We start from the raw sequence: 224,657 nt of genomic DNA, 5'->3' as shown, positions 1-224,657 counted from the left end.
ACCGACTAGAGCGATCGGCTTATGGCCAGCTCGCTGGAAACGCTTCAGAGCTAATAAAGGTACTAGACTACCAATGTGTAGACTGTCAGCCGTGGGATCAAAGCCGCAATAGAGTGTGCGACAACCAGAATCAAGATGGTTTATTAGTTCCTCGTCCGCTGTCGCCTGATTTAGGAGACCACGGGCTTTGAGATCGGCAATTAATGTTGCGGTCATGGGGAGATTCTCATCGCTTTCGGTTGTCAGAGGGTGCTGAACATACCTGATCACAATTCAAAATCAAGTTCACCGAGTAAATTGCCGACGGATTGTTTACACTTGCCGGCTATATAGAAGAGAAGCTGAATAAGGACACCTGTTTCATCATGGCGTTGCCAGGCCCACTACAGTATTTTCCAGCCAGACATATTTTCGCTGCGGCGCTGGTTGTGTTTTTAGTAATCGTCGTCGCCGCATGGCCGACTCCCGAATCCAACATAACTCAGCAAAACTATGTTATAGAGTTGCCCGAGCCAAGTGAGGAGCCGATGCCGGATACTCCGCAACTGGACTGGGAGGAAGACAAAGTTAAATCCGGTGATAGTTTATCGGTGGTTTTTGGGCGGCATAATTTAAGTGCGGTTGATGTCATTGATATTGCAGCGGCAGTCCCGCGCGAAGTCATTACTTTACGTCCAGGGCAGAGCCTTCGTTGGGTCCGTACTGCCGATAACCACATTACTCACCTAGAAATAGATATTAGCCCTCTTGCCAAACACAGCATTACTCGCGATGCAGAAGGCAAATTGCAATATGAGCTACTGCAACGCGATGCTGACTTTATTCCGCGCTTTGCTCACGCCGTTATCGACAACTCGCTCTTCCTTGATGGAGGACGCGCAGGCATACCTGATCAAGTTTTATATCAATTAGCGAACATCTTCGGCTGGGATATCGACTTTGCTTTAGATATCCGCAAAGGCGATACCATCAGTTTAGTCTATGAAGAGGTACAACTCGACGGCAACAAGATTAACGATGGCGATATTTTAATCGCTCGCTTCGTCAATCAAGGTCGTGAACTTACGGCTGTTAGGTATAAAGATGACGCCGGCAACACTAACTACTACACACCGGAAGGACTGAGCATGCGTAAAGCCTTTTTACGCAACCCAATTGATTTCGCTCGCATCAGCTCACGCTTTAACCTTAATCGCAAACACCCAGTGCTAAACACCATTCGCGCTCATAAAGGTACTGATTACGCAGCACCAACAGGTACTCCTATCAAAGCGGCAGGTGACGGTAAGGTTATTCACGCTGGACGTAAAGGTGGGTACGGTAACGTTGTGATCATTCAACATGGTCAGCGCTATAAGACCATTTACGCGCATTTGAGCAAATTTGGTCGCAATGTAAGAGTGGGTCGCTATGTGAAACAAGGCCAAATTATTGGCTATGTGGGTATGACAGGGTTGGCTACAGGTCCTCATCTCCACTATGAATTTTTAGTTGATGGTGTTCATCGGGATTCTTTACGTGTTCAGCTGCCAAAAGCCGACTCTATTGCCAGCAAAGATAAATCCGCCTTTTTAGAGCGATCAAAAACGCTCATGGGTTGGCTGGATAATTTTCAAAGTAGCGATAAGAGCGGGTCATTTTAATGGCTTTGTGTATTGGCTTGATGTCAGGAACAAGTGCCGATGGCATGGATGCCTGCTTGGTAGACATTAGCAATGATAGCATCAAGCTTGTTGCTGCCATCTGTCTGAACTATCCCCACGACGTTACGCGTCGTTTGCGCGATATCGCATTGTCAGAGCGTCTATTAGTTAACGACATCGCAACGCTTGATCAACAACTAGCCAGCTATGCCGTCAGTGCCGTACAGGCATTGTTGAAAAAAGCCAATATTAAGGCTGAAGATGTCATGGTTATCGGTAGTCACGGTCACACATTGCGCCATCAAGCTCAGCCAAATGGATTTAGCTGGCAACTAGGAAACCCCTCTTATATTGCCGAGCATTGTCGAATTGATTGTGTTGCCGATTTTCGCCGTCGAGATATCGCCGCTGGCGGGCAAGGCGCTCCTCTCGTTCCAGCCTTTCATCAATTCGCATTAAAGCAGCTAGCGCCATGTGCCGTGGTTAATATCGGTGGTATTGCCAATATCACGGTTGTCGATGATGTTCTCATTGGTTTCGACACTGGCCCAGGGAATGCGCTTATGGATGAATGGTGCCTCCAGAACTGGAACACTGTCTGTGATCAAGGTGGAAATAAAGCCGCTAGCGGCCAAGTTATTGAAGACCTGTTAGATCGGTGGTTAGCACACCCTTACTTCTCAGCTCCCGCCCCTAAAAGCACCGGCCGAGAGCTGTTTAATTTAACGTCGCTCGGCGAGCTCAATCATTATTGCGCTGAAGACATTGCCGCCACACTAACCGAGTTCACTGCTCGCTCCATTGCTTTGGCAGTCACTCATTTTGCGCAAAACTGCCGCCACGTAATGATTTGCGGTGGTGGAGTTCACAATGCCAACTTGATGCATCGCCTCTCACTCGCACTGCCAACACACAAAATAGAAAGCACAAGCGAAGTAGGCATTGACCCTGACTGGATGGAAGCCATGGCATTTGCATGGCTAGGCTGGCGTACGATAAATGGTCTGCCGGGAAATATTCCGAGTGTTACCGGTGCCGCTGGTGAGCGAATTTTAGGTGGGATCTACAAGGCCTAGAACAGGCTTTTAGAACAATGCATAACCTTCTTTTTGCAGTCGTTCGACTTCAAACTGACCTGAGACTACGCTGTCAATGAACGGCGGAAGGTCGGTCATTTCGATACCGCGGTCTCCAAGCCAACGAGAACAAACTTTGATATCGATGATATTGAAGGCTTCTAATCGTGCAGCCAAATCTACCAAGGGTTTGTTATCCCGATAGTTCTCTCGCTTAAATAACTCTATTTCTTCACCGGTTAAAACCAGTGGGATAGGCTCTTTTGTACTGTACTCCAGTTGACCGCTAGCAATTTTTTCGGCGTGTTGTAATAAGTCGAACAGTTCTTCCGCATTGTGACGCTGGATATAAGCTTGATAGCGCGTCGCAACTGGCGCAACAGAAACCGCAGGTTCAATAGCCGGGGGCTGCGTTGCTTCTGCGTCAACAGCTGGAGTATGGTCATCTGCCATTGCATACGAAGCAAGCAGCAAACCTATGGCCATAAAAGGATAACGCATACTTACTCCGTTCACTTAATTTTACTCAAACCGAAAATGATGACCCGCAACCACAAGTTGAGGTAGCGCTTGGATTTTCGACGCTGAAACGCGAGCCCTCTAAGCCCTCTTTGTAGTCTAGAACCGAGCCAACCAAGTACCCATAACTAAGGGAGTCAATGAGTACACGAACCCCCGATTTCTCAATCAAGGTATCGTCTTCAGCTCGATCATCATCGAAGGTAAATCCGTATTGAAAGCCAGAACAGCCGCCACCAGTAACGAATACTCGTAAACACAATTCCTCATCCGCCTCTTCTGCTAACAGATCACGAATTTTATCTTCGGCTGTTACAGTTAATTCGAATGGAATGGATTGCTGTACGCTGTTCATGAGTCTCTCAACCGTAGGATGAAGAATGATTATCGGCTTTTCCGACTAAACTAGTCAACTTTAGCATCGTTGTCGGGCGCTGTCTTGTGAGCGGACTGCGACTTAGCTGACGTAGATGCTTTGTCTTGAGAATGATGCAGTTGCCCATTTACTTGAGCTCCTAAGACCATTTCCATTGCTTGATAATACACATCACCTTTTACCCGAGCTTTTTTCGCCAGCTCGATATACTCCGAGGCATGAACATCACCGATCACTTCGCCATTGATAATAATATTTGGCGCTGTAATCTGGCCTTCAATCCGCCCCTTCTCACTCACTCGCACGGTAGCACCCGAGCCAGCTTCAGCAATTAAGTTACCTTTTACCAAGCCATCGATGTGTAATCCGCCGGTTAATATCACGTCACCATGAATCTCTGTCTTTGCTGAGATTAATGTGTCGTAGCGAACATCGCTCTTGTCTTTACTGCTGAACATGGGTTTCTCCTTGCATGAACCACTGCTGCGTTTCTTCAACGCGTTGAGGCTTATTACCACTGGATTGCAGAACTACTTGCATCTGCTCAGGCACAAAGCCATCGGGGAGCGTGAGTTCACCTTTTACTTCTTGGAAATAACGGAAACGAAACTTAATGCCGAGACCATCAATGGTGCTATCGACATCGCGCAACGGTAGTACTGTTGTTTTACCATCTATTTGGCCAACAATATTGATTGCTGCCTGCCCTTCGATGTGAGCACTGTTGTCGACTACTTGCGTTAGCATAATGGCATAACGAAAACGCTGCGGTGATTCAGCGGCCTGAATATCAATTTTACTAACGCGTAAACCACGATCAGCAGAACCCGGAGCCATAATACCTTTATAGAAACCAACCTCTTGTTCTAACCGAGCAACATCAGCATTGAGTTCGCGAACCGTTTGGCGAAAACTTTCAGCCGCTTTGCGATCAACTTCACCACCCTTCTCTAGGACGCTAACGCGCTGACTAAGATTAAGAATGGTTTCTTCTGCCTGACTGAGGTTGTGTTCTAGAAATTGCTTTTGCACCGATAGTTGTTGAATCTGAGAGCGGCTATCGTAATAGCCGCCCAGATATCCACCAGCACTAACAATTGCAATAAGAATTATTAAATACAGAATGCTGCGCAATCTGTGTCCACGTCGTCGATGATCTATGACTAGATTATCCTGACGGCTGCCCTTTACTACGGACATACTTCTGCTCCTCGGGGTTCAGATCATCGGGAGGATCAGGGCATTAATGCGACCTGACGTAGGCCTGCATCTTCATCCAACCCGAACATAATATTCATGTTTTGTACGGCTTGACCGGAAGCGCCTTTCACTAAATTATCGATTACCGACAGAATAATCAGCTGGCCGGTATCTTTATGATAATGAATCGCTAAACGACAGGTATTGCTACCCTTCACGCTGCGCGTTGCTGGGTGGCTACCGGCGGGCATGACATCGACAAACGGTTCATCGGCATAACGAGCTTCGAACAGCGCTTGTAGATCCACGTCCAAATTTGGAATCCGCGCATACAGTGTAGAATGAATTCCACGAATCATAGGTGTTAGATGTGGCACAAAGGTCAATTCAATGGCTTTACCACCCGCCGCACGCGACAACCCCTGCCGAATTTCAGGCAAGTGGCGGTGTCCAGCAACAGCGTATGCGTTCATCGATTCGCTGCTCTCACACAACAAGGTGCCAACACTCGCACCACGCCCAGCTCCACTCACCGCAGACTTACAATCGGCGATCAACATTTGGGGCTCTAACAGGCCTTTTTCCAGTAGTGGTATAAAGCCTAATTGCACCGATGTTGGATAACATCCCGGTACCGCAATTAAACGCGCCGTTTTAATTTGCTCACGATTCACTTCTGGCAGGCCATAAACCGCTTCTGGTAATAATTCACGCGCACCATGCGGCTGCTTGTACCATTTTTCCCATTCATCAGCGTCGGCAATACGGAAGTCAGCCGATAGGTCGATCACACGCGCACCGGCATTTAATACTTCTTCGGCTAAAGCATGAGCAACACCATGCGGAGTGGCAAAAAATACAACATCGCAATCGCCAAGTGTTTTCGCATCCGGCACGCTAAATTTAAGATCGGTATGACCGCGCAAGTTCGGAAACATTTCATCAACGCGCAAGCCATCTTCGCTACGAGAGGTAATCACCTCTAACGACACATCCGGATGGTTTACGAGAATTCTCAGCAACTCGACTCCGGTGTAACCGGTTCCGCCGACGATTCCGACTTTGATCACAAGATCACCTCACACGTTGATATTGGCTACAAATGCAGCAGTATTTTTGAAAGGTGCTTATAATAGCGGTTCTTATCCTCAGTTCACACCTCCACCAGCATAAGGACTCGCGTGAACCGACTACGGCAATATTGGCTGAACCTCATTTCCCTCTCCGATAACCAGATTGGTTTAGCAGGGCTAGCGCTGCTATCTGGGCTATTGAGCGGCGCCGTTATTACTTTGTTTCGCCTAGCGATCGAACTACCGTTAGTGTCATGGTTGCCTATGACATCGCCGGAGGCTTACGAAACTTTACCCGTTAATTGGCGTATCGCTCTGCTACTTGGCGGTGGCGTACTACTGATCGCTCTTTTCTATTGTGTCAAACCGACCAAGCGCGGTGTTGGTGTCACACATGTTTTACAACGTATGGAACGCCATCAAGGCTATTTGCCCAGAAGCAATTTAATTCTGCAATGGGTGGCCGCCGTTATTGCCATTGTTAGCGGCCATAGTGTTGGCCGTGAAGGTCCTGCCATTCACATGGGCGCAGGTACGGCGAGTTTAATTGGTCAGAGAGCGGGATTAGCTCACCACAGGTTACGTATTTTAGCTGGATGCGGTGTCGCCAGTGCCATTTCAGCTTCGTTTAATACGCCCATGGCCGGCGTAATTTTCGCCATGGAAGTGGTGTTATTGGAATACAGTATTCGCGGATTTATTCCGATAATCTTGGCTTCAGTTGCTGGGGCTATCGTTAGTCGCGCGGTGTTCGGTCACGAAACCGCCTTCAACGTGCCAGCACTGAATTTTCATTCACTGTGGGAAATTCCCTACATTTTATTACTGGGCCTAGCCGCCGGCTTAGTTTCTACCATCTTTATTTATGGCGTGAAGATTTTCCAAAAGCTTATTAACTTACCCTTATGGATGCGCTGGGGCAGTCTTACCCTTGCGACGGCTGCTATCAGCATCTATTTACCCGAAGTTTTAGGTATCGGTTATGACACTGTCAACGCGACCTTAGCTGGCGAGGTCGTAATCTCCACCGTACTGCTTTTATTAGCCGCAAAGTTACTGCTAGCCGCATGGGCTGCTGGTGTGGCATTTCCCGCAGGGATTATTGGTCCGACGTTATTTATCGGCGCAGCACTTGGCGGTTTAATGGGGCAATTATCAGCGTGGTGGTTCCCTGAATATCCAATTTCTGTGGGTTTCTATGCCATGCTCGGCATGGGTGCATTAATGGGAGCCGTGCTTCGTGCGCCATTAGCAGCCTTGGTTGCCTTGCTCGAGCTTACCGCCAACCCAAATATCATCATGCCTGGTATGCTGGCTATTGTGATCGCGAGTTTGGTTGTAAATGAAATCTTCCGTTTGCCATCAGTTTTTCATGTACAACTCGGGGGTAATCGTTTGTATCGAGCCCCTGATCCTGTGCAGCAAATGCTGCGTAACACTTGGGTGGTTGAAGCAATGCAGCAATCAGTGGTTAAGGTTGAACGCAAACTTGGACGCGAAGCTGCTGGGTTTGTACTGCAACGTGATCCTGACTGGTTATTACTGGCGGAAGAGGAATTATTGGTTCCGCCAGCCGCTTTGGTCGAAGCCTTAACTGCGGATCCTGAAGCGGAATCCATTGATCTCGTCACCATTCCTGCAAAACGCCAAGCGGTAGGTCGGATTTCTTTAAAGGCGAATTTACAGGATGCCTTAGACCTAATGCAGTCTAGTCAATTACAATGGCTCGCAGTTTATCGTGATGAACGTTTCGGGCACTGCACTGGTGTGGTATCACGCGAAGACATCGACAATTATTATCACTACCGCCCTAAGCCTGCAGACGATGCGGCAAAGGCACCGTTATAAGGCAGTAAATCACACATGCTCTGGGTTAAAGCCTTTCATATTATTGCGGTCATTACATGGTTTGCGGCGATTTTCTATTTGCCACGCTTGTTTGTTTATCATGCAGCGGCGGAAGATACTGTCTCGCGCGAGCGTTTCAAAATTATGGAGCGTAAGCTGTATCGCGGCATTATGACGCCGTCGATGATTATTGTTTTAGCCTTGGGCGCTTGGCTCATCAGCTACAGCCCACGTTACTATTTTATCGAAAGTCATTGGATGCATGCCAAGCTCGCTTTGGTCGCCCTATTAATTGTGTATCATTTTTATTGTGGTCATCTGCTCACCATATTCCGTGATGATAAAAACCAACGCAGCCATGTGTTCTACCGTTGGTTCAATGAAATCCCCGTATTTATGCTGATTGCCATTGTTATTTTGGTCGTCGTTAAGCCGTTCTGAATTTACTGAAAAAGAGAGTGTTATGAGTTATTCCATCACCCAGTCAGAAGCCCTATTCGCCCAAGCACAGAAACATATTCCTGGCGGCGTTAACTCTCCAGTACGTGCCTTTAAAGGAGTAGGTGGCACACCTATCTTCTTCGATCATGCGAAAGGCGCTTATGTATTTGATGCTGACGGTAACCGCTACATTGATTATGTTGGCAGCTGGGGACCGATGATCTTGGGCCATAGCGCTGATGAAATTTTAGATGCAGTGCGTGCACGTATGGATAAAGGCCTGAGCTTTGGTGCACCGACCTCGATTGAAATTGATATGGCCGAAGAAGTCTGCAAGTTGCTGCCGTCTATGGACATGGTGCGTATGGTGAACTCAGGCACTGAAGCCACAATGAGCGCGATTCGCTTAGCGCGCGGCTTTACCGGTCGCGATAAGTTAGTGAAATTTGAAGGCTGCTACCATGGCCATGCAGACTCACTGCTAGTAAAAGCGGGCTCAGGCATGCTCACTCTTGGGGTTCCAACTTCGCCAGGGGTTCCTGCGGCAGTGGCTGCCAACACCATCACTCTGGATTACAACAATCTTGATAGCGTCAAAGAATGCTTCGCGCAAATGGCGGATGAAATTGCCTGTGTGATTATCGAACCTGTCGCCGGCAACATGAATTGTATTCCACCAAGTAAGTCTTTTTTACAGGGCTTACGCGAGTTGTGCACGGTGCACGGCATAGTGCTAATTTTTGACGAAGTAATGAGTGGCTTCCGTGTTGCTTTAGGTGGCGCTCAATCCTACTACGACATTATTCCCGACATGACTTGTCTCGGCAAAGTGATCGGTGGCGGTTTACCGGTTGGCGCTTTTGGCGGCAAGCGTGAAATCATGGAATACCTAGCACCACTTGGCCCGGTTTATCAGGCGGGTACGCTGTCCGGTAACCCATTAGCAATGGCAGCAGGTCTGGCCATGTTACGCGCCATCCAAAAACCCGGCTTCTACGATCAGCTCACCGCGCGCGTGCAACAAATGCTGAATGGTTTTAAAGCGGCTGCCGATAAGCACGGCATTCCGTTTACTCACACCAGTGCAGGCTCTATGTTCGGACTGTTCTTTACCGAACTGAACGAAATAAACACCTTTAGAGACGTGGCCGATCACTGCGATGGCACGCGCTTTAATGCCTTTTTCCATGGGATGTTAAAAGAAGGCGTGTATCTAGCACCGTCGTCATTTGAAGCAGGATTTATGTCAATTGCACATACCGAACAAGACATCGACGCTACGATAGCCGCTGCAGATCGCGTAATGGCACAGCTTGTCGCTCACTCTTGATGAGCGCTGTTGTACTTCTGATTGCTAGCCTCGCACTTGCTTGGCTGGCTCGACCTCGCACAGGATGGAGCGGCGAACAGGCCGCTTTGTTTTGCTCAGGGCTTGTTGGCTCAGGCGCAAGTACTTGGGAACTACTCACACTCGCAGTACCCGCACTTAGCTCGACTGAGGCTAATTATTTATTGGCTTCACTGTGCCAATACGCCGCGTTTCCGTTGCTGCTACTGGTCGCTGCGATACAAGGCTTACAAAAGACAGGCTATACCGATGCCGAATTACTGCGCTGGGATCGGGTGATTTGGGGGCGAATTTTACTCGTGGTCTGCGTCATCTATGTATTAATGCAACGTTCCCATAATTTAGTACTACTGGATAATACCGTTATTCTAATGGGGTGTTTCGCAGCCATTGTTTGGCTTATTGCTGCGTCAAAAGGCAATGCCAGACGAATCAATGTCGTGTTTGCTATCACATTTCTCAGCCTAACCGCCTCCTACTTTACCCAGTTGCTACCTATGCAATGGCTTATTCCTCTGAGCTTCGCCAGTACATGGGGGATGATCTATCCGCAAAGCCTATCACCACTGAAATAACGAATATTTTTCACTATCACGTTGAATGTAAATGTTCATGAATGTCCTGCAGAATTGGGATAGGGGGCTAGTCTTAAGCAGACCCCCCAAATTTTGTAGGCTCTTTATGAACGATCTTCGCCGCGACTTCTACATTGAGGCGGATGCTTTTTTTACCAAGCTAACCGCTTGTCTATTGATTGTTTCCATTCTGCTCGCTAGCTGGCACAACACTTGGATAGAGGTGTTCGTGGTTGGACTACCCGCTTTTGTCATTCCGTTAATGATTAGCAAGTCAATGCCAGGACAACGTATCAGCCGTGTTAGTTACGCCATTTCCTTGATGATTTTTTCTGCATTGCAGATACATCAGGGCCACGGACTCATAGAAATGCATTTCAGCATTTTCGCGTTACTCGCTGCCCTGCTTTATTACCGTGACTCTATCGCAGTGCTTGCTGCCGCACTGACCATTGCGGTTCATCACTTGCTGTTTAACTACCTGCAAGAAAGCGGTTCTCCGGTGTTTATTTTTGAATTCCGCACAGGCATTAATATCGTGTTATTGCACGCTGCTTTCGTGGTTGTTGAGAGCGGCATTTTAATGTATTTGGCCCATAAGAGCTGGCAAGAGTTCGTACAAAACATGGAGCTTGCGGGACTAGGAGCCCATATATCCCGCGATGATGTGGTGGACTTGGCATACCAAATTGATAAACCGCAAAGTCAATTCGGTAAAGTTTTTAACGTCTTTTTCGAAAATCTTCATACCTTGGTACAAGAAGCTAATCGTCTATCACTACAAATCAGCGATATAGGCAAAGATTTCAATGTTTCAACAAAAACAATGGAAGAGGGGGCCCGCCGCCAAAGTCATGAAACAGATATGATTGCCACAGCAACCACTCAAATGACGGCGTCAATGCGAGAAATCAGTGCCCACTCAGGCGCTGCGGCAGAAGCAGCAGAGGAAGCAAACTCTGTGGCAGAAAAAAGCAGTATCGACATCCGCAAAGCGCGTGGGACCGTAGAGCAATTGGCAACCAATATTCAACGCGCCAATGAAGTCATTCAAAATCTTGATAGTGAAAGTAACAATATTGGTTCAGTACTATCGGTTATTCAGGGCATTGCTGAACAGACCAACTTACTCGCATTAAACGCAGCAATTGAAGCCGCGCGCGCTGGCGAACAAGGTCGAGGCTTCGCTGTGGTGGCCGATGAAGTAAGAACACTGGCATCACGCACGCATGAGAGCACTGAAGAAATTCAACGCATGATCGAGCGTCTACAAAAAGGTTCAAAAGAAGCGGTTACGGCTATGGAAACGAGTCAAACCGGTGTTGAAAGCAGTGTTAATCAAATAACTCAAATTGATGAACACATAACAGCGATGAAACTATCCGTAGGCAATATACATGGCATGAACGAACAAATCGCTCAAGCGATTAATGAACAACATACCGCGGTTAGCGAAGTAAACTCCAATCTTGTGGTGATTCGCGAAGTCAGTGATGAGGCATTGACCCAAGCGACAGGATGTATGACTAAATCCGGTAAACTCGTCGCTATGTCGAATGATTTACGCGGCTTGCTGTCACGCTTTCGTTTAGATTGATTGCAGAATTGGTAGCATACAATTGCAAGTAAAAATGGGCGCTGATGCGCCCATTTTTATTCTACTAACAGCGCATCAATACGCCGCAAGAAATTTGAATCGCCAGCGGCAAACACCTTGGCACGCTGCAATAACTGTTGTGCTCGGCGGGCATCGCCAACTTGTAAACACACCCACGCTTGACGATAAAGTACAGCAGGATTACGCGGCTGAATTTGCCGCGCTTGATCTAAATAGGTGAGTGCCGCAGACCATTGACCGAGCTGACGCGCTTGTTCTGCTTTTTGAAACAGCGATTCCACCGCCGGATGATTCTCGCCTTCTGCTAATGAACCCAAGCGGCCATTATCCCAAGTCGGCAATGAAGATACCGTCATAGGCATCTGCTCGGGCTTAACCACGGCACTGCTGCAACCAGCCAACACCGCAATCATTGCCATCAAAATAACCAATCGAGCCATGAGCGTTTTCCTTTTGATTCCTGCGCAGCAGCTTCACAGGGCTTGGCCGTGCTGTCCAGTCGATCTGGCAAAAATGGATAAATTGAGCCGCGACAATTATCACCTAATAATATCCCGCGCTCATCCACCGCAGCATTCACGAGCCCTGATGCTGGCAATAAAGGTTCAACGCCGACACGCTTAAACGTATCGCGCCAAATAGGCAATGCGGCACTACTGCCAGTAAAAGGCATTGGCTGATTATCATCACGGCCAACCCAGATCACCCCTAAATGACGATTATCAAAACCCGCAAGCCAAGCATCTCGCTGATCATCACTCGTGCCCGTTTTAGCAGCTAAACGAACAGCAAAACTTTGCCCTAATGCTTTGGCTGTGCCTCGTTCAGCAACCTGCTCTAAGCCATATCGTAACCACTGAATCATATTCGGATCATAAGCTTGCTCGCCCTGAATCGCATATGACGATAAGGTCTCGCCGCTGGCGGTGGTCACCGCTTCGATAGTGCGTAGCGGCATCACAAAACCTTGGGAGGCAATGGTTTGATACATATGCGCTACATCTAGCGGCGACATTGAAATCGCTCCTAACAACAACGATGGATAAGGCGGCAGCGGTTGCTCTACACCGAGTTTTGCAAATTCGGCTACCACGTTCTGTAAGCCGACCTGCATGCCCAAACGCGCTGTCGCTTGGTTGTATGAGCGCGCCAATGCATCAATCATAGGCACTTCACCGTGACTTTGATGATCGTAATTTTTCGGCTGCCATAACTGCTCACTAGGACCAGCCACCGTCACAGGACCATCGTCCAGCAAAGATCCCCAGTGATAACGACCCGATTCTAATGCCGCCAAGTACACCGCTGGCTTTGCTAACGAGCCAATGCTTCGTTGCGCAGCGATAGCACGATTGAAACCAAAAAATTCAGCCTTGCGTGACCCCAGCAAAGCTCGAATTTCACCACCATCAACACTGGTAATCACGGCAGCAGTCTCTAGCTGATCGCGCAGCTCTGGCTGGCGGCGTTCCAGTAGCGATAACTGATTAGCGGCAGCATCTTCTACGGCATGTTGAACCCAAGGATCTAAGGTGGTGAAAATATGCAAGCCTTCACTTTGCAAATCAGCCAGACGATAATTGCGCTGTAACTGATCTTTCGCTAGCTCCAAAAATGCCGGATATTCCCGCTGACCCGCACGGCGTGGCGAGGCGGTCTCTAAAGACTGACCTTGAGCCCGAATTCGCTCAGCGGTCGATATGATGCCGTTTTCTTCCATTAGCCCAAGCACGAGATCCCTGCGCTCTTTCGCTCGTTCTGGATTACGACGCGGATTATAAAAAGAAGCCCCCTTTACTAGACCTACCAACATGGCAATTTCGCTGGTTTGCAATTCATTTAATGGCTTACCAAAATAGAACCGCGACGCTAAACCAAAGCCATGAATAGCACGACGACCGGCTTGGCCAAGATAAACTTCGTTAAAGTACGCCTGTAAAATTTCTTCTTTGCTGTAATGACGCTCCAATAGCAGAGCCATCAGGGCTTCCTGAATTTTACGTTGTAAACTACGCTCGTTGGTTAAGAAAAAATTCTTAACCAACTGTTGCGTTAGGGTGGAGCCGCCCTGCACCATGCCGCCAGCCCGCATATTCGCCATCATCGCCCGTGCAATGCCGCGCGCAGACACGCCCCAATGATCAAAGTAGGCTTTATCTTCCGTAACAATCAAAGCGGCAACTAATTGCGCCGGAGCTTCACTTAACTTTATTAGCTCTCGATCTTCGTTGTGCGCAGGAAAGATGCCACCAATATACTGTGGCTCTAAACGAACCAAGGCAACGTCACCCTGCCCGTCTGTTAATTCTGTGATATGGCCATCATGAATACGAACAGTGAGACGACGTGTTGCTTCAGCGCCATCCCAAAATGGAAATGCTCTGCGATAAATAAACCAACGTTCGCCACGCTCGTCATAACTACCGACCCGACTCGCACCGCTTGAACGGGTATAATCAGCCCACTGTAATTCCGCCCGCAATTGTTCCGCAGAAAGTGATTTACCCGGATAGAGCGTCAGCGGACGAGCATAAACCTTGGCCGGCAACGCCCATTTTTTACCATCAAACTCCGCTCGTACTTTGGCATCCAAATACACCAGCCAAATTCCAAATAGCAAAACCGCCGCTAGGCTGCCCAAGACAAACAAGCGGCGCCAATGAGTGCTTTTCTTTATTGGAGGAGCGGGTGGTGGCGTCCCCTGTGACTTTTTAGCCGTTGGCGCTGCAGCTTTTGTCGTCTTAGGCGCACTTTTACGCGTCACCGTGGAGGATTTTTTACCGTTAGAAGCTGACGCAGCTGCAGGCTTTTGTGCCGTTGGCGAGCGACGTTTAGGTGCTTTTTTATTACTATCGGCACCACTATTGTTGGTTGGGGAGCTCATAAATTCAGGCGTTCAGCATTCATAAAAAGAGGGCGGAATCATAGCAAGTCCGGCAGGTAGGTTCTAATAACCATTGCGCTCTGCCACCAGCATTGTTTATCGTGACGATTAAATCAATTGTCTGTATTTTTTATACGATATTGCGATCATCGCCACTAAAATGAGTAAAGCCGAGGTTACTCACCTCGATTGCCTTTGGCCTAAGCACAAATTGCAGCTTGGATAGCTCGTAATCAACTAACAGAACTCGGATGTCCGAACGAAATCGGTCTCGAACCTTCTTTAACTGGAGTATACGCATGCTTAAGAACCTGTTTATCCGTGGACTGCTATCGGCAGCTGTTGTGACCGCGACTTCTGCGGTAAGTGCCGAAGAATCTCTCCATATTTATAACTGGTCTGACTATATTGCAGAAGACACAATCGCTAACTTCCAAGCAGCGACTGGAATTCAGGTGACGTACGATGTTTATGACTCCAACGAAGTATTAGAAGCCAAGCTGTTAGCTGGACGCAGCGGCTACGATTTAGTATTTCCAACCGCACGTCCTTTTGCTGATCGTGCGATTCAAGCCAAGTTGTATCAGCCCATCGATAAAGCGGCCCTCACCAACTATGGCAACCTCGACTCTGTTATTGTGAAATCATTAAGCGACATTGATGCCGGCAATCAATACTTAGTGCCATACATGTGGGGTACAACCGGTATCGCTTACAACGAGCCAAAGGTGAAAGCGATTCTTGGCGATGACATGCCATTAGATACTTGGGCACTGGTATTTGATCCTGCCATCGTTAGCAAATTATCGAGCTGCGGCGTTGCTCTTATGGACGATGCCACCGAAGTATTTGCGGCAGCGAATGCCTATATGGGTACGCCAACCGACGACTACAGCAAAAAAGCTATCGATGCCGCAGCTGCGACTGTTGCGGCCGTGCGCTCTAACATCCGTTACTTCCACAGCTCACAAACAATCAACGATCTTGCTAATGGCGATATCTGTGTAGCTCATGGTTATTCTGGCGATATGCTGCAAGCACGTGATCGCGCAGCAGAAGCAGACAACGGTGTTGTCGTGCAGTACGTAGTACCCAAAGAAGGTGCTGTGGTATGGACGGATGTTATGGCCATTCCTGCAGATGCACCAAATCCAGCAGCCGCCAACAAATTCATCAACTACTTGTTAACGCCTGAAGTGATTGCACCAATCACTAATTACGTTGCTTACGCTAACGCGAATAAAGCCGCTACGCCGTTAGTTGATGAAGAAGTACGTAACAACCCTGGTGTTTATCCATCAGAAGCAACCCAAGAAAAGCTTCTTGTGCTGAAAACACCAAGTGATAAAGAAGCACGCAACATGACCCGCACTTGGACTCGTGTTAAAACCGGCAAATAAAACAGTCGAACTTGCTAACCGCTAGTGATTGAAATCAATCACTAGCGCTTTAAAACTCATTCTGTCTATCCAAAGCCTCTCATTCCGAATGGATTGTGGAGGCTTTATTGCTATATGCGATGGATACAGTACGTTGTATTTTCAGACGTCTGCCACTGACGCGTTATTTAGAGCTTAACTCTCATGAATCAAACACGACCGACTTCATCTCAACCTTGGGCCGCCCCAGAAGAGGAGCCGATTGTACGCATAGAAAAATTAACGAAAAAATTCGACGATACCTATGCAGTCGATGAGATCAGCTTAGATATTCACCGCGGTGAATTTTTCTCCCTACTGGGCGCGTCGGGCTGTGGTAAAACTACCCTGCTGCGCATGCTAGCCGGGTTTGAAACGCCTACCAGTGGCCGAATTATTATTGACGGCCAAGATATGACCAATGTGCCGCCCTATAAACGTCCAGTGAATATGATGTTCCAAAGTTATGCGTTATTTCCGCATATGAATATCGCGCAAAATATTGCTTATGGATTAAAACAAGAAGCGATTTCATCCACAGAGCGCCGTGAGCGCGTCGCCGAAATGATGGCCTTAGTGCAAATTGAAAAGCTCGCAACGCGCAAACCGCACCAACTTTCGGGTGGTCAGCGTCAACGTGTTGCCCTTGCGCGCGCATTAGCCAAGCAGCCGAAGATTTTATTACTCGACGAGCCATTAGGTGCACTCGATAAAAAACTACGCGAGCGCACTCAGTTTGAATTAGTAAACTTGCAAGAACGCCTCGGTATTACCTTTATTATCGTAACCCACGATCAAGAAGAAGCCATGACGATGTCTTCGCGTATTGCGCTTTTGCATGATGGTCGCGTTGAGCAAGTTGATAATCCACGTCGTATGTACGAATTCCCAGCTACTCGTTATGCCGCCAACTTCATTGGTTCGGTGAATTTATTTAACGGCCATGTGGTTGAACACGAAAACGACATGGTGGTAATTCACAGTGAAGAAGCCGGTGGCGATTTACGTGTTCATCATAGTCAGCCTCTGTCGATTGGTATGGCCGTTACCGTTGCTGTGCGCCCTGAAAAAGTGGCGGTAACTAGCGAATACGAAAATGCGCCTAATAATATCCGCGGCATTATTCAAGAAATTGCCTACCTAGGTGACGTATCGATTTACCACGTTGATTTACCCAGTGGTAAACGCATTCAATTTACTCAGCCTAATGTAATGGCATTAGCGGAACAGCCTTTGACTTGGGGACAAGAAGTCTCACTAAAATGGCATACCCATAGCTGTGGGGTATTAACGCAATGATGATGTCGCTGCAACGCTGGCTTGGAGCCAATGGCCAGCGCTTAATTGTCGGTATTCCTTGGTTTTGGCTGGCGCTATTTTTTGTGCTGCCCTTTTTGTTTATTTTGAAAATCAGTTTATCCGAACCACAACTAGCGCAGCCACCTTATCAAGATTGGATTCGCGAATTTGAAGATGGCTTGCTGACGATCACTCTGAATTTCGGCAACTACCTACTATTACTAGAAGACGATCTCTATTTTTCAGCGTTAATGGGGTCACTATCCATTGCCGCCGTATCAACCGTTATATGTTTATTAATCGGTTACCCGATGGCCTATGCCATTGCGCTTTCTCCCAAACATTGGCGCATGCCACTGCTAATGCTAATTATTCTTCCCTTTTGGACGTCTTTTTTAATTCGGGTTTATGCGTGGATCGGTATCCTCAAAGATAATGGCTTATTAAATCAATTATTAATGGGGATCGGCCTAATAGATGAGCCGTTACAAATGCTGCACACCCCCATCGCAGTTTATGTTGGCGTGGTGTATAGCTATCTGCCCTTTTTAGTTTTACCTCTTTACGCCACATTAGTACGCTTAGATAACACCTTACTAGAGGCCGCTGCCGATCTCGGCGCTCGCCCTTGGCGCCAGTTCTTAACGATTACCTTGCCGCAATCTATACCTGGGGTGATGGCAGGTTCTATGCTGGTATTTATCCCGGTGATGGGCGAGTTCGTGATTCCAGACTTACTCGGCGGCCCAGATACTTTAATGATCGGTAAACTGATGTGGACCGAATTCTTTAGCAATAAAGACTGGCCTGTCGCCTCTTCATTGGCTGCCATTTTACTGTTAGTGCTGATTATTCCATTTGTGGTGATGCGTCATTACGAACAAAGAGCGAACGAGGAGCAAGGCTGATGCGCGCACTATTCTCTCGTTACCCTCTGCTAATTGTATTATTGCTGTGCGGCTATGCTTTTTTGTATCTGCCAATTTTTAGCCTAATTATTTATTCGTTTAACGAAAGTCGACTGGTCACCGTATGGGGTGGATTCAGCACTAAGTGGTATGGGGAGTTGGTTAACAACGCACCCCTGCTAAATGCCGCATGGTTGAGTATTAAAATAGCCGCGCTTAATGCCACCTTAGCCATTGTGCTGGGGACATTTGCCGCACTTGCGATTGTGCGTATGCGCGGTACTCGAGGCCATAAGAGTTTAGGCATTATGGTGACAGCGCCGTTAGTGATGCCTGAAATTATTATCGGCTTATCCTTACTGCTACTGTTTGTCGCCTTGGAAGATTTAACCGGATGGCCAGAAGGGCGCGGGCAGGTCACCATTTTAATTGCCCATGTCACTTTCTCGATGGCGTATGTCACTGTCATAGTACAGAGTCGACTGGCACATATGGATAGATCCATTGAAGAAGCCGCAATGGATTTAGGCGCACGCCCATTAAAAGTATTTTTTACGATTACTCTGCCGATGATTGCCCCAGCTCTTGCTGCAGGCTGGCTGTTAGCGTTCACCCTGTCGATGGATGACTTAGTGATCGCCAGCTTTGTTTCTGGCCCTGGCGCAACCACTCTGCCAATGGTGGTGTATTCCAGTGTGCGTTTAGGTGTTAGCCCGCAGATTAATGCCTTAGCGACCATTATGATCGCTGTAGTAAGCCTTGCAGTATTGATTGCTGCCGTCATTATGTATCGACAAGAAGCCGCGGATCAAAAGCGGAAGTAAGCCCGCTATCGCGTAGTGGTGGCTATCACATGTTAGCCACCACCTAAATTATTCAAACTTGGTATTCCACATTCCAAGATAGCGCCTCAGCAGCTAAAGTAATGGTCTAATCGTTTCAGGTAAGAAGACCATGCTTCCCGGCCCAATTTCCGCTCATTGGCAACACATTCAAGCAACCATAGCCGATGCGTACTCACATCACGGTTTTGATTGGCTCAATCTTTGGCAAAGCCTTGAACATGAACAACAGCAACGCCTGCAAAAAGTCTTGTGTTTAAGCGACTATGTTGTCGATGCATTGCCCCATCAAGGTGAATACTTCGCTCACGCATTGCGTACCGACACCCTGTCGCAACCATTGAAGCGAGGCGATATTCGCCAGTGGCTAAATGAATTCTCCCAGGATGCGAAAACCGATGACGACTGGCATGCGGCGCTACGCCATCTGCGTCGTCGCGCTATGGTGCATATTATTTGGCGCGACTTACTGCGCTTAGGAAATACCTTAGATACCACGCGAGTCCTATCGGAATTAGCGGATGAATGCGTCTGTCGCAGCCTCGATTTCTTAGCGACTGATTTAATTGCGCGTCACGGCAAGCCCCTGAGTAAAGAAAGTGGTGAAGAACAGCAAATGCTGGTGTTGGGCATGGGTAAACTTGGCGCTTACGAATTAAATTTAAGTTCGGATATCGACCTTATTTTTACTTACCCCGACAGTGGTGATACCTCTGGTCCTAAGGTAATTAGTAACCAAGAATACTTCGTTAAGCTTGGACAAAAATTAATACAGGCACTAGATAAACACACGGTTGATGGCTTTGTCTTTCGCACCGACATGCGCCTGCGCCCCTATGGTCAAAGCGGCCCGTTGGTAATGAATTTCACTTCACTGGAAAATTACTACGAAAGCCAAGGTCGAGATTGGGAACGCTACGCGATGGTGAAGGCGCGCGTTATGAACGGTGAAACTAGCCTCGCCGCCAAAGAATTGCTTAGCATTCTGCGCCCGTTTACCTATCGGGTGTATGTTGATTACAGCGCGTTTGCGTCTTTACGTTCGATGAAAGATATGATTAATGCAGAAGTGCGTCGTCGCGGTCTACAAGACAACGTTAAGCTGGGGTCGGGTGGTATTCGCGAAGTCGAATTTATTGTACAAGCCTTCCAATTAATTCGTGGCGGCCAAGACCGGCTACTACAAACACGCGAACTATGCCGCGTGCTCGACATCCTTGCTGCCGAAGGTTATCTCCCGATTGAAGCCTGTGAACAATTACGCAGTGCCTATTTATTTTTGCGTGACAGTGAGCACGCCATTCAGGCATTAGCCGACGAACAAACCCAACAGCTGCCACAAAATGAACTTGATCAGGCGCGTATTGCTTGGGCGATGAACTGCAGCGATTGGCCAACCTACTTGCAGCAGCTATCGACGCATCGACAAAATGTTAGCCACCACTTTGCACAAATTGTCGCTAATGACGAGGATAGTGAGCAAGACTCGTCGGCGCTCAATCATGCCTGGCTAGATTTGTGGCACGGTGAATTAACAGGCGCTGCTGCGGATGAATTTTTAGCTGAGCATCCCTGTGCTAACGCCAAGGAAGTACAAGATAAGCTTTCGACCTTTCGTGAATCCCGCGCCGTACTCAATATGCAGCAAGTTGGGCGCGAGCGTTTAGAAGAATTAATGCCTCTACTGCTGCAGAAATTATGGCTGCAAACAGCACCACTAACAACACTAGAGCGGTTAATTCCCTTATTGGAAGCGGTGCTACGCCGAACAGCTTATTTAGTGTTATTAAAAGAAAATCCACAGGCACTGAAGCAACTTGTGCGCTTATGTAATGCCTCCAGCTGGGTAGCTGAATACATCACTCAAACCCCGCTGTTGTTAGATGAGTTACTCGACGTTACTAGCTTATATCGCTTGCCATCAGCTGCTGAACTGCGCGAAGAGCTGCACCTGCGCCTATTGCGCATCGATCCTGATGATTTAGAACAGCAAATGGAGCAGCTCAGGCAATTTGTGCGTGCCCACAAATTACGTGCCGCCGCCTGTGAGGTAATGGAAGCACTAACCCTAATGCAGGTGAGTGATTATCTGACGTGGCTGGCCGAGGTCACACTGACAACGGTTATGAATCTAGCTTGGCAGCAAATGGTCGATAAATATGGCTACCCGACCGATGCCAATAATGACGCTGTTGCTGAGCCTGAGTTTCTCATTCTTGGCTACGGCAAGGTAGGTGGCCTCGAGATCAGTTATAGCTCCGATCTGGATTTAGTGTTTATTCACAATGGGATTGCTGGCAAAGCGACTAACGGCGAGCGCAGCTTAGATAACGGCGTATTTTATACCCGTATGGGCCAACGCATGGTGCACATTCTCACGACGCAAACCCGCTCCGGTGACTTATATGAAGTTGATCTAAGGCTACGCCCGTCGGGTAACTCCGGCATGATAGTTACCTCGTTAAAAGCCTTCAGCGAATACCAAGAAAAGCACGCATGGACATGGGAGCACCAAGCCTTAGTACGAGCGCGAATACTCTGCGGACAAGCCGCACTGGCCGCGGCAACAAAAAAAGTGCGCGAAGGCATTTTATCAAGACCGCGTAATATCCCTGCCCTGCGCGAAGAAGTGCGAGCCATGCGACAAAAAATGAGGGATAATCTTGGCTCCAAAGATACGAGCGGCCAGCAATTTCACCTCAAACAAGACGCGGGGGGTATTGTTGACATCGAGTTTCTGGTTCAATACGGAGTACTGGCGTGGTCACACCAACACCCAGCGCTGTTGGCTGTTACAGACAACATGCGTTTGTTGGATGCCTTCGCGCAAGTTGGCCTGATGAATCCACAAGATCGTCAGACCCTGCAGGAAACCTACCTGTCCTACCGAGCCGAAACTCACCGGCGTGCATTACAGAAGCAATCCCTGTTACTGGACTATGACACCCAATCCAGACTGGGCTTTGATGTACGACGCAGCGATGTAATCCGACTGTGGAAACTCTGGTTAGAGGCTGATATCTAAAATCTGAGTCAGCTGGCCAACAACATTTTACGAATTTTGAGTGAGGTCCTTATGCTACCTTCCATGTCCGACCGCGATGGTCTGATCTGGCTAGACGGAGAGATGGTTGACTGGCGCGAAGCGAAAGTCCACGTATTAACTCATACCTTGCATTACGGCATGGGCGTTTTTGAAGGTGTGCGGGCATACGAGACGGCACAGGGTGCAGCAATTTTCCGTTTGCAGGAACACACCCAGCGCCTGTTTAACTCGGCCCATATCCTGAATATGAAGCTGCCGTATAGCAAAGAAGAAATTAACGAAGCGCATCGCGCCGCTGTGCGTGAAAACAACCTGAACAGTGCTTATATTCGCCCCATGGCGTTTTATGGTTCTGAAGGTATGGGCTTACGTGCTGAAAATCTAAAAGTGCATGTGATGGTTGCGGCTTGGGAATGGCCGGCGTACATGGGCGAAGAAGCGAAAACTAAAGGTATTAAAATTCGTACTTCTAGTTACACGCGTCACCATGTCAACATCACTATGTGTAAAGCAAAAGCGAACGGCAACTACATGAACTCCATGTTAGCCCTACGTGAAGCATTAGACAGCGGCTGCGAAGAAGCACTATTACTGGATAACGAAGGCTACGTAGCTGAAGGGTCTGGTGAAAACTTCTTTATGATGAGTAATGGCGTTATGTACACGCCAGAACTGACATCATGTTTAGACGGTATTACCCGTCGTACCATTATGGAAATGGCACGCTCAATGGGTATTGAAGTACGTGAAAAGCGCATCACCCGCGATGAAGTGTATATCGCCGATGAAGCTTTCTTTACCGGTACTGCCGCAGAAGTATTGCCGATTCAATCATTGGATGGTCGCGTAATCGGCGCTGGTAGCCGTGGCCCAGTGACTGAGAAGCTACAAAATATGTACTTCGATACAGTAACGGGTAAAGCACCGTTTAAACCAGAATGGTTGACCTTAGTAAAGTAATTTATTACTGAACTAACAGGCAATAAAAAGCCGCCATTAACTAAGTTAATGGCGGCTTTTTATTTATAGGACGATTAGCCCCGTCATATCAATAGATAAACGACACTCGAGACTATCACCAGCATAAGCGTAGGCTTTCTCGCTAAATTCGGAGCCCGAAATCAATCCAGTTTCGGCATCAAGCGTCAACTGTAATTTATAATTATTGACGGTATTGAGACCGAGAATTGTGTCATTGCTATTTTCTTCAATAACAAAGGTGGTGCCACTTACCGAGCTAAAATTCATGCGCTCATTTTCATTAATTATGTAACCGTTTTTCCAGTTAATAACTAAGCTTTCTGTACTTTTAAGGGTGTAACCTAAACCTACGCAGTCGGTGTCATTGCTGGTCGTGAATTTTACAAAATATTCATTTTCTGTAAGCCCTAACGTTTCACGATTAGCCGCTGCAAACCTAACTTGAAAGTTATCAGAGCCACCCTCAGACTTAACTCGAACTCGATAGGTAAAACCACTGGTTGCAGTAAAGACTAAGCGTTCATCCGATGTGTCGCCTTTACTCGAGGCTAAGGTATTCAGACCGGTAAAATCTGATACCAATAAATCAAGATTCTCAGCAGCGCTAGAGAGCACAACCGCCACATCCCCAGTGATTGCCGCCGTGTAATAAACATCGACCCAGCTGTCTTCGACAACATAACTGGTCAATAAGGTATTCAAAGCAACGGCTTGGTAATTTTCAACCGGTGTTGAAGTTAAATCAGGTTCGCTTGCGCGTCCTTTTAAATCTTCTGAAATTGTTACATTGATCGCAGGAGACGAGCTACCACCAGAATCACCGCCACATGCAACAAACATAGGGGGTAGCGCTACTAGAAAGAGGGCTCGAAAGCTCATAATGCGTATCCTTCGGTTTTTTATTGTTGATCGCAGGTCTTATCATATGTGAACAGCTAATGAAGTAAAACGACTAAAGCCAGCGTATACAGTAAAATGACATAAAGAAAAATGCAGATGGTCCTTAAACTGCGTGTCCAATCACTTAACGAAAGACAATGCTATATGCAAACTCCCTGGCATGAGCGCCAACACTCCAACTGACCTTTGCTTTAATTTCACCGGTTTGACCCAGGCGGTGGTGCTATAGGTCCGCACAAAGATGGCTGGGCTAGTGCAGCACCATTCGATCGAAAGTAAACCGCAATTTGTCATATTCGTCAGGCCAATATCGGTGATATTTGCATAGCAAATACGCATCCATTCAGCCGTGAGTTATGGGGACGGCATTGGGTGTTTGCCGACAACGAACGATTACCAAGCTTTAGGTTTGCGCTTTGATTTAATCGACCTAGTTGATTTATCTGTGCTAGCTGACTTGCGCGGTGCCGTCGACTTTCTTACTGCAGAGCCGCCTTTTCTTGGTTTAAACGCAGGCATGGAAATGCCACCAAAACGTCCGATATCTAGCTGCTTGGCTTGGTTAATTAATGCGTCTAATTGAAGAGCAAGAGGTTGCATAAATTGATCGTAGTTTAATAGCTTTTGGGTAATGTCATTTAATTGCTTTTCCCACTGGGCAGTCATATCCGGCAAGGTACAGGCTTCGGGCAAGGCCGCTACCAGCGCTTTACCTAAATCGGTTGCGCGAATACTTTTTCCTTCACGCTGTAGAAATCGGCGTTTAAAAAGCAGTTCAATGATTCCGGCGCGCGTCGCTTCGGTACCGAGACCGTCGGTTTCTTTTAATATTTTTTTCAATTCAGAATCTGTAACAAAACGAGCAATGCCTGTCATTGCCGCCAGCAGAGTAGCATCGGTAAAATACGCCGGTGGCTGAGTATTCTTTTCTTGCACATCCGGTTCGCCACTCCACAGGACTTGCCCCTTTTCTAATTTAGGCAACGATGGGCGACTTGGATCTTGATCGGCGTTTTGATCCGACTGTTTACGAGCTGGAAGCAGTTGTTTCCAACCGAGTTTTATCGTTTCTCGCTCGGTGGCGACAAACACACCACCGGCAATATCTAATTCAATGCGCGTATCGGCATATTCGAACGCAGGATAAAACTGCATCACATATTGGCGCGCAATCAATTGGTAAACTTTCTGCTCATACCTTGATAAACGCTGAATATCCAACGATTTTTCGGTAGGAATTATCGCATGATGCGCTTCCACCTTTTTATCGTCCCACGCTTTACTGCGATATTGCGTGTCAGCTTGTGCTACTCCACTAGCCAGTTCATTGGCACTGTTAGCAATGGCGGACAATACCACACTGCGACGCGCATAATGTTCTGTCGGTAAATAACGGCAATCGGAACGCGGGTAAGTAATTAGCTGATGTTTTTCGTATAGCGATTGGCAGCTATCTAATACTTGCTGCGCACTTAAACCGAAGGCTTTTGCCGCATCAATTTGCAGCGACGATAAATTATACGGCAAGGGTGCTGCTTGTTTTTTTAATTTTCGCTCAATACTGGTCACGCTTGCCGCTTGCTGGCGAATACGTTGAGCGACATTATGTGCAAGCTTAGGATTCAGTACACGGCCCTCATCATCTTGGTGCGCTTGGCAAGATTCGCTGGGTAGCCACTTTGCATAAAAACTCAGCGGCTGTTCGGCATTTAAATGTAGCGCCGCGAACACTTCATAAAATGGCTTGCTAATAAAGTCGGCAATTTCATTATCTCGGCGCACAATTAAACCTAGAATTGGTGTCTGCACGCGACCGACTGACAACACCGCTTTCAAACCGCCCTGTTGGCCTTTTAACGTATAAGCTCGGGTTAAATTAATTCCGTATAACCAATCGGCACGAGAGCGCGCCAAAGCCGATACAGACAGCGGAATAAAATCCTTATTAGGACGTAGCTGTTGCAAGGCGCGGGTGACCGCTTGGGGATTTAAATCACTCACCAATAAACGCTGCATGGATGAGCGTTTTGTCGCTGGCACTTTTAAAAAGGCAATAACCTCGTCTACTAATAGTTGCCCCTCACGATCTGGGTCTCCCGCGTGCACTATGCTATCTGCTTCTTTAACCAGTTTACGCAATACGCTTAATTGCTTGCGAGTTTGCGCCTTAGCTTCAAGCTGCCATTCATTAGGAACAATTGGTAAGTGATCTAACCGCCACTGTTTATATTGGGGGTTATAGGCTTCTGGCTGAGCTTGCTCTAATAGATGGCCTATACACCAGCTCACCACATCGCCGTTGGCAGCGCGCACAAAGCCTTCGCCTTTACTGTGAGGCTGAGGAAGCACCGCTGCAATTGCGCGGCCTAAGCTTGGTTTCTCGGCAATAATCAGGCGCATAAAATGCTACTGTAGATGATATGTATATCCGTACAGTATATAGCGCTAACCTAGGGATTCAATGGGCAAGATTAGCCTTGCCCATAAAGAGTCGACCGTGAGTATGAAATGACAGCACTTATGCTGCGTTGGGCATAACCTGCCAAATTTGACCACGATGGGCAGCATAGATATCGCGAACCCATTGTAATGCTGGACTATCGGCCCACAACTTGGCGACACCAGCCATTTTTTCGCGGAATTCACTCGTGCCGTAAATTGGATGTTCTTCTGGGCAGGCTAACGGTGCAAGTAAAGAAGCGGCTGTAATATCAGCAATGGTTAGGCTATCACCCACCAGATAACGACCTTGTTTTATGCGTGCTTCCAACCACTTAATCTCAGCATCAATACGCTGTTCAGCAATTGCGACATGTTTTTTATTAATTTTAAGCTTTAGCTTAAACATAGGCTTAATAATCGGATAACCAGCACGTACAATGCGGCTCTCCCAAGGTGTCGCAAACTGCGTCCAAATATCTAAAATTAGTGCTTTATGAGCAAATCCTGGCAAATATAAATAACGCGCAACACCCTTGCCTATGGCATCAAAGCGTCGCTGTATTGCAATGATTTCATCAAGAGATTCTGCTGGTAAAGATTTTAATGGCCCATATTCTTGTGCCAACCAATCGACAATTCGCGGACTATCTTGAACGCGTTTACTACCACGCTGAACCAAAGGAACTGTAGTCTGACCTCGACCACCTTTTAATAGCATCGGTAAAGTATGGATAGCAGGCGTTAGTGCCTGTTCAATATAGGGAATACCTTCGTAATCTAATAACCAACGAATTTTCTCGCTGTAATGCGACATATTGATGGTGTAGAGGGTCAGCGCGTTGGTATTAGACATAAAAATGTCCTCGGCAATATAAAACATGCCGCACTTTACCCCATGAAAACCCGCGAGGTAAGAGCGCGATTAAGACAAGTTACCGTGTAGCAGAATAAGAAATTAGCTCTTCAATTCTTCGACTGCTGCCAAAGCCGCTTGTTGAATTTGTTCTAAATCTGAATATTCACCAAGATAGAAAGTATTATGGACACAATGGGCTAAGGTACGCATGGCCGACAGGTGACCATATTGGTTTTCAACGACCGATAGCCAATCTTCGATCTCAACCGACGACTGACGTTTTGGTGTGTGCTTTTGCGCCATGCGTTGTAGGTGATACATATAGAAATAAAGGGCGTCAGGCGCATTGTTAGGCGTGTAAGCCTGTATTTTACGTGCGCTCATATAAGCATGCAGATACGGCAGCCAATAAGGTTGGAACATCCAACTAGCAAATAGAATCACGCACATCAGCAGCAGTAGAGGCCAAGCATTCAATAAAAATAGTTTAATGTAGGCCGCAATAATGACGACGCCTGAGTATAGCGCTAGCCATAACGCACTAAGAATGGCTCCAAGATTAAACTCTTGGCTGTCTCCGACTTGGCTAAGTTGCACGACCTGCTGAGCGTATTGACTTATCTGCTCTGCAGCAAAAACACTTTCGTGTGAGCTAGGAATTTGATAATACGCCGTCGGTTCAAACGTTACCCAGCGTCCGTCAATCCATGCCTCGGTCCAAGCATGACCATCAATTGCACGGATTTCAAAATATCCTGTCAGCGGATTTTTATTATTCACAGAGAAACCCGTCACCAAGCGCGCGGGGATACCTAAGCTGCGTAGCATAATCGTCATCGCGCTAGCAAAATATTCACAGTGACCTTGCTTGTCGACAAACAGAAATTTGCTCAGTGGCGTACGACCTTGTGATTGTGTAATCGAAGCAAAACTGTACTGATATTCACTGCGTAAATGTGTTTCTAGAGCGATGGCTTTGGCATAACTGCCCGAATATTTGCGTGTCACTTCGCGCGCTAACTTGCGTATACGCCCATCAAAGTTTTTGGTGAGTTGTAGGTCTTCGCTTTCTGGCGGTGGCACTCTCGATATTGGGCGGTTATCCACCAGTTCTAATGCCGACTTAACGGTATAGCGCGTGTTGGGGCGTAGCACTCCCGGCAATAAAGGCTGATTGAATTGATCAAGTGCAATCACACTCGCCGGCACCCATATAGAAACTGGATCGGCGGCGGCAGGAAGCCATGCTGGCATGTTCCTTTCGATGGTAATAACTTGCTGGAAATTTCCTTTGCGTGTGACGTCTAAATCTACTTTTCCTATAAAGTTAGTATTAACTTTACGACTGATATTTTCGTTGGTAGATGACCAACTCTCGCCATCGAAGTAATTAAAGGTACGAACTTTTAAGTAGCTGCCGTGCGGCGCTTTCATGCGCGCGACAATAGCATTCAAATCAATACCAGCCTTGCTTGCCATGGTTTCACGAATATCAAACTGGCTATTAAAGCCGTCATATTCATAGTCACTACCGTCATCGCCGTAAGAAGAAAGATCAGTAATTTCATTAAAATTATCTAAGCGTGTACGCTGATCTTCGACCTCGTTACTTTCCGATTTCTTCGGTGGTGGAGGTACATTGTCATCAGCATGCTTCTGCCAGTCATCATCATGATAGAAATCACCGGCTGAGGATTCCTGTCCGCCAAAATTCAACGCTGGAGGGCGAGGAATGATTAAATAAAATGCAAAAGCCAAAATTAAAATAACCGCTGTTATGAATACTCTGTGCTGGCTAGCCGTTTTTGGTACCACCTCATTTTTTTCGTGATGCTCAATTTGCTCCCCCTGATCTAACCAAGCTTCTCCTAAACTAAAGGCGGCGAAAAGACTGTATGCAATTATTGCTAACAAATAGAAGCCAGACGTTGCCTCGGCAGCCCCGACCAACACAAAAATAAAACTCATTACTTGAGCAAAGTAAAAACGACGATACGTGTGCAGTTGCACATTCAAGGCTAGCGCAGCAACGAATAACAAGGCACCCAATGCCACCAGCAAATTAAGTTTAAATAATAAAAAGAGGAAGATCGCTAATCCAATTACGGCTATTCCATCAGCAATCGGTTTATTTTTTTCAGGCTCTTGTCGTGTTCTCCAGCCTAGCTGCAACGTAAACCAGACCAACAGCAGCAATAGCGGAAATAGCAATGCAGCGTAAGGAGAAATCATAACCGCAGCACATCCCGTCGCGGCAGATGTCATCTGCAAACTAAACCAATTTATAACAGGTACACGCCGAATCATTGCGAAAATACTCGTGTTAAATCACTCAGCTGATGAATATCTAAGCGTAACTGGTTCTGGCTGACGGTCGTCCAACCTTCTTTGTATTGCGCCATAGGAAAGCGATAGCTCTCCTCAGAAATCACTATATCAATGTGGCCTGAAGGAGAGTGTAATTGCAATTCTTGGCTGCTAACGCGCACGGTAATTAAGACTGCCTGCTGTCCTTGTTCTTGCTGCGCGGCGCGAATGGCTTCACTGTAATTACGCGTGCCATCGGCAGTGACCCACGCAAGATCTTGTAAATGTTCCGCTATCGACTGCTGGCCAGGCTGCACTTTAAATTGCCGCGATTGTGCGCTTTCAATATACAGTGTTAACCCTTTCTGCTGTTGTTGAGCAAATTGTAAAAGAGACGCCGCGATCCTAACCCCCAACTCGAAACTACTATTCACCCCGTTACTTACTTCAGTACCGACATTATTCGTTGAATTGCCATCAATAACGACCAACCAGCGCGGGCAGTCTAGACCGTGAAACTCACGCACAATCAAGTTTTGCTGACGCGCAGATGCGCCCCAATGAACGGATTTTAAAGAATCGCCCGGTCGATAATCACGTACACCAGAGAAATCACTATGCCCACTAAAAATCTGCTGCGATTCTTGTCCATCAACTGTTTGAGCATCCTGAATAGGCGCAGGTAAACGACGAATAACGGTAGGTTTTGGAGCCACAATAATCTGACAATCTTCGCTTACTAAGGTTAAGCGTCGCTGAATAAAACCAAACGGCCAGCCGCAACTGACTTCAGGCTTAGGTAGAGTAAATATGCCACGCTGCGCGCACAAATAATTTAACGCCATAGGCGTATTGGCGTCGGCATAGGCAATAAAATGGGTTTGTAGTTCGGGGATATTCGGCAATTGCTCGGCGACGGATAAATACCAAGCGGGCTTACCGGCAAAACGATAGCGGAGTTGGAGTTCGCTTCCCACTTCCGCTAGCCCCACTTGCGATCGGCTAAGCCGCAATTGGCGCAGCATCCACCAAGGCATAACCCAAGAAACCAGTAACAAGGCAAGAATGATAGCGCAAATACCGTACAGCAAATCAATGCCACGATTCCATGCCATTAAAAAGCACACAACCATCATCAAAACTAAAAAGCGCGGCGCATTGATATGCTTGCTAAGCCAACGCGCCAGCGGCTTAAGCGACTCCCCGACATTCACAGAGGAATTCATAGTATTGCCGCTTAAACCAAGTCGTCAGTTGGATAATCAGGCACTGGGACCTGAGCAATAAGGGCATTCCAAAACGCTTTACGCTTTTCTGGCTGCATTAAACTCGAATCCCGAAACACCAAGCGATGACTCAATACCGGCTCCAACAAGGACTTAACGATATCCACAGTAACCGCTTTTTTTCCATCCAGCGCGGCTATCGCCCGAGCAGCTCGCATTAAAGCTAGAGAACCACGCGGACTGGCGCCAAGACGAACCGCTGCATGCTCGCGCGTAGCGCGCACTAATTCACTGATATAGCGCGCGGTCGGTTCGCTGATAACCACTTTCTCGATCTGCGCTATCAAAGCCAGTAACAAGCTCTCACTTAGTACAGGTTTTAATTCATCTAACGGATGTCCAGACATCTGCGCCATCATCATCGCCAGTTCTTGTTCAGCGTCGGGATAACCTAAGCTAAGACGCATAAAGAAGCGATCTAACTGGGCTTCGGGTAACGGAAAGGTGCCACTAAATTCCACCGGGTTTTGAGTGGCAATAACGATAAAAGGATTCGGTAGAGGATAGGTCTTGCGATCACAGGTCACCGTACCCTCCGCCATCGCCTCTAATAAGGCCGACTGGGTACGTGGCGTAGCACGGTTGATTTCATCGGCTAATAATATATTGGTAAATACAGGGCCGGGCATGAATTGGAATTTATGTTCGGGAGCATTATAGATGCTGATGCCAGTCACATCCGATGGCATTAAATCCGGTGTGCACTGCAAGCGCTTCATACGCAATGCCAACGCTTGGCTCAATGCTCGCGCTAAAGTGGTTTTACCGACGCCCGGAGCATCCTCAAGCAAGAGATGCCCGCGACACAACAAACAAGCCACCAGTAACTTCAAATGCTTTGGATCTGTTTTTACAACCCCAGCTAAAGCATCGATCAATGGCGTTATCGCCTGTTGCAACTTGGTAGGCGCTTTCTTTTCACTCGCATAAATATCTGTCATTACGATTCCTTTGCCATGCTCATGCTTATCGACGTTATTCTTATTTTATCCATCTAACGCCAGTGGCCGTTTACGCCAGTTAAATGATCATACCCAGTTTTATACCAGATCCGAACCTTGTAGCTTAAGAAAACAGTACTTCGGCATTGTTAAAATCTATATCGAAAAAAATTGATATACGATATCTTGCTGGTTATACTTTCCCGCATGCCTGCTAACAACGAACGCTCCTTGAATATTGTGTACCTTGCTCAAGCCAGCAAAGCGGCCGGCGATCCCCTACGAATGAACATTTTAAAGCTGCTTGGACGCGGGGCTTTTGGGGTGTTGGAGCTGTGTCAGATATTCGATATTAAACAGTCGAGCATGAGCCATCATTTAAAGGTATTGGCACAAGCGGGACTGGTGAGCACTCAACGCGAAGGCAATAGTATTTTTTATCGTCGCCCGCTCATTACCGCGACAGATAGCTGGAGTCAGTGGCTGCGAGCAACCTTTATCGCGATTGATGCTGCTAGCAGTGATGAAGATATCGGCATGGCCGTAGAGCAAGTGCTTGCCGAACGTGCGGAGGCCTGCGCAGAGTTCTTCTCTCGTCACGCCAATGACTTTAAAGACCAGCAAGATTTGATCGCATCATTTGACCAATACGGTGATGCACTAGCGACCATTCTCGACTCGTTAACGGCCAGAGCTCGAAATAGCGAACAAGCTGGCTACGCTTTGGAGATTGGCCCTGGCGAAGGGGCATTTTTACCTTTGCTCGCTAAGCATTTTAGCAAGGTTACGGCGCTTGATGTGTCGCCGGACATGCTGGCTCGCACCGAGGCAACATTAGCGACCAACGCGATTGCTAATGTCGATTGTGTACTCGGTGATACCGCCCACTTGCTGGCAAACACGACAACGACAAAATACCAATTTGCCGTGGCCAATATGGTGTTGCACCACGTACCGGCACCGAAAACGATTTTTAACGAAGTAGCTGAGTTACTTCAACCCGAGGGAACATTACTGATCACGGATTTATGTCGTCATGATCAGGCATGGGCAAAGGATTCTTGCGGTGATCTATGGCTAGGCTTCGACCCTGCCGATTTAACGGCTTGGGCCACAGAAGCAGGCTTGATCGAAGGTCAGAGTCAATTTTTAGGTTTAAGGAATGGGTTCCAAATCCAGTTCCGGTTATTTCATCGCTCACCAGAGCGTTCGTAAAATTATTGAGAGGAGTCAGCCATGAGCGAATATTCCATTTTTACATCTGAGTCGGTGTCCGAAGGTCATCCAGATAAAGTTGCCGATCAGATTTCTGATGCGGTATTAGATGCCATCATCGCCCGTGATCCATACGCTCGTGTTGCGGTGGAAACCTTAGTAAAAACCGGTATGGCTGTCGTTGCTGGCGAAGTCACTACCTCTTGTTACGTTGATCTGGAAGAGATCGTTCGTGATGTGATTACCGGCATTGGTTACAACAGCTCTGAAGTGGGCTTCGACGGTGCGACCTGCGCCGTCTTAAACGGTATTGGTAAGCAATCGGTTGATATCAACCAAGGCGTCGACCGTGCCAAGCCGGAAGATCAAGGCGCTGGCGACCAAGGTTTAATGTTTGGTTACGCCACTAACGAAACTCCGAGCTTAATGCCTGCACCGGTTTACTACGCGCATTTGTTAGTGCAGCGTCAGTCGGAATTACGTCGCAACGGCACCCTGCCTTGGTTGCGCCCTGATGCAAAATCTCAGGTAACCATTAACTGGGAAAGCGGCTCACCAAAAGTCGATGCCGTTGTTCTATCAACTCAACATTCGCCAAGCATTTCCTTAGAAGAACTGCGCGCTGAAGTGTTAGAGCACATCATCAAGCCTGTTATACCAGCAGAATGGTTGCATGAAGGTACCTTGTATCACATCAATCCAACTGGCAACTTCGTCATTGGCGGCCCAGTAGGCGATGCCGGTTTAACCGGTCGTAAGATCATTGTCGATACCTACGGCGGTATGGCACGTCACGGTGGTGGTGCATTCTCTGGTAAAGATCCCTCAAAAGTGGATCGCTCTGCTGCCTACATGGGTCGTTATGTTGCGAAAAACATCGTTGCTGCGGGCTTGGCTGATCGTTGCGAGATTCAGGTTTCGTATGCCATTGGTGTTGCACAGCCGACTTCTATTTCGGTTAACACCTTTGGTACCGGCAAGATCACGGATATCCAGTTAGCGAAAGTGATTCGCGAAGTATTCGACCTGCGTCCATACGCGATTCAAAACCAGCTAGAGTTGTTGAATCCTATGTACCAGATCACCGCTGCGTATGGTCACTTTGGTCGCGAGCCATTTGAAACTAGCTATACCTATGTCGATCAAGGCGTGAGCAAAACGAAAACCTTTACTGCGTTTACTTGGGAACGTACCGACAAAGTCGATGCGTTAAAAGCCGCAGCGGGCCTATAAGGTCATTACAATTTTTTAGGTCGTCGGCATACCTCGACGACCCATTTTTAAGGACGGTTACTATGACTACCTTTACTGATTATAAAGTTGCCGATATGGCACTGGCCGATTGGGGCCGTAAAGAAATTAAAATCGCTGAAAGCGAGATGCCAGCCCTAATGGCGCTGCGTCGCAAATACAGCGAAAGCAAGCCTTTGGCCAATGCCAAAATCATGGGCTGCATCCACATGACGATTCAAACCGCCGTGTTGATCGAAACTCTGGTTGAGCTAGGTGCCGAAGTGCGCTGGTCGTCATGTAATATTTTCTCAACTCAGGATCACGCTGCCGCCGCTATCGCCGCTGCCAACATTCCTGTGTTTGCTTGGAAAGGCGAAACTGAAGAAGAGTTTTTATGGTGTATCGAACAGACGATTTTATCTGAAAAAGATGGCAACACCCCTTGGGCTGCCAACATGATTCTGGACGACGGCGGTGACCTGACAGAAATGGTTCACGCTAAATACCCAGCCATGCTGGATAACATCCACGGTATTTCTGAAGAAACCACCACGGGTGTGCATCGTCTGTTAGAGATGATGGCTAAAGGCGAATTGAAAGTGCCTGCGATCAACGTGAACGACGCTGTGACTAAATCGAAAAACGACAACAAATATGGCTGTCGTCACTCGTTAAACGATGCGATCAAGCGCGGTACTGACCACTTATTGAGCGGTAAAAAAGCCCTAGTGATTGGTTATGGTGACGTGGGTAAAGGTTCGGCTGCTTCATTGCGCCAAGAAGGCATGATCGTAAAAGTAACCGAAATCGATCCGATCTGTGCGATGCAAGCGTGTATGGATGGCTACGAAGTGGTTTCTCCGTACATTGATGGTATCAACGCCGGCACAATGGACAGTATCGACACTAACTTACTGGGCAAAACCGATCTGTTAGTAACCACCACTGGTAACATCAACGTGTGTGACCAGTTCATGCTGCAAGCCCTGAAAAACGGTGCAGTCGTATGTAACATTGGTCACTTCGATAACGAAATCGACACTGCGTTTATGCGTAAAAACTGGGAATGGGAAGAGATCAAACCACAGGTTCACAAAGTGTACCGTGATAAAGCTTCTGACGATCACCTGTTACTGCTATCAGAAGGCCGCTTAGTCAACCTAGGCAACGCGACTGGTCACCCATCACGTATTATGGATGGCTCATTTGCTAACCAAGTACTGGCGCAAATCTATCTGTACGAGCGTAAGTTTGCCGACATGATGGAAGCTGAAAAAGCTGAAAGCATCTATGTGAAAGTGCTACCGAAGAAGCTAGATGAAGAAGTAGCAAAAGACATGGTCGAAGGCTTTGGTGGCGTGATCACTAAGCTAACGCCAAAGCAGGCGGAATACATCAACGTTAAAGTTGATGGTCCGTACAAGCCAGAAGCGTATAAGTACTAAGGGAACAAACAACTGAGTTGTTGATACTCTATAAGTAGTAAAGCCGGTCATCTAAGTATCTTCTGCGCTTAGGGGCCGGCTTTTTTTATAAATAAGAGGCACTCTTCAGCCCTTGCATAGTAAACAAGCCAGCCAACACGATAGGCTGAACTTCAATCCTGATTGCGTTAAACTCTGCAGCCCATTAAGAGGCCGCTTATGAAACTTGCGTTTTTCGCCGCACGACGTATTCATCGCCAATACTTTACGCAATTAAGCTCTAGGCTTAATGCCTCTGACTCGCTGCCGTCGTTGGTCATATGGCACAAATTCTTATGGTTGAATCCATTCGCCTTATTACGCTTGAAGCACGTGTCGCTAGAGACTCGAACTAAGCTCGAATCTATAGTTAATGATCACATTCGAGAGAAACAAAACAGCCGCAAAGGACGTTCCCGTTCGGCCAGTTACTGGAAGCTGTTTGCTAAGGTCAAAACATTAGAAGCTCGAGCATTACTTGCCATTTATCAACAGGCTTTGGCTAACCATAAAATAAGCCATCTGGTGGTATGGAACGGATTGAAATTTCGCCAGCGTGTCGTAGTAGCCGCAGCCGAATCATTACAGATCAATCCCCTATTCATGGAAAATGGCCTGCTACCCGGCATGACGACGCTGGATAGAAAAGGCATTAACTTTTTAAATTCAGTACCACGTGATCCACAGTTTTTTATCACACGCTCAGGCCACGTGCGCAAGACCAGCATTGAACATAAAGAGCGCCCAGAGGAACTGCCAGAGCACTATGTATTCATCCCTTTTCAAGTAAATACCGATAGCCAAATCGTCTTATTTTCTCCGTGGTTAAAAGACATGACCGCCTTAGTCGATGCGCTACTTAAAGCCGAAAGCAACTTACAAGAACGCACGCCGAATATCGTGCTAAAAACTCACCCCGCTTGTGATCAAGATTATTCCGAGCTGATCAAACACCTCAATTCAAGCTCAAAAAAGATCCGTTTATATAACAGCGGCGATACACAAGCCTTCATCGCTCACGCGGATGCTGTTGCTACAATCAATTCCACCGTAGGTATTGAAGCCATCATGGCCAATATCAATACCTTAGTGCTTGGGCAGGCGTTCTATAATATTGCTGGTCTAACATTGAGCGCTCAAAGCCAAGCGGAACTAGAGCAGGCACTCACCCAGCTCGTTGGGTTTAAGCCGAACCCAACTATTCGACAGGGCTTGTTGCACTACCTAGAAAGCGAGTATCAGATCCCTGGACGCTGGCAAGACGCCGATGCTGAGCACATCGAAGCCGCTTGTGCGCACTTAGAGCAAGAGGTGAACAGGCTTGGCTAATCATCTGTTTTTAGCATCAACGCCACTCAATGTACTGACTGCGGCAATGGTAGCGTTTGAACTGCCTAATGGCGACAGCGCCGAACTCGGTTTGATTGATCAAACCAGCACCACATCGGTGTTTCGTGAAGCACTGGCTCAGTGGGATTCCAGCCCTTTTAAACGTATTCAAGTGCTATCTGAAAAAGCCGAGGGTAAAGGTAAAAGGCAGCAAAGACTAACGAGTTTCAAACTGATAGAAAAAACACTGACCGAGGTTTGCCCTAACTGGATCTACACAGGCAACGACCGCCGTATTGAATTTCAGTTTGCAATGGCACACAGCCCTGCATCTAAAGGTGTGTACCTCGACGATGGTACATACAGTTATATAGGGCGGCAAACACACTGGTTAAAAGATCAAATCCTCGACCATTGGGTGAAAAAGCTAGCGTACGGCCATTGGTGGAAACAGCCCCCTGCGATTGGTGCATCGGCTTGGATTCATCATTCAATATTGGCGTTTCCCGAGTTAGCTTTACCAATACTAAAACGTAAACCCTGCCAATCTTTACCTAAGAATTTGCAACGTCCTGAGTTCACAGAGCTCTCTGAACTTTGCTTGAACCAACACTCATTAGCTTTAGATAACGTATCGGGCTTATTACTGCTCTCACACAGTTCCGCTATGTCAGCCAATCAAGAACAACTTGGGCAATGGTTAGAACAGTGCGGTGAGGATATTGGCTATAAACATCATCCGCGCACAGAGTTAGAATTGCAGTCTGAAGACGCTGCTAACAGCATCTGGCATTTACCCCTGCGTGCCCGAGCTATACCAGCGGCAATACCAATGGAAATACTATTACCTCTATTGCCACAACACTGTAAAATCGCAGGCGATATTTCAACAGCGCTGCTAACCGCAAAATGGCTAAGACCCGAACTTGATGTAACCGCCATCGTTCGCTCGGATGCAGATCATAACTGGATACAGTTACTTAAACAGTTAGGTATAAACCTAATCAACAATCCCAGTTCAAACTGAACACAGTGGGCACACCAATCGACACTCATTAATGGTGTGAAAGGACGATACGAACACGATTATGTTGCATAAAACTCTACAATATTGGACACATCGCCTATTGCGCAAAGGCCCGATACGCCTAGCCATGACGTTACTGGTACGCAACGAAGTAGACATCATCGAAGACAATATTCGTTTTCATGCAGCGCAAGGCGTCGATTGTTTTGCGGTTATGGACAACGGCTCAACCGATGGGACTCGCGAAGTACTTGAAAAGCTCAAAACAGAGTTTGACCTAGACGTCATCGACCAACCCGCGCAGAATTATCAACAAGCGTTGTGGATGACTCAATTAGCCGAATACGCACGCACGACCCTCAAAGCTGATTTGGTGATTTCTAACGACGCCGATGAATTCTGGTTAGCGCAAGAAGGTACTTGTTTAAAAGATCACTTAACGGCTAACGATTCTGTAGTCACCCTCAAACGCCGGAATATGGTGCTAACAGAAGCCTGTCTCAAAGCCGATTATCATTACAGCCAAGCTCAATATGCGGTTAAAAACCCTATCCTCTACAGCTCAGATACCCAGATCAACGACACCGCCGTATCTATGCTACTGGTTAAAATAAGTCCCAAGACCATCGTGAATCCTCACGGACTGATTAAAATGAAAGGCGGAAATCATCGCGCAAAGCACGGCTGGCGCGCAGTTAATGCTCGTGAAGAAAGCGGCATTACCGTCTATCATTACCCCATTCGTAACTACGAACAATTTGAAGCCAATATAGTTAATCGCCAAAGGCTCCTGCGCGATACCAAAGCGCGTATGGGTGATCATTATCGTCGTTGGGTTAAAATTTATGAGCAAGGGTTGTTAAAGCAAGAATTCAACAAATTTATTTTGTCAGATGCTGACATTACCACCACCAATCGCATTGGTGTGACAGAAGAATGCCAGACAGTATCAGCGGCATTGAAGAAGGTTATAAAATAATGCGAGCATTCTTTACTGAAAACATCGAACGCATCTATAGCAGTTTTATGTTAACGCTATTGTGTATTGTATTTTTGTTAAATCATAGCAACCAAAATAGCAGCCAAAGTATGGCGACACTACTGTTATTACTTAGTCCTCTAATGATTATCAGAAAACCAAGTTCGAATTCGCTGCCATTCGGACTCCGCTACTTTATCGCAAGCTCGTTAGCCCTATTTGCATATAGCCTGATGATATTTTTTCACCATGCACCGTCTGAAATTGCTTGGACAAGTATGCGCGGGTTGTCCTTCTATCTCCTAGCTCCCGTTGCGGTTTATATACTTTGGTACAAGCCGCCATCAATGCAGTTTATATTTTGGCTAACTTTCTCTGCGACTCTATTTTCTTTGTATCCAGTAATCAAAGAATATTTTGGGCATGGTGCTAGAGGAGCAACATCCGCCCATCCCATATTCTGGGGGAATGTCTGTCTCACAACAGGTGTGGTTATTTTTATTCTTTCGCGTGACAAACAACTAAAGCTGCGAGGGAAAAATCTAATTGGGCTTATCGGTCTAGCAATGGGACTAACCGCATCGTTTTGGTCTCAAACTCGGGGAGGTTGGCTGAGTATTCCTATCGTCTTAATAGCATTAGCCTTGTTTCGTGTCGTGAAAGTACGAGAACTGCTAATTGCCAGTATCATTTTGGTCGTAATATTCAGCACGTCCGAAATGTTACAAAAGCGCTTACTAGCCACAATTGAGACTTCGAACAGTGGATTCCACCTCGATACATCTACGCAACGTAGAATTGATATGTGGAATGTCTCTATTCAAGCATTCGAAGAAAACTACGCTTTAGGCAACGGACTGGATGGGTTCTCAAGAAAAATTAAAGAATTAAGAGAAAAAAATGAAGTGAAATTCTATTTTGAGCATGCTCATAATGAAGTTATGGAAGTACTCGCGAGTCGCGGAATTATTGGTCTAGTCCTGCTCATATCGCTTATTTCTGGGTTATTGCTCACCTACTGGCGCCACCGAAAGAGCACTTATGCCATCGCCGGATTAATTTCTACCGGACAATTTCTTATCTATAGCACGAGTGAAGTCTTCTTTAGCACTAAATTCACAATAACATATTTTCTTATCCTACAAAGTCTACTACTAATTGCTTGCTACAAAGTGAATAGCCATAAGAGTGTCCCTAATGAAATCTCTTGAAAAAAAGTTATTTGAAAAATTAGCGAAGAAAGGCTGGTTCACCGTAGCGAAGATCGTCTGCCGATTTCAGTTGTTCTCGAAAAAACACCTTAGCGAGAAGCAATTTGATCAATACTTAACGACCCTAGGGCCTCGTGAAGTTACTCTCAAACTAAAAAATAAGACGGAACGCCAAAAGCGTAAGCTGACATCTTTCAATCAAGATAACTTACGAAAGCCAACGAAAAAACTAAAAATTGCCATATTACTTAGCGGCCAGCCGAGGAGTCTTGAAAACTGCATAGATTCTTTACAGAGATTTTTCTATGGTCATGACGTTTCTTATTTCTGCCATTCTTGGCAAGGACAAGTTCTGCCAAAGCAACTAGCCTTACTAGGAAAATACCAGCTAGTTGAAACTGAATCTCCCGATTTTTCTGAGTATGAATACGAAGCCATAAAAACGTTTGGCATTAAAAAATTTGGCGACGGCACGAAAGTTCCTTATGTTAGCCCTAACGTATTCCCCATGTGGTTTGGTGTACAAAAGGCTTTTCAATCAATAGAAGAGCATAATCAAAAGGCCGACGACTTCGATTTGATATGTCGTATGCGTTATGACAATTTTTGGATAGGACAGTTTGATTGTGAGGATAAAATTTTAGCCGAAAATGAGGTTATGATTGACCACAACTACAATGGTTACGGCGGTTATGGTGATCAATTCGCCATCGGCAAACCACAAACAATGAAAATCTACTGCAATTTATACGATTGGCTAGTCACCGAATTTTTAAAAGGGGAATCATCTGAACGATGCTTCCCAGAAGTAATGTTAAAAGATTACATGACTTTTTCCGGTCTAAAAGTAATACAAGAAAATTTTGGGCTGCGCCTATTACGTCCCGAATTTGTTGGTTTGTCAGCACACAAGATCCCTCTAAGAAGTCACAAAGCAAGTAGCGAGCGCAACGCCAATATGGCGAAATATCTCGCTGAGAAATATCCGGAGTTTGTATAAAGCATGAAGATAGAGAAATTACCCGAGATACTTAGAAATCCATTACTGTGGTCACTAATAGTATTACTATATCCTCTACTACATGAGGTTGTATTCTCAGATTTTGTACGAGAAGGAGAATACAATTCACGAATAGGCTGGTCCTTCATATCTGCTTTCTTAATTACCTTAGGAAATCGACGTTGGATAACTGCTATCGTTTTATTTCCATTTCTACTCGGTGGAATCTGCGATATTGGCTATGCTTATTCTTTCGGAGGAGTATTCACCACTGCAACGATGGAAGCTGTAGCGTATACAGACCAGTACGAAGTCATTGAATATATAAATACTTATTCAACTTGGCAGTTAACCACAATATTAACAGCATTCCTCTTACTCTATTGCGCCGCCGTTTATTGCTGCAAGAAACCAGAAAGCCTAAAAACTCAAAGAGTTATATTTGTTCTAGGTAGTATATTAATAATAGTTGTGGTCTACCGTACCACGGTGATGGGGAAGTTTCATGACACTATACCGGGTATTTTAGGTACTCTACCATCTTATCACTTAGGGAGTATTTCTTTGCAAAAGGAAGTTGAACTTCGTAGAGACATGCTCGATTCAACAAAACTGAAAGCGGTGATAAAAGATAAAACTAATTCGCAAACCCACATTTTCATTATTGGCGAATCTGCTACTAGAAATCATATGGGAATTTACGGTTACGAACGAGATACAACACCGCGACTGTCATCACTAAAGAACGAGCTAGTCATCCTCGACAATGTCATTAGTAGTCATGTACAAACTCAAGCTTCACTTCGAGTAGCACTAACAGCAGCAACAGGTGTAGATGGTGATGATTATCGAGAATCTCCAAGCATAATCGATATCGCTAACATTGCTGGCTATAAAACCTTTTGGATTTCAAACCAACAACCGCAAAGGGCTACTATTGCTTCGATATCTCATCAGGCAAACGTTACACATTATATTAGCAATGATTTCAACGGTGTCGAGGTACGTCGGTTTGATGAATACATGTTGGATAGCATTAAAAATGCTATTGAAGATCCAGCACCATTTAAATCAATATTTATACACATGATGGGCAGTCATGCTAGCTATGAAAATCGTTATCCCGAAGCTTTCGACCAATTCAAAGACCAGCAGGCAACTGGGTATAAGGCAGTATTGGACGATAGAGAAGTAGATGCTATTAATGCTTACGACAACTCTATACTTTATTCAGATTACTTTGTCAGTAAAGTGATATCGCTGTTAAAGCAAGGTAACTCAGAAAGTAGGCGAACACTCACTTATTTTTCAGATCATGGCGAGGAAGTGTTTCAGGCTGCAGATATTAAAGGGCATACTCCCGACAACTTGACTAAAAACATGTTGGAAATCCCCTTTATAGTATGGGCTTCTGATAGAGATTCTGATGATATCGCCATACTTAATAAAAATTCTCATCGTCCTTTTATGTTAGATGGGTTATTCAGTTATGCGTTAACAATGCTAAATATATCGAGTGACATGTTATCTGTAGAGCGCAGTCCTGCATCTAACGACTTCAAAGCCCCACTAAAAAGGAAAGTGTATAAATTTACATACGAAGAAGCCTTTCCAAATAACGGTCAAAACATTCAGAGAAAACTTTTGGAATCTAATATATGAAACGATTAGTGTTTGACCTCGACAACACTCTAACCGTCGAAGGGAGCGGTGACTATGCCGATGTCAGTCCGAGGATGGATATGATAGAGAAGCTTCGAGAATATAAAGACTCAGGATTTGAAATAATTATCAGCACCAGTCGAAACATGCGAACCTATAATGCCTCCGTAGGTAAAATCAATGCCAACACCTTGCCTGTTATTCTTCACTGGTTAGCCAAACATAAAGTTCCATTTGACGAAATACATGTTGGAAAGCCTTGGTGCGGTACAGAAGGGTTTTATATCGACGACAAATCAATCAGACCTTCGGAATTTAGAAATCTCAGTTATGATAAGATCATACAATTACTAGAGAAAGAAAAGTAGCATGCTAATTGTTACATCCGCTCAGTTCGTTAGTGCAGAACTTATCGCAGAGTTTGGTGAAATACCACCTGCTTTTTTGCCAGTCGGCAACAAACGGCTTTATCAGCATCAATTTCGACATAGCACTGAATCCGAGCGGCGGATACTAACTCTACCCGACAATTACCATTTACCAAAATACGATGAACAGTGGTTATTGAAGCACCGTATTGAAGTTATCTATTTATCATCAAAGATGAGTCTTCGGGAGTCACTAATACAGTGCATCAGAAAACTAGGAGATTTCAGTGAAAATATTTCTATATTGCATGGAGATACGTTAATTGAAGGGATCGATTATCAATTAAAAGACATTGTCTCCATCGCTCGCACAGATGACTATTATAAATGGGCAGGCATATCGAAAACGGAATCGAAAACACTATTCACAGAGGCATTTGATGCGCGAGAACCAGGAATGGTCGTTAGTGGCTACTTCCAGTTTTCATCAATAGATATACTGTTAGCTTCTTTGGAAAGTAGCGATAGCTTTATCTCTGCTCTAAACCATTATTCCAACACTCTCACGCTATCAGCAATACACTACCCCGCTTGGTTAGACTTTGGCCATGTACATACATACTTCCGCTCTAAATCGAGAATTACAACTCAGCGTTCCTTTAATGATTTAGATATTTCACCTCGCGTCGTCAAGAAATCAAGTGCCAAATCATGGAAAATGAAAGCCGAATATCTGTGGTTTAAATCTCTTCCAGAACAGCTCAGCATATACACACCTCACGTATTCAGCTTCGAACAAAAAGAAAAATCTGCCTCTTACGAGATTGAATATCTCTATATGTCAGCATTGAACGAACTCGCAGTATTCTCCGAGCTCCCTGGTGTCGCCTGGCAACGAATAATGCAGTCTTGTAGCGAATTCATTACAGACGCTAGAAAATATGCAGGACCAGAGTCACTCGCCGATTCAATTAATGAATTCCATCAAGCGAAAGTTTTCGAACGTTTAAAGACATTACGTGAATCAAGCACCATAGATCCAGACTCCGATTGGATTTTAAATGGCGAAAAATTACCGTCATTAAACTCTATTGCGGAAAAATGTAACGCATCAACAAGAGCAGTGACTCCCGACGATATCTACATAAGCCATGGTGACCTGTGCTTTAGTAATATCCTCTATGACTTCCGTGTTCAGTCGGTTCGACTCATCGATCCACGAGGCACGCTGGATGAACAGACATTTACACCTTACGGTGATGGCCGTTACGACATAGCAAAACTATATCATTCTGTCATCGGTCGCTACGATTTCATTATGGCCGGAAATTATCATCTAGACATAATTGGAAAAAGCAGTATAAATTTTAGAATCCCGCATCATCCAGTCCTAAATAACATCGGCGAGCAACTAATGGAAAATAGGGCTTTTGGTTATGACAAAGAGGAGATCATTCCTATAATGATCAACCTATTTATTTCAATGCTTCCATTACATGCGGATAGTGATACCAGACAAATAGCATTAATTGCAAATGCTCTTCGCTTATTCAAGGAATATAAGGATTTACTAAAGTGATCGTAATCCCAATGGCAGGTATGAGCAGTCGTTTTTTTAAAGCTGGGTATACCATTCCTAAATATATGTTAGATGCGCATGGAGCATCATTATTTTCTCATTGCGTAGGCAGTTTTAAAAAATACTTTCTATCGGAAAGCTTTCTATTCATTGTTCGTGAGGTTTATGATACCAAAAATTTCGTCGATGCCGAATGCAAAAAACTAGGGATTTTAGACTACCAAATTGTAACTTTAAATAATGAGACGCGCGGTCAAGCAGAAACAGTATATCTCGGGTTAGAAAGATCTACGTTTAGCAAATCTTGTTCAATTACAATTTTCAATATTGATACAATTCGTCTGAACTTTTCATATCCGAAATTTATAGATAGTATTGATGGGTACTTAGAGGTATTCAAGGGTAGTGGCGACAACTGGTCATTCGCGAAAGAAGATCCTGAGAACCCCGGAAAAGTTATAGAAACTGCAGAAAAAAATCCAATTTCAGATTTATGCTCGAACGGCCTTTATTTTTTTAAATCAGCAGACCTGTACATTAAATATTTTAAAATAATGGAGTCCAATGGAGAGAAAGGGCTAGCAAAAGGAGAGTTATATATAGCACCCATGTATAATTATCTAATTAACGACAATCTAAATATTGCTTATGATCTAGTAAATAAAGATGACATCATCTTTAGTGGAACACCAGATGAATATACAGAATTTCTGAAATCGAATTAAAATAAGCCCTTTAAGATTTAAAGGGCTTTACATTTATAACATTCAAATATTAACAAGTAATTCTACTTCAACCCTCTCAAGGTCGGGAATCATAGCATTGTCACCATCCACAGTAACCGCCATTCCGTCAAACTCCCCCATATTCATCGCATCGACTTGCTGAATTTCGTCTTTATGAACGTGCATCAGCTTCGGGATACCTTGCACAAGGATAGCGTAAAATGGCATATCGGCATTTGCGCCAACACCATTAACGATAATAAAACGAGCATTTGGGTTGGGGGCTGGAGCACTGTGATTATTAAGCATTTCATAACAAATCGCCGGCACTAGAGTGCCGCGCCAATCTATTCGCCCTAGCATCCAGTCAGCGCTTGAGTTGGTCGTTAGCAAATGTGAGAACGGAATAACTTCCGCAACGCTGACATTCGGTAGCAGTAAGTGTTTATCTTTGAGTGGAACCAGTAGGCAGTCTACTTGGATGTTCTTTTCCACTGTGGTTGTTACGACTTGTGTCATGAGTTTCTACCCAATGTTGTTTTACGCTCTGAACTAACTGCAATGCAAGTTGGTAAGGCGTTCCTATAAATGTCACTCGTCCGGTGCCTATTGCACTTTCAGGCATGGAGCCACTGGCACAATTTTCTGGGGTCTGCACCCAAATGTTTTCACAATCACTTAAACCCAATATCGCTTCAGAACCGTCACTGCCCATTCCGCTAAATAAAATACAATTAAATCTGTGCTGATAATGTGCATGGAGGTTAATCAGTACCTGATCGATAGACGGACCATAAGGGCCTGGCCAAGCTTTACCTAGTGTCTGACATACGCCAGATGCTAATACTTGAAATTCGTCTTCTATGGGTGCGACAAGGACATCACCAATCTGCAATTGCAGGCCGTTCTCAAAGTTACGTACGTTGTACTGCCCATGACGACCGACGGCTGAACACAGTGCATGTTCAAAGCGTGGATCAATATGCTGAGCATAAACAAATGCAATCGGCAGTCCACTAGGCAAAGCATCTAAAAATTGCTTCACTGCCTCAGGACCACCAAGTGATGCACCCAAAACCCATATTTGCAAAGGTTCCTGCACGTCTGTGCGGGCTAGTACATCTGGCAGAGGGATCGCTGGTAATGCAGAATTAATGTTGTTTATGTCTTTTGCTGGCGCTCGATCCATCAAGATATCATCGGCACTTGCACCCAACGCTGGAGCGTGTGTAAGTTCACGCAGCTTGCAGAGCAGTCGCTTTTCCCAGCGCAGAAAGGTCGGACAGCTTTTTTGCGGCGCCCGCTCCATTCCAATTAACACAGGGACATGACCATCTAAGAGATGTTCGAGCCAATCAAGTGAATCACCGTCTTCATATATATCAACTAACCACACATCAGTTTCTACCGTATGCAGCTGTAAATCACCGATACGATCAGGCTGCAGGTTGAATACTACCTGAAAACCCAATCGCACCAGCGTGTCGTTAAGCAGGTGCTGCTGCAGCCGGTCATCGGCTATTATGGCAACCCGCGATAATGACATTTAAGCGTCCTCGTTCCCCAAGAATGAATTAATGCACTCTAACAAACGGTCTTCTTGGAACGGCTTACCTAGATATTCGTTCACACCAATACTCATGGCCCGTTCACGGTGCTTATCACCGGTACGAGAGGTAATCATAATGATAGGGATATCTTTTAATCGAGCATCATGGCGTACGAGAGACGCAACCTCGAAACCATCCATACGCGGCATCTCGATATCCAGCAACATCACGTCTGGACGATGATCTTGCAATGTCTCCATGGCATGAACACCGTCTTTAGCAGTGAACACTTCCATGCCATGACGTTCAAGTAAGCGAGTCGTTACCTTACGCACAGTCACCGAGTCATCGACAACCAACACACGTGGTAAACGACGCTCTTGTTCGTGACGACGTTCAGCTTCTTGCATATCGAGTGCTTTAGCGCGTTGATATTCCAAACTTGATTGAGTACGAATCATGGCCGGCAAATCAAGAATGATAACAACGCTACCATCCCCAAGAATTGTGCCGCCCGAAATACCCATCACGCTAGCGAATTGCGGACCTAAGCTCTTTACAACAATTTCACGCGAACCCAGCAGTGAATCCACTTGCAAGGCAAAAGGCACTGAACCGCGAATTAACAACAGTGGTAACGGTAAATGCTGAGCCGTTACTTTTGGTTGCGCTTCGACATCAAGCATCGCACCCAAGTAATCCAAACGATAGTCGTTGCCAGCGTATTCAAAACGGCGCTCGCTAACAGGCTGTTCGTACAAGCTTTGCAGCTCTGCCACGGAAGCGCGGACGATACCTTGGATGTTATTCAACGGTACGGCATATAGATCATCACCAACACGAACCATCAAGGCGCGGTTTACCGATACGGTAAATGGCAGGCGAACTTCGAACTCAGTGCCAACACCTGGATTAGAGCGAATTTCAACGCTACCACCCATTTGTTTGATTTCGCTGCTAACGACGTCCATACCAACACCGCGACCAGAAATCTGAGTCACGACTTCTGCCGTGGAGAAGCCTGGCTGCAAAATAAATTGCATCACTTCTTCTTCGGTCAAACGGGCATCTGGCGTGGTCATTCCACGTTCAATAGCTTTACGACGAACGGCTTCTAAGTTGATACCCTTACCGTCATCACGCATGGTAAGAACGACATCACCGCCATCGCGGCGAATGTCGAGTTCAATGCTACCTTGGGCATCTTTACCGGATTGAAGGCGCTGTTCTGTGTGCTCAATACCATGATCGACGGCGTTACGAACCATATGTTCTAACGGCGAGATCATGCGTTCAAGAATAGTACGGTCCATTTCACCTTCAGCGTTGTAAACACGCAAATCAACTTGCTTGTTCAGCTCTAGGCTTACCTGACGCACGATACGACGCAAACGTGGCACCAAACGCTGGAACGGAACCATGCGTGTTTTCATCAAGCCTTCTTGCAGCTCGGTATTCACACGGCTCTGTTGCAGCAATAAAGTTTCTGCATCACGGGTTTTATGCGTGAGCGTGTCTTTCAAATCGATCAAATCCGACGCCGATTCCATTAACGCTCGCGACAACTGCTGCATCGACGAGTAGCGGTCCATTTCTAACGGATCGAAATCATCATAGTTCGGCCCTTGGCGCTCTTGACGGAATAGCACTTGCGCTTCGGTTTCTTGATCAAGACGACGTAACTGATCGCGTAAACGCTCCAACGTCATATCCATATCGCCAAGCGTATGGGAGAAGTCGCTAACTTGCTGTTCTAAACGTCCACGACCAATTGCTGTTTCACCGGCAAGGTTAACCAAGTTATCAAGTAAATCTGCGGAGACTTTAACTAATTCAGTTGGTGCTTTGCGTTGGCTGCTTGCAGGACTAGCAACCGCTTGGGCGGGTGCTTTTGGTTGCTCACGACGTAATGGCAATACATTGGAAGGCTTACTTTCAACCAGCGGTACCAAAGACTGCTCGCTGGTTTCAACGTCACCAGCGACAGTTGGGGTATCAACCATATCGTCCGACGCATCATCCACTTCAGCTACTGGTATTTCGTCAGCAACTTCAATTAAACGATCACCCGAGTCATGAGCAAGTACACCTTCGCCATTCAACAAGGCTGCCAAGGCTTCAATGCGCACCACAATGGCGTCATGACGCTGGTAAGCATGTTTAAAGAAAGCGTCATCACAACGGGCGTTGCGGTCTAACGCCTTCTGAATATCGGACTCGAAATCATGCGCTAGATCGCCAATATCCTTTAATCCAGATAGACGCGCACCACCTTTGAGAGTGTGAAGTACACGTTGAGCTTCATCGGCTCCCGCACGGGAATCCGGTTCTTGCTCCCAATGATGCAAAGCGCGATCGAGCGCTTCTTGCAGTTCACCCGCTTCTTCTAAGAAAATTTCAAGAATTTCACGGTCGGCGTCATCTGCAGATTCCGAATGCACTGCGTCTTTCGCCATCGATTGAGGTACATACTCTGCAAAAGCTTCCGGCGTAGGTACCGTCAAATAGCTATGAATTTCGGCGATCAATGCCGCTGCATCATCGGGTAAATCCCCACGACGCACTGCTTGCAACTGCTCAGCAAGAGTATCGTGAGCACGCTGCAATAATGGGAATGTCGCTTCGTCACGTTCAAGAACGCCGTCGTTCAAGCGCTCGTACAATGTTTCCAATTCATGACACAGAGCCGCAATTTCTGGCAGCTCCGCCATGCGCGCGCCACCTTTCATGGTATGCAATTCACGCTGCAACTGCGCGACAGGTAACAAGTTATCAGGCGACTGCTGCCAATTCTGTAAAACAGACTCTATGGTTTCTAATATCTCATCGGCTTCTTCCAAGAAGATGTCGAGAATAAGGTCATCTTCCTCTTCTTCGCGATCAATCTGTTCTTCCGAACTAGTGACTTCAGGGAGCCATTCAACTTCTGCCGATTCAGATTCAACTGCTGCAATCTCATCTTCTAATGAGTCAATAGCATCGTCGACGGGTAACGCTTCGATTACTGCGTCAGATTCTGTTTCGGCATCGCTCTCGTCGAACTCAAAGTTGTTAGATGGAACAAACGAAGGCGTCGTGATGACATTTAATGGCCATTCATGTAAGCGACTCAGAGTTTCTGTTGCCGCTGGAATATCTTGGCCAGCAGCCAAACAGTCCATCATGCCCAACAATTCTTCATGAGCATTAGTCGCAAAATCAATCAGCTCTTCAGACGGCGGAACATCTTGCTCACGAATATTAATGTAAAACTCTTCTAAGCCTTCGGTTAGGGCTTGAACCATAGGCAATTCAGCTTCTTGAGCACCTTGCGCTACAGAACCTAAATCATCAATCATGGCCGATAATATCGAAGCATCAGCTGTAATCTGCCAACGCTGCAACAAATCTTCTGCTTCTAATAACGAATCCATACCACCGGATAAGAAACGCGCAATCGCTTCAGGATTTGGGGCCTGTGGATTTTGTTCGTCTTGCAGTGGCTTAAGCAAGGTTTGCTCTAACTTACGCAAATGCTTCTGCAGCTTTTTCGAGCCATCAATGCTGGTTAAAGTTGCTAACTGCTCAGGGGTTAATACACTGCGTAAAACTGCTTCACCTTGCTCTAAAACATCAATCAATGCGGTGCAGTTCTTCGCTTGATAGGCGCGCAATTCTTTAACCAAACGCTCCATTGGCGACGCAATATCCGCAAACGCGGTTAAGCCCGCCATGTGCGCACTGCCCTTCAAGGTATGAAGAGCACGCTGGAGATCATCGCTGATAGGATTTAAAAAATCGTTATCCCACGAGTCACGAATAAAGGCATTTACCGTCGCTAGATGAACTTCTGCTTCGGCAATAAAGATATCGATAAGCGCTAAATCATCTTCATCTAACTCACGAACAGTTGTATCAACCTCCAGCTCTTCGAATTCATCATCGTCACTATCATCTTCCGCTTCAGCATTAACACCAGTAATTGGTAATTCACCAACCACTTCGCCTTTTGCGATTGCAAAAGCGTAATCCATCAAAGGCTGTGGATCGACCGATGGCGCTTGCTGCAAACGGAAATCTTCAACCAATCCTGGAAGCAAAGTAATGACATGATCAACCAAGGCTAACAGCGGAGCGGATATTTCGATCGTTTCGTCCAATACACGATTGAACATATTTTCAATCGACCAAGACAACTCGCCAATATCCATCGCGTGAACCATACGACCACTACCCTTTAGGGTATGAAAAGCGCGACGTACCGTACTTAGTGCTTCTTGATCATCATTGTGAGCGCGGAAAGCAGGCCAACTTTCATTTAAGGTTTCGATAACCTCTTCGGCTTCTTCCAAAAAGACTTCGATAATCTCTTCATCGATTAAATCATCATCGTCTTCTCGATCTTCTGATAACGATCCTTGCGACTTTAATACCGGCACGTTCTCATCAGATTCAGCGCCATCTGTCAGCTCTGGTAGATCTAATAGAGGTACTAGAGCTTCTAGCTCGATGTTTTCTTCATCATTGTCAGCATCTAAACTAAACGCATCATTATCATTTTCCGCATCGTCTTCGGCATCCAATGCATCGTTAAATGAAGTAACCTCAACGCTGCCATCGTCGCCATTAGAGCCTGTGAAAACGTCATTTAACAATTCACTACCGGCATCTTCAGTCGAATCGCCGTCACGAACTAAATCGGCTGACAACATCAAATGACCCAACGTGTTTTCAACGCGAGTTAGCAATTCATCGTCGGTGCCTTCAGCAACATCGGCATAACGTTCAAGATAGTATTCGGTGCCGCTCAATACTTCGGCGAGCAAATCCATCAGCTGCCAATCTTGTTTCGGCGAATCAACTAGCAGCGCTTGTTCTACAAACGTAGCTAACTCCGCCAACACCGCTGCAATGCGCGGCAGCGGTATCATATTGATTGAACCTTCAGTGCTATGCAGCAAGCTCGGCACTACCGACAATTCTGCTGGCGACCACTGATGCGCAATAAAGGACACGATCGCATCCTTAATCTGTTCAATAACATTGCGGGCTTCGCGCAGGACGGCTTTTTGCGCATCCGACATAGCGCTGTCGCTTGGCGTGCTATTCAAGTCGCCCGCACGCTGCATACCGCTCAATGTTGCTTCGACATACAGCAAGGCTCCAGCAACATCCAACAGAGCGTCATCACTCGCGTCGCCGTTTTCAAGTAAGGCTACGACGGCTTGTTCTTGTTCCTGCATCACCTTACGCGGCATGCCCAAACCAAGCATGCCCATAGTGTCAGCAATTTGCTTAATGCTCACACGCACATCGTTAAGCACTGGTACTCGCTCTTGTGAGCCGCGCACCAATAAATCTAAACGTTCTTTGATGGCATTGATTTCATCAATTAATGCGGTAAGCGCGCTACCAATCGCATCCGACCCAGGGCCAGAGAAGGCATCGCGCTCATGCTGTAATTCGTCTTCCGTTGGCAAAGAGTCATGCAATTCAAAACGCTTCTGCACCAAGCGAATAGCATCGCCGCGAGTATCGGTACGCGCCACATAAAATAATAAATTCTTTAAGAGATCGTCAGCCGGTGGTCGATTGAGCGCAGGCGCCCCTTCATCAACGGCTTGTTTTAATACTTGGTCTAGCTGGCGTAACAGAACTTTCGCACTCTTTGGCAAATTATCCTGACGCATTAACCATTCGCTAAACGCCAAAGCAGGTAACCAAATAACGCCTTGCGGAGTTCCGCCTAGCGCTTTATTCAAACGTGCAAATAACTTGTTCAGATAATGGCGAGCGAGATCGGGTTCGCGATTTTGCAACAGCTGCAACGTTGCAGCCTGCATCATTTGGCGAGTTTTACGTAGCCATTGCGAAAAATTGCCAGCCTCAAATGCGGCTAACTGCTCAGCCGACAAGGTAGGGTTATGAGCAATAACCGGCGTGAACAACGAGGTTTCAGACAGGAAGTTTTCGCCGCGAGTGGATCGCAGTTCATTCAAAATTGGTAACAAAACAACCGGTAAGTCACGTCGACCAACCTTAACGTGCTCAAGGTAGTGCGGCAGCTGGATAATAGCCTGCATCAGCACTTCTAAGCCGTCTTGCTCATGACTGAGTGAACCGGAGGCCAAATCACTTGCTACCGCTTCCATTTCTTCGGCCAGCAGTGCAGCGCCATAGAATTCGACCATCTGTAGCGTACCGTGCACTTGGTGCAAGTAGCTCAGACAGAAATTCAAACGACTCTTGTCTTGGGGCTGCTCTACATACAGTTCTAACGCTTGCTGCGCCTGCTGCAGAGTTTCTTTGATTTCCCCTTTTACCCATTCCAGGGCGATGTAGTCCTGACTCATCGCCTTGCGCTCTCCCATGACGAGTTCGATTGCTTGCGTACAAAGGCCGATACTCGGCTGCTATGTACCTGTTCTAATAACGGATGTTGCCAGTCCACCATTTCCCCCAGACCGATGACCAATAAGCCACCGGGAGCAAGGCGCTGAGCCAGCGCGTCAAGAATTTCACGCCGCCGCCAGCGACGAAAGTAAATCAGCACGTTTTGACAGTAGATAATGTGCTGAGATTGCAGCGGACAGCTCTTGAGATTAAGAATATTGACCTGACTGAAACAGCAGCGTTCTCGCAACCGTTCAGCGATCTGAAATTTTTTCGCATTTTGACCTGCAATCACATGATCGCGGTACAGTTCTGGTATCCGCTCTAACGCACGAATCGAATAAACGCCAGCTCGCGCTTTCCGCAGAACAATGGTTGAGATATCCGTGCCGGTAACCGCATAACGCCCACCAAAAGGTTCTAATAAACGCTCAGCTAGCATCGACAAACTGTAAGCCTCTTCCCCAGAAGAACAGCCAACACTCCACAACCCCACGGTCTGACCCGATTGCTGCAAACCAGGTGCATGAGTTTGTAAGTACTCTTCAACCAAAGCAAGAGCATCTGGATCACGAAAGAAGCGTGTTTCTTGTACCGTTAAACGGTCAACCAACACACTCCATTCCATGACGCCCGCAGGACCATCAAGCAGCATCTGATAGTACGCATCGTAATCTCGACAACCGACTTCGAGCATGCGTAAACCAAGGCTAGTCTGCAAAAATGAACGGCGCTGAATTGGCATGCACATACCAGTTCGCTCTTCTAGCAATGCTTGCCAGCGAACGAACTGATGATCATCCAGTTCAGGGACAGTGCTCAAACCTATCGTGCGTAACGGCTGATTCATAGGCGTTCATCCGCCGCTAGAAGCGCGTTACAGCGCTTCTCGCTCGCCCAAGTCAAAGTCGGAAGCCTCTGGCAGCTTAAAGCCTGCCACTGATTCACGCAGCATGTTCGCCATTTCAGCAAGGTTACCAATCGAACGTGCCGTAGCAGTAGTACCGGCAGACGTTTGCGAGGTAATTTCTTGAATAACGTTCATCGTATTCGAAATATGACCCGCAGACGAAGCCTGCTGACGCGCTGCGTTAGAGATGTTTTGAATCAATTCCGCAAGGTTCTTCGATACCGTTTCAATTTCTTCAAGAGCAACACCCGCATCCTGCGCTAGGCGTGCACCACGCACCACTTCTGTCGTGGTTTGTTCCATCGAAATAACCGCTTCGTTAGTATCGTTCTGAATCGTTTTAACCAGTGCTTCAATCTGCTTAGTTGCTGCAGCTGAACGTTCCGCAAGACGCTGAACTTCATCCGCAACCACCGCGAAGCCTCGACCGGCATCACCAGCCATCGAAGCCTGAATAGCAGCATTCAATGACAGAATGTTGGTTTGGTCAGCAATATCGGTAATCAAAGAGATGATGTCACCAATCTCCTGTGACGATTCACCCAGACGTTTAATACGTTTAGACGTTTCTTGAATCTGCTCACGGATGTTATCCATGCCGTTGATGGTCGCTTGTACCACTTCAGCACCTTTGTTGGCGATCGCAACCGACCGCTCCGCAACCGCAGACGATTCAGAGGCGTTCGCCGATACTTGGTCAATCGACACCGCCATTTCGTTAATCGCAGCAGAAGCACCAGCAATTTCTTGCGCTTGGTGTTCAGATGCCTCAGCCAAATGCATGGCCGTTGCCTGAGTTTCTTGTGCCGCTGACGATACCTGTACCGCTGTTTCGTTGATCGCAGATACCAAAGAGCGCATCTGGTCGATGGCGTAGTTGATCGCGTCAGCAATCGCACCAGTGAAATCCTCGGTAACCGTTGCAGAAGCAGCCAAATCACCGTCTGCAAGATCGGCGATCTCATCGAGAAGACGCAAAATCGCAACTTGGTTTTGGTCACTCTGACGTTGCGTATCTTCTTGATTGCGGCGAGTTTCCCGAATAGACACAACACCCATGCCCACTAAAGACATCAAGGCTAAGAAAGCGGCCAAGTAACCGATCAACTGCAAACGACCACGTTGTTCAGCATTACTTTGAATGGTTTCAGTCAAAGTCGATGTTTGTTCTAGCAGAGTTTGAGAGTCGCGGAAGATGCTATCCGATGCTTCACGCACCTGAAATAGTTCTGGCGAAGTTTCCAAAATCTCATCCACCGAACCCGATACGAACTCAAACAACTCAGCAACTTCCGCTAACGCGTAGATAGCTTCTTCGTTGGTGACTTGTGAAATGTTCATGGCAATATTGCCTTGAATCATACCGTTCAATACCCGACCAAATAACGACGCATCTCGACCGAAAGCATCCGCCGCCATTACCGCGTCTTCACCACCAGCCAGTACTTTGTTGACCGATCGTACAATACGTTCAGCTAACCAAGACTGACGCTGAGCAACCGCAACCTGTTCGGCCGGAGCGCCACTATCGAGTAGTAATTCTACGATCTCGTCGTATTCAACCTGCAACTGAGGAATTGTTTCTGCCAGTGTTGCCGCAACTTCGTGCAACGACAGAATAATCTCTTGTGAACGAATAATTTGGTCAGCGTTACCCTGTACGGTTTCCCATACACCCTGTACGCCTGTCATAGAAGCTACTTCAGCTGCCGGTAAGTTATTCGTCGCGTCACCCTTGGTTAAATAAACCCAGCGAGTCGCAAACTTATCACGCGCTTCACGTAATTGACCGAAGGCGTCTTCTTTACCGCCCGCAGCTTCCACTGCGTTTTTCGCTAACTCCTGAGACAGTACGCGCAATTCACCTGCGTGTTCAATGTACTGTTCATCACGATCCGCCAGAATGTTTACCCAGACGGTGATACCAACGAACACCCCCAAGAAAACCACCAGCAGGGCCGCCAGAATACCATTTGCCCGGTTACTGAACGCTGTTGACTTAGCGCTACTTGTATTTCCGCTCATGCCGTCCTCTCCAACTCACTGCATGCATTTCATTTATATCTGCCTTAAGGAAGGCAGGTTTATTCTTGTTTTAACCGAATTTATACGGCGATGTGCAGGAATTCCGGCGATTGAGTTATTTCACCCAATTGAAGTACCGGCCAAACTCGACCATCTCGGCCAAATCCTCTTTCCACAAACCGTGCCAATGACTCTGGCAGATCTGTGACAGGCGCTTCCCGGTCAACCGGAAAGGTCTGCATCCCCAATACAGCATCCACTAACAAACCAACTAAATGATCGTTCTGCTCGATCACCAATACACGCTGACTACGCCATCCAGTTTTCACCGGCAGATTAAGTAATCCTGCCAGATCCATTACTGAGACCATACGTCCGCGAACATTGGCAATACCCATCACCCAATTTTTAACACCAGGCACCCGAGTTACGCGCGGTGGCTGCAAAATTTCTACAACCTCCGCCATATTCGCAACATAGGATTGCCCAGCGAGCATAAAACCAATACCACGCCATGTTGCAACGCTTTCTACCTGCTGCGGCAATGCCGACGCATTGAAACGGCTTTGCTGTTCAATGTTTTGCAGGTATTCAAACGGGTGCATCATTCATCAACCGCCCGAACAGCTTCAATTTCAGACAAGAGTCGAGCCTCCGTCACAGGCTTAACCAGATAGCCAGAAGCTCCCTGACGCTTGCCCCAGACGCGATCCGTTTCTTGATCTTTGGTGGTCACGATAATGACGGGAATGTGTTTCGTCTCCGGATTACGGGTCAACTGACGCGTCGCTTGAAAGCCATTAAGGCCTGGCATAACGATGTCCATCAATACCACATCCGGTTTCTCTTGACGGGCGACAGCCACACCATCGGCACCGTTTTCTGCATTCAGCACCTCATGGCCATGCTTCTCCAGCACGGAACGGAATGCTTCCGTCTCTGTTGGAGAATCATCCACTACTAAAATGCGAGCCATGCCTGCTACCCCTTACCTAATTCTATCGATGTCGTTTTACTTAACGTGCTGGCGAATAGAGCCAAGCAGCTCTTCTTTACTGAACGGCTTGGTTAAATATTCATCAGAACCTACGATACGTCCCTTGGCCTTATCGAACAGACCATCTTTACTGGAAAGCATGATGACTGGTGTAGATTTAAATTTAGAATTATTTTTAATCAACGCACACGTCTGATAACCATCCAAACGCGGCATCATAATATCGACGAAAATAATATCTGGATTGGTGTCGGCAATTTTTGCCAGTGCATCAAAACCATCTGTCGCTGTAAATACTTCACAACCGACTTTTTTGAGTAAGGTCTCCGCCGTGCGGCGAATCGTCTTACTGTCGTCGATCACCATGACCTTAATATCTTGAAAATTCTCGTCCATAGGGAGGCCTTCAACCATCCAATTCTTTGTTTTTTTAGTAGGTGCCCTAGGGCTAGAACAAGTCTTGCCATAAGGTAATTTTATTTGGCCGAGTAACACGAAGCGCCGCTAAAAATTACCATCCCCAAAGCCGCATAGACATTGCTGTGCACTTTTGTACCATACATTAAGAGGGCAGGCTAGCGGCGGCGGTCGCAAATCTCGGCTACATAAGGGCTGAGCATGCGGTACACTGGGACACGCATCACAAAATAGAACTCTTTCGGAGCCCATATGAGTATCAAGCTTGGCATCGTCATGGACCCTATCGGTCAAATCAACTTCAAAAAAGATACCTCCCTGGCACTATTAAATGCAGCGCAAGAACGCGGCTGCGAATTGTTTTATATGGAACAGGCCGATTTATCCATCCAAGCGGGCCGAGCATACGGACGCATGGCACCGATAAAAGTAGCGATGAACCAAGATCACTGGTTTGATCTGGGTGAATACCAAGACCGCTTACTTGCCGATCTCGACATTATTTTAATGCGCAAAGACCCACCGTTCGATGGTGAATTCATTTACAGCACCTACATTCTCGAACGCGCGGAACAAGAAGGCGTACTGGTTGCAAATAAGCCGCAAAGCCTGCGCGACTGTAACGAGAAGGTCTTTGCTACCGCCTTCGCAGATTTGATGTCGCCAACCATAGTGACGCGCCGTTCAGACCTACTAAAACAGTTTCACCGCGAGCACGGCGACGTTATTTTTAAACCGCTTGACGGTATGGGTGGCTCGTCCATTTTCCGTTTAAGACAAGACGATCCGAATGTCAGCGTCATCATAGAAACACTGACTAACCATGGTCAGCAGCAAATCATGGCACAGCGCTTTATTCCTGACATTACCGCTGGTGATAAGCGTATTCTGATGATTGATGGTGAACCAGTTCCCTACTGCTTAGCTCGCATTCCAGCCGATGGCGAAACCCGTGGTAATTTAGCGGCCGGAGGTCGTGGCGTTACTCAGCCGCTGTCTGATAGCGACCGCGCAATTGCTGAGAAAATAGGCCCTGAATTGAAAGCGCGCGGCCTGTACTTTGTAGGCTTAGATATCATAGGCAACTACGTCACTGAAATTAACGTCACAAGCCCTACCTGTGTGCGCGAAATCAGTCGTGATAGCGGCATTGATGTTGCCACTCAATTGATTGATGCTTTGTTAGCTAAACGTTAATGCAAAAACGCCGCGCAATCACGCGCGGCGTAGCCTGTCTGATGGTGCGCCTCGGTGGACAAAACAGCCCAATAAGCGCAGACTTGCAGCAGATTTTTCCACTGTGATAAGAACGGGTAAACCTGCACGCATGGCTGAAACCACCGTGACCAGTACAGACAGACTCACCTTTGCGCTATTTCTCGCGATACTAGTGCACGCCATGGTAGTTCTGGGCATCAGCTTTCAAGCCAGCGACCGCAGCAGCATAGCGTCAACGCTAGAGATCACGCTCGCCGCTTATAAAAGTGATAAAGCGCCGGAAAAAGCTGACTTCCTAGCCCAAGAGAATCAAGAAGGCAGCGGCACCCTCGATGAAGCCAAAATGCTCACCACCGACGTTGAAGCTGTTTTCCACGCCAATGAAATTCGTGACAACGTCGCCAAAGAGCAAATCCCGACCGCCCCGAAGCAAAATGATGTCACACGCCAACAAATAGTCACTGCGACCAAAAGCGCTACCAAACAAGAAACCAGTCGCCCAGACGAAACGGTTACCCCAAGCGATCTCCCTGAGGGACCACAAAAAAGTTTATTGCAGCGCAGCTTAGAAATGGCCAGTTTAGAGGCCAAGCTTGATAGCTTGCGTCAAACCTACGCTAAACAGCCGCGAGTTCAGCGCTTAACCGCCGCATCGACCATGAAAGCCAGTGACGCATACTACGTAAATAGCTGGCGTCATAAAGTCGAGCAGATGGGCGCCATTAATTATCCGCGTGAAGCAGAGAACTGTTACGACGACTGTCGCTTGCGCATTTTAGTTGCCATCAATCCCAACGGCACGATTAACGAATTGCGAATACTAGAGTCTTCAGGGCGCAAAATTCTTGATGACGCGGCTCTGCGAATCGTGCGTCTCGCCGCGCCCTTTGCTCCTTTTTCGGAGGAGATGCGCCGCGACATGGATTTACTCGAAATCATTCGAACCTGGCAGTTCAAAGGCAACCGCTACCTTTCGGGCACTGAGTAATGAAAGAAATCAAAAGCCTGCGCAATCATCTATTAATTGCCATGCCGCAACTCGAAGACACTTGGTTTGCAGGCACTGTCACCTACATGTGTGAACACAATCAAGACGGCGCTATGGGTGTAGTGCTCAATCGCCCTTTGGATTTAGATTTTGCTGAAGTCTGCGACCAACTAGAAATTCCCCGCTTACCGTCCGTTAATGCAGAAATATTGTGCGGCGGCCCCGTCAGCCAAGAAAATGGTTTTATCCTGCATCGCGAACAAGGCAACTGGGAATCCACACTCAATGTTACCGAGCAAGCACACCTAACATCTTCTAAAGATATTCTTGAAGCGATCGCTACGGGCGCCGGGCCTCGGCATTATTTGCTGGGATTAGGCTACGCAGGCTGGAGTGCGCAGCAGCTCGATAAAGAGCTACGCGAAAACTCATGGATTACGTTAGAGGCAACACCAGAGCTGATATTCGAAACAGACATCCACGATCTTTACAACATAGCTCTAAGCACACTAGGCATTAGTGCCGAATTTTTAAGCAGTGATGCCGGCCATGCCTGAGGTCATTGTTCCTGAACGCTTTAACAGCTTTATGGGTTTCGACTTTGGTACTCAGCGCATTGGCATTGCGATAGGACAGCGTATTACCGCCAGTGCCAATCCGTTAGCACCGATCAAAGCGCGCGATGGTGTACCGGACTGGGATTTGTTGCAGCGTATTATCACGGAATGGCAACCGGATGCTTTTATTGTCGGATTACCGCTCAATATGGACGGTAGTGATAGCGAAATGAGCCGTCGTGCGGCAAAATTCGCCAAACGACTAGAGGGGCGCTTTCATCGTCCTGCTTATACCCATGACGAACGCCTGACAAGCTATGAAGCAAAAGGCATCGTTATTGCCGAAGGTGGTAATAGAAACTTCGGCGAGAACTCGGTCGACGGCATTGCTGCCCAACTCATACTAGAAAGCTGGATGATCGCACATCCGCGCGAGCAAGGAGAATCTCGATGAATTTGCCCGATATTGAACAAACGTGTGAATCATTAGGCGAGCAAATCAAAGCCTTCGCCGCTGAGCGTGACTTAGACGATCCTCTTTTAGTTGGCATTCGCACCGGCGGCGTTTGGGTCGCCCAGCGCCTGCAACAGTACTTAAATCCACACGCCGAGATCAGCGTATTGGATATTAGCTTTTATCGCGATGACTTCACTCGTCACGGATTGCACCCGCAAGTAAAAGGGTCAGAACTGCCGGACAGCATTGAAGATCGCCACATTATTTTAGTCGATGACGTCATTATGAGCGGCCGTACCATTCGCGCTGCCATGAACGAGTTATTCGATTATGGGCGCCCTGCCAGTATTAGCCTTGTGTGTCTACTGGATATCGGCCGCCGTGAACTGCCAATTCAGCCTGACTTATGCGGTGCAACCATCGCCTTAAATGAAGGTCAATTGATCAAGCTAGGCGGGCCAAATCCACTGACATTGTCACTGGCGTAAGCTCAATAGCGACGCAGGCCGCAACCGAATTTTAACACTTATTATCTACAACTTATAAAGTAGTGCCCTATGACTACCGATCCCAGCAAGGTTCAGTTGACGGAAGACGGACGCCTGAAACATTTCCTCACCACGGAAGGACTCAGCCGCGAACTGCTTACCGAAATTCTTGATACCGCCGACTCGTTTATCAGTACACAAGAACGTGCCGTTAAAACGGTTCCTTTGTTGCGTGGTAAAACCGTGGTAAACCTGTTTTTCGAAAACAGCACGCGTACACGCTCAACTTTTGAGTTGGCCGCCAAGCGCTTATCAGCAGACATTCTCAATTTAGACATCGCCAAATCTGCAACTGCGAAAGGCGAAACTCTAATGGACACCTTGTGGAACCTAGAAGCGATGTACAGCGATATGTTCGTTGTACGTCATGCGGACTCCGGTGCGGCGCATTTTATCGCCGAACACGTAACCCCTAACGTTGCCATTATCAACGCCGGTGACGGACGCCATGCGCATCCAACCCAAGCCATGCTCGACATGCTCACCATTCGCCGCCATACCGGCAGCATTGAAGGCAAGATAGTCGCCATCGTCGGCGATATTTTGCACTCACGCGTTGCTCGCTCGCAGATTCATGCTCTGCGCACACTTGGCGCTGCTGAAGTGCGTGTTATTGGCCCAGGTACATTGCTACCACGAGATATTGATGCGTTAGGTGCTCGACCGTTTTACAACATGAATCAAGGCCTAGCCGATTGCGATGTGGTTATCATGCTGCGCCTGCAAAAAGAGCGTATGCAAAATGCTTTATTGCCTAGCGAAAGCGAATTTTTCAAGCTATATGGCTTAACTGAAGAGAAGTTAGCGCTCGCCAAACCAGATGCCATCGTGATGCATCCAGGGCCAATCAACCGCGGCGTAGAAATTGAATCCGCGGTTGCTGATGGCCCACAATCCGTCATTCTTAACCAAGTTAGTTACGGTATTGCCGTACGTATGGCTGTTATGGCAATGGCCATGAGTGGCCAACAATCAGCACAAATGATCGACGAGGACGGCGCGCAATGAGATATCTACAGATTGAAAATGCCCGCTTAATCGATCCGGCTAATAATTTAGATACTGTTGCCGAAATCTTTGTGGCTGATGGTCGCATCCAAACCATTGGTCGTCGTCCTATCGCAGGTGAAATCGAAGAAAGCATTGATGCTCAAGGGCAATGGTTAATTCCTGGGCTTATTGATCTTGGTGGCCACTTACCCGAACCTGGATACAGCCAAAAAGGTAGCATTGCTAGCGAAACTCGCGCGGCTTGTGCCGGTGGTTTTACCCATATCTGTAGCTTGCCAGACACTAAACCAGTTGCAGACACCGCTGCGGTTATTCAGTTAGTGCTAGAAAAAGCCGCCAAGGCCGGTTTTGCCCGAGTACTGCCTTTAGGTGCTCTTACCCAAGGTTTAGCAGGAGAGCAAATTGCCAACATGGTAACCCTGCAAGAAGCAGGAGCCGTTGCTCTCAGTAATGCACGTCGCCCAATTAGAGATAACTACGTACTGCGTCGTTTAATGGAATATGCGGCAACCTACGATATCCCGCTATTTTTAACGGCTAATGACGAAGCCTTATCTGCCGGTGGCTGCATGCACGAAGGCCCAACCGCAACACGCATGGGCTTAAGCGGCATTCCAGAAACCGCCGAAACCATCGCCATTGCCAATATTCTTTTGCTTATTGAGCAGACTGGCGTGCGCGCACATATCAGTCAAATCAGCTGCGCGCGCAGTGTTGCTATGTTGACCGAAGCTCACCAGCGCGGTTTACCTGTGACGGCAGACACCACATTAGCCAACTTGCTTTATACCGATGAAGCCGTTGAGGGCTACAACAGCTTGTTTAATGTGCAGCCTCCATTGCGAAGCGAACGTGATCGCCTGGCTTTACTGCAAGCCGTAGAGCAAGGCCATTTAGCCATCAGTTCAAATCATCAGCCGCATGAAATTGCCGCCAAGAAAGCACCGTTTGCCGATGCCGAAGCCGGTATGAGCCAATACGACCACTTCTTACCGCAAGCGCTCAGCTTAGTGCATCGCGGTGAGCTGAGTATCGATGCCTTGATTCGTGCCACCAGCACAATCCCAGCTAACTTACTCGGGCTGCATCAACAGCTGACCGAAGGCGCCGCCTTTAATGCCTGCCTTGTTGACCCGAATGCAGAGAATGTCGTCACCGCACAATCTCTGCAATCCCGAGGTCGCAACCATCCTGCGCTTGGCCGCACCTTGAAAGGACAAGTAAAACGCGTATTTGTCGACGGCCAACTGGTGTTTGCTAGCTAAGCGCACACGTCGATCGAACCTTGCCCCGTGCGAAGAGCAAAACTGAGTACGGGGCAAAATTGCTGCTGTAAACCTTCATTCTGGCGGTATTCGCCTATACTGACAGAATGGTCAAGCATGACACTCTTCCCAGTAATACTGCGATCCTACGCTGGCGCGATGCCTTTTTAGCATTGAACCAAGAACGCTTGGATGCTACCCGCAGTCAAATGACAAAACGCCAGCAAGCCGTTATCGATGTGCTTGCCGTGTTGCTGCACGTCAATCACCCCCGTTTACCTGGATTTGTAACTGCAGACACGCCTTGTGGAGTTCGAGGATTTACACCGAGCATCGCTCAGCGCTCAGCTTTGCATACATTAGCTCGTGGTGTGCAATTACCACGAGATCCGGCACACCGCTCTATTCATGCGCTCTACTTAATGGGCAGTTTAGGCTCAGTCGCACAGTCGAGCAGCAGTGATCTCGATGTCTGGGTTTGCCATGATGAATTATTACGACCACAGCATTTGGCAGCACTAAGACAGAAATGCGATTTAATCGAACAGTGGGCAGCGCAACAAAATTGCGAAGTGCACTTTTTCTTGATGAACCTGACGGAATTTCGTCAAGGGCAAAGTCGCTCCGCCGATGGTGAGGATTGCGGCAGTACTCAGCATTTACTATTGCTCGACGAATTCTATCGCAGCGCTTTATGGCTGGCAGGCGCCTGTCCACGCTGGTGGGCCATTCCATTGAGTGAAGAAACCCGCGCGGATTCATACTGGCAGCGTTTGGTCGACAATCATATTGTTAGCGTAGATCAATGGCTGGATGTTGGTTCCATCGCCACCATTCCCGCTGCCGAGTTCGTCGGCGCAGGCCTTTGGCAGCTCAATAAAGGTCTCGCCAATCCTTATAAATCATTACTCAAATTACTACTCACGCGTCATTACGCCAGCCAATACCCGCGCATCCGCCCATTGTGTTGGGATTTAAAAGAACAGGTTCAAAACGGCGGTGCTAATTTCAAAAACTGCGATGCCTACCGTTTAATGTTGGGTCGCATCCAACAGCAGTTACAACAGGAAGGAAATGCACAACGAGTAGAATTAGTACGCCGCGCCTTTTATTACAAAGCGGATTTACCGCTGACAGAACTCAATAAAGGGCAACGAGATGGTTGGCGCGCCCAAGAACTACTAGCACTGACATCCGAATGGGGCTGGGATCAAAACCAGTTAATCGCACTCGATCAACGTCAGCATTGGAGCCCGCAAACCGTCAGTCGTGAGCGCAATGCACTGGTGAGCGAAATGCTCAGCAGTTATCGCTATTTAGCGATTTTCAGTCAGCGTTATGCTTCTCGGATTCATATTCAACCTCGCGATCTTAAAGTCTTAGGCAACCGCTTAACCGCTGCCTTTGAAACTCGCCCCGGTAAAATCATTCAAATAAATCCGGGGATTCGCAGTGAGTTAGAACAAGAAAAAATCACCCTGAATTTAAAGAACTCACATTGGCAATTATATCCCGGCCCTTGGCGCCCCAACGACAATCAAGCCCCCTTACGCCAATCAGAAAGCCTAGTCGAGCTACTGGCATTCGCTCGTTACAATGGCTTGTTGCATGATTACACCCAAATTGCGCTATATCCGCAGCACAATTCGCTAACTCAATACGAGTTACGCGAGCTGCTTGGTGTAATGAAGCAATTGCCATCCCCCAAGTTGAATAACAGTGCCTTAACCACAGAAGCCTACCCGCTAGCACTGCACATATTTGTCAATGCAGGAGTCGATCCACAACACCAACTCAGCCGCCGTGGCATGCAGAAGATCAGCAATCGTGATGATTCTCTCGGCTACAGCTCAACCCGAGAAAATCTAGTGCACACGGCGGATGTGCTGAGCATTAACAGTTGGGGAGAGTGGCAAGTTAGCCGTTATGAAGGGCACAGTGCCATTGCCGATATTCTCGCGCAAATGCTGACCCACCGCGAATTGGCACGACAGCAAGGTTGGCCCGAATGGTATGTACACTGTCACTGCGTGAGTCGTGCCATTGCGATTCGTGAACGCGTTACCGAATTATTAACCGATGTCACAACGCACTTTTCTCAACCACAGCCATCGCCCTATTTACTACAAATCGGTGCCGACTATCACCTGCTAGAAATACGCCAACGCAAACTCCATATTGAACATGCCGAATCACCCCAAGCCTTACTGACACTGTTGGCGCGGCCACGAAAGCGCTACCAAACCTGGCAACTGGATCGACATGCGCTGCCGGATAGCCCACTGCGATTAATCCTCGAAGAAAGCCGTAGCGGTATTTGGCAGGTGTATTACTGGCGCGATAAAGACTATATCTTTGTTTATGTCTGCGATGAGCGCGGTGCCTTATTCTTTCAACAATGGCCAGAAAGTGATTTACGCCAATGGCTAATTCCCTTGCTCCGATTTATGTACCGTCTTGATCAGCGCTGGCAATATTCGCAAAACCGCGTCCAAGCGCGCCCTATTAAACTGGCAGAACTGAAACTCAAACCGCTAAGTTACGAGTTCGAATGCGAACGCCGCCGCATGCCCGACGATGTGCAACTACCTGCGGCGATTGATCTGCACGCTGTCATTGATAATCAACGACACATGACTTTTTACTGCAATGGGCAGGAATTTCGCCAATCAATGCACGGCGATCAGTTATTTAGCAACGTCGCTAACCACGTAAGAGAACTAAGACACAATGCCGCAGCCTATGATTGCCGCTTAACCGACTTAATATTGGCCGACAACGAACAACTGGTCGCACACCTAACCGTACGTCAGCGCTTAGAAAAGCGTCTATCCGAAAGCTTAATTTCCACTCCGATATAACCCTGCCACTCGGCAAGTATTCCTGCGTCCAACGATCTCCTCGGCAAACGGCGCAATTTACTGTATCCCTGTTCGAACTAGGCTCTGAACAAGCGCAGACAGGTTCTGAGAATCCCCGTATAATGCCCGCAATTAGGAGAATCTTTATGCGACTGCGGCCGATTATTATGTGTCTGTTCAGCTTGGGCTTGTTAGCCGGGCTATCAGCCTGTGGGCAAAAAGGCCCGCTTTATCTGCCAGACCAAGACCCTGCTCAAATGGAAAATCAGTTTTAATATGTCTGTATTCAATTATAAAAATGGCGTTTTAAACGCTGAAAATGTGTCACTAGCCGCATTAGCAGAGCAGCACGGTACGCCGTTGTATGTCTATTCTCGTGCCGCTTTTGAGCAACACTTCACCGCTTATACCGATGCCTTAGGCGAATGGCCGAGCTTGGTCTGCTTCGCGGTAAAATCTAACTCTAACATTGGTGTTCTGAGCGCCTTAGCACGTATCGGAGCAGGCTTCGATATCGTTAGTGAAGGCGAATTAGAACGCGTACTCGCGGCCGGTGGCGAACCCTCTCGCATCGTCTTCTCAGGTGTTGGCAAGCAAGCACGTGAAATGCAGCGCGCCCTTAATGTCGGTGTGTACTGCTTCAACGTTGAATCAGAAGCTGAATTAGAGCGTTTAAGTGAAGTCGCCAGCGCCATGGGCAAAACCGCCTCGGTTTCTCTGCGCGTAAACCCTGACGTCGATGCGCAAACGCATCCCTATATTTCTACTGGCTTAAAAGACAATAAGTTCGGTATTGATATCAATGATGCCGCGCGTATTTATCAAAAAGCAGCTAGCTTGCCAGGCATTGTCATCAAAGGTGTCGACTGTCATATCGGTAGCCAGCTAACCGAAATTTCGCCATTTTTAGATGCACTCGATCGAGTTTTAGAACTGGTTGACGACTTAGCAGCGCGCGAAATTCGCATTGAACATCTCGACCTAGGCGGTGGCCTCGGCGTTAAGTATCGCGATGAGAACCCTGCCTCGCCTGCCGAATACATTGCAGCCATTAAAGAACGTCTAGGTGATCGTACCTTTAAACTCATCTTCGAACCGGGTCGCTCAGTATCCGCCAACGCCGGTGTGTTTTTGACCCGGGTTGAATATTTAAAACTGAACGATCATAAGAATTTCGCCATTATCGACGGTGCGATGAACGACTTGATTCGCCCTGCGCTATACAGCGCGTGGCAAGCGATTGTGCCGGTAAATGAAACCTCAGAAGAGCCTGTACGCGCGTACGACCTTGTTGGTCCAGTGTGTGAAACTGGGGACTTCTTAGGTAAGAATCGTGATCTTGCGATCAAACAAGGCGATCTATTAGCGGTGATGTCCGCTGGCGCATACGGCTTTGTAATGGCATCCAACTACAACAGTCGTGGTCGCCCTGCAGAAATAATGGTCGATGGTGAACAAGCCTATGTTGTGCGCGAGCGCGAAAGTATTGCATCCTTGTTTAGCAACGAATCCTGCTTGCCAAAATAATTAGGTCTAGGAAATAACTCTATGTGGCTGAAGTTCAGCAAAATGCACGGCTTAGGTAACGACTTTGTCGTCGTCGACCTAGTAACTCAGAGCGGTTTTATTCGCCCTGAGCGCGTGCGCGAACTCGCTCATCGCAATTTCGGCATTGGCTTTGATCAACTGCTTATCGTTGAGCAACCGTCACGTCCTGATGTCGATTTTAAATACCGTATTTTCAATGCCGATGGCAGTGAAGTTGAAAATTGCGGCAATGGCGCACGCTGCTTTGCGCGATTTGTTTATGATCAGCACCTAACCGGTAAGCGCACCATTAGAGTCGAAACCGCAAACGGCATAATAGAACTAAACCTTACCGACGATAATCAAGTGGTTGTTGATATGGGGAAACCCATTTTAATACCCGCAGACATTCCGTTTAGCGCTAACCAATTTGCACCGGAATACAGCATCGAAGTAGACGGCATTGGCGCAATCAATATCGGTGCAGTGTCGATGGGCAATCCTCATGCCGTGCTACGCGTCGATGATGTCGATACCGCTCCCGTAGAAAGCTGGGGGCCACTTTTAGAAAGCTGCCCGCAATTTCCACGCAAAGTGAACGTTGGCTTTATGCAGGTGGTTGATGAACACAATATCCGCTTACGGGTATTTGAACGCGGTTCGGGTGAAACCTTAGCCTGTGGCACCGGTGCCTGCGCCGCGGTGGTCTCGGGGCAACTACGCGGCTGGTTAAAACCCGGCGTCACCGTTAGCTTACCGGGTGGTGAATTATTTATTGAGTGGGACGGCGAAAACTCAGTGAATATGACTGGACCAGCCAATACCGTTTTTGAAGGGCGTGTAAACGTTTAAGGAATAAGAGTATGAGTCAGTTACCGCGCTTAACAGAAGCCGATGTGGTGCAGTTTTTAGAAGACCATCCAGAATTCTTTATTGGTAAAGATGCTCTGCTGTCTGACATGCGAATTCCACATAATAGTGGGCCAGCAACTAGCTTAGTTGAACGTCAATTAGCCGTGCATCGTGAACGTAATGTTGAACTACGCCAGCGCCTATCGGATCTACTGGAAAATGCCCGTCGTAATGACCAGCTATTTGAGAAAAGCCGACGCCTAGTGCTGGCGTTAGTCGAAGCGGAAAACTGGATGGGGGTTCAAGCCGCACTGGATGACTCCCTGCGTAAAGACTTTGGTGTCGATGCTTGGGCGATGTTGCATTTTACTGAGCGGCAATTAGAAGAACCTCTGATTGCCATTCACAGCACTGAAAGACAACGGACAACTCACCGCCTGTTTAAAGGTCATAGAGCTATCTGCGGGCAATTACCCGCCAGCGATATTGCCATGCTATTAGGTGTTGATAGTAGTGATGCTAAATCCGTGGCCTCCGCGCAAATTCGCGGTCGCGACAACAATGGCGTACTCACCATTGCCAGTAAAAATCCAAGCTACTATCGCAGCTCAATGGATACCTTGTTTCTCGACTACATCGCCGACGTACTGGCATTGCGTTTACCGCAAATACCGGTTGGCTGAGGGTTTTTATGGCTATCCGCTTACTGACGTTTGATCTCGATAACACGCTGTGGGCAGTCGAACCTATCATAGTCGAAGCGGAAGCGGCCATGTATTCATGGATTGAGCAAAACTGCCCCGGCACCTCCCAGCTCTATAGTCCGGAAGGACTGCGACAATACAAAGCCGAACTGGCCGAATGCTATCCGTCGATGCGCCATCAAATATCTAAACTACGCTACGAAACCTTGCGCCGTGCTTTTATGCAGGCCGGCGTTAGCCACGATGAAGCCGTAGCGCTGGCGGGTGAGGCCTTTGCGGTTTTTCATCAAGCTCGCAACCGTGTCACTTTTTTCGATGATGCTCTACAAACCCTAGAAGATTTAAACAAAGACTTAGCCTTGATCGCCGTCAGTAATGGCAATGCCGATTTAAAGATGATTGGTATCCATCATTTGTTTGATCATCATTTCAATGCAGAAAATGTCGGTGCAGCGAAGCCGAGCCCAGATATGTTTCATGCAGCATTGAACGCAGCGGGTGTGGCTGCACACGAAAGTATTCATATTGGTGATCACCCAGTAGAAGATATCGCCACGGCAGCGACGCTGGGTATGAAGACAATTTGGGTTAACTTTGACGAACGGGTCTGGCCTTTAGATCATGTCCGTGCGGATGCAGAAATTACTCATTGGTCGCAATTGGCACTGCAGATCGAGCGCCTTGCCGATCGGTAAGTATCGCTGCTGTAAAAAAGCATGACTCATCGCCCAAATGTAACGGAGGGTGCGACTCGTTTAGATCCGTTGCTGAAAATACAGGTTTAGTAGTAACAGCATGAGCCGAATGACCGGACAATAGCCAAACAACTCCCAGAAGTAACAGCGCGATAGCCGCTGGAATTGCATGCATACGCCGACGAAATCGTCGACTGTCATTGCGTTGTTGGATATTTGAATAGATATTCACAATAAAGCATCCCTGCCGTAGTAGAAGAGAAAGCATAGCAGTAGGACCAACAATTGGGAGTTAAACTCCCAATGTGGCCTAATTTGCTACGCTCAGGTACCTGACTTTTAGTCCGAACTGGACATTTCAGGCATCTATCTAGCGCTTTGACCTAATTAAATTGGGCGACTGCCATAACTGGTCTGCGGCTTACGTGGCGGATCTCCCATGACGTTATCGTCAACGGTTTTAATTTGTCCGCCGCGCGCCAAAAACGCGGCAACTTCTGCATCCAATGACTCACGCAGTTTGCGATGCGCTTCCGCAGAGCCAAAGCTCACATCAGTAATGGGCGCTTCGTCTTGTTCTTCTTCTGGACCCAAATCAGTGTCTGATTCGTTGTCCATTTCTTCATCCGGCATCGCCATATCGTTATCTTTAGTAGCCATGCGGCAGTCCTCTCTTGGTAATCATATTCACGACATAACTTATAGCTAAGGATTCAGTTGCCGCCATGATCTGAAAACATAAATTACAAAAAAAATACTAAGGTCAGAAAAAATACAATAAAGATGGGAAAACGCGACCGCTTACCGACGAACGATGGTTTTCTAAACAGAAGGGATTTAACAAGATAAAAAAAGCCCCGAACGGGTCGGGGCTTTGATAAGCACTATATAGAACTAACGCTTATTAACGACCAGACATAAACTTGATGGCGCCTAGGATTTCATCATCAGAACAGTTAGCACAGTTACCACGAGGCGGCATAGCGTTAATACCATTCAACGCATTCTTCCACACGGCATCCAACCCTTTCTCTAAGCGTGTATCCCAAGCAGCTTGGTCGCCTTTCTTAGGAGCACCAAGAACGCCGATGCTATGACATGCTGTACATGCAATGTTGTATACCTCTTCACCCGTACGAGGCTCTGCTGGCGCTACCGCTGCACCGCCACATTCCGCGCCAACGCATACTTCACCAACTGGCTTGATGCGTTCATGGATTTTCGCTGCGTTTGCGTCAGTTTCTGCATACGCTTGCGCCATTAATAAAGTGGCAGCAGCCAAGATCAATGCTTTCAGTTGTTTCACGAAGGTGTCCTCATCTAAGCTATCACGGCTTGTAATTTTAAAGTCGGACGCATTATAGCGGTATTTTGTAGGGGATTGAATGATCATGCATGATCCAGAGCAAAACTTCCTGCATCTGCGTCTAAATTTGTAGCAATGTTATACTCAGTTTCTTTGCTTTCCTGTGGATCGACACCATGTCCAGCTTTGCTGCGTTACAGCTCGCTAGCCCAATTATTACGGCATTAACCGACTTAGGTTACGCTACGCCAACGCCCATCCAAGCCCAAGCGATTCCAACCATTCTGGCCGGTAAAGACGTTCTGGCCGGCGCGCAAACAGGAACAGGAAAAACCGCTGCTTTCGCATTACCTCTATTAACTCGCCTACTTGAAGGCCAACCTGCACAGAGTAAACACCCTCACGCACTGATATTGGCACCAACACGCGAGCTTGCAGATCAAGTGGCGACCAGTATTCAAGGCTATGCTGCCCACACTAAGTTGCAAACATTAGCGGTATACGGCGGCGTCAGCCAACGACCGCAAACCGACGCCCTAACTCAGGGCGTTGATATCTTAGTGGCAACCCCAGGGCGCTTACTCGATCTGATCAATCAACAGGCGTTAGAACTCAGCGCTGTCCGTTGGCTAATTTTGGACGAAGCTGATCGTATGTTGGATCTTGGCTTTAAAGACGAACTCGTGCGTTTGCTTAAACGATTACCCAAACAACGCCAAACCCTATTTTTCTCGGCAACCTTTCCCAAATCGGTCAAAGATTTAGCCTATAGCATGCTCAATCAACCGGAAGAAATCGCAGTCGCTGCCGCCAACGCTACCCTTGATAGTATCGAACAAGTTCTCTACAACATGGACACCAGCAAGAAACGCTCGGCACTAGCTTGGCTCATCGGCTCGGGGAATTGGCAGCAAGTCTTGGTATTTGTACGTTCGAAGAAACAAGCCGATGATCTGGCTAGCGAACTGATAAAAGACGGTATCAAATGCGATAGCCTTCATGGTGACAAGAGCCAAGGCGCACGCGCACGCGCTCTCGATGATTTTAAGAACGGTAAGATACGCGCTTTGATAGCCACCGATGTTGCGGCCCGCGGTATCGATATCATTGAATTGCCTTGGGTCGTTAACTACGAGCTGCCATTTAACGCCGAAGACTATGTGCATCGGATTGGCCGAACAGGCCGAGCCGGTAACAGCGGCAAAGCCATTAGCTTTGTTGCGCGTAACGAAGAGAATTTATTGGCGGATATCGAGGCTCTAATTAAGCGTCCCCTTCCGACCCAGTGGTTAGTCGGCTTCGAACCTAACTTCGACGCCCCTGCCGATAGCGCCAGTCATGGCCGTAACCAACGCAAACAACGACAAAAAGCCAAGGCGAAAGCAAAATCTCAGGCGACCTATGGGATAAAAAAATCTCGCTCCTAAGCACGATAACAAGGCTTGCATTCGCTGGGGTCGCGGTTAGAGTAAGGGGAATGTTAACAAGGACTCAACCTATGAAATTCCAGCCAAGTGCAGTGCTATTGGTGGCTCCTCTAGCGGTGGTACTCAGCGCCTGTACTCTTAAGGTGGCCGCCCCAGAGAAACCCATCACCATTAACCTAAATGTCAAAATCGAACACGAGGTCCGCATCAAAGTGGAAAAAGACCTCGAAAATTTGTTTGAGTCGGAAGACGGTTTATTCTGAGTTTGGAGAATGTGATGAAAGTGACACTATTTAAGACCTTACCCTTAATGCTAGCGGCAATGTTATTTAGCATGACCAGCTGGGCTCTTGAGCTCGATGATGCCAAAGCCAAAGGACTTGTCGGCGAGCAAGTTAATGGCTATCTCGGTTTAGTAAAAGCCGACAATATGGAAGCAGCAGCGCTGGTTGTTGACATTAATCGTCAACGTAAAGTGAAGTATCAAGAAATTGCAAACAAGCAGAATACTCAGCTCGCTAACATCGAAAAAATTGCAGGCGAGAAATTAGTAGAAAAAGCATCAGAAGACGGCTTTTACTACCTTAATAGCACTGGCGGCTGGGAACGTTAATATTATGACAACCATAATTACATTAGTGGTTATTGCCTTGGTATTGCTTTATATCATCAGCATATATAACCGCCTAGTAACTCTAAAAAATCGCTATGAAAATGCTTTTGCGCAGATTGATGTGCAATTAAAGCGTCGTTATGATCTCATTCCCAACTTAGTTGAAACCGCTAAAGCCTATTTAGGGCACGAACGTAATACGCTTGAAGCCGTTATTGCTGCTCGAAATGACGCAGCTGCTGGCTTAAAAGCAGCTGCTCAGCAGCCGGGAAATGCCGGCGCGATGAAGCAACTATCAGGTGCCGAAGGTGTTTTAGCTAGTGCAATGGGCCGCTTAAATGTCGTCATGGAAGCTTACCCTGATTTAAAAGCCAACCAAAATATGATGCAGGTATCTGAAGAGCTAAGCAGCACAGAGAATAAAGTCGCATTTTCACGCCAAGCCTTTAACGATGCAGTCATGAGCTACAACACCTTCCGCCAAACATTTCCGCCGGTTTTCTTTGCATCAATGTTTGGCCATGGCAGCGATGCTAGCCTATTAGAGTTTGAAGATAAGGCTGCTATACAGGCTGCGCCGAAAGTAAGCTTTTAATTTACTTTCAATTTTTAACTTAGCGCTCAAGTTTGCTTGAGCGCTGCCAATAGCATTGTGACGTATGAATTTTTTTGAGCATCAAGACCAAGCACGCCGTCGAACCGGCCTGCTAAGCTTACTCTTTTTCCTCGCGGTCGCGATCATCGTCGTTTTGCTCAATATCGTATTTATTGTTGCTTTAGCGTGGTCAAGCCATAAACCCATTACCCTTGAATTAGTACAAGCTCAGCCAGAAATATGGCTGCTTGGGACCGCGGGCGCGTTGCTCGTTATTTTCGCAGGTAGCGGCTATAAATGGCTGGAATTACGCAAAGGCGGGCGACAAGTCGCCGATATGCTCGGTGGCCGGAAAATTCAATCCAATACACAAGATAGTGACGAGCAACAGTTACTCAATGTTGTCGCAGAAATGGCCATCGCCTCGTCAATGCCAATACCGGATGTCTATGTTCTCGATGACGACAGCATTAACGCCTTTGCTGCAGGCCATCAGCCTTCGGATGCCATCATTGGGGTAACTCGCGGCTGTATGGAGAAACTATCCAGAGAGCAACTACAAGGTGTCATTGCCCACGAATTCAGCCATATATTAAACGGCGATATGCGCCTGAATATGCAACTGATGGCGTTACTCTTCGGTATTTTATTCATCGGCTTGGTCGGCCGATTACTCATGCATTCATCCTCTCGTAGCCGCAATTCTAAAAATAATGCGGGGCCTATGATAGGTTTAGGTTTGATGGTTATTGGCTATAGTGGTGTATTTTTTGGCAGTATTATTCGTGCTGCGGTGTCGCGCCAGCGCGAGTTTTTAGCCGATGCATCCGCGGTACAGTTCACCCGTAATCCCGATGGTATAAGCGGTGCATTAAAGGTCATTGGCTATGGCGCTGGTAGTGATGTACACAATCCGGCCAGTGAGGAAATGGGACATCTATTTTTCGGTCAGGCATTTACTTCGCGCTTAAATATCTTTGCGACACATCCTCCGCTCAATGAGCGTATTAATCGTTTAGATCCTTCGTGGAACGGCCAATATCTTAAGCCGAGAGTAACGTCAGCTCCTCGGGAAATCCCCTCTCGTAAGAGCACACTCGACAGCGCAACTTCTGCGATTATTAGCGGCTTAGCGGGTGCTACCAGTGGTGGTCACGCTGATACTAAAAACCAAAGGATAGAGCCCGAAAATAACACCACCGCCGTTTTATCTGAACGCCAACGGGCACTGTTAAATTTACAGGCGGCGGCGATTGAGCCAGACAGCGCACGTATATTGATATTTTCGTTATTAATTGCGTCGCCGAATAAATTAATCGCAAGAGAACAGCAAGATTTAGTGCGTAAGCAACACGGCCAACAATCATTTACAACCTTGCTACAGTTTTACCCTGCCGCACAAACACTCTTGCCTGGCCAACGCCTACCGCTGGTCGAAAAATCGCTGACGGCATTAAGAGAAATGTCGCCGCAGCAATACGAAAATTTTCATACGACGCTGGTCAAGCTCGCGAAAGCCGACGGTGAAATTGATTTATTTGAATGGTGTTTATACCGTTTAATATTGCAATATTTAGGTGCACATTTTAATACTGTTCATCCAGCAAAGCCGCGATATAGCCAAGCAGATGCAGTAGCTAGCGAGATCGCCACGGTTATCTCTTATGTTGCCTGTGCAGGCCAAGAACATCCTGAAGATATTGATAAAGCATATGCCGCGGGAATTGCAGCCGGTGGCTTCTCTGCGGTGAAGCGAGATATAGCGCATACCACCTCGGGCTCACTCAATCCATTAAACCGCGCTCTGGCAAAATTAACCCAAGCCTATCCTCATATAAAAGGGCGGATTATTAAGGCATTAATGGCAACCATTACAAGTGATCGCCACATTACTGAAGATGAACGCGACATGGTTAAAACGATAGCCACTATTTTAGAATCGCCAATTCCGAAAGAGCTTATCGAATAACCAGGAATATTAATCTAGCTCTCGTAAAACCCGCAATGGAGCAACGGTTACGGCACGTCGCATAAGCAATGTGCCAAGTGCAACCAGCACTAGCATTGTAGCCGGTAGCAACCATAGCCAGAGCCAACCCAGACCACCGTAGGGAATATCTAACAAGGCTGTGTATAAGCCATAACAAATCGCCTCGCTTCCCAGTAACGCCAGCAATCCGGCAACCCCACCTAGCAACGAAAATTCAACCATCTGCGCCTGACGGATACGACCTGAACTAGCACCTAAAGTACGTAATACTGCGCCTTCGCGTAGCCGCTCTTGAGTGCTACTAATCAAAATCGCTATGGTCACCAATCCAGCAGCCACTAAAACAAACGCCAGAATTAATTCAATTGCCAAAGTTAAACGCTGCAACAGCATTTGTATTTGCCCGAGCAAATAACGTGTATCCAGCAAGGTAACACCCGGAAACTCACGAATAAGCTGGGTTAGTGCTGTTTGTTTTTCTACTGGAATATAAAAGCTTGTGAGATAGCTTGTGGGCAACGCCACTAAGACGTCGGCAGAAAATACCATGTAAAAATTGGGCGTCATACTGCCCCAATCGACAGTACGCAAACTACTAACAGTCGCCTTGAAATTGATCCCTGAAGCGCGAAATTCAATCACATCATTCAATTTAATTCCCAAGCGCTTGGCCAGCTTGGCCTCTACCGACAACTGCTGAGTTTGGCTCGTCATCAATGACCAATCACCCTCTTCTATTTCATTATTATCGGGCAGGCGATTAAATGTGGTAGAAATTAAATCACGATCAATAGCGCGGTCGTCGGCGATAGCGAGTTCAGCTACAGATACATCATTGATACTAACCAAACGCATGGGCACCATAGGATAAAGAGGCTCGGCCCGTAACCCAGCACTATCGAGCGCAAAACTGAACTCCTCGCGCTCATAATCTTGGATATTCATTGCAAATACATTCGGTGCATCATCTGGCAAACTTCGTTGCCAATCGGCGAGTAAATCATTACGCACTACGCCAATAACAATCATCACGATCAAGGTTAATGCGAAAGCAATTATCTGACCTGCGGTTTGACGACTATTACGGCTTAAATGCTGCCATGCGAAACGCAAAGCCAAGGGCAAATCAATATTTTGTAAGCGCCGGCGTAATAAGCGAATCCCCAGATGCAGTAAGGCCAATAACAATAAAACGACCAGTGTTCCCCCTCCCATCATGCCGAGACTAAGTACTACATCCGCAGTAAACAACCAAAGTAAAAAGGTCAGAGCTATAAGTGCTAAAGCGGCTAAAAACCAACCCTGCAAAGGTACTGGCACTAAGTCTCTGCGCAACACACGCAGAGGCGATACTCTCGATAACGGCATGAGATGGGGTAGAGCAAAACCCAATAAACTAATCAGGCCGCTACTTAACCCCAACAGCCAAGCACTCCATGGAGCCGCCGGTAAATTATCCGGTAATAAATCTCCTAATACTTCTATTAGTCCCGCCTGTAATAGTAATGACAAGCCGGCACCCACTAGAGTGGCTATAGTACCTATCCAAAACAATTGACTGGTATAAATATATAGCACTTGGCCTTGCGACAAACCGAATGTACGCATTAAAGCACTAATATCAAAATGTCGCTGGGCATAACGCTGAGCACAAATAGCAACTGCCACACTCGCCAGTACAACAGCAAGCAAGGCGGATAAACCAAGGTATTGCTTGGCCCGACTTAACGAACCCGCCATCGCTTGATTGCCATCATCTAGAGATTCAAATTTTTGATTCGGCTCCAGCACCAATTCTTGCTCTAAAGAATTTAGCGCATCATCACTACCCGCTAGCAAAAGCCGATAATTAATACGACTACCAGGGCCTAATAAACTGCTGTTTTCTACATCGCGCCAATTCACCATTAAGCGCGGCGACAGCGTATAAAAATTACCGCCACGATCAGACTCTTCGGTAATAACACCACTAATGCGCAATTGGCTTACACCCAGCTCGACGCTATCTCCGACTTCTACATTTAATAGCGCTAAAAGACGCGCCTCCGCCCATGCTTCGCCGGGCTGCGGCCCGTGTAACTGAGGATCACCGGCTCCATACATTTCTGGACTGATGGCTAATCGGCCACGCAATGGGTAACCGTCATCAACCGCCTTAATTGCGGCTAATGCCATCTCATCCCCATGCAATACCACACTAGGAAACTCCATCGTTCGCGCGGTTTTTAAATCTAGATTTTGCGCCTTAGTCTGCCATTCATCCGGTAATTGCGTCGTCGACGAAATACGGCGATCTGCACCCAATAAGTCATTGGCGTTAGCCTCCATCGCCAAGTTTAATCGCGCACTAAATAAAGCGATTGCCGTTGTTGCCGTTACAGCCAATATCAATGCTAACAATATAAGTGTGAGCTCGCCGCTGCGGGCTTCACGCCACAATAACCGCAACGCCAATAATGTTTGACGATATAGAGTCACAGGATTTTCTCCTCCTGCGTCATCTCGAATAACTCGCCATCGTTCATATACACTTGGCGATGACAGCGCGCTGCTAATTTAGGATCGTGCGTTACCAACACTAGTGTGGTGCCTGAATCACGATTCAAAGTGAACAGTAAATCCTCAATTTGTTGCCCTGTTTTCCGGTCCAGATTCCCCGTCGGTTCATCAGCGAATAAAATCTCAGGCGCTCCGGCGAATGCACGAGCAATCGCAACCCTTTGTTGTTCACCACCCGATAACTGACTTGGATAGTGATGCTCGCGTTGCGCTAAACCCACTTCTGCCAATAATTTCTTTGCCTCTTGGCGCGCCGCTTTTACGGAACGAATCTCCAGTGGCAACATCACATTCTCTAACGCCGTTAGTCCTGGCAAGAGGTGAAAATTCTGGAAGACAAAGCTAACGCCACGCGCACGCACTGCGGCGCGCTGGTCTTCATTAAGATTTACTAGCGATTCGCCCAACAGGCTCACATCGCCTGAAGTTGGTAAATCAAGGCCGGCCATCAGTCCAAGTAAGGTTGATTTACCACTACCGGAAGCACCAACAATGGCAATTGCATCGCCAGCCTTGATCTCTAAGTTAACGCCCTTCAGGATAGTCAGTGCTTGCCCACCTGTTTCTACCGTTTTGGTAAGAGCACTAACAGATAAAGAGGTTGCTACATTGTTACGATCAACGCCGCTCATAAAACTAGGATTCCTTATTGGCTTATTGCTCAATCTTGCTGTTTTTGCATCATCCAGCCGAGCTGAGCCAACCATCGTTGTTGTGGGTGATAGCATTAGTGCCGGATTTGGTGTGCCACTGCAACAAGGATGGCTGCATTTATTAGAACAACGGCTGCAACAGCAGGTTCCAGAACTTAAAGTAGTCAATGCCGGAGTATCCGGTGATACCACTAGTGGCGGAGCCAACCGCCTGCCTGATCTAATCGAAACCTATTCACCAGAATTGGTCGTTATTGAACTGGGCGGCAACGACGGATTGCGCGGTACTCCGGTAAAATTAATTCAGCGTAATCTCATTAGTATGATCGAAGCAGCACAAGGGAGTGGTGCCGATGTGCTGCTTGTCGGCATGCAAATTCCACCCAACTATGGCCCGCGTTATGCGGAAGCATTGGGCCAGCTCTATCCGACGTTAGCAGAGCAATACAAAACGATGTTATTACCTTTTGAACTGTTAGCGAAAATCTCTACCGCACCAGGCATGATGCAAGATGACGGCATTCATCCGTCTGCCGCCGCCCAGCCATTGCTAGCCGACTTGTTAGCGAAACCTATCGAAGATTGGCTAACAAGCCGCTCCAACTAACCCGATTGATCATCAATTACTGGGTTGTGGTGTCCGGATTAACTTGGACGTATCAACATCTAATGCTTCGAGCTCACCCAATATCATGGCGTAAGTGTTGTCATCCATCGTTGGCGTTCGGCTCAACACGAATAGGGTATACTCCAATGGATCTGTCACCACGGCATACTGATAATCGATATTATCCAACACCACAATGAGGTAATTCGGGTAGGGTAGGTTCGGCGCGTCAGGGAAAACGACTTTCAGCTTTGAGTTAGTTTCTTCATCCCATATTGTCGCATTACCGATTATCTCGCTTGGCTCACCATCGAGGGTCTCGACAAAACCTTTATTGAAAACTTGTACACTGCCATCTTCTAACAAGGTGTACTCTGCGGTCACACCGACCAAGCCTTCATTAAAAAATACTTCATTAGCAGAGATCTGATACCAGAGTCCCATATAGCGTGGAATCTCGACATAAGGCACAGTTGTTACCCACTGACAGCCCGATAGAAACAACACACAGACCGACGTTAAGAGTGTAAGAATCGTTTTTTTCATTTTGACTTCCTCCTTGTTAGTACGGATTTATTTATACAAATACTATACAAGGATTATTTCATGTACAATGTTCATCTCATGCCAAACACTGAATTGTCATCAATCCATATTTATGATGCCGGTTAAGTTACAATCCGCGGCACCAATCTTCACCTCGCGTCAGGAGGACGACACTATGAAAAAATCACTACTCTTATCAGCCATTGCCATTTCAAGTTTAACAAGCGCACAGCAAGCAGCTGCAGAATACGATTACTACGTAACTTATGGTGCTGGTCATACCGATCATGAGATCAGTGGCGACTATTTTTATGATGGCGATTACGCTCGCCACAGCTACACCCTGGAAGCATCACTGGGCTACATGATTTCTAAGGACTTCGCGCTTGAAGCGAACCTAGTTGTGCCTTCTTTCATTCAAGAAGATCGTACCGATGTTACTCAGTTCCGCTTAAGCGGTTTGTACTTCTTCGGCGATGACGCGCTAAAGCCATATTTAACCGGCGCAGCAGGTTATGAAAATAACAGTGCAGACGGTGCGGATGACCTTGATGGCACTATTTTGTCTGCTGGCCTCGGTCTGCAATATGATTTTTCCAAACGTTGTTTCGCTCGTGCTGAAGCCCGCCTAGACGATCTGGTAAACGAAGATCTCGAACAAATGACCTATTTACTCGAAGTGGGTTACCGCTTTGGAGGTGCAGGTGATACAGGCTATGGCTACAGCAAGGCAGCTCCAGTCGCACCAGCCACAACACCAGCAACTAAACCAATACCTGCCGCAGTCGCTCCAGTGGTTGTTGCACCAGTCACTATCGTAAAAGACGACGATAAGGACGGTATCAACAACACCGCTGATAAATGCCCTGCGACCCCGAGCGGTGTTAGCGTTGATGAATCGGGTTGCCCTGCTTTCTCTGGCGGTCTTAAAGGCGTGAAATTCGAATCAGGTTCTGCGCGTTTGACCCCTGCAAGCCAAACGATTTTGGATGCTGCAGCGACAGAGCTTAGCCGCTACCCAGATTTGAGCATCGAAATTGGCGCATATACAGATGACCGTGGTAGCGATGCTTTAAATCAGAACCTAAGCCAGAAACGAGCTGAATCTGTTCGCTCTTACCTTTTAGGTAAAGGGATTGCTGCCGACAAACTCACGGCGAAAGGTTATGGCGAAGCAAGTCCTATCGCCAGTAACGACACAGCAGAAGGTCGTGCAGAAAATCGCCGCGTTGAATTTGTAATCGTTAAGTAATAACGTTTGAAAAAAAGAGGCCAAACTTGGCCTCTTTTTTTGCTTGATTTAAGCAGCACAGTAAAGTTTTTAACCCGCCAAGAAGCCAGAACAATAATCTCAGTATCGTTTTGATTAACACGACCAGAACAATAATCTCAGTATCGTTTTGATTAACACGACCAAAACACTGGCCTATACAAACCTATTTAAATCATCCAAATACGCCAACTAAAGCCACTAAATACGACTTTATTCTTATATTGAGAAGTAGATCCAAATAGCAATGATGCTATCGCCCCCTAAATTGATATTTCCCACTATACTCAATAGTCAGCGGCAATTTACCTGTAGAGAAGACTATGATTTCGCAGAAAACATTGATGGTTTTCGCCCCACTGTTGATACTGATATCCGTTATGGCCGAGGCGACTGAAAACGATACCGCAAGTTTAGATTCATACCTCGATATGAATATCGAAGAACTGCTGTCGATGGAGGTCACTTCTGTTTCAAAAAAGAAACAACGCCTAAGCGAATCCGCAGCAGCCATCTTTGTAATTACACATGACGACATCCGTCGCTCAGGTGTCACCAGTATTCCTGAAGCTTTACGTTTAGCTCCAGGCATTCAAGTCGCTAAAATTGATAACGCCAAATGGGCAATTTCGAGTCGTGGTTTCAATACACAGTTTGTGAATAAGCTACTGGTACTTATCGATGGACGTAGCGTCTACACGCAGTCATATTCGGGGGTTTATTGGGAAGATCAGGACACACTTTTAGAAGACGTGGACCGCATTGAAGTGATTCGCGGCCCAGGTGCTACCTTGTGGGGGGCCAACGCGGTCAATGGTGTCATCAACATTATTACTAAAGCGGCAAGTGAGACCCAAGGCTCTCTGGTCCAAGTCAGCGGCGGCAATGAAGAACGAGTAATCGCTCAACTACGCCATGGTATCCGTATTAATGATGATATAACGGCTCGCACTTATCTGAAGTATGCCGACCGAGATTCAAGCTATGCTCCAGATATTGATGCCAGTGCAAATGATGATTGGCAAGCGCGCCGGGCAGGCTTCCGTGTTGATGGCGGAATTAAAAATGACACATGGACAGTCCAAGGTGACGCTTACTCTAATTTACTCAGCCAAACTTTGGATAACATCTATTTAGATCCAAGCAATCCGGCCAACAATCCTCCTGATCCAGTAACGCCGTATCGCCTTTTTAATACCAAAGACGCAATCAATGCCAGTGGTCATAATGTATTGGGTCGTGTAAATCACCAAATTAATAGCAATTCGCACGCTAGCCTACAGGTCTACTTCGACCATACCAAACGTAGCGAATACATATTAGAACAAGAAAAAGACACATTCGACTTCGATTTCCAACATCGCTATAGCGGCTTTAATCGTCATGATATCGTTTGGGGCTTAGGTTATCGCCGTATTGACGATCACTATATAAATTCCGACATCGTTACATTCAATGACTCAACAGAAAAAACCAGTTCACTAATAAGCGCCTTTATTCAGGACGAAATTGCACTGAGTGAAGAAAATTTACGCCTCACAATTGGCAGTAAATTCGAACGCACAGACTTTACCGGTGTAGAAATTCAACCCAGCGTAAAACTGCTATGGATTCCAGCACCCGGTACTACCTTATGGGGCTCAGTATCCCGTGCGGCACGCACTCCTTCAGCAATGGAGCAACGCGGCTCTATCTCTACAGGTTTACTTCTATTACCCGGCGTCGACCCTATCAGTTTTTCAAATGACGCCGATGGAAATTTCGAATCTGAATACCTAACCGCGTATGAATTAGGCTTTCGGATACAACCTACAGAAACAACGTCTTTAGATATCTCAGCCTTTTATAACGACTACGGCAACGCCGCCAGCTATGAATACAATACTTACCAAATTGTGCCAAACCCTTATGACCCTGCGGCGGACCCATTAGTTATTCCTAGTCAGACTGTGTTCGACAACAAAATGGATGTGGCCAGTAAAGGGGTGGAGCTGGTTGCTGATTGGCGCGTCGTATCTGGATGGAGATTACAATCGACTTATAGCTACTTAACGGTAGATACCCAGAGAGATGCCGATAGTACCGACGTTTTTAGTCGAGTACCGCTTGAAGGTGGTAGCCCAGAGCATCAGGCGACTTTGCGTTCAATTCATGATATCAAAGAGTCAATGACGTTCGATTTATGGATGCAATATGTCAGCTCACTCGATTCAACCACACTGTCGGCAACTCGTGACGATAGCATCGGCGAATACAGCAGTGTTAATGCCCGCTTTGCTTGGTTGCCGAAGAAAAATATCGAGCTTTCATTGGTGGGAAGGAACTTATTCGACAACCGCCATTCGGAATTTGTTGGCGAATATTATATTCTGCGTAGCGAAGTAGAACGGTCTCTATATGCTCAAGTAAAAGTAGAATTTTAATAATCATTTAATTCACACAGTTAAGCCGTCACAGGAGACTTGGCTATTTACTTTTCGGCCCTCGTCAAAAGCGATAGTATTTTGATATTTTTGCGATCAATCGTATCACTATGCCTAACTTTTTGTTTCTTTGTCCCGATTGCACAAGCTGACGAAGAAGCTACGGCTGAATACAAATTAAAAGCGGCACTTTTATACAAATTAACGCGATTCGTAACTTGGCCAGAGCAAGAAGTAAAAACAAGTAATTTCGCAATCTGCGTTCTTGGTGAAAACGTTTTCGCCGACGCACTTGAGCCTTTACGCAAACGTGAGGTTAAGAATCATCCTATTGAAATATTTTATTTCTCCCAATCAGAAGACATCAACCAGTCCTGTCAGCTGATCTTTATTAGTGATTCCAAAAAGGCATTTATTCGACAAATCATCCAACGACTAAATAATGAAGCGACCCTTACACTTAGTGACAGCAGCGAGTTTGCCGCCAGTGGTGGTATGATTGAATTTGTTCAGGGTGAACGTAACATAGGTTTTAAAATTAACTCGGCCAAAGCAAAACAGGCTGGCCTATCTATCGCCGCACCATTATTAGAACTTGCCGAAATTGTCGGTGCCGATGATAGGAAGTCGTTAAAATGACCCGCGCCAAACATAGTAGTATTGCGCAGAAGCTCCGCAGAGCAATGGTAAAGATCAGTGCATTAGCGCTTATTATTGCCTCAACTGGATTTATTACTTTAGAATATTTTTCATATAAAGAAGCGCTAAATCAGCGTATTCAAGTATTATCTGAGTTCATTGCAACCAACTCTACCGCTGCACTCAGCTTTGATGATGAAGTCACGGCCAAGCAACTTCTTAATTCTCTTAGCGCCGAAAAGTCTATTGAAAAAGCAATTCTCATCCGCCGTGACGCAAGTCTCTTCACGCTATATAACAAAAACAACATAAACCTAATTGAGTCGAATTCGGCACTTAACAACACCATCAATACGACTGACGTAGACATAATATATTTCATTCGCAACCTTGAATCGAATCGAAGTAGTTTAGAGATCTTCACCTTAGACAAGCTTATCTCATTCAAAGCTATTTCAATTGATGATGACATTCTGGGTTACTTATACATCGAAGCTGGCTTGACCAACCTATATGTCAACATCATAAATTACATACTCATCGCACTATTGCTTATTTTAGTTATTCTAGTCTTAGTATATTTTTTATCGAATCGACTACAGCGCATGTTCTCGGCACCGATTCGAGAATTAGTGGCAGGCATGCAACAAGTCGCCGACAATCAAGATTACAACTTCCAAGTGCCTCAACGTCGCAATGACGAAATTGGGGTTCTCATTCAGCGCTTTAATGAAATGTTAGGGCAGATACAGGCGCGCGATAACAAACTAAGTAAATATCGTGAAGATTTAGAAAAAAAGGTAATTGAACGCACAGCAAGCTTGCAGGAAGCAAAAGAATTGGCTGAAGCAGCGAGCTTAGCAAAAAGTGAGTTCTTAGCGGCAATGAGTCATGAGATTCGTACTCCTATGAACGGTGTGCTCGGCATGACTGAATTACTACTCGATATCGGCTTAGACGTTAGAGCCCAACGCCTTGCCGCCACAGCCTACCGCTCAGCAGAATCTTTATTATCGATTATTAACGACATTTTAGATTTCTCAAAAATTGAAGCGGGTCAGTTGCAACTATCCATCGAAACGTTCGACCTGCGCCTATTACTCGATGATGCGCTCGAATTGGTCAGCCATCAAGCTCATCGAAAAAAATTAAATTTAGTTGCCAATATATCGCCAACCTTACCAATGAAAGTAAAGGGAGATTCAGTCAGATTGCGGCAAGTACTGGTAAACCTACTTGGTAATGCCGTTAAGTTTACCGATAGTGGCGAGGTAAAACTCAGCGCTCGGGTTTTATTTAGTGATGACCAACAGGCAACTTTATTTTTTGAAGTTTCTGATACAGGACTCGGTATTAAAGCCGAAAAGCAGTCGCATATTTTTAGTGCTTTTAATCAAGCGGATGGATCGACTACTCGCCAATACGGCGGCACAGGATTAGGCCTGTCGATATCACAGCATCTCATTAGCCTGATGGACAGCAACATCGAACTTGAAAGTGAATTTGGCCAAGGGTCTCGTTTTTTCTTCACGGTAAAACTCGATATTGCCGAAGATCATGACAACATAAACTATGATAGTGATGTTTTAACCGGTATAAAAATATTAGTAGTTGACGATCACAACGTTAACCGTGACATTCTGCATAGCCAGCTATCATCATGGGGGATGCGCTATAGCGAAGCCTATAGCGGCAAAAGCGCGTTAATGAAACTGCGTGAAGCAAGTGATCTTAACGATCCATTTGCAGTCGTCATCCTCGACTGGCATATGCCTAAAATGGACGGGCCAGAACTCGCACAATTAATCACTGACGACTCGGCTATCCTGCCAACTAAAATCATCATGTTAAGCTCATCAACAGAAGATTGTGGCGATGAGTTACGCGCTAATAGCCAGTTCATGCGTCTTTTAGCCAAGCCTGTAAGGCAGCAACAGCTATTTGAAAGCCTATGCGACGCCATCAGTGAATCTACATCTGAGCCAACCACCACCAATCACCAGAAGCGAATTCAATTCAACGCAAAAATATTGTTAGCTGAAGACAATCCAGTCAACCAAGAAGTTGCTATTGGTCTGCTACTGATGATTGGTTGTCATATTGATGTCGCCAATAATGGTATAGAAGCCATTAATATGGCAACTGATAATCAATACGATCTTATTCTAATGGATTGCCATATGCCTGAACTGGATGGTTTTATGGCGGCATCCGGTATACGAGATTTGGAAACCGAGCGAAATGCCTCAAGAACACCGATCATAGCTTTAACCGCAGATGTACAAAAAGGCATCATTAATCGTTGCCTTGAAGCGGGTATGGATGATTATCTTAGCAAACCCTTTAATCAAGAGCGCCTCAGCGGAGTCCTTATTAATTGGTTGAAAGTAAAAGAAGACGTGAAAAATGACGAGCCACAAGCCATATCAGTGGTTCAAGCGACGAATAGTAATAATACTGAAATTAGTAATTTTAGCGAAATTTTAGACACGAACTCTATCGAGCAATTAAAGTCGCTCTCTCTATCTACAGGTCGAGATATTATCGGAAAATCGATTGGCTTCTTCATCGACCAATCACCAGAAAAAGTGCGATTCTTAGTATCAAGTGAAAAAAATAAAGAGTATGAAAACATACGCCTGACCGCTCATAGTTTGAAATCGGCAAGTGCAAATTTAGGCGCTTTGCAATTCTCCAACTGTTGTCAAAAGATTGAAGATGCTGCATTACGTGAAGATAACGATATTATTAGTTTAAATGTCGAATTATTAACGCAGCAATTGCCTGACGTCATCTCTGCTTTAAGTGAAGTCATCAGCGCTACCGAGCAGAAAGCTATCGTTCCTGCTTCGTTGGAAAATCACCACACTGATGACGAAAAATTCTCAATACTATTAGTTGACGATGATGATGAATTTCGTTTGCTCGCACGCGAAGCCCTTAAGGGTGCTGGCTTTGTTATTCACGAAGCGAGTTCAGGACAACAAGCACTCAATTATTTAAGCAACGAGCGCCCTGAACTTATATTACTCGATGCCTTGATGCCTGGTCTCAGTGGTTTCGATGTGTGTAAATCGCTGCAGGAGTCAACGTTGATGTCTGACATTCCCGTTATTATGGTGACGGGCTTAAATGATATTGATTCTGTTGATCGTGCATTTGATGTCGGCGCTTCCAACTTCGTCAGCAAGCCAATTAATTTCGGTTCACTTTTTCATCAAATCCGTTTTCAAATTCGTTCAGCTAAAAATCAACGAGAACTTGCCGAAAGCCGCGAGCGCTTACTCAGCGTGCAGCGGATTGCCGGTCTCGGTTACTGGCGTTGGCATGCAGATGAAGATAGATTTTTAGCGTCTGATCAACTTTGTCAGATGCTAGACAACGAACAAGCAATAGAAATCAACAGCTTGGCAGACTACTTAAAGTTCGTGCATGCGGAAGACCGCCAATATGTGCATGAAAGTATTAAATCAGCACTAAGAGGGGAGTTAGTTCATCCCTCAGATTATCGCTTAGTAAGCAACCAAGATCGAATTACCATTATTCATCAAGATATTGGCGTACTGCCGGAAAATCTACATGTCGTACTCGGTACAGTTCAAGATATCACAAGACAAAAGGAAGCCGATCAACGCATCCGACAACTTGCTTACACCGACATTTTAACGGGCCTAGCGAGTCGCGCTTATTTTTATAAACACCTAGACGAGGTGATTAAATCAGCCAATCGTCGCGAAGAAATGTTTTCGATTTTGTATTTAGATCTTGATGGATTTAAAGACGTTAACGACAGCCTTGGTCATGACTGTGGTGATAATTTATTAAGTGCCATTGCTAAGCGACTGCAGAGCGCGGTAAAAGAGACCGACTTTGTAGCGCGTCTTAGCGGTGATGAATTTTGTATTATTGTTGAAAACATCGTCGATCAATTGGATGCGGCTGAAACGGCTAAAAAGTGCCTCGACGTTATTAATCAGCCATTAACGTTAGGTCAACAAGAAATACGCCCGCGTGGCAGTATCGGTATCGCACACTACCCATCTGATGGGCAAGACATTCAAGCCTTACTAAAAGCAGCCGATAGCGCCATGTATGCCGCTAAGGCTAATGGTAAGCATCGCTACGCCTTTTATCGTCCCGAGTTCACCTTGCAGGCAGAAAGTCGCTTACAAATGGAGCAAGATTTACGCTTAGCATTTGAGCGCGAAGAATTTATTTTATATTACCAGCCCAAAATCGATCTAGAATCACAACAACTTATAGGCGTAGAAGCATTAGCTCGCTGGCTTCACCCAGCAAAGGGAATGATTCCACCTAATGATTTTATTCCCATTATTGAACGTATAGGCTTGTCCCGAGCACTCGGCGAATGGGTTCTAAAGACGGCCTGCAATCAGCTTTTAGAGTGGCATAAATTAGGTCTTACAGAGATGCAAATGTCGGTCAATATATCGCCATTGCATTTTGATGATCTCAGACTGATTAATAGCGTAAAAAGCGTACTAGCCGATACTGGCTTACCACCAGAAAAACTCGAATTAGAAGTTACTGAAAGCGTTATTCAAACAAAAGGGAACACGTTAGATATTTTCAATACGCTACGTAGTCTTGGTGTTCAGATTGCGATAGATGATTTCGGCACGGGTTATTCTTCACTCGGATCGTTAAAGCAATTGCCGATTGATACTCTAAAAATCGACCGCTTATTTGTTGTCGATATGCTCAACGATACTGAATCGTCTGTATTGCTCGGCAGTATCGTCGGTATGGCACATGCTTTAGGCTACAGCGTGGTCGCCGAGGGTGTCGAAGAAAGTGACCAAGTGATTGCTCTTAGAGGCATCGGTTGTGATATTTGCCAAGGCTTCTATTTTAGCCGCCCAGTAGAAGCGAGCCAGATTGTTGTTCTAGCCCAACGGCGCTCATGGTCGTAACCGTGAGAAGGTGTTGCTAATGACGAAACGATTCAATTCCGCATTAGAGTTTGAACAAATATTCCCACAATCAGATGTGCCAATTATGTCGATTGGTACTTCTCATTTGTTGCAAGCGTTCGCTCGGCCAGATCTCGAATTAGATCAACTACCGACCATACTCGAACGAAGTCCAACCATAGCCGCTAAACTTTTAGCTCTAGCGAATTCAGCTTGGTCGGCCCCCACTAGCCCGATTACTCGGCTCGATTCTGCTTGCGCGCGTTTGGGATTAAATGTAGTTCGAAGTGTCGGCGTAGCACTTGCCGTGTCTTCTCCATTTAACACGTCGCGCTGCCCGAACTTTCATGCAGGACAATTTTGGGCGCGTACCCTCTTAATTGCCGAAGCAACCACCCTACTTATACCTTGCATTACACCGCCACCAGCCGTCGACATAGGCACAGCGCGCACGGCAGCCTTATTTCACAATCTGGGTCTGTTATTTTTGGTGCATCATTTTCACCAAGAAACGAATCAAGCTTTTTTGCGTAAGCAGGCCAATGGCGACTTAGTATTAGATGAATTGCTACGCGAAACACTCGGCATTGCAGCAAATGATGCGGCTAACTTACTGGCAAAAAAATGGCATTTGCCCGATGTATTAGCAGCGACAATGAAGGCGTATCAAGATACGCAATATCAAGGCGATGAATGGCCGACGGTCGCTTCCGTAGGATTGGCCGTTACTGCGGTAAGTGGCATAGAAACTCAAGGCAGTATTTCATCACCTCAACACCCATACCTATCGTTAGATAGCTTCAAGATAGAGCCAATAACGTCACAGCTACTGCGTGCGCAAGTAGCCATCAATCAGCTGGCTCAATCTATTCGCTGGTAGAGAGCGATTATCTCTTTGGCATAAAACGTTGCAAATGAAACATACCAAAGACAAATACTTGAATAGCATCTAAACGCAGGTTGGTGCTTTTAGAACGGAACGCGGCTAAAAAGAACAGAACCTCTAAAACGTGTATGCCTGCAACCACTAGGCCAATGGTTGGTAACCAACCAGCAACCCCAGTCCATCCTTGAACAGTAGCAGTCAGTACTAGCGCCCAAAACACCAAGGTTGCTGCTTTATTCATTATGGTAAACATGTAAATCTTCCTCAATTTTTATTGATAGCGCCACAGCTTGCCCCACAGGCATCCTATTTAATAGGTGCAAAGATGCCATCCCCCTAGCATTCCGATCATGTAGGAACAAGACATTCCTAGCTCTGACCGTTAGAATGTCGATCCACCATGGGAGGTTCACATGTCAGACAATAAAACTACGCACTTCGGTTATGAAACCGTTGCCGTGAACGAGAAACAAGCCAAGGTTGCTGACGTTTTTCATTCTGTAGCGGCTAAATACGATGTAATGAACGATCTTATGTCGTTTGGTGTTCACCGTCTGTGGAAACGAATCACCATTGATATGAGTGGCGTTCGCCCAGGTGATACCGTCTTAGATTTAGCTGGCGGCACCGGTGATTTAACTAAAAAGTTTTCTAAAATAGTGGGTCCACAAGGCAAAGTCGTTCTCGCGGATATCAACTCTTCAATGCTGAACGTGGGCCGTGATCGCCTTACAGACCAAGGTTACGTTGGTAATATCGAGTACGTTCAGGCCAACGCTGAATGCCTTCCATTCGAAGATAATAAATTTGACGTTATTACCATCGCCTTTGGATTGCGTAACGTCACCGATAAAGACGCCGCCTTACGTTCAATGACACGAGTGTTAAAACCCGGTGGTCGTTTATTGGTACTGGAATTTTCCAAACCGACTAACCCGCTTATGAGCAAGGCCTACGATATCTATTCGTTCTCAGCGCTTCCTTTTATGGGCAAGCTGGTCACCAACGATGCTGAAAGCTACAAATACTTAGCCGAATCTATTCGTATGCACCCAGATCAAGAAACCTTGAAGGGCATGATGGAGAATGCTGGTTTGGTGCGCTGTAACTACCACAACATGACCAGTGGCGTAGTTGCTCTGCATCGAGGTATCAAGCCTTAATGGTTAACGCGGTATTGGGCCAAGCGCTCTGTATTCCTGCAGAGTTAGCCATCAATAATATTCTGAAGCATGACGCCGCGACTATCGCGGCGCTTGGGCGTCATCAGGGTCGTTTATTGGGTATCACGATTGTTGGTGTTGCCAACGTCACAGTGCGCCTGCTCGATAACGGTATTCAACTGGGCATGAGTAGCGACCATGTGGATACCGAAGTCACACTCAGTGGCAGCATGAAAGACTTTATCGGCCTTGCTCGCGCAGAAGACAAAGCGAGCGAGCTGATCAATAGCAATATTGATATGGATGGCGATACCGAACTGGCGTTAGCCGTAACTCGTATCGTGCAAAAGCTCGATATTGATTGGGAAGCTGTGATCAGCCCAGTAACTGGTGGCGTTATTGCGCATCAACTGGGTAAAGGACTGCGCAGTATGTTTGGCTGGGGGCGCACGACCAGTGCCACCTACCGCCAAGCGGGTAAAGATTACCTCGAAGATGAAGCTCGTTTAATTACACCGGAACCGCTAGCACGCCAGTTTTCCAACGACGTTGATGAATTGCGCTTAGCCACCGACCGACTTAGCGCTCGTATCGCTCAGCTGCAACAGCAAGCGACCAACAAGGAATAAACGTGGCAAACTTCTGGCGCCTTTGGAAAATCCTGTTTGTATTTACGCGCTATCGCCTTGATAGCTTAGTACCTATGGATCAGCTTCCGCTAAGCTTGCGCATACTCTTGTGGATTGCACCTTGGCGTTTTTATCCAGTGCCAAGAAAACTTAATCGCGGCGCTCGATTACGCCTAGCGCTTGAAGCCCTTGGTCCAATTTTTATTAAGTTTGGTCAAATTTTATCGACGCGTCCTGATCTGATTCCAGAAGACATCGTTAAAGAGCTGAAGCGCTTGCAAGACGACGTTCCACCGTTTTCCTCAAAGGTCGCAATGGCGCTGATTGAAGATCAGCTAGGGCAGAAAATCAGTGCTCTATTCGCCGAATTCTCGCCAGAGCCATTGGCCTCTGCCTCCATTGCCCAAGTACACGTAGCACGCCTTTTTGGCGAAGGATCGGAAGCTGGGAAAGAAGTTGTTGTAAAGGTTGTTCGCCCAGGTATTGAGAAAACCATTGAACGCGACCTGCAATTACTAGAATTTATGGCGGCTTTAGTCGTGCGCTATTCCGCTGAGGGACGCCGCCTCAAGCCGCAAGAAGTGGTTGAAGACTACCGTCATACTATCTATGGCGAACTGAATTTACAGATCGAAGCCTCTAACGCAACGCAGTTACGCCGCAACTTTGCGGGCTCAGAGTTGTTGTACTTTCCCGAGGTATATTGGGAATATACCCGAAATAAGGTGATGGTAAGCGAGCGTATTTACGGCATTCCCGTCGCTGATGTTGATCAGCTGTACGCACAAAATACCAATATGAAAGTATTGGCCGAACGCGGTGTTGAGATCTTTTTCACCCAAGTATTCCGCGACAGTTTCTTTCATGCTGATATGCATCCGGGCAATATCTTTGTCTCGCGTGAGCATCCAGAAAGCCCACAATATATCGCCATCGACTGCGGTATTGTTGGCAGCCTTACTGAAGAAGATTTGCATTATCTAGCCATGAACCTGTTAGCGTTTTTCAATCAAGACTATCACCAAGTAGCGCAGCTTCACGTAGACTCTGGCTGGGTTCCTCCATCGACCAAAGTACATGAGTTTGCCGCTGCGATACGCAGTGTGTGTGAGCCGATATTTGAGAAGCCGCTATCAGAAATATCCTTTGGCCAAGTGCTAATCCAGCTGTTTAGCACCGCACGGCGCTTCAATATGGAAGTGCAGCCGCAATTAGTGCTATTGCAGAAAACGCTGCTTAATATCGAAGGATTGGGTCGTCAGCTATATCCCGAGCTAGACCTATGGAGTACGGCTAAGCCATACCTTGAACGTTGGATGCGTGAGCGCTTTGGCCCTAAAGCCGCATGGAAAGAGTTTAAGCGTCAGTTACCTAGCTGGGTGGAAAAAGCACCGCAAATTCCTGGCCTGATTCATGGTGCCCTATCGCGCCTGAATCATATGGATGAAAACCAGCTTACAATGCAGCAACAGATGCGCGAACTCAGCATTGCACTAGAACAACAGCGACAACAAAAACGGCACCAAACATTAGGGACACTCACATTAGCGAGTGGCTTATTCGCTTGGTGGCAAGCCTATGCCTTAGCCATTCCAGAACTAGCGGGCTTAGGCCTCGTAGGTGTTGGCATACTGTGGTTACTATTGAAAGCCTAAAGCGACAGCTGGGAGCTAGCCAGAGCGCCTAGCTTTGCGGTATCCTGCCAGCCCCAAAGAAACCTGTTCAGTTGCCATCAGCAACATTGGGTTGGATAGAAGGTTTAGCACTATGACATGGCTTGATGCCGTAAAATGGGACGCCGATGGTTTAATTCCGGCGATTGCCCAAGATTATAAAACCGGGCGTATCTTGATGATGGCTTGGATGAATCGCGAAGCCTTAGAGCTGACCGCAAAAGAACAACGCGCTATTTACTTCTCGCGCTCGCGGCAAAAACTTTGGCGTAAAGGTGAGGAATCCGGCCATGTTCAAAAGCTGCATGAATTGCGTCTTGATTGTGACGCCGACGTAATCGTAATGATGGTTGAGCAATTGGGAGGCATAGCTTGTCATACTGGACGCGAGAGCTGTTTCTATCGCGTATTTGAAAACAACGACTGGGTTACGGTTGATCCCGTTTTAAAAGACCCAAAAGACATCTACTAGGAGACTGCTATGAGCGATGTACTAAAAGCCTTGGGCGATATCCTAGAAGAACGTAAAGGCGCATCCGCCGACTCCTCTTATGTGGCAAGCTTGTACCACAAAGGTCTAAATAAAATTTTAGAAAAAGTCGGCGAAGAAGCGACAGAAACAATTTTGGCAGCCAAAGATGCTGAGCGCAGCGGCGAGAACAGTGATGTTATTTACGAAACCGCTGACCTTTGGTTCCATACCTTAGTGGCACTCGCTCAACTGGGCGAACGCCCCGAAGCCGTAATAAATGAACTAGCACGTCGTTTTAATATGTCGGGCTTAGAAGAAAAAGCCTCACGCACTGAGAAGTAAGCCATTATGACTGACTGCATTTTTTGCAAGATCGTAGCAGGCTCAATCCCAGCTAAAGTCGTTTATGAAGATGACTTAGTGATTGCATTTCATGATATCGCGCCCAAAGCCGATACGCACTTGTTGGTCATACCCAAAGAACATGTCGTGAATTTAGACGACTTACGCGCAGAACACGGAAATTTGATGCAGCACTTGCTGTTTTCTATCCCCAAAATTGCGCAGCAGCAGCAACTGGACGGCTATCGCACCATCACCAATACTGGTGAAGGCGGCGGACAAGAAGTCTTCCATATGCATTTTCATATTTTGGCCGGTGCAAAATTACCGGGCTTTTAACCAATTTTAAGGTGAGGTAACTCCATGTTAGGTGGTATTAGTATTTGGCAACTGCTTATTGTTTTGGCCATTATCATTATGATTTTCGGCACCAAAAAATTAAAAAACATTGGTGGTGACCTTGGCGGCGCAATAAAAGGCTTCAAAAAGGCCATGAACGAAGAACCGGAAGAAAAAGATACAAAAACGATCTCTCACAACGATGCAGAGAAAGACGAAAGCCTGAAAAAAGATGCTGAATTCAGCAAAACCAAGGATCAGGACAAAGCCTGATGTTTGATATCGGTTTTCTGGAACTGGTGGTCGTCGGGGTTTTAGGACTATTGGTTTTGGGTCCTGAACGTCTACCCAAAGCTGCTCGCACGATTGGCTTACTGGTTGGTCGCGTACGCCGCACTGTGAATAATTTCCAAGAAGATCTCGAACGCCAAGTTCGAACAGAAGAGCTTAAGCAAAAATTACGCGACCCAATGGCGACCTTCCTCGACGAAGACGTTACTAACCCGGGGCGGTTGCGTAAAGATGTTACTCCAGTGGAAAACAACATCGCCGAAAACACTGAAGTCAGCCAACTTGATAAGCCGCAAGATAATCCTAAATCGACCGATACCCCCTCATGAACGATCAAGAACAACCGCTGGTTAGCCATCTCGTTGAATTACGCAATCGTTTACTGCGTTCAGTACTACTTATTCTCGTTATTTTCTTAAGTCTGTTTTACTTCGCTAATGATCTGTATTTGATCTTAGTAAAACCGCTATCGTCGTTAATGCCAGAAGGTGGCCAGATGATAGCGACAGGAATTGCATCGCCATTTTTAGTGCCATTTAAACTCACCTTAGTGCTGGCGGTGTTTTTATCTGTACCGTATTTATTGCATCAAGTCTGGGCTTTTATTTCACCAGGCTTATATCAGCACGAAAAAAAGTTTGGCATTCCGCTGCTACTTTCTAGCATTGTTTTATTTTATAGCGGCATCGCATTCGCTTATTTTGTGGTTCTACCTCTGGCATTCGGATTTTTCACTGGGGTAGGGCCAGCTGGTATTTCCATCATGCCGGATATCACTAATATTTTAGATTTCATCTTAAAAATATTTTTTGCTTTTGGTATCGCCTTTGAAATTCCAATTGCGACATTTTTAATGGTACTCAGTGGCATTACCACGGTTGCAGCCCTTAGCGAAAAGCGCCCTTATATCTTCTTAGGTTGTTTCGTTGTTGGTATGTTGGTGACTCCTCCCGATGTCATATCTCAAACCATTTTGGCAGTACCTATGTGGCTACTGTTTGAAACAGGCGTGCTGGCATCGCGTTTAATCAAAAAGCCTAGCGACGAGCAGGAAACAGAAGAAAGCGCTTAATCGCTACTCACTCATCCATTTAACCTAGGAAGAGTGTCACTCCCAGTACTAGCGGAGTCACCACCGTCGCCACAACGTTCATCGCCATAAACTGTGGCTGTTGGCCGATTGTTTTACCGTATTCACTGGCCCCTTTGGCACTTACTAAGGTTAAAGTCCAAGGAAGCAAGGCGAGCAAACTCCACAGTGGCCAATCGCCACGTCCCACCGCTAAAACAATCACCCCAGCAGTGGCGAAACTCAGCACTCGATACATACGTACACTGGCAGCAATACCGTACTGAATCGGAAAATGCTTGCGACCATGCGCTGCGTCCGCTTCTAAGTCTGGAAATTGGTTCAGTAACAGTAAATTATTAACCAAAAAGAAAGGCACCAGCGCTGCGAGTATCGTTGCCGTATCGATGCGCTCAGCCAACACTAAGGTTGTTCCTAACACCATCAGTAAACCGAAGCTCAAACCCGGTGCAATTAAGCACATCCAGGGCGAACGATTAATCTGACGCGTGTACGTGAGAATAATAACCCCACCCAAAGCACCTAATGGCAATATTGCCGGCACTCGTAGCGCGAACCAAAAGCCAATAGCGGCAACCCCAACTAACGTCGCTAGTGCTCCGAGCAAGACCGCATTGGCAGCTTCGGGTTGCGATGGCAATGCGCCGCTGCCACCACTAAAAGGAGTGCGAATAGTGCAGCTATCTAAGCCACTGCGATAGTCCTGATACTCGTTCAACATATTCACACTAATGTGGGCTAATAAAGCACCGAGCAAAATCAACACAACATCAACGGCTGAGATACTGACCCCCAACCGATAAGCACATGCTACACCGACGACGACACACGTAGGTGGCAAAATCAGAAACGGCACTCGCATGGTTTGAACAATGGTCTTCATGGATCTTCCTTGTTACACGGCTGACTATACATAAGATAGTTTTACCACAAATTATTGATCGCTCTATGACCCTATGTTGAACATGGTCAATATTGCTCAACGACTTACAACTGAATCGTATTAATTAAGGGGATTTTATTCTAATGTGAAATATTCCGCGTGAGTTATGATGTGCGTCATCTTTGTATTGGAGTGTATTAGAGTGGACTGGCAGGCCTCGCTTTCTATTCTTGTAACCATTGCGGTGCTAGGCACCCTGATTTTTACTAACGTCCGCCCTCATATCGTTATGATGGCCGCACTCACTATTTTTAGTGCCACCGGTATTTTAACCCCGAGCGAGGCCTTATCCGGCTTTAGCAATAGTGGCTTAATCACCGTCGCTGCTATGTTTATGGTCGCCGCAGGTATTCACTCCTCTGGTGGCGTCGACATTCTCGTAAATCGTGTTTTGGGAACACCGACAACTTTACGCTCAGCCATGCTACGCATTTTTGCTCCCGTGGTGTTGCTCAGTGGCTTCCTAAACAACACCCCCGTAGTCGCCACTATGATCCCTGCGATTCATGCTTGGTGTCAGAAAATCGGAATTAGCCCTTCACGCTTAATGATCCCGCTCAGCTACAGCGCTATTTTGGGTGGAACACTGACCATGATAGGCACGAGCACAAACTTAATTGTGAACGGCCAATATCAAACGCTTACTGGCAGCGAGGGTTTTTCATTATTTTTCATTACCCTAGTCGGTATACCGGTGGCCATCGCCGGTGGTGCCTTCATGTTGCTGTTTTTCCCGTATTTACTACCTAAGGCCAATCAACAAAAAGAAGCCTTTACCGATTTACGTGAGTTCACCTTAGAAGTCTCGGTTGCGACTGATGGCCCTCTCGTTGGTAAAACCGTACAAGAAGCCGGCCTGCGTAACTTACGCCGAGTATATTTGGTTGAGATTGAGCGCGGCGATACTGTCCTTACAGCGGTGTCTTCACAGGTAACGTTACAAGGGGGCGACCGCCTAGTCTTCGCGGGTGAAACACAAGCTATCTCTCAGCTGCTGCGTATTAACGGTATCGTGCCATCATGCACTCAAGAAGACACCGCTCTTAGTAAATCTCGTCCAGAGCGCTGCTTGGTAGAGGCCGTCGTATCTCCGCATTGCGCTGCAATCGGCCAAGCAATTCGCGATGCTCGTTTCCGCGATCGCTATGGTGCGGTAGTACTTGCTGTTGCTCGAAATGGTGAGCGCATTCAGGGCAGTCTAGGCACAATCAAATTGCAGGCTGGCGACACTTTACTACTTGAAGCGCGCCCCGCATTTGTTAGTCGCCAACGCTTTAATCGTGACTTTTTATTGATCAGTGATTTAGGCAAAGAAACCCCTCAACATGACCGTGCCTATTTGGCTTGGGCTATTTTAATTGGTGTCGTCGGTGCCGCCGGCCTAGGCATTATTAATATGCTTGATGCCTCACTCATTGGCGCTGGATTAATGATCGTTACTGGCTGCTTAAACACGAATCAAGCGGAGCGCAGCCTAGATCTAACGGTCCTCATTACCATAGCAGCATCATTTGCACTTGGCGCGGCACTGCAGAAAACCGGTGTAGCCGCGATGCTTGCGGAAAATATCGCACTGCTAAGTGACTACAAACCTTGGCTAATGCTAATTTTGACTTATGTGACGGTATCGATCCTGACAGAAATCATTACTAACAATGCTGCGGCAGTACTTATGTTGCCGATCACCTTAGAAATGTCGGATAAAGTTGGACTGGCTCATGAACCCTTTGTGCTAGCCATTATGATGGCGGCATCCGCTAGTTTCGCAACGCCGCTTGGCTATCAAACAAACTTGATGGTTTACGGTCCTGGTGGCTACAAGTTCAGCGACTTTTTACGTGTTGGTATCCCGATGAATATCTTTGTTGGTGCCTTTACTATCGCTATAATTTGGCTGTTATTCCCTTTAACATGATGTCTAAACAGACTCTACATATTTAAATGGACTGTCACTCTCGATATGGATACCGATCGCAAAGCGAACACTTACCAACGCCTAATTAAAAGTGCACGCGAACTCGTCGCGGAAGGCGGATTTACCGCCGCTAAACTAGAGGCCGCTGCCGAACGTGCTTTGGTAGAGTTTGATCTAGCCCAACGCTACTTCACCGACAACCTTTCACTTGCCGTAGAAGTCTTTCGTTACGCCACTCAGCATGAAGTCGATATGGTGTTTCAGGCAAGTGAAGCCGACGGCGACAATGATACTGTCACGGATCGCTTAGAACGTGCGGTATACACATATACCCGTCGGGCCTTACGCGCACCACGCATGGCGTATTCGCTGATTGCTGAGCCTGTTGATCCAGCGGTTGAAGTCGAACGGCTAAAATATCGGTTGGCTTACGCTGAGATTTTTGAAGACATAATTCAGGATGGTATTCGCACCGGTGAATTCACTCACCAAAATCCAAGCGTTAGTGCGGCAGCACTGGTTGGCTTGCTAGCTGAAGCCTTAATTGGGCCGTCATTTCCGGTTCAAGGAGATAATCCAGATATAACGGCCAGCCTCGATGCTCGCAAAGCCATGCCGGTCGATCAGCAAATTGAATTAACGGGATTGTTGTGTGCTATTAGCTTGCGAGCCATTGGTGCCATACCAATAGATTTATCTGAGCCGAACAGTAATAACGACAGCTAATACAAACATTCGTAATTTGCCTTAGCTAAAACCTCGGCGCGGTTGAGATAACCGATACATACGAGTGCGCACCCATTAAAGGTCGCACTCGTTTTTTATTCAATTCGACTCAGGCAGATCCGCCATTAAACCATTATCCGTGTTGCTAACTTGCGCTTCGTCAACCGCCGAAGTTTGCGCGTCATCTATCGCTTCAGCATCACATGACCATCCCCATGCGCGTTGCTTTTCTACAAATGCCGCCGCTTGAGCCTCACAATAACCAACCTCAAAAGCCGCAGACCATAGCACTTGTACACCGTCGTCCTTAGTATAACGCACGTCACACGGCACATCGTAGTCACCGCTGTATATCACCTCAATAAGGCGCACACTACCTTCATGCTGGCACACCATACGCGTATCAGTAGCCGCCAATGTCGGTGCGGAAAGTGCAAGCAATGCGCCAAAAGTAACCAGTGATTTCATATCCAATCCCTTAAAAAATGAAGAAGATTTACGACCTATCTGCTGCAATAGCCGGTCTCACTTACATAACCTATTGCACTACAACGAATCAAAGTAGCAGTGTCAATGGTTTACATTGATTAGGGATTTGACGTAGAGGAACCGAATAAAGTTTCCAGTACATGGGCTAAACGCAATGCTGCCAAGCCAATACGAAGCTCAAGTAAATCGCGCTCATCAGTTAACTCGTCGCGATTTAAGGTAATTGGCGCATCTAAATGTTGATAAATAGCGTGGGTAACTGCATACGATTCATTCGCCCACACTAAGGCATCTAAATTATTAGCGAGCGCAACATCCTCCGCCGTTAATTTATTCATTAACCGCTTTTGTTGACGAATGTAAGCCTCTTTACTGTTAAACATGCGGCCGTCCCAAACGGCGTGCAAATTGGTCTTTTCATTATCCAGATGTACTTTAACTTTATTCCCGCCCCAATCATCCCCGTAACTAACGTGCAGAGGTTGATGAATATCGCCAATAAAGTGGCCGAGAAAAAATAATGCCTGCCAATCTGTTGCGGGGGCTTTGGCTAAACGCTTCTCCATTTCAGCAATTGCAGACACAACGCAGCCTTCACGAGGGCAATCATCTGCATTGACCGATGTAGCGCTACGATCAACATTAATATAATGCCAAGGTTTAGTGTGCTTAAAAGCGGTTTGATCTCGCACTTTATCGGGCCAGCTACAGCCTGTAGAAAAAGCTTGGTTCGGAGACAAAGACACCAAGGCATCAACCTTAGCTTGAGTTTTTGGCGTGAGCTGCTCATATGCAATTTGGCAAATGATGGCATGACCGCGAGATTCAAAACTGTGAACGCTGCCAGTACTCAACAAAACAAAAAGCGCACAACTACAACGTAGAAAATTTAGCATCACGAGTGTCCAGCCAATAAAAACAATAGGCTAGCATAGCCCTACGAAGCCTCCCACTACCATCCTTAGAACGCAGCAATGAGCTAATGACAATGCCGACGTAACCGCTAGTTATCCGATAGATGAGAGGCGCCATTTGCGCCGTTAGGCATTAGTCCGCACTGACTAAGAATTCCCTGCCAAGCTTTTACATGGCGCTGATGAGAACGCGTCAACTTATCTCGCTCCACACTGACTTGCTGCAACCAAGTAAGGTAGGCATCAGGAACCGGTACTAGTGTTCGAACGGCATTGAGATCCAACATGATTGCCGTGCCAAAACGATCCACTCGACTCATGTAAGGCTGCAATACTCCAGCGTAATATTTATAGAACACATTATTGAGAATATCGGCAGCTGGTGTGCTGCGCCCTACTAAGCACAATGATTTTACGTTAGTACGATACTCCAGCAGTTCCGCAACCTGATTATTCACGCGCGTTAATAAGCGCTGACTTTGCAGCCACTGACCAATCGCCTCGCTCAGCAACCACTGCTGCTGTTGCAGCTCCATTTCCGTGTCATCGTAGTCAAATTGCTGACCCTGCCAGCGGTTACCTTGCTGAAGTAAATAATCGAACACCTGTAAGGCAATATCGAGGTTATCAGCCGACGCTGGAGCAATAGGCACAGGTTGTGTGGCAGGACTAATCAGGCTTTGCCATTCATGGCCGGTAAACCAAGCATTCCACCAGCTATCCATACGTTCCGCACGTTTAGCGACTAATGCCGACGCTAAAGTCTCGGCTAGCTCCGGCTGTGTTTGCGCTAATTGCTGCACACAGACAGGGCCTAGTAATAAAAAATCACGCTCCATATGCAGACGCTGACTGGGCAAGGCGAGCTTACCAAGCGAACTATTGCGCTGGCCAATCACACGGCTTAACTCACACGACGATAGCCGTAAAAAGTCTAGGAGGTTAATCTGCGTAGCGTGAACCTCGATATGATTATCTTGAATACGTAATTTCGGTAAGGGATCTAACGACTGCTCAGCATCAAGCTCAACATTAAGAACACGCGCAACTCGCTGAGCGTAATCGTCAAGGACACTTTCAGGCGAAGCACTGCAAGCCGAGAGTACGGCAATAACCGCCAGCAGGACTATTCGCTTCGCAACATGCTGAGCATCGCCGCTACCCAAGCCAGCCATTAACTACTCTGCTTCTAGCCAGTCGGGTTTAGGAACAAACTGCTTTTGTAACTCATCCATCGGGGCTAAATAGGCATCCGTGATGAATGGACGCTCCAAACTGAACACCTGATAGATACCCCCTTGAAGCATCTCTTGTGAAATGGACTGACTATCGCCGCCGATAAGATTACAACGCAGAAACGAAAACCACGAGGTAACAATAATCCAAGTATTTAGCGCCAAGCCTCTCACTTCTTCTTCGTTTGCAGCAATGATACCTACTTGATCTAAACCGCGAAAAATATCAGCAACACGGTCTAGGCAAAGACGGAAAAACTGGCGATAGCGGCTGTGTAGCTCAGGATCGGCACTCAATAAATGCTCCATATCGCGATGCAAGAATCGGTAATCCCACAGACCAGAAAATACTTCGCGCAAGTAATGTAGCTTATCGTTTACCTGCAATGGGCGCTCCGAAGGCACCTGCAAGATCGTCAGCACGCGCTCTTCGTAGCGTAGAAACAGATGATAAATAATCGCCTGCTTGTTTTTAAAATGATAATAAAGATTGCCCGGCGAGATACCTAGGTTCGCGGCAATGTGATTGGTCGTCACGTTGCGTTCACCTGATTCATTAAACAAAACCAAACTCGCATCAAGAATGCGCGCTTTCGTACTCATGAATTACTCCGCCCCTGTCTGATTACGCCGATATTGCCATATCGCATGGCTTTCTTGGCTAATTAATACTCTATGGGTTGACGTTTTAGAGTAATAACTCTAATAATGCAATCTCTGACTGATATTTAGCCTATAAGCACTGACACTTAGGTCCGCAGTCTCAACACTCACAGCTTACTGAGGAGCCTAGCTATGGTTGCCACGGTTACCGATTTACATACGCCGGATCGTGAAATTGAACGTTTGCGGACTCTGTTTATTCAACAGAAACAGGCATTTCGTAGCCATCCCATGCCCTCCCCTGAAGAACGGGTAGAACAACTTCGTCGTTTGAAGCAAGGTCTTATCGACAACCAAGACAAGCTCATCAGTGCTGTTAACCAAGATTTTAGCTGCCGCTCAAAAGATGAAACCTTAGTCGCTGAAATCATGATCACAGTTGAGAGCATCAACTACATGATTAACAACGTGCGTAAATGGATGAGGCCGTCGCGCCGCCATGTCAGCATGTTATTTGCCCCGTCATATAACCAAGTCGTCTATCAGCCGTTAGGGGTTGTCGGTGTTATGGTGCCGTGGAACTACCCGATACAATTAGCGCTTGTGCCCTTGGCCACCAATTTAGCGGCTGGCAATCGCACTATGATCAAGATGTCGGAATTTACGCCTGCAACCAACAAAGCTCTAAAGCTATTGCTTGATGAAATTTTTGACGAGTCTCACGCTGCCATCATCGAAGGTGAAGTCGACGTATCGACTGCATTTTCAGAGAAACCGTGGGATCACCTGATATTTACCGGATCAACCGCTGTCGGCAAGCATGTCATGGCGGCGGCAGCGAAGAACTTGGTTCCTGTAACGTTAGAGCTAGGTGGTAAATCACCTGCGATTGTTGCGCCCAACACCAACTTGCAGCACGCAGTTGACCGTATTTGTTTTGGTAAGTCCTTAAATGCTGGGCAAACCTGTATCGCACCAGATTACGTTTTGATTCCCGAAGATCAAGAAGAGGCCTTCGTTAAGGCATATCAAACGTCATTCGCAAAAATGTATCCGAAGGTGCGTGATAACAACGACTACACTGCCATCATTAACGACCGCCAACACCAGCGTTTACAAGCCTGGGTAAAAGATGCGGAAGAGAAAGGTGCACGCATTACGGTGGTTAATCCCGCCAAAGAAAATTTCAGCGGCACACGTAAAATGCCGTTGCATCTTGTGCAAGGTGCAACCGACGATATGACCGTTCTACAAGATGAGATTTTTGGCCCAATATTGCCGTTGATCCCATACAAGACTTTAGAAGATGCTATCGACTACGTAAATGATCGTGACCGTCCGCTAGCTCTTTACCTGTTTAGTTATGACAAAGAACAAGAACATAGAGTGCTGAATCGCACCCACGCTGGCGGCGTATCGGTCAATGACACTTTGATGCACATCGCTCAAGATGATATGCCTTTTGGCGGTATTGGCCCATCGGGTATGGGGCATTATCATGGCAAAGAAGGCTTTGTCGCGTTATCAAAAGCCAAACCGGTTCACCGTAAAGGGCGCTTCAATAGCGGCAAGTTTATCTACCCACCCTACGGTACAGCGATACAAAAACTCATATATAAAATATTCATCCGTTAAAAGGCGAGAGTCAGCATGATAGAAACATCACGACGCGGATTTCTGCAGCTAGGCGCTACAGGTACAGCCGCTCTCGCAATCGGCTCAGGTCTAGCGACCTTAACCGGTTGCAGTAAAAAACCAGCGACGGCACAAGGCTACAAAGTGCTGCGCGAAGGTGATCTGCTCTTTTTAGGAGCATTAGCACCCGCCGTTTTGGTCAAGGCATATCCAGGCCCACTAGGCCTTGATGCACGCGAGCGCTTGTTAAAACAATTGGATTCCATTCTCAATACATTACAAGGTCATGCCCGTGGTGAATTGTTAATGATGTTCGATTTAATGAACTCCGCACCACTGCGTTTAGCTACTGGCGCCCCGTGGGGATCATGGAGTGAAGCCAGCGTTAAAGATGCTGATGATTTTTTGAATAGCTGGAAACACAGCAGTCTACAAATTAAACGTATGGGCTATGCAGGCTTGTGTAAATTGATCTCTATTTCTTGGTACACACAGCCTGAAAACTTCCCGACGACGGGTTATCCAGGTCCGCCTGTGAAAATTCCAACCCCTGTATCGGCCTAATAATAGATCCGTACCGACGACAAAAAATAACTACGAGCGAAGATTATCAATCATCACTCGAAAATAAAGAGACGCATGTATGCAACCTAAAACAAACCGTACACCACCGATCCCAATGGTTGCCGGTATTCCCGATCCAATTCTTGAAGGAATTGCTGGCGGCTGGAATGTAGAAGACGCAGCTGATTTAAATGACGGTCAAATTTTAGAGGCTGATGTCGTTATTATTGGCACTGGTGCGGGTGGCGGCACAACAGCTGAAATTCTAGCGGAAGCTGGATTCAAAGTTTTAATGCTTGAAGAAGGTCCATTAAAAAGCACAAACGACTTTAAAATGGACGAGCGAGAGGCCTATCACGACCTTTATCAAGAAAGTGCAGGCCGGATGAGCAAAGATGGCTCTATGTCCATTCTTCAGGGTCGCTGTGTTGGCGGTACCACTGTCATTAACTGGACTTCAAGCTTCCACACCCCGGAAGAAACCTTAGGTTACTGGGCAGAAGAATTTAAGTTAAAAGGTAGCAGCAAAGAAGAGATGACACCTTGGTTTGAGCGTATGGAAAAACGCTTAAATATCTCTGACTGGGCGGTACCACCGAATGAAAACAACGCCGTATTAAGCCGTGGTGCCGAGAAGCTGGGTCTTGACTGGAAAGTCATTCCCCGCAACGTCGCAGGCTGCTGGAACTTAGGTTATTGCGGCACTGGCTGTCCGACCAATGCTAAGCAATCAATGTTAGTTACCACCATTCCTGGCGCACTAAATAAAGATTCTGCGCTGGTGTATAGCGCACGTGCTGAACGCCTAATTATCGAAGGTAAAAAGGTACTCGGGGTAGAAGTTACGGCATTAAATTCGGATTATAAACCGACCGGAAAAACCATTATTGTTAAAGCACCACATGTCGTTATGTCGTGCGGCGGGATCAATGGCCCGGCTTTACTATTGCGATCTAAAGCTCCTGATCCGAAAAAGCGCGTTGGTAAACGTACTTTCTTGCATCCAGTGTCTTTCAGCTTCGCAGAATTCGATCACTTAATTGATCCATATTACGGCGCACCACAGTCCATTTATTCCGATCACTACCAGTGGAAGAATGTTACTGGGCCTGCCGGTTTCAAAATGGAAGCGGCACCACTGCACCCTGGTCTAACTTCAGTATTACTCTTGGGTCATGGCGCAGCACATTATGATGCCATCACCAAACTGCCTAATATTAACGCTTTACTGTCGTTAGTACGTGACGGATTTGATCCTGAGAGCCCTGGCGCCTCAATTGAGTTAGCCGATGATGGTTCACCGATCGTTGATTACCCCATTAACGACTACATTTGGGATGCTTTTCAACGCTCATTAACCACCATGGCCGAAGTACAATTTGCTGCGGGTGCAAAAAAAGTACGTCCCGCACACGTTGATGCGCCTTGGTACGAAAACATCCATGAAGCCAAAGATGGTATTAAAAACTTAGAATTCCGCTCTAATGCTTTCACTGCCGGTAGTGCTCACGTCATGGGCGGTTTGTCGATGGGTGAAGATCTAGAAAAATGTGTGGTCGATAGCAATGGTAAATACCATTATCTCGATAACTTATTTGTCATCGACGGGTCAATTTTCCCAACCAGCATTGGTGCTAACCCTCAGCTATCGGTTTATGGATTTGCCTGTAAGTTAGCAAATCAACTGGCAGCAAAAATGAAAGCCTCTGCTTAATTCACGCGATTGCGTGTATTCACGACAATAAAAACCCCGCTTATGCGGGGTTTTTATTGAGCTATGAATAAAGGAATAGAACCACTCACACCTAGATGAAGCGATATGCCCCATGAGAAGCTCTATTGCTATTGATCTGTGTTTGTTGTTTGCAAGCGCGGCTTCTATTACTATTCGCCGCACTAGCAACCGTTAAGGCCAGCCTATGAATATTGTCGTCTACCCAGGCACTTTCGACCCGATCACCAATGGTCACACCGATTTGGTTGAGCGTGCGGCACGTTTGTTCGATCACATCATTCTGGCGGTTGCAGACAACCCGAAGAAAAGACCGATGTTTGACCTAGAAACCCGCGTCGACCTTGCCAAAGATGTTCTTAGCCATCTGCACAACGTTGAAGTCGTTGGTTTTAACAACCTTCTGGCCGACTTCGTTAAAGAGAAAAAAGCAAACATCATTCTGCGTGGTTTGCGTGCGGTATCGGATTTCGAATACGAATTCCAGTTAGCCAATATGAATCGTGTATTAGCACCGAATGTGGAGAGCATGTTCCTCACACCTTCGGAGCATTATTCCTATATTTCTTCTACGCTCGTACGTGAAGTCGGCTCTCTAGGTGGCGATATATCAACCTTCGTTCACCCCAAAGTAGTTGCCGCTTTGAAAAAAGCGATGAAGAATTCCTGATTAAAACCAGTCCTGACGGAGGTAAGTCATGGCCTTGATTATTACTGATGAATGCATCAACTGTGATGTATGCGAACCAGAATGTCCAAACGAAGCCATTTCAGCGGGCGAAGAAATTTATGAAATCGACCCAAGCAAATGTACGGAATGTATTGGTCACTACGACGAGCCGCAATGCCAGCTTGTCTGCCCTGTAGACTGCATCCCGCATGACGAGAACAACGCAGAAACTCAAGAAGAGTTAGAGGCAAAATACGAACGCCTTACCGGTAAGAAAATCGCTTAATACGCTATATTATCGGAACAGTCGGTTGTCTTGTTTGTGGGTTGCATGACCCGCCTCACTACAACACACTAGGGCCTCCCTTTGCTGGAGGCCTTTTTTATGCGCCTAACCTTTAAAATTCGTTCGTTGTCTGGCGCATTGGTCAGTTTATTCATCGCGTTCTGTCTTACCGCCTGCGCCATTGGTGGCGATGGTACGGTCAGTAGCAAACCCTCTGCTGTCGCAGTGGCTAGCGCTCATCCTTTGGCCACTCAGGCTGGATTAGATGTACTTGCTCAAGGTGGCAATGCTTTCGATGCTGCAATTGCCGTAGCAGCCAGCTTAGGCGTAGTAGAACCTTACAGTGCCGGGATGGGCGGAGGTGGCTTTTGGCTACTCTACAGCGCCAAGGATGATCAATATCACTTTGTCGATGCTCGTGAAATGGCACCCTCTGCGGCAGACAAAGACTATTACTTAAATAAAGACGGCACCGTCAATCGCGATCGAGCGACCAATGGCCCTAGCGCCGCTGGAATCCCAGGACAAGCCGCCGCCTTTGCCCACCTCGCTGGGCAATACGGTAAATTACCTTTGGCGAAATCTCTCGCCCCTGCGATTAAACAAGCGCGTCAGGGCTTTGCTATTGATGACCACTACCGCAAATTATTGAGCTATCGCTTAGAGGCCGTGCGTCGTTACCCTAGCTCAGCCAGTATTTTTCTTAACAGCGGACAAATTCCAGACGTTGGCTATAAGTTAGTACAACGGGATCTAGCCACGACGCTTGAAGCCCTCGCCCGTGCTGGCCATGATGGATTTTATCAAGGTCCAGTTGCCCAACGCTTAGTGACTGCCGTGCAACGTGACGGTGGTGATTGGACAATGGAGGACCTAGCCAATTACAAGGTGGTAGAGCGCGAACCCATTCGCATGGCCTTTGGTAATGCCGAACTGATCAGTGCTCCACCGCCATCCTCCGGCGGCATCGCCATAGCGCAAATGCTACAGATGTTGGATTTATACCATTGGCAGTCAATGAGTGAAGCCGATCAAACACACTTACTGATTGAAGTGATGCGCCGCGCATACCGCGATCGTGCCGAATTTTTAGGCGACCCTGATTTCGTCGATGTGCCGACCGCTATGCTTCTCGATCCAGCACGAGCGCACGCTTATGCAGACAGCATAGATATGACGAAGGCAACGCCGAGCCTATCCCTTAAAGGTCCTAAAAATATTGAAGAAGGTTTCCACACAACGCATTTATCGGTGCTGGATAAAGACGGCAATCGCGTATCAGCAACGCTGAGTATCAACCTGCCGTTTGGCTCAGCCTATACAGCCGCAGGCACGGGTGTCGTACTCAACAACGAAATGGACGACTTCTCGGCCAAACCCGGCGCAGCGAATGCCTATGGCTTAGTGGGGAACGCTGCCAATGCCATCGCACCGGGCAAACGCCCACTGTCGAGCATGTCGCCAAGCATGATGGTATCAGACGATCAAGTGGCCATATTAGGCACCCCAGGGGGCAGTCGCATCATCAGCATGGTGTTACTCGGCCTGCTCGAACATCAGCAAAATAAACCCGTTGAAGACTGGGTACGCCGCAAGCGCATTCATCACCAATACCTACCCGATGTGGTCGAATATGAACCCGGCGCACTTAGCCAAGCCTTACAGCAAGAATTGAAGGCTCGAGGTCATACACTGAAGAATGTGGGTCGAGCCTATGGCAATATGCAGGCAATTTTGTGGGATCGTACCACCAATAAAGTAACGGCTGCCGCAGACTCTAGAGGCATAGGCAGCGCCCGCGTCGTATCAGTAGCGAAGTAATACACGACATGACCGTGATTCTGTTTTACCTAAAAAAGGTTATTGGCATGCTGCTTATGCCGATCCCGTTAGCGCTAATTTTTATCGCCATTGGGTTTTGGCTACTGCGCAAACGTCCGGGTCGTGCACGATTTTCGCTAGTACTCGCTATGATGATTTTAGGACTGAGTAGCTGGCATCCAATTGCCGATCAACTCATTGCTCCCGTCGAAGGCGATTTCGCCCTATTTGATATTCGTCAATCGGTGGATGCTGTTGTGGTACTCGGCAGCAGCCACAACAGCAATCCTAATTTACCTGCGGTAATGCAACTCAGTGGCTCAGCGTTATTTCGCTTAGAAGAAGGATTACGCATCGCCCGCGCGAATCCAAACGCCATATTGCTAGTATCTGGTTACGCAGGCAGTGATCCTCGCCCACATGCCGACATTATGCGTGAAGCGGCGATTGAACTCGGCATGACACCCGCAAAAATTCTGACTTTTCCCGAAGCACGAGATACCGAGGATGAAGCCAAGATGATGGCTCCCTACCTAAAAGGTCTGCGCGTTGCTTTGGTAAGCGAAGCCTCGCACCTAACTCGCGCTATGGTGTTTTTTCAAAACATAGGATTAGAGCCCATTCCGGCCCCCGCCTATCGCATGGCGAGCGACCACAGCGATTGGCGTATAGAATCGCGTGCAACCTACAAAAGCGAACGAGCAATTTACGAATGGCTAGGGCGCGGCTGGCAATGGCTTAAAGAGGTGATTTAAACAGCTGAACGTTAGGCTTGCTGCAATAAGGTACGTCGATAGGTTTCTTGAATAATCCAAGCATCATTACTCGCACGATGACGGCGTAACTTGCTGTCGTTGATTACCTGCGTTTTAACATCCGCCCACATCGTCATTTGGGCTTCCGACAAGATCATTTCTAGCGGGCTCAAATGGAATTTCATTTCGATACCCGCCGCATGAAAAAGAACCGTTAACCAAGGCTTATCCACCACCCAACCGTCGGAGTAAGCAGTCACCCCATCTAATAGCGAGTTTAAATATAAGGCGACGTCGAGTGCAGATTTACCCGCATTGATAAGGTTATCACGCGAGATACCATGCACTGCTTCCGCTGAATCTGCCCAATGAGTCCAATCCGACTGCGGAGCAATCAGGGTGCAAAAACGCTCATGATTCTCCAACACAAGACCAATTTCTATAGGGTAACTGGTCTGACCAAAGCCAGAGGCTTCAATATCAATAATGATTGGGTGTTCTGGCTGACGCACGGTTATCTCATTATTTATTCTTGTTTAACTAGCTGTATAGCACAGAAAACATTCTCAACCAGATTAGCGCTCAATTAACGCTGACATTGCGGGCAAAAAACGGTGGCTCGCTGCCCTTGGCGAATCTCTTTTAATAGGCTTTTGCACACCTTACATTCTTCGCCACCACGGCCATATACGCGCAGCTGCTGAGCAAAATATCCCGGCTTACCATCGCCACCAACAAAGTCGCGCAAGGTTGTACCACCTTGTTTAATCGCAGCACCAAGCACATCTTTGATAATCACAGACAACTCGTTGTAGCGCGCTTTACTCACCTTCCCTGCCGCCAAAGTTGGTCGTATTCCAGCAAGGAATAGACTTTCATTTGCATAGATATTGCCCACGCCAACCACCACCTTGCCATCCATAATGAAGGTTTTAATCGCTTGGCTTTTGCCACGACTGCGAGCAAATAGATAATCGCCATCAAAGGCATCTGTTAGCGGCTCTGGGCCTAGGTGACTCAGATGCGTACTGTCTTCACCTGGTAAAACCCATAACAGCGCACCAAAGCGCCGAGGATCGTGATAACGCAACACTTTGCCATTACTCAGCACCCAGTCGACATGATCATGCTTTGCTGGTTCATCAGTAGGTGTTACTAAGCGCAGCGAGCCCGACATACCCAAATGCCAGATTGCAGTACCAACATCCGTTTCAACCAAGATGTATTTGGCTCGACGCGTTAAACCACGCACAGTCTGGCCAACCAACAATTGAATATCGTCGTCTATCGGCCAGCGCAACTGCGGCTGACGCACGATCACGCGCTCAATCCGCACATTACGGAGATAAGGCTCAATACCCCGCAGGGTGGTTTCAACTTCTGGTAATTCAGGCATAGGTCACATCAGTAGGTAGATACATGCGAAATTATGCCACACCCAGACATTGAGATTGCAGGCATAAAAAAACCCAGCCGAGGCTGGGTTTTCTTCAAGCAAAAGAAGCTTACTTAATTTTGGCTTCTTTATACATCACGTGCTGACGAACAACAGGATCAAATTTCTTGATCTCCATTTTCTCAGGCATGGTGCGCTTGTTTTTATCAGTTGTGTAGAAGTGACCGGTACCGGCACTTGATACTAAACGGATTTTATCGCGTGGCATGATGAGTCTCCTTAGACTTTTTCGCCGCGTGAACGCAGCTCAGCTAAAACAACATCGATACCTTTCTTATCGATGATACGCATACCTTTGGTAGAGATACGCAGACGCACAAAACGATTCTCGCTTTCCACCCAAAAACGGTGGCTCTGCAGATTAGGCAGGAAGCGGCGTTTAGTTTTGATGTTTGAGTGGGAAACGTTATTCCCGGTTACAGGACCTTTCCCTGTAACTTGGCAAACCTTAGACATTGATCTTCGCCCCGATTTTTACTGTATCGAACAATTTGGAAAATTCGTTACCAACCGTAAGCATTCGTCATCATTTTGCGATGACTTTCGACGCCCAGGCTGAAAAGAGTTGCGCTTTATACCAAAAGGCGCAAACACACGCAAGCAGAAGATTAATTTTTGTGCAGATAGATGTCACTCATATCCACCCCCTTTCAGCGAACGAAACACAGTATCCATCACCGATGACGAGGTGATCGAGCACCCGAATATCAACCAAAGACAGCGCCTGCTGTAAACGATCGGTAATGACACGATCAGCACTACTCGGTTCAGCAATGCCAGAGGGATGATTATGCGCAAATATCACTGCAGCAGCACCTTGAGCGAGCGCTTTTTTCAATACCTCGCGCGGATAAACAGCCGCACCATCAATCGTGCCGCGAAACAATTCATCATATTTAACGACGCGATTTTGATTATCAAGAAACAGGCAGGCAAACACCTCATAATCAAGGTCTCGCAACTGCGCTTGTAAATATTGCCGAGTATGTTCCGGACTAGTAAGCGCATCTCCGCGCCTTAGCTCTTCCGCTAAATGTCTTCGTGCCATTTCAAGTACCGCTTGTAACTGCGCATACTTCGCTGGACCTAAACCGTGTGACTCACAAAACTTACCCTGTGACGCCACCAGCAAAGGTCTCAGACCGCCGAAGTCGTTTAATAATTCTCGAGCCAAATCCACTGCGCTCTTACCGGTAACGCCAGTACGTAAGAAAATCGCCAGTAATTCAGCATCTGAAAGGCTTTTAGACCCTTGTTCCAATAGTTTTTCTCGCGGGCGCTCCTGCGCTGGCCAATCGCAAATAGCCATACCTACCTCCATACAGGTCTGTGATATATACTGACCACCATTCTAGACACGCGAAAGAGCCTCATGCAACAACTCTGTAATCGTCGCATTCTACTTGGCATTAGCGGTGGTATTGCCGCTTATAAAAGCGCCGAACTGGTGCGTTTCTTAAAACGCGCCGGTGCCGATGTGCGCGTGGTAATGACCAGTGGCGCTCTTGAATTTATTACCCCACTCACCCTACAGGCATTGTCCGGTAATCCCGTTCACCATGCGTTACTAGACCCTGAAGCCGAAGCGGGTATGGGACATATCGAATTAGCTAAGTGGGCTGATCTCATTCTCATCGCTCCGGCCTCGGCTAATGTGATTGCTCGCTTAGCTCAAGGCATGGGCAACGACTTACTAACAACCGTGGTGCTCGCCAGCGAAGCCAAACTTTGCCTCGCGCCAGCTATGAATCAAGCCATGTGGCTTGATCCGATCACCCAAAGCAATCTCCAGCGTCTTAAAGATGCGCATGGCGCTAATCTGCAAGTCATCGGCCCCGCAGAAGGTCAACAAGCTTGTGGCGATGTCGGCCCTGGACGCATGCTAGAGCCAGAATTAATTGCGCAAACCATAGCCGAGCAATTCGAAAGCGGCATATTAGCCGGTGTTAGCGTTGTTATTACCGCAGGACCGACTCGCGAAGCCATCGACCCCGTGCGCTATATAAGCAACCATAGCTCAGGCAAAATGGGCTATGCCCTTGCTGCTGCCGCTCGCGATGCCGGCGCCCGAGTGACTGTGATTTCCGGCCCTGTGAATATTCTCCCCCCTGAGCGCGTTCGCGTAGTTCCGGTATCCAGCGCATTAGATATGCTGCAAGCGGCACAAAGCGAACAAGAACACTGTCAAATTTTCATTGCAGCCGCCGCCGTTGCCGATTACCGCCCAGCACAAGTCGCTGAGCAGAAAGTGAAGAAATCAACCGATGAGTTGACCCTAACCCTCATCAAAAATCCAGATATCGTCGCCACAGTAGCAGCGCAAGAAAATGCCCCTTTTACGGTGGGATTTGCCGCTGAAACCCAAGATGTTGAACATTACGCCCGCGACAAACTCAATCGCAAAAAACTCGCCATGATCATAGCCAACGATGTGTCGCGTAATGACATAGGCTTTAATAGCGACGACAATGCGGTTAGTGTGTTCTGGCCAACAGGCGAAGCGCGCTACGAAGCAATGAGTAAGCAACAACTAGCACGACACCTGATCACCTTAATGGCTGATCGTTACCAAGAATATTTACTGAATAGAACGGAAAATACCCATGCATAAGCTGCAAGTTAAAGTCTTAGACCCTCGCCTTGGCGATAGCATTCCCATGCCAGAATACGCAACCTCGGGCTCTGCTGGTCTGGATTTACGCGCATGCATAGATGTTCCTATTACATTGAATCCAGGCGATACCGTTCTGGTTAAAACCGGTCTGTCGATTTATATCCAAGATCCAAGTTTAGCTGCAGTGATACTGCCACGCTCGGGGCTAGGTCATAAGCACGGTATAGTCCTAGGTAATTTGGTCGGTTTGATCGACTCCGATTACCAAGGCGAGCTAATGGTCAGCTGCTGGAATCGCGGAAAAGACGCCTTTACGCTTGATATTGGCGAGCGCTTGGCGCAACTTGTCTTGGTTCCGGTCGTTCAGGCACAATTTGAGCTCGTCACTGAATTTGACGAAACAGAACGCGGAGAAGGCGGGTTTGGCCACTCAGGCCGACAATAGGTCGCCCGCCCGACTATAATAAGAACAAGTCGGATCAACCGACAAACGGGGTCATGCATGAGTCAAAAAGACAACACCCCCACTCGTACGGTGGTGTTTTACAGTCGCGTCAGTATCTGGCTCGCATTATTGTTTATTTCTGGCGGGCTCGCGATTCAGAGCCTGCAGATCAATCTCATGACCCAATCCGATGTGGATAAAGCCTTCTCGAATGCGATGGCCGAACAAGTCGCACAGGCACTAAGCACGCGCTTAGACGATACTCGTAAGTTACAACTCGCGGCCAGCCGCCAAACACAAACCATCGCCGCTCTGCAGCAGGCCGATGTTTCTTGGACGCAAACTCTAAAGAATTTCATGCCCGGCGCTCAAAACGTTTATCTGATCAACGAAGAGCAATCCCGAGGCATACAAGAAGAGTTAGGATTTTCTGTCAAAGACTTAGTAGCGCGTACGCTTAAAGGCGCATCGATGAAGGTCGAAGCCGTACTCCGCGACAACAAGCTACGCTTCTATTGGGCAAGTCCCATTCTTGTCGATCAACAAATAGCAGGAGTACTGTTAGTAGAATACGGCTCCAATTGGCTAGCCAATTTCCAAGCAGGCGTCAGTAACCAATTAGGTCACATCGAAGTACGACAACTACTTGACCCTGAGGTGGATCGTAAGGGCATCGAAATTTTCTCAGCGGGAAATATCCCGCGCAATCAAAGCACGCCTGTTGCTCGCGCTATTAACGACTACTGGTTTTTGACCTATACCCCAGCCGATGAAAGGCCTGAGCTCGCCTTACTCCCACTAGCAACACCTTGGTTTATGTCGCTTTTTGCAACGCTGGCAGGCTTGTTCATTATTGTTTGGCTGCAAAAACGTGAACTAAAACGCAACCACTTAAACCTGTTGGTTTATGTTCGCGGCTTAACTCGTAAAGGTGTGGATACACCGCCTAAGTTTTCGCTTAAGTTATTCCACGATTTAGCCGAAGCCATGCGCCACTTAGTTCACACACCCAATCCGAATGCGACGAGTACAGAGCGTAAAGATATTACTGAAAAGCGCATGCCTATGCATATTTCGACCGACGCGCCCAAAGCAGCAATTAATTTTAGTTCGCCGAACTTAGCCAACGTCGCTGATATACCTGAGTTAGAAGTCGAAGAATTTGATCACAATACGCCGCCAGAAATACCCAAACATATATTTCGCGCCTACGATATTCGCGGCATTGTTGATACAGAACTGACGAATGATGTGCTGTTCTGGCTTGGCAAAGCAATTGGCTCGGAAGTACTGATTCGAGGTTTTGATCGCATCAATCTAGCTTGGGACGGCCGCCTATCCAGCGAACGCTTTGCCCACCACTTACAAGACGGCATCATTTCAACGGGCTGTCACGTTAACCGTTTAGGTGAACTACCAACCGGGGCGCTCTATTTTGCCACGTTCGAACTTGATTCACCTTGCGGTGTCATGATCACTGGCAGTCATAACCCAGCCAATTATAACGGCCTAAAGATTGTCATCGACCAACAAGCCCTAGCTCAAGAACAAATCATGGGCTTATATCATCGCATCGCGCGGAGCGATTTCCGCAGCGGCACGGGCATCGTAGAAGAGCGCTCACTGGATGAAGCCTACATTTGCCGCATTGAAGAAGACGTTAATATTTCTCGTGATTTAAAGATCGTCATCGACGGCGGCAATGGTGTTGCGGGTCCTATAGCCAGTAGGCTATTTAATCGCTTAGGTATCGAAGTTATTGAGTTATATTGCAATGTCGACGGTAACTTTCCTAACCATCATCCAGATCCCGGTGAACCAGAAAATCTCGTGGCCTTGCAGGCTGCCATTGCTGAACACAGTGCCCATCTTGGTTTAGCTTTTGATGGTGATGGTGATCGCGTCGCCTTAGTCGATAACTTAGGCAATATTATTTGGCCTGATCGCCTGCTCATGCTGTTAATTGAAGATATTTTGCCGCGCAATCCCGGTCGCGACGTACTCTACGATGTGAAGTCGTCGCGTCACTTAGCGCCATTAATTAATCGCCATGGCGGTCGTCCAACCATGTGGAAGACCGGCCATTCGCTGATGAAGAAAAAACTACGCGACCTCGACGCTGTTGTTGGCGGCGAATACAGTGGCCATTTTTACATTGGCGAACGCTGGTATGGATTCGATGACGGGCTTTATGCTGGTGCACGCCTACTAGAGATATTGGCTTCTCGCACTGAGCCTTGCTCAGATGTGTTCGCACATTTACCGCAAGACGTCAGTACGCCAGAAATTACACTCAATACCACCGAGCAGCGTAAGTTTGCTGTAGTGGAAAGCTTGGCTAAAGATAGCGATCTAATTGCGGATGCTCGCGTCTTCACCACCGATGGCTTACGCATTGAATTTAGTGACGGCTGGGGATTAATACGGGTATCCAATACCACACCACGTTTAACCCTGCGATTTGCGGGTGATAACGAACAAACCATCCTGCGTATACAACAACGAATGAAGCAGGCACTTACGCTACACGCGCCAGAAATCCACGTTCCTTTTTAGCTCATCCCTCAGCTACCGATAGCAAACAGGTTGGCGAGGTGTGAGTAGATCACGCTATAATGCCCACCATTCTTTTTAAGGCCAGCTTACTGGCCTTAATATTTTGGTATCTGTTCTGAAGGAGCAACTCCATGCCGTTATCGCGTGACAGCGCTATGAATACCGCCAATGTTCTCAGTGCAGCACTGCCTTATTTGCAGCGCTTTGTGGGTAAAACCATCGTGGTTAAGTACGGCGGTAACGCCATGACCGACGAAACCCTCAAAAACTCATTCGCGCGCGACATGGTCATGCTCAAGTTTGTTGGCATTAACCCTATCGTGGTTCATGGTGGCGGTCCCCAAATTGGCGACTTGCTAACCAAGCTAAACATTCAAAGCGAATTCGTTAACGGTATGCGCGTCACCACCAGCGAAACCATGGACGTCGTTGAAATGGTGCTCGGCGGCCTAGTTAATAAAAGCATCGTCAACCTCATCAACCAAAACGGCGGCAAAGCTATTGGTTTAACCGGTAAAGACGGCCAGCTACTGCATGCGCGTAAACTGCACGTTACAAAAAGCAGCCCAGACATGTTAAAAACCGAAATCATTGATATCGGCCATGTCGGTGAAGTGGCTAGCATCAATACCTCGGTTTTAGACATGCTGACCAATTCCGATTTTATTCCAGTCATTGCACCCATCGGTGTCGGCGAAGACGGCGAGTCATACAACATCAATGCCGATTTAGTGGCTGGTAAAGTTGCAGAGGTATTGCGTGCTGAGAAGTTGATTCTACTGACCAATATCGCTGGTTTAATGGATAAAGAAGGCAAGGTATTAACGGGCTTATCCACCAAGCAAGTGGATGATCTGATTGCCGATGGCACCATCTACGGTGGCATGTTGCCGAAAATTCAATGTGCTTTGGATGCCGTGCATGCGGGCGTTAACAGCGCGCACATTATCGACGGCCGCGTGGCTCATTCAACCTTACTTGAACTCTTTACCGACGAAGGTGTGGGCACACTCATCACCAATCGTCGTAACGCGTAACGGGGTCTGAATGTCAGATAATTCTGAACAGATCTCACGCCGCGATCAAATACTACAAGCACTCGCCCAGATGCTAGAGAGTAATCCGGGTGCCCGCATAACCACCGCAAGCTTAGCGAAGGCGGTGGGCGTGTCGGAAGCGGCCTTGTATCGCCACTTCCCAAGCAAAGCAAAAATGTTTGAGGGTTTAATCGCTTTTATCGAAGATGCGGTGTTTTCTCGTATTACCCGTATTTTGCAAGATTTTGAATTGGCCGACGAGCGCTGCGAACGCACACTGACTCTGGTTCTCACCTTTGCCGAGAAGAACCCGGGCATGTGTCGTTTACTCTCGGGGGATGCCTTGGCAGGAGAAACGGAACGACTGCGCCAACGTATCCAACAATTCTTCGAACGCATTGAAACTCAGCTGAAGCAAATTCTGCGTGAAGCAGAAATGCGGGAGAAGAAAGTACCGGTACAAACCGCCAGCGCGGAAGCAAACTTGCTCACGGCCGTCATCGAAGGGCGAATTCGCCAATACGTGCGCAGCGAGTTCAAAGAGCTTCCAACTCAGTATTGGAACGAGCAATGGGCTCTATTGAGCCCAACGTTACTGCGTGATAAGGATTTAGGCGGCCTCTAGCGTCTAGCTCTACACTGAAGCCGCTTGCAGTTACGGCTGTAGCGGCGGCAATTTTGCGGGATCTACGTCTTCTGGCAAGGTACCTAACTCATACACTTGCAGTATGCGCAAACGCTCACGCTGCTTCTGGAACTGAATTTTACTGTCATCCAGTTCTTTACGACGCATATCAATATTCTTCTGTGCATCGCGAATGCCATTTTCAAGCTGAACAATTTCTAAGCGCATATCCGCCGGCACTTCTTGACCGCGACGTTCTACGTTTGCCGCCTTCTCTTGTGCCTTCGCTAACTTCTCTTCAAGGTCAGAGATACGACGAAACTGAAGCTCGATATACGAGCCAATCTCATCGGCTTTACGCGTTTGCGCTCGATCAACATCCCCCGGCTGGGCGTACAACCGCTGCAAATCAGCATCTTTATTACGCAATTCTGCATGACGACGTTCACGATCCAAGCGAAGCGCTTCTGCACGTTCAGTCGCCGCACGCTCTTCCGCAGTCGGAGCACGAGGAACCACGCGTTCAACCATGCCACGACTATTAAGAACCTCGTAACCCAAAGGCGCTAAATCTGGCGGTACGTTATCTTTCACCACTACATGACCATCGACCTTAAATCGATACAACTTCATAGAGGCTTCAGCAGCCATCGGCAGGCCAATCAAAGCCGCGGATAACACCCAGATTAATCGCGTTGACATTACTTCACTCCGTATTGATCTCGATACGCGCTAATTGCATCAGCATACTGCGCGAGTTCAGGTTGCATGGCTACATAATCCAACACCTGATTCAAACCGACAATACTGACAACCTTCATATCAAAATCACGTTCCACTTCTTGAATCGCAGACAGTTCTCCCTGCCCTTTTTCTTGACGATCCAGAGCGATCAGTGTAGCGGCTGGCGTTGCGCCATCGGCGGCGGCAATCATTGCCATCACTTCACGAATTGCCGTCCCAGCCGTGATCACATCGTCTACAATCAATACACGGCCCGTTAATGGTGCACCCACTAAGTTGCCACCCTCACCATGAGTTTTGGCTTCTTTGCGGTTAAAGACGTAAGGCACATCTTTTTGATATTGATCTGCTAGTGCTATCGTCAATGCAGCCGATAATGGAATACCTTTGTACGCAGGACCGAATACCACATCGTATTCAACGCCAGAATCTTCTAGCGCTGCGGCATAAAAACGACCAAGCTTGGCCAAAGCTACACCGCTATTGAACAAACCAGCATTAAAAAAATAAGGACTAATTCGCCCAGACTTCAATGTGAACTCACCAAACTTGAGAACACCTTGCTGAATGGCAAATTCGATGAATTCTTTTTGATACGGCTGCATAACAAGTCCTAGAAGTGATTGGTCGTGCGGGTGGAACAGAATAAAATGCTGACAAATGTCGCCAGATTTACCCGCTTTAATAAGGATGCGGTATGATACACGCTTCATCAGTTGGGAACCATGTATGAGGATTATCAGCTTGCACGTTGACGGCCTAGAACAGGCAGTCAAAAAGGGGCTTTATACTTGGCTTGAGACCGCCGACGTAGATGTCGTTGCGATTCAAAATCTCAAGGCCAAAGAGTATCAGTTATCCGACGACGTGGTGTATCCGAAGGGCTTTAATGCTTACTTCTTTGACGCCGAGGCCGACGGTTACTCGGGCGTAGCATTACTGACTCGCGAAGTACCAAAAGCCATCATGACGGGCATTGGCGACTCGCGCTGGGACTTACAAGGTCGCTTTATCCAAGCCGACTTCGAACACGTGAGCGTAGGCTCAGTGTTGTTTCCGGGCGTCGATCAATACAATACGCTAGAAGACAAGCTCGCCTTCCAGCAGGCCTTTTTAGCGCATTTAGAGAAAACTCGACGCAAACGTCGTGAGTTCATTTTTTGTGGCAACTTTGAAGCTGCTCATAAAACCGTCGATCTCAGTGACTGGCAAGGTGCTAACGACACGCCTGGATTTTTACCGAAAGAGCGCGCGTGGTTCGACCAGATGTTTGGACCGGTAGGCTATGCCGATGCTTTCCGCGAAGCTAACTTTGGTGAAAACCAATTTACTTGGTGGCCAGACGAAGACAGTGCTCGCCGCAATCAAAACGGCTGGCGCAAAGACATGCAAATTTGTACGCCGAATGTGCGCCAATTTGTGGTCGAAGCGCGCATCGAAAAAAACCTTAACTTTGGCCAGCATGCGGCCGTGTTAATTGAGTACGAATTCGACGATGAAGACGAGTAATTCAACGTTTGATTAGACTCGATGCTCAAAAGAAGTAATAGGTAATAAGTAATAAAAAGGAGGCCGCATTGGCCTCCTTTTTTATTCAACGTGTTATCGATTCTGCTCTTTGCTCTTAGGCTTCAAGTGCCGCTTTTTGAATTTGCGCCAACTCACCAACCGCCTTCTGCGCTAACGCCAACATAGCGTTTAACTCATCTGGCGTGAATGGCTCAGCTTCTGCTGTACCTTGAATTTCAACATAGCCGCCACTGGCCGTCATAATGACGTTTAAATCCGTTTCGGCTTCAGAGTCTTCAGCGTAATCCAAATCGGTAACGGCGGTGCCTTTGTACATACCCACCGATACTGCAGCAATCATGTGCTTCAGTGGCTCGCCTTTTACCTTGCCGTTTTTCTTTAACCACTCAATGGCATCCACCAAAGCAACACAAGCACCGGTAATCGATGCCGTGCGCGTGCCACCGTCGGCCTGAATAACATCACAGTCGATATTAATGGTGTTTTCACCCAAAGCGGTTAAATCAACCGCCGCACGCAAACTACGACCAATTAACCGCGAAATCTCAACCGTACGGCCCTGTTGTTTGCCTTTCGCCGCTTCACGAATCATGCGTGAACCAGTTGAGCGCGGCAGCATACCGTATTCTGCCGTTACCCAACCTTTCCCCTTTCCGCGCAAAAATGGCGGTACTGAGGTTTCAACACTGGCAGTACAAATCACTTTGGTATTACCAAACTCAACCAACACTGAGCCTTCAGCGTGCATAGTAAAATGTCGGGTGATGCGCACATCGCGAAGTTGATCGACTGAACGGCCACTGGGTCTCATAGTTGGAATCCTTAAATAAATTGTCGTGCAAAGGCCGCCATTATACCGGCAAAACAGGCTGAAAATCCGTACAATGTGGCTCTAATTTTGAAAGGGAGTACTTCATGGTTTACAGCATGACCGCCTTCGCCCGTCATAGCGGCGAACATATTCAAGCCGACACCCAAATCGCCACGGGCCGATTTATTTGGGAAGTGCGCTCGGTCAATAGCCGTTACCTAGAACTCCATTTTCGCCTGCCTGACGCCTTTCGCGATTTAGAACCGTTATTACGCGAACAACTCAAACAGCGCTTTCAGCGCGGTAAAATCGAAGTATTTTTAAAATATCAGGCGCAAGAACAACAGAGCCAATTACGGGTGAACGAAGCCCTAGTACGCGACCTCAATAATGCCGCCGATCAAATCGCCGCTATCATCGGCCCCGGAAACACTCTTGATGTCTTACGTCTGATGCAATGGCCCGGTGTGCTCGATGGTCATGATGATAACGAGGTTAATAGCAAAGCAATGGAGCAAACCGCCCTCTCCAGTTTTGCCGAATGCCTAACCGCCTTGAGCAATGCGCGCCAGCGCGAAGGCCAAGCCCTTGCGGAGCTAATTCGCCAACGCCTTGATCAAATTGATACCCACGTTGCCGCCGTCGATAAACACATGCCCGAAGCTTTGGCCGCCCAACGCCAGCAATTGCACGACAAGCTAAGTGAATTTAAAGACACCCTAGATCCACAGCGCATCGAACAAGAAATGATATTGGCCGCACAGAAAGCCGATATCGCCGAAGAAACCGACCGCCTGCGCACCCATACCCATGAAGTGCGCGACATACTTAGCCGCGACGAACCCATAGGCCGTCGCCTCGACTTTATGATGCAAGAACTGAATCGTGAGGCGAATACGCTATCGTCGAAGTCGATTCGCAGCGACATCACCCGCATCGCGGTGGATTTAAAAGTATTGATCGAACAGATGCGCGAGCAAGTGCAAAACATCGAATAGTTTTTTTACCCGTCCAAGAATGTCTTAGAAGCCCTGTATTACCTTGTGAAGAGCATTGAAAATACAGGGCTTTTTTATTTTCCCCGTCCAAATCGGTTTGCAGATGTCCGTTACCAACTACCTGTTTAGTGGTGGGCAGAATGGTGGCAAGACCTGTTTTTTTGACTCAATAAGCAAAAAGTCAAGGTATCTGGTGAGCAGATTTTTGCATCTATCTCACCACCGCCTTATGCCATCTCCACTTATCGTGCTGCTTGCAGATTGTTCAATCACTCAACTATCGAACCAATCGATAAACAAACAGTGGTGGGCAATGGTGAGCAAATTTTAACGATTTCTTAGGAATATAGAGTAACAAACGATGGCAAAACTAACCGCAACTCAGGTGCAGTCTTATGCTCGCACCGCAACAGCAAACAAAAAATACAGTGATGGGAATGGCCTATATTTTTGCGTAAGAAAATCTGGCATGCCGTATTGGATACTAAGGTATACCAGCCTAAACGGACGACGAGAAGCCACGCTCGGTCAATATCCAAGCATGACCTTAGCAGAGGCTCGACTTGAGTCATCTAAAATGCAGCTACAACTTCAGCAAGGTGAAGACCCATTAGCAATCCGTGCTATTGAAACCATCCCAGAGATCCAAAATGTCAGTCAGCTGTTTCAAGACTGGTATGCCAAAGACTTAAGTCGCCGATTAAAGCACCCGAATATACCCAAACGTGTTTTTACCAAAGAAATTGCACCAGTGATTGGTCAACTTCCTATCCAAGCCGTGCGGCCAACACATGTACGTGAAGTATTGGAACGCATTCGAGAAAGTAACCGCCCTACCATCGCCAACGATACCTTGATGTACATGAAGCAGCTGTTTCGACATGCGATAAAGCTCGACTTAACGCTGAACAACCCCGCCGCAGCATTTACCGTGGACGATGCCGGTGGTGTGGAGTCCAGTAAAGACAGGATGCTCAGCAAAGAGGAAATTCACTACGCCTTTAGCGTGTTTCATACCCATATCAATAGCTTTGGCCGCGACAACTACCTCGCTTGCTGCCTGTTTTTGGTATTGGGCGTGCGCAAAAGCGAACTGTGCGAAGCCATGTGGCGTGAAATGGATTTAACCACGGGCGTATGGGACCTACCCAAGGAACGAAGTAAAACTGGCGTGCCAATCAGCATTCCCTTACCACGCCAAGCCATTGCCTGGTTTAACGAGCTGCAAATCCGCGCTTGTGGCTCACCTTATGTTTTCCCAGCCAGACGAGCAAGCCATCGTCCACATATGGGGCCAGATACGCTAAACCGCGCCATTTCTAAACTCTTTGGTCGCGAGCCTGGGCGCAAAAAACAGCCACCGAATAAAATGGGCAAGCTTGAACACTTCACCGTGCACGATCTGCGCCGCACCTTTCGCAGCCTTGCCGCCTCTTTGGGCATTGCAGGCAATGTGGCCGAACGCTGTCTTAACCATAAGCTAAAAGGCGTTGAGGGTATCTACGACCGCCACGATTACTTTGAAGAGCGCCGAATTGCCCATCAAACCGTAGCTGATGTGGTTGAACCACTGGTGAACTTTGAGCCCGCTTCACAATACCACACAGGAGGGCGTTAACATGCAATTTATGATGCGACTCGCCCCCATTACCTTTCCAATAGCCATGCTGGCAGGACTTGGCTGGTGTATTGGCATTGCCCTACTCGAACAGCCTCATGGCATAGGCTACGCACTTACCCGGCAATGCCTGATGGTATTCGTGGTACTCGCTCCTTGGCTGACGTTAAAACTCACGTTCTACGTGATTGTCGGCCTAGGACGTAAACTAGGGCTCATCCCGCCTGCACGCCCAACGTACAGCCTAGGTTATGAAGAATCGCTCTATTGGTTCAGAGTATTGGCGTTCTTCGATGGCAAACGCAGCCGCATGCCGAAAAGGCCCATCAGGCGAAACTAGCAAGCCCCCATTTGCTCACTTACCGTGGGCAGTTGGGACAATGGGGCAACACTTGATATGCCGAGCTTCAGAGGGTGAATAAGAGGGATGTGAACCGCCCCAAGGAATGGGGCAATTGGGGATGCGGTAAAAACTCCTAACCGCATCAAAAATACCAAACTTGCAAAAGTCCCAATATGGGACTAACATCTGTTTATGAGAATTATCGCACTATCAACCTTAAAAACATTTTGGGAAGACAGCCCAGAATACATTGACGCTAAAGAACCAACTTTAGCGTGGTATAGACATGCATTAAACGCTGATTGGGGATCACCGGCGGATGTGAAACAGGACTTTAGAAATGCCAGCATCCTCAAAGATGGGCGTGTCGTGTTTAACATTGCCGGTAATAAATACCGATTAGTCGTTTGGATCAATTATGCCTACAAGGTGGTTTACATACGGTTTATCGGCAGCCATGCGCAATACGATAAAATTGATGTGCAAACGATTTGAAGCCAAAAGGTAGTAACAAGAGGTAAATATAATGGACATCAGACCTATTAAAACAGATGCCGACTACCGCGCGGCATTAAACGACATCGAAAACCTAATGATGGCGGAGCCTGATACCGTCGAAGGCGAAAAGCTGGACATTTTGGTTACGTTAGTCGAGGCCTACGAAGCAAAGCATTTTCCAATGGATTTGCCAGACCCTGTTGAGGCAATAAAGTTTGAGATGGAGCGCAAAGGCTTAACGGTTAAAGATCTTGAACCCATGATAGGTAAAAGCAATCGTGTTTATGAAATCCTAAACCATAAGCGATCACTCACGCTAAAAATGATTTGGAAACTTCATGAAGGGTTAGGTATTCCAGCAGAGTCACTGATCAAGCCACCGCAAGTTCGCGCGTCATAGCGCTGCGAATCAAAATTAGTTTGTTATGAATGACGCTCGCTACCCAAACATTTCTGCTATTGATAACAGGCTAGCTGAGCTTGAAAACGAAAAGCAGCAGCTTCTCGCATTAAGAGAGGCTTTGCGTAGCGCTCAAAACGAGCGTTCACCCGTTAGTCCTTACAGAGCGCAGAGTACATACACTCACGACTTACCGAGATGGGTATAAGCACTGTCGTACTTAAAGGTGCCATGAAAGCTGCGGAACGCAAGAACGCTGACAATCATCTGCAATCGGCTCAAGTCGTCGTCGCAACAGGAAAATATGTAGGCGAAGGGTTTGACCTACCAAGACTGGATACGTTGTTTTTGGCCATGCCCATCGCATGGAAAGGTACATTGGCTCAATATGCCGGTCGTATTCATCGTGAATCGGAAGGAAAAACACAAGTCACCATTCACGACTATGTGGGCTGCGCCCTCCCTATGCTGCAACGCATGTTTAAAAAACGCGAGAAAAGCTACAAGGCAATGGGGTACGCCCTTAAATACTTTGAGGGTAACAGTGACAAGCAACCTTCACTCAAGTTGGAAGACACCTCTCCATCAAATCCCAAGTTAAATTAGCAAGCCGCTCTTCGTTGAACACTTCCTCATACTTTTATACCCATACGCCAAAACCACTATCCGTTTGGCTTTTGGATCGAAACGCCAAACAGGGAAATTAGCCCATTCACTGTTTGGCTTCTCGATTGAAATCCAACGCTGCTAAGCCTTGCCGGTACTGACACAAAGCAAGATTTGGTACTTTTTGCACCCTAAACCAACCTCGAATCCAAAGTACAAACCGTTTGTTTTTTCTAACCCAGAATGCAAACGATAGTTTGGCGTCTCGATTTTTTTGCACTAGCCAAATGCCGCCAAACAGAGCCGCATTGGACGATATATTTCAATCAGTTGCCGCGCACAGGTCATAACAAAAAACCGATTTGACTGGTTAGTTTGATGGCCATTTCTTTCATCTATTTCACCACCGAGTCTGCACCCGACCACTGAAAATAGACGGCATGAAAAAACCAACATGGTGATAAGTGACGTGTTATGGGCAAGTGGTAACGATTGGGATAGAGAATGGATACAGCAGGTGGTCGCTTTACTGGTTGGGCATGGCGAGTTTACCCTCTACCCAGCATTAAGCCAGTGCGATAATGCCGCCGAACGTTTAACCCGCTGGCTGACCTATCAGTTACCACGCGTTAAACAAGTGACCCCAGGCTGCCCCATTCACCAATGGCTAAATAGCATTGGCGCACAAGTGATCGTAGAAAAATGGCAGAGCCCCGAGCAATGGCCAAACCTGTATTGGCTACCTTTACCTGAGGTTGATGGCCACGCGCAAGGCGGGTTAGTTGTGTTACCAGCGCATTTGTTACCGACATCCAACACATTACAACTTAATACTCCCGCCAACGCCCGTATCTTTTGGTGCATTACGCCTTTATCTAAAACAGGAAAGCGCGCTACCTTGCACCCCAAACAGCAAAACCGCGCCTTTTGCCTGCCCAGTTCGCCGGAGCAAATAGGCAAATCATGTACGGGGTTATTAGTGAGCGGTTTAAGAAAAGACAACCGAAAACGAAACGGCAACGTTATTAGCCACCAGATCAACCTAGCGCTGCTGCACCACCTTTGTGGGCCAGAGAATGATGTGTGGATAAAAGCTAATTTTGGTGCCGTAACTGATTACGGTAGCAAAAATTAGAAGCCTTAAAAACGAGTAACCCCTCGCGGGGCGCTGATCTAACGGGTAGCGGGAGGGGTGTTGTTGATGCGATTTTAATATCAAAAGCGCCAAATAGCTCGATGTTTTTGTATATGTCGCTAACTCTAATCTGCTTGCCTTTGCTTCAATTAGAACTGCCCAGAATTTCTGGGTGATCGCATTTTGCGCGAACCGTCACATTTTAAACAAAAAGCACGACTAGACTAATGGGTGAATTATCAATCGTAACTATCTTAGTACAGTAACTGGTTGCGTAACCAGCTACCCTCGATAAATCAAAAGCTTAACCAACAGAAAACAACAACACAGTCAGCCGGCTAGATACCAAGTGACCAAGATACTTACACGGCAGTCAAAGTATCCCCACCGTGCTTAGTCACTCTTGGGCGACACTGAATCTTCATTGCGTCGCTGACAAATGCGTTATCACTGGCTTTGCTAGACCAAATATATGCCTCACCTGGTTTTAACGCTCCAAGCTTCTCAGGCGTTAGTGATTTCAAACCGATACAGGCTTTTTGAATATGCTTTAACCAGTCCGGAGCGTTGAACTTATGCAGAATAATCTGTGATGAAAGCTGAATAAGTTCCACCGGTACAGACGGTGGATCTTGGCTGGCAATCATGACACTGGTGCCCTTGTGGCGCATTTCGCGTACCGTTTCCACAAGCCCTTTTACTAGGTCTGGACTATCGATGTATTTATGACATTCATCAAACACAATTAGCTTGTTAAAAGATTGCCCTTGGTACTTGGCTTCCGAGAATATTTGCAGAAGCACCACAAATAAGCCTAATGCCTCATCTTTTTCGATGAATTCGTCTCGAACATCTACAACGATCATTCTGCCTGGTCGAATCAGCGAACCAACGTTTAATTGGTCATCAATGTACTGTTCAGCAAAATCCAAACGCATGTCTGCTAGGTCTTTAAGTGAATCCGAAAGACTAGAGTTTTGTATTCCATCCCTTATCGCTTGGATCGAGAGGTTATTTCGATTTTTACGCATAATATTGCCTAGTTGGCGGATATATGCGGCTTGGTTGCCGATAGCCCCCATCAAAAATTTCCAGTGCCCAGCTTGCAATTCAGAAGAACAAAACTTCAACGGATGTACCTCAATTCCAGGGTACTCAGCACGACGTTCGTTTAACTTGTCTTCAGGAGCTAACAACACAACATCATCTAAGGAAGCTGGCTCCGCACCATATACTTCTTTAAGCTTAGCTAACTGCGTAACATCGTCATTTGGGGCTATCATCGACGTAAACTCAGGTTTATAGTCCTGAGTAGCACTGTAATGGAATATCACACTGGCCAACTCTTTATGCAGCGTATTGATCGATGGAATTGATTTAGTTGCCATCTCCACAACTGAGCCTAATGTATAGCTTTTGCCCCCACCTTGAACACCAAATAAACTTAGTGTGTGTGTATGGTTTAAATCTAAGGCTATTTTCCGTCCATGGACCTCTCCCAATAGGCCAAACTGAGCAGAGTCACCGTTGACACCAAGAACAATATCGTGGGGAACGACCTCAATTTTATTACCCGTTGTGATGTTAGGGATGTGCAAATTTTCGTCAGACTCTGGCTCTGGCTCTGGCACTGGCTCTGGCTCTGGCTCTGGCTCTGGCTCTGGCTCTGGCTCTACAGTATTAGTTATTGCAGGAGCTGGATTACCAACAGGTTTTACTTCTTCAACGCCCTGATTAATCGACGGCGAAACAGTAGCTGGCTCATCATCATTAAAAGGCAGTACTTTAATCGTTTCATCTTTCGAAGTATCTGGCCGCTCAGGTAAAGTGATCGCAGCTTGAGATACTAATTCAGCCCAAGATACGGTTCTATCTCGCTCTTTATGTAAAAATTCGGCCGAAGTTAACTTAGGCAGCGTTAGCTCAAGTGAATCCAACGTTCCTTCACTGTGTTCATTATCCTCAGGCACTTTAGCGGAGAGCAATTCGTCAATATGGTTTCGCCCAACACGATGAAACTCGATACCAACTTCTTTTTCAACGCCGGAACTATTCTGACCGAAATCAAAAATAACTGCACTTCGGGTAATTGAAAGCTTGTATCCCTGTTCCAAGGTCCGAAGCAAAAATCTCGCCTCCTCAACAACCTCAGAAGTCAATAAACCAAAACGTTCAGATCGTTTAAGGTAATGTTCAAGAAGGACACAGAGCTTTTGTGTTTTAACCAAGCGATCAGGCCTATCCGATGTTGTACGAGTCAAATCAAAATGACGCTGAAGAACACGTTCAGATTCCGAGATTTGCTCAGCAATACTCTTTTTTAAACCTTCATACTTCGTCATATCGCCGACTTCTGAATAACACTTAACTTCGACTAAATTACAACGAATTGTGCGTGATGAAGCATCTAAATCGAACAATGCTAAATCAGTTCTTTTAAAGCTAACGTCAGCACCAAGCTCCCCATCTCCTTTTTGAAGCTCGGAATATAGCTCTAGGTGGGCATCTAAAGGAACAATGATCTGATCTTTGAACACCCCCTGGTATTCAAGATAAAGTTTGGATAGCGCCAACCCTAAGGCTTCCGACTTTGAAGCGCTATTTGAAGCCAGTTTTAGTGCAAGCCTGCCTGACAACGCTCTAAGTGAGTCTAAAACCCTCGTCGCCTTATTAACATCAGGAACAATTTGATGCTGTTCTAAGGTCCCTCTCAATAATGCTTCTATTTCTGTAGTAGAACGCGAAGTAATAACAAAGTTGTGCGTGTTTGAAGAAGCCATTTCAGGGCTGTGATCAATCAGATAATCTGGACGACCATCTTTACCACCGTGATCAAAAAATTCAATGCCCAAGTTTCTATCCACAGTGAATACCCAATCACTGACTTCGTGTAATTGATTTAACAAAGCTCTTTCAGCGCTATCAAGAGCCAACCTGACTACAGGCACCTGTTCTAAAGAAAAGTCGCCCGTCGCTAATGATGCGGTTATTCCCGACATCATTTTAGGCAGTTTTGCTATAGCCTCCGATATCTGGCCACCAAAAAGCATTTTCGCAGCACCATGTCTCGTGTGACGATCCCAAGCAACAACCCCATTCTCATCGAAGTAATCAATGCAATAGTCCTGATACAACCCATATATAGGCGCAACTTGTTCATCTGCCTGCGGTTTTACTACCGATAACTCTTGTGCAGGGAACACATCGAATAACATGCTTAGATGAGACTGAAACTCATCAGGCGACTGCTCAAACTCAGAGCTAGCTCTGAGCGAAATGCTTAACTTTGGCTGCAAGTGATTTTCTGCTGAATGAAATAGCTGATTTTCATTCTCACTGTCTTCGCCACTATTTATCAGCTTAAATAAATCAGCGCCTACTTCTGTCGCGTATGGGTCAGCTACGAATAGACGAATATCAAAACTAATATGCTTTAGCTCCGGTTTCTTTCTCAAAGCCAACAACATGCCCGCTACGGCTCCCGCAGACCCCGCGTTAAACACATTGATCGATAAACAATTCACATAGGGGTGTTGTATCAGATATCTTTCGACTTTTGTGGCGAGAAAGGTACTACTTTGCTTACCAACTTGCTGGTAATCATTTTTAATACCAAATGCAGTTTTAATTTTATCAATGAGTGCTTGTGGCTCTTTTTCTTGTGCAGACGACAGAATACTCCAAAATGGATGAATACTATCAAGTGCGACCATCAACTGGCCTTGAGAGTCTGGCAGAACGTAAGGAAAATTGGTTAATGCGAGTTCTTCTAATAAACTGTTTTTAGTTCCTACCGCGATTTCCTTACCAACCTTCTCACTCTGTCTTGCCCAAGCTTCCGCAAGAGAAGCCCATCCACCTAGCCATAAAGCCCTCAGTGGATGTGTAGGCCCCAGTAACATGGCTTTTTTATAGCTGCCGTCATAATTCCATATCACGATTGAAAGTGAATCCAAGCGAAGTAACGCGGCTAATTCAGTCGAATAGTCATGTCCATTTTCAGTTTCCTGAAATACCGCTGCTAGGTATTCTAAATAGCTGCTGGAATACAAGTAGGCTTCATGTGATGAAGACACATGATCATGAGCGACAGAAATTAGCTCTTTCTCATCTTGATGTATAATTTGAAAGTACGTTTCACGTGCCACTTTAAACTTTTCAAACTGGCTTTCTACACCCTTTATTGGCCAATCTACAGCATCGGCACCAGACTCACTTGCTTCTTGATTGCGAATTTCTACACGCCAAGTCAAAGCGGCCATTGGATTAGCTAGAATTTTTTGCTCAAAGTCTTTTAAGTAAGTGGTAACGGGGATTTGAATACCACTTCCTTTCTTGAATTTCACATTGACGATCGACTCAGCCTTACTCTTACTATCCTGCCAAGTCGTTTCCATTACTTCAGCATTGGCAAATTTCTCAGTTTCGATGACGTTGGCAAATTCAGCTTTAATCTTCGCATGCGCTAATGACGCCTCTCTGACTTTTCGCCCCTCAATTGGCTCAACCTCTGCATCTGCTGCTGGCAATACATAAAACAGATCACTTTCATTAATTCGTGAGCCAGCTTCCTCCGCACTGGACGTACCCCACGGTATTGGACACTGTTTGTCATCAACCAAAGGTAGTAATTCATCGTTTTCATCAAACGCTTGAATTCGAATGTAATGCCAACCTTCTTCCCATTCGATTCCAGTCAACTTATTAAACGTGATTGTAACTGTGGATTTTGATGTAGCTTTACCTACCTTAATTAACCCAACAAAATCACCTTGTTGAGTAAACACCTGAGCTTTATATTTCGCTAAACCATTAACTTCACTAGGCTTTGGTGAAACAGAAAAAGTCACAGAAAACTTTTTCAAACCACCTTGGCCAGTAGTTAATACTTGTTGGCCAATCAGTTGTTGCAAGTTTGGGTCTGTTTCATCTTCAGGAATAAGCGGCAAACCAACCTCAGTCACCGTTAAACAAACTGCATCAGTGGCATCTTCCTCATATTGAAAGCGCCATTTATCAAAAGTGAGTGCCCAGTTGCTGCTATCCACCACTAATTGCTTGCGCCAACTGCTATCGAGTAGATTTTCCTGATCATTTAAAAAGAGCGCTAATCTCTTGTTAAAATCTTCACCTTCTAGCTGTAGGTCATAAACGGTTGCAATCGCTGATTTCTCAGAGCGGTTTATAATTTGTACACACTCACGATTTTTAACTAATTTGCGTACCAACATAGAATGATCTTGATGCAACTCAAGATCGGGAATCAACCCCAACTCGTAAAGAGCAGCACCAGCAACACTTGGATCAAAGCCATTAACCTTAATCGTTAACGCGTATCGCAACCATTGATAAGCACTGAGTTTTAACGCCGCCTTTTCTTGAAGAATGAAGTAAACTTCGTCCAACAACCGCTTAATCGGATCAGGAGATTCAGCCTTTACTTGATTAAACGCAAGCCAATAAGCATCTGAAATATCAATTTGTTCAAAGGTCGCAGCACCAAAAGAGTCTTCAGAGGACGTTTTTAATTCATTGGGTACAAAAATCAGTAATGGCTGGCGAAGCTGGCCGTGTTCATCAGGGTTTCGCAGTTCAACAAGCTTGGTGCTGGTAACCGAAAAATTACGCGTCGCTTTCTCTGCCAATACGGCAACCTGGGCATACTCAACCGCACCTGATACGACTTCACTAAGCTGATACATCAGCTCTGTTTCTAAATCAGATACCTTCATGCAGTGGCCCGCACCGCGAGTTTCTAATAACAACTTAAACTTAGGTACAAGGACACTGATTAAGCTGCCGTCAATATCTGACTTAATAACGGTTTGAATTCCCTTAATCATGCGTTATGTCCTTTCATACTCTCATTTTGCTTACTATTTATCTGATACCTTGGAGTAACAGTTTGTGTTACATACGCATCAGAAAGATCGCGATAAAAACCAATTTCTCGTAACCGGCGTTTAAAACCAGATAAGTTATCTCTAAGCGCTTTATTCACATCAATTGATGACTCACAGAAAGCATCTGTATCGGGTAACGATTCAATAAAAATGCCATATCGTTCTTTTAAGAAAGTTAACAGCTCATCAACTCTTAACTCCTTAGTGTGAAAACCCAAGTCACCACCTTTGGTGAGTACTGCCAGCTGTAACAACACTTCTAGCAGTCGTCCATCAACGCTAAATCGACGTCCACCAGTGCTACCACTTTGTTGTTCTAACAAAGCACCAGGTTTATTCTTGAGCATAAAACTATCTAGGTTTTTGACTAAACCAGAGCGAATTGCATTACCTTGGACAAATAACAAAATCTCTATGTAGGTTTCATACTCAGGTAAGCCTAGCTGGGTAATAGCATGAATCTCTGGCGGAATTTCCTCTGACTCATGTGCAGATGACACTGACGTATCTAAAATTCCAGCGTTGCGCTGACCAAAAAACTGATCGCGCTCTTGCTCTAACGGCGACTCCAGCAGAGTGAACAAATCAGGCACTGACATTTGTTTTATCGATTTTGACCCCGATAATTTACCTTTTTTCGATAGATACTCTGCAAATTCATCGAGTTTTTTAACGCCGAAATAGGCTTTAACAAAAGCAGGAATACGCTTGTAGTGTAACGTCGCGCTTTGCTCAGCCATCGATTCACTCAAGCCATTAGCGCCATTTGTCATGTCCACATAGAGCGCCGTCTTTTGCTTATTGCTCTCTTGAAGATTACGTCCCTTACTCTTAGACAAAGCCGGTAGCAACTTAAACAATTTCAATTGGTATAGCGCCAGGTGAAAGGCTAACAATATCTTTATGTACTCAACCATCACTGAACGAGGAATATACTGGCGATACGTCAGAAGCTTAATGATATCTTCAGCTAAAATATCCGCAGCTTGTTGATTAAGCGGCGCAAACCGTTCTTGTAAGTCAGCATGATCCGGCGCGTCAGACTTTACTTGATCAGACAGTCTTAATATTGCCTGCGTTTCAACATCTACTTGCGACGAACTATCATACTGACCTGTCGTAGAATCGACACCAGCAAAGAAAAACTGTTTGAGTCGGTTAATCGCGGTCTGACCATTATTGGCATGGTAAAGCAACTCATATACTTGCTTAGAGGCACCATAATCCCGGCAATTTTTAGGATTTCGAAACAAATAAGTATTGCCGTGAAGTGGTCTCGGCGCAGCAACCGCTTCGTTAGCCTTGCCACGATTAATTAAGTCCACCAAGTGGGTTTCAATCCACTTTTCAATAGTAATAGGGGCTTGAGAGAAGTTTTTAAAATGTGTTCCATTACGAGAGTCTAGAAACTCGTCTTTAAACAACTCAACCGTCATACCTTTAGCACTTAGTTTACTAGAAGCGCCATTGTGCTTTAGCCGAGCGAATAGATGAGTTAAGACCCTATCCATTTCGACAATTTTGTAATCAAGATAGCTCACTTTATTGGTGCGAAAAGCCTTATCTTTTTTACCTAACTTCATGGCTGAACCTCCGCTACCAATCGTTCTAATTGCAACACACCACCTTCGTCGCGGGTTATTTTTTCGTACTGTTGGCCGTTGGTAGTTAGCAAAACCTCTTGATATGGTGCTGAAGCCAATACGTTCTTAAATACGGTTAAACTTAAATAAAAACTCTGCTCCGCTTGCGCCGAAGGCACGTAGCCTTGATTAAGACGATGCAGCATTTCAAACAAATCCAAGTCCAATTCCAACTCAGCCGTAAGGCCGGTCGCATCTTGGTACTTAAGCAATAGTGACTGCGGACTATGCTCCACAAATGACGAGTTCATCGCTGAGTCTTTCACTTCAATGGAAAAAACATCCGATGGGAATAAGCGATAACTTCTAATAGTGCCTAAGTGTACCTTACGTACTTGCATCGCCAGTTGGCCGTTAAAATACATCGGATTATGCAAACCTTCGCCACGGTTAATTGCATTAATGGCAAGCGATTTCGCTTCATTTAGTAACGTACTGTCTTCGAGGTAACGTACTAATAACTTCGCTGAACGATAAGGCAGTAATGTTTGCCAGTTTTCTCCACGGCGCTCAAAGTAGGCCTTTCTGCGTAACATCCCGACCACATTACGATGAGATAGATAGCGTTCCTTACTCTCACTTAGTGCCGTGCCATTGGGTAAGCTCTGATGAACATTGGCTAGCAGCTGAGTTTCGTGTTCACTACGCTGATCAAACTGCAACCAATCAACAGCATCTAAGCCTAAAAAGTCCAGTCCGCGATCTAAGCGAACGTCAGACCCTTGAGCAATGTCGGTTTCCCTCAGCAGCTTTAACAATCTATCTTGGGTATTGTCGTTACCGCACCAAGCGTTAAAGTAATAACCGTGAAGGATTTTGTCGGCTTCGCCATTGGCATAGATTTCTTTAATTTCGTTACAGGAGTATTCACCGACTAGCGTATAACTCAGTGCCGAACGTAAATCTCGCATCGTGATATGTAGCTGATTGCGTAAACTGGTCAGTCTGTAGATATACTTCAAACGTTCGATGACTTTAGGGCCAGTTTGCTCGTCTTGAAAGGTAGCAATATTGTGCTTAACGTAGCATTTGTCTTTTAGCGCACAATAATCACAGCCTTGCCAAACCTTGGCCGAGGTCATTTTTCCGATGATTCGCTCAAAAATAGACTTAGGTTGACTTTGCGTCGAAGCCAGCACATCGCGCATATTTAGGTTAACTACCGCCACGTCATTTTGCACTGAGCCATCTTTTAAACTTTGTTCAACTACGGCTTTTAGAGCAGAAAACCTTTCTGAATGTTGGGTTAAAAAGTCGACTAGCCGACCTTCGTTAATGGCAATTAACCGGGTCTCGTGATGTGGCCATGCATTTGAATCGTTACCTTGATAGACGCTAAAGAACTCTTCGAGTACCGCGTCATTATCTTTGCTACCTTCGTCTTGACTACCATCGTAGTTAGTCAGGTATTTATGGCCATTTATTTCAAACCAGCTGCCATTCCCTTGTGGGTTTAAGTGAACGCTTGTTCCTTGCGCTTCAACTTGAGCCTCCAATTGCTGCAAAAATGCGGTTTTGCCATCACCTGCATTACCGGTAATCAGTACCAAGCGCAGTTGCCCAGCCAGAATTGCAGGAGCAAGCTCGGTATCTAAGGCGGTTTCAACGTAAATTAACTTTGCGTAATCATCTAAGCCACGGGTGCCGGCATTTGAATGGCGACTTTGGCTATACAGCGTCAGCATAAAATCATGAAACGCAGATTTACTTGGGTTAGAGCCATCCGCAAGTGGCGGCAAATGAAACTGCGAAGTACTTTCTTCCGATAAAGTTTGCGCCTTTTTCAATTGCTGGACTTTATTCAGTGCTTTCAGCAATTGTTCGGCAGATTCAAAACGGTCAACTCGTTTTGGAGCGATCAGTTTTAGCAGTACCGCCGAAACATCATCGGTTAAATTAAAGCTCTGGGTAAACTCACTAGGGTGACGAGCTAACTCGTCCATAGGTGGGCACTGCACATTGGCCCATGGGTATTCACCGGTCATGGCACGATATAGGGTAATGCCCAAGGCATATAAGTCCCTGTCAACTAAATCAGAGGCTTGCGGTGTTTCGGTAATGCTTAAATCTGGTGGTAAATACTTTCGGGAACCGCCACCTAAGGTTAGATCTTCAGCATCTACCGATACGTTAAAATCGATGATACGAACTTTACCGTCTTTCCAAATCAGGTTTTGTGGCTTGATGTCACAGTGGAAAATATTGTGCTCATGTAAATGTCGTAACCCCTCCGCGACTTGCTTGGCCATGGTCCACACTTCGTGTGCCGTTAATGAGCGCTGCTGGATCAGTTCACTGACATCTAAGCCTTCAAGGTACTCAAAAACAATATAAGGCGGGCCTTGATTAGGAAGTACGTCTGCATCGTACACCTTTACCACATAAGGGTGCTCTGGCAGTTTTACCAAGGTGCGGTATTCCTGCTTTAAGCGCTCTAATACCGATTCTCTATCATTCAAAATCAGTTTAACGGCACGCGAAACATCGCCAAAGGTATCAGTTACCTTATATACAATACCAAAACCACCTGGTTTACCGAGTGGTTGCTGCACGACGTATTTATTGGTTAGCTGGTAGCCACTGGGTAAGCGCTTGTAATTGACTGAAACCTCATGGGTAATTGGCGTATTAACGCTGAGTTGTGCTGGTTTATTTGGCTCTGTAACGTCTACTGCTGCTTTGGGTTGCCAGAGTGCATTAAATTGCGCCAGCGCATCTTCAGGGCTTGGCCGTTGCAGTGCCTCTTTGTGACATAAGGTTTGCAGCCAATCATCAAACTCTACTGGTAGCTGTTTATATCGCTCACTCAACTTTGTACTGAGCAGACACGATTTCTCGATGGCTTGCGTGACCGAATCGAAGGCCGCATCACCACTAAACAGCTCAAAAATAACCAGACCTAAACTGTACATATCCGAGGCGCAGCTCGCTGCATGGCTATCAGCCCACAGTTCGGGGGCTTTATAACGGTTTGAGATCCGCTGCTGTACTTCGTCGGCAATCGTGGTGGTGTTTTCACTCCCTATCCGAGCGTAGTCAAAATCAATCAGCCGTGGCTGACCGTCGGCCCCCATTAAGATATGCTCAGGGGTAATATTGCGATGGACTACGCTATTGCGGCATAAATGCGCTAACGCCAGCAACAGGTCATTAACGATGCGCTTTTTCTGGTCCAGCGTGAGCAGCGAGTTTGCGTCTTTAAGCTTTTTGCTGAGGATTTCGCCAGGAATGTCGTCGGTTAGTAGCAAATACTTGTCTTGCGCTTCGGTAACAAAAAAGTCTTTCACACCAATAATGGCAGAGTGCGAGGGCATTTTTGCAATGGCACGATACGCGTTTTCAATCAGGCGCTTTTGCTTGCTGCGTTCTTCATCTGGCAGGTAAGGGTCGGCTTTATAGGCTTTAGCCAGCACCGTACCGCCTTTGCGGCCCGCGGTAACGTTAAATACTCGGTATTCCGTAAAGTACCGATTATCAACCAAGGTTTCAGCCACTTCCCAGTTACCAAAACGTTCACCATGGCTACGCTTTTTGGCCGATTTACCCAAGGCTTCAGCGATGACCTGAATGTACTTAGTCACATTGCGCTCAAAGCGCTCTGGAATACGGGCACTGTCGGTGAAGAAACGGGTGCTGTTTTTTAGTGCCACCACATGGCCGCGCTCACGATCTTCCGGGTCCTTGAACTCGCAATCATCTATGGTGAGCACCACCGCAGTGTCTACATAGATGTTTTTTAAATCTCTATTTGCGCGATTCTGCTTACAAATGAGGCCCGATAACGACTTTGCATTGCCACGCAACTTCGGTAAAGGTGAGCGATAACTGGTGTGCGAGGTATGCCACATGGTTCCATCCACCTCTACCTGGCCATGGATGCCTTTGGCGTCCACTAAGTAAATAGCATGGGGCGCTACAACACAGATATCCACTTCAAACAGCTGGTCATACTGTTCAACTTCAAAGCTATGAATAATAAAGTAATCGCCGGGTAACTTTTCTTTTAACCAAGCGATGGCTTTACGCTCTTCATCGTTAACCACATCACCAATTGCAAATACCTGTGCCATAACCTCTCCTTAATGCTTTGGTGCTGCTGTTTCTATTGCGTCTTCTAAGCTTGCAATCGCTTGAGTTTCATAATTTGCCGCCATAGAAAGAGAATTAACCATTTCACGTACAGCTGTTATTATTCTATCTCTATGTGTCTCAAGACTATTTGGAATGCGTATATTACCGATAAGCTCACAATCTAAACTAGGAATTGAAGAACCAAATGCTGTTCCAATCGCAGCTAAATAACCTTGTTGTGAATCCAAGATACTCCAAAGATAAAACGCATCATCTTGTGACTTACATCTAACTCGAACGAGGTGTTCTGAACCAGCACAACCATAGTAACTAGAGTAAGGAAGGACCGCATTACCAATAATCCCTCCTAACTGACCACTCCTAGGTATAAGTACATCTGTATCTTTTATCTCAAGGTTTTCAAAATGAGGAGTCCTTGTTCTAGATATAAAATACTCGCCCTTTGGATTTAGCTTAAAAACTTCGGAAGAAGATATAAATGGAACTCCATACGATTCATCTTCAACTTTATATCTTGCACCTCTATTTGGCTCAAAAACTTTCTCTGAATAATCAAATACAGTCTTGTCGCTATTTCCAGACAGTAAATCTCTCGCTTTGACTACTTTTTCAGAGTGATAAAATGAGTCCATCCTCCTTTGTATCAACTTTGAGCTGGCAACTGACGATATACCTCCATTTTCTATCGGCCCCAATTCCCTTTTGACAATCATGCGTACCTCAGACATTAGTTCACTTGCTCTGTATCTGAGTTTATTAACCTGAGAAATCAAATCAGTAATTGTGGGTTCAATATCTAAAACAGGAATAGATATTTCATCCAAATGTTTCGTATCCAAATGCCTAATTATGGAACCGTATGTTCCTGAACAAACCAAAGCCTGCCCAAATTTTCCCGCGAGAAAAGCGTAAACATATTCTGGGGAGACCTTTTTCTCATCAATATTTAACTTTATATTGTCACTACAACCAAACATCCCGACCATATCAATTCTGGACATGGAAACCCTACCAATTGTCCCAGCTGCAGAAACTTGGATTGTTTTCTCCTTCAATAGACAATTAGGGTCAGCTTTTGCAATATTTGTGGAAATCAGAGGAAACTTACTTGTGTCAAATTTCGTTAGACCAGTAGTTGTTACAAATGGAACACCATATTCTTGTGAATCGACGAATGTCCTTTTCAACATTTTACCTTTGTAGTTTCCATCAGGTGTTTTACTTACAAGATCTCTCAATAAGAATTTCGGAGCCTGTAAATCTTCAACGACCATCCTAGCTTGAAAAGCTCCTTTTACAAATGGTCCACAATCCATTCTGTACCCCGATTTTTCAATCCATTTACTATTAACTAGATCAACTATCATGCGTAAACCCTCGGATACCAAGCCTGAATCTGTTGCAATAAGCCATTAAACGACTCATCTGAACAACCACGAAAAGACACGTCTTTGGCAATGCGCTTAAACAGCTGAGAGTGGGTCTTTTTCCGCCCCCAGTTTTGGCCTCTTACCGCATCAATTGCTGCTTTAGGATCGGCAGGTTTAAGTTCATCCGCATCCCAAAGGTTTCTTTCTTGCAACCAAGCTCTCAGGCTGCCACTAGCACCTGGATAATCAAATACTGACTCAATTCGTCGGGTATCCGCTTGCCACATCAATACTTCCAGCTCTGGGTTTATCGCCATGACAAAAAAGCGGTCATCTGGCCAACCTGCGGCACGCATATTGGCTTTAATCTTTTCACAGAACTGCTGGTAATCCATTGTTTGTAGGTTGTCATTAAACGCAAAGTCGACCATAACAACCGCGTAGTTATGGGTATCAACATAGCTTTTCAGCAGGTTATGACCATCCTGATAAACACCCGGATCTTTTCTTGGGTGTTTGATTAAATCTTGCTTGGTGTCGAATTCAAATCTGGCGCATTGCAGTCGTGTATCAAACGCTGGATTTTCGAAAAAGCCTTCTACCGTGGCTTGCATTTCACCGTCGGCTACTAAAAAAACAATATCTCTCATGATTATTCCAACACTCCGGCCGCAAATAGGGTTCCTAAATCCACTTCGCCCTTCCATGTTTTTAGGCGGGGGTGTTCATGGCCTTTTAATACTTCTGTTGCGCCGTCTTTGTTGAAGCGCATAGTAATGATTTGCTCGACTTCGGTATTGGCGAGCACCACAGGTGAGTGCGTTGATAACCACAATTGCGTATCAGAGGTGAGCTTTAACGCTTCTAACACCGCATCGATTGCCTTAGGGTGAATACCGTTTTCAGGCTCTTCTAAGGTGATGATCTTAGGTGCATTTTTCAAATACGGGATAATTGTCAACGCTAAGATATGCAAAGTACCGTGCGACAAGCCACTCGAAGGCACCACCATACCGTTGCTATAGGTTACTTCTAGGTAACAAAAGCTATCATCGATACGTTGCTTGGCTTCAATTTTAGTAATAGAGGGCAGCGCCATTTGCACCAACTCTAACCATTCGTTTAAGCCTTCGGGATCGCGTTCTTGCAAGGCATATACTTGCCACGGCAAACTGCTACCGTCCGCTTTAAAGGTATTTTTATCTCTCGGCGAGGCAGCCAAACGCATCGCAGGCCATTGTGGTTCATAACAGTGCGAGCCTGTTTTTAAGAACTCCAGGAACCAAAACGCAGCTGGGAAATCAATGCTGTCTGCGGGCATAGAAGCAAAAGCAGTTCGCTCATTATGAAGGGCAAATTCAATATCTTTATTTTGTCTTTTATCCGCCCATTCAGGTGAAAAAACGGCTTTCTGTCTGTTAGATCTTTCAATGACTTGAAAAACGTTTTTATTATCAAATCTGCCACCTTGGATCTCGCCGCCGTGAGTCACTCTATCGTGCTTATTAAAGAGCATCAAATGCTCTTCTTTCACTTCCAGTTTGTCTTCAACAATGCCAATCGATAGTTCATAGCGAATGGTATCGCTACGCTTTTCTGGCTCGGCCCTAAACCTTGCAGGACCAACTCGCTCTAGTAAAATTTGCTGTTGCTCTGGGATCTCAGCCTCTAAAACTAAGGTAAAGTTGTCTCCCTTTAGTTTATGAACAAGTTCTATTGGACTGTCCGCTCTTGATCTTTCTTTACCATTCATTGGTTTGAAAAAAGCATCGTTAATATCGCTAACCATTAAGATATCGCCTATTAAGGCAGGGATATCTAATAACGTCGTTTTCCCAGAACCATTTGAACCAGCAAAAACATGCAGATTATCAAGTTCTAAATCTAGCTTATTGAAGCAACGATATCGGTATGCCTCTATTCGCGTAATCATACAGATGGCTCCGGATTGTTAGCGCGAAACTCTTTCCAGGCTTTAGCAATTTTTGGCAGGTCATCATCTAAAATTTTGCTGCGACGTTTAAGCTTACGCACCACATTTTGGCCGTTAATGCGAATACGTTCTTCAACTTCTTCTTCGATAACTTTCTCTTCGCCGTCTGGGTGGCGCTCATAAAGTGTATTGCCACGACGATCGAAACCTACCTTTTCAGCTACCGCCATAAATACGGGGTATTCTGGCTCGCCACCGATGGCAATTGCATCTTTTTCAGTATCGGTTTTCTTTTTCAAGAACAGCAGGCTAGTTAAGATATTTACGTTAGCTTCAACAATAAATGACTCTACCGGTAAGTCGACACAACCAAGCACCCAGCACTCTTGCATTAACCACCAGCGAATATATTCATCACCAGGGTTACCCAAAATACCGTCTGGTAGCACGATACCCATACGTCCGCCTTGCTTAAGCCACTGCACGCAACGCTCAATAAACAAAATCTCGGGCGAAACGGCATCTTTACGGCGCTGTGTTTTTCTAAAACCACCGTTTTCAGTGCGCTCCCAAATGTACGCAAGATCAAACTGCTCAAGAATTTGTTTATCGGTAACTGGGATATCGGAACCAAACGGCGGGTTAGTTAAGATGACATCAATACTGCCGTCTTTACCGCTTGAATCGCCAACTGGAATTTTACTTTTGGCTGGTTCTACACCTTTCAAATGCCCGTGAGGGTATTCCAATGAATTCATGTGATAAATGTTAGCCATGGCATTACTTGCCATTACCACATTCATTTGCGATGCACGGCACAAGAAGGGGTCAAAGTCACAACCAAACAGATTATTTTCGGCAAACTTTTTAATTTGTTGCTGAATAGAGATGAATTCTTCTGTGGTTTCAGCCCCTAATTTGACTTCTTCCTCTTCACAAAGCGTTCTGTTAATGAAGCTTAAAGTTTGCTCAAGAAAACCACCTGTGCCACATGACGGGTCCAATACTTTTTCGTGTGGTTGTGGTGCCATCATTTCCACAATCAGTTTGATTGCACCCCGAGGCGTAAAGTATTGACCACGATCACCACGTAGGTTATCTCCCACCACTTCTTGATAGGCAGCACCTTTGGCGTCCATTTCAGTACGAGTAAAGTCATACTTAGCAAGTTCAGATACCATGAATGCCAAAGCCCGATCTGACAAAGTAATTTCTTCATTGCCTGTAAAAATTTCTGGGTAGGCTTTTTTCACCTTTTCAAATAGTGGGTTGATGCGCGTTCTGATCTTCTTACGGCCTTCGTCGTCAAACTGCTCCGTTGGCGATGCCCAAAATTCGCGATCTCGATTGCCGATGCGCTCATCGTACATTTTAGAGAAGATAAGGTATAAAAACTGCCAGAATGCCGCATCTTTAGGCATACCTTCGTTACCATGAATAAAGTTATGACAACGACGGAATGCAGTGAGCAGCATCTCACGGTCAGCGGTTCTTAGTTGCGCATTTGATGCAACATCTCGACTCCCCAGAGTCTCATCTGCTAATGGCCAATCACCAACTGCGTTGAACTTGGTATCGAAACGTGACTCTTCTTTTTCCACGAAGAAAAATTCGATGCCATTGGTCCACAAACCCCACTGGCACTTTTCTAACACGTACTTATCACCAACCTGTTCACGCATCATATCTTCCATCAACTGAAGGTCTTTATGCGCTTGGTCGTGATCACGCATTTTTACTGCGGATTTTTTGCCTTTTTTCGGCTCTTTATCACAGATAACAATGCGGCGAATATTTTCAGGAATATGTTCAGCACCATGCTCGAAAATGGCGATATCAATTTTCTTCTGTTTACCATCAATTTTAACTTTTACATCAAGCTCCATATCTTCAGCGCTGATGCCGTATTCATGGAACAAGGCGCGTAAGGTTTTTTGACGAACCAATTCTTTAGGTGTTTCTTTGATAGGATTATTCGTTAGGTAATCCAGCATCATGCCATCTTCGATGGCGAGTACTTCTGATGGCTTTTTATCGTTGGTTGTTGTCATTACTTGTTCTCATTAAATTCGGTTTCTGCTGGCGATTTTTGTAATAGATCTTGGATTTCACAATCAAACAAATCACACAGCTTATCGAGCGCCTCTAAGTCCACCTTGAGCGCGGTTTCTTTGTAAAGTAGCGTGACTGTTGTGCGGCTTAGGCCGGTTTCTCGCATCACGTCGCTAATGCGCATTTTTCTCTCACCCATTAATCGGGCTAGGTGGCAGCGGATCATGCTCTCTCCACGGTGTTTTCTTAACCATAAACTTGGGATTTTTCACTGTTGCTTACCATACCACGATTATGATTACTCTCAACTTATTTGAGTTAAAACCAAATAATTGAGCGTATTTGTTATCCGTTCTGTTCTGGTTGTTGGTGCACTGGCGGTTCACGGGAATGCCTCTAACAGTATTGTCTGCATTGGACTTTAATCCTCGCCAAGCCTTTAGGTTGACTGGCGGTGCACTGCAAGGCGACAAGCCTACACAGGATTCATCGCCATTTTAGTCATCCAAGATGCTGCCTTTCACGCAGTACATTCGCGGGCGGGTGTTGTCGGGCAGGCTGACTTTGCGCTGTGGTCGGTTGCCATCGGGGACTAGGTAGCCTGCGGCCATCAGTGCTTTGGCGGCGCGATCTGGGCTTAGGCCTTCGGTGGCTTCACGCCAGCCAGTTGGGTAAAACAAGTAGAGGGTTTGTGGGCCGCTGGTGTCTATCCACCCTGCGCGTTGGCGTACTTGGCTGCTGTAACCGGTTTGTTTGGGCGTAAAGCGGCTTTCGCCATGCTGCTCAATAAAGCTGCGCACCTGGCGAATGGCTTGTTGATCTTCATTGGCAGCCACACCACCGCGGGCGAGTATCCATTGGTTTAGCTGGCTTAAACAGGCAGCTTCGACACTTTGGGTTGGCCAATCGAGTACCTTGGCTTGAATGGCTAACAGGCCTGCACTGGCCAGTAAGGCAAACTTTTCGGCGACTCGGCGCACTTGGCCGTCTGACTCGGGAGGTAAACTGGCTAAAAAGCGTTGACGTACGTTTTGGAAAACGGGCCGCACCTGCGCGCTGTGCTGCGTTAAATACCGTAACCAGTCCAAGGCCAAGCAGCCGTAATGTTGGCGACTTTGCTGTTTTAGGTGATCGGCTAAATCGGCGGCATTCATACCATGACTCTGGTTAAACACGCCCATTTGCGATCCGGCATCGGCACTGAGATCAATCACGCGCACTTGCTGCCCCGCTTTCACGCGTTTGCCGATACTGGCAAGATGGCTTTCAAGTGTCACTTCACCAGTGGATAAAAACACTAAACGCCAACGCGCGGGTAAGCGCATTTCACCATATTTGCCTGCACGGGTTTTACCTTGGCCATTGGCAAGTATATAAGCGACATCGCCCGCCTCTTTTGGGTCAACTTCGCCCATTTCATCGAGCGCCAGTAAGGCATCGTTATGCGCTAATGCTGTGCCTTCTAAACCGTTGGCCGTGGCACGCCAACTGTGGCGTAGTTGATTAGGCTCGCCCCACACTGATAACGCCGGATACAACGCTGCGGTTTTACCAGTACTGCTGGCACCGTAGAGGTGTAAACCAAAACCATCCACCCCGCACAAATGCAATAAAGGTGCAGCCAGTGCAGCACAAACGCCAACAATTAATAGCGGGTTATCCAGACAATAACGGCCTACGTGCTGCCGCCAAGTGTCGCTACTGCCTTGTTGAATAAAGCCTTCTATCGGGTGCATGGTTTGCAACACCATGCGCGGGTTATTGCTGTGTTCGCTTGGATAAAAGGTGAGGCGCGGATGCACATAAGCGTGGTGATGCCAGCCAATGCAGTTGACGCTGATAGCCTTTTGCGTAGCCAGTTCGCCCATTTGTTGAATAAACAGCGAGAGCAACTGCCGCGCTTTGACACTGTTACTAAGCCGCATGCCTCGGCTAAGTAGAATTCGGCGGTACTCGCTGCCGTCTCCGGCCAATAGTTCTGCGGGCATGGCCCAGTAGCGATGGCGATTGTCATCGTCTAACCAGTGCAATAAATAGCCGTAGTTGTCCCCTTGCGGATCGCGGGTGCGAGCAGCAACTTGCAGCCAAGAACAGATTTTGACTGGGCTATCTTGCCCTGCCGGTTGCATCACCAGCCAGTTTTGCTCGTTATAGGCAAAACCAGCTGGTAATGTTGGCTCGTTGCTAGGCATATCACTGGCAGATAATTGGTTTAATGCTGATGGTTTATCCACGGCCATAAGCAGCACCGATACGGCGGGTTTCAATCCACTGGTCGATATCGCTTTCTAACCAGCCCACGGCACGCGCACCAATACGAATGGAACGTGGAAATTCACCGCTGGCCATCAGGGCATAAATGGTACTGCGGCCAAAGCCTGTTTTGGCCTTTACCTCGGGCAAGCGCAAAATCCGCTGCTGACGCGCTGGGTGTGTTGATGTGGTGGATGATTGTGTCGTTGGGTTCATCGTTTGCTTCCTCACTGATCTGTTAAGTTCAGTTAGGAGTTTGCCAGTACTAAACGGACGCAGTAGGCAGATAAATGCCCAGATCGTGCAGCTTTCTGAGGGTACAAGTAGCTACTTGCCCCAGTTTGTAGATAGTGCCCCAAATAATAATTGTTCTGTGGGCAGGGTTGGTGCGTGGCTAAGTGGCGTGAACTAAGGCTTTGCCCAAACTGCCCCAAAAGCCCAAGGGATGAGCGAAGTGTTAAAACACATGGAGTATGAGGCAAAGCATAAAGTGAAACTAAAACTTCTTTATCTGCTGAAAAATGAAAATATAGTTTCACTGACTCATTAAACGTTAAACGCTGATTGTTTCATGGCTTGCTCCGCTCGGCTGATCCCTAGCCGCTTAGCAACGGTTTGCCATTGCTTAACCGCCATTAATACTTCATCGTAAATTTGCGTGGCTTGGGTTTGCGAAAGTCTGAAGAAGTCTTTCACATCAAAGGCTAGCTGGTAGTCTAAAGCGTTGTCTGCATCGGTAATATTCAGATGCAGGCCATGCTTACCCACTATCGGGTTTAAATCATAAGCGGGTGATAACTTCCAGCCATTCTTTGTTAATAAAAACCCATGGTTACGCAGGTGATCATCCGTGTTGGACACCGCAATATTAAACACGATTCGACGCCATAACTGAGCTAAATCGGCTGCGGTTTGTGCACCAGAATTGGAAATAAATTCAGCAATCTCTAAGTAGCTAGCACCTTGAGATTGTTCACCATCATAGTATTGAAGCTGTGTCATGGCCGATGAAAAATGCAGCCGCTTTTCACCGTCGCGGTCAAACCGTTTGGTTAAAAAGGTATGGTGCTGTGACGAAAATTGCTTGATCTCACTTGGAAACATGTGAACACCTGCCGCAAGAGCCAATTCATAACAGACCATCTCCCATGCGCCCACGTCATGGGTATCATTTAGATTGGGAAACTTGGCAATCCACAAGTGGCCTTGTTCATCTGTGACACAAGCCTTGGGCCTTGCACCACCTAATGATGAGCCTGGAGAAATCAGCATTTTCAACCAGCGGTAATACTCGTCACTGTCGATGTTATCGTCTTTTTCAATCTGCATTGCTGCGTGCTCTAGCTCTCGCAAAGAAGCCATTGGTGGCGCAGCAAACTCAGAGTTGCCGTCCAAAAAAGCATCCGAGCCTACTCGCTTAAATCGAATCCCCCCCATCCGATAAGAGTCATGTACGCCCAGCAGGTAATCCAATTCGTTTAATCGACTTGTTGCTCGAATGCCTTTGCGCGCCTCAATCGCCGCACGCCGCTGCATTAAAATACGCCCCCATCTATCAGGCGATGAATCAAGAAATGCGCGAAAGTTTTTATCGGCTTCATCGTTATAGAGTTCACCGGAGTGAAGCGTTAGGATTGGATCAATTTGCAAGCGATAGGCTGAGGTTAAAAATGCTTTATCGTAGGCAAAACTAAATACGCCACCTCGGCTTGAATCACTGTGAGCAAGCAGCCCAATTAGCAAAGGCGCTTCAATTGGCTGCCAGTCGGCATAGACTTCGACGATTTCACGGCTCATTTTGAACCTTCCAGCAATTTTATGTTTTGCAGCTTGATACCCACTTCATCATGAGCGGCCATTTCTGCAAAGTTGCTTTCCATGCCAAGAACAGCCATCACTTTTAAGTAAGTGCCTATGGCAACGCCCGGATCACCGGCGAAGACTTTATTCACGGTTTTATGATCAAAACCAGTACGTTCACACAGTAGCTTTTTTGTAAAACCACGTCGTTTCATCGCCAACAGCAAGTCTTCACCAAAATGCCTCAGGATTTTGCGCTGCTTTGGAAACAGTACATTGTGTAAGTCACGCTTAGCCATATCACCAACCAAAGGGACTATATTCCCACTATTTAACCGTTAATGGGAATATAGTCCAACTTTGAATCCCAAGCAACTCCAACAATTTATATGTAGGACTATATTCCTACTTTACTCAATATAATTGGATTTATATCCCACCTTTAGGTTTAGCTTGCGCGTTGGCCAAGGCGATGAAATGGATCCCTGAATGCCAAAGGTTGTGGATCACACTTTTATGCGCATAAAAATGTATAATTCCACACTTTTCTGCGCGTTAAAGTGTAGACTGAGTTATACTACAGGCAGTTAACAGTCTTAATTGGCGGGAAATGACAATGCAGCGCAACTTACTAAACGCCCTAATAGCATGGAAAAATCAACCGGTGCGCAAGCCATTATTGATCGATGGTGCAAGACAAACAGGTAAAACCTATCTGCTACAAGAGTTATTTGGGAACACCTTTGCCAACATCCTTCGTATCGACTTCCTTGAAAACCCTGCTTACAAAGAAGCGTTCGATGGCTCTCTGTCACCTGACGAGCTAGTAATGAACATTGAGTTGTTAACCAACCAAGCGTTCAACCCAGAAACCGATCTGCTGATATTAGATGAAATTGGCGAATGTGAACGTGCCGTTACCTCACTAAAGTACTTTGCTGAAAAAGCACCGTCCTATTTTGTCGCTGCCAGCGGCTCGAATATTGGTTTGCTCAACACCTTCCCTGTGGGCAAGGTAGAACAATACAATTTACGACCACTGACCTTCCAAGAATTTATTTACGCATCCAACGAGCAAGCGCTGATCAAAGCGTTTGATAGTCAAGCAAGCACACCGGCAGTACACACCAAATTGATGGACAAACTCACTGACTACTTTTTTACTGGTGGTATGCCGGAAGCCGTTTCTGCTTGGTATCAGTATAAGGATTCAAGCATTCTAGAGCGTGTTGAAAAAGTCACAAAAATTCATGCCTATTTAGTGGAAGGTTATCGCCGCGATTTTGGTAAGTACGCGGGCAAGGTCGACGCCACACTGATTGAATCGGTATTTAATAGCATTCCAGCCCAGCTATCACTTGTCAGCGATGAGTCGGTTAAACGCTTTAAATTTAAGCATGTGCATGAACGTAAATCTCGTTATAGCGATTTTGAAACCGCGATCCATTGGCTTAACTGCTGCCGCTTAGCTTTGCCAAACTACCCTATTGAAGGATTGCCGAAATCTCCGTTAGCGGCCTATAAAAAAGAAAATATGGTGAAACTGTTTCTGTTTGATGTGGGCCTGCTTAATCATATGCTCGGCAGCAGTTATAAAGAAATTAAGCAACAAAACTATGATCTCTCTGTTTATAACTACAGAGGCTATGTGGCTGAAAACTTTGTGCAACAAGAGCTCACTGCCATTGGCGTTGACCCAAGCTATTCATGGAATGACGCCCGCGCCGAAATCGAATTTATTTTGGCGACCGATGAAGGCGATATCGTCCCTGTGGAGGTCAAAAGTGGTAAACGTACAAGAGCAAAATCGTTGGCATCCTACGTTGAAAAATGTACTCCAAGTAAAACCTTTAAGTTAACGGGTACACAAGGCTCATCCGCATTAGAGCAAACCAATATCGTGATGCCTTTGTATTTCACGCAGTATTTACCACAGAGATGGTAAAAGCGCGTTGCTTAGACCCCGAGGTCTACACAAAGTGACTTCATAGGTAACAATTTGTAGACCTTTGGTGGGCTTACAACCTTTCAACCAACCCTCAATCGGTTTTTTGCTAACGTCATTTGGCCAGCCTATCGCCTCATCGTTTAAAGCAAATCACTCAAGCGATTTAACAGTGCTTTACGGCTATTATTCGCCACAACAAAGCGCTTAAAACGTTGTTCAAACGCCGCTTCATCCGCTTTGAACTGATAGGCCTCAAACAGCTGATGCAGATAGCTTGATGCCGCATCGTAACCACTGGCGCAAGTTCGATCCGCTTGCTCTTGTGCTTGCTGCCAGTAGTGCTCACACTGATTGTAAACATCCGTCAACGCTTTTTCTTTTTCCGCTTTTTCGATGGCTAATTTTTTTGCGAGCGCTGCGGCTTGCTCTTGCTGTAATTGGCTTTGGGCTTGCTCAATGAAAGGGGAAATTACCTCGGGGGTTAACCAGTATTGATAGATTTCGTCTGTGTTGGCAGGTTCTTTTCGCGTCAGCGCTAAGGCTTGGTGTCGGGTTAGCTGGCCTTGCTCAAACAGCGTGCGTAATAGCGTGTCTTTCTCAACTTCCGAGAGATTATGGAGCCATTCATCAAATTGAAATTGGGTTTGTTTGGCTTGGTGACTGGGTTGCTCCTTCAGCACCATGGCGAGCGCCTTAACCAATGCTAAGGGAATATCATACAGCGCAGCAAACGCCTGCTCCTCTTCACTGAGGTGCTCAAAATCGAATTGAATTAACGGCACTCGCTCAACGCCATCATTAAAATCAAACGCTTTGAGCCACATAAAGTACACAAGGCGCCAATCCCCTTGCATTAACCCGCCGCGTAAAGCGGCTAAATGCTGGAAAAAGTCGTCAGCATGCTCATCGTCAAAATACTCATCATACTCCTCAAGGGAAAAAATCAGCAACTGCCACTCATCGTTTTCGTGAATATGAAGCCCATCACTTGAAAAGCAAAGTAAAGCTTCAGGGAGCGTTCCTGCTGGTAGCTTGATGTAGGCATCGATTGAGCCCCAATCGGCATAGTAAAAACCGATATCAAAGTATTTTAACATCAGCTCAAAAGGCTCTGCCTTTAAGTCACTGTAGGTGTAATACACCTGAAAGGACGTAGCACTGATCTCGGCACGGCTTGAAATTGATCGGAGTGCTTGACGTGCTTTAGCATCTAAATACCCATCCAGACGCTCAAATTTATAGTATTGATATTCGCTCACGATGACCTTGCTATCTATTTATTGTGAATTGAAAAGTTTGTTTTACTTTCATTGAAAAAGCGCTGCATTTTCTTGTTTGCGCTGCTCCAATGTCTTAGCAATCGCAGACACTGTTGTATTACTGATCCCTTGCTGCTGTGCCAGATACGTAAATTGGCTGATGGCTTCTGCAACTTCTTCAATAACTTGCCTTGCATCATGCCAACTCCCATAGCCCGCACTGGTCGCTAGTTTTTGCATCACCTTAAGCGGTGGCGCTTTGCCATAACCGCCGAACGCAGTGGCGTGTTCGTTGAATGGATGTGGGCTGTAAGTAACATCGTAAAAAGGTGCAGGATCCCATTGACCATCATCAGCTTGCAAAAACGCCCAGTTTTTACTGTGGTCGTCTTGATTGGACGACAGCAGGTTAAAAACGGCACGGCGAAATTGAAGTTGTCCAGCCGCTGGCGATTTACACAACTGACGGCTGGCTTTAATTAAATCAATGTAATCTAAACTTGGCGTTCGAAAGTCTGCATCCAGCAGCCCGCAGGCGCTGTGCATATGCAGGCGACCTGAACTGCGATTACCGCTTAAATTGGTCTGTTGAGTGACATAATCAAAACGCTTAAGCGCCAACCAGGCAGACGCACCGCTTGTAGTTGGTGCTTCAATGAGTTGCCATTGCGGCGGTTGACACTTAGCTTGCTCAGCCATTTGCAAATAAACCGCCTCACACAAACCTTCTTCATGGCCAAGCGCTAGATTCTTCGAGGTAAATTTAATCAGCCAAGCCTCATCTCTAGGCTGAGCAAAGGTTCGACAATGCTGAGCTCCCCCAACAGGCATATAAATCTGCGCCTTAGGCCTTGCACCACCTGAACTACCTCCGGCGACTAATGCAGCCAACACCTGCTGAGTATGTCCATCTAACTCATCGTGATTATCATCCATATAATCTGACATTGAAGAATCAAACAGCGTTTGCGCTTCTAAGCCTAAAGTAGCTAAATCAATATCCGCGTGCGCGGTGGCTGAAAACTCAGACACCGGAGAAAAAGACAGCGCTCCCATGCCTTTATCACCAACAAAAGCCAGCCGGTCCATCGCTGTTAATTGATTAGGCAGGATGCCCTTTTGCCGGAAAATACGATCTTGCAACAGCATGCCCCAGCCATCGGGCAAACAATCTGCAAATACGCCATGTACTCCTTGATGAGGCGCTCTAGGTGCGGCTTGAACTTGTGTGCTCGCTTGCAAAGTAAACGGTGATAAATTGCCAAATTGCTGCAAATAGCTGTCTGCATACTGAAAAAAAACGCCTTGCCGATTCTGCGCCAAGACCCCTACAGCAACCTGCTCACTTGAGCTTAACGTGCGAGTTACGGCGAGTTTTTGAATGGGTTTAAAACTCATCTTTTAGCACCTCATCAATACTCGTGGGTATAGCAGCGCGCTCTTTGCTAGGTTGTGTGAGCTGATAAAGCCTATCTAGCGAGTCAAGTGTTTGCCAAAGCAACAACAATTGGCGAAATGAAATTTGCCCTGTCAGTTCAAACTTCTTAATGGTGGCCGCAGGTACACAGCTTCGCTCAGCAAGCGCAGCTCGTGACAACTTTGCTCGTTGACGTAACTCACGTAAATAAGCCGCATAGGCTTGGCTTACATCGGTATCATCAAGTAAGGTAAAATTCATCCGCAAAGACCAAATGGATACAGTTACATCCATTGTAGCGAAATAAAACAGGAATTGGATATTATTATATCCATCAATGGATGAAGTGTTGAAAAAATTACTCGATAAAGCCTTTCTAAACTGCTATTTTTAAACCCTAACAGCAGCATAAAAACGGCACTGTTTTTCCATTACTAACCACTAAGATTTAGTAAAAGCCATAGGCAAGTGGTGAGCAGTTTGGTGGGCAAACAGGCATTTTTGAACGGTTTCTTTTCGATAAGTTGTTGAGTTTGCTAGGATCTAGGCCGCTATTCAATGAGCAGATCCAGAATATCGAGTAGCATACCAACGGGGCACCCATGCCATCATCCGCCAACATCTTGTTTATCTCCCACGGTGGCGGCCCGCTGCCATTACTGGGCGATGCTGGGCATGTGGAAATGATGCAGTGCTTACAAGACTTTGCGCTACAAATTCCTAAGCCATCAGCGATTTTAGTGGTCAGTGCACACTGGGAGGCAAAGCATGCAACAGTGACCAGCGCTACGGCACCTGAGTTGATTTACGATTATTCGGGCTTTCCGCCGGAATCCTACGCAATCAAATACCCTGCCCCCGGCGCACCCGATTTGGCCGATGATATTGTGCAAGCATTAACCGCAGCTGGGATTGATGCCGCTAAGGACCATCAACGCGGCTGGGATCATGGTGTATTTGTGCCGCTTAAAATCATGTATCCAGAGGCTGATATCCCCTGTGTGCAACTGTCATTAGTTAAGGGGCTAAATGCCGATACACACGTGGCAATCGGCCAAGCCTTGCAAACACTGAATCATCCGGGCTTATTGGTGATTGGATCAGGTTTTTCGTTTCACAATATGCGCGCATTTTTTGCTGCCGAAACCCCTGAAATTCGTCAGGCCAATTTGGCATTTCAGCAATGGTTGGATGATACATGCCTAAGCCGTGAGCTAAACGAAGGAGAACGCACAAAACGATTCCGCGAGTGGACTTTGGCACCGGCGGCGCGATTTTGTCATCCGCGTGAAGAACACCTGCTACCGTTGCATGTTTGCTACGGCTTAGCAAAAAGACCTGCCGATCTGGGCTCGACACCGCGTATTTTAGGGAAGGCTTCTGGGATGTATTTATGGCGAGCCTGATGGTTAAGCCGATTTTAAGATATACTTAAGCCATCTTCAGCGCAGCGATATTCATCATCATGACAAAGACATTCACAGGCACCCTGTTTATTTTTTCTGCACCATCAGGGGCCGGTAAAACAAGCTTAGTAAAAGCCCTACTTAACTCTACCGGCTACATTGGTGTATCCGTTTCCCACACCACTCGTATGCCGCGCCCCGGCGAAGAAAATGGTAAGGACTACAACTTCGTTAGCCGCGAGCAGTTTCAAGAGCTCATCGACGCCGGCGCATTTTTAGAACACGCTCAAGTTTTTGATAACTTCTACGGAACCTCGCAGGATTGGGTAGAGTCTGAACTTGAAGCCGGTCGTGATGTGATTTTAGAAATCGATTGGCAAGGTGCCGAGCAAGTACGCAAGCAAATGACCGGCGCAGTCAGCGTATTTATTGCTCCTCCGTCGATTGAAGCTTTGCAACAACGCTTACAAAATCGCGGCCAAGACAGCGAAGACATCATTGCTCGCCGAATGCGCGATGCTAAAAGTGAAATGAGCCACTACGGCGAATACGATTACTTAATTATCAATGATGATTTCAACAATACCGTGGAAGAGCTGCGCGCTATTATCATTGCACGCCGCCATCGGTTAGAAGCACAGCGAATTCGTCACGCAGATACACTGAAAAACTTACTGGGCTGAACGTCATTTTGTCTACGCCCTCTTCCTTTATTGAGGAATTCGCATACAATGTTCGGTTCTATTGAATTCATATCCGTTTACAGGACCTATCATGGCACGCGTAACCGTAGAAGATTGCTTGAACAACGTTGAAAACCGCTTTGAATTGGTCATGCTGGCGTCTAAACGCGCTCGTCAGATCGCTGTTCAAGGTGCTGAACCGCTTGTCCCTGAAGAAAATGACAAGCCAACCGTTATCGCTTTGCGCGAAATCGCTGAAGACCTAGTCACCCCAACGACTATGGCCGCTCAAGAAGCAGCAGCCCGCGCGGAACGTGAGTACTAAGAGCGAGCTAAGTGCCAACCATTGATGCGTTATCGGAGCGACTTACCCAATATCTGAGCAACAGCCAGATCAAGCAGGTATGTCGCGCCTATTATTACGCCGAACAGGCACATGAAGGGCAACGTCGCCGTAGCGGCGAGCCCTACATTATCCATCCATTAGCCGTTGCTAATATCCTCACCGACATGCACTTAGATCATCAAAGTTTGATGGCCGCTATGCTGCACGACGTGATCGAAGATACTGGAATTCCTAAGTCTGCCCTGTCTACGCAGTTTGGCGAAGTCGTCACTGACCTTGTCGATGGTGTTTCTAAGCTCACACATATCCATTTTGAGAGCAAAGAAGAGCAGCAAGCAGAGAACTTCCAGAAGATGGCCATGGCCATGGCCAAAGACATTCGTGTGATCTTGGTTAAGTTGGCCGATCGCCTGCATAACTTGCGCACATTAGGGTCGCTCAAGCCTGAAAAACGCCGTCGTATTGCCCGCGAAACACTCGATATCTACTCCCCAATTGCCAACCGCTTAGGTTTAAATAGCATTCGGGTTGAGATGGAAGAGTTGTGTTTCGAAGCCATGTATCCGATGCGCTCAGAATTGATTCGTAAGGCGGTTAAAGCCGCTCGCGGCCATCGTTCTGGAGTCGTCGATAATATCGCTGGAGCCGTGCGCACTCGCTTAAACGAAAGCAATATTTCAGTACGTGTGTTTGGTCGCGAGAAGCACCTGTACAGTATTTACAGCAAGATGCGCGATCAGCGCAAATCGCTAGCCGATATTATGGATGTGTACGGTTTCCGCATCGTCACCGATTCTATCGACGACTGCTACCGCACGCTTGGGGCAATGCACAGTCTGTACAAGCCGATCCCAGGTCGTTTTAAAGACTATATCGCCATCCCAAAAACCAACGGTTATCAATCGCTGCATACGACCCTAATTGGTATTGGTGGCGTGCCCATTGAAATTCAAATTCGCACCGAAGAAATGGAAGCGATGGCGAACCACGGTATTGCCGCGCATTGGTTGTATAAATCAGAAAGCGATCAAGCCAGTGGCACTCAGCGCGCACGACAGTGGGTGCAAAATCTACTTGAGTTGCAAAAGAACGCGGGCAGCCCAATCGAATTTGTTGAGCACGTAAAAGTCGATCTATTCCCAGACGAAATTTACGTGTTCACGCCAAAAGGCAAAATTTTAGAACTGCCATCCGGCTCTACGGCCATCGACTTTGCTTATGCTGTGCATACCGACGTAGGTAATCACTGTATCGCTTGTCGTATTGACCGCCAGCTTGCCCCCTTGAGTGCGCGCCTACAAAATGGTCAGACAGTGCAAATTGTTACTGCAGCCAGTGCCCAGCCAAATCCCGCATGGCTCAATTTTGTAGTCACCGGTAAAGCGCGTTCGAATATTCGTAACTACTTGAAGAGCCAGCGCCGCTCTGAATCAGTCGCTTTAGGTGAACGCCTACTCGGTAAGGCCATAGCAGCACTAGGTAAAACGATGGAAGACATCGATCAAGTGCACATCGCCCAAGTACTGAAAGAAACCAGCTTAGATTCATTAGAAGACTTACTCGAAGATATTGGTTCCGGTAACCGCATGGCTCCGCTGCTAGCGCGCCGTTTATTAGTTGCTAACCGTGATACCGATATTGACCTTCACGCCATCGAAACATCACCGTTAGCCATTAAAGGTACGGAAGGTTTAGTCGTAAGTTTTGCCAAGTGTTGTAGCCCAATTCCTGGCGACCCGATTGTTGGTCACGTCAGCTCTGGCCGCGGCTTAGTGATTCATACCGAAAATTGTCGTAACGTCGAAGAGCTACGTAATAACCCAGAAAAATGCGTTATTTTGAGCTGGGATAAAGATATCAGCAGCGAATTTACCGTAGACCTTAAGGTATACATGGAGAATCGCCGCGGCATTATTGTTGAAGTCGCCAGTGCGATTAACCAAGCGGATGCCAATATCGAAAAAATCAGCGTTGAAGAAAAAGACGCTCGTTTAAGTGTTACCAATCTCAAAATCAGTATTCAGGGCCGTAAGCATTTAGCCCGCACTATTCGTCGCTTGCGTACTATTCGCGGCGTGAACAAAATCGTCAGAATCAAACAATAAGGATTTCTCATGACTCGCGAGATCATCGCCACCGAAAACGCTCCAGCCGCTATCGGCACATACTCTCAAGCGGTAAAAGTTGGCACAACCGTTTATTTGTCAGGCCAGATTCCATTAGTACCAAGCACCATGGAAATGGTTGAAGGCGATATTGAAGCGCGTATTCATCAGGTCTTTAAAAATCTAAGCGCCGTATGTGAAGCTGCCGGTGGCTCGCTGCAACAAATCGCGAAACTGAATATCTTTTTAACCGACCTCAGCAATTTTGCTACGGTAAATAAAGTGATGGCAGAATACTTTCAACAACCATATCCAGCCCGTGCAGCGGTGGGTGTAGCGCAGTTGCCGCGTGACGCTGGCGTTGAAATGGATGGTGTGCTTGAGTTGGTATAAACCCAACTAAGTCGATCACGATCAACAAAAAAGGCCTCAATGAGGCCTTTTTTATTGTACAAAAATCATTAATTACAATTCATCGTGTCACTATTAATCGTCATCGCCCAGATGCCGTCGAAGGTAAACTCCCGCAATAAATCATAGCGATTCAGGTAACGACTACAGCCATTTCTTAGCATGATTTTCATTGCAGCAATTGATGCGTCTAAAGCCTTTGGTTGCTCCGAGCTACTTGGGACGTAGCGAAAACCTAAAGAGTCACCCGCTGGGATTAAATTACCTTGGGCATAATCAATCGTGCGCATCGTATCACTAATAAACACACTCACAGATTCACCGAGAGCATTGTCGATACGAACCGTCGGGTAACGCACAGATTGATTCACCGGCACCGACGTACATGCGCTCAAACAACCAACGATTAATAGCATCCATCCGTAACGCATGATTTCTAGCCTTGCTGCTTAAGTAAGCCCTGACGGTATTATATTTTTGCAATATCGGCAATTTGTTATCACCTCAATTTGAGGCCAGGCCAACTGTAAAAAATGACCCCGACGCTTTTAAACAATTGCTATTGAGCTTCCAATAAAAAACACCGGCGCTGTGGCCGGTGTTTTTTAGCGTTTGAATGACCTTAAACTAAGCCCATATCATTCAGCATTACATCGTAGCCATCACGGTAATTTACGAATTTAAATTCGTAACCTAACGCCCGTAAGCGTTTATTAGAACAACGACGATTGGCTCGGCGCGAGACTTCGCCGACGTCATTATCTGGATCAACTTCACCAATGCGATCCTTCATCCACTCAAGTACATCAAATAATGGCGCGGGTTCATCATCGGTTGCTAAATACAGGTTATCTAGTGTTTCACCGGCAAGGCTTTTATTAATCAATAGATTCAGTACGCCGATACAATCATCGCGGTGAATACGATTGGTCCATACAGCAGGCTCTGGATCGCAATAACCACCGTGGCGAGCTTGTTCGATCATGCGCGTACGACCTGGGCCATAGATGCCGGTAAAACGTACTGAAGTACTCGGAACGTTTGCAGCGTTTAGGGCTTCTTCTGCGGCTAACATCTCTTTACCAGCAAAGCTGCTTGGCTTAGTTTCTGATGTTTCGTCGACCCATTCACCATCCATTTGATGATAAACACTAGAACTAGACACAAAGATGACACGCTTAGGCGATTGGTCTTTCACTGCCTTTAAGATGTTTTTCAGGCCCTTCACATAGTAATTGTGATATCCCTCTTTTGAAAACACCGGTGATGCGACGCTATACACGACGATATCCAGTTCCGTCGGCAAATCAATTAGGGTTTCGGCATCGGCAACATCGGCACTGATAACCGTCACGCCCTCAGCCACAGGTTTGTTTGAACGGCGAATCCCCCAAACGTCATGCCCTTGCTGCACTAAGCTTTCAGCCAGATGACCACCGATGTCGCCAGTTCCCACTATTAGAATTCGAGCCATGCTACTCCTCCACGCTTTGGCAATTGGCGCCCCACAGAACAAGGTGCGTCCAATGATAATTTTTTATTCTAGTCAACGGCCTTTAACCTAGCCCAAAGATAGGTAAAATAAATCAACTTTCTTGTAATCATTCAAGGTAACAATCATGACCCTGACCGAGCTTAAGTACATTATCACTCTCGCGCAGGAACATCATTTTGGACGCGCGGCAGAAAAATGCCACGTAAGCCAACCGACCTTGAGTGTGGCCATTAAAAAACTAGAGCGCGAGCTTGATATTGCCATTTTCGAACGCAGTAAAAGCTCGGTTACAGTTACGCCACTCGGCGAGCGCATTATTGCCCAAGCGCAACGCGTTTTGGAAGAATCTCGCGCAATTAAAGAAATCGCGAGCTCCGGCAAAGACCAACTCACAACACCTCTCAAGATAGGAGCCATTTTTACCATTGGCCCGTACTTGTTTCCACACCTTGTGCCGCAAATTCACCAACAAGCGCCCACTATGCCCTTGTACTTAGAAGAAAACTACACAGGCGTGCTACGTCGGCAATTACGCGATGGTGAACTTGATGCCATCATAGTCGCACTACCCTTTACCGAAACCGATGTATTAACGCGTCCGCTATACGACGAAAACTTTGTCGTAGTGCTGCCGAAGACGCACGCATGGACCAAACAAAAGACCATCAAGGCAGAGCAGCTCACTGATGAAGATTTGCTCATGCTTGGCGAAGGGCACTGCTTCCGCGATCAAGTATTCGAACACTGCCCTGCGCTTAATCGTAAGCACCATTCACGCCTTGGCAGCGTGCTTGAAGGCAGCTCGCTTGAAACGCTCAAATACATGGTGGCATCTGGCTTAGGCATTACCGTTCTGCCTGAATCGGCAATCAGCAATTTAGATCTTAATCTCGTTACCACACGCCCGTTCGAAAGCCCTGCGCCATTTCGTACCGTCGCCTTAGCGTGGCGCGGCAGCTTCCCTCGTGGACAAGCGATCGATCTGTTGCTTAGCACCGCGGCCCAGTGCCGTATTAAGCATTAAGTGACCAATGGCCAAGCCTATTTATGTCTAAGTTAAGCAAGCTCACCGAGCTCAAGGGCGTTGGCCCTAAACTCGCTGAACAGTTGCATAAGCTGCACATTCATACGCTGGCCGATTTGTTTTTTCATTTACCTTTTCGCTACGAAGATCGCAGTCGAATAACACCGATAGGCGCTTTACAGCCCATGTCACCTGCGGTATTTCAGGGCGAAGTTCGTGGTGCCAACATTTTGTTTGGTAAACGTCGCAGTCTGTTAGTAAAGCTACAAGACCACAGTGGCACTGTGAGCTTACGTTTCTATCATTTTAACGCTGCACAAAAGAATCAAATGTCGGTCGGTACAACATTGCGTTGCTATGGTGAACCGCGACGCGGAGCCAGTGGCTTAGAGATTTATCACCCTGAATACTCGGTGGTGCGCGACGACGATCCCCCCGAACTGGAAGCCAAACTAACGCCCGTCTACCCAGCAACCGATGGCATTAGCCAACAACGACTGCGATTACTGCACGAACAAGCCACTGAGCTACTCGCGCAGCAAGCGGTCGATTTACCCGATCTATTACCCGCCGACTGGTTACAGCAATGGCGCTTGCCCACACTAAGCCAAGCCTTGTTGTTTTTACATCAGCCCCCCAGCGGCACAGATTTAAATCGCCTCATGCTCGGGCAACATCCGGCACAAAAACGCCTGATTTTAGAAGAGCTACTGGCGCACCAGTTATCGCTGCATAAATTGCGTGCTCAGGTACAAGCGGATCAAGCACCCGCGGTCATTAGTAAGCATGCATTGCGTAATAAACTGCTGGCTGCTTTACCCTTCAAGCCAACCAATGCACAACAACGAGTGACCGCTGAGATCACCGCCGATTTAGAAAATCCTTACCCTATGCTGCGCTTAGTGCAAGGTGATGTTGGCTCTGGCAAGACCTTAGTGGCCGCATTAGCTGCGTGCGACTTGCTCGAAGCAGGCTATCAAGTTGCCCTCATGGCACCGACCGAAATTCTGGCAGAGCAACATCTGCAAAACCTAACCGGCTGGTTTGAACCTTTGGGTGTTCAAGTCGGTTGGTTGGCCGGCAAGATAAAAGGCAAGGCACGCATCCAAGCCCAAGAAGCCATTGCCGATGGCAGCGCGCAGCTGGTGATCGGCACTCATGCCTTATTTCAAGACGATGTGCACTTCTCCCGCCTTGGCTTAGTCATTATCGATGAGCAGCATCGCTTTGGTGTCCATCAGCGCTTAGCTCTGCGCGAAAAAGGCGCCCATTTAAATATCGCACCGCATCAGCTCATTATGACCGCCACGCCTATTCCTCGAACGCTGGCCATGAGCGCATACGCGGATCTGGACACATCTATTATCGACGAGTTACCGCCCGGCCGTAGCCCAATCACGACTGTCGCGATATCCGATCAACGTCGGCCTGAAGTGATTGAGCGGGTCAATAGTGCTTGCGCCGAAGGTGCCCAAGCGTATTGGGTCTGTACCCTGATCGAAGAGAGCGAAACCCTGCAATGCCAAGCGGCAGAAAATACCGCCGCAGAACTACGTGAAGTTTTACCCCATCTGCGCATCGGACTGGTACATGGGCGCATGAAACCAAAAGAAAAAGCCGATGTGATGGCCAGCTTTAAGGCGCATGAGTTAGATCTACTGGTGGCGACGACTGTCATTGAGGTCGGCGTAGACGTACCTAACGCCAGTCTTATGATTATCGAAAATCCTGAACGTCTGGGCTTGGCGCAACTGCATCAATTGCGCGGGCGAGTGGGTCGTGGCAGCGCCCGAAGCCATTGCGTATTACTGTATAAAAACCCGTTATCCTTCACCAGCAAACAACGTATTCAGGTCTTACGTGATAGCCAAGATGGCTTTTACATTGCCGAACAAGACTTACAAATTCGCGGCCCAGGCGAGATGCTCGGTACTCGCCAAACTGGCCTACAGATGCTACGCGTTGCCGACCTCATGCGCGATGCCGAACTACTGCCACAGGTGCAAACTATGGCGGAGCAGCTTTGGTACCAGCTCCCCCACGCTGTTGAACCCTTGATTCAACGCTGGCTCGGTGATGCTGAACGTTTCGCTTCCGTTTGATTGGTAATTTCCTACCGACAGCAGAATCCTCGACTATAGTTAGATTCACGATTTAACTTAACTGCAAGGACTCCTGCTATGTCAGCCATACCTGCTGCGGTGCTTAAAGTGCTGGACGACTGGAGCATCTCCTACAGCCATACCGACGACCAGGAACTGTTCGAAATTATGCAAAGCAACCCTCCAGCGTCATATTCATCCAAGGTCGCTAACGTTGTGTTCTTGAAAGATGATTTGGGCAAGATTCAAGTCGTTATTCCTGGCAATCGTATGCTCGATCTGAGCCAACTGTCGTTAGCGTTTGGCCGCCAATTTATTGCCCTCACGCAAAAAGAGCTGGATCGCATCAAAGAACAGTACGGTCTTGATGAAATGCCCGCGCTACCGCAAGTAACCTCATTAGAAAGCATGGTCGACGAAGCCTTGTTGAACCAAGATGAGCTGTTCATTGTTTCGGGTGCCAGTCATGAATGGCTGAAATTACCCATGGACCAATTCAAGGCACTAACCACCAGTTCCCATATCGGTTGCTACACCGCACCGTTACAGCCAGAAGTGCTAGAAAACAATGCCGAACAAGACCTTGATGATGTGAATTCGGCGATTCGCCAATTTACTCCCAAGCGCATTCGCCAGCGCTTGGAAGAAACTCTCGATTTACCGCCACTACCAGAAACCGCACGGCGGATTATTGAGCTCAGAGTCGATCCTAATGCCGATACCAAGTCGTTATCACACACAGTTGAATTAGATCCAGGAATGTCAGCGCAAGTGATTAGCTGGGCTCGTTCTCCATACTACGGTGTGCGCGGCGAAGTAAAAACGGTTGAAGAAGCCGTTATTCGCGTACTCGGATTTGATCTAGTCATCAACCTAGCACTCGGACTAGCGCTAGGGCGCACACTGGCAGTACCAAAAGAAGGTCCGCATGGCTATGCACCCTTTTGGCAGCAAGCCATCGTTACCGCTACTTTGTGTGGTGAGCTGGTTAAACGAATGCCTGCTAAGCACCGCCCAAGTCAAGGTCTAGCTTATTTATGCGGCTTATTGCATAACTTCGGCTTCTTAATTTTGGGACAAGTATTCCCGCCGCAGTTTTCATTGGTTAACCGCCATATCGAAGCGAATCCGCATATCAACCGTTTTTACGTTGAACGGTACTTGCTTGGAATGACCCGCGAACAATGTGCCGCTTGTTTAATGCAGCAATGGCAAATGCCAGAAGAACTAGTAACCGCTATTCGCCAACACCATAATCCTAAATACGATGGCGAACATGCCATGTACGCCAACATACTCTATGTAGCAATTCGAAGCCTTCGTCGTCATGGTTTTGGTGATGGTCCATTCGAACAACCGCCAATCGCTATGCTCGATGATATTAATCTAAGCGAAGAAGCCGTCGATGAGGTCACTCAGTCGGTGCTGGAACGTTTAGACGATCTTAACGAACTAGTCAGTATGCTCAATGCGGCATCTTAATTGAGTATTCGGCAATACAAAAAAGCGGATAAATCATCCGCTTTTTTTATGGCTGTATATCACAAAGCACTGAGCTTAGGTTCCAACTGCTGCAGCCATTGTTGCAACGCCGGCGTCTGCCACTGAGTAATTAATTCTCGCAATTGCTCGTTGCTAGTATGACGATGCACGTAGAATAAAAACTCACGCGTTTGCGTTTGCGTCTTTACAGCCCAACCTGCTGTCGGCTGCCAATCTTTTAAATGTTCCTGCAATACGGGATAAGCCGCATTACGAGCAAGTACCATCATGGATGAAAAGTGCTGCACATTATCAAGCTGTTCGATTAACGCTAGCCGGGATGCGGCGGGCGCCTGAGTGCGTAAACGCGACATATAATCACGAAACTCGGCACTGCTTTGCGAGGCAATCGCTTCTAACTCAAGAGTACGTGCACGCTCAACAGATGGAGCTTCTAGGGCTGTAAGAATATCTTGCTGTTGAACATCATTCAGAGAGTCGAACTCACTTCGCAATACGCGCTGTACATTTAACGGAGCCCAACGCTGAGCAAGACTACCAGCCACATCGTATTGACGACCAATTGGAACGGCACGAAGATTCAACACTTGTTGCGCGACGTTACGTACTTGCTCGGCAAGGCCATTCAATCCTGACAGGCGAATCGCATCACCTGCAAGATCAATCGTCTCTACAGGCGTCTCGATCCCCTCGTTAACCACGAGTGACGATGATGAATTTGCCGGATAAAACGTTGGCGCAGCAGATTGCACTGGCTCGATGGCGAAAACACCGACGGACATCAGCAACCCACTCAACACGCCGACCGCCCGACTATGTACTACTGGCATAACCCTACCTTAAATTATGAAGAAGCCTGTTGGTCATAATAGCAGGCCTCATCGAGAGCACCCTCACTGCGTGCCACCACAACGGACACCATCGCATCACCCGTGACATTAACCGCAGTGCGAATCATATCTAACAAGCGATCGACGCCGATAATCAAAGCAATGCCTTCGACCGGCAGGCCAACTTGCTGCAAAACAAGGGCGAGAGTTACCAAGCCAACCCCAGGCACACCCGCAGTACCAATAGAAGCTAATGTCGCCGTGACAATAACCATGACGAAATTGCCGATGGTGAGCTCTAAACCAAAAGCTTGAGAAATAAAGACGGTCGCAACGCCCTGCATAATGGCCGTACCGTCCATATTAATGGTGGCCCCCATCGGTAAAGCAAACGATGCTACTCTTTTTTGCACACCTAAGCCTTCCTCAACGGTTTTCATCGTCACAGGCAAGGTCGCATTACTCGACGCGGTACTGAAGGCGAACAATTGCACGTGACTCATTTTGGCGAGAAAGACAAAGGGAGAAAGCCCAGTAAAGACGCGTAAAATAAGCGGATAAACGATCAAACCATGAATCAGCAACACAGCAATCACGGTCAGCATATAGACTGCGAGATCGCTAATAGCGCCCAAACCTTGTTTGGCAAACAATACAAACAGCAAACTGAATACGCCGTATGGTGCGAACTTCATCAGTAGTGAAATCAAGGTCATTAAAATTTCATTCCAGTCGTTAAACTGGTGACCTATGCGCTCGCCTGCAACCCCGCTACGACCAATCGCCAAACCAATAAGTAATGCAAAAACAATGACTTGCAACATGTTGCCATCAACCATCGCCTTAAACGGATTGGTTGGGAATATATTCACTAATACATCCAGCAGAGGCATGGCGGCAGGCGGCGAGAAGGTTGTCTCGGTAACCAAGTCGATGCCCTTACCCGGGCCAACTAGCGTCGCCATCGTCAGAGCAATGGTAATTGCAATTGCCGTCGTCGCCAGATACAGGAGAATAGTTTTAAGGCTCAGCCAGCCAAGCGTGCTCTGATCTCGCAAATGGCAAACACCACAGACGAGCGATACAAAAACCAAAGGGACAACCAATAACTTTAAACTAGCAACGAAGATCTTACCCGCGAGTGCAAAAACACCGCCTAATAAAACATCATCTAGAACGTAGCGCAGAGGCTCATAGAGGTTGGGCATCGCCAGCAATTGCTGGGCTAGCCCACCAAGGAGTATCGCCGCGACCATCGCCAGCAGAATCTGCTTTGTGAGTGTCATCGCGCGATCTCCTAGGGGGTAGAATGAATTTACTTACTCGGCTTCAGGTATTTACTAATACCTTGGAACCACATAACAAGCGATAGATCGCCACTAATAACCACATCTTTATCCTGAATGGCTTTCATAAACGCATTCGGGTTTTTCGACGTTAACACTTTCAATCCAACTTCAGCATCACGAAAGGCGATGGTGAATGCTGGCGATTTATGGGCTTTGCTTTTACTACGCACTGTATTGTTGAGTACACGGTACTGACGCACCAAAGCACCATCGGCAGTTTGTAGCTGAAACGCAAAATCCTTACCCTCTAACTGCTGGCGGAAGTCTGGATTTTTCTTAGCAGCCTTCTTCATTAACAGCGCCAGTGCCCAGAGTAACAGGCGAAACTTGATCATGACAAACGATCCTCAGGAGAATTAAGGGCGTGATTTTGCCAGAACTGGCACGATTTGTAACAGTCCTTCTACACCAATACGGCGCAAATGTTGACGATTACGTTCGGGAATACGTTCTGGATGGCTAACTTGTAGCAGGGCGGCTTCAATATCTGCCTCGCGAATCAAGTGTAGCATCGGGTACGGTGAGCGGTTGCTGTAGTGGCTAGCGTCATTTTCATCTTCACCTTCAAACAAATATTGAGGGTGAAACGTCGCCAATTGAATAAGGCCCTCATACCGCATTTGGGCTAGCAAATTGTCGCAGATAGCCGTCCAATTCCAATATTCATCGAAATCAGCAAAAACATTCGGCATAACAAAAAGAGCTGTCGGCAGCTCTGCAGGATCAGCTTCCGCAACTCGTTGCAGTAAATCCATAAAAGCACTGGTAACGTCACCAGCATCGGAGGAATCGCAAACTTCAATTAGAAGGGAATCGAAAACGGGACGGGCAAAGGGGCATAGCCCCTCGCCAATCACCAAGCGACTGACCCACTCACGGGTCAGCCCTTGGGGAGTATTCGTGCTTATTGCACGATCTCCTTCAAACCTTTACCAGGCTTGAACGCAGGCACTTTAGCAGCCGCAATCGTGATAGGAGCACCAGTCTGAGGGTTTTTACCCTGACGCTCTGCACGGTTACGAACTTCAAATGTACCAAAACCAATCAAGGTAACAGAATCGCCTTCGCCTAATGCTTTAGCAATTTGATCGGTCACAGCATTCAGTACTTCAGCCGCTTTTTCTTTAGTTAGATCCGCTTTTTCAGCGATGGCAGCTGCCAGTTCTGGTTTACGCATAATGCTTTTCCTTAATCTATTTTTTATTCATCCCGCAGGACTACGAAACAGTCGAAGCTTACGGCATGATTGCCGGAAGTTCTTTGTTGAGTGCTACTTTATTCATTACCTTGGCTCCGGTCAAAGCGTAACCCAGTAAATCTCCCGCTTCGTTGCGGAATTCAGCCTGAACATCGGCACCTTCTCGCTCAATAATCCAACGACCTGCGCTGTCTGGCGCTGCCGGAGAGACCACCACAGGGACTACTGGAGTTTTTACGGTTACCGGCATCACACCGTAGCTTACTTCCGTCGGCGTCCCCGTTAAGGTCTTCGCCAACGCACGAGCACTCGCCATCAATGGTAGTACATAAAGCAATACACGACCTTCAACTTCAGCACAGTCACCAAGGGTGTAAACATCAGGTTCACTGGTTTGCAGTAAACGGTCGGCAACAATACCGTGGTTTACTTGAATACCCGCTTTAACGGCTAAATCTAAACGCGGACGCAAGCCAATAGCAGAAACAACCGCATCAGCGGCAACGTTAGTACCATTGCTTAACTGAGCAACGACACCGTCGCCATCGCGATTAATACGAGTAACCAGCGGGCCTAAATGGAATTTAACACCCAGACCTTCCAGACCTTCCTGCACAGCGTGAGCGGCTTCCGTAGGCAGTAACGTTGGCAAGATGTGCTCACATGGTGCAACCACTTCGACCTCAAAACCACCGTTAACCATATCATTGGCAAATTCGCAGCCAATCAAGCCTGCGCCCATAACCAAGACACGCTTCTTACCATCAACAATCGCACGGAAGCTGGCATAATCTTCCAAATCATTGATAGAGAAAACACGATCAGCACCGTCGCCTTCCATGCGAGGACGAATGGCTTCAGCTCCCCACGCCAATACCAATTTGCTGTAGCTGATCGGTTCTTCACCAACAAATACCTTATGATTGGCGGTGTCGATTTTAGTCACACTGGTGTGAGTACGAATCACGATATTCAGTTGTGCAGCCATATCGGCAGCACTGCCCATCGCTAACTCGTCTGCGCTTTTATTTTTGCCAAAACCGGTAGAAAGCATCGGCTTTGAGTAATTACGCCCGTCATCCGCAGTGATCATGATGATCTCTTGCTCAGGTGCCAACTTACGCAGCTCTTTGACGAGGTTATATCCCGCCAATCCGGTGCCAATTACTACGAATGGGGCTGTGCTATTGCTCATAATTTCTTCCGATTTTGTTTCTCAGGGAGGCGTTAAAGTGCGGCTAAAACGCGGAGAAAGTGGCCGCAGAACGCAACCACTCATCGATCATTCTTAGATTTCAACCATCTCAAAATCTTCTTTACCTACACCACAATCTGGGCAGATAAAATCAGCAGGAACGTCTTCCCAGCGCGTGCCTGGTGCGATTCCTTCTTCTGGAGCGCCTTCAACTTCGTCGTAAATCCAGCCACAAACAACACATTGCCACTTTTTCATACAGGGGACCTATAAGGTAACTATCAATAAAGGCGGTAAAACTACTCATGACGGACAATAAAATCAACGGTCTTTTCAGGGCACAGAACAATGAGACAGGCCCTTTCGTTCGGTCAATTGGCATTTAAAGACCTCTATTCAATCATCACACGACTGTAATAACACCCAGTTATCGCTAGAATGGCGAACCTTAAGTGACACTTATTTACCCCAGCACAGCCGATGACGCGTATCCTAGTAATTGGCCTTAATGCTGCGTTTTTTAGGAATTATCTTGATTAATAAAACCGCCATCACCCAAAAACTCGACCACGCATGGCCATCTTGGCGCGTTTGGATCGCCATCACTCGCCTCGACAAACCAATAGGCTCTTATCTGTTGTTATGGCCCACGCTCTGGGCTCTGTGGGTCGCGGCAGAAGGTGTAGCCGACATCAGTAACATCATCATCTTCGTTATCGGCGTCTTCCTCATGCGTTCAGCGGGTTGTGTGATCAATGATATTGCCGACCGTAAAGTGGATGGCCATGTAGAGCGCACCAAAGACAGGCCTCTTGCCACCGGGATGCTATCAACGAAACATGCCGTTATCGGTTTTGTAGTACTTTGCGCTTTAGCTTTTGGGCTCGTGCTATTCACCAATACATTAACGATTTATTTATCATTTGCGGGGGCGGCATTAGCAGCCATTTATCCCTTCATGAAACGCCATACGCATCTCCCACAGGTGTTCTTAGGCGCAGCATTTTCTTGGGCGATTCCGATGGCATTTGCCGCCCAGGCCGATGCTTTACCGCCGGTGGTCTGGCTGCTGTATGTCGCCAATTTAGTCTGGACAGTGGCTTACGATACTCTCTATGCCATGGTCGACCGCGATTGCGATATAAAAATTGGAGTGAAATCCACCGCCATCTTATTTGGCGAGCTTGATCTCTTTATGATCGGACTGCTGCAAGTGCTAAACCTCATGTGCTTATGGCTAGCCGCCGGTCAACTAGCCCTTAGCTGGGCTTTTTATCTAGCGCTTGCACTGGGTGCGCTATTTTTGGCTTGGCAGTTATGGAATGTACGCAGTCGCTCACGTGAAGATTGCTTTACAGAATTCCGCCGCAGCCACTGGTTTGGTCTCATTATTTGGTTAGGCTTAGTGGGACATTACGCCCTCGAAAGCTGATTTATGCTTTAACAAGTCAACTTTTTGTATTGTTTTTTACCGTTTTTGACCACCAAACCTTATTAATTAAGAATCGTTTGATCACTGTCACATCCCTGTAACATTGACTGAGTGTAATAAGCCTGCAACAACTCATAAGAATCTGGCGTGACCATGACTATGACAACAGCAGGCAAGACGGTTCTAATCGTCGATGATGAAGCACCCATTCGCGAGATGATCGCGGTGGCTCTGGAAATGGCGGGCTATCAATGCCTAGAAGCATCCAATGTACAGGATGCGCACTCGATGGTGGTTGATCACCGTCCTGATATGATTTTGCTCGACTGGATGCTGCCCGGCACCAGTGGGGTTGAATTTGCACGTCGGTTGAAACGCGATGAAAATACGGCGGATCTACCAATCATTATGCTCACTGCAAAAAGTGAAGAAGACAATAAGGTTCAGGGATTAGAAACTGGTGCGGATGACTACATCACCAAGCCCTTCTCTCCGCGTGAACTGGTTGCTCGTCTAAAAGCAGTACTGCGTCGTGCAACACCGCAAGGGGTTGAAGAAGCAATTGAAGTAAGCGGACTGATCCTCGATCCAGTTTGCCATCGCGTTATGTCGTTCAGTAAACCCATTGAAGTGGGTCCGACTGAGTATCGCCTACTGCAATTTTTTATGACCCACCAGGAACGTGCTTATTCACGCGCGCAACTGCTTGATCAGGTGTGGGGCGGCAACGTATATGTGGAAGAACGCACCGTTGATGTTCACATTCGTCGCCTACGCAAAGCACTGGGCGAAGCGCACGAACACCTGATCCAAACCGTGCGTGGCACGGGTTATCGTTTCTCCACCAAGGCGTCTTAATGCTATGACGCTTGCATGGCGCAGGGAACTGCGCCTGATTTTCCTGTGCCTTTTTGCTGCGGGCGGTATTGGCTACTGGCTGCATCAGCTAGGCTATGCTCTTGCCATTACACTGTTTGTATTTCTTGCTTGGAATATGTGGCAGTCACTGCGTATTGTGCGTTGGTTTCAACAACCTGATATGCAATCTCTACCTGAAAGCATTGGCTTATGGGGGCGTATATTCTATGAAACCCGACGCTTACAAAAACGTAGCTTAACCCACCAGCAGCGTCTAAAGAGCATTATCAATCGAATTCAAGACTCAACCGCTGCCTTGCAAGACGCCGTCCTTATGGTGGATCGCCATGGAAATTTGGAATGGTGGAATCAAACCGCAGAGCGATTTTTAGGACTCAAAGCCCCTGTAGACGTCAATCAACCCATTACCAATTTGATTCGTAACCCAGAATTTCACCGCTACTTCACCGACATTGATTACGAAGAGCCACTGACCATTCCATCACCCGCTCGGCGCGGTATGCATCTCGAATTCAATATCACCTTGTTTGGTCGTAATGATCGGTTAATTGTTGTTCACGACGTCACCCGCCTCGTGAATCTAGAACAAATGCGCAAAGACTTCGTTGCTAACGTTAGCCATGAACTGCGCACACCGCTCACGGTACTCAGCGGCTACATTGAAACAATGGATATGCAAGCTGACATGCTGCCACCGCGTTGGGGCAGAATGCTGTCGCAGATGTCGCAGCAAAGCCAACGCATGGAGCACCTAATTCGCGACTTATTAACCCTATCGCGTCTTGAAACGGCACAACACGAACCGCCAAAACTAGTCGCTATACCGGGATTATTGAGCAGTATTATCAATGACGCGAAAGCGGTTAGTAGCGAGCGCGGACACCAGATAACACTATCGATTGAAACTGAGTACAGCCCGCTCGGCTATCACGATGAATTACGCAGTGCCTTCTCTAACCTCGTTGTGAATGCGGTAAAATATACGCCAGACAATGGCCATGTTGATGTTCGCTGGTATGAGCAAGACGGCTTTGTCTGTTTAGCCGTCATTGATGACGGTATGGGCATCGCCGACCACCATATCCCACGATTGACCGAACGTTTTTATCGTGCAGATCCAAGTCGTAACCAAGCAACAGGGGGGACTGGTCTAGGGCTAGCCATCGTAAAACATGTATTACTGCGCCACGATGGTGACTTAGTAATCAAGAGTCAGGTTGGAAAAGGCAGTACATTTTGCGCGCGCATCCCATTACATCGTTGCCGTTTAGCAACAAGCGAATGCAATGCCAGCGCCGCGACCTCGGCGCTTTAACGAACTCGAGCTATAAAACGCGATAGGGTAGCTAACTTTTCTTCATCGTCATCCACATAGCGAATAATCATCTGAATCGTTTCTGCATCGGGATGCGGTTCTTGCGCTTGCATCATGCGCACGTAACCATTGATTCGCGCAACATCGCCGGATTCTTGATCCACTATATCGAGTACTGCAGGCTCAAGTAATGCAGGTAGACTCCCGTCTCGGCGAAAGACACCAATTAATTCTTGCAAGTTAATGTCTTTGATAACGAGTTTCGCCTGCCCCCCCGACCCGAAACGAACACTGGCAACGCCCCGAGCTTTTACTGCGGGCTTGGCTGGCGCTTCTTGAGCTGCGGGTGCTGCACCTCCCATCAATAACGATGCGGCATCATTCCCCCCTTGTGCTTTAGGTGCTGCCGCCGCTCCCCCCATCAGCACAGAAGCACCGCCGAGGTCCGCTGCGGGCTTAGTCACCGGCGCACTACCGCCAGTTAACAAACTCGCGGAATCATTGGTCGATGATTGCGGCTTAGCACCGCCAGGACGAATTTTATGGTGTTTGAATACTAACTTGGATAGTTTCGCCACGAAGTTATCGCGCGTGAACGGCTTGCCGATATATTCGGACACCCCAGCCTGAACAGCCTTAATGACGTGATCGCGCTCACCACGGCTGGTGATCATCATAAAAGGCACACTTTTATAACGCTCATCAGCACGCATCCATTGGAGCACTTCAATGCCCGAAACTTCCGGCATTTCCCAATCACAGAGCACCAAGTTGATATTGGCGCCGTTCATAATGCTAATCGCTTTGCGTCCGTCAATCGCCTCATGAATACCGGCAGCAGGATACGTATCCCGCACCGCTTTTTTCACTAAGTCACGGATGAAGGCCGCATCATCAACGATCAGAATGTTTAGTTGAGCCATCACTCAGCCTATGCATAACAGTATCTGTTTTAGCATAGTCAACATTATCATTCTTGCCTGATTGGAATGGTAGGCGCTCAATTCGCATCAAGGTTGCGCCAATCACTGCCGCCGGCATAACAAACCAATTCACTACTGGAATCGTCAACAGTAATGACACCAAAGCACCAAAGCCAATAACGGTTAAAGTGTCAGTCGCCATCACTTCGCGGACTTCTTTAAACGGCCGCGCATGGTTATCAAACGAATAGTCCGCGTATTGCAAGGCCATCATCCAAGCACCGAACCAAAACCATAGAAACGGGGCGCCAAGTTGCAATACGGGAATAAATCCCATCACGAAGATGAGTAAATAACGAGGCAGATAGTAAACAACCTTGGTCAGTTCTCGCCCCAGCGTCCGTATGATCATACTCACGATAGACTCATCGGGGATGCTGCCCCCCATGCGTTTCTCAACCTGCTCACTAAGCAGTCCGTTTAAAGGACCAGCAATGATGGTCAGCACCGCACTAAAAGAGTAAGCAATCGCTAAGACAAGAAAGATAACGGCTAAGGGCATGAGCACCCAGTACAAAAAACTTAACCAGCTAGGAAGCCATTCCGTCAGAGCGCCTATTTGCTCGTCCACGAAACGCACTCCCCACACGCTGGCAAATCCCATGACGATGGCATTTAGCAACAAAGGGAACGCCACGTAGCGCCGTAGACCCGGCGCTCGCATCATTTCAAAGCCGCGCCATAAATACGCCCAGCCTAATAAGGGGTTGCCTCGCATTATTCCTCCGTGCATATCAAAAAATGCTTTTATACAATGCTGATCCCTTTATGGCCAACATGAGGTCATGACCATAAACTGGAGAGCACCACGTTATGACGCCCGAACGCTTAGAACGCATACAAACAACACTCAATAAGCGCCAACCGGATCTAACCGTTATCACCGACGAAGTGTACAAGCCGCACAACTTATCTGCGATCGCTCGTACCTGTGATGCCGTCGGTATCCCAGAAATTCACTGCGTCTGGCCAACAGATGCCTACCGCTTGAAATCCTCATCAACCGCAGGGTCATCGGACTGGATTAAAGTAAATACCCACGATTCGATTGCCGCCGGAATCAACAGCTTAAAAGATCGGGGCATGAAAGTCGTGGCTGCTCACCTTACGGATAGAGCAATAGACTATCGCGAATACGATTTCACTCAGCCAACCGCCTTGCTCATGGGTACAGAGCAAGAAGGCGTGAGTGATATTGCATCAGAGATGGCTGATGAACACATTGTCATTCCGATGCAAGGTATGGTGCGCTCGTTCAATGTCTCGGTTGCGGCGGCGATTATTCTGAATGAAGCACAAAATCAGCGGCAAAAAGCTGGAATGTATGATCAACGTCGCTTACCTGATGACGTGTATCAAACGCTATTATTTGAATGGTCACAGCCGAGCATATTACACCTGTGTAGAAAGCATGACCTGCCGTATCCCAAGCTACGGGAAGACGGCGAGTTGTTGGATCCCCAAGGATTTTCTGAACAAGTCAACGCGTCGCACCGAGCGAAAAAATTACGCCGTAGCAATGCCATCGCAGCGGCAAAAAATAGAAGCTAAAAGTGAAAGTTCGGACAATTAATTGGCAAATGAAAAGTTTCGTAACGAATTGTGAAAACGCAGGGATCAGGATGTGCGACTTAAACCGACAGACTTGTGCGAGATATCTCACAAAGAAGTAAGAAATTGTTACTAGATCAGCCAATTTATCGCCCTTACTGGTCTAGGAAAAGTTTTATACCATTGATTTTAAAGGTTTTTTAAAAAACATGTAGTTGCAACCATATCCAGACTTGGGAAATACGCCCTATGCAGTCGACGCTCTTTTGCTATCTTTACTTCCGCAGGACGCAATCACCGACAGGAGTTGGTTGTCAGGAGACGCTAGGAACTTGGACACGGATGTCTAACAGGATAGTGAATTAGGATGATCGCTTTGCCGGGATGGCAGTCAGGACGACAACAAGGAAGACAGGGAAGATACTGCTAGGATGGCAGATAAGGATAGCAGTGACGGATCACAGTTAAGGACGATTTCTTCGCTAGGATGGCGACAGGGACAGGAGTTAGCTAGGAAGGCTAGGGTGCTGCGGCAGTTAGGACAGGATGTCCTAACTGCCCTATTTCGTTCTGGGCCACTCAAAATAACTAATGACTAAGTTAACGTCCTTTCTGATGTCGCTCAGCCAGAATTCCAACCAATAAAAACCCTCCGACGACAATCGCTAAATACTCACCTGCGGATAGCGTCTGTAAATAGCTTTTCAAAATAGGCGTGAGCCAAACCGACAAAGCGCCATAGCCAAACGTGCAGAGTGCAATAAAAACCCCAACCCTAGCCCAGATTGGCTGGCCTTTAACTAAACGGCGTACGGCATCATTAATGTGATCACCAAAAATCACTAACAAGGTCGCAACCATTGCTAGGGCGATATCTGCGGTGTGGGGACGAATCAAGTTAGCTAACGATACGAGCAACGACATATAGGCTCCTTAATGCTTCGTCAGGAGCTTAGTCAAGACATTGCAAAGGTTCCAGCAGGGTTACAAAAGACAACCCTACTGTTACGCACTCTGGTGGTTTTGTGTAATCACTGTGCCATAGTTAGAACAAGCTGTTTACGGAAGCCCCAAGATGCCGTCCAAATCTCTCCCTGTCCTACCGCATAGCCTAGGTCAGTTGCTACTCAACCGTGGCCTGATTACCGCTAATGAGCTTGATACCGCCTTGCGATTACAGCAAGAGAAAAACTGCCAACTTGGGCAAGCCCTAATCGCCATTAGAGCGATTGACAACAAAACATTGAAACGTGCGCTAAAACGACAACAGTGGTTACGCCCATGCGCCGCCTGCTTTGCCTTCATGGCACCTATTTCAAGCACATTCGCCGCCGATCCTGATCATTCCCCAGAGGTTGATAACTGGTACAGCAGCATAGCCGAACAGCAGCACTATCCAACCTATATAAATGATGTCTACATGCCAGAAAGCACGTTAGAACGAGCCATTTGGACTGCATGGGAAGTATATAAAGGTGAACCCGAGCGTGGTGAAATTCGATATGGCTTAAGTCGCAACGAAGAAGTACATAATAGTTACAGCTTGCAGCTGAATGTGTACTTCTAAATTCAAGGCAAAAAAAAGCCCACTTCAAAGAAGTGGGCTTTTTAAACTGGTGCCGGCACCAAGAGTCGAACTCGGGACCTACTGATTACAAGTCAGTTGCTCTACCGACTGAGCTATACCGGCTAAGTGGGCGTGGATATTACGGATGAATTGAAAACCCGTCAAGACTTTTTTCGTTATAAATCAAAGATTTTTCAAAATAATCTGCACTAGCTTCATTTCATAAAAATGTCACAATACCCGCCGCAATAATGCCATACACTGAGGCCCGCTGATGAGTGGTGGATATATTCTCGTTGTCGACGACGAACCCGCTATCTGCGATCTGATCTGTACCAGCTTAGAAATGGCGGGATTTAAGTCTCGCCGTTCCGCAAACGGTATGCTGGCGCATCAGATGATCGTAAATGACCGTCCTGATTTAGTCTTACTGGACTGGATGATGCCCATGCTATCTGGCATTGAATTAACGCAACGCTTAAAACGTGATCCTCGTACCCAGGATTTACCGGTTATTTTGCTGACGGCTCGCAGCGACGAAGATGATCGCGTACGAGGTTTAGACGCTGGTGCCGACGACTACATCGTTAAACCTTTCTCTCCCCGCGAAATGATTGCACGTATTCGTTCCGTTCTGCGACGTGCTGGTATTAATGATACCGAGCAGGCGCTCACCGCCGCGCAGCTAGTGCTCATACCCGCCGAACAGAAATGCCAAGTCAATAAGCAAGATGTCCCTCTAGGCCCGCTCGAATTCCGCCTGTTAGAATACTTTATGCGTCACCCCAACCGTGTGCACTCGCGTGCGCAATTACTCGATCGAGTATGGGGCGGCAACGTCTATATTGATGACCGCACCGTTGATGTTCACATTCGACGTTTGCGCAAGGCCATGTCCATCGATGGCCATGAACACTTAATCCAGACGGTCCGAGGTGCGGGTTACCGTTTTGCACCGACCGCCGATCTGAACGAGGGCTAGCGTTTGCATCAAAGTGCATGGCAAAAAGAACTCTTTCGAGTAGGTGCCTTAGTCAGTACGGGCTTAGCTGCAGGCTGGTCTGTTGGCTATCCAACCGTGGGGTTGCTCACTGGCTTAACAGTTTCCCAACTGGTCAGCTTACACGCTGCCCAAGCACTCTATCGTTGGAGCTACCGCTTAGGGCCTCCACCACAAGATAGTGGTTATGTTGGCTACAGCGTTGATAAGCTGCTACGACGCGAAAAACAGTTGCGCGCGCGACTGGCCAAACAAGCGATGGAATTACAGCGCTACAACCAAGGTATCGAGTCACTGCAAGACGGTGTTCTTATTCTTGATCAAGAAGGTTTCATCACCACCATTAACGGCGCTGCGATCCGCTTATTAAGCTTGCGCAAGGACGACGCAGGGCAGCACGTTAAGAACCTAATTCGTCACCCATTATTTGTGCGCTATTTCGATCAGGGAGACTTTCGTGAAGCCTTGCAATTCGACATGCGCAAATTCAGTCTGCAATTACAAATCACAGAATTTGGTTACGAGCAAAAGGTCATGCTGGTACGCGACGTGACCGAGCGTAAACGCGTCGAATCCATGCGCCAGAACTTCATCGCCGACGTATCGCACGAATTGAGAACGCCGCTGACGGTACTTAATGGCTACTTAGAAATGATGAGCGATATGGAACTGCCCAGCTCCATGAACAAAGCCATTTATCAAATGGACAGTCAAAGTAAGCGCATGACCATGCTGGTAAATGATCTTATTGAATTATCAAAACTAGAAAGTGTTAGTAGCGAGCGTAAAGGCGAGTGGTTTAGTTTTACTCAGCTATGCCACGAGGTTATCGATCAGCTACGAGACTTCGCCGAAGGTCATATCATTATGGATGACCGCGCTAAAGCTGAAGTTGAAGGCTTTCCTGATGAGATCCGCTCCATATTAACTAACTTGCTAACCAATGCTCTAAAGTACGGTGGCGGCAAAGATGTGACTTTAAAAATTCACACCTCAATGAAAGGCTTAAAAGTAAGCGTTATAGATCAAGGCGATGGTATTCCCGCCGAGCATATCAATAGAATCACCGAACGCTTTTACCGCGTTGATGAATCACGAGAGTCTGAGATTGGTGGCTCCGGCTTGGGCCTTGCCATTGTTAAACATGCGCTTGAGCACCACGACGCCACATTGCAAATTGATTCAGTCGTAGGTGAAGGCAGTACTTTTAGCTTCGTAATTCCAACCTACCGCGTTCGCTGATATCAGCTCAACATCGATTAAACCAGTATCCTGAGAGCAATAAAAAAGGCGCCTAATTAGGCGCCTTTTCACTTCAGTTAGATCTTAGAATTTATATTCTAAACCACCACCGATGTAAGTCGCGTTAATAGACTCATCATCAGAATCTTCTTGAGTCACATATACGAAGGTTTTAGCGGTTTTCGCTAGCTTATAATCAGCACCAAGGCTGAACGTCGAACCACCTTCTGTTTTAATGTCTGAAAAGCCAAACTGAGCTTTCAAGGCAACTGTGCTATTCATTTTTAACTGTGCAGACGCTAACCAACCGTCTTTAGATTCGCCATCAGTGTCTTGGCTTTCCCACAATGCGCCCAACTGGATTGCATCAACAGTGAACTGACCAACCACGCGGTAAGCATTGATGGTTTCACCTTCAACTTCATTGTCGTAAGCGGCTGCTAAATAGATATCTTCGAGTGTATAAGCAACAGATGCTGACAAACCGTTGTTGGTATCTTCATCTTCAGAGTTGATGTGATCCACGGTAACAACTGCGCCGCCCATATTTGGCGAAGTGTATTGAACGCTATTTGCTTCACGATTTTCACTGTTACTGATGACGTTTTTGATATCGCCACGAAGATCGTTGAACAAATCAATTTTGTTTTGGGTAGCTTTAAACGGCGTATCGAACATACCAACAATCACTTCACCGAACTCGCCTTTAACGCCCGCAAATGTATTACGTTGAGTCAACGTGTTACCACTTTTGCTCTCGGTACCATCATCCGCATTCACTTCGTATTCAACTTGATAGATACCAGTCAAACCATGATCCAATGCGATTTTACCTTTTAAGCCCAAACGTGATGCGTTTGAGTTTAACTGGCTGTAGTTACCCGCATTTTCTGGCTGCACAAACTCTTGGGTCACATTCAACTTGCCATAGAAAGATGGCTTTTCAATCTCAATCGTTTCCGCCTGAGCGATAAAAGGTGCTGCGGCAACAGCCAAAGACAAAGCTAATTTTTTCATTGTGGTAGTTCCATTCTGGTTGTGTAACCGGCGATTATTCGCCCAGTTGGCAATCAAGTTTATTTTTTTCTAATTTCGATCTTCATGACCGAGTGATGACAAATCTATGTCATCTTTATTACAGAAATATGACATAAACCCAAAATATGACTGTTCGATGACAATTTCATGAAATGCAGAGCATTATGAGTGTAGCTGGAGATCAAGAATTGAATAGGCGGGAACACAATAAAAAACGCCACTCGGTGAGTGGCGTCAACTTAAACAGGGGAAACTCTAGAATATTACGTCTTCAACTAAGTCATAGACGCAAAAAGTCTTATTCTTTTGCTTCTTTGTGCGCTTGTTCTTCAATTTCAGTCAGCGAGCTATGACGTACGTCAGCACCACTCACTAAATAGATAACTTGCTCTGAAATATTACGTGCATGGTCACCGATGCGTTCGATGGCGCGCAAAATCCACAAAATACTGATCGCTTGGCCAATAGAGCGGGGATCTTCCATCATGTAAGTAATCAATTCACGTAATGCCGAAGCATATTGCTTATCCACTAACTTATCATTACGAACGACTTCAATGGCACCATCAACGTCATGGCGAGCAAAAGCGTCTAGGGCACCGGCAATCATTTTTACAACTTCGGTTCCCATATAGCGCATCGCTTGCTGACACAGCTGTGGGTTTTTTGCATCGCTAACTTCTAACGTATGGATCGCAATTTTACTCGCTTCATCGCCCATACGCTCAAGGTCACGTACAACACGAGAAACGGCAAGCACCATACGCAAATCAGAAGCCGCCGGTTGGCGGCGCACAAGAATTTGCGTACATTCGCGATCAATCGCCACTTCCATTTTATCGACGTCATCTTCACGACGAATAACGTCGTCGGCGATACGTGTATCGCCGTTACAAATCGCTTCAATGGCATTCGCCACTTGGCGCTCAACCAATCCACCCATGCTCATCATATGACTGCGGATGGCTTCGAGATCAGCATTAAACTGACCTGATATGTGCTGATTAAAATTCATTTCCATGGTATTTCCCCTTACCCAAAGCGGCCGGTTATATAGGCTTCTGTCAGTGCGTGTTCAGGAGTGGTAAACACCCGATCCGTAGAGTTCACTTCAATCAATTGACCCAAGTGAAAATAAGCGGTGCGCTGAGATACACGAGCAGCCTGCTGCATCGAGTGCGTCACAATCGCAATGGTGTAATTTTCCCGCAACTCGTCGATTAACTCTTCTATCTTAGCAGTTGCAATTGGATCAAGGGCAGAACACGGCTCATCCATTAAAATAACTTCAGGATCAACCGCAATCGTGCGAGCAATACATAAGCGCTGCTGCTGACCGCCCGACAAACCAGTACCTGGTGAATGTAGACGATCTTTAACTTCATTCCAAAGACCGGCACGCTGCAAACTTTTTTCTACGATTTCGTCGATATCAACACGCGAACTGGCCAAACCGTGAATCCGCGGTCCGTAAGCTACGTTGTCATAAATAGACTTAGGGAACGGATTTGGCTTTTGGAATACCATGCCAACACGAGCACGTAACGGCACAACATCGATTTTTGGGTCATAGATGTTTTCGCTATCGAGTAAGATTTCACCTGTTACTCGACAAATATCAATGGTGTCGTTCATACGATTTAGACAGCGCAAGAATGTCGATTTACCGCAACCCGATGGGCCAATTAGTGCGATAACTTCGTTGGCACCAATATCCAAACTCACATTTTGAATGGCTTGTTTCTCACCGTAATAAACACAAACATCGCGAGCGCGCAGCTTTGCATCATCGCAATATGGCGTGCCATCGGTAGTGTGGTTTTCAATAAAGCTCATAAGTCATGATCCAATTCTTAATTCGTTCAGTTTGCTCGTTATGCATTATTGGGAATTCACCCTTAGGTGATTACCAGCGGCGCTCTAGGCGACGACGGAGCATAACGGCAGTTGTATTCATGGTGATCAAAAATGCAATTAAAACCATAATCGCGCCCGATGTGCGTTCCATAAAGCCACGTTCAGGACTATCCGACCAAAGGAAAATTTGTACTGGCAATACCGTCGATGGATCGTTAATAAAAGCCGGAACATCCACCACAAACGCTACCATACCAATCATCAATAAGGGGGCGGTTTCGCCTAACGCTTGCGCCATACCAATAATGGTCCCGGTTAACATGCCAGGTAATGCCAACGGTAATACATGGTGAAAAACCACCTGCATTTTAGAAGCGCCGAGGCCAAATGCAGCTTCGCGAATCGACGGCGGCACGGCTTTAATGGCGGCTCGCCCAGAAATAATAATGGTCGGTAATGTCATTAAGGTTAAAACCAAGCCACCTACGATTGGGGTCGATCGTGCGACACCCACCATATTAATGAAAATCGCCAAACCTAACAGACCAAATGTAATTGATGGAACTGCCGCTAAGTTGTTGATATTAATTTCAACGATTTCGGTTAAGCGATTGCGCGGCGCAAATTCTTCAAGATAAATTGCTGCGGCCACACCAATTGGGAACGACAATAAAAAGGTAACGACTAATGTCAGCAAAGTGCCGGTAATAGCGCCACGAATACCCGCTAACTCCGGCTCACGCGAATCGCCGTTAACAAAGAATTGTTTATTGAAACGCGTAAATAAACGATCTTCAGCAACCCAGCTTTCCAGCCAAGAAATCTGCAAGTCTGAAAGGCGCGTACTACCGTCCTGCTGGCCACGGTCGTGCTTAAACCACTGATCAACATCATCATCAACGATGAGATCGACATTAATTTTTTTACCGATCAAGCTTGGGTTATCAAGCACTAGAGTTTGTAACTGCCAACCAGCACCGACACTGAGCAAACCATATAACTGGCTACGCTCTCTACGCCCCTCGGGCTTAATCGTTTCTTTGAAATGCTGTTTGATTAAGCCTTCAAAGTTAGCGTTCATTATTTCTTTTTCGGACGACTTCTCATCAATACCTAGATAACTGGCATCAATCACAATATCGGTATTAAGGACTGTCTGACGAAAAGCAGACGCTCCTTTATAGATAATGTCACTAAAGAGTAAAACTAAGCACAACAGACCAAATAATACCGATGCCATGCCATAAGCGCGGAAGCGCATTTCGCCGGCACGGCGACGCTTCATGCTCTTTTCTACTTTTTCACGAGTACTTAAATTACTGTTAGTCATATTGCTCTCGGTATTTCTGTACGACTTTCAAAGCGACAAAGTTCAAGGCCAAGGTAACTAAGAAAAGCACCAAGCCTAACGCGAATGCGGCCAATGTTTTCGGTGAATCAAACTCTTGGTCACCAACCAACAAGGTTACAATTTGCACTGTGACCGTAGTTACGCTGTCGAGTGGGTTGGCCGTTAAATTGGCTGCCAAACCTGCCGCCATGGCAACGATCATGGTTTCGCCAATGGCACGGGAAACAGCGAGCATTACAGCACCAACAATACCCGGTAATGCCGCGGGAATAACCACCTGCTTCACGGTTTCACTACGGGTAGCACCTAAGCCGTAACTACCATCACGCAGCGATTGCGGCACCGCATTAATGACGTCATCAGATAAAGAGGATACGAACGGAATAATCATAATACCCATGACTAAACCAGCCGCTAAGGCACTCTCTGATGAAACGGCCAAGCCCATAGATTCACCGAGTTCGCGAATAAATGGCGCAACAGTTAATGCAGCAAAGAAGCCGTAAACGACGGTGGGAATACCAGCCAAAATTTCTAATGCTGGCTTTGCGTACTGACGCACGGTTGAGTTGGCATACTCTGACAAGTAAATAGCAGCCATCAATCCGACCGGCACAGCAATAAACATGGCAATTGCAGAAATTAATAAAGTACCAGTAAATAACGGAATGGCACCAAAACTACCTGACGATCCAGACTGATCAGCACGCAAGGCAACCTGTGGCGACCACGTAGTGCCGAATAAAAACTCTAAGGCATTTACTTTGCCGAAGAACATCCATGCTTCATAAAGAACACTAGCAAGAATGCCGACAGTGGTTAAAACAGCGACAGCCGAGCTCGCAAACAAAAGACCACGGACAATGGTTTCAACTTCGGAGCGGGCACGCATTTCCGGCTGAATTCGACGCCAAGTAAGTGCAATTCCGATAAATAACATGGCGAGGATGACCCCACCTTGCAACAAATTAATACGCGATTGCAGGTCACGTAAATGATTAACCGCCGGCATCAAAGTAGCATCAGCGGTTACTCCGGCATTAATCGCTAGATTATGAACCGTGCTTAAGGCGAGCTGAATATCAGTAGCACTGCCTTCTTGGATAGCTGTTGGTAATTGCGATACCAACAAAGAATCAACGATGCCTGGTTCAACTAAGCTCCAGATCAACAACAACAAAAGTGCTGGAAGACCGGTCCAAAGCGACATCAGGGCGCCGTAGTGAGTGGGCAGAGAATGCATTTTCATTCCCTGACTGGCAATTGATCTTGCTCGGTTACGACCTAAAACATAGGCCCCGACCAAGGCGATCAGTACGGCGATTATCAGGCTACTGTAATTCATGACTCGTCTGTTTTGCTCAGTTGATTAAACACGCAAAAGCCGGAACCCTGGGGCCCGGCCTTTGGCAATGCGCTAGCGCATTGTTCTGTCAGATCTTACTTAGAGATCGTTTTCAGATTCTTCACGGCATCCATGACCTTAGCGGCTTCTTTTTCAGTCATTGGGATCAAACCCTTGTCTGCAAGATAACCATCTTCACCCATCGCTTTCTCAGAGGTGAATTCAGCCAAGAACTCTTGAATACCAGGGATCACACCGATGTGAGCCTTTTTCACGTAGAAGAACAATGAACGGCTAACTGGGTAATCACCAGAAGAGATAGCTTCGAAGGTCGGCAGTTTACCGTCAATCTTCGATCCCTGCACTTTATCCGCATTCTGCTCTAGGAAGCTAAACCCAAAAATACCTAATGCATTTGGATTGGCGACCAATTTTTGTACGATTAAGTTGTCGTTTTCGCCCGCTTCGATGTATGCACCATCTTCGCGCAAACCATGACACAAAGCTTTGTACTTGTTCTTGTCCGTGTTTTTCATTGCTTTAATGAATGGGAACTGAGTACAACCGCCTTCCATTGCCAACTCAACGAACGCGTCACGCGTACCAGACGTCGGTGGTGGACCCAATACTTCGATTTTATGCGCTGGAAGCGTTGGGTTAACGTCTTTCCAAGTCTTGTATGGGTTTTCAATTAGAGTGTCGGTGCCATCAGTGTTAGGAACCATTTTAGCCAAGGCTAAGAACACATCTTTACGAGTTAAGCTATAACCTTCAGCTTCTTTGGTATTAGCCAAAACGATACCGTCATAACCCACCATCACTTCGATGATGTCTTTTATGCCGTTTTGAGCACAAAGTTCGATTTCTGAAGACTTGATACCACGAGATGCATTAGTGATATCTGGAGTCGCTTCGCCCACACCGGAGCAAAACAACTTCAACCCACCGCCAGTACCGGTAGATTCAACCTTAGGTGTACGGAAGCTAGACGATTTACCAAAACGCTCAGCCACAACAGTAGAGAACGGATATACGGTCGATGAACCAACAATGCTGATGTAATCGCGATCTGCGTGAGCTTGGGTGCCCACAATCGATGCCATCATAGCAACGCCAGCTAACAATACTTTTTTCATGTTGAGTTTCCTCTTATGGTTATGCTGTAAACCAGCAACAACTCGTTTGCTTTGGTATGGCGCTATTATTTGCGGTTCATGTTACAGAAATATGACACGGGCGAAGTTTATTACATTTTGGTGACATCGTGGACCGTTAAAACGAGGTAAGACGGACTAATCGCCGCAGGTGTCTTCGGGGTTACCCCGCGACGCCAGCACCGCTATAATGCCGCCATCCTATACAGGCACCACCTCATGCAGCAGTTAATCAACATACTTGATGGCATTACCCAAAAAACAGGGCAGGCGATCCGCTGGCTAGCACTTCTTATGGTGCTTATTTCATGTGGCGTTGTTTTATTACGTTATTCCTTTGACCAGCCGTCAATTGCAATGCAAGAAGCTGTCATGTATCTCCATGCGACTATCTTCATGCTCGGCTCTGCATATACCTGGCAACAGGGAGGGCATGTGCGAGTCGATGTTTTTTACCGTAGTTGGTCAAAACAACGGCGACGCTGGGTCGAGCGCCTTGGCATTATCTTTTTAGTATTACCTACCTGCTTGTTTATGCTGTGGGTAAGTTGGACGTACGTTGGCAATGCTTGGGCGATCCAAGAACGCTCTCAAGAAGCCTCAGGGTTACCTTATATTTATCTTCTCAAGACGCTCATTTTGATGCTGCCAATTACCTTAATATTGCAAGCAATTGCCGAGCTGCTGCGCAGTTTGACCGCAACTGATACAGGCGCAGCACAATATGACTGAATGGATGCCCATCATACTTTTCGCGGTCATCTGCCTAGTTCTGATGGCCGGATTTCCGGTTGCCTTTACCCTAGCCGGTACATCCTTACTGTTTGCTGGAATAGGCTTACTCACTGATACGCTCGATCCGGCGTTTTTAAGTGCCTTTCCCAATCGCTTGTTTGGCATACTAAACAACCAGATTTTGATCGCAGTGCCCTTATTCGTGTTCATGGGGGTAATGTTAGAAAAATCTCGCATCGCAGAGCAGCTTCTACGTAATCTAGGCCTACTATTTGGGCCAGTAAGAGGCGGGCTTGGCTTTTCGGTTATCTTAGTGGGAATGTTACTCGCCGCCAGCACGGGGATTGTTGGTGCAACCGTTGTTACTATGGGATTAATCTCGTTACCGGCGATGCTGCGCACCGGTTACAGCCCTGCACTAGCCAGCGGGACTATTTGTGCAACAGGAACTTTAGGGCAAATCATTCCGCCTTCAACGGCATTGATTATCTTAGGCGACGTACTATCTAGCGCCTATCAACAAGCTCAGCTCAATATGGGTATATTTACCCCCGATACCGTCTCTGTCGCCGACTTATTTGTTGGTGCGCTGATACCCGGCCTATTATTGGTTGTTGGTTATCTGCTTTACACCGGCTTAGTAGCGTTCTTTCAACCAAGTGCAGCACCTGCAGTCGCCGATCGCCCAGCAATGTCGCCACGCTTTTTACTCGAATTGCTGAAAGGCCTACTACCCCCATTGGCATTGATTATTGCCGTGCTAGGCTCGATTTTAACGGGCATAGCAACCCCCACCGAAGCGGCAGGCATTGGCGCTTTGGGCGCTTTAATGTTGGCGATTCTCTATCGCGAATTTGATCTACAACGTTTACGCGAGGTTGTGGACTCAACTCTGCAAGTCACCAGTATGATTTTCTTGATTTTCATCGGTGCCGCACTATTTTCACTAGTATTCCGCGGCTTTGGCGGTGAAGAGCTGGTACATGAAGTTTTTAATGATCTACCTGGCGGGGTATTCTCAGCAATGCTGCTGGTTATGGTCGTTATCTTCCTGCTCGGCTTTATTCTCGACTTTATTGAAATCACTTTCGTTGTTGTACCGATTGTCGCGCCCGTACTACTAACCATGGGAGTCGATCCCATATGGCTTGGCATTATGATCGCCATCAACTTACAAACCTCGTTCTTAACACCACCCTTTGGTTTTGCTCTGTTTTATTTACGCGGTGTGGCACCTGCAAATGTGCCCACACGAACCATTTATCGCGGCGTCATTCCTTTCATCCTAATTCAACTGGCATTACTCGGATTACTGGCTATATTTCCCGAATTGGCAACTTGGCTACCCCATGAAATCTACGGGTAAGGCTGGAAATGCTATATTGCCTAACAGACACCTGTAAACGAGCGTAATTTACAGTACACTCGCCCAAAATAATGAATAATCAGGCTAGCTCTATGGATGTAACGGAAGATAACCAACCCACGCCGGATGGTGAACTCGCACTGAAACTTATCCCTAATCGTTCAGACACTAATACCCATGGTGATATTAGTGGCGGTTGGGTAGTTGCTCACATGGACCATGCAGCAGAAAGTGTCGCCAGCCGAATTGCGCACGGGCGAATTGCCAACGTGGCACTCGAATCTGTCGTGTTTCTATCCCCGATTCGTATTGGTGCTGCGGTGTGTTTCTACACTAAGTTGTTAGACATTGGTTCGTCGTCGATTCGAATAGGTATTGAAGTTTGGACACAAAATCCGAATGAAAAAGCACGACGTAAAGTCGTTGATGCCGTATTTGTTTATGTGGCTATTGATGAGTCTGGGCGCATTCGTAAAGTACCACGCTGACTTTCCAACTCCCATAAAAAAAGGCCGCTCATCCTGAGCGGCCTTTTTTACAAGGGGTGCTGCGTAAAGCGAATATCAAACCGGTACTAATTCGGTACTCATGGCATCTTTTAGCTTTTTCATGGCATTCTTTTCTAACTGGCGAATTCGCTCAGCCGATACCTCATAAATAGCGGCTAGATCATGCAGAGTCGACTTCTCTTCTGCCAACCAGCGGTGCTGCAAAATCGCTCGACTGCGTTCATCCAGTGAGGCCAATGCAAGATGTAAACGGTCACTAGAATCTTGCTCGCTATTATCCGCTTCAACTTGTAAAGCAGGATCAGCACTGTGATCTTCAAGAAAGTATGCAGGTGCCTTATAGGCAGTTTCGTCGTCATCGTCGGCACCGGCATCAAATGCGGCATCATACGAATTTAGGCGACCTTCCATTTCAAATACGGTCTTCATTTCTACGCCAAGATCATCAGCAATAGACTTAGCTTCAGCTTGGGTCAACCAACCTAAACGCTTCTTTTGACTGCGCAAATTAAAGAAAAGCTTGCGCTGAGCTTTGGTCGTAGCAATTTTCACGATGCGCCAGTTGCGCAGAATAAATTCGTGAATTTCGGCCTTGATCCAATGCACCGCAAAAGACACAAGGCGTACACCTACTTCGGGATTAAAGCGCTTAACCGCTTTCATCAAACCGACGTTACCTTCTTGGATCAAATCTGACTGGTTCAAACCATAACCCGAGTAACTACGGGCAATGTGAACGACAAAACGCATGTGCGCCATAACCAACTGACGAGCAGCATCAAGATCTTCATGGTAATGAAGACGCTCTGCTAACGATTTCTCCTGCTCGGGAGTTAATACAGGAATAGCATTGACGTTAGCAATGTAGGATTCCAGGTTAGCCCCTGGTGACAAAGCATATGCAGCTTGCAAACCTTTGTTCATCGAACACTCCTAAAAAATTTCGCCTCTGAGAGGTCTTTAACGCGGATTAGTGTAGCACCGGATTCTTATGACATCCAACCGTTGTGAAAGTTCTATTCTGGAACAATCAAAACCAATTCTGTTGATTATGGTTCAATTTGATCCAAATGCCTATGAACTGACCACCAAGCCCCCAACCAACCCAAAAACATAGCACTAAAGAGTAAAAATAACGCCGCGCTTGCTGATAATGGCGCCAGAGAGAAGGTGGAGCCGTATAACTGAGCAAGATCTTCGACGGGCCCACTCACCAGCAACCAACAAATTGCTAATAAAACCCAAGCCATCAATCCACCGACCATGCCAAACCACAAACCAGTATATAAAAATGGCCGACGCACCCAAGCATTGGTGCCACCAACCAATTTAACCACTCGAATTTCATCCACTCGCGCAGCAATAGATAGGCGAATCGTATTACCGACCACCAGCACAATGGCCAAGGCCAGTAAGGCGCCCATCACCCAAATAATTCGCTCACTTAAAGCAAGTAAGGCCAGCAAACGCTCAAGCCATGCGGTATCGAGTTCAACAACATCAACAAAAGGTAATCGCTCTATGCTTTTGCCCAAAGCCAACACTTGAGCTTGTGGCGTACCTAACTGCGGCTCGACCACAATAACCGGCGGCAATGGGTTACTCGGTAACAGATCCAAAGCATCTTTCAAACCACTCGTTGTGCGGAATTCTTCCAGCGCTGTATCCGCATCAATAAAGCGGGTATCAACCACATGACTTAAACCTGCGATTGTTTTTTGGGTTGTCTGGCCATCTTTAATTGCCGTGCCCGGCACTAAATAAACGGTAATGCTACCAGAAGCCTGAAACCGACCACTGAGCTGACTTAGATTATCGAGCGATATCCACAAAGCTCCCGGCAGAGTTAAAGCGATGGCAATCACCAACCAAGTGAGCACACTACTCATCGGGTTTGCCCACAAACGCATAAGTGTTTCGACGGCGACTAATTGATGATGCGCAGCATAAGACGAGATCTGGTCGCGAAACCCCATATTCTGCATTGAAGCGCCAGCATTGTTCTTGCCGCCTTTATTGGTTGCCGGCGCCATTTTAGCGATAGCACTTTTCTTTACTGGCGGGGTGTTACGCGAAGCACCTGGCTTAGCCATGGTCATCTCCCAGCAAGTCACTGGAGTCTGACTTACGCGCCTGAAGTTCACTGCAATGCAGTTCGCCATGATCAAGAATCAGGCGGCGATGACCCATGCGCTCGATCAAAGCAATATCGTGAGTGGCGATCAATACAGTCACACCCACTTGCTGGAAGCGTAAAAAGAGATTCATGATTTCTTCAGATAACTCAGGGTCGAGGTTACCGGTAGGCTCATCCGCCAAGAGTAGGGCTGGTTTATTAACGACAGCACGCGCAATACCAACACGCTGCTGCTCACCACCCGATAATTCAATTGGGTTGCGCCCTTCCATACCGAGCAAGCCGACGGAATCCAGCGCAGCACGCACGCGCCGTGCCGCTTCGGCAGGCGTATACCCAGCAATCTGCAAAGGTAAGGCAACGTTCTCAAAGACAGTGCGATCAAATAACAGCTGATGATTCTGAAACACCACTCCGACCTTGCGCCTATGGTAGGGGATTTGCCCTGGACGCATGGTAGTTAGATCTTGATCATCAACAATGATTTTGCCGCGAGTCGGTCGCTCCATCAGCATCATTAACTTCAACAGCGTACTTTTACCGGCGCCACTATGGCCGGTTAAAAAAGCAAACTCGCCCCGAGCAAGCTCAAAGTTAATATTGCTGAGCGCGTCTTTACCGGCGCCGTAACGCTTACTGACTCGCTCGAAACGTACCATGGTCATACTACAAGGCCTTGGAAGTTAATCTTCTTTTGTATCGTGACGGAATAAGGCGCGGGTAAATTCATCGGCATTAAATGGCCGTAAATCGTCAATTCCTTCACCGACACCGATGTAACGCACCGGTAAGCCGAACTGTTTTGCCAAGGCAAAAATAATCCCACCCTTGGCAGTGCCATCCAACTTAGTTAACGTTAAACCGGTTACGCCAACGGACTGCAAGAAATGCTTAGTTTGGTTAATGGCGTTTTGACCTGTTCCTGCATCCAACACCAACATCACCTCATGAGGTGCGCTCGGATCGAGTTTCTGCATCACACGCACAACCTTCTCTAACTCTTGCATCAGGTTGTCTTTGTTGTGCAACCGACCTGCGGTATCAGCAATCAAGACATCGACTTTACGCGCCTGTGCGGCTTGCAAGGCATCGAACAATACCGAAGCCGAATCCGCTCCTGTGTGCTGGGCAACCACAGGGACATTATTGCGCTCGCCCCATACTTGTAGTTGCTCTACCGCCGCGGCACGGAAAGTATCACCCGCCGCGAGCATCACGCTCTTACCGCGTTTTTGAAATTGTTTAGCCAGCTTACCAATGGTGGTGGTTTTACCGACACCATTAATACCCACCATTAAAATAACGTACGGCTTTTTGCTGCTATCAATAACCAACGGTTTCTGTGATACCGCCAACATGTCTTGCAGCTCGTCGATTAAGGCTTCGTAAAGAGCATCCGAATCTTTCAATTCTTTGCGACTCACGCGTGCGGTAAGACGCTTGATGATTTCGGTCGTGGCTTCCACCCCAACATCGGCCATGATGAGCTGAGTTTCGAGATCATCCATCAGGTCATCATCAATTTCTTTCTTACCCAGCAATAGCGAGGCAAGGCCATCGGTAAAGCCTGAGCGAGTTTTACTTAAGCCACTGCGAATACGACCAAAGAAACCCTTTTTCTCTTCGGCTACGGCCTTCACCGGCACATCGACCATAACATCGGGGTTGATTTCAGCAACGGCACTGCTTGGTGTGATATCCAGCTCGTTTGGAGCAACAACTGGAGGGATTTCTACAGGTGTTGGCTCAACGACCATCTCTTCAACCACTGGCGGTTTAATCATGGCCTTTTCTGGCTCGGTGATCACATCCACTGGCTGTGGCTCAATCTCAGAAATTACTGGCTGGGAGCTTATTGGCTCAAGCGTTTGCTCAAGCGCGCTATCAAGCTCCGCCGATTCAGGTTTTTCTGATTTGTTTTTGTCTTTCTTACGTTTAAAAAAATCAAACATCGGTCTTCTCAGACTAGCTACAATGACGATGAAGTAAGATACATTACTAGAACTGATCTTACTTAGGATGCAATATCCTATCACTAAACTAACGCAACTAGCGTATTTCCATGTCTTGTTTTTTGGAGCCCGAAAATGCTGCAAGGTTTCAGCAAAACAACCCTCAACGTAATAGTACTAGGTTGTCTTGCTTTGATTGCATGGATCAACTTAGCTCATCAAAATCCGGAAGACACACCACTCGACGCGCTTAATCAAGCACCGCTATCTGAACGCCCTTGGCACGCATGGCAAAGCCTCGAAGGTACTTGGCTTTATTGGCAAAACATTCGTAGCGAGAACGTCGTCGTTAAAGTACGCATGGAGGGCGAATCATTCTCAGCGCCAGTCGATATCGACAGTGAATTACCGTTAGATCAGTGGGCACAGTTACTCATTGAACAACTGAAAGACGCCCCAACCAATCGTGCAGGTATCTTGTTTATCCAAGGCCCGCTTGATGAACGCAGCCTACAAACCGCTGCTGCTTATGCCATTAGGACGCTGGCCTTACGCCCGCTAACGCAACACCAACCCAATGCGTGCTTAGAGCTCTATCCGGCAGGTGCACGCTGGTTTAGTGCAGCACAACAGCAATCATGGGCATTAGCATCTGCTGCTACCAACGCTTTACCTGATCGCAGTCAATGGCAGGCATTCCGTATTCAACAAAGCAGTGAGCTACGCGACTTATGGTTTAGCGATGCCGGACAAGTCGACATTCAAGCAGATCTTGCCTACCATTCGCTGCCTAATAACTTCTTCAGCTTACTGTATCGGGATCTGGGTGAAAGCCAAAAGACGGCGGCCTCCGATTACCAAGACTGCATGGCAAAAATAGTGACACCGGAATCATTGTGAGCAAAATTTCGCATCATCAACTTCGTATCATTGGCGGCGAATGGCGTTCTCGTCGTTTACGCTTTCCTGCAATCGATGGTCTACGCCCAACGATGGATCGCGTGCGCGAAACCGTGTTCAATTGGTTGCAACATGACGTAGAGGGCTGTCGCGTATTGGACGCCTTTGCAGGTAGCGGTGCACTTGGATTCGAAGCGCTATCGCGCGGCGCAAAAGAGGTTATTTTTTTAGAGAAGCATCCTGCTGCCGCAGTGCAATTGAAAGAAAACTTACAGACCTTAGGCGCTAGCAATGCGCAGGTATGGGCTGGCGACGCCTTGCTGTGGCTAACGCAGAATCCAGAACCCTTTGATCTGGTATTTCTTGACCCCCCTTTCGGGAAAAACCTATTACAACCGGCGCTCGATAGCCTGCAGCTCTTGCCCGGCGCGTTAATCTACGTAGAGCATGAAGCGACACTGAAACCGCAATTTCCTGACAAATGGCAGGAATTGAAATGTAAAAACACCAAGGAATTTTACTTTCGCTTGTTTGAAGTCGAGGAGCCCTAAGCGATTAAGTGCTACGGTAAATTGAGCGTTACACAAGCGCCTTTCTTGGCATTGTTGCTCAGCACTACAGAAGTGCCCAAAGCGGGCGCTTTATGATGATCGACAATTAGCTTCACAAAATATAAACCCAAGCCGGTGCCATCAGTATGGCTGGAAACTTCATCGGCACTTTCGCCTTGGCTGTCCAACATACTTTTAGAAAATCCAGGTCCATTATCTATCACTTGGATACGCACCCCGCCAGATGCCTGATCAATCTCTTCACCTTTCAGTGTAACCGTCGTAGCTCCGGCTTGGACGCTATTAGTAATAAGGGTCATCAAAGCGAGGTGAATTAAGTTTTCGTTGTAAAAGCCCTGACAGTCTTCGTCAATTTCATTAATTAATCGTACGCTTGGAAATTGGATCAACGAGGCCTCGATGGCATCGTTAGCACTATCTCGAAGCCAAGCATCGTCCATAGGAAATGGACGATTTTGACCAAGACGAAATAGGATCACCAGTTGCAGAGCATCATTCTTCAGCCGATTAGTGCGTTGTAAAATAGGTTCAATAATACTGCGGTATTGAGCAGGCAATTGCTCTAGTGCTAACTGCTCTTCGTCCATCAAAGACTGCAGCTGGTTTTTCACATCGTGGATAACCGCCGCGGCTAATTGTTCGAACTTCATAATTCCCCCGCCCTGAACGCTATACGCCAGCAGCTCGCTTTAAGCGAATACAGGTGGTCTTTAGTCGGTCATAACGATCATAACGCTCATCCAAATGACCAACTGTCCCAATACGTTTAAAAAGTGCGTAACAATCTTTTAACTGACGTATATCTAACTCACTGCGTTCAATATGACTGACCTTGGCCTGAATCGCATTAAGTAACACGCTAACGCCAACTTCATCGTATTTCACCGCTTGATCAAACACGGCGATGGCTTCAACCAACTTACCTTGCTCATACAAGGACACACCTTCAGCATTTAACTTGGCGGTATGTTCTCGAATCGTCATTGCATTGAGCTTATCTTCTAATGCACGTAATTTATCCAACGCATTTTGAGCCAGATTGCTCGCCTGTGAGTCGCGCATGGTATTTATCAAATCTTTAGCTTTGATGTGCTCCCCAACATCAATAAAGGCTTCTGTCATTTGCAACTGTTGATCTGGAGTCGGCGCTTGAATTCGCGCAAGTAAACTCTCAGCTCGATCCGCCGCCCCTTTGGCTTTGTCGCTTTCAGCAACCGCCACGTACGTTTTACTCTCAACAATGCTGGTATCGAACATTATCGAAACATGACCCGAGTACTCTTGACGTAACTCATCAATTGCACGCAATGCTTTATTACGCAGATTGATGTTGTCTCGTGTTTTCTCGGCACTCAGACCGTGTTGTAGTTCGCGGGCAAATTGCAGGTAATTACCTGACGTTTTATAACAGGAGTGACGACCCAATCGGATCGACTGCTCAAAAGCCGCTTCGGCTATTTTGTGGTCACCATTCTGCGACGCTAAATAGCCAAGCTCCATCTGGCGCAACACGGCACGCGGCGATATCGCCGCTGCTAACTCCAGCTGCTCTTGGGCCTCCGCTGGCTGGCCCAACGCCAATAAAATACGCGCAGCCCAATCGTGGCATTGCACATACATGGGATAGTCGACCAACGTTTGTTTTATCAGCGCAAGCGCGCTGCGGGAGTCGCCTAAGTGATGTAAACAGATGGCTTGACCTAGCCGCGCCCATGACACCATACGGGTATTTAGTGGCTGCGAGTAAACTTTGATGGCCTCGTTGTAGCGCTCTTCGCGCATGTACAACTTGCCCAGAATACGCGACACCGGCAGCAATAAACGTGGCTTACTTTCCAGCAAGAAGTTCGCTATTTCAATGGCTTGATTAATGTCACCATTATCAATCGCTTCATTAATAGGACGCAGCTCTTCTTTGGTGTGAAAAATACGTTTTAAGCGCTCGCGCAACATGCTGAGAGTAAATGGCTTGGTGATATAGGCATCCGGTTCATATTCCAATGCGCCCATTACGCGTTCGACCGCATTTTCACCAGTAACCAATATGAATTGTGCCGTTGCCTTTAAGCGATTGGAGAAACGCGCTTCTTCCAATATTTGCTGACCATCTTTGCCTTTACCTAGATTGTAGTCAGACAGTACAAGGTCATAATCATTTTCTAGAATCAACTCCATAGCCTCGCGGCCATCGGTGGCGGTATCTATCCGCTGCGCACCAATAATGCCCATCATATTCTTTAGAGACGATCTGGCTTGCACTAGATCGTCGACAATGAGAATACGTTTAGTGCTGAGTGAATTTTCAAGATTGAGCATATTAAGGCCATGTTTTTATTCAAATTCAGTGTAGCAGAGCTATGGCAGACTACCGGAGGGAATGGAAACTGTGTCATACCTTGCGCATTTGTCACTAAACCGTAAACTTCCATCTTCTGCTAAAGAGGCATGTTCGTGAAAAATATAATTGGTTACTTAATGATCGCCGTGATCAAGCTGCTCGGACGAGTATCACTACCCACGGCTCAGAAGATTGGTCATCGAGTCGGGATCTATCTTTGGGGGCGTCGCACTCGTGCCCGCGAAGTTGCACGCGTAAACTTAGGCTTGGTATACCCAAACAAGTCGGCTGAAGAGCGTGATCTGTTAGTGCAAGAAACCCTAATTCAAAATGGCATGATCGGCGCCGAAATGGGCCCTATGTGGGGTTATGAAACGGCCAAAGGATTAGCACTGGTTCGTACTGTATACGGAGAGGAATTGGTCGAAGCAGGTATCAAAGATAAGCGCGGGTTACTGATATTAGCTCCACATTTGGGCAACTGGGAAATTCTGAACAATTACATTTCCAGCAAGTGCCCTGTCACTATCATGTACCGTCCAGCTAAAAGCCCAGTTTTTAATGAGTGGATGGTGGAGCGCCGAGAAACCGTTGGCTGTAAGCTTGTTCCTACCACCAGAGACGGCGTTGCGGCCTTGTTTTCTGTGTTAGAACAAGGTGGCACAGTCGGCTTCTTACCTGATCAAGAACCCCGCCTAAAAAGCGGAGTATTCGCGCCTTTTATGGGAGTAGAAACCCTGACGCCGAAATTGCCGTATGAAATGATTCAAAAAACAGGTGCACAAGTGATCTACGCGTTTGCCAAGCGACTCCCTAATGCCGAAGGCTTTGATTTGTATTTTACCGCTGCGGAAGACGGTATTTACTCCGACGATGCCCGCACCTGCGCCACATCAATGAACCAATCCATTGAAGAGTTAATTAAGATAGCACCAGCTCAGTATCAATGGACTTACAAACGCTTTAAGCGTCGGCCCGAAGGGCAAAAGAACCCCTATTCGGAAGCAAAAGTACCGTAACAATCCAGCTCGATACCAGCAAGCGCTTAGCGCTTTGCTGGTAACACTCCCGCAAACCGCGCAATCCAATAATCAATGCTGGTGTAGCGACCACCACCATTAGTAATCAACACCAACAACATAAGTGCATAAGTAGCGGCGAATTCAATACCGTTATTTAAAATCACCACGCTACCACGACCCGTTAACCAATCGTAATTGCCGTATTCTTGCAGAATATCTTTGGCGCGGCTTAAACGCTCTCCTGCCTCAAGTACGCGATCATTTGCCAACCAACTACTACCATCAGCAATCGCCAACCATCCATTTTCCCAATGCACTGAAAACGCAGCAACCAGCATGGTGAATAGCAAAGGAATACTCACCCAGCGTGTAGCAAGGCCAACCACCAATAAAGCCCCGCCGATTAATTCTGTACCCGTTGCTAGCGCCGCCATCAGCTCAGGAAAAGGCAAACCCAACCCCCAATCTGGATTACCGAACCACGCTGCAGTATCGGAAAAATGCGACAGCTTATTCCATCCTGCCTGCATCATAATCGGTGCAAGATACAAGCGCAGTAGCAATGGCGGCAAGCCATCTAGGTACTGTAAACGCTGTCCAACCGCTTGGATATGACGGTACTGCTCAACCAAAAAACTCATAGATATTCCTTATCAATGACGCACAGAGGCAAGCTCCGTGCGTCATCATTGACTAAGCCAAATGCTCAATTATTTAGCAGCGCCACACTTACCTTCGCCGCACTTACCTTCCTTCTTTGCTTTGTCGCCGCCACACTTGCCTTCGGCTTCTGATTTACCGCCGCATTTGCCTTCGGCTTCTGATTTACCGCCGCACTTACCTTCCTTCTTTGCTTTGTCGCCGCCACACTTGCCTTCGGCTTCTGATTTACCGCCGCATTTGCCTTCGGCTTCTGACTTACCGCCACACTTACCTTCCATACCGGCTTTTTCAGCCACCTGATAACCTGCCGATAAGGCTTGTGAGGCAAATGGATTTTCTGCAGCAAATGATGCGGCAGAAGCGCCAAGAAGAACAGCTGCAGACAATGAAGCGGTTAAAGCAGACGTTAGGGTGCTAGTATTTTTTTTCATGATCAGACTCTCTATTCGGATTAAGTGGCCAGACGCACAAGGCGTATTTAGGTTCTGGTATTTACTTAATCGCGAGAGCCTGAGGTTTCTTACACTTTTTTTATTTTTTTTCTTCCGGCTTATCAGAGCTATCTTTAGTTGCTCGAATAATCGTACGCAGTTGCTGCACTTGCTGAGCAAATTGACGGCAGCCGGAGCAGATCAGAAGATGCATTTTCAGCTCTGCTTGCTCCTTTAACTTTAGCTTTCGTTCCATACCGACGGATAAAAGCTGAGTGGCTTGTTCGCAATTCATCATGATCTTTTCTCTCCAGCCTTGACCCAGCTATCTTCTAAACATTCACGTAATCGTAAACGTGCACGGTATAGCAACACATGAAGGTTGCTGGTACTTAACTGCAGCGCAGCGCAAATCTCGTCGCTATCCAGTTCAATAAATTCGCGCATCATAAATACTCGACCTTGCTCCGGCGGTAATCCAGCTAAACACGTATCAAACACTCGCCAAAATTGCTCATCATGAACCATTCGATCGGCATCTCCCCAGCGCTGCGGCTTTGCATCCGCATGCCAATGGCCACGATCATCAAATAATTCGTTATTAAATATTTGGTCGTCTGAATGACCACAATTCTTACACTCATCTAATGAGTCTTGCTGTGGCTCACGATACTGGCGACGCAGATGATCGGTTATTTTGTGTTTTAGGATGGCAAAGACCCAAGTCTTTAAGTTCGCTTGGCGCGTAAAGGAAGCCGCGTTTTTTAAAGCGCCGGCAAGCGCTTCTTGCACAATGTCTTCAGCAGCGAAATCATTAGCTAATTGCAGCCGAGTAAACGCCAGCATCTGCTGACGTAACTCACCAACTTCGCGCTCACCCACCTGCAAAAAATCATCCGTCACCCGAGCTCTCCAACAAGTAAGTTGGCATCAGACACCGAACAAGCCATAAAAGTCATCCTCGATAACTGGCGAATTCGATTAACGCAGTAGCAACAGGGGAATTTGGCTTTCGCTTACCATTTTGCGCGTATGACTACCCACAAAAAACTGACGAATACGAGAATGACCGTAAGCACCCATCACCATCAACCCAATGTCGTGCTGCACTTGATAAGCCGCTAAAGCCGATTGTACGTCGCCGCTTAAACGCGCCACAGTAACCTCAAAGTCGCGACTACGCAGCAAGGCTGCCGCAGACTCTAATTTTTGCTGATGCGCTTCATCATCGTGACCAACCATAACAAGGTGACACGGCAAACCCACAAGCACAGTGCTGTTGGCATAAGCATCTAAGGCTCGTTGTGCTGTTTCACTACCATCGAAAGCCACCATAAATGATTGCGGCGCTTTAAAATCGTTCATCGCTACTAAAATGGGCTTGTGCAAACTACGAATCACATCATCCAGATGACTACCAATCGTGTGCGCTAACGGCTTATGACTATTGCCTTGGCGCCCTATTACCAGCAGACGAATATCATCTTGGCCTTCTATTAAAGTATTCAACAAGTGGCCATGGCGCTGCTGTTTAGTGACTGCGATCGCACCATCGGCCTTACTGCGTATTTCAGCGTCGTCTAATAAGTCGCGACCATGCTCAAGCGCCAATTTATTACGCTTTTCATCTAACTCTGCTAGTTCCAACAGCAGATTTTCACGACTACCTAAACCGATATTACCGGCTAGCGTGGCTGCCGCTGGCACATCGTTTTTTTCCAATACATGCAATAACTTCAGTGGCGCCTGCGCACGTTGGCTTGCCCACGCAGCCGCATCACACACAGCACCCGACATTACCGATCCATCAATACACGCTACGATCTGAGTCATTATTGTTATCCTTGTTATTTAAGCGGTAGCCACGACTTAGTGGCCAGCTAACAGCTTTTCTACTTCTTCTGGTTTGTCGTGTACACCAAATCGATCAACAATCGTGGCACTGGCTTCATTTAAACCAATTAGCTCAACATCCGCACCTTCGCGACGGAACTTGATCACCACTTTATCCAGTGCTGATACTGACGTGATATCCCAAAAATGCGCATGCGTTAAATCAATCGTTACGCGGGTAACCACTTCACGGAAATCAAACGACTTAGCAAACGCATCGGATGAAGCAAAGAAAACTTGCCCGACCACGCGATAAACACGTTCTTCGGCATTAACTTGCTCCTGTTTAACCACCATAAAGCGGCCAATTTTATTGGCGAAAAACAGTGAGGCCAATAACACACCCACCAGTACACCTAATGCTAAGTTGTGAGTCGCGACCACCACAACAACCGTTGAAATCATCACGATATTGGTCGATAACGGATGTTGTTTTAGATTACGGAAAGATTCCCAAGAGAAGGTACCGATCGACACCATAATCATAACCGCTACTAAAGCAGCCATTGGAATCTGGCCGATCCACTCATCTAAGAACACCACCATAATGAGCAATAAGAAACCTGCAAAAAAGGTTGATAAACGCCCACGACCACCAGACTTAACGTTAATAATCGACTGCCCAATCATAGCGCAGCCCGCCATCCCGCCAAGTAATGACGAACCAATATTGGCAACACCTTGCCCCTTACACTCACGGTTTTTATCACTTTCAGTGTCGGTTAATTCATCAACAATCGTCGCCGTCATCATAGACTCCAGCAAACCGACAGCCGCTAGCGCGACAGAATACGGTAGGATAATCCACAAGGTTTCCAGCGTCAGCGGTACATCTGGCCATAAAAAGATCGGCAAGGTATCGGGTAACTCGCCCATATCTGCAACCGTGCGCACGTCAATTCCCCAGATCATAGCAATCGCAGTAATAACCAAAATACAAACCAGCGGTGACGGCAACCAGCTTCCGATCTTAGGTACGTATGGGAACAAATAGATGATGGCCAATCCACCCGCCGTCATGGCATAGACGTGCCAAGTAACATCGGTAAGCTCAGGCAGCTGCGCCATAAAGATCAAAATCGCCAGCGCATTCACGAAGCCGGTAACCACAGAACGCGAGACAAAGCGCATTAAATCGCCCAGCTTTAAATAGCCCGCCAGAATTTGAATAACCCCCGTCAACAAGGATGCAGCCAACAAATACTCTAAGCCATGATCCTTAACTAAAGTCACCATCAACAAAGACATCGCACCAGTAGCCGCCGAAATCATACCTGGACGACCACCAACAAAAGAGATGATGACCGCGATACAGAATGACGCGTACAAACCAACTTTAGGATCGACACCGGCAATAATAGAGAAGGCTATAGCCTCAGGAATCAAAGCCAGCGCAACCACAGTGCCGGCCAATAAATCACCGCGAATATTGGCAAGCCAATCGCGTTTGATACTGTTTAACATGACGTGAGTAACCTAAATGACAAGCAACCAAACGCAATGCAGTGCGCTGGCAACAAGATTACGCCCACTGAGGGCAAGGATTCGCTATAGAGCGGCATTATACGGGGGTGAGTAGGTATGACAACCAATCCCCCCAGTGTACGAAAGCGGTCGTACTTAACTACGCCAAAACGTTGGACTGAGCAGCACCAACAAGGTAAAAATTTCCAAACGGCCTAACAACATGGTTAATGCCAATAGCCATTTAGCGGTATCGCTGATCCCCCCATAGTGAACAGCAACGTCACCTAAACCTGGACCTAAGTTATTCAAGCACGAACCTACCGCTGAGAAGGCGGTGACTTGATCCAAGCCAGTGGCCATAAGCGCTAACATCATCACCATAAAAGTAACAACATAGAGAGCAAAGAAGCCCCAAACCGATTCTAAAATACGATCACTGACCGGCATGCGGCCTAACTTCACTGGAATAATCGCATTCGGGTGAATCAAACGACGGATTTCACGCACACCCTGTTTGTACACCAGAAGCACACGGATAACCTTCATACCGCCTCCGGTTGAACCCGCGCAGCCACCGATAAATGCTGCCATGAACAACATCACGGGTAAAAATACCGGCCAGCCAGAGAAGTCGGCAGTGGCAAATCCAGCGGTTGTAGCGACGGATACCATCTCAAAAATGCCATACCGAATCGATTCGGTAATGCCATAGGTATCGGTAAGCCAGAGTGCGGTAATAGTAATGATGATTCCACCGATAATAATGAAGGTGAAAAAACGAACCTCAGAATCACGCCAGTAGTGCGTAATCGAGCGATTACGCCACGCATAAAAGTGCAGAGAGAAGTTTAGCGCCGCTACCAGCATAAAAAATACTGCGATCATTTCGATTAGTGGGCTATCAAAATGCCCCATTGAGGCGTCGTAAGTAGAGAAACCACCAATGCCAACCGTAGAAAAACTATGAGCGATGGCATCAAAGGTATTCATACCCGCGAGCCAATAAGCCAATGCACATGCGATGGTTAACGACAAATAGATATACCACAGAGCTTTAGCCGTCTCGGTAATACGTGGCGTCAGTTTCGAGTCCTTCAGTGGCCCAGGCATTTCTGCGCGGAATAACTGCATACCACCAATGCCTAACATCGGCAGAATGGCAACGGCCAATACGATAATCCCCATACCACCGAGCCATTGCAGCTGTTGGCGATACCAAAGAATCGATTTTGGCAGGTATTCAAGCCCTGTCATTACCGTCGCACCAGTCGTAGTCCAACCGGAAAGCGACTCAAAAAACGCGTCGGCAAAGCTTAAACCGGGATCTTCAGCCAAGATAAAGGGCAAGGTACCCGCTAAGCCTAAGGTGAACCAGAATAAAGCGGCAATTAAAAAGCCATCACGGGTACGTAATTCTTGGCGCACAAAGCGTACCGGCATCCAAGATAAAAAACCGATGCCGAAAATAAGCCCCATTGCCATAGAGAAGGCTTGTGTCGCGCCATCGTTGTACCACATCGACACCAAAATCGGCGGCAACATGGTCAAACTGAAGAGCATCAAGAAAATGCCAAGAACGCGCGCTATAACAGTCAAGTGCATGCCATCGTATCCTAGAAGAAGCCAAGACCGACTTGGAACAAGCGCTCAACATCCGAGATATGACGCTTATTCATCACGAACAAGATCACATGGTCGTTTGATTCCACAACCACATCCGACGTGGCCATAATAACTTCTTCACCACGCACAATTGCACCAATGGTCGTACCCGGTGGCAAACTAATATCTTTAATCCGCCGCCCAACCACTTTAGATGAGTGGCTATCGCCATGGGCAATCGCTTCAATGGCTTCTGCAGCACCGCGACGTAATGAGTGAACATTAACTACATCACCTCGGCGCACATGAGTAAGCAAACTACCAATCGTTGCTTGCTGAGGCGAAATAGCAACGTCGATCATGCCTCCCTGCACTAAATCGACATAAGCCGCTTTGTTAATCAGAGTCATGACCTTGCGCGCACCCAAGCGTTTCGCCAGTAAAGACGACATGATATTCACTTCATCGTCGTTGGTCAGAGCACAAAAGACGTCGGTATTCTCGATATTTTCTTCTTCCAGCAACGCCTTATCGGTAGCACTACCCAATAACACCACCGTGCTGGTTAGGTTCTCACTCAAATAGCGGGCACGTTCTTCATCGTGCTCAATCAACTTCATTTTGTAATCTTTTTCGAGCGTCTTAGCGAGGCGATAACCAATGTTACCGCCACCAGCGATCATGACGCGCTTGTACGAATCTTCCGCACGACGAAGCTCGTTCATTACCTTTTTTATGTGCGCACGCGCAGCAACGAAGAAGACCTCATCATCGGCCTCGATCACAGTATCGCCGGTAGGCTCAATCGCCTTATTGCGGCGGAATACCGCAGCTACTCGTGCGTCGATATTCGGTAAGTGATCTTTCAGCGTATGAATGGCTTGACCCACCAGTGGCCCGCCGTAATAGGCTTTCACGGCCACTAACTGCACGCGTTCATCAGCAAAGTCGAGTACCTGCAATGCACCTGGGTACTGCAGTAAACGGCTGATGTAGTTAGTAACGACTTGCTCTGGCGAAATCAAAACGTCGATTGGGAAGGCATCATTCTTAAACAACTCAGGTTGTTTAAGGTAAGCATTCGAGCGAATACGACTGATCTTGGTCGGTGTACGGAACAAGGTGTAAGCAATCTGACAGGCCACCATGTTGGTTTCGTCAGAGTTAGTGACCGCTACCAACATATCAGCATCATCCGCCCCAGCATCACGCATCACCTGTGGATACGAGCCATGGCCGTATACGGTTTTGATATCAATACGATCCGCTAACTCACGCAACCGCACCTGATCGGTATCAATCACGGTAATGTCGTTTTGTTCATTGGCTAAGTTTTCTGCCAATGTGCCGCCTACCTGGCCGGCTCCCAAAATAATGATTTTCATACGATTCCCAAGCCTTTGCGGCCCGATTTATGAATTATCAAGTAACAATCACTTATGCTTTTGCAGCCTTTTGCTTAACTAACAAGGCGTAGTAAAAACCGTCATGCCCCAAACGCTGTGGAAACAGCTGACGCCCGGCATTACAGGCCGTTCCCCAGTCTTTGTCCAGCGTTGTTAGTGTTACATCGGCATTCGCAGCAACAAATCGACGAATTTGCTCGCTGTTCTCTTCTGGCATCACCGAGCAAGTGGCATATAACAAACGGCCACCGGGCTTGAGCATTGCCCATGCGCTGGCTAGTACCGCCTGCTGCACCAATGCCAATTGCTCAATGTCTTCACGGCGACGCAGCAACTTAATATCAGGATGACGACGAATCACACCAGTAGCTGAGCAAGGCACATCTAACAAAATGGCATCGTATTGCTGACCATCCCACCATGACTCTATCGCACACATATCACCGCAGACGACATTAGCGCTGAGTTGTAAGCGCGCTAAATTTTCGTGCACACGCGGCAAACGCTTTTCTTCTAGATCAACCGCCGTCACGTCTGCATTGGCGTATTCCAGAATATGGCAAGTTTTACCCCCCGGAGCGGCACAAGCATCAAGAATACGTTCACCATCTTGCGGAGCCAATATCGACGCTGCTAGCTGAGCAGCTTCGTCTTGCACACTGAAATCACCGTCCGCAAAACCCGGTAACGCGGTCACATCACAGCTCTCGACTAAATAAATTCCGTCGGCTGAGTACGGGGCTGAGCTGGCTTCGATACCGGCGTCCTGCAAACGCTGCAAATACTGATCACGGCTGCCGTGACGACGATTAACTCGCAAACATAGCGGTGGGCGTTCGTTATTTTCAGTAAGAATGTTTTGCCATTGCTCAGGCCAAGCTTTGGTCAGCATTTTCACTAACCACTTAGGATGGCTAGTTGCAGTAACGGGATTGTCGTCCAGTGGTGGGCGCAGCTCTTCATACTCGCGCGCATAGCGGCGCAAGCAGGCATTCACGACCGATTTAGCGTAGCCCTTGCCTAACTCTTCACAACTCTCAACCGTGGCATGCACAGCCGCGTGAGGCGCTTTTTTCTGAATTTCGAGCTGATATAAACCAACAATCATCAGAGCGTGCAGATCTTGATCTTCTTCGCCAAACGGACGTTTCAGCAGCATTTTAGTAATGGCGTTCAAACGAAAGTAATGCCGGCAGCTGCCGAGTGCTAAGTCGCGTAAAAAGCCACGATCAGCAGCGTCCACGCGCGCTTCTAATGGAGGCAATAGCTGATTCAACGACTGCCCTTGCATTACTCCCAATACCGCATGAATAGCAGCAACGCGAGCGCTCAATACGGTTGTCGACTTGCTTTCAGCCTTCGACCAAGGCGAGTGATCGCCGCTCAAAGGTCAGCCGCCAATACATACAAAGGCTGAAATAACTTAGGTTGGCCGTTAATTACATCGGCTACCGACATAGCTTTTTTGCCCGCCAACTGCACTTGCGTTAAGCGCAAAGTCCCTTCACCACAGGCAACATCAATGCCTTCGTTAGCAACGCTGGCAATGGTTCCGGGTTGTAGAGTTGTCATAGAGTCTCGTGCTTCAGCAGCTAACACCCGAATACGCTCGTCGCCAAGCAGGGTATAGGCCATAGGAAAAGGGTTAAACGCACGAATGCGCAATGCGAGGGTTTCGGCCGATTGCGACCAATCTATCAAGGCTTCTTGTTTACTCAGCTTGTGGGCATAACAAGCAAGTCCATTATTCTGTACTTCAGGCTTTAATGTGCCGGCTTCAACATCCGCTAATACCGCCAGCATTGACTTAGGCCCCAGCTGCGCCAATCTATCGTGCAAACTACCACCGGTATCCGTAGCAAAAATTCCGGTCGTGATTTTCGCCAGCATATCGCCGGTATCTAGGCCCGCATTCATTTGCATGATGGTAATGCCGGTGACTTTATCACCCGCTTCGATGCAGCGTTGAATGGGTGCAGCACCACGCCAGCGTGGCAGCAAGGAGGCATGCACATTCAAACAGCCGTACTTCGGCGCATCCAGTACCGCTTGTGGCAGTAACAACCCATAGGCAACCACGACCATCACATCCGCATTAAGCGCTCGCAGATCGGCGATATCGGCTTCTTGTTTGAAATTTAACGGCTGATAAACAGCGATATCATGCTCAAGGGCGACTTGCTTCACCGGGCTTGGCTGTAATTTTTTACCGCGCCCTGCTGGGCGATCTGGCTGACTATAAACGGCCACAACTTCGTGTTCAGAAGCAACGAGCGCACGTAAATGATCAGCGGCAAAATCCGGCGTACCGGCAAAAACAATTCGTAATGGCATGGTTTAGCGTTTTCCCTGACGGGCTTCGAGTTTGTGCTTCTTTTCGAGCTTATCTTTGATGCGATTGCGCTTGAGAGGCGAAATATAATCGACCATCAACTTACCTTCGAGATGGTCAATTTCGTGTTGAATGCATACCGCCAGAAGACCGCGACATTCCATTTCAAAGGCGTCGCCATTGCGATCAAATGCTTTCACTAAACAATGCTCAACCCGTGTCACATCTTCGTAAAAGCCTGGCACAGAGAGACAACCTTCCTGCATAGTCTCCATTTCACCCTCTAAAACCGTTATTTCAGGGTTAATAAAGACCAACGGCTCGGTTTTCTCTTCCGACACGTCGATGGTAATGATACGTTCGTGGATATCAACCTGAGATGCAGCGAGGCCAATGCCCGGTGCATCGTACATGGTTTCGAACATATCATCGACAATGCGATGAATGCGGTTGTCGAACTCTGTTACCGGCTTGGCAACGGTACGCAAACGTTGGTCTGGATATTCAAGTATTTCAAGTATGGCCATAAGAGATATGCTGTGCTTATAGAACAAAGTGGTTGTGACTTGCTAAGATTGCTGCCATGCAGCGATACTCAGAACATATAAATCACCCGATACGCCAATAATAAAGGGAATACAGGATGAGCAAAACCATCAAACGCCTTCTAATTGCTGGTTTGATGTGTCTTTCGACCACAGCCATAGCGTTAGACCTGAAAACGGACGCTCCTCAGCGCTACACAGTTCAGAAGGGCGACACCCTTTGGGACATCTCCGAACGCTTTACCGATGAAGCTTGGCAGTGGCCCGAGATTTGGTATCTCAACCCGCAAATCGAGAATCCTCACCTTATCTATCCAGGCGATGAAATCGGTCTCATTACGGTCGGCGGTCAACAACGCGTTGGTGTAACCCAACGTGGTGATACTAGCCGCACAGTGAAGCTATCTCCTGGCGACGTCAAACTCATGGCAACCGCCCGTGTAGAGCCCATAGAATCTGCAATCCCAGCCATTCCAATGGATGCAATTCGCGGCTTTCTACGCAACCACCGCGTAGTTGATCCAGCAGAATTAGCAGCGGCTCCACACGTTATTTCTGGCGTAGATGAGCACTTATTGATGGGCGCGGGCTCTGCTATTTATGCCCGCGGCAAAGTCGATCAAGTCGCTTCTGCATACAGCATTTTCCGTAAAGGTCAGGTCTATAAAGATCCTGAAACCGACGAAATTTTAGGTCTGGAAGCTACCGATATTGGTTTAGGTCGTGTTACTAAAACCGAAGGCGACATCATGACCTTGATGCTAGAAAAAACCAATCAACAAGTCGCCGTTGGTGACCGCTTATTAGAAACTGAGGATCGCTCTCTGGCTTCGAGCTTCATTCCCAAGGCTCCCGCACAAGAAGTAATCGGTACCATTCTAGCCGTTTCTGGTGGCGTGTCGCAGGTTGGCCAATACGACGTGGTTGTTTTAAACCGCGGCAAACGTGATGGTTTAGAGCAAGGTTCGGTTCTACTGATCGAAAAAGCAGGTGTCATGGTTTACGACCGTGAAGCGAAAGAAAAAGTACGTCTGCCACGCGAAGAAGCAGGCAGCATGATGGTATTCCGCGTGTTCGACAAAATGTCATATGCGTTAATTATGCGTGCGGTTCGTCCTCTGCGTGTTGGTGACATGTTCAATTCACCAAAACAGTAAAAAATATGAAATTTGGAGAACATCATGCTCATGGATGAGCTGTTAACGGATGAACTCATCTCTGCGTGGTGGCGACTGCGACAACTGCCCGGTTTTGGCACCGTCACCACCAATGAACTCCTAGATCAACTCGGTAGTCCACGCGCCCTATTACGCTGCGACCGTCAACAGTTACGCTCCTTGGGATTAAGCGATACAGCGATTGAACGCTGGCAATTCGATGAGAGCCTAAGTAACGGCCTAGATAACCTATTAAACTGGCGCCGCCAAAGCGGTAGTGGTGTACTCATGGTGGGTACGAAAGACTATCCAGAGGCGTTAGCTAGCTTGAGAGACGCTCCCACCTTTTTATATTACAGCGGTAATGTTCAAGCGCTGCAGCGTCCCATGATTGCGATGGTGGGCAGCCGACACCCAACCCCCTATGGACGCCAATGGGCACGAGAGTGCGCTGCGGAACTTGCAGCTTCTGGGATTACAGTGGTGAGTGGTCTGGCTTTAGGTATCGACGGCGAAGCTCATGAAGGCGCAGTAAGGCGCGGAAGTACCATTGCCGTTCTGGGCAGCGGTCCAGATCAAATCTATCCGGCACGTCACCTTGGTTTAGCCCATCGCATCTGCGATCAAGGCATGTTGTTATCCGAGTTTGCTCCGGGGGTTACACCGCAAGCTCGTCACTTTCCATCACGTAATCGCATCATCAGCGGCATGACGCTAGCAACCATTGTGGTCGAAGCCGACATTAAAAGTGGCACTATGATCACCGCACGCTTAGCCGCAGAGCAAGGACGTGAAGTATTTGCTTTACCCGGCGTGGTCAGCAATCCATTGAGTCGCGGCCCACACCAGCTTATTCGTGAAGGCGCCGCTCTCATTGAGAACGCAAATGACGTGCTGGGTGAACTTGGGCTAGATATTCCCGCCCCACAAACAAACGCGGAACAACAAAGCCTTGAGCTAGAGTCCCCTTTATTTGAAAACGATCAAGCCAACACTGAGTTTGTAGAAACCGAAACTATTACGTTACGCGAAGCGTTACGAGTTAAATCACCAGCGCCGAAGGCCAAACCCAAAGCGCCTCGTGTCGCAGAGTCGGTCGATGTAACGAGTAACAGCCAAAACGCAGCAGAAGTACCCGAATTAGTGACCTGCATTGATTACACTACTACCAGCATTGATCTTATTGCCATACGCTCGAATCTGCAGATGGCACGCTTACTGCCCGAATTATTACAATTAGAACTCGATGGTTGGTTACAGCAACAGCCCGGCGGCTACGCCAGAATCAAATAAAGAAACAACTTCACCTGCCACTTACACCGCAGCTCTTGTTGAAATTCAGTCCTTGTTGTACGGTTCTGCCCCTGATCAATTCCCTAAGTATTTTGAGTAACTTCCTTGAACAGTTGGCACATTCAACAAGCCATACGCTGCGTGCGTTTAGGCGGCGTTTTAGCGTATCCCACTGAAGCGGTATGGGGTTTAGGTTGCGATCCGCGCAATGCTAAGGCCGTACGCAAAATTTTAACGATGAAATCACGCCCAGAGCATAAAGGCTTAGTGCTAGTAGGCTCTTCATTGGATCAATTTGACGATTGGATTAAACCGCTATCACCAGCAGACCTTGCTCAAGTACAAGCGACTTGGCCAGGGCCAACAACTTGGGTACTGCCATGTGTCGACAGTGTCCCAGTTTGGCTGCGTGGGCACCACGAAAGTCTTGCCATTCGTGTCACTGATCATCCATTAGTCAAAACCTTGTGCGCTACAATCGGCCCCTTGGTATCGACATCGGCGAATCCTGCTGGGAAAGAACCGGCAAGATCCGCTCTGCGAGTACGCCAGTACTTTGCCCAGCAGCCTGATTACATTTTACAAGGCGCTTTAGGTGGCAGAGATAAACCTTCGGAGATTCGAACTCTCGATGGCAAACGCCTACGCTGAACCAAGTTTGTGCAAGCGAGTCGAACAGCCGCCTATTCGCGGCTGGCAGAGCGAATTAATTTTTATGGTGATCGCTAAAACCGAACACCAATGAACTGGAGAAATGAATGAGTCAGCCTCAGCACGGTTGTGATATTGCCGCCGTAAAAACCTTTTTACTGGATCTTCAAGATCGTATTTGCAGCGCAATCGAGCAAGCTGATGGGCAAGCAACCTTCGTTGAAGACACTTGGGATCGAGAACAGGCAGAAAGTCCGCTAGGCCTCACCGGTGGCGGTCGTACTCGCGTAATGATCGAAGGTGCTGTGGTCGAAAAGGGTGGCGTTAACTTCTCCCATGTTCGAGGGGCCACGCTCCCTGCATCCGCTACTGCGAACCGACCTGAATTGGCCGGACGTAGCTTTCAGGCATTAGGGGTGTCGCTCGTGATTCACCCGAGCAACCCTTATATTCCAACGTCACACGCTAACGTGCGATTTTTTGTTGCGGAAAAAGAAGGTGAAGAACCAGTTTGGTGGTTTGGCGGCGGCTTTGACTTAACTCCATTTTATCCCTTTGAAGAAGACGTTATTCATTGGCACCAAACTGGAAAAAATTTATGTACGCCATTCGGCGACGATGTATTTCCAAAATATAAAAAATGGTGCGACGACTATTTCTTCTTAAAGCATCGCAATGAAACTCGCGGCGTTGGGGGTTTATTTTTCGACGATTTAAATACTTGGAATAACGAATTAAATTTCGATAAAAGTTTCGAATTCATGCAGGCCGTTGGCAACGGCTATATTGATGCCTACATCCCCATTATCGAACGTCGTAAAAATATTCCATACGGTGAACGTGAACGTAAATTTCAATGTTACCGTCGCGGTCGTTATGTCGAATTTAATTTAGTTTTTGATCGCGGCACCATTTTTGGTTTGCAAACCGGAGGTCGTACCGAATCAATTTTAATGTCCATGCCTCCAGTGGCTCATTGGGATTACGATTGGCATCCCGAAGCCGGCAGCCCAGAAGCGCGTCTTTACACTGACTTTTTACCTCATAAAGAATGGGTGTAAAGGAGTAAATCATGACCGATCTTTATGCAGTAGTCGGCAACCCTATTGGCCACAGTAAATCACCGCGAATTCATTTGGAATTTGCGGCAGAAACCAAACAAGATTTATTTTACAAAGCTATTTTGGTGCCGCTGGATGGCTTCGATACTGAAGCAAAACGTTTTTTTAAACATGGCGGACTAGGAATGAATATAACCGTTCCTTTTAAAGAAGATGCCTATCGTTTTGCGGATGAATACACGCCACGAGCTCAGCGGGCACAAGCAGTTAATACGCTGAAGCGCCTTGACGATGGTCGCTTATTAGCCGACAACACCGACGGCGCCGGACTCGTACGCGATATTACCGTGAATAATAATATCGCCCTAAAAGATAAGCGTATTTTGTTATTGGGTGCTGGCGGTGCTGTACGTGGGGTTTTGCAACCGCTGCTTGCAGAACAACCCAATTGCATCGTGATCGCTAATCGTACGGTAAACAAAGCAGAGCAACTAGCCGAAGATTTTGCCGATTTAGGCAAAGTATCAGGTTTAGGATTTGCTGATGTAGACGAGCCATTTGACGTTATTATTAATGCCACCTCAGCCAGTTTGAGTGGTGAATTGCCGCCGTTAAATCCCAGCATTATTTCACCTGAAACGGTTTGCTACGACATGATGTATGGCAATAGTGCAACTGTCTTTAATCAATGGGCGACAGAGCAAGGTGCCAAACTTACAATCGATGGTTTAGGAATGTTAGTAGAACAAGCGGCCGAGGCTTTTTTTCTATGGCGTGGAGTACGTCCCAGCACAGCACACCTGATGAAAACCTTGCGCGATGAGCGTCGCACACGTTAATAACATTTAGGCTTCAGTTCACTTCAAATGCGTCTATTTGGGCAAAATAGTCCAAATAGACCATCTGTAACAAATCGGTAATGCATTAGTACTAGTTTCTCTGTCATTAAAATTTAATGGAGAAGCAACAATGCAAGTATCAATTCTACGCGCGGCCTGCTTAGCGGCAACATTAGGCTTAGTAGCTTGTGGCGGCAACGATGGTAAAGACGGCAGCAATGGCCTTAATGGCTTAGACGGTACCACAACCACAGTAACTCAAGATGGCGCCCCTGGCTTAGCCGGTAACGACGGCCAAAATGGCACCGACGGCAAAAGTGCACCTCGCGACTTACAACTTGATGTTGTCGGTCGTTATGCCAGCGGTTCTTACGGCAAAAGCGCAGCCGAGATTGTGCAATTCCACAAAAATTCAAACTCAGCAATGGCAATCAATGGCGCCGACAATCGCATCGACGTTATTAGCCTTGCCGGCTTGCCGACGGTTGCCGTAGCCAACGCCTTTAATGACAACAGCCTAAGCTCAACGCCATTTAACTTGCCGACGGAAGTTACCGTATCGGGTGACGAAGTCATTGCTTTGGGTGCGGTTGACTCCCTAAGTGTTTATGGCGATTTATTAGCGGTTGCTATGGCGTCAGCCAACAAAACTGACCCGGGTGCTGTGTTGTTTTACACATTAGATGCCGCCGGTGCAGGTACCTTGCTTAAAGCGGTAAAAGTGGGCTCATTACCTGATATGGTGACCTTCACTCCAGACGGCAGCAAAGTCGTCGTTGCTAACGAAGGTGAGCCAGATACAGATTACGTCGTCGATCCTGAAGGTTCGATTTCTATTATTGCCATCACTGCAGGCGTTCCATCGGATACAGCAACACTTATCGACTTTGACGATATGATCTTCGCTAGCGCCTTACTCGATCCTGAAGATTACGATACCGATGAAGAGCGTCGCGCATTACTGCAAGCTGAAGATGTAAAATTCGCTTCACCTGCGGGCACGACCGTTTCGCAGGATCTTGAACCTGAATACATTGCTATCTCAAGCGACAGCAAAACCGCTTACGTTACTCTGCAAGAAAACAATGCCATCGCTATTCTTAATCTGGAAAATAACGAAGTAAAAGTCCGCGGCTTAGGTTTAAAAGACTGGTCACAATACGCTCTTGATTACACAGATAAAGACGAAGTACCGCTATTCAGTAAAGTGGATAACGTATTTGGTTTATATCAGCCGGATTCAATTGCCGCTTACGAATGGAATGGTGCTACTTTCGTTGTTACAGCAAACGAAGGCGACTCGCGCGATTGGAATGCATACTCAGAAGAAGTAAGAGTAAAAGACTTAACCCTCTCTACTGAAATGGATGTCATTTATGATCAACACGGCGGTAAGAACGGTTTAGGTCGTCTAAAAGTTACCAACGCGGTGGGCGATGCTGACGAGAATGGCGAATACGAAGCCTTGTACGCTTTTGGTGCTCGCTCCTTCTCTATCTGGGATCAAAATGGCACCCAAGTATTCGACTCTGGTGATGATTTCGGTCGTATTACCGCAAGTGTTTTAGGCTCAAATTTTAACTCTGCGCATACAGAGAATAAAGGTGATAACCGTTCGGATGACAAAGGTGCAGAACCAGAAGCCATCACTACTGGCGAAATTAATGGCCGCACTTATGCCTTTATCGGTCTTGAGCGTGTTGGTGGTATTTTCGTTTATGACATCACCAACCCATTTGCTGCGACATTTGTGGCCTATACCAATAACCGTGACTTTAGCACCACGTTTGAAATGGACGACGATTTAGCCGACCCATGTGACGTTGCTGAAGGTATGGATTGTACTCAAGTGCCAAATACAGGCGACCTTGGCCCAGAAGGCATTAAATTCATCAGTGCAACGGAAAGCCCGAACGGTAATCCATTAATCGTAATCGGTAATGAAGTCAGTGGCTCGGTAACGGTTTACCAAATCATGGAGTTGTAGTTACTTCAGTGAATAATACCAAGGCAATAAAAAAAGGGCGCTGTTAGCGCCCTTTTCAATTCACTCGGGTTCAACTATCAAAAGTACCGTTGTGATAAATTTCTTGCACGTCTTCTAGATCGTTAATCAACGCAGCAAAACGCTCAAACTGGGCAACATCGTCACCAGTAATTGGATGTTCCATCGTTGGCAAATAGGTAATCTCTTCAACTTCAAAATCGATCTCAGGATTCATCTCCTGCAATGCCGTTTTGGTTTTGAAGAAATCTGTCGGCGGCACTAACACTGTGATCATGCCGTCTTCACAATCGATGTCAGAAACATCGACATCAGCCATCATCAGTGCTTCTAATGCAACTTCTTCGTCGTCGCCTGCGAATACAAACATCGCGCGATGATCGAACATGTGAGAAACCGAGCCTTGAGTACCCAGCTTAGCTTTACACTTAGAGAAGACACCGCGAATCTCACCGAAAGTACGGTTGTGGTTATCCGTTAGGGCGCTGATCAATACCATGCAGCCACCAGGCGCAATACCTTCGTACAACGCTGGAACGTAATCTTCACCGATGCCGCCCTTGGCCTTATCAATTGCTTTCTCGATCACATGCGAAGGCACCTGATCTTTCTTAGCGCGATCAATTAAGCTACGCAATGAAAGGTTGGCGGAAGGATCTGTACCACCTGCTTTCGCGATCACATAGATCTCGCGGCCATATCGGGAATAGACCTTGGTTTTTGCTCCGGCCGTCTTGGCCATTGATTCTTTACGGTTCTGGTACGCTCTGCCCATGGGAATTGCTTCTTAATGGCTATATGAAAGGGCCAGATTGTAACCGCCAAAGGCCATTCTGTCTCGCCTCAGGCACGGAAATCATCAGCAATTTCTTGCGTTAAAGCATAAAGAACTAAGTAATCTTGCGACACATTGACCTAACCCAGTTATCCCGCAGCTCTGCATCCAGTATGCTAATTTTAACCAAGCTAAGTAAAAATTGCCTGATACCGCATCCACCATTACAGGGAGAGACTCATGACTATGCTATCCAATAGCACTATCACCAAATTGGTTGGTGTGCTTATTCTTGTACTTATTGCCTATTTCCTATGGCCCACACCGCGCACGCTGCACGAAGGCCCAGCAGACTCTCTGCCCCAATTGATGTCACCAGTAACCGGGGAGCCTCTATTGACCCCTGATGTCATTGCAACCCTAACCGACTCTCCCTGTTACGACTCATTATTTTACCTAGCACAACGATATGTCAGCGACGAGAAAACCTACCAAGCGTTAGAGGCCGTCGATACCCAAATGCAAGAGCTACCCGCCTCTTACCAAATGGAAAACCCATGGAAAGGCAACATCACCGTCGATGGCCTAGTAGTTAATATGCTAACCACCTTCCGCGATTGGTGTACCTTTTTACCTAGCATCAGCGGCGACCAAGATAATGGCCTAAAGTACATTCAAAATTTTGCTTGGTATTACTATAAAAACCCAGCCGCACAAGCCTTTGTTCAGGGTTATATGCCAGATCACTTAACACCTTTAGAAACTGGCTTTAAATTTACTCGTGATTTCAGTATGCAGCGCGGGGCCTATATGAATACTCAAGCCTCCGCGGCTCTAGTGCCTGAATGGGTAGAAGATCCGCGTATTGAAATTACTGACTATATTCCACCCGCAGGCGATGAATACAATTACAGCTCCTGGAATGAATTTTTTGCGCGCCAAATTAAAATTGACACCCAAAATGAAATTATTCCTAGCCGCCCTGTCACCATGCCAGAAAAAGACTATGTAGTGTCGTCGCCAACCGACTGCATTATGAATCCTTTAGTACAAGTACTCGGTGGCACAATGGAAAGTGAACGTGCCTTCATCAACAATCCACTACAAGCCGATACCGTACTCGACGTTAAAAACATCCCCATCGATTTAATTCATCTACTCGGTCACACCCCAGACGATATCAAACAAAAATTCGTCGGTGGCACAGGGCTGTCTTGCGTATTAATGCCAAATACCTATCACCACTTTCACAGCCCCGTTAGCGGCGAAGTAGTGCATGCAGAAGTCATTGAAGCCGGAACCTACGGTTACATTGACTGGCCAAACTGGGTGCCACAAGACGGTAATGTTGGTCGTGCAGGAACTGACTTCGGCCAATTCGAAGTATTTCAACGCGGTGTTGTGATTATCAAAGTGACCTATAAAAACGTCTTTGGTAACGAAATTGAAGGCTACGTCGCCTCTATTCCTGTTGGGCTAGATACGATTGGCTCGGTTGTGTTGGATGAAGATATCGTACCGGGCGCGCAAGTGAAGCGTGGCTATACTCGCCTCGGAAATTTCTTCTACGGCGGTTCGTTGAATATTTTATTATTCTCGAAAGGTTTAGCAACCGGAGCGGTGCAAACACGAATGGGCAATCAAATAACCTTATTTGATATTGGCAACGCACCTGAATAAATAATCATTTAAATGTAAAAAGCGCCACCTATGATATTGGACGGCGCTTTTTATTTGCTATCAATTAACGCTATCGTCCGTCGTAAAGTGATTCGCTCGCCCGGCTAAATATCGATCTTTAAATAGCTCAAAATAGGTCGATAAATTATCTGCACACTGGCGTTCGCCCATACGCTGTAAAATATCAATTGCCACTTCTGCTGTACCTAACTGATGCTCATGAAAGGCTTCGCGTAAGCGATAATTCGACGCTTGTGTTGGCTCAATCGCAATCACAGGATAATTAGCCAGCCATGAACTGCGAAACATTTTGCGCGCCTCGCGCCAAGTGCCATCGAGAAAAATCAGTAAAGGTTTACGCCCTGCCAAATAGCGCTGCAAAGTCTCGTCGTCTTTCATATGGCGTTCGGGAGCTGCATAGTTGTATGGAAATATTACCAAAGGCGCGTAATCTTCCCGCTGAACAATTGCCAGCATCTCAGGATCAGGCTCTGTACGATGCCAAAGAAAGGCATGATTGTCAGCCAAAACATCAGCCACTAATCGGCCCGTATTACTAGGTTTGAATACCTCGCCTTGATAATAAACAAGGCAAACAGCGACGACGCCCGATGGGGCTGGTCGTGACGAGCACATGCACAGTGACTTAGCCAACATACAATCCGTGCAGCGTTTAACACGACTGCCCCGCGCGAGAAACTCGCGGCTAGATCGAGCAAGCTCGCGCTGACGCAATAAGGTAACAGAGTTTGTATGGCCAGATTGAGCGTTATACATAGAAGCGAGATGTCCAAGTGTCGTTTTAGTGCAAAGTTATCATTGTTACTTCAAATCGACTATCAGTTCGCGTGACGCACCATAGAACTGATCTAGGTTTAATGTGCGAACAACCCTATTCCCCATAAGGTAAGGCCAATGAACATATTCGGCAACTCAAGTAAGAAGCCCAGCCCCGACAAGGGGCCTGATACCTCTACCGTTGAAGCCGTATATCGCTCAATGGCTGTTGCTGAGTTTTCGCCTTCTGGAGAAATTTTGTTCGCCAATGACAAATACCTAAAGATGGTAGGGTATCAAGCGCAAGACTTTATTGGCCGTCACCACCGCACAATATGCGAACGTGATTATGTAGATTCATCAGAGTATCGCGATTTTTGGCGAAATCTTGCCAATGGCAACACAATGAACGGTGAGTACAAGAGGGTTAAAGGTGACGGAGAAACGCTTTGGCTTGAAGCCTCTTACGCACCGGTTATTGATGCTAATAAAAATATTATAAAGATACTGAAAATCGCACACGACGTGACGCAACGAGTAGAAACTGAAAATGAAAACCGAGCTAAAATGGAAGCCGTTGATCGCTCTAGCGCTGTCATTCGCTTCGACTTAAAAGGCAATGTTGTTTCAGCTAACCGTAACTTCTTAAACGCAATGGGATACACAGAACAAGAAATTATAGGTAAGCATCATAGAATTTTCTGTGACAAAAGTTATGCCGATAGTGATGACTATAAAAAGTTTTGGGATCAGCTAAGAAGTGGTCGCTATATATCAAGTCGTTTCGAACGAATTGGAAAAAACGGCAACGTCGTCTGGCTAGAAGCCTCATACAACCCGCTGATAGATAACAAAGGTAACCTCTTTGGCTTCATCAAATATGCAACCGACATTACCGAAGATATCAAAAAGAATCAGCTAGAAACTGAAAATGCTGCACGCGCATACCATATAGCCGTCGAAACTGAAAAAGCCGCGGCGCACGGTACCGAAGTAGTCCAAGATGCAGCAAAAGAGATGTCTCAAATATCTGAGGCTGTCGATAAATCTGCAACCATCATTGCCGAATTAGGCAAACAATCGGAGCAAATTACATCGATCGTTAATACCATTCGTGGCATTGCCGATCAGACCAACCTGCTGGCTTTAAACGCCGCCATTGAAGCTGCAAGGGCGGGAGACCAAGGTCGAGGCTTTGCTGTTGTTGCCGATGAAGTACGCCAACTAGCGGGACGTACAGCAGATCAACTCAAGAAATTTCAGATATGATTGGCAAAATTCAAGCGGGTACTAACAGTGCAATAACCAGCATGACAGCTTGCAAATCTCAGGCGTCTCATGGTTTAGACTTAGCTCAACAGGCTGGGGCGGTTATATTGCAAATTAGAGCAGGTACCAAAGACGCTGTTAGTATTTTCGCCGAAGTAATAGAAAGCCAGAAATAAATCAACCACTGCTCTGTTATCTATAGTTAACAGAGCTGGCCTGAAAGAGTTTCTGGTCGTCATACTAGATCACTAAATATTCTACTTATTCCATACTAATTCATAATGCTCTGGAAATGGACCATCTTTAAAGTCCATTGCTGAGACAGCATGTACACCATCTAGTGCTAAGACTTGGCGTACCATTTCGGGAAGCATCGCCATACCAATGTATTTGCCTAAGCAATCATGAGCGCCAAATCCATAGGTGAAATTGTTATACCAATTTCGATCTTTATTGAATTCATCGGCGTTTTTGTAGGCACACTCGTCAAACATCGCAGACTGAGTTAAAGCTAATACCGTGGTGCCTTTTTTGAGGCTAGTTTCGTGTTCGGTTCCTTCAGCGATAATATAATCTTGAGCTACTTGTCTAAACATATAGGCCCCAATGGGAACGAAGCGCAAAGCCTCCCAGACAAGACTTTCGATTTCATCCGTATCTTCCAGCAATGAAGCCGCTTTTGCTTGGGCCAATAACTCAGGGCGTTCTAAGAAGAAATGAATCACCTGAGCGGCGGCCTTCGACGTCGTCTCGACCGTACCAATTAACAGGCCACCAACATTTCGACCTAAACGTATCAGGGGGAAATCGACTTCGTCAGGAAAAGATGAACGCAACATACGCGTAACAATATCGTCTTCATGTACGTCTGGTTCTTTACCAATTAAACCCCGAACAGCATTTTTAATTTTTAACGCTGGTTTCAACACACGATCTTTCACCTTCACTGCAAAAAGCTTGCGCAGAATCATTGCTTTAAGATATTCAGTCAGCTCGGCAGTACACTCCTCATGACGCTGTACAATATGATCATGTTTGTCTTTCGGGTTCAGATCGAACGGTTGATTATAAAATGTATTGTATTGGTTCCAATATGACCACTTGAATAAGGCTTCTGGTTCAATGCCATCGAAACCAAAGTATTTTTGCACCAAAATAACAGGAACCATACGGCAATAATTATTGACGATTTCTATCTGACCATCAGCATCGTCGAGAATTTTTTTTGACGTATCACTAATCAACTTTTTAATACGTGGAATATCATCGCGATTCAGCATGCTCTGCATGATGGATTTTTCACGATAATGTAAGGCATCGTCATCATGGGCCATTAAATAGCCTGGGTTATCATCAGTAACGCCCATTTTAGACTTGTATAAATCCACTGAAAAAATGGTCGGCATTTGCAAACAATCACGCACATCGCTAGACCTTGCCAACAAGGTACACTCAGGTGTCACAAGTATTGGGCGTTCTGCTCGTAACTGCTTAAAAAATGGTAGTGGGTTTGTTTTAATCCACTTTCGAACCAAGGGATATTTTTCTACATCTGGAGCAGCATCGTATTCGGCCAAAAAATCCATAGTCATAACGTCTGTCTTTGTTCCTTTACAAGGTCTTTAAATACTCAATAAGATCCCAGCGCTGTTGCTCATTCAAAGCAGGTAACACAGATCCATTCAACTGAGGTGTTTTTCCCGCAGCATATTCATGCCCAGCATTATCATTACCCTCCACAGGACGATCTAAAGCAATGCTAGTGTTATAAGTAAAACCATCGTAACCCGCGGAGATAAAACCTACCTTGACGGGATCAAACTCACGCGCGCCAACAACGAATGAATCTGGGCGATATTCACCATCATCGGGATCTCCCGCACGTTTTTTCGGTAATAATAAATCATATAAAGTTGGCACCGACCCATTATGTAGATACGGAGCAGTCGCCCAAATGCCATTCAACGACCGACCTTTATAAGCCAATAGTGAATTATAAGGGTTCGACGTAGTATCCGACTTGTAGTTACCACTTTTTACAGTGTTGGGAATATCGTTATCAAAAAACGACAAGCCTAAGGTGTATAAGCGATCAAGCCAGCGACGTAAAAACCACTTATCTGCATCTGGTGTCGCAATCACCCCCTTAGTAGCCGAAGTAAGTATTTGCACAACCGGCGCATCCTCACGAATCACAACATTGCCCACATCCGTAGCCTGCACAGTGTCTTTCAAATTTCCTGATTTACCCGCATATTGAACACCGTTTAATGCCATCTTTTTATCCGTACCAACGATATCAATATCAATCATGCTGGCAACGACCAAACGTTTACTATTAGCGCGGTCAACAACGACATGGCAAGCCTGACAGTATTGAGCAAACAAGGTTTGTCCTCGCTCTGCTTTCACGGTATCAATTTTTCCCAAAATTTCTTGAGGCCAAACGGGCGACTGTAATCGTTGTAATTGCGCCTCTAGGCGCTGAAGGTTCGTTAGATCAATTGATGATTTGAAATTAACCACTTTATTTTTATTTTTTTGGTCTGTGAGTAGCGACGACAAATCAAAATGACTTGGCTCTTCAGCCGTCCAGTCGAGAATACCAAATACACCGATTACCTCACCGGTATTGCGTCCTAACGGGCCCAAAGCATAATTTTGTGCAAGGCCGTTCCATTGCACATAATCTGACTGACCAATATCCCATAAAAACGGATAACTAACGGGCGCATCGGCTTCATTAAAGATTTGATCTCGAACTCGTAGAAGATCGCGCAGATTCAAACCAGGGTAACCCTGATCATGAGACGCTAGACGGTTTATAATTTTCGAGAACTGACTATCAACAATAATATTTTCACCAACACCAGCCAAGACGTTAGTGATTTGAGCATCGGTTAATATACGAACCCCTGTTGGCGAAACCGCCAATTTCATCGCATTAGATAACTGCTCTTTATTAATCATGTGCTGCAATACACGATTATATATACGGCCAAATGCATCCAGTCGTGCATAACCATATTTCACATGACTATGATTAACGGTGTTGTACAAATGAATCGTACCCGACCACTTTTTCAAATCGGCGACAACTTGATCTGCATTCTTATAGTTGTTTTCTAACGCCAGTACATTAGCGATAAATCGCTGCTGTTTTGCTGAATCAGTGAGGGTAGCCATCATCGACTTTTCGAGTTCGGCGAAAAATCCAGATATGTCCGACATGGCCGGACCACCGTCAATGCGAATCGCCTGACCTTTAAAATTAACTTGAGACGTATGGCAAGCTGCACAGGTAAAACCAACGTAATCCTTACCTTGATATTCGTCCTTAACAAAACCTACAGCCAAGCCATTGGGATTAAAGAATGTAGGCTTCTGTGGCAAGTAGCGATATTTATCCATATTCGCGTTATCGCGCAGCAAGCGCTGAGAACTAGACTCTTCTAACGAGAGATATAAATCATAAGGAAGTAAACCGGAGCCTTGGGTTGTGTTGTAGAACCAGAGGCTTTCTGATTCAGACCAACCTTGATCGAGATAAACAGGCGTAGAATAACTTTCACCAAACGCTCCATTCGCCATCGCAACAGCGCCGCGATCTGGATCATCATCCCAATGCTGATAAAGCTTGCCCAGTAGCAGCGAGATAGTCATCAAACCGATCACTGAACCAAGCAGACGCCATTTATATTTATATAACCAAACGATAATAGCGAAGAGCTTCTGGAACAAAGTAGCCATAATCTAATCCCTTAGATGATTGTTAAGGTTGGTATTCGCGGTACCGCAGCACGACAGACGAGATAAACCAACACAAAACACCAATATCTATTGCGCTGCAACCTCTAAAAAATGTTCACCACGACATTTTGGCGTAAACAAAGTTCCGATTGCATGGAATGAGACTGGTATTCATGCACTTACATAGAACACAGAAAAATATTTGCCACACTAGGCTGTTAGCCATGACACGCCAAAAACCACACATGGCGTGCTTGGCATCTTATTTTAGTATGTTTTGACTGATTCTTGAATCAACAAATCTGAGATATTAAATACCCTGCCCAAAGCGCTGCAACCAATCGCAGAAATCCGTTTCTGGGCGCAAGTTAAAATGCTCGCGGCTGGCAGCTAACACCGCCATCCGATCCAGACGAAAAATACGCGTATCTAGGCGTAAGTGATCCCAAGCAAACACATACCAAACCGGCCAGTTCAAAAATAGATAATGCGGCTCAATCGAACGTTCGCTGATTTCACCGTCCTCACGTTGATAACGAATAGACAACAGATTCTGATTGAAAAACGCCTCTAAGAACTCACGTCCCGGCGCGTTATCGGCCTGATACGTTTGCTGTACCGTATCTGACGCCGGATTCCCCACCCAAATACGGCGGCGTAATTGACTGAGTTGCGGTCTAGCCGCCTCGGGCAGCGCTGCCAATAATTTATGCTTAACCGAGCTCAACTGGGTTAACAACAAAGGCGACGGTAATTTCTCCATCACACTAAGCGCC

207 protein-coding genes, 1 tRNA gene and 1 pseudogene (2 of these 209 cut by a window edge) are annotated in these 224,657 nt (G+C 46.9%); 112 read left to right on the top strand and 97 right to left on the bottom strand.

Annotated elements, in window-relative coordinates; translation table 11 throughout:
* Window positions 1-216, bottom strand: partial view of a tyrosine--tRNA ligase gene (gene tyrS / locus TOL_RS01545; protein WP_015485507.1) — the 5' portion only. It extends 1,086 nt beyond the left edge of the window; only the first 216 of its 1,302 coding nucleotides appear in the window; it begins with the start codon at window positions 214-216; its stop codon lies beyond the left edge, outside the window.
* 149 nt (window positions 217-365) lie between these two features.
* On the opposite strand from tyrS, the gene TOL_RS01540 reads away from it, so the two are divergent.
* Both TOL_RS01540 and TOL_RS01535 read left to right on the top strand, forming a co-directional pair.
* Complete coding sequence (locus tag TOL_RS01540) at window positions 366-1,643, top strand: OapA family protein (protein WP_015485506.1); 1,278 nt, start codon at window positions 366-368, stop codon at window positions 1,641-1,643.
* Window positions 1,643-2,719, top strand: coding sequence for an anhydro-N-acetylmuramic acid kinase (locus TOL_RS01535; protein WP_015485505.1), 1,077 nt, complete (start codon window positions 1,643-1,645; stop codon window positions 2,717-2,719). Before TOL_RS01540 ends, TOL_RS01535 begins: the two co-directional genes overlap by 1 nt.
* A 9-nt stretch (window positions 2,720-2,728) precedes the next feature.
* Here TOL_RS01535 and TOL_RS01530 read toward each other — a convergent pair whose 3' ends face one another.
* From TOL_RS01530 to argC, 5 genes are read right to left on the bottom strand one after another with little or no spacing between them, the layout of a single operon-like run.
* The gene (locus TOL_RS01530; RefSeq protein ID WP_015485504.1) at window positions 2,729-3,220 is read right to left on the bottom strand and encodes a DsrE family protein; all 492 of its coding nucleotides are present in this window, start codon (window positions 3,218-3,220) and stop codon (window positions 2,729-2,731) included.
* A 25-nt stretch (window positions 3,221-3,245) separates the two neighbouring features.
* On the bottom strand, window positions 3,246-3,593 hold the full coding sequence (gene erpA, locus TOL_RS01525; protein ID WP_015485503.1) for an iron-sulfur cluster insertion protein ErpA: 348 nt from the start codon (window positions 3,591-3,593) through the stop codon (window positions 3,246-3,248).
* A gap of 50 nt (window positions 3,594-3,643) precedes the next feature.
* Window positions 3,644-4,072: a bactofilin family protein gene (locus TOL_RS01520; protein WP_015485502.1), complete on the bottom strand. Its 429-nt coding sequence runs from the start codon at window positions 4,070-4,072 to the stop codon at window positions 3,644-3,646.
* Entirely contained in the window at window positions 4,059-4,814 is a 756-nt protein-coding gene (locus tag TOL_RS01515) for a DUF6776 family protein (RefSeq protein ID WP_015485501.1), read from the bottom strand. Before TOL_RS01515 ends, TOL_RS01520 begins: the two co-directional genes overlap by 14 nt.
* Window positions 4,815-4,849: 35 nt before the next feature.
* The gene (gene argC / locus TOL_RS01510) at window positions 4,850-5,884 is read right to left on the bottom strand and encodes an N-acetyl-gamma-glutamyl-phosphate reductase (protein ID WP_015485500.1); all 1,035 of its coding nucleotides are present in this window, start codon (window positions 5,882-5,884) and stop codon (window positions 4,850-4,852) included.
* Window positions 5,885-5,995: 111 nt separating this feature from the next.
* Here argC and TOL_RS01505 point away from each other — a divergent pair, with 111 nt between their 5' ends.
* From TOL_RS01505 to TOL_RS18880, 5 genes are all read left to right on the top strand, one after another.
* Window positions 5,996-7,735, top strand: a complete 1,740-nt coding sequence (locus tag TOL_RS01505; RefSeq protein ID WP_015485499.1) for a chloride channel protein — start codon at window positions 5,996-5,998, stop codon at window positions 7,733-7,735.
* 15 nt (window positions 7,736-7,750) lie between these two features.
* Complete coding sequence (hemJ, locus tag TOL_RS01500; RefSeq protein WP_015485498.1) at window positions 7,751-8,176, top strand: protoporphyrinogen oxidase HemJ; 426 nt, start codon at window positions 7,751-7,753, stop codon at window positions 8,174-8,176.
* A gap of 22 nt (window positions 8,177-8,198) precedes the next feature.
* Complete coding sequence (hemL, locus tag TOL_RS01495; RefSeq protein ID WP_015485497.1) at window positions 8,199-9,506, top strand: glutamate-1-semialdehyde 2,1-aminomutase; 1,308 nt, start codon at window positions 8,199-8,201, stop codon at window positions 9,504-9,506.
* A complete protein-coding gene (locus TOL_RS01490) occupies window positions 9,506-10,099 on the top strand; it encodes a hypothetical protein (RefSeq protein WP_015485496.1) in 594 nt (197 codons plus the stop codon). Before hemL ends, TOL_RS01490 begins: the two co-directional genes overlap by 1 nt.
* 106 nt (window positions 10,100-10,205) lie before the next feature.
* Window positions 10,206-11,696, top strand: coding sequence for a methyl-accepting chemotaxis protein (locus TOL_RS18880; RefSeq protein WP_015485495.1), 1,491 nt, complete (start codon window positions 10,206-10,208; stop codon window positions 11,694-11,696).
* 56 nt (window positions 11,697-11,752) lie between these two features.
* On the opposite strand, the gene TOL_RS01480 is transcribed toward TOL_RS18880, so the two are convergent.
* Both TOL_RS01480 and mrcB read right to left on the bottom strand, forming a co-directional pair.
* Window positions 11,753-12,157 carry a tetratricopeptide repeat protein gene (locus tag TOL_RS01480; RefSeq protein ID WP_015485494.1) on the bottom strand — a complete coding sequence of 135 codons (405 nt, stop codon included), beginning with the start codon at window positions 12,155-12,157 and terminating at the stop codon, window positions 11,753-11,755.
* A complete protein-coding gene (mrcB, locus tag TOL_RS01475) occupies window positions 12,136-14,601 on the bottom strand; it encodes a penicillin-binding protein 1B (RefSeq protein WP_015485493.1) in 2,466 nt (821 codons plus the stop codon). Before mrcB ends, TOL_RS01480 begins: the two co-directional genes overlap by 22 nt.
* Window positions 14,602-14,900: 299 nt before the next feature.
* On the opposite strand from mrcB, the gene TOL_RS01465 reads away from it, so the two are divergent.
* The 6 genes from TOL_RS01465 to TOL_RS01440 all read left to right on the top strand — a co-directional run bounded on the left by TOL_RS01465 (window position 14,901) and on the right by TOL_RS01440 (window position 23,074).
* Window positions 14,901-16,001 carry an extracellular solute-binding protein gene (locus tag TOL_RS01465; protein ID WP_015485491.1) on the top strand — a complete coding sequence of 367 codons (1,101 nt, stop codon included), beginning with the start codon at window positions 14,901-14,903 and terminating at the stop codon, window positions 15,999-16,001.
* Between the two features lie 183 nt (window positions 16,002-16,184).
* On the top strand, window positions 16,185-17,318 hold the full coding sequence (locus TOL_RS01460; protein WP_015485490.1) for an ABC transporter ATP-binding protein: 1,134 nt from the start codon (window positions 16,185-16,187) through the stop codon (window positions 17,316-17,318).
* On the top strand, window positions 17,315-18,226 hold the full coding sequence (locus TOL_RS01455; RefSeq protein WP_015485489.1) for an ABC transporter permease subunit: 912 nt from the start codon (window positions 17,315-17,317) through the stop codon (window positions 18,224-18,226). Before TOL_RS01460 ends, TOL_RS01455 begins: the two co-directional genes overlap by 4 nt.
* Entirely contained in the window at window positions 18,226-19,050 is an 825-nt protein-coding gene (locus TOL_RS01450; RefSeq protein ID WP_015485488.1) for an ABC transporter permease subunit, read from the top strand. Before TOL_RS01455 ends, TOL_RS01450 begins: the two co-directional genes overlap by 1 nt.
* A 130-nt stretch (window positions 19,051-19,180) precedes the next feature.
* A complete protein-coding gene (gene glnE, locus TOL_RS01445) occupies window positions 19,181-22,093 on the top strand; it encodes a bifunctional [glutamate--ammonia ligase]-adenylyl-L-tyrosine phosphorylase/[glutamate--ammonia-ligase] adenylyltransferase (protein WP_015485487.1) in 2,913 nt (970 codons plus the stop codon).
* Between the two features lie 51 nt (window positions 22,094-22,144).
* The gene (locus TOL_RS01440) at window positions 22,145-23,074 is read left to right on the top strand and encodes a branched-chain amino acid transaminase (RefSeq protein ID WP_015485486.1); all 930 of its coding nucleotides are present in this window, start codon (window positions 22,145-22,147) and stop codon (window positions 23,072-23,074) included.
* Window positions 23,075-23,137: 63 nt separating this feature from the next.
* Here the strand turns inward: TOL_RS01440 and TOL_RS01435 are convergent, their stop codons facing one another.
* Window positions 23,138-23,974, bottom strand: coding sequence for a hypothetical protein (locus TOL_RS01435; protein ID WP_015485485.1), 837 nt, complete (start codon window positions 23,972-23,974; stop codon window positions 23,138-23,140).
* 163 nt (window positions 23,975-24,137) lie between these two features.
* On the opposite strand from TOL_RS01435, the pseudogene TOL_RS19480 reads away from it, so the two are divergent.
* Window positions 24,138-24,400, top strand: a pseudogene (locus TOL_RS19480) (class II glutamine amidotransferase); the annotation flags it as partial.
* Here TOL_RS19480 and TOL_RS01430 read toward each other — a convergent pair.
* The 5 genes from TOL_RS01430 to TOL_RS01410 form a co-directional block, all read right to left on the bottom strand.
* On the bottom strand, window positions 24,389-26,395 hold the full coding sequence (locus tag TOL_RS01430; protein WP_015485484.1) for a DNA topoisomerase III: 2,007 nt from the start codon (window positions 26,393-26,395) through the stop codon (window positions 24,389-24,391). The pseudogene TOL_RS19480 and the gene TOL_RS01430 overlap by 12 nt on opposite strands.
* A 118-nt stretch (window positions 26,396-26,513) precedes the next feature.
* Window positions 26,514-27,290, bottom strand: coding sequence for a glutathione S-transferase family protein (locus TOL_RS01425; protein WP_015485483.1), 777 nt, complete (start codon window positions 27,288-27,290; stop codon window positions 26,514-26,516).
* A 102-nt stretch (window positions 27,291-27,392) separates the two neighbouring features.
* Window positions 27,393-29,600 carry a transglutaminase TgpA family protein gene (locus tag TOL_RS01420; protein ID WP_015485482.1) on the bottom strand — a complete coding sequence of 736 codons (2,208 nt, stop codon included), beginning with the start codon at window positions 29,598-29,600 and terminating at the stop codon, window positions 27,393-27,395.
* Entirely contained in the window at window positions 29,597-30,826 is a 1,230-nt protein-coding gene (locus tag TOL_RS01415; protein WP_015485481.1) for a DUF58 domain-containing protein, read from the bottom strand. Before TOL_RS01415 ends, TOL_RS01420 begins: the two co-directional genes overlap by 4 nt.
* Before the next feature lie 11 nt (window positions 30,827-30,837).
* The gene (locus TOL_RS01410) at window positions 30,838-31,827 is read right to left on the bottom strand and encodes an AAA family ATPase (RefSeq protein ID WP_015485480.1); all 990 of its coding nucleotides are present in this window, start codon (window positions 31,825-31,827) and stop codon (window positions 30,838-30,840) included.
* Window positions 31,828-32,034: 207 nt separating this feature from the next.
* On the opposite strand from TOL_RS01410, the gene TOL_RS01405 reads away from it, so the two are divergent.
* From TOL_RS01405 to TOL_RS01350, 12 genes are all read left to right on the top strand, one after another.
* Window positions 32,035-33,042: an ArsR/SmtB family transcription factor gene (locus TOL_RS01405; RefSeq protein WP_015485479.1), complete on the top strand. Its 1,008-nt coding sequence runs from the start codon at window positions 32,035-32,037 to the stop codon at window positions 33,040-33,042.
* Between the two features lie 21 nt (window positions 33,043-33,063).
* Window positions 33,064-34,275 carry a methionine adenosyltransferase gene (metK, locus tag TOL_RS01400; RefSeq protein WP_015485478.1) on the top strand — a complete coding sequence of 404 codons (1,212 nt, stop codon included), beginning with the start codon at window positions 33,064-33,066 and terminating at the stop codon, window positions 34,273-34,275.
* Window positions 34,276-34,337: 62 nt separating this feature from the next.
* Window positions 34,338-35,720, top strand: coding sequence for an adenosylhomocysteinase (gene ahcY, locus TOL_RS01395; protein ID WP_015485477.1), 1,383 nt, complete (start codon window positions 34,338-34,340; stop codon window positions 35,718-35,720).
* A 198-nt stretch (window positions 35,721-35,918) separates the two neighbouring features.
* Window positions 35,919-37,067, top strand: a complete 1,149-nt coding sequence (locus TOL_RS18050; RefSeq protein WP_015485476.1) for a capsular polysaccharide export protein, LipB/KpsS family — start codon at window positions 35,919-35,921, stop codon at window positions 37,065-37,067.
* Entirely contained in the window at window positions 37,060-38,094 is a 1,035-nt protein-coding gene (locus TOL_RS01385; protein ID WP_015485475.1) for a polysialyltransferase family glycosyltransferase, read from the top strand. The genes TOL_RS18050 and TOL_RS01385 overlap by 8 nt, the downstream gene beginning before the upstream one ends.
* Window positions 38,095-38,155: 61 nt before the next feature.
* Entirely contained in the window at window positions 38,156-39,073 is a 918-nt protein-coding gene (locus tag TOL_RS01380; RefSeq protein WP_015485474.1) for a glycosyltransferase family 2 protein, read from the top strand.
* A complete protein-coding gene (locus TOL_RS01375; RefSeq protein ID WP_081601059.1) occupies window positions 39,031-40,284 on the top strand; it encodes an O-antigen ligase family protein in 1,254 nt (417 codons plus the stop codon). Before TOL_RS01380 ends, TOL_RS01375 begins: the two co-directional genes overlap by 43 nt.
* Window positions 40,271-41,284, top strand: coding sequence for a hypothetical protein (locus tag TOL_RS01370; RefSeq protein WP_015485472.1), 1,014 nt, complete (start codon window positions 40,271-40,273; stop codon window positions 41,282-41,284). Before TOL_RS01375 ends, TOL_RS01370 begins: the two co-directional genes overlap by 14 nt.
* A 3-nt stretch (window positions 41,285-41,287) precedes the next feature.
* A complete protein-coding gene (locus TOL_RS01365) occupies window positions 41,288-42,946 on the top strand; it encodes a phosphoethanolamine transferase (RefSeq protein WP_041588357.1) in 1,659 nt (552 codons plus the stop codon).
* Window positions 42,943-43,314, top strand: coding sequence for an HAD-IIIC family phosphatase (locus TOL_RS01360; protein ID WP_015485470.1), 372 nt, complete (start codon window positions 42,943-42,945; stop codon window positions 43,312-43,314). The genes TOL_RS01365 and TOL_RS01360 overlap by 4 nt, the downstream gene beginning before the upstream one ends.
* A 1-nt stretch (window position 43,315) precedes the next feature.
* A complete protein-coding gene (locus TOL_RS01355) occupies window positions 43,316-44,893 on the top strand; it encodes a hypothetical protein (protein ID WP_015485469.1) in 1,578 nt (525 codons plus the stop codon).
* A complete protein-coding gene (locus TOL_RS01350) occupies window positions 44,890-45,618 on the top strand; it encodes a glycosyltransferase family 2 protein (protein WP_041588356.1) in 729 nt (242 codons plus the stop codon). The genes TOL_RS01355 and TOL_RS01350 overlap by 4 nt, the downstream gene beginning before the upstream one ends.
* Before the next feature lie 42 nt (window positions 45,619-45,660).
* Here the strand turns inward: TOL_RS01350 and TOL_RS01345 are convergent, their stop codons facing one another.
* The 8 genes from TOL_RS01345 to pilG form a co-directional block, all read right to left on the bottom strand.
* Window positions 45,661-46,137, bottom strand: a complete 477-nt coding sequence (locus TOL_RS01345; RefSeq protein ID WP_015485467.1) for a chemotaxis protein CheW — start codon at window positions 46,135-46,137, stop codon at window positions 45,661-45,663.
* Window positions 46,064-47,164 (bottom strand): chemotaxis protein CheB, encoded by a 1,101-nt coding sequence (locus TOL_RS01340; RefSeq protein ID WP_015485466.1) that lies wholly within the window; start codon window positions 47,162-47,164, stop codon window positions 46,064-46,066. The genes TOL_RS01345 and TOL_RS01340 overlap by 74 nt, the downstream gene beginning before the upstream one ends.
* The gene (locus TOL_RS01335; RefSeq protein WP_041588355.1) at window positions 47,165-53,518 is read right to left on the bottom strand and encodes an Hpt domain-containing protein; all 6,354 of its coding nucleotides are present in this window, start codon (window positions 53,516-53,518) and stop codon (window positions 47,165-47,167) included.
* On the bottom strand, window positions 53,497-54,390 hold the full coding sequence (locus TOL_RS01330; protein ID WP_015485464.1) for a CheR family methyltransferase: 894 nt from the start codon (window positions 54,388-54,390) through the stop codon (window positions 53,497-53,499). The genes TOL_RS01335 and TOL_RS01330 overlap by 22 nt, the downstream gene beginning before the upstream one ends.
* Before the next feature lie 27 nt (window positions 54,391-54,417).
* A complete protein-coding gene (locus TOL_RS01325; protein WP_015485463.1) occupies window positions 54,418-56,475 on the bottom strand; it encodes a methyl-accepting chemotaxis protein in 2,058 nt (685 codons plus the stop codon).
* An 80-nt stretch (window positions 56,476-56,555) separates the two neighbouring features.
* Complete coding sequence (locus TOL_RS01320) at window positions 56,556-57,083, bottom strand: chemotaxis protein CheW (RefSeq protein WP_015485462.1); 528 nt, start codon at window positions 57,081-57,083, stop codon at window positions 56,556-56,558.
* On the bottom strand, window positions 57,080-57,451 hold the full coding sequence (pilH, locus tag TOL_RS01315) for a twitching motility response regulator PilH (RefSeq protein ID WP_015485461.1): 372 nt from the start codon (window positions 57,449-57,451) through the stop codon (window positions 57,080-57,082). Before pilH ends, TOL_RS01320 begins: the two co-directional genes overlap by 4 nt.
* 36 nt (window positions 57,452-57,487) lie before the next feature.
* Window positions 57,488-57,868, bottom strand: a complete 381-nt coding sequence (gene pilG, locus TOL_RS01310) for a twitching motility response regulator PilG (RefSeq protein WP_025264549.1) — start codon at window positions 57,866-57,868, stop codon at window positions 57,488-57,490.
* 273 nt (window positions 57,869-58,141) lie between these two features.
* Here pilG and gshB point away from each other — a divergent pair, with 273 nt between their 5' ends.
* From gshB to TOL_RS01250, 13 genes are all read left to right on the top strand, one after another.
* Entirely contained in the window at window positions 58,142-59,086 is a 945-nt protein-coding gene (gene gshB / locus TOL_RS01305) for a glutathione synthase (RefSeq protein ID WP_015485459.1), read from the top strand.
* A 130-nt stretch (window positions 59,087-59,216) separates the two neighbouring features.
* Complete coding sequence (locus tag TOL_RS01300; RefSeq protein WP_015485458.1) at window positions 59,217-60,095, top strand: energy transducer TonB; 879 nt, start codon at window positions 59,217-59,219, stop codon at window positions 60,093-60,095.
* On the top strand, window positions 60,095-60,652 hold the full coding sequence (locus tag TOL_RS01295) for a YqgE/AlgH family protein (RefSeq protein WP_015485457.1): 558 nt from the start codon (window positions 60,095-60,097) through the stop codon (window positions 60,650-60,652). Before TOL_RS01300 ends, TOL_RS01295 begins: the two co-directional genes overlap by 1 nt.
* Window positions 60,645-61,106 carry a Holliday junction resolvase RuvX gene (gene ruvX, locus TOL_RS01290; protein WP_015485456.1) on the top strand — a complete coding sequence of 154 codons (462 nt, stop codon included), beginning with the start codon at window positions 60,645-60,647 and terminating at the stop codon, window positions 61,104-61,106. Before TOL_RS01295 ends, ruvX begins: the two co-directional genes overlap by 8 nt.
* Window positions 61,103-61,597: a bifunctional pyr operon transcriptional regulator/uracil phosphoribosyltransferase PyrR gene (pyrR, locus tag TOL_RS01285; protein ID WP_015485455.1), complete on the top strand. Its 495-nt coding sequence runs from the start codon at window positions 61,103-61,105 to the stop codon at window positions 61,595-61,597. The genes ruvX and pyrR overlap by 4 nt, the downstream gene beginning before the upstream one ends.
* 69 nt (window positions 61,598-61,666) lie before the next feature.
* A complete protein-coding gene (locus TOL_RS01280; protein ID WP_015485454.1) occupies window positions 61,667-62,665 on the top strand; it encodes an aspartate carbamoyltransferase catalytic subunit in 999 nt (332 codons plus the stop codon).
* Entirely contained in the window at window positions 62,662-63,933 is a 1,272-nt protein-coding gene (locus TOL_RS01275; protein ID WP_015485453.1) for a dihydroorotase, read from the top strand. Before TOL_RS01280 ends, TOL_RS01275 begins: the two co-directional genes overlap by 4 nt.
* A gap of 107 nt (window positions 63,934-64,040) precedes the next feature.
* Window positions 64,041-66,794: a class I adenylate cyclase gene (locus tag TOL_RS01270; RefSeq protein WP_015485452.1), complete on the top strand. Its 2,754-nt coding sequence runs from the start codon at window positions 64,041-64,043 to the stop codon at window positions 66,792-66,794.
* A gap of 146 nt (window positions 66,795-66,940) precedes the next feature.
* Window positions 66,941-67,069 (top strand): LPS translocon maturation chaperone LptM, encoded by a 129-nt coding sequence (gene lptM, locus TOL_RS18630; RefSeq protein WP_015485451.1) that lies wholly within the window; start codon window positions 66,941-66,943, stop codon window positions 67,067-67,069.
* A gap of 1 nt (window position 67,070) precedes the next feature.
* The gene (lysA, locus tag TOL_RS01265) at window positions 67,071-68,321 is read left to right on the top strand and encodes a diaminopimelate decarboxylase (protein ID WP_015485450.1); all 1,251 of its coding nucleotides are present in this window, start codon (window positions 67,071-67,073) and stop codon (window positions 68,319-68,321) included.
* A gap of 21 nt (window positions 68,322-68,342) precedes the next feature.
* The gene (dapF, locus tag TOL_RS01260; RefSeq protein ID WP_015485449.1) at window positions 68,343-69,173 is read left to right on the top strand and encodes a diaminopimelate epimerase; all 831 of its coding nucleotides are present in this window, start codon (window positions 68,343-68,345) and stop codon (window positions 69,171-69,173) included.
* 11 nt (window positions 69,174-69,184) lie between these two features.
* Window positions 69,185-69,856 carry a DUF484 family protein gene (locus TOL_RS01255; RefSeq protein WP_015485448.1) on the top strand — a complete coding sequence of 224 codons (672 nt, stop codon included), beginning with the start codon at window positions 69,185-69,187 and terminating at the stop codon, window positions 69,854-69,856.
* A gap of 8 nt (window positions 69,857-69,864) precedes the next feature.
* Window positions 69,865-70,572: an HAD family hydrolase gene (locus tag TOL_RS01250; RefSeq protein ID WP_015485447.1), complete on the top strand. Its 708-nt coding sequence runs from the start codon at window positions 69,865-69,867 to the stop codon at window positions 70,570-70,572.
* A gap of 387 nt (window positions 70,573-70,959) precedes the next feature.
* On the opposite strand, the gene TOL_RS01245 is transcribed toward TOL_RS01250, so the two are convergent.
* A complete protein-coding gene (locus TOL_RS01245; RefSeq protein WP_015485446.1) occupies window positions 70,960-71,232 on the bottom strand; it encodes a hypothetical protein in 273 nt (90 codons plus the stop codon).
* A gap of 244 nt (window positions 71,233-71,476) precedes the next feature.
* Complete coding sequence (locus TOL_RS01240) at window positions 71,477-71,965, bottom strand: c-type cytochrome (RefSeq protein WP_015485445.1); 489 nt, start codon at window positions 71,963-71,965, stop codon at window positions 71,477-71,479.
* 89 nt (window positions 71,966-72,054) lie between these two features.
* Here TOL_RS01240 and TOL_RS01235 point away from each other — a divergent pair, with 89 nt between their 5' ends.
* From TOL_RS01235 to TOL_RS01215, 5 genes are all read left to right on the top strand, one after another.
* Window positions 72,055-73,305, top strand: coding sequence for a DEAD/DEAH box helicase (locus TOL_RS01235; RefSeq protein WP_015485444.1), 1,251 nt, complete (start codon window positions 72,055-72,057; stop codon window positions 73,303-73,305).
* A 71-nt stretch (window positions 73,306-73,376) separates the two neighbouring features.
* Entirely contained in the window at window positions 73,377-73,568 is a 192-nt protein-coding gene (locus TOL_RS01230) for a YnbE family lipoprotein (RefSeq protein ID WP_015485443.1), read from the top strand.
* Between the two features lie 14 nt (window positions 73,569-73,582).
* A complete protein-coding gene (locus tag TOL_RS01225; protein WP_015485442.1) occupies window positions 73,583-73,918 on the top strand; it encodes a YdbL family probable chaperone protein in 336 nt (111 codons plus the stop codon).
* A gap of 4 nt (window positions 73,919-73,922) precedes the next feature.
* The gene (locus TOL_RS01220; protein WP_015485441.1) at window positions 73,923-74,513 is read left to right on the top strand and encodes a LemA family protein; all 591 of its coding nucleotides are present in this window, start codon (window positions 73,923-73,925) and stop codon (window positions 74,511-74,513) included.
* A gap of 64 nt (window positions 74,514-74,577) precedes the next feature.
* Window positions 74,578-76,482: a M48 family metallopeptidase gene (locus TOL_RS01215; RefSeq protein ID WP_015485440.1), complete on the top strand. Its 1,905-nt coding sequence runs from the start codon at window positions 74,578-74,580 to the stop codon at window positions 76,480-76,482.
* 9 nt (window positions 76,483-76,491) lie between these two features.
* Here TOL_RS01215 and TOL_RS01210 read toward each other — a convergent pair whose 3' ends face one another.
* Both TOL_RS01210 and TOL_RS01205 read right to left on the bottom strand, forming a co-directional pair.
* Window positions 76,492-78,981 (bottom strand): ABC transporter permease, encoded by a 2,490-nt coding sequence (locus TOL_RS01210; protein ID WP_015485439.1) that lies wholly within the window; start codon window positions 78,979-78,981, stop codon window positions 76,492-76,494.
* Window positions 78,978-79,694 carry an ABC transporter ATP-binding protein gene (locus tag TOL_RS01205; protein WP_015485438.1) on the bottom strand — a complete coding sequence of 239 codons (717 nt, stop codon included), beginning with the start codon at window positions 79,692-79,694 and terminating at the stop codon, window positions 78,978-78,980. Before TOL_RS01205 ends, TOL_RS01210 begins: the two co-directional genes overlap by 4 nt.
* Here TOL_RS01205 and TOL_RS01200 point away from each other — a divergent pair.
* Window positions 79,672-80,322 (top strand): arylesterase, encoded by a 651-nt coding sequence (locus TOL_RS01200; RefSeq protein ID WP_231848000.1) that lies wholly within the window; start codon window positions 79,672-79,674, stop codon window positions 80,320-80,322. The two genes, TOL_RS01205 and TOL_RS01200, sit on opposite strands and share 23 nt — an antisense overlap.
* Window positions 80,323-80,334: 12 nt before the next feature.
* Here the strand turns inward: TOL_RS01200 and TOL_RS01195 are convergent, their stop codons facing one another.
* Window positions 80,335-80,868 (bottom strand): lipocalin family protein, encoded by a 534-nt coding sequence (locus tag TOL_RS01195; RefSeq protein WP_015485436.1) that lies wholly within the window; start codon window positions 80,866-80,868, stop codon window positions 80,335-80,337.
* Window positions 80,869-81,043: 175 nt separating this feature from the next.
* Here TOL_RS01195 and TOL_RS01190 point away from each other — a divergent pair, with 175 nt between their 5' ends.
* The 5 genes from TOL_RS01190 (at window position 81,044) to TOL_RS01170 (ending at window position 91,014) form a co-directional block, all read left to right on the top strand.
* Window positions 81,044-82,120: an OmpA family protein gene (locus tag TOL_RS01190; RefSeq protein WP_015485435.1), complete on the top strand. Its 1,077-nt coding sequence runs from the start codon at window positions 81,044-81,046 to the stop codon at window positions 82,118-82,120.
* A 341-nt stretch (window positions 82,121-82,461) separates the two neighbouring features.
* Window positions 82,462-84,561: a TonB-dependent receptor plug domain-containing protein gene (locus TOL_RS01185; protein WP_015485433.1), complete on the top strand. Its 2,100-nt coding sequence runs from the start codon at window positions 82,462-82,464 to the stop codon at window positions 84,559-84,561.
* An 81-nt stretch (window positions 84,562-84,642) separates the two neighbouring features.
* The gene (locus TOL_RS01180) at window positions 84,643-85,200 is read left to right on the top strand and encodes a YfiR family protein (protein WP_231847999.1); all 558 of its coding nucleotides are present in this window, start codon (window positions 84,643-84,645) and stop codon (window positions 85,198-85,200) included.
* The gene (locus TOL_RS01175; RefSeq protein ID WP_015485431.1) at window positions 85,197-90,134 is read left to right on the top strand and encodes an EAL domain-containing protein; all 4,938 of its coding nucleotides are present in this window, start codon (window positions 85,197-85,199) and stop codon (window positions 90,132-90,134) included. Before TOL_RS01180 ends, TOL_RS01175 begins: the two co-directional genes overlap by 4 nt.
* 19 nt (window positions 90,135-90,153) lie before the next feature.
* Window positions 90,154-91,014 carry an HDOD domain-containing protein gene (locus TOL_RS01170; RefSeq protein ID WP_015485430.1) on the top strand — a complete coding sequence of 287 codons (861 nt, stop codon included), beginning with the start codon at window positions 90,154-90,156 and terminating at the stop codon, window positions 91,012-91,014.
* Window positions 91,015-91,021: 7 nt separating this feature from the next.
* On the opposite strand, the gene TOL_RS01165 is transcribed toward TOL_RS01170, so the two are convergent.
* Window positions 91,022-91,273, bottom strand: a complete 252-nt coding sequence (locus tag TOL_RS01165) for a DUF1145 domain-containing protein (protein ID WP_015485429.1) — start codon at window positions 91,271-91,273, stop codon at window positions 91,022-91,024.
* A 160-nt stretch (window positions 91,274-91,433) separates the two neighbouring features.
* Here TOL_RS01165 and ubiE point away from each other — a divergent pair, with 160 nt between their 5' ends.
* The 9 genes from ubiE to tatC all read left to right on the top strand — a co-directional run bounded on the left by ubiE (window position 91,434) and on the right by tatC (window position 97,001).
* A complete protein-coding gene (gene ubiE / locus TOL_RS01160; protein ID WP_015485428.1) occupies window positions 91,434-92,183 on the top strand; it encodes a bifunctional demethylmenaquinone methyltransferase/2-methoxy-6-polyprenyl-1,4-benzoquinol methylase UbiE in 750 nt (249 codons plus the stop codon).
* Window positions 92,183-92,812, top strand: coding sequence for a ubiquinone biosynthesis accessory factor UbiJ (locus tag TOL_RS01155; protein WP_015485427.1), 630 nt, complete (start codon window positions 92,183-92,185; stop codon window positions 92,810-92,812). Before ubiE ends, TOL_RS01155 begins: the two co-directional genes overlap by 1 nt.
* Window positions 92,813-92,814: 2 nt before the next feature.
* Window positions 92,815-94,467: a ubiquinone biosynthesis regulatory protein kinase UbiB gene (ubiB, locus tag TOL_RS01150; protein WP_015485426.1), complete on the top strand. Its 1,653-nt coding sequence runs from the start codon at window positions 92,815-92,817 to the stop codon at window positions 94,465-94,467.
* A 112-nt stretch (window positions 94,468-94,579) separates the two neighbouring features.
* Window positions 94,580-94,957 (top strand): phosphoribosyl-AMP cyclohydrolase, encoded by a 378-nt coding sequence (hisI, locus tag TOL_RS01145; RefSeq protein WP_015485425.1) that lies wholly within the window; start codon window positions 94,580-94,582, stop codon window positions 94,955-94,957.
* Between the two features lie 9 nt (window positions 94,958-94,966).
* Complete coding sequence (locus TOL_RS01140; protein WP_015485424.1) at window positions 94,967-95,299, top strand: phosphoribosyl-ATP diphosphatase; 333 nt, start codon at window positions 94,967-94,969, stop codon at window positions 95,297-95,299.
* Window positions 95,300-95,305: 6 nt separating this feature from the next.
* Window positions 95,306-95,638, top strand: coding sequence for a histidine triad nucleotide-binding protein (locus TOL_RS01135; RefSeq protein WP_015485423.1), 333 nt, complete (start codon window positions 95,306-95,308; stop codon window positions 95,636-95,638).
* Window positions 95,639-95,662: 24 nt separating this feature from the next.
* Entirely contained in the window at window positions 95,663-95,911 is a 249-nt protein-coding gene (gene tatA, locus TOL_RS01130; RefSeq protein WP_015485422.1) for a Sec-independent protein translocase subunit TatA, read from the top strand.
* Window positions 95,911-96,258: a Sec-independent protein translocase protein TatB gene (gene tatB / locus TOL_RS01125; RefSeq protein WP_015485421.1), complete on the top strand. Its 348-nt coding sequence runs from the start codon at window positions 95,911-95,913 to the stop codon at window positions 96,256-96,258. Before tatA ends, tatB begins: the two co-directional genes overlap by 1 nt.
* Complete coding sequence (gene tatC, locus TOL_RS01120) at window positions 96,255-97,001, top strand: twin-arginine translocase subunit TatC (RefSeq protein WP_015485420.1); 747 nt, start codon at window positions 96,255-96,257, stop codon at window positions 96,999-97,001. Before tatB ends, tatC begins: the two co-directional genes overlap by 4 nt.
* A 19-nt stretch (window positions 97,002-97,020) precedes the next feature.
* Here tatC and TOL_RS01115 read toward each other — a convergent pair whose 3' ends face one another.
* Window positions 97,021-97,902: a prenyltransferase gene (locus tag TOL_RS01115; RefSeq protein ID WP_015485419.1), complete on the bottom strand. Its 882-nt coding sequence runs from the start codon at window positions 97,900-97,902 to the stop codon at window positions 97,021-97,023.
* A gap of 202 nt (window positions 97,903-98,104) precedes the next feature.
* Between TOL_RS01115 and TOL_RS01110 the strand changes: the two genes are divergently transcribed.
* Both TOL_RS01110 and TOL_RS01105 read left to right on the top strand, forming a co-directional pair.
* Window positions 98,105-99,877 carry an SLC13 family permease gene (locus TOL_RS01110; RefSeq protein WP_015485418.1) on the top strand — a complete coding sequence of 591 codons (1,773 nt, stop codon included), beginning with the start codon at window positions 98,105-98,107 and terminating at the stop codon, window positions 99,875-99,877.
* A gap of 45 nt (window positions 99,878-99,922) precedes the next feature.
* The gene (locus TOL_RS01105; RefSeq protein ID WP_015485417.1) at window positions 99,923-100,603 is read left to right on the top strand and encodes a TetR-type transcription factor C-terminal domain-containing protein; all 681 of its coding nucleotides are present in this window, start codon (window positions 99,923-99,925) and stop codon (window positions 100,601-100,603) included.
* 99 nt (window positions 100,604-100,702) lie between these two features.
* Here TOL_RS01105 and TOL_RS01100 read toward each other — a convergent pair whose 3' ends face one another.
* The 4 genes from TOL_RS01100 to TOL_RS01085 all read right to left on the bottom strand — a co-directional run bounded on the left by TOL_RS01100 (window position 100,703) and on the right by TOL_RS01085 (window position 103,844).
* Window positions 100,703-101,071 carry a hypothetical protein gene (locus TOL_RS01100; RefSeq protein WP_015485416.1) on the bottom strand — a complete coding sequence of 123 codons (369 nt, stop codon included), beginning with the start codon at window positions 101,069-101,071 and terminating at the stop codon, window positions 100,703-100,705.
* A gap of 119 nt (window positions 101,072-101,190) precedes the next feature.
* Entirely contained in the window at window positions 101,191-101,988 is a 798-nt protein-coding gene (locus TOL_RS01095; RefSeq protein ID WP_015485415.1) for a S1/P1 nuclease, read from the bottom strand.
* Window positions 101,989-102,095: 107 nt separating this feature from the next.
* Window positions 102,096-103,181: a DUF3080 domain-containing protein gene (locus TOL_RS01090; protein WP_015485414.1), complete on the bottom strand. Its 1,086-nt coding sequence runs from the start codon at window positions 103,179-103,181 to the stop codon at window positions 102,096-102,098.
* 3 nt (window positions 103,182-103,184) lie between these two features.
* The gene (locus TOL_RS01085; protein ID WP_015485413.1) at window positions 103,185-103,844 is read right to left on the bottom strand and encodes a TetR/AcrR family transcriptional regulator; all 660 of its coding nucleotides are present in this window, start codon (window positions 103,842-103,844) and stop codon (window positions 103,185-103,187) included.
* A 192-nt stretch (window positions 103,845-104,036) separates the two neighbouring features.
* Here TOL_RS01085 and TOL_RS01080 point away from each other — a divergent pair, with 192 nt between their 5' ends.
* From TOL_RS01080 to TOL_RS01050, 7 genes are all read left to right on the top strand, one after another.
* Window positions 104,037-105,479, top strand: coding sequence for a coniferyl aldehyde dehydrogenase (locus TOL_RS01080; protein WP_015485412.1), 1,443 nt, complete (start codon window positions 104,037-104,039; stop codon window positions 105,477-105,479).
* A gap of 15 nt (window positions 105,480-105,494) precedes the next feature.
* Window positions 105,495-106,043 carry a twin-arginine translocation signal domain-containing protein gene (locus tag TOL_RS01075; protein ID WP_015485411.1) on the top strand — a complete coding sequence of 183 codons (549 nt, stop codon included), beginning with the start codon at window positions 105,495-105,497 and terminating at the stop codon, window positions 106,041-106,043.
* Between the two features lie 79 nt (window positions 106,044-106,122).
* The gene (locus TOL_RS01070; RefSeq protein ID WP_015485410.1) at window positions 106,123-107,757 is read left to right on the top strand and encodes a GMC family oxidoreductase; all 1,635 of its coding nucleotides are present in this window, start codon (window positions 106,123-106,125) and stop codon (window positions 107,755-107,757) included.
* 205 nt (window positions 107,758-107,962) lie between these two features.
* On the top strand, window positions 107,963-108,445 hold the full coding sequence (gene coaD, locus TOL_RS01065) for a pantetheine-phosphate adenylyltransferase (protein WP_015485409.1): 483 nt from the start codon (window positions 107,963-107,965) through the stop codon (window positions 108,443-108,445).
* 28 nt (window positions 108,446-108,473) lie between these two features.
* Window positions 108,474-108,731: a YfhL family 4Fe-4S dicluster ferredoxin gene (locus tag TOL_RS01060; protein WP_015485408.1), complete on the top strand. Its 258-nt coding sequence runs from the start codon at window positions 108,474-108,476 to the stop codon at window positions 108,729-108,731.
* Between the two features lie 99 nt (window positions 108,732-108,830).
* Window positions 108,831-110,552: a gamma-glutamyltransferase gene (gene ggt / locus TOL_RS01055; protein WP_015485407.1), complete on the top strand. Its 1,722-nt coding sequence runs from the start codon at window positions 108,831-108,833 to the stop codon at window positions 110,550-110,552.
* Between the two features lie 8 nt (window positions 110,553-110,560).
* Complete coding sequence (locus tag TOL_RS01050) at window positions 110,561-111,307, top strand: ElyC/SanA/YdcF family protein (protein ID WP_015485406.1); 747 nt, start codon at window positions 110,561-110,563, stop codon at window positions 111,305-111,307.
* A gap of 11 nt (window positions 111,308-111,318) precedes the next feature.
* Here the strand turns inward: TOL_RS01050 and TOL_RS01045 are convergent, their stop codons facing one another.
* From TOL_RS01045 to radC, 5 genes are all read right to left on the bottom strand, one after another.
* A complete protein-coding gene (locus TOL_RS01045; RefSeq protein WP_015485405.1) occupies window positions 111,319-111,819 on the bottom strand; it encodes a hypothetical protein in 501 nt (166 codons plus the stop codon).
* 74 nt (window positions 111,820-111,893) lie between these two features.
* The gene (mutM, locus tag TOL_RS01040) at window positions 111,894-112,703 is read right to left on the bottom strand and encodes a bifunctional DNA-formamidopyrimidine glycosylase/DNA-(apurinic or apyrimidinic site) lyase (protein WP_015485404.1); all 810 of its coding nucleotides are present in this window, start codon (window positions 112,701-112,703) and stop codon (window positions 111,894-111,896) included.
* Between the two features lie 109 nt (window positions 112,704-112,812).
* Window positions 112,813-112,971 carry a 50S ribosomal protein L33 gene (gene rpmG, locus TOL_RS01035; protein ID WP_015485403.1) on the bottom strand — a complete coding sequence of 53 codons (159 nt, stop codon included), beginning with the start codon at window positions 112,969-112,971 and terminating at the stop codon, window positions 112,813-112,815.
* Between the two features lie 11 nt (window positions 112,972-112,982).
* Window positions 112,983-113,219 (bottom strand): 50S ribosomal protein L28, encoded by a 237-nt coding sequence (rpmB, locus tag TOL_RS01030; protein WP_015485402.1) that lies wholly within the window; start codon window positions 113,217-113,219, stop codon window positions 112,983-112,985.
* Between the two features lie 178 nt (window positions 113,220-113,397).
* Window positions 113,398-114,072, bottom strand: coding sequence for a RadC family protein (radC, locus tag TOL_RS01025; RefSeq protein WP_025264514.1), 675 nt, complete (start codon window positions 114,070-114,072; stop codon window positions 113,398-113,400).
* Window positions 114,073-114,135: 63 nt separating this feature from the next.
* On the opposite strand from radC, the gene coaBC reads away from it, so the two are divergent.
* The 5 genes from coaBC to slmA all read left to right on the top strand — a co-directional run bounded on the left by coaBC (window position 114,136) and on the right by slmA (window position 120,040).
* Window positions 114,136-115,374 (top strand): bifunctional phosphopantothenoylcysteine decarboxylase/phosphopantothenate--cysteine ligase CoaBC, encoded by a 1,239-nt coding sequence (coaBC, locus tag TOL_RS01020; RefSeq protein WP_015485399.1) that lies wholly within the window; start codon window positions 114,136-114,138, stop codon window positions 115,372-115,374.
* Window positions 115,367-115,822, top strand: coding sequence for a dUTP diphosphatase (dut, locus tag TOL_RS01015; protein WP_015485398.1), 456 nt, complete (start codon window positions 115,367-115,369; stop codon window positions 115,820-115,822). Before coaBC ends, dut begins: the two co-directional genes overlap by 8 nt.
* Window positions 115,823-115,879: 57 nt before the next feature.
* Window positions 115,880-118,378, top strand: coding sequence for a phosphomannomutase/phosphoglucomutase (locus tag TOL_RS19200; RefSeq protein ID WP_015485397.1), 2,499 nt, complete (start codon window positions 115,880-115,882; stop codon window positions 118,376-118,378).
* Window positions 118,379-118,509: 131 nt separating this feature from the next.
* Complete coding sequence (gene argB / locus TOL_RS01005) at window positions 118,510-119,415, top strand: acetylglutamate kinase (RefSeq protein ID WP_015485396.1); 906 nt, start codon at window positions 118,510-118,512, stop codon at window positions 119,413-119,415.
* A gap of 10 nt (window positions 119,416-119,425) precedes the next feature.
* Window positions 119,426-120,040, top strand: a complete 615-nt coding sequence (gene slmA / locus TOL_RS01000; protein ID WP_015485395.1) for a nucleoid occlusion factor SlmA — start codon at window positions 119,426-119,428, stop codon at window positions 120,038-120,040.
* A 30-nt stretch (window positions 120,041-120,070) separates the two neighbouring features.
* On the opposite strand, the gene TOL_RS00995 is transcribed toward slmA, so the two are convergent.
* Together TOL_RS00995 and pyrE are read right to left on the bottom strand one after the other, a co-directional pair.
* Entirely contained in the window at window positions 120,071-120,742 is a 672-nt protein-coding gene (locus TOL_RS00995; RefSeq protein ID WP_015485394.1) for a hypothetical protein, read from the bottom strand.
* On the bottom strand, window positions 120,742-121,389 hold the full coding sequence (gene pyrE / locus TOL_RS00990) for an orotate phosphoribosyltransferase (protein WP_025264510.1): 648 nt from the start codon (window positions 121,387-121,389) through the stop codon (window positions 120,742-120,744). Before pyrE ends, TOL_RS00995 begins: the two co-directional genes overlap by 1 nt.
* A 124-nt stretch (window positions 121,390-121,513) precedes the next feature.
* On the opposite strand from pyrE, the gene TOL_RS00985 reads away from it, so the two are divergent.
* Window positions 121,514-122,293: an exodeoxyribonuclease III gene (locus tag TOL_RS00985; RefSeq protein WP_015485392.1), complete on the top strand. Its 780-nt coding sequence runs from the start codon at window positions 121,514-121,516 to the stop codon at window positions 122,291-122,293.
* 115 nt (window positions 122,294-122,408) lie between these two features.
* Here the strand turns inward: TOL_RS00985 and rph are convergent, their stop codons facing one another.
* Entirely contained in the window at window positions 122,409-123,125 is a 717-nt protein-coding gene (gene rph, locus TOL_RS00980) for a ribonuclease PH (protein WP_015485391.1), read from the bottom strand.
* 104 nt (window positions 123,126-123,229) lie between these two features.
* Here rph and TOL_RS00975 point away from each other — a divergent pair, with 104 nt between their 5' ends.
* The 7 genes from TOL_RS00975 to TOL_RS00945 all read left to right on the top strand — a co-directional run bounded on the left by TOL_RS00975 (window position 123,230) and on the right by TOL_RS00945 (window position 128,723).
* The gene (locus TOL_RS00975; protein ID WP_015485390.1) at window positions 123,230-124,123 is read left to right on the top strand and encodes a YicC/YloC family endoribonuclease; all 894 of its coding nucleotides are present in this window, start codon (window positions 123,230-123,232) and stop codon (window positions 124,121-124,123) included.
* Between the two features lie 361 nt (window positions 124,124-124,484).
* Window positions 124,485-125,741, top strand: coding sequence for a tyrosine-type recombinase/integrase (locus TOL_RS00970; RefSeq protein WP_015485389.1), 1,257 nt, complete (start codon window positions 124,485-124,487; stop codon window positions 125,739-125,741).
* A gap of 10 nt (window positions 125,742-125,751) precedes the next feature.
* A complete protein-coding gene (locus TOL_RS00965) occupies window positions 125,752-126,081 on the top strand; it encodes a hypothetical protein (protein WP_231847998.1) in 330 nt (109 codons plus the stop codon).
* Window positions 126,082-126,276: 195 nt separating this feature from the next.
* Complete coding sequence (locus tag TOL_RS00960) at window positions 126,277-126,579, top strand: type II toxin-antitoxin system HigB family toxin (RefSeq protein ID WP_001926661.1); 303 nt, start codon at window positions 126,277-126,279, stop codon at window positions 126,577-126,579.
* Between the two features lie 31 nt (window positions 126,580-126,610).
* Window positions 126,611-126,982 carry a helix-turn-helix domain-containing protein gene (locus TOL_RS00955; protein ID WP_000354815.1) on the top strand — a complete coding sequence of 124 codons (372 nt, stop codon included), beginning with the start codon at window positions 126,611-126,613 and terminating at the stop codon, window positions 126,980-126,982.
* Window positions 126,983-127,180: 198 nt separating this feature from the next.
* Entirely contained in the window at window positions 127,181-127,588 is a 408-nt protein-coding gene (locus TOL_RS00950; RefSeq protein ID WP_015485387.1) for a DEAD/DEAH box helicase, read from the top strand.
* 454 nt (window positions 127,589-128,042) lie between these two features.
* Window positions 128,043-128,723, top strand: coding sequence for a hypothetical protein (locus tag TOL_RS00945; RefSeq protein ID WP_015485386.1), 681 nt, complete (start codon window positions 128,043-128,045; stop codon window positions 128,721-128,723).
* Between the two features lie 362 nt (window positions 128,724-129,085).
* Here TOL_RS00945 and mads8 read toward each other — a convergent pair whose 3' ends face one another.
* From mads8 to TOL_RS00885, 12 genes are all read right to left on the bottom strand, one after another.
* Window positions 129,086-134,455 (bottom strand): methylation-associated defense system ATP-binding protein MAD8, encoded by a 5,370-nt coding sequence (gene mads8 / locus TOL_RS19080; protein ID WP_173391446.1) that lies wholly within the window; start codon window positions 134,453-134,455, stop codon window positions 129,086-129,088.
* Window positions 134,456-134,562: 107 nt separating this feature from the next.
* Window positions 134,563-136,209 (bottom strand): methylation-associated defense system protein MAD7, encoded by a 1,647-nt coding sequence (gene mads7 / locus TOL_RS00935; RefSeq protein ID WP_015485384.1) that lies wholly within the window; start codon window positions 136,207-136,209, stop codon window positions 134,563-134,565.
* The gene (gene mads6 / locus TOL_RS00930; protein ID WP_015485383.1) at window positions 136,206-140,339 is read right to left on the bottom strand and encodes a methylation-associated defense system protein kinase MAD6; all 4,134 of its coding nucleotides are present in this window, start codon (window positions 140,337-140,339) and stop codon (window positions 136,206-136,208) included. Before mads6 ends, mads7 begins: the two co-directional genes overlap by 4 nt.
* Before the next feature lie 9 nt (window positions 140,340-140,348).
* On the bottom strand, window positions 140,349-141,728 hold the full coding sequence (gene mads5 / locus TOL_RS00925; protein ID WP_041588354.1) for a methylation-associated defense system restriction endonuclease subunit S MAD5: 1,380 nt from the start codon (window positions 141,726-141,728) through the stop codon (window positions 140,349-140,351).
* Window positions 141,725-142,381 carry a methylation-associated defense system protein MAD4 gene (mads4, locus tag TOL_RS00920; RefSeq protein WP_015485381.1) on the bottom strand — a complete coding sequence of 219 codons (657 nt, stop codon included), beginning with the start codon at window positions 142,379-142,381 and terminating at the stop codon, window positions 141,725-141,727. Before mads4 ends, mads5 begins: the two co-directional genes overlap by 4 nt.
* Window positions 142,382-142,383: 2 nt before the next feature.
* Window positions 142,384-143,664, bottom strand: a complete 1,281-nt coding sequence (gene mads3 / locus TOL_RS00915; RefSeq protein WP_015485380.1) for a methylation-associated defense system AAA family ATPase MAD3 — start codon at window positions 143,662-143,664, stop codon at window positions 142,384-142,386.
* A complete protein-coding gene (gene mads2, locus TOL_RS00910) occupies window positions 143,661-145,715 on the bottom strand; it encodes a methylation-associated defense system DNA methyltransferase MAD2 (protein WP_015485379.1) in 2,055 nt (684 codons plus the stop codon). The genes mads3 and mads2 overlap by 4 nt, the downstream gene beginning before the upstream one ends.
* Entirely contained in the window at window positions 145,715-145,942 is a 228-nt protein-coding gene (locus tag TOL_RS00905) for a helix-turn-helix domain-containing protein (RefSeq protein WP_041588353.1), read from the bottom strand. The genes mads2 and TOL_RS00905 overlap by 1 nt, the downstream gene beginning before the upstream one ends.
* A 271-nt stretch (window positions 145,943-146,213) precedes the next feature.
* A complete protein-coding gene (locus TOL_RS00900) occupies window positions 146,214-147,956 on the bottom strand; it encodes a DUF927 domain-containing protein (protein ID WP_015485377.1) in 1,743 nt (580 codons plus the stop codon).
* Window positions 147,943-148,185: a helix-turn-helix transcriptional regulator gene (locus tag TOL_RS00895; RefSeq protein ID WP_001070200.1), complete on the bottom strand. Its 243-nt coding sequence runs from the start codon at window positions 148,183-148,185 to the stop codon at window positions 147,943-147,945. Before TOL_RS00895 ends, TOL_RS00900 begins: the two co-directional genes overlap by 14 nt.
* A 330-nt stretch (window positions 148,186-148,515) precedes the next feature.
* Window positions 148,516-149,766 (bottom strand): type II toxin-antitoxin system HipA family toxin, encoded by a 1,251-nt coding sequence (locus tag TOL_RS00890; RefSeq protein WP_015485376.1) that lies wholly within the window; start codon window positions 149,764-149,766, stop codon window positions 148,516-148,518.
* The gene (locus TOL_RS00885) at window positions 149,763-150,068 is read right to left on the bottom strand and encodes a helix-turn-helix domain-containing protein (RefSeq protein ID WP_041453222.1); all 306 of its coding nucleotides are present in this window, start codon (window positions 150,066-150,068) and stop codon (window positions 149,763-149,765) included. The genes TOL_RS00890 and TOL_RS00885 overlap by 4 nt, the downstream gene beginning before the upstream one ends.
* Window positions 150,069-150,385: 317 nt before the next feature.
* Between TOL_RS00885 and TOL_RS00880 the strand changes: the two genes are divergently transcribed.
* On the top strand, window positions 150,386-151,714 hold the full coding sequence (locus TOL_RS00880) for an ATP-binding protein (protein WP_015485375.1): 1,329 nt from the start codon (window positions 150,386-150,388) through the stop codon (window positions 151,712-151,714).
* A 143-nt stretch (window positions 151,715-151,857) separates the two neighbouring features.
* On the opposite strand, the gene TOL_RS00875 is transcribed toward TOL_RS00880, so the two are convergent.
* From TOL_RS00875 to TOL_RS00865, 3 genes are read right to left on the bottom strand one after another with little or no spacing between them, the layout of a single operon-like run.
* Entirely contained in the window at window positions 151,858-152,976 is a 1,119-nt protein-coding gene (locus tag TOL_RS00875; protein WP_015485374.1) for a hypothetical protein, read from the bottom strand.
* Window positions 152,977-153,024: 48 nt separating this feature from the next.
* On the bottom strand, window positions 153,025-154,374 hold the full coding sequence (locus TOL_RS00870; RefSeq protein ID WP_015485373.1) for a type II toxin-antitoxin system HipA family toxin: 1,350 nt from the start codon (window positions 154,372-154,374) through the stop codon (window positions 153,025-153,027).
* A complete protein-coding gene (locus tag TOL_RS00865; protein ID WP_015485372.1) occupies window positions 154,364-154,687 on the bottom strand; it encodes a helix-turn-helix domain-containing protein in 324 nt (107 codons plus the stop codon). Before TOL_RS00865 ends, TOL_RS00870 begins: the two co-directional genes overlap by 11 nt.
* 308 nt (window positions 154,688-154,995) lie before the next feature.
* On the opposite strand from TOL_RS00865, the gene TOL_RS00860 reads away from it, so the two are divergent.
* The 5 genes from TOL_RS00860 (at window position 154,996) to TOL_RS00840 (ending at window position 159,326) form a co-directional block, all read left to right on the top strand.
* Window positions 154,996-155,799: a DODA-type extradiol aromatic ring-opening family dioxygenase gene (locus TOL_RS00860; RefSeq protein WP_015485371.1), complete on the top strand. Its 804-nt coding sequence runs from the start codon at window positions 154,996-154,998 to the stop codon at window positions 155,797-155,799.
* 59 nt (window positions 155,800-155,858) lie between these two features.
* The gene (gene gmk / locus TOL_RS00855; protein WP_015485370.1) at window positions 155,859-156,482 is read left to right on the top strand and encodes a guanylate kinase; all 624 of its coding nucleotides are present in this window, start codon (window positions 155,859-155,861) and stop codon (window positions 156,480-156,482) included.
* 91 nt (window positions 156,483-156,573) lie between these two features.
* Window positions 156,574-156,807, top strand: a complete 234-nt coding sequence (gene rpoZ / locus TOL_RS00850) for a DNA-directed RNA polymerase subunit omega (protein ID WP_015485369.1) — start codon at window positions 156,574-156,576, stop codon at window positions 156,805-156,807.
* 11 nt (window positions 156,808-156,818) lie between these two features.
* On the top strand, window positions 156,819-158,933 hold the full coding sequence (gene spoT, locus TOL_RS00845) for a bifunctional GTP diphosphokinase/guanosine-3',5'-bis pyrophosphate 3'-pyrophosphohydrolase (RefSeq protein WP_015485368.1): 2,115 nt from the start codon (window positions 156,819-156,821) through the stop codon (window positions 158,931-158,933).
* 9 nt (window positions 158,934-158,942) lie between these two features.
* Window positions 158,943-159,326 (top strand): RidA family protein, encoded by a 384-nt coding sequence (locus TOL_RS00840; protein ID WP_015485367.1) that lies wholly within the window; start codon window positions 158,943-158,945, stop codon window positions 159,324-159,326.
* 68 nt (window positions 159,327-159,394) lie between these two features.
* On the opposite strand, the gene TOL_RS00835 is transcribed toward TOL_RS00840, so the two are convergent.
* Both TOL_RS00835 and TOL_RS00830 read right to left on the bottom strand, forming a co-directional pair.
* Window positions 159,395-159,775: a hypothetical protein gene (locus tag TOL_RS00835; protein ID WP_015485366.1), complete on the bottom strand. Its 381-nt coding sequence runs from the start codon at window positions 159,773-159,775 to the stop codon at window positions 159,395-159,397.
* A gap of 191 nt (window positions 159,776-159,966) precedes the next feature.
* The gene (locus TOL_RS00830; RefSeq protein WP_015485365.1) at window positions 159,967-160,818 is read right to left on the bottom strand and encodes an NAD-dependent epimerase/dehydratase family protein; all 852 of its coding nucleotides are present in this window, start codon (window positions 160,816-160,818) and stop codon (window positions 159,967-159,969) included.
* A gap of 145 nt (window positions 160,819-160,963) precedes the next feature.
* On the opposite strand from TOL_RS00830, the gene TOL_RS00825 reads away from it, so the two are divergent.
* From TOL_RS00825 to TOL_RS00815, 3 genes are all read left to right on the top strand, one after another.
* Window positions 160,964-161,863: a hydrogen peroxide-inducible genes activator gene (locus TOL_RS00825; RefSeq protein WP_015485364.1), complete on the top strand. Its 900-nt coding sequence runs from the start codon at window positions 160,964-160,966 to the stop codon at window positions 161,861-161,863.
* A gap of 23 nt (window positions 161,864-161,886) precedes the next feature.
* Complete coding sequence (recG, locus tag TOL_RS00820; RefSeq protein WP_015485363.1) at window positions 161,887-163,965, top strand: ATP-dependent DNA helicase RecG; 2,079 nt, start codon at window positions 161,887-161,889, stop codon at window positions 163,963-163,965.
* A 78-nt stretch (window positions 163,966-164,043) separates the two neighbouring features.
* A complete protein-coding gene (locus TOL_RS00815; protein WP_015485362.1) occupies window positions 164,044-165,447 on the top strand; it encodes an aminoacyl-tRNA deacylase and HDOD domain-containing protein in 1,404 nt (467 codons plus the stop codon).
* 59 nt (window positions 165,448-165,506) lie between these two features.
* Here TOL_RS00815 and TOL_RS00810 read toward each other — a convergent pair whose 3' ends face one another.
* The 7 genes from TOL_RS00810 to TOL_RS00780 form a co-directional block, all read right to left on the bottom strand.
* A complete protein-coding gene (locus TOL_RS00810; RefSeq protein ID WP_015485361.1) occupies window positions 165,507-166,298 on the bottom strand; it encodes a hypothetical protein in 792 nt (263 codons plus the stop codon).
* A gap of 14 nt (window positions 166,299-166,312) precedes the next feature.
* Complete coding sequence (locus TOL_RS00805; RefSeq protein ID WP_015485360.1) at window positions 166,313-167,584, bottom strand: dicarboxylate/amino acid:cation symporter; 1,272 nt, start codon at window positions 167,582-167,584, stop codon at window positions 166,313-166,315.
* 29 nt (window positions 167,585-167,613) lie between these two features.
* Window positions 167,614-167,982 carry an SCP2 sterol-binding domain-containing protein gene (locus tag TOL_RS00800; RefSeq protein ID WP_015485359.1) on the bottom strand — a complete coding sequence of 123 codons (369 nt, stop codon included), beginning with the start codon at window positions 167,980-167,982 and terminating at the stop codon, window positions 167,614-167,616.
* Between the two features lie 21 nt (window positions 167,983-168,003).
* On the bottom strand, window positions 168,004-168,531 hold the full coding sequence (locus tag TOL_RS00795; RefSeq protein WP_225666561.1) for a DUF1415 domain-containing protein: 528 nt from the start codon (window positions 168,529-168,531) through the stop codon (window positions 168,004-168,006).
* A 20-nt stretch (window positions 168,532-168,551) separates the two neighbouring features.
* Complete coding sequence (locus TOL_RS00790) at window positions 168,552-168,824, bottom strand: HU family DNA-binding protein (RefSeq protein ID WP_015485357.1); 273 nt, start codon at window positions 168,822-168,824, stop codon at window positions 168,552-168,554.
* Window positions 168,825-168,882: 58 nt separating this feature from the next.
* Window positions 168,883-170,040 carry an FAD-dependent oxidoreductase gene (locus TOL_RS00785; RefSeq protein ID WP_015485356.1) on the bottom strand — a complete coding sequence of 386 codons (1,158 nt, stop codon included), beginning with the start codon at window positions 170,038-170,040 and terminating at the stop codon, window positions 168,883-168,885.
* A 93-nt stretch (window positions 170,041-170,133) separates the two neighbouring features.
* Entirely contained in the window at window positions 170,134-170,298 is a 165-nt protein-coding gene (locus tag TOL_RS00780; protein ID WP_015485355.1) for a rubredoxin, read from the bottom strand.
* A 250-nt stretch (window positions 170,299-170,548) separates the two neighbouring features.
* On the opposite strand from TOL_RS00780, the gene ubiA reads away from it, so the two are divergent.
* From ubiA to phoR (TOL_RS00765), 3 genes are all read left to right on the top strand, one after another.
* Complete coding sequence (gene ubiA, locus TOL_RS00775; RefSeq protein ID WP_015485353.1) at window positions 170,549-171,472, top strand: 4-hydroxybenzoate octaprenyltransferase; 924 nt, start codon at window positions 170,549-170,551, stop codon at window positions 171,470-171,472.
* Between the two features lie 159 nt (window positions 171,473-171,631).
* Window positions 171,632-172,330 carry a phosphate regulon transcriptional regulator PhoB gene (gene phoB, locus TOL_RS00770; RefSeq protein ID WP_025264500.1) on the top strand — a complete coding sequence of 233 codons (699 nt, stop codon included), beginning with the start codon at window positions 171,632-171,634 and terminating at the stop codon, window positions 172,328-172,330.
* A gap of 4 nt (window positions 172,331-172,334) precedes the next feature.
* Entirely contained in the window at window positions 172,335-173,666 is a 1,332-nt protein-coding gene (gene phoR, locus TOL_RS00765; RefSeq protein WP_015485351.1) for a phosphate regulon sensor histidine kinase PhoR, read from the top strand.
* On the opposite strand, the gene TOL_RS00760 is transcribed toward phoR (TOL_RS00765), so the two are convergent.
* Both TOL_RS00760 and cysZ read right to left on the bottom strand, forming a co-directional pair.
* Window positions 173,663-174,589 (bottom strand): response regulator, encoded by a 927-nt coding sequence (locus TOL_RS00760; protein ID WP_015485350.1) that lies wholly within the window; start codon window positions 174,587-174,589, stop codon window positions 173,663-173,665. The two genes, phoR (TOL_RS00765) and TOL_RS00760, sit on opposite strands and share 4 nt — an antisense overlap.
* Window positions 174,561-175,367, bottom strand: coding sequence for a sulfate transporter CysZ (cysZ, locus tag TOL_RS00755; RefSeq protein WP_015485349.1), 807 nt, complete (start codon window positions 175,365-175,367; stop codon window positions 174,561-174,563). Before cysZ ends, TOL_RS00760 begins: the two co-directional genes overlap by 29 nt.
* Window positions 175,368-175,462: 95 nt before the next feature.
* On the opposite strand from cysZ, the gene trmH reads away from it, so the two are divergent.
* Entirely contained in the window at window positions 175,463-176,200 is a 738-nt protein-coding gene (trmH, locus tag TOL_RS00750) for a tRNA (guanosine(18)-2'-O)-methyltransferase TrmH (protein ID WP_015485348.1), read from the top strand.
* A gap of 600 nt (window positions 176,201-176,800) precedes the next feature.
* Here trmH and TOL_RS00745 read toward each other — a convergent pair.
* A complete protein-coding gene (locus tag TOL_RS00745) occupies window positions 176,801-177,124 on the bottom strand; it encodes a DUF3392 domain-containing protein (RefSeq protein WP_015485347.1) in 324 nt (107 codons plus the stop codon).
* Window positions 177,125-177,275: 151 nt separating this feature from the next.
* On the opposite strand from TOL_RS00745, the gene TOL_RS00740 reads away from it, so the two are divergent.
* On the top strand, window positions 177,276-177,767 hold the full coding sequence (locus TOL_RS00740) for a cyclic di-GMP-binding domain-containing protein, MshE-related (protein ID WP_015485346.1): 492 nt from the start codon (window positions 177,276-177,278) through the stop codon (window positions 177,765-177,767).
* Window positions 177,768-177,814: 47 nt separating this feature from the next.
* Here the strand turns inward: TOL_RS00740 and TOL_RS00735 are convergent.
* Window positions 177,815-177,890 (bottom strand) — tRNA-Thr (locus TOL_RS00735).
* Between the two features lie 151 nt (window positions 177,891-178,041).
* Between TOL_RS00735 and phoB (TOL_RS00730) the strand changes: the two genes are divergently transcribed.
* Both phoB (TOL_RS00730) and phoR (TOL_RS00725) read left to right on the top strand, forming a co-directional pair.
* Window positions 178,042-178,749: a phosphate regulon transcriptional regulator PhoB gene (gene phoB, locus TOL_RS00730; protein ID WP_015485345.1), complete on the top strand. Its 708-nt coding sequence runs from the start codon at window positions 178,042-178,044 to the stop codon at window positions 178,747-178,749.
* 3 nt (window positions 178,750-178,752) lie between these two features.
* Complete coding sequence (gene phoR, locus TOL_RS00725; RefSeq protein WP_015485344.1) at window positions 178,753-180,009, top strand: phosphate regulon sensor histidine kinase PhoR; 1,257 nt, start codon at window positions 178,753-178,755, stop codon at window positions 180,007-180,009.
* Window positions 180,010-180,093: 84 nt separating this feature from the next.
* Here phoR (TOL_RS00725) and TOL_RS00720 read toward each other — a convergent pair whose 3' ends face one another.
* From TOL_RS00720 to TOL_RS00695, 6 genes are all read right to left on the bottom strand, one after another.
* On the bottom strand, window positions 180,094-181,026 hold the full coding sequence (locus TOL_RS00720) for a porin (RefSeq protein WP_015485343.1): 933 nt from the start codon (window positions 181,024-181,026) through the stop codon (window positions 180,094-180,096).
* Window positions 181,027-181,345: 319 nt separating this feature from the next.
* Window positions 181,346-182,068 carry a phosphate signaling complex protein PhoU gene (phoU, locus tag TOL_RS00715; protein ID WP_015485342.1) on the bottom strand — a complete coding sequence of 241 codons (723 nt, stop codon included), beginning with the start codon at window positions 182,066-182,068 and terminating at the stop codon, window positions 181,346-181,348.
* A gap of 11 nt (window positions 182,069-182,079) precedes the next feature.
* Window positions 182,080-182,883, bottom strand: a complete 804-nt coding sequence (pstB, locus tag TOL_RS00710) for a phosphate ABC transporter ATP-binding protein PstB (RefSeq protein WP_015485341.1) — start codon at window positions 182,881-182,883, stop codon at window positions 182,080-182,082.
* A 70-nt stretch (window positions 182,884-182,953) separates the two neighbouring features.
* Window positions 182,954-184,234, bottom strand: coding sequence for a phosphate ABC transporter permease PstA (gene pstA, locus TOL_RS00705; protein ID WP_015485340.1), 1,281 nt, complete (start codon window positions 184,232-184,234; stop codon window positions 182,954-182,956).
* Entirely contained in the window at window positions 184,227-185,600 is a 1,374-nt protein-coding gene (pstC, locus tag TOL_RS00700) for a phosphate ABC transporter permease subunit PstC (protein WP_025264493.1), read from the bottom strand. The genes pstA and pstC overlap by 8 nt, the downstream gene beginning before the upstream one ends.
* A 95-nt stretch (window positions 185,601-185,695) precedes the next feature.
* Entirely contained in the window at window positions 185,696-186,736 is a 1,041-nt protein-coding gene (locus TOL_RS00695; RefSeq protein WP_015485338.1) for a PstS family phosphate ABC transporter substrate-binding protein, read from the bottom strand.
* 237 nt (window positions 186,737-186,973) lie between these two features.
* On the opposite strand from TOL_RS00695, the gene TOL_RS00690 reads away from it, so the two are divergent.
* From TOL_RS00690 to TOL_RS00680, 3 genes are all read left to right on the top strand, one after another.
* Window positions 186,974-187,486 (top strand): TRAP transporter small permease subunit, encoded by a 513-nt coding sequence (locus TOL_RS00690; RefSeq protein WP_015485337.1) that lies wholly within the window; start codon window positions 186,974-186,976, stop codon window positions 187,484-187,486.
* Window positions 187,479-188,855, top strand: a complete 1,377-nt coding sequence (locus TOL_RS00685; RefSeq protein ID WP_015485336.1) for a TRAP transporter large permease — start codon at window positions 187,479-187,481, stop codon at window positions 188,853-188,855. Before TOL_RS00690 ends, TOL_RS00685 begins: the two co-directional genes overlap by 8 nt.
* 92 nt (window positions 188,856-188,947) lie before the next feature.
* Window positions 188,948-189,343, top strand: coding sequence for an acyl-CoA thioesterase (locus tag TOL_RS00680; protein ID WP_015485335.1), 396 nt, complete (start codon window positions 188,948-188,950; stop codon window positions 189,341-189,343).
* A gap of 75 nt (window positions 189,344-189,418) precedes the next feature.
* Here TOL_RS00680 and rpoH read toward each other — a convergent pair whose 3' ends face one another.
* The 4 genes from rpoH to ftsY all read right to left on the bottom strand — a co-directional run bounded on the left by rpoH (window position 189,419) and on the right by ftsY (window position 193,453).
* On the bottom strand, window positions 189,419-190,288 hold the full coding sequence (gene rpoH, locus TOL_RS00675; protein ID WP_015485334.1) for an RNA polymerase sigma factor RpoH: 870 nt from the start codon (window positions 190,286-190,288) through the stop codon (window positions 189,419-189,421).
* 125 nt (window positions 190,289-190,413) lie between these two features.
* Window positions 190,414-191,457, bottom strand: coding sequence for a permease-like cell division protein FtsX (gene ftsX / locus TOL_RS00670; RefSeq protein WP_015485332.1), 1,044 nt, complete (start codon window positions 191,455-191,457; stop codon window positions 190,414-190,416).
* Entirely contained in the window at window positions 191,450-192,166 is a 717-nt protein-coding gene (ftsE, locus tag TOL_RS00665; protein ID WP_015485331.1) for a cell division ATP-binding protein FtsE, read from the bottom strand. The genes ftsX and ftsE overlap by 8 nt, the downstream gene beginning before the upstream one ends.
* Before the next feature lie 18 nt (window positions 192,167-192,184).
* Window positions 192,185-193,453, bottom strand: coding sequence for a signal recognition particle-docking protein FtsY (ftsY, locus tag TOL_RS00660; protein WP_015485330.1), 1,269 nt, complete (start codon window positions 193,451-193,453; stop codon window positions 192,185-192,187).
* A gap of 135 nt (window positions 193,454-193,588) precedes the next feature.
* Here ftsY and TOL_RS00655 point away from each other — a divergent pair, with 135 nt between their 5' ends.
* Both TOL_RS00655 and rsmD read left to right on the top strand, forming a co-directional pair.
* Complete coding sequence (locus TOL_RS00655) at window positions 193,589-194,353, top strand: hypothetical protein (RefSeq protein ID WP_015485329.1); 765 nt, start codon at window positions 193,589-193,591, stop codon at window positions 194,351-194,353.
* A complete protein-coding gene (gene rsmD, locus TOL_RS00650) occupies window positions 194,350-194,904 on the top strand; it encodes a 16S rRNA (guanine(966)-N(2))-methyltransferase RsmD (RefSeq protein ID WP_015485328.1) in 555 nt (184 codons plus the stop codon). Before TOL_RS00655 ends, rsmD begins: the two co-directional genes overlap by 4 nt.
* A gap of 11 nt (window positions 194,905-194,915) precedes the next feature.
* Here the strand turns inward: rsmD and TOL_RS00645 are convergent, their stop codons facing one another.
* Together TOL_RS00645 and TOL_RS00640 are read right to left on the bottom strand one after the other, a co-directional pair.
* Window positions 194,916-195,575 (bottom strand): sensor histidine kinase, encoded by a 660-nt coding sequence (locus tag TOL_RS00645; protein WP_015485327.1) that lies wholly within the window; start codon window positions 195,573-195,575, stop codon window positions 194,916-194,918.
* Between the two features lie 19 nt (window positions 195,576-195,594).
* Window positions 195,595-197,241, bottom strand: coding sequence for a response regulator (locus TOL_RS00640; protein WP_015485326.1), 1,647 nt, complete (start codon window positions 197,239-197,241; stop codon window positions 195,595-195,597).
* Window positions 197,242-197,376: 135 nt separating this feature from the next.
* Between TOL_RS00640 and TOL_RS00635 the strand changes: the two genes are divergently transcribed.
* On the top strand, window positions 197,377-198,282 hold the full coding sequence (locus tag TOL_RS00635) for a lysophospholipid acyltransferase family protein (RefSeq protein WP_158505899.1): 906 nt from the start codon (window positions 197,377-197,379) through the stop codon (window positions 198,280-198,282).
* Between the two features lie 26 nt (window positions 198,283-198,308).
* Here TOL_RS00635 and TOL_RS00630 read toward each other — a convergent pair whose 3' ends face one another.
* The 11 genes from TOL_RS00630 to def all read right to left on the bottom strand — a co-directional run bounded on the left by TOL_RS00630 (window position 198,309) and on the right by def (window position 208,606).
* Entirely contained in the window at window positions 198,309-198,926 is a 618-nt protein-coding gene (locus TOL_RS00630) for an HvfX family Cu-binding RiPP maturation protein (protein WP_015485324.1), read from the bottom strand.
* 69 nt (window positions 198,927-198,995) lie between these two features.
* Window positions 198,996-199,379, bottom strand: a complete 384-nt coding sequence (locus TOL_RS00625) for an HvfA family oxazolone/thioamide-modified RiPP metallophore (protein WP_015485323.1) — start codon at window positions 199,377-199,379, stop codon at window positions 198,996-198,998.
* 100 nt (window positions 199,380-199,479) lie between these two features.
* A complete protein-coding gene (locus tag TOL_RS00620; protein ID WP_015485322.1) occupies window positions 199,480-199,677 on the bottom strand; it encodes a zf-HC2 domain-containing protein in 198 nt (65 codons plus the stop codon).
* Window positions 199,674-200,282 (bottom strand): sigma-70 family RNA polymerase sigma factor, encoded by a 609-nt coding sequence (locus TOL_RS00615; protein WP_015485321.1) that lies wholly within the window; start codon window positions 200,280-200,282, stop codon window positions 199,674-199,676. The genes TOL_RS00620 and TOL_RS00615 overlap by 4 nt, the downstream gene beginning before the upstream one ends.
* 78 nt (window positions 200,283-200,360) lie before the next feature.
* Window positions 200,361-201,212 (bottom strand): universal stress protein, encoded by an 852-nt coding sequence (locus TOL_RS00610; RefSeq protein ID WP_015485320.1) that lies wholly within the window; start codon window positions 201,210-201,212, stop codon window positions 200,361-200,363.
* 36 nt (window positions 201,213-201,248) lie between these two features.
* Entirely contained in the window at window positions 201,249-202,736 is a 1,488-nt protein-coding gene (locus tag TOL_RS00605) for a SulP family inorganic anion transporter (RefSeq protein ID WP_015485319.1), read from the bottom strand.
* Window positions 202,737-202,892: 156 nt separating this feature from the next.
* Window positions 202,893-204,341: a TrkH family potassium uptake protein gene (locus TOL_RS00600; RefSeq protein ID WP_015485318.1), complete on the bottom strand. Its 1,449-nt coding sequence runs from the start codon at window positions 204,339-204,341 to the stop codon at window positions 202,893-202,895.
* A gap of 11 nt (window positions 204,342-204,352) precedes the next feature.
* On the bottom strand, window positions 204,353-205,726 hold the full coding sequence (trkA, locus tag TOL_RS00595; protein ID WP_015485317.1) for a Trk system potassium transporter TrkA: 1,374 nt from the start codon (window positions 205,724-205,726) through the stop codon (window positions 204,353-204,355).
* Window positions 205,727-205,778: 52 nt separating this feature from the next.
* The gene (gene rsmB, locus TOL_RS00590) at window positions 205,779-207,134 is read right to left on the bottom strand and encodes a 16S rRNA (cytosine(967)-C(5))-methyltransferase RsmB (protein ID WP_225666480.1); all 1,356 of its coding nucleotides are present in this window, start codon (window positions 207,132-207,134) and stop codon (window positions 205,779-205,781) included.
* Complete coding sequence (fmt, locus tag TOL_RS00585; protein ID WP_015485315.1) at window positions 207,131-208,081, bottom strand: methionyl-tRNA formyltransferase; 951 nt, start codon at window positions 208,079-208,081, stop codon at window positions 207,131-207,133. Before fmt ends, rsmB begins: the two co-directional genes overlap by 4 nt.
* A gap of 3 nt (window positions 208,082-208,084) precedes the next feature.
* A complete protein-coding gene (gene def, locus TOL_RS00580; RefSeq protein ID WP_015485314.1) occupies window positions 208,085-208,606 on the bottom strand; it encodes a peptide deformylase in 522 nt (173 codons plus the stop codon).
* 116 nt (window positions 208,607-208,722) lie between these two features.
* Between def and TOL_RS00575 the strand changes: the two genes are divergently transcribed.
* From TOL_RS00575 to TOL_RS00550, 6 genes are all read left to right on the top strand, one after another.
* Window positions 208,723-209,781, top strand: coding sequence for a LysM peptidoglycan-binding domain-containing protein (locus tag TOL_RS00575; protein ID WP_015485313.1), 1,059 nt, complete (start codon window positions 208,723-208,725; stop codon window positions 209,779-209,781).
* 24 nt (window positions 209,782-209,805) lie between these two features.
* Window positions 209,806-211,074, top strand: coding sequence for a DNA-processing protein DprA (gene dprA, locus TOL_RS00570; RefSeq protein ID WP_015485312.1), 1,269 nt, complete (start codon window positions 209,806-209,808; stop codon window positions 211,072-211,074).
* A gap of 105 nt (window positions 211,075-211,179) precedes the next feature.
* On the top strand, window positions 211,180-211,725 hold the full coding sequence (tsaC, locus tag TOL_RS00565; protein WP_015485310.1) for an L-threonylcarbamoyladenylate synthase type 1 TsaC: 546 nt from the start codon (window positions 211,180-211,182) through the stop codon (window positions 211,723-211,725).
* Window positions 211,726-211,832: 107 nt separating this feature from the next.
* A complete protein-coding gene (gene hemF / locus TOL_RS00560; protein ID WP_015485309.1) occupies window positions 211,833-212,786 on the top strand; it encodes an oxygen-dependent coproporphyrinogen oxidase in 954 nt (317 codons plus the stop codon).
* An 11-nt stretch (window positions 212,787-212,797) separates the two neighbouring features.
* Window positions 212,798-213,625, top strand: a complete 828-nt coding sequence (aroE, locus tag TOL_RS00555) for a shikimate dehydrogenase (RefSeq protein ID WP_015485308.1) — start codon at window positions 212,798-212,800, stop codon at window positions 213,623-213,625.
* 130 nt (window positions 213,626-213,755) lie between these two features.
* The gene (locus tag TOL_RS00550) at window positions 213,756-215,612 is read left to right on the top strand and encodes a choice-of-anchor I family protein (protein ID WP_015485307.1); all 1,857 of its coding nucleotides are present in this window, start codon (window positions 213,756-213,758) and stop codon (window positions 215,610-215,612) included.
* 70 nt (window positions 215,613-215,682) lie between these two features.
* Here the strand turns inward: TOL_RS00550 and TOL_RS00545 are convergent, their stop codons facing one another.
* Window positions 215,683-216,405 (bottom strand): YebC/PmpR family DNA-binding transcriptional regulator, encoded by a 723-nt coding sequence (locus TOL_RS00545; RefSeq protein WP_015485306.1) that lies wholly within the window; start codon window positions 216,403-216,405, stop codon window positions 215,683-215,685.
* A 240-nt stretch (window positions 216,406-216,645) separates the two neighbouring features.
* On the opposite strand from TOL_RS00545, the gene TOL_RS00540 reads away from it, so the two are divergent.
* Entirely contained in the window at window positions 216,646-218,085 is a 1,440-nt protein-coding gene (locus TOL_RS00540) for a phosphatidylserine decarboxylase (protein ID WP_015485305.1), read from the top strand.
* A 60-nt stretch (window positions 218,086-218,145) separates the two neighbouring features.
* On the opposite strand, the gene TOL_RS00535 is transcribed toward TOL_RS00540, so the two are convergent.
* Complete coding sequence (locus TOL_RS00535; protein ID WP_015485304.1) at window positions 218,146-218,862, bottom strand: tRNA-uridine aminocarboxypropyltransferase; 717 nt, start codon at window positions 218,860-218,862, stop codon at window positions 218,146-218,148.
* A gap of 138 nt (window positions 218,863-219,000) precedes the next feature.
* Between TOL_RS00535 and TOL_RS00530 the strand changes: the two genes are divergently transcribed.
* On the top strand, window positions 219,001-220,131 hold the full coding sequence (locus TOL_RS00530; protein ID WP_015485303.1) for a methyl-accepting chemotaxis protein: 1,131 nt from the start codon (window positions 219,001-219,003) through the stop codon (window positions 220,129-220,131).
* On the top strand, window positions 220,128-220,307 hold the full coding sequence (locus TOL_RS19110) for a hypothetical protein (RefSeq protein ID WP_015485302.1): 180 nt from the start codon (window positions 220,128-220,130) through the stop codon (window positions 220,305-220,307). Before TOL_RS00530 ends, TOL_RS19110 begins: the two co-directional genes overlap by 4 nt.
* Before the next feature lie 81 nt (window positions 220,308-220,388).
* Here TOL_RS19110 and TOL_RS00525 read toward each other — a convergent pair whose 3' ends face one another.
* The 3 genes from TOL_RS00525 to TOL_RS00515 form a co-directional block, all read right to left on the bottom strand.
* Complete coding sequence (locus TOL_RS00525) at window positions 220,389-221,723, bottom strand: cytochrome P450 (protein WP_015485301.1); 1,335 nt, start codon at window positions 221,721-221,723, stop codon at window positions 220,389-220,391.
* A 19-nt stretch (window positions 221,724-221,742) separates the two neighbouring features.
* Window positions 221,743-223,881 carry a di-heme-cytochrome C peroxidase gene (locus TOL_RS00520; RefSeq protein ID WP_015485300.1) on the bottom strand — a complete coding sequence of 713 codons (2,139 nt, stop codon included), beginning with the start codon at window positions 223,879-223,881 and terminating at the stop codon, window positions 221,743-221,745.
* 310 nt (window positions 223,882-224,191) lie between these two features.
* On the bottom strand, window positions 224,192-224,657 hold the 3' portion of the coding sequence (locus TOL_RS00515) for a helix-turn-helix transcriptional regulator (RefSeq protein WP_025264469.1). The gene runs 257 nt beyond the window's last position; the window shows 466 of its 723 coding nt (coding positions 258-723); its start codon lies beyond the right edge, outside the window; the stop codon is at window positions 224,192-224,194.

Source organism: Thalassolituus oleivorans MIL-1 (assembly GCF_000355675.1).
Lineage (GTDB): Bacteria > Pseudomonadota > Gammaproteobacteria > Pseudomonadales > Oceanobacteraceae > Thalassolituus > Thalassolituus oleivorans.
This window is presented reverse-complemented; position numbering and strand designations above follow the sequence as displayed.

Bases quoted from the DNA above. Each gene is read 5' to 3' on its own strand.
- TOL_RS01060 (WP_015485408.1), top strand. From the start codon at position 108,474: ATGGCCTTGATTATTACTGATGAATGCATCAACTGTGATGTATGCGAA.
- TOL_RS00625 (WP_015485323.1), bottom strand. From the start codon at position 199,379: ATGAAAAAAAATACTAGCACCCTAACGTCTGCTTTAACCGCTTCATTG.
- TOL_RS01415 (WP_015485481.1), bottom strand. From the start codon at position 30,826: ATGAATTCCTCTGTGAATGTCGGGGAGTCGCTTAAGCCGCTGGCGCGT.
- trkA (WP_015485317.1), bottom strand. From the start codon at position 205,726: ATGAAAATCATTATTTTGGGAGCCGGCCAGGTAGGCGGCACATTGGCA.
- mads6 (WP_015485383.1), bottom strand. From the start codon at position 140,339: ATGGCACAGGTATTTGCAATTGGTGATGTGGTTAACGATGAAGAGCGT.
- TOL_RS01095 (WP_015485415.1), bottom strand. From the start codon at position 101,988: ATGCTAAATTTTCTACGTTGTAGTTGTGCGCTTTTTGTTTTGTTGAGT.
- hemF (WP_015485309.1), top strand. From the start codon at position 211,833: ATGAGTCAGCCTCAGCACGGTTGTGATATTGCCGCCGTAAAAACCTTT.
- TOL_RS00905 (WP_041588353.1), bottom strand. From the start codon at position 145,942: ATGATCCGCTGCCACCTAGCCCGATTAATGGGTGAGAGAAAAATGCGC.
- TOL_RS00780 (WP_015485355.1), bottom strand. From the start codon at position 170,298: ATGAAAAAGTGGCAATGTGTTGTTTGTGGCTGGATTTACGACGAAGTT.
- TOL_RS00790 (WP_015485357.1), bottom strand. From the start codon at position 168,824: ATGCGTAAACCAGAACTGGCAGCTGCCATCGCTGAAAAAGCGGATCTA.
- TOL_RS00800 (WP_015485359.1), bottom strand. From the start codon at position 167,982: ATGATCAAGTTTCGCCTGTTACTCTGGGCACTGGCGCTGTTAATGAAG.
- TOL_RS01050 (WP_015485406.1), top strand. From the start codon at position 110,561: ATGACCGTGATTCTGTTTTACCTAAAAAAGGTTATTGGCATGCTGCTT.
- TOL_RS01455 (WP_015485489.1), top strand. From the start codon at position 17,315: ATGATGATGTCGCTGCAACGCTGGCTTGGAGCCAATGGCCAGCGCTTA.
- TOL_RS00840 (WP_015485367.1), top strand. From the start codon at position 158,943: ATGACTCGCGAGATCATCGCCACCGAAAACGCTCCAGCCGCTATCGGC.
- TOL_RS00605 (WP_015485319.1), bottom strand. From the start codon at position 202,736: ATGTTAAACAGTATCAAACGCGATTGGCTTGCCAATATTCGCGGTGAT.
- TOL_RS01185 (WP_015485433.1), top strand. From the start codon at position 82,462: ATGATTTCGCAGAAAACATTGATGGTTTTCGCCCCACTGTTGATACTG.
- TOL_RS00535 (WP_015485304.1), bottom strand. From the start codon at position 218,862: ATGTATAACGCTCAATCTGGCCATACAAACTCTGTTACCTTATTGCGT.
- TOL_RS01420 (WP_015485482.1), bottom strand. From the start codon at position 29,600: ATGATTCGGCGTGTACCTGTTATAAATTGGTTTAGTTTGCAGATGACA.
- pyrR (WP_015485455.1), top strand. From the start codon at position 61,103: ATGAATTTGCCCGATATTGAACAAACGTGTGAATCATTAGGCGAGCAA.
- mads2 (WP_015485379.1), bottom strand. From the start codon at position 145,715: ATGACAACAACCAACGATAAAAAGCCATCAGAAGTACTCGCCATCGAA.
- TOL_RS01410 (WP_015485480.1), bottom strand. From the start codon at position 31,827: ATGACAGATATTTATGCGAGTGAAAAGAAAGCGCCTACCAAGTTGCAA.
- hemJ (WP_015485498.1), top strand. From the start codon at position 7,751: ATGCTCTGGGTTAAAGCCTTTCATATTATTGCGGTCATTACATGGTTT.
- TOL_RS00720 (WP_015485343.1), bottom strand. From the start codon at position 181,026: ATGAAAAAATTAGCTTTGTCTTTGGCTGTTGCCGCAGCACCTTTTATC.
- TOL_RS01460 (WP_015485490.1), top strand. From the start codon at position 16,185: ATGAATCAAACACGACCGACTTCATCTCAACCTTGGGCCGCCCCAGAA.
- ahcY (WP_015485477.1), top strand. From the start codon at position 34,338: ATGACTACCTTTACTGATTATAAAGTTGCCGATATGGCACTGGCCGAT.
- TOL_RS01425 (WP_015485483.1), bottom strand. From the start codon at position 27,290: ATGTCTAATACCAACGCGCTGACCCTCTACACCATCAATATGTCGCAT.
- dprA (WP_015485312.1), top strand. From the start codon at position 209,806: ATGCTCATGGATGAGCTGTTAACGGATGAACTCATCTCTGCGTGGTGG.
- TOL_RS01515 (WP_015485501.1), bottom strand. From the start codon at position 4,814: ATGTCCGTAGTAAAGGGCAGCCGTCAGGATAATCTAGTCATAGATCAT.
- TOL_RS01070 (WP_015485410.1), top strand. From the start codon at position 106,123: ATGCAACCTAAAACAAACCGTACACCACCGATCCCAATGGTTGCCGGT.
- TOL_RS01440 (WP_015485486.1), top strand. From the start codon at position 22,145: ATGCTACCTTCCATGTCCGACCGCGATGGTCTGATCTGGCTAGACGGA.
- TOL_RS00760 (WP_015485350.1), bottom strand. From the start codon at position 174,589: ATGGCTCAACTAAACATTCTGATCGTTGATGATGCGGCCTTCATCCGT.
- ftsX (WP_015485332.1), bottom strand. From the start codon at position 191,457: ATGGCTAAGCCAGGTGCTTCGCGTAACACCCCGCCAGTAAAGAAAAGT.
- tatC (WP_015485420.1), top strand. From the start codon at position 96,255: ATGAACGATCAAGAACAACCGCTGGTTAGCCATCTCGTTGAATTACGC.
- ftsY (WP_015485330.1), bottom strand. From the start codon at position 193,453: ATGTTTGATTTTTTTAAACGTAAGAAAGACAAAAACAAATCAGAAAAA.
- TOL_RS00805 (WP_015485360.1), bottom strand. From the start codon at position 167,584: ATGACACTCACAAAGCAGATTCTGCTGGCGATGGTCGCGGCGATACTC.
- trmH (WP_015485348.1), top strand. From the start codon at position 175,463: ATGACGCCCGAACGCTTAGAACGCATACAAACAACACTCAATAAGCGC.
- dapF (WP_015485449.1), top strand. From the start codon at position 68,343: ATGTGGCTGAAGTTCAGCAAAATGCACGGCTTAGGTAACGACTTTGTC.
- rph (WP_015485391.1), bottom strand. From the start codon at position 123,125: ATGAGACCCAGTGGCCGTTCAGTCGATCAACTTCGCGATGTGCGCATC.
- TOL_RS19110 (WP_015485302.1), top strand. From the start codon at position 220,128: ATGATTGGCAAAATTCAAGCGGGTACTAACAGTGCAATAACCAGCATG.
- rpmB (WP_015485402.1), bottom strand. From the start codon at position 113,219: ATGTCTAAGGTTTGCCAAGTTACAGGGAAAGGTCCTGTAACCGGGAAT.
- dut (WP_015485398.1), top strand. From the start codon at position 115,367: ATGCATAAGCTGCAAGTTAAAGTCTTAGACCCTCGCCTTGGCGATAGC.
- TOL_RS01340 (WP_015485466.1), bottom strand. From the start codon at position 47,164: ATGTCATTATCGCGGGTTGCCATAATAGCCGATGACCGGCTGCAGCAG.
- TOL_RS01375 (WP_081601059.1), top strand. From the start codon at position 39,031: ATGCCAGACAGTATCAGCGGCATTGAAGAAGGTTATAAAATAATGCGA.
- mads8 (WP_173391446.1), bottom strand. From the start codon at position 134,455: ATGAAGGTATCTGATTTAGAAACAGAGCTGATGTATCAGCTTAGTGAA.
- TOL_RS00520 (WP_015485300.1), bottom strand. From the start codon at position 223,881: ATGGCTACTTTGTTCCAGAAGCTCTTCGCTATTATCGTTTGGTTATAT.
- TOL_RS00690 (WP_015485337.1), top strand. From the start codon at position 186,974: ATGCAGCAGTTAATCAACATACTTGATGGCATTACCCAAAAAACAGGG.
- mads3 (WP_015485380.1), bottom strand. From the start codon at position 143,664: ATGATTACGCGAATAGAGGCATACCGATATCGTTGCTTCAATAAGCTA.
- TOL_RS01155 (WP_015485427.1), top strand. From the start codon at position 92,183: ATGGTTAACGCGGTATTGGGCCAAGCGCTCTGTATTCCTGCAGAGTTA.
- mads7 (WP_015485384.1), bottom strand. From the start codon at position 136,209: ATGAAGTTAGGTAAAAAAGATAAGGCTTTTCGCACCAATAAAGTGAGC.
- TOL_RS00955 (WP_000354815.1), top strand. From the start codon at position 126,611: ATGGACATCAGACCTATTAAAACAGATGCCGACTACCGCGCGGCATTA.
- slmA (WP_015485395.1), top strand. From the start codon at position 119,426: ATGTCAGATAATTCTGAACAGATCTCACGCCGCGATCAAATACTACAA.
- TOL_RS01270 (WP_015485452.1), top strand. From the start codon at position 64,041: ATGGTCAAGCATGACACTCTTCCCAGTAATACTGCGATCCTACGCTGG.
- TOL_RS01435 (WP_015485485.1), bottom strand. From the start codon at position 23,974: ATGAGCTTTCGAGCCCTCTTTCTAGTAGCGCTACCCCCTATGTTTGTT.
- ubiE (WP_015485428.1), top strand. From the start codon at position 91,434: ATGTCAGACAATAAAACTACGCACTTCGGTTATGAAACCGTTGCCGTG.
- TOL_RS00685 (WP_015485336.1), top strand. From the start codon at position 187,479: ATGACTGAATGGATGCCCATCATACTTTTCGCGGTCATCTGCCTAGTT.
- TOL_RS00610 (WP_015485320.1), bottom strand. From the start codon at position 201,212: ATGACTCAGATCGTAGCGTGTATTGATGGATCGGTAATGTCGGGTGCT.
- TOL_RS01240 (WP_015485445.1), bottom strand. From the start codon at position 71,965: ATGATCATTCAATCCCCTACAAAATACCGCTATAATGCGTCCGACTTT.
- TOL_RS01075 (WP_015485411.1), top strand. From the start codon at position 105,495: ATGATAGAAACATCACGACGCGGATTTCTGCAGCTAGGCGCTACAGGT.
- ruvX (WP_015485456.1), top strand. From the start codon at position 60,645: ATGCCTGAGGTCATTGTTCCTGAACGCTTTAACAGCTTTATGGGTTTC.
- TOL_RS01140 (WP_015485424.1), top strand. From the start codon at position 94,967: ATGAGCGATGTACTAAAAGCCTTGGGCGATATCCTAGAAGAACGTAAA.
- TOL_RS01430 (WP_015485484.1), bottom strand. From the start codon at position 26,395: ATGCGCCTGATTATTGCCGAGAAACCAAGCTTAGGCCGCGCAATTGCA.
- recG (WP_015485363.1), top strand. From the start codon at position 161,887: ATGTCTAAGTTAAGCAAGCTCACCGAGCTCAAGGGCGTTGGCCCTAAA.
- phoU (WP_015485342.1), bottom strand. From the start codon at position 182,068: ATGGAAATGAATTTTAATCAGCACATATCAGGTCAGTTTAATGCTGAT.
- TOL_RS00835 (WP_015485366.1), bottom strand. From the start codon at position 159,775: ATGCGTTACGGATGGATGCTATTAATCGTTGGTTGTTTGAGCGCATGT.
- gmk (WP_015485370.1), top strand. From the start codon at position 155,859: ATGACAAAGACATTCACAGGCACCCTGTTTATTTTTTCTGCACCATCA.
- TOL_RS00600 (WP_015485318.1), bottom strand. From the start codon at position 204,341: ATGCACTTGACTGTTATAGCGCGCGTTCTTGGCATTTTCTTGATGCTC.
- TOL_RS01215 (WP_015485440.1), top strand. From the start codon at position 74,578: ATGAATTTTTTTGAGCATCAAGACCAAGCACGCCGTCGAACCGGCCTG.
- pyrE (WP_025264510.1), bottom strand. From the start codon at position 121,389: ATGCAGCCGTATCAAAAAGAATTCATCGAATTTGCCATTCAGCAAGGT.
- TOL_RS01320 (WP_015485462.1), bottom strand. From the start codon at position 57,083: ATGATGCACCCGTTTGAATACCTGCAAAACATTGAACAGCAAAGCCGT.
- ubiA (WP_015485353.1), top strand. From the start codon at position 170,549: ATGCTGCGTTTTTTAGGAATTATCTTGATTAATAAAACCGCCATCACC.
- fmt (WP_015485315.1), bottom strand. From the start codon at position 208,081: ATGCCATTACGAATTGTTTTTGCCGGTACGCCGGATTTTGCCGCTGAT.
- TOL_RS00785 (WP_015485356.1), bottom strand. From the start codon at position 170,040: ATGAGCAATAGCACAGCCCCATTCGTAGTAATTGGCACCGGATTGGCG.
- TOL_RS01330 (WP_015485464.1), bottom strand. From the start codon at position 54,390: ATGAATCAGCCGTTACGCACGATAGGTTTGAGCACTGTCCCTGAACTG.
- TOL_RS00960 (WP_001926661.1), top strand. From the start codon at position 126,277: ATGAGAATTATCGCACTATCAACCTTAAAAACATTTTGGGAAGACAGC.
- TOL_RS00695 (WP_015485338.1), bottom strand. From the start codon at position 186,736: ATGAAAAAAGTATTGTTAGCTGGCGTTGCTATGATGGCATCGATTGTG.
- TOL_RS00830 (WP_015485365.1), bottom strand. From the start codon at position 160,818: ATGGCTCGAATTCTAATAGTGGGAACTGGCGACATCGGTGGTCATCTG.
- TOL_RS01115 (WP_015485419.1), bottom strand. From the start codon at position 97,902: ATGAAGACCATTGTTCAAACCATGCGAGTGCCGTTTCTGATTTTGCCA.
- TOL_RS01170 (WP_015485430.1), top strand. From the start codon at position 90,154: ATGACGAAACGATTCAATTCCGCATTAGAGTTTGAACAAATATTCCCA.
- mads4 (WP_015485381.1), bottom strand. From the start codon at position 142,381: ATGAGAGATATTGTTTTTTTAGTAGCCGACGGTGAAATGCAAGCCACG.
- TOL_RS01405 (WP_015485479.1), top strand. From the start codon at position 32,035: ATGCCTGCTAACAACGAACGCTCCTTGAATATTGTGTACCTTGCTCAA.
- pstA (WP_015485340.1), bottom strand. From the start codon at position 184,234: ATGACTAACAGTAATTTAAGTACTCGTGAAAAAGTAGAAAAGAGCATG.
- TOL_RS00860 (WP_015485371.1), top strand. From the start codon at position 154,996: ATGCCATCATCCGCCAACATCTTGTTTATCTCCCACGGTGGCGGCCCG.
- phoR (WP_015485351.1), top strand. From the start codon at position 172,335: ATGACGCTTGCATGGCGCAGGGAACTGCGCCTGATTTTCCTGTGCCTT.
- TOL_RS00640 (WP_015485326.1), bottom strand. From the start codon at position 197,241: ATGCTCAATCTTGAAAATTCACTCAGCACTAAACGTATTCTCATTGTC.
- TOL_RS01255 (WP_015485448.1), top strand. From the start codon at position 69,185: ATGAGTCAGTTACCGCGCTTAACAGAAGCCGATGTGGTGCAGTTTTTA.
- TOL_RS01085 (WP_015485413.1), bottom strand. From the start codon at position 103,844: ATGAGTACGAAAGCGCGCATTCTTGATGCGAGTTTGGTTTTGTTTAAT.
- TOL_RS00740 (WP_015485346.1), top strand. From the start codon at position 177,276: ATGCCGTCCAAATCTCTCCCTGTCCTACCGCATAGCCTAGGTCAGTTG.
- TOL_RS01225 (WP_015485442.1), top strand. From the start codon at position 73,583: ATGAAAGTGACACTATTTAAGACCTTACCCTTAATGCTAGCGGCAATG.
- gshB (WP_015485459.1), top strand. From the start codon at position 58,142: ATGAGTATCAAGCTTGGCATCGTCATGGACCCTATCGGTCAAATCAAC.
- TOL_RS18050 (WP_015485476.1), top strand. From the start codon at position 35,919: ATGAAACTTGCGTTTTTCGCCGCACGACGTATTCATCGCCAATACTTT.
- TOL_RS01230 (WP_015485443.1), top strand. From the start codon at position 73,377: ATGAAATTCCAGCCAAGTGCAGTGCTATTGGTGGCTCCTCTAGCGGTG.
- TOL_RS01335 (WP_041588355.1), bottom strand. From the start codon at position 53,518: ATGGGAGAGCGCAAGGCGATGAGTCAGGACTACATCGCCCTGGAATGG.
- rpoH (WP_015485334.1), bottom strand. From the start codon at position 190,288: ATGAACAAAGGTTTGCAAGCTGCATATGCTTTGTCACCAGGGGCTAAC.
- TOL_RS00880 (WP_015485375.1), top strand. From the start codon at position 150,386: ATGCAGCGCAACTTACTAAACGCCCTAATAGCATGGAAAAATCAACCG.
- glnE (WP_015485487.1), top strand. From the start codon at position 19,181: ATGCTTCCCGGCCCAATTTCCGCTCATTGGCAACACATTCAAGCAACC.
- hemL (WP_015485497.1), top strand. From the start codon at position 8,199: ATGAGTTATTCCATCACCCAGTCAGAAGCCCTATTCGCCCAAGCACAG.
- TOL_RS00900 (WP_015485377.1), bottom strand. From the start codon at position 147,956: ATGGCCGTGGATAAACCATCAGCATTAAACCAATTATCTGCCAGTGAT.
- pstC (WP_025264493.1), bottom strand. From the start codon at position 185,600: ATGAATTACAGTAGCCTGATAATCGCCGTACTGATCGCCTTGGTCGGG.
- mrcB (WP_015485493.1), bottom strand. From the start codon at position 14,601: ATGAGCTCCCCAACCAACAATAGTGGTGCCGATAGTAATAAAAAAGCA.
- pilH (WP_015485461.1), bottom strand. From the start codon at position 57,451: ATGGCTCGCATTTTAGTAGTGGATGATTCTCCAACAGAGACGGAAGCA.
- TOL_RS01280 (WP_015485454.1), top strand. From the start codon at position 61,667: ATGACTACCGATCCCAGCAAGGTTCAGTTGACGGAAGACGGACGCCTG.
- TOL_RS18880 (WP_015485495.1), top strand. From the start codon at position 10,206: ATGAACGATCTTCGCCGCGACTTCTACATTGAGGCGGATGCTTTTTTT.
- TOL_RS00815 (WP_015485362.1), top strand. From the start codon at position 164,044: ATGTCAGCCATACCTGCTGCGGTGCTTAAAGTGCTGGACGACTGGAGC.
- TOL_RS00870 (WP_015485373.1), bottom strand. From the start codon at position 154,374: ATGAGTTTTAAACCCATTCAAAAACTCGCCGTAACTCGCACGTTAAGC.
- mads5 (WP_041588354.1), bottom strand. From the start codon at position 141,728: ATGATAGTTGATCTAGTTAATAGTAAATGGATTGAAAAATCGGGGTAC.
- TOL_RS00630 (WP_015485324.1), bottom strand. From the start codon at position 198,926: ATGAGTTTTTTGGTTGAGCAGTACCGTCATATCCAAGCGGTTGGACAG.
- TOL_RS00975 (WP_015485390.1), top strand. From the start codon at position 123,230: ATGGTTTACAGCATGACCGCCTTCGCCCGTCATAGCGGCGAACATATT.
- rpoZ (WP_015485369.1), top strand. From the start codon at position 156,574: ATGGCACGCGTAACCGTAGAAGATTGCTTGAACAACGTTGAAAACCGC.
- argB (WP_015485396.1), top strand. From the start codon at position 118,510: ATGCCGTTATCGCGTGACAGCGCTATGAATACCGCCAATGTTCTCAGT.
- TOL_RS00995 (WP_015485394.1), bottom strand. From the start codon at position 120,742: ATGTCAACGCGATTAATCTGGGTGTTATCCGCGGCTTTGATTGGCCTG.
- pilG (WP_025264549.1), bottom strand. From the start codon at position 57,868: ATGGACGAGAATTTTCAAGATATTAAGGTCATGGTGATCGACGACAGT.
- TOL_RS00550 (WP_015485307.1), top strand. From the start codon at position 213,756: ATGCAAGTATCAATTCTACGCGCGGCCTGCTTAGCGGCAACATTAGGC.
- TOL_RS01480 (WP_015485494.1), bottom strand. From the start codon at position 12,157: ATGGCTCGATTGGTTATTTTGATGGCAATGATTGCGGTGTTGGCTGGT.
- hisI (WP_015485425.1), top strand. From the start codon at position 94,580: ATGACATGGCTTGATGCCGTAAAATGGGACGCCGATGGTTTAATTCCG.
- TOL_RS00895 (WP_001070200.1), bottom strand. From the start codon at position 148,185: ATGAACCCAACGACACAATCATCCACCACATCAACACACCCAGCGCGT.
- TOL_RS00890 (WP_015485376.1), bottom strand. From the start codon at position 149,766: ATGAGCCGTGAAATCGTCGAAGTCTATGCCGACTGGCAGCCAATTGAA.
- TOL_RS01380 (WP_015485474.1), top strand. From the start codon at position 38,156: ATGTTGCATAAAACTCTACAATATTGGACACATCGCCTATTGCGCAAA.
- TOL_RS01190 (WP_015485435.1), top strand. From the start codon at position 81,044: ATGAAAAAATCACTACTCTTATCAGCCATTGCCATTTCAAGTTTAACA.
- TOL_RS01295 (WP_015485457.1), top strand. From the start codon at position 60,095: ATGAAAGAAATCAAAAGCCTGCGCAATCATCTATTAATTGCCATGCCG.
- TOL_RS01135 (WP_015485423.1), top strand. From the start codon at position 95,306: ATGACTGACTGCATTTTTTGCAAGATCGTAGCAGGCTCAATCCCAGCT.
- ftsE (WP_015485331.1), bottom strand. From the start codon at position 192,166: ATGACCATGGTACGTTTCGAGCGAGTCAGTAAGCGTTACGGCGCCGGT.
- TOL_RS01345 (WP_015485467.1), bottom strand. From the start codon at position 46,137: ATGACACAAGTCGTAACAACCACAGTGGAAAAGAACATCCAAGTAGAC.
- TOL_RS01325 (WP_015485463.1), bottom strand. From the start codon at position 56,475: ATGAGCGGAAATACAAGTAGCGCTAAGTCAACAGCGTTCAGTAACCGG.
- TOL_RS01205 (WP_015485438.1), bottom strand. From the start codon at position 79,694: ATGAGCGGCGTTGATCGTAACAATGTAGCAACCTCTTTATCTGTTAGT.
- TOL_RS00885 (WP_041453222.1), bottom strand. From the start codon at position 150,068: ATGGCTAAGCGTGACTTACACAATGTACTGTTTCCAAAGCAGCGCAAA.
- radC (WP_025264514.1), bottom strand. From the start codon at position 114,072: ATGGCTATTTGCGATTGGCCAGCGCAGGAGCGCCCGCGAGAAAAACTA.
- TOL_RS00985 (WP_015485392.1), top strand. From the start codon at position 121,514: ATGAGGATTATCAGCTTGCACGTTGACGGCCTAGAACAGGCAGTCAAA.
- TOL_RS00865 (WP_015485372.1), bottom strand. From the start codon at position 154,687: ATGGATGTAACTGTATCCATTTGGTCTTTGCGGATGAATTTTACCTTA.
- TOL_RS00825 (WP_015485364.1), top strand. From the start codon at position 160,964: ATGACCCTGACCGAGCTTAAGTACATTATCACTCTCGCGCAGGAACAT.
- TOL_RS01370 (WP_015485472.1), top strand. From the start codon at position 40,271: ATGAAATCTCTTGAAAAAAAGTTATTTGAAAAATTAGCGAAGAAAGGC.
- TOL_RS01365 (WP_041588357.1), top strand. From the start codon at position 41,288: ATGAAGATAGAGAAATTACCCGAGATACTTAGAAATCCATTACTGTGG.
- TOL_RS01165 (WP_015485429.1), bottom strand. From the start codon at position 91,273: ATGTTTACCATAATGAATAAAGCAGCAACCTTGGTGTTTTGGGCGCTA.
- TOL_RS00945 (WP_015485386.1), top strand. From the start codon at position 128,043: ATGGTGATAAGTGACGTGTTATGGGCAAGTGGTAACGATTGGGATAGA.
- mutM (WP_015485404.1), bottom strand. From the start codon at position 112,703: ATGCCTGAATTACCAGAAGTTGAAACCACCCTGCGGGGTATTGAGCCT.
- erpA (WP_015485503.1), bottom strand. From the start codon at position 3,593: ATGAACAGCGTACAGCAATCCATTCCATTCGAATTAACTGTAACAGCC.
- lptM (WP_015485451.1), top strand. From the start codon at position 66,941: ATGCGACTGCGGCCGATTATTATGTGTCTGTTCAGCTTGGGCTTGTTA.
- ggt (WP_015485407.1), top strand. From the start codon at position 108,831: ATGCGCCTAACCTTTAAAATTCGTTCGTTGTCTGGCGCATTGGTCAGT.
- TOL_RS01100 (WP_015485416.1), bottom strand. From the start codon at position 101,071: ATGAAATCACTGGTTACTTTTGGCGCATTGCTTGCACTTTCCGCACCG.
- cysZ (WP_015485349.1), bottom strand. From the start codon at position 175,367: ATGCGAGGCAACCCCTTATTAGGCTGGGCGTATTTATGGCGCGGCTTT.
- TOL_RS00745 (WP_015485347.1), bottom strand. From the start codon at position 177,124: ATGTCGTTGCTCGTATCGTTAGCTAACTTGATTCGTCCCCACACCGCA.
- TOL_RS01540 (WP_015485506.1), top strand. From the start codon at position 366: ATGGCGTTGCCAGGCCCACTACAGTATTTTCCAGCCAGACATATTTTC.
- tatB (WP_015485421.1), top strand. From the start codon at position 95,911: ATGTTTGATATCGGTTTTCTGGAACTGGTGGTCGTCGGGGTTTTAGGA.
- TOL_RS01465 (WP_015485491.1), top strand. From the start codon at position 14,901: ATGCTTAAGAACCTGTTTATCCGTGGACTGCTATCGGCAGCTGTTGTG.
- lysA (WP_015485450.1), top strand. From the start codon at position 67,071: ATGTCTGTATTCAATTATAAAAATGGCGTTTTAAACGCTGAAAATGTG.
- TOL_RS01300 (WP_015485458.1), top strand. From the start codon at position 59,217: ATGGCTGAAACCACCGTGACCAGTACAGACAGACTCACCTTTGCGCTA.
- TOL_RS00645 (WP_015485327.1), bottom strand. From the start codon at position 195,575: ATGAAGTTCGAACAATTAGCCGCGGCGGTTATCCACGATGTGAAAAAC.
- TOL_RS01245 (WP_015485446.1), bottom strand. From the start codon at position 71,232: ATGGCTACTAAAGATAACGATATGGCGATGCCGGATGAAGAAATGGAC.
- rpmG (WP_015485403.1), bottom strand. From the start codon at position 112,971: ATGCCACGCGATAAAATCCGTTTAGTATCAAGTGCCGGTACCGGTCAC.
- TOL_RS00545 (WP_015485306.1), bottom strand. From the start codon at position 216,405: ATGGGCAGAGCGTACCAGAACCGTAAAGAATCAATGGCCAAGACGGCC.
- pstB (WP_015485341.1), bottom strand. From the start codon at position 182,883: ATGAGCTTTATTGAAAACCACACTACCGATGGCACGCCATATTGCGAT.
- TOL_RS01250 (WP_015485447.1), top strand. From the start codon at position 69,865: ATGGCTATCCGCTTACTGACGTTTGATCTCGATAACACGCTGTGGGCA.
- TOL_RS00575 (WP_015485313.1), top strand. From the start codon at position 208,723: ATGAGCAAAACCATCAAACGCCTTCTAATTGCTGGTTTGATGTGTCTT.
- TOL_RS01520 (WP_015485502.1), bottom strand. From the start codon at position 4,072: ATGTTCAGCAGTAAAGACAAGAGCGATGTTCGCTACGACACATTAATC.
- TOL_RS01360 (WP_015485470.1), top strand. From the start codon at position 42,943: ATGAAACGATTAGTGTTTGACCTCGACAACACTCTAACCGTCGAAGGG.
- coaD (WP_015485409.1), top strand. From the start codon at position 107,963: ATGAATATTGTCGTCTACCCAGGCACTTTCGACCCGATCACCAATGGT.
- phoB (WP_015485345.1), top strand. From the start codon at position 178,042: ATGAGTGGTGGATATATTCTCGTTGTCGACGACGAACCCGCTATCTGC.
- TOL_RS01490 (WP_015485496.1), top strand. From the start codon at position 9,506: ATGAGCGCTGTTGTACTTCTGATTGCTAGCCTCGCACTTGCTTGGCTG.
- TOL_RS00525 (WP_015485301.1), bottom strand. From the start codon at position 221,723: ATGACTATGGATTTTTTGGCCGAATACGATGCTGCTCCAGATGTAGAA.
- TOL_RS01275 (WP_015485453.1), top strand. From the start codon at position 62,662: ATGAGATATCTACAGATTGAAAATGCCCGCTTAATCGATCCGGCTAAT.
- phoB (WP_025264500.1), top strand. From the start codon at position 171,632: ATGACAACAGCAGGCAAGACGGTTCTAATCGTCGATGATGAAGCACCC.
- TOL_RS00680 (WP_015485335.1), top strand. From the start codon at position 188,948: ATGGATGTAACGGAAGATAACCAACCCACGCCGGATGGTGAACTCGCA.
- metK (WP_015485478.1), top strand. From the start codon at position 33,064: ATGAGCGAATATTCCATTTTTACATCTGAGTCGGTGTCCGAAGGTCAT.
- TOL_RS00970 (WP_015485389.1), top strand. From the start codon at position 124,485: ATGGCAAAACTAACCGCAACTCAGGTGCAGTCTTATGCTCGCACCGCA.
- TOL_RS01090 (WP_015485414.1), bottom strand. From the start codon at position 103,181: ATGGCTGGCTTGGGTAGCGGCGATGCTCAGCATGTTGCGAAGCGAATA.
- TOL_RS00620 (WP_015485322.1), bottom strand. From the start codon at position 199,677: ATGATGAATTGCGAACAAGCCACTCAGCTTTTATCCGTCGGTATGGAA.
- def (WP_015485314.1), bottom strand. From the start codon at position 208,606: ATGGCCATACTTGAAATACTTGAATATCCAGACCAACGTTTGCGTACC.
- TOL_RS01450 (WP_015485488.1), top strand. From the start codon at position 18,226: ATGCGCGCACTATTCTCTCGTTACCCTCTGCTAATTGTATTATTGCTG.
- TOL_RS01535 (WP_015485505.1), top strand. From the start codon at position 1,643: ATGGCTTTGTGTATTGGCTTGATGTCAGGAACAAGTGCCGATGGCATG.
- tatA (WP_015485422.1), top strand. From the start codon at position 95,663: ATGTTAGGTGGTATTAGTATTTGGCAACTGCTTATTGTTTTGGCCATT.
- coaBC (WP_015485399.1), top strand. From the start codon at position 114,136: ATGCAACAACTCTGTAATCGTCGCATTCTACTTGGCATTAGCGGTGGT.
- TOL_RS00540 (WP_015485305.1), top strand. From the start codon at position 216,646: ATGACTATGCTATCCAATAGCACTATCACCAAATTGGTTGGTGTGCTT.
- TOL_RS00530 (WP_015485303.1), top strand. From the start codon at position 219,001: ATGAACATATTCGGCAACTCAAGTAAGAAGCCCAGCCCCGACAAGGGG.
- TOL_RS01195 (WP_015485436.1), bottom strand. From the start codon at position 80,868: ATGAAAAAAACGATTCTTACACTCTTAACGTCGGTCTGTGTGTTGTTT.
- aroE (WP_015485308.1), top strand. From the start codon at position 212,798: ATGACCGATCTTTATGCAGTAGTCGGCAACCCTATTGGCCACAGTAAA.
- TOL_RS01355 (WP_015485469.1), top strand. From the start codon at position 43,316: ATGCTAATTGTTACATCCGCTCAGTTCGTTAGTGCAGAACTTATCGCA.
- TOL_RS01105 (WP_015485417.1), top strand. From the start codon at position 99,923: ATGGATACCGATCGCAAAGCGAACACTTACCAACGCCTAATTAAAAGT.
- TOL_RS01220 (WP_015485441.1), top strand. From the start codon at position 73,923: ATGACAACCATAATTACATTAGTGGTTATTGCCTTGGTATTGCTTTAT.
- TOL_RS01530 (WP_015485504.1), bottom strand. From the start codon at position 3,220: ATGCGTTATCCTTTTATGGCCATAGGTTTGCTGCTTGCTTCGTATGCA.
- TOL_RS19200 (WP_015485397.1), top strand. From the start codon at position 115,880: ATGAGTCAAAAAGACAACACCCCCACTCGTACGGTGGTGTTTTACAGT.
- TOL_RS00965 (WP_231847998.1), top strand. From the start codon at position 125,752: ATGATGCGACTCGCCCCCATTACCTTTCCAATAGCCATGCTGGCAGGA.
- TOL_RS00810 (WP_015485361.1), bottom strand. From the start codon at position 166,298: ATGCCAGTAGTACATAGTCGGGCGGTCGGCGTGTTGAGTGGGTTGCTG.
- TOL_RS00950 (WP_015485387.1), top strand. From the start codon at position 127,181: ATGGGTATAAGCACTGTCGTACTTAAAGGTGCCATGAAAGCTGCGGAA.
- TOL_RS01175 (WP_015485431.1), top strand. From the start codon at position 85,197: ATGACCCGCGCCAAACATAGTAGTATTGCGCAGAAGCTCCGCAGAGCA.
- TOL_RS00655 (WP_015485329.1), top strand. From the start codon at position 193,589: ATGCTGCAAGGTTTCAGCAAAACAACCCTCAACGTAATAGTACTAGGT.
- TOL_RS01080 (WP_015485412.1), top strand. From the start codon at position 104,037: ATGGTTGCCACGGTTACCGATTTACATACGCCGGATCGTGAAATTGAA.
- TOL_RS01235 (WP_015485444.1), top strand. From the start codon at position 72,055: ATGTCCAGCTTTGCTGCGTTACAGCTCGCTAGCCCAATTATTACGGCA.